Source organism: Bradyrhizobium sp. CIR48 (genome assembly GCF_014198315.1).
Classification (GTDB): domain Bacteria; phylum Pseudomonadota; class Alphaproteobacteria; order Rhizobiales; family Xanthobacteraceae; genus Bradyrhizobium.
Genome location: NZ_JACIHG010000012.1, coordinates 1 through 226041 on the forward strand (window position 1 = coordinate 1; position 226041 = coordinate 226041).

General features: G+C 63.3%; 222 protein-coding genes, 1 tRNA gene and 2 pseudogenes (1 of these 225 only partly in view). 152 read left to right on the top strand and 73 right to left on the bottom strand.

What is annotated here, in order from left to right:
* The 8 genes from GGD66_RS31465 to GGD66_RS31500 form a co-directional block, all read left to right on the top strand.
* Positions 1 to 294, top strand: a 294-nt coding sequence (locus GGD66_RS31465) for a zincin-like metallopeptidase domain-containing protein (protein ID WP_246789072.1), incomplete at its 5' end; no start/stop codon positions are given.
* 103 nt (positions 295 to 397) lie between these two features.
* Positions 398 to 2515 (top strand): ParB/RepB/Spo0J family partition protein, encoded by a 2118-nt coding sequence (locus tag GGD66_RS31470; protein WP_183260318.1) that lies wholly within the window; start codon positions 398 to 400, stop codon positions 2513 to 2515.
* Between the two features lie 183 nt (positions 2516 to 2698).
* Positions 2699 to 7006 carry a strawberry notch-like NTP hydrolase domain-containing protein gene (locus GGD66_RS31475; RefSeq protein WP_409362389.1) on the top strand — a complete coding sequence of 1436 codons (4308 nt, stop codon included), beginning with the start codon at positions 2699 to 2701 and terminating at the stop codon, positions 7004 to 7006.
* Positions 7007 to 7021: 15 nt separating this feature from the next.
* Positions 7022 to 8083: a toprim domain-containing protein gene (locus GGD66_RS31480; RefSeq protein WP_183260320.1), complete on the top strand. Its 1062-nt coding sequence runs from the start codon at positions 7022 to 7024 to the stop codon at positions 8081 to 8083.
* Positions 8084 to 8421: 338 nt separating this feature from the next.
* Positions 8422 to 9345 (top strand): DUF2493 domain-containing protein, encoded by a 924-nt coding sequence (locus tag GGD66_RS31485; protein WP_183260322.1) that lies wholly within the window; start codon positions 8422 to 8424, stop codon positions 9343 to 9345.
* 143 nt (positions 9346 to 9488) lie between these two features.
* Complete coding sequence (locus GGD66_RS31490; protein WP_183260324.1) at positions 9489 to 9938, top strand: hypothetical protein; 450 nt, start codon at positions 9489 to 9491, stop codon at positions 9936 to 9938.
* 186 nt (positions 9939 to 10124) lie between these two features.
* Complete coding sequence (locus GGD66_RS31495) at positions 10125 to 10328, top strand: hypothetical protein (RefSeq protein ID WP_183260694.1); 204 nt, start codon at positions 10125 to 10127, stop codon at positions 10326 to 10328.
* A gap of 188 nt (positions 10329 to 10516) precedes the next feature.
* The gene (locus GGD66_RS31500) at positions 10517 to 10837 is read left to right on the top strand and encodes a DUF736 domain-containing protein (RefSeq protein ID WP_018454792.1); all 321 of its coding nucleotides are present in this window, start codon (positions 10517 to 10519) and stop codon (positions 10835 to 10837) included.
* 102 nt (positions 10838 to 10939) lie between these two features.
* Here GGD66_RS31500 and GGD66_RS31505 read toward each other — a convergent pair whose 3' ends face one another.
* On the bottom strand, positions 10940 to 11188 hold the full coding sequence (locus GGD66_RS31505) for a helix-turn-helix domain-containing protein (protein ID WP_183260326.1): 249 nt from the start codon (positions 11186 to 11188) through the stop codon (positions 10940 to 10942).
* A gap of 146 nt (positions 11189 to 11334) precedes the next feature.
* On the opposite strand from GGD66_RS31505, the gene GGD66_RS31510 reads away from it, so the two are divergent.
* The 24 genes from GGD66_RS31510 (at position 11335) to GGD66_RS31625 (ending at position 31806) form a co-directional block, all read left to right on the top strand.
* Positions 11335 to 11607: a DUF2285 domain-containing protein gene (locus GGD66_RS31510; protein WP_183260329.1), complete on the top strand. Its 273-nt coding sequence runs from the start codon at positions 11335 to 11337 to the stop codon at positions 11605 to 11607.
* Positions 11608 to 11772: 165 nt separating this feature from the next.
* Positions 11773 to 11967 carry a transcriptional regulator domain-containing protein gene (locus tag GGD66_RS31515; RefSeq protein ID WP_183260331.1) on the top strand — a complete coding sequence of 65 codons (195 nt, stop codon included), beginning with the start codon at positions 11773 to 11775 and terminating at the stop codon, positions 11965 to 11967.
* 136 nt (positions 11968 to 12103) lie between these two features.
* Positions 12104 to 12544, top strand: a complete 441-nt coding sequence (locus GGD66_RS31520; protein WP_312014208.1) for a DUF2285 domain-containing protein — start codon at positions 12104 to 12106, stop codon at positions 12542 to 12544.
* A gap of 133 nt (positions 12545 to 12677) precedes the next feature.
* A complete protein-coding gene (locus tag GGD66_RS31525) occupies positions 12678 to 12959 on the top strand; it encodes an AlpA family transcriptional regulator (protein ID WP_183260333.1) in 282 nt (93 codons plus the stop codon).
* A gap of 21 nt (positions 12960 to 12980) precedes the next feature.
* Positions 12981 to 13862, top strand: coding sequence for a replication initiator protein A (locus tag GGD66_RS31530; protein WP_183260335.1), 882 nt, complete (start codon positions 12981 to 12983; stop codon positions 13860 to 13862).
* 289 nt (positions 13863 to 14151) lie between these two features.
* Positions 14152 to 14616, top strand: a complete 465-nt coding sequence (locus GGD66_RS31535; protein WP_183260337.1) for a DUF2840 domain-containing protein — start codon at positions 14152 to 14154, stop codon at positions 14614 to 14616.
* Positions 14613 to 15125 (top strand): S26 family signal peptidase, encoded by a 513-nt coding sequence (locus GGD66_RS31540; protein WP_183260339.1) that lies wholly within the window; start codon positions 14613 to 14615, stop codon positions 15123 to 15125. The genes GGD66_RS31535 and GGD66_RS31540 overlap by 4 nt, the downstream gene beginning before the upstream one ends.
* A gap of 152 nt (positions 15126 to 15277) precedes the next feature.
* Positions 15278 to 15958 carry a lytic transglycosylase domain-containing protein gene (locus GGD66_RS31545; RefSeq protein ID WP_246789073.1) on the top strand — a complete coding sequence of 227 codons (681 nt, stop codon included), beginning with the start codon at positions 15278 to 15280 and terminating at the stop codon, positions 15956 to 15958.
* The gene (locus GGD66_RS31550) at positions 15955 to 16380 is read left to right on the top strand and encodes a hypothetical protein (protein WP_183260343.1); all 426 of its coding nucleotides are present in this window, start codon (positions 15955 to 15957) and stop codon (positions 16378 to 16380) included. Before GGD66_RS31545 ends, GGD66_RS31550 begins: the two co-directional genes overlap by 4 nt.
* A complete protein-coding gene (locus tag GGD66_RS31555) occupies positions 16377 to 18140 on the top strand; it encodes a DUF3363 domain-containing protein (protein ID WP_183260345.1) in 1764 nt (587 codons plus the stop codon). The genes GGD66_RS31550 and GGD66_RS31555 overlap by 4 nt, the downstream gene beginning before the upstream one ends.
* Before the next feature lie 36 nt (positions 18141 to 18176).
* Positions 18177 to 20165, top strand: coding sequence for a conjugal transfer protein TraG (locus GGD66_RS31560; protein ID WP_183260347.1), 1989 nt, complete (start codon positions 18177 to 18179; stop codon positions 20163 to 20165).
* A gap of 6 nt (positions 20166 to 20171) precedes the next feature.
* Positions 20172 to 20597 (top strand): CopG family transcriptional regulator, encoded by a 426-nt coding sequence (locus GGD66_RS31565; protein WP_183260349.1) that lies wholly within the window; start codon positions 20172 to 20174, stop codon positions 20595 to 20597.
* Between the two features lie 130 nt (positions 20598 to 20727).
* The gene (locus GGD66_RS31570) at positions 20728 to 22056 is read left to right on the top strand and encodes a nitrate/nitrite transporter (protein WP_183260351.1); all 1329 of its coding nucleotides are present in this window, start codon (positions 20728 to 20730) and stop codon (positions 22054 to 22056) included.
* Positions 22057 to 22285: 229 nt separating this feature from the next.
* On the top strand, positions 22286 to 23200 hold the full coding sequence (gene trbB, locus GGD66_RS31575; RefSeq protein WP_183260353.1) for a P-type conjugative transfer ATPase TrbB: 915 nt from the start codon (positions 22286 to 22288) through the stop codon (positions 23198 to 23200).
* Between the two features lies 1 nt (position 23201).
* Complete coding sequence (locus GGD66_RS31580; RefSeq protein ID WP_179734534.1) at positions 23202 to 23525, top strand: TrbC/VirB2 family protein; 324 nt, start codon at positions 23202 to 23204, stop codon at positions 23523 to 23525.
* Entirely contained in the window at positions 23525 to 23788 is a 264-nt protein-coding gene (locus GGD66_RS31585; protein WP_179734533.1) for a VirB3 family type IV secretion system protein, read from the top strand. The genes GGD66_RS31580 and GGD66_RS31585 overlap by 1 nt, the downstream gene beginning before the upstream one ends.
* Before the next feature lie 9 nt (positions 23789 to 23797).
* Positions 23798 to 26239, top strand: coding sequence for a conjugal transfer protein TrbE (gene trbE / locus GGD66_RS31590; protein WP_183260355.1), 2442 nt, complete (start codon positions 23798 to 23800; stop codon positions 26237 to 26239).
* A complete protein-coding gene (gene trbJ / locus GGD66_RS31595) occupies positions 26236 to 26964 on the top strand; it encodes a P-type conjugative transfer protein TrbJ (RefSeq protein WP_183260358.1) in 729 nt (242 codons plus the stop codon). The genes trbE and trbJ overlap by 4 nt, the downstream gene beginning before the upstream one ends.
* Positions 26964 to 27332, top strand: coding sequence for a putative entry exclusion protein TrbK-alt (gene trbK-alt / locus GGD66_RS31600; RefSeq protein ID WP_183260360.1), 369 nt, complete (start codon positions 26964 to 26966; stop codon positions 27330 to 27332). The genes trbJ and trbK-alt overlap by 1 nt, the downstream gene beginning before the upstream one ends.
* Positions 27329 to 28546, top strand: coding sequence for a P-type conjugative transfer protein TrbL (trbL, locus tag GGD66_RS31605; RefSeq protein WP_183260361.1), 1218 nt, complete (start codon positions 27329 to 27331; stop codon positions 28544 to 28546). The genes trbK-alt and trbL overlap by 4 nt, the downstream gene beginning before the upstream one ends.
* A 93-nt stretch (positions 28547 to 28639) precedes the next feature.
* Positions 28640 to 29323 (top strand): conjugal transfer protein TrbF, encoded by a 684-nt coding sequence (gene trbF / locus GGD66_RS31610; protein WP_183260363.1) that lies wholly within the window; start codon positions 28640 to 28642, stop codon positions 29321 to 29323.
* A complete protein-coding gene (trbG, locus tag GGD66_RS31615) occupies positions 29320 to 30354 on the top strand; it encodes a P-type conjugative transfer protein TrbG (RefSeq protein WP_183260365.1) in 1035 nt (344 codons plus the stop codon). The genes trbF and trbG overlap by 4 nt, the downstream gene beginning before the upstream one ends.
* Positions 30351 to 31559, top strand: a complete 1209-nt coding sequence (locus GGD66_RS31620; RefSeq protein ID WP_183260368.1) for a TrbI/VirB10 family protein — start codon at positions 30351 to 30353, stop codon at positions 31557 to 31559. Before trbG ends, GGD66_RS31620 begins: the two co-directional genes overlap by 4 nt.
* Positions 31560 to 31563: 4 nt before the next feature.
* The gene (locus GGD66_RS31625) at positions 31564 to 31806 is read left to right on the top strand and encodes a DUF2274 domain-containing protein (protein ID WP_179734517.1); all 243 of its coding nucleotides are present in this window, start codon (positions 31564 to 31566) and stop codon (positions 31804 to 31806) included.
* A gap of 187 nt (positions 31807 to 31993) precedes the next feature.
* Here GGD66_RS31625 and GGD66_RS31630 read toward each other — a convergent pair whose 3' ends face one another.
* From GGD66_RS31630 to GGD66_RS31640, 3 genes are all read right to left on the bottom strand, one after another.
* Entirely contained in the window at positions 31994 to 32899 is a 906-nt protein-coding gene (locus tag GGD66_RS31630) for a TauD/TfdA family dioxygenase (RefSeq protein WP_179734515.1), read from the bottom strand.
* 53 nt (positions 32900 to 32952) lie between these two features.
* Positions 32953 to 33402, bottom strand: coding sequence for a hypothetical protein (locus GGD66_RS31635; RefSeq protein WP_183260370.1), 450 nt, complete (start codon positions 33400 to 33402; stop codon positions 32953 to 32955).
* A gap of 269 nt (positions 33403 to 33671) precedes the next feature.
* Positions 33672 to 34301, bottom strand: a complete 630-nt coding sequence (locus tag GGD66_RS31640; protein ID WP_179734511.1) for an FMN-binding negative transcriptional regulator — start codon at positions 34299 to 34301, stop codon at positions 33672 to 33674.
* A gap of 1318 nt (positions 34302 to 35619) precedes the next feature.
* Between GGD66_RS31640 and GGD66_RS31645 the strand changes: the two genes are divergently transcribed.
* The 15 genes and pseudogenes from GGD66_RS31645 to GGD66_RS31715 all read left to right on the top strand — a co-directional run bounded on the left by GGD66_RS31645 (position 35620) and on the right by GGD66_RS31715 (position 54961).
* Positions 35620 to 36822, top strand: coding sequence for a cytochrome P450 (locus GGD66_RS31645; protein ID WP_183260372.1), 1203 nt, complete (start codon positions 35620 to 35622; stop codon positions 36820 to 36822).
* A gap of 95 nt (positions 36823 to 36917) precedes the next feature.
* Entirely contained in the window at positions 36918 to 38516 is a 1599-nt protein-coding gene (locus tag GGD66_RS31650; RefSeq protein WP_179734507.1) for a cytochrome P450, read from the top strand.
* The gene (locus tag GGD66_RS31655; protein ID WP_183260374.1) at positions 38503 to 39348 is read left to right on the top strand and encodes an SDR family oxidoreductase; all 846 of its coding nucleotides are present in this window, start codon (positions 38503 to 38505) and stop codon (positions 39346 to 39348) included. Before GGD66_RS31650 ends, GGD66_RS31655 begins: the two co-directional genes overlap by 14 nt.
* A complete protein-coding gene (locus GGD66_RS31660; RefSeq protein ID WP_183260376.1) occupies positions 39348 to 40691 on the top strand; it encodes a cytochrome P450 in 1344 nt (447 codons plus the stop codon). Before GGD66_RS31655 ends, GGD66_RS31660 begins: the two co-directional genes overlap by 1 nt.
* Before the next feature lie 134 nt (positions 40692 to 40825).
* Positions 40826 to 41818, top strand: a complete 993-nt coding sequence (locus GGD66_RS31665) for a polyprenyl synthetase family protein (protein WP_183260673.1) — start codon at positions 40826 to 40828, stop codon at positions 41816 to 41818.
* Between the two features lie 232 nt (positions 41819 to 42050).
* On the top strand, positions 42051 to 43598 hold the full coding sequence (locus GGD66_RS31670; RefSeq protein ID WP_183260378.1) for a hypothetical protein: 1548 nt from the start codon (positions 42051 to 42053) through the stop codon (positions 43596 to 43598).
* The gene (locus GGD66_RS31675; RefSeq protein WP_183260380.1) at positions 43595 to 44497 is read left to right on the top strand and encodes a terpene synthase family protein; all 903 of its coding nucleotides are present in this window, start codon (positions 43595 to 43597) and stop codon (positions 44495 to 44497) included. Before GGD66_RS31670 ends, GGD66_RS31675 begins: the two co-directional genes overlap by 4 nt.
* A pseudogene (locus GGD66_RS31680) lies at positions 44484 to 44908 on the top strand (type 2 isopentenyl-diphosphate Delta-isomerase); the annotation flags it as partial. The gene GGD66_RS31675 and the pseudogene GGD66_RS31680, both read left to right, overlap by 14 nt.
* Before the next feature lie 1263 nt (positions 44909 to 46171).
* Positions 46172 to 46456 carry a hypothetical protein gene (locus GGD66_RS31685; RefSeq protein ID WP_183260382.1) on the top strand — a complete coding sequence of 95 codons (285 nt, stop codon included), beginning with the start codon at positions 46172 to 46174 and terminating at the stop codon, positions 46454 to 46456.
* 524 nt (positions 46457 to 46980) lie between these two features.
* Complete coding sequence (locus tag GGD66_RS31690) at positions 46981 to 47268, top strand: hypothetical protein (RefSeq protein ID WP_183260384.1); 288 nt, start codon at positions 46981 to 46983, stop codon at positions 47266 to 47268.
* A 1926-nt stretch (positions 47269 to 49194) separates the two neighbouring features.
* The gene (locus tag GGD66_RS31695) at positions 49195 to 49350 is read left to right on the top strand and encodes a hypothetical protein (RefSeq protein ID WP_179734490.1); all 156 of its coding nucleotides are present in this window, start codon (positions 49195 to 49197) and stop codon (positions 49348 to 49350) included.
* Positions 49351 to 51053: 1703 nt separating this feature from the next.
* The gene (locus tag GGD66_RS31700; protein ID WP_179734488.1) at positions 51054 to 51344 is read left to right on the top strand and encodes a transposase; all 291 of its coding nucleotides are present in this window, start codon (positions 51054 to 51056) and stop codon (positions 51342 to 51344) included.
* Between the two features lie 209 nt (positions 51345 to 51553).
* Positions 51554 to 51769, top strand: a complete 216-nt coding sequence (locus GGD66_RS31705) for a hypothetical protein (protein WP_183260386.1) — start codon at positions 51554 to 51556, stop codon at positions 51767 to 51769.
* 1375 nt (positions 51770 to 53144) lie between these two features.
* Entirely contained in the window at positions 53145 to 54029 is an 885-nt protein-coding gene (locus GGD66_RS31710; protein ID WP_183260388.1) for a hypothetical protein, read from the top strand.
* 230 nt (positions 54030 to 54259) lie between these two features.
* A complete protein-coding gene (locus GGD66_RS31715) occupies positions 54260 to 54961 on the top strand; it encodes a hypothetical protein (protein WP_183260390.1) in 702 nt (233 codons plus the stop codon).
* 57 nt (positions 54962 to 55018) lie between these two features.
* On the opposite strand, the gene GGD66_RS31720 is transcribed toward GGD66_RS31715, so the two are convergent.
* Positions 55019 to 55240, bottom strand: coding sequence for a hypothetical protein (locus GGD66_RS31720; protein ID WP_183260392.1), 222 nt, complete (start codon positions 55238 to 55240; stop codon positions 55019 to 55021).
* 165 nt (positions 55241 to 55405) lie between these two features.
* Positions 55406 to 55657, bottom strand: coding sequence for a DUF6894 family protein (locus tag GGD66_RS31725; protein ID WP_179739396.1), 252 nt, complete (start codon positions 55655 to 55657; stop codon positions 55406 to 55408).
* Positions 55658 to 55952: 295 nt separating this feature from the next.
* Here GGD66_RS31725 and GGD66_RS31730 point away from each other — a divergent pair, with 295 nt between their 5' ends.
* From GGD66_RS31730 to GGD66_RS31765, 9 genes are all read left to right on the top strand, one after another.
* Entirely contained in the window at positions 55953 to 56486 is a 534-nt protein-coding gene (locus tag GGD66_RS31730; RefSeq protein WP_183260394.1) for a hypothetical protein, read from the top strand.
* Positions 56483 to 56668: a hypothetical protein gene (locus tag GGD66_RS31735; RefSeq protein ID WP_179739391.1), complete on the top strand. Its 186-nt coding sequence runs from the start codon at positions 56483 to 56485 to the stop codon at positions 56666 to 56668. Before GGD66_RS31730 ends, GGD66_RS31735 begins: the two co-directional genes overlap by 4 nt.
* A 3-nt stretch (positions 56669 to 56671) precedes the next feature.
* Positions 56672 to 57226, top strand: coding sequence for a hypothetical protein (locus GGD66_RS31740; RefSeq protein ID WP_179739388.1), 555 nt, complete (start codon positions 56672 to 56674; stop codon positions 57224 to 57226).
* Entirely contained in the window at positions 57219 to 57407 is a 189-nt protein-coding gene (locus GGD66_RS31745; RefSeq protein ID WP_179739386.1) for a hypothetical protein, read from the top strand. Before GGD66_RS31740 ends, GGD66_RS31745 begins: the two co-directional genes overlap by 8 nt.
* Entirely contained in the window at positions 57400 to 57906 is a 507-nt protein-coding gene (locus GGD66_RS31750) for an HK97 family phage prohead protease (protein WP_183260396.1), read from the top strand. Before GGD66_RS31745 ends, GGD66_RS31750 begins: the two co-directional genes overlap by 8 nt.
* Positions 57903 to 58124, top strand: coding sequence for a hypothetical protein (locus tag GGD66_RS31755; protein WP_179739382.1), 222 nt, complete (start codon positions 57903 to 57905; stop codon positions 58122 to 58124). The genes GGD66_RS31750 and GGD66_RS31755 overlap by 4 nt, the downstream gene beginning before the upstream one ends.
* Positions 58125 to 58290: 166 nt before the next feature.
* Positions 58291 to 58416 (top strand): hypothetical protein, encoded by a 126-nt coding sequence (locus GGD66_RS42090; protein ID WP_283814175.1) that lies wholly within the window; start codon positions 58291 to 58293, stop codon positions 58414 to 58416.
* On the top strand, positions 58413 to 59051 hold the full coding sequence (locus GGD66_RS31760; RefSeq protein WP_183260398.1) for a hypothetical protein: 639 nt from the start codon (positions 58413 to 58415) through the stop codon (positions 59049 to 59051). Before GGD66_RS42090 ends, GGD66_RS31760 begins: the two co-directional genes overlap by 4 nt.
* 75 nt (positions 59052 to 59126) lie before the next feature.
* Entirely contained in the window at positions 59127 to 59330 is a 204-nt protein-coding gene (locus GGD66_RS31765; protein WP_179739379.1) for a cold-shock protein, read from the top strand.
* A 79-nt stretch (positions 59331 to 59409) separates the two neighbouring features.
* Here the strand turns inward: GGD66_RS31765 and GGD66_RS31770 are convergent, their stop codons facing one another.
* Complete coding sequence (locus GGD66_RS31770) at positions 59410 to 60003, bottom strand: hypothetical protein (RefSeq protein ID WP_183260400.1); 594 nt, start codon at positions 60001 to 60003, stop codon at positions 59410 to 59412.
* A gap of 136 nt (positions 60004 to 60139) precedes the next feature.
* Entirely contained in the window at positions 60140 to 60322 is a 183-nt protein-coding gene (locus GGD66_RS42270; protein WP_183706983.1) for a hypothetical protein, read from the bottom strand.
* A gap of 125 nt (positions 60323 to 60447) precedes the next feature.
* Between GGD66_RS42270 and GGD66_RS31775 the strand changes: the two genes are divergently transcribed.
* Positions 60448 to 61719 (top strand): hypothetical protein, encoded by a 1272-nt coding sequence (locus GGD66_RS31775; protein ID WP_183260402.1) that lies wholly within the window; start codon positions 60448 to 60450, stop codon positions 61717 to 61719.
* A complete protein-coding gene (locus GGD66_RS31780; protein WP_183260404.1) occupies positions 61716 to 62438 on the top strand; it encodes a hypothetical protein in 723 nt (240 codons plus the stop codon). The genes GGD66_RS31775 and GGD66_RS31780 overlap by 4 nt, the downstream gene beginning before the upstream one ends.
* Before the next feature lie 10 nt (positions 62439 to 62448).
* Here the strand turns inward: GGD66_RS31780 and GGD66_RS31785 are convergent, their stop codons facing one another.
* The 4 genes from GGD66_RS31785 to GGD66_RS31800 form a co-directional block, all read right to left on the bottom strand.
* Positions 62449 to 63015 (bottom strand): hypothetical protein, encoded by a 567-nt coding sequence (locus GGD66_RS31785; RefSeq protein WP_183260406.1) that lies wholly within the window; start codon positions 63013 to 63015, stop codon positions 62449 to 62451.
* A 1-nt stretch (position 63016) separates the two neighbouring features.
* Positions 63017 to 64825, bottom strand: a complete 1809-nt coding sequence (locus GGD66_RS31790; RefSeq protein ID WP_183260408.1) for a P-loop NTPase fold protein — start codon at positions 64823 to 64825, stop codon at positions 63017 to 63019.
* Between the two features lie 59 nt (positions 64826 to 64884).
* Positions 64885 to 65196, bottom strand: a complete 312-nt coding sequence (locus GGD66_RS31795; RefSeq protein ID WP_183260410.1) for a hypothetical protein — start codon at positions 65194 to 65196, stop codon at positions 64885 to 64887.
* A 233-nt stretch (positions 65197 to 65429) separates the two neighbouring features.
* On the bottom strand, positions 65430 to 65648 hold the full coding sequence (locus tag GGD66_RS31800; RefSeq protein WP_179739362.1) for a DUF6894 family protein: 219 nt from the start codon (positions 65646 to 65648) through the stop codon (positions 65430 to 65432).
* Between the two features lie 845 nt (positions 65649 to 66493).
* Between GGD66_RS31800 and GGD66_RS31805 the strand changes: the two genes are divergently transcribed.
* The 3 genes from GGD66_RS31805 to GGD66_RS31815 all read left to right on the top strand — a co-directional run bounded on the left by GGD66_RS31805 (position 66494) and on the right by GGD66_RS31815 (position 68058).
* Positions 66494 to 66784: a hypothetical protein gene (locus GGD66_RS31805; RefSeq protein ID WP_179739359.1), complete on the top strand. Its 291-nt coding sequence runs from the start codon at positions 66494 to 66496 to the stop codon at positions 66782 to 66784.
* Between the two features lie 110 nt (positions 66785 to 66894).
* Entirely contained in the window at positions 66895 to 67152 is a 258-nt protein-coding gene (locus GGD66_RS31810) for a hypothetical protein (RefSeq protein WP_179739357.1), read from the top strand.
* 117 nt (positions 67153 to 67269) lie between these two features.
* Positions 67270 to 68058, top strand: coding sequence for a tyrosine-type recombinase/integrase (locus GGD66_RS31815; protein ID WP_183260412.1), 789 nt, complete (start codon positions 67270 to 67272; stop codon positions 68056 to 68058).
* 658 nt (positions 68059 to 68716) lie between these two features.
* Here the strand turns inward: GGD66_RS31815 and GGD66_RS42475 are convergent.
* The 4 genes from GGD66_RS42475 to GGD66_RS31835 form a co-directional block, all read right to left on the bottom strand.
* On the bottom strand, positions 68717 to 69142 hold the full coding sequence (locus GGD66_RS42475) for a type II toxin-antitoxin system PemK/MazF family toxin (protein ID WP_183260414.1): 426 nt from the start codon (positions 69140 to 69142) through the stop codon (positions 68717 to 68719).
* Positions 69143 to 69280: 138 nt separating this feature from the next.
* The gene (locus GGD66_RS31825) at positions 69281 to 69505 is read right to left on the bottom strand and encodes a hypothetical protein (RefSeq protein WP_179739345.1); all 225 of its coding nucleotides are present in this window, start codon (positions 69503 to 69505) and stop codon (positions 69281 to 69283) included.
* 49 nt (positions 69506 to 69554) lie between these two features.
* A complete protein-coding gene (locus tag GGD66_RS31830) occupies positions 69555 to 69926 on the bottom strand; it encodes a hypothetical protein (protein ID WP_183260416.1) in 372 nt (123 codons plus the stop codon).
* Complete coding sequence (locus GGD66_RS31835; RefSeq protein WP_183260417.1) at positions 69916 to 70107, bottom strand: hypothetical protein; 192 nt, start codon at positions 70105 to 70107, stop codon at positions 69916 to 69918. The genes GGD66_RS31830 and GGD66_RS31835 overlap by 11 nt, the downstream gene beginning before the upstream one ends.
* Positions 70108 to 70555: 448 nt before the next feature.
* Between GGD66_RS31835 and GGD66_RS31840 the strand changes: the two genes are divergently transcribed.
* From GGD66_RS31840 to GGD66_RS31850, 3 genes are all read left to right on the top strand, one after another.
* Complete coding sequence (locus tag GGD66_RS31840) at positions 70556 to 71290, top strand: hypothetical protein (RefSeq protein WP_183260419.1); 735 nt, start codon at positions 70556 to 70558, stop codon at positions 71288 to 71290.
* A 92-nt stretch (positions 71291 to 71382) separates the two neighbouring features.
* Positions 71383 to 71625: a hypothetical protein gene (locus GGD66_RS31845; protein WP_179739334.1), complete on the top strand. Its 243-nt coding sequence runs from the start codon at positions 71383 to 71385 to the stop codon at positions 71623 to 71625.
* On the top strand, positions 71622 to 71885 hold the full coding sequence (locus GGD66_RS31850; RefSeq protein WP_183260421.1) for a hypothetical protein: 264 nt from the start codon (positions 71622 to 71624) through the stop codon (positions 71883 to 71885). The genes GGD66_RS31845 and GGD66_RS31850 overlap by 4 nt, the downstream gene beginning before the upstream one ends.
* Before the next feature lie 824 nt (positions 71886 to 72709).
* Here the strand turns inward: GGD66_RS31850 and GGD66_RS31855 are convergent.
* From GGD66_RS31855 to GGD66_RS31870, 4 genes are all read right to left on the bottom strand, one after another.
* Positions 72710 to 73678 (bottom strand): hypothetical protein, encoded by a 969-nt coding sequence (locus GGD66_RS31855; RefSeq protein WP_183260423.1) that lies wholly within the window; start codon positions 73676 to 73678, stop codon positions 72710 to 72712.
* Positions 73679 to 73810: 132 nt separating this feature from the next.
* Positions 73811 to 73999, bottom strand: coding sequence for a hypothetical protein (locus tag GGD66_RS31860; RefSeq protein WP_179739325.1), 189 nt, complete (start codon positions 73997 to 73999; stop codon positions 73811 to 73813).
* Between the two features lie 416 nt (positions 74000 to 74415).
* Positions 74416 to 74634: a hypothetical protein gene (locus tag GGD66_RS31865; RefSeq protein WP_183260425.1), complete on the bottom strand. Its 219-nt coding sequence runs from the start codon at positions 74632 to 74634 to the stop codon at positions 74416 to 74418.
* A gap of 11 nt (positions 74635 to 74645) precedes the next feature.
* Positions 74646 to 75263, bottom strand: coding sequence for a hypothetical protein (locus GGD66_RS31870; protein ID WP_183260427.1), 618 nt, complete (start codon positions 75261 to 75263; stop codon positions 74646 to 74648).
* A 725-nt stretch (positions 75264 to 75988) separates the two neighbouring features.
* Between GGD66_RS31870 and GGD66_RS41710 the strand changes: the two genes are divergently transcribed.
* Positions 75989 to 76798 carry an effector protein NopP gene (locus tag GGD66_RS41710; RefSeq protein ID WP_283814174.1) on the top strand — a complete coding sequence of 270 codons (810 nt, stop codon included), beginning with the start codon at positions 75989 to 75991 and terminating at the stop codon, positions 76796 to 76798.
* A gap of 507 nt (positions 76799 to 77305) precedes the next feature.
* On the opposite strand, the pseudogene GGD66_RS31880 reads toward GGD66_RS41710, so the two are convergent.
* The 4 genes and pseudogenes from GGD66_RS31880 to GGD66_RS31900 form a co-directional block, all read right to left on the bottom strand.
* Positions 77306 to 77885 (bottom strand): annotated as a pseudogene (locus GGD66_RS31880) (IS630 family transposase); the annotation flags it as partial.
* Positions 77886 to 78217: 332 nt separating this feature from the next.
* Entirely contained in the window at positions 78218 to 78796 is a 579-nt protein-coding gene (locus tag GGD66_RS42275; protein ID WP_312014209.1) for an ImmA/IrrE family metallo-endopeptidase, read from the bottom strand.
* A 96-nt stretch (positions 78797 to 78892) separates the two neighbouring features.
* Positions 78893 to 79324 (bottom strand): hypothetical protein, encoded by a 432-nt coding sequence (locus GGD66_RS31895; protein ID WP_183260432.1) that lies wholly within the window; start codon positions 79322 to 79324, stop codon positions 78893 to 78895.
* A gap of 272 nt (positions 79325 to 79596) precedes the next feature.
* Positions 79597 to 79665, bottom strand: a tRNA-Ser gene (locus tag GGD66_RS31900).
* A 950-nt stretch (positions 79666 to 80615) separates the two neighbouring features.
* On the opposite strand from GGD66_RS31900, the gene GGD66_RS31905 reads away from it, so the two are divergent.
* From GGD66_RS31905 to GGD66_RS42280, 3 genes are all read left to right on the top strand, one after another.
* Complete coding sequence (locus GGD66_RS31905; protein WP_018318410.1) at positions 80616 to 80777, top strand: DUF2934 domain-containing protein; 162 nt, start codon at positions 80616 to 80618, stop codon at positions 80775 to 80777.
* Positions 80774 to 80959 (top strand): hypothetical protein, encoded by a 186-nt coding sequence (locus tag GGD66_RS31910; protein WP_020508686.1) that lies wholly within the window; start codon positions 80774 to 80776, stop codon positions 80957 to 80959. The genes GGD66_RS31905 and GGD66_RS31910 overlap by 4 nt, the downstream gene beginning before the upstream one ends.
* Positions 80960 to 81170: 211 nt before the next feature.
* Positions 81171 to 81449 carry a DUF2934 domain-containing protein gene (locus GGD66_RS42280; protein ID WP_177236984.1) on the top strand — a complete coding sequence of 93 codons (279 nt, stop codon included), beginning with the start codon at positions 81171 to 81173 and terminating at the stop codon, positions 81447 to 81449.
* Positions 81450 to 82874: 1425 nt separating this feature from the next.
* On the opposite strand, the gene GGD66_RS31920 is transcribed toward GGD66_RS42280, so the two are convergent.
* Positions 82875 to 84662: a peptide ABC transporter substrate-binding protein gene (locus tag GGD66_RS31920; RefSeq protein ID WP_183260433.1), complete on the bottom strand. Its 1788-nt coding sequence runs from the start codon at positions 84660 to 84662 to the stop codon at positions 82875 to 82877.
* Between the two features lie 341 nt (positions 84663 to 85003).
* On the opposite strand from GGD66_RS31920, the gene GGD66_RS31925 reads away from it, so the two are divergent.
* From GGD66_RS31925 to GGD66_RS31960, 8 genes are all read left to right on the top strand, one after another.
* Complete coding sequence (locus GGD66_RS31925; RefSeq protein WP_018318413.1) at positions 85004 to 85798, top strand: MetQ/NlpA family ABC transporter substrate-binding protein; 795 nt, start codon at positions 85004 to 85006, stop codon at positions 85796 to 85798.
* A 152-nt stretch (positions 85799 to 85950) separates the two neighbouring features.
* Positions 85951 to 86985, top strand: a complete 1035-nt coding sequence (locus tag GGD66_RS31930; protein WP_092253803.1) for a putative FMN-dependent luciferase-like monooxygenase — start codon at positions 85951 to 85953, stop codon at positions 86983 to 86985.
* A 35-nt stretch (positions 86986 to 87020) separates the two neighbouring features.
* The gene (locus tag GGD66_RS31935; RefSeq protein WP_018318415.1) at positions 87021 to 87623 is read left to right on the top strand and encodes a CMD domain protein; all 603 of its coding nucleotides are present in this window, start codon (positions 87021 to 87023) and stop codon (positions 87621 to 87623) included.
* Positions 87624 to 87638: 15 nt separating this feature from the next.
* Complete coding sequence (locus GGD66_RS31940) at positions 87639 to 88217, top strand: alkylhydroperoxidase domain protein (RefSeq protein ID WP_092253801.1); 579 nt, start codon at positions 87639 to 87641, stop codon at positions 88215 to 88217.
* Between the two features lie 60 nt (positions 88218 to 88277).
* Positions 88278 to 89432: an ABC transporter substrate-binding protein gene (locus GGD66_RS31945; RefSeq protein ID WP_092254004.1), complete on the top strand. Its 1155-nt coding sequence runs from the start codon at positions 88278 to 88280 to the stop codon at positions 89430 to 89432.
* 55 nt (positions 89433 to 89487) lie between these two features.
* On the top strand, positions 89488 to 91311 hold the full coding sequence (locus GGD66_RS31950; protein ID WP_092253800.1) for an ABC transporter permease: 1824 nt from the start codon (positions 89488 to 89490) through the stop codon (positions 91309 to 91311).
* Complete coding sequence (locus GGD66_RS31955) at positions 91311 to 92159, top strand: ABC transporter ATP-binding protein (RefSeq protein ID WP_177236983.1); 849 nt, start codon at positions 91311 to 91313, stop codon at positions 92157 to 92159. The genes GGD66_RS31950 and GGD66_RS31955 overlap by 1 nt, the downstream gene beginning before the upstream one ends.
* Positions 92156 to 92896 (top strand): ABC transporter ATP-binding protein, encoded by a 741-nt coding sequence (locus tag GGD66_RS31960; RefSeq protein WP_092253797.1) that lies wholly within the window; start codon positions 92156 to 92158, stop codon positions 92894 to 92896. The genes GGD66_RS31955 and GGD66_RS31960 overlap by 4 nt, the downstream gene beginning before the upstream one ends.
* Positions 92897 to 92900: 4 nt before the next feature.
* Here the strand turns inward: GGD66_RS31960 and GGD66_RS31965 are convergent, their stop codons facing one another.
* Positions 92901 to 94415 carry an ATP-binding protein gene (locus tag GGD66_RS31965; RefSeq protein WP_092253795.1) on the bottom strand — a complete coding sequence of 505 codons (1515 nt, stop codon included), beginning with the start codon at positions 94413 to 94415 and terminating at the stop codon, positions 92901 to 92903.
* A gap of 103 nt (positions 94416 to 94518) precedes the next feature.
* On the bottom strand, positions 94519 to 95337 hold the full coding sequence (locus GGD66_RS31970) for a YkgJ family cysteine cluster protein (protein WP_183260436.1): 819 nt from the start codon (positions 95335 to 95337) through the stop codon (positions 94519 to 94521).
* Between the two features lie 258 nt (positions 95338 to 95595).
* Here GGD66_RS31970 and GGD66_RS31975 point away from each other — a divergent pair, with 258 nt between their 5' ends.
* Positions 95596 to 96180: a hypothetical protein gene (locus tag GGD66_RS31975; RefSeq protein ID WP_183260438.1), complete on the top strand. Its 585-nt coding sequence runs from the start codon at positions 95596 to 95598 to the stop codon at positions 96178 to 96180.
* 27 nt (positions 96181 to 96207) lie between these two features.
* Here GGD66_RS31975 and GGD66_RS31980 read toward each other — a convergent pair whose 3' ends face one another.
* On the bottom strand, positions 96208 to 97272 hold the full coding sequence (locus GGD66_RS31980; protein WP_018318424.1) for a ketopantoate reductase family protein: 1065 nt from the start codon (positions 97270 to 97272) through the stop codon (positions 96208 to 96210).
* Positions 97273 to 97652: 380 nt separating this feature from the next.
* Here GGD66_RS31980 and GGD66_RS31985 point away from each other — a divergent pair, with 380 nt between their 5' ends.
* Positions 97653 to 97925, top strand: a complete 273-nt coding sequence (locus GGD66_RS31985; protein ID WP_183260440.1) for a hypothetical protein — start codon at positions 97653 to 97655, stop codon at positions 97923 to 97925.
* A 220-nt stretch (positions 97926 to 98145) separates the two neighbouring features.
* Positions 98146 to 99228, top strand: coding sequence for an alpha/beta hydrolase (locus tag GGD66_RS31990; protein WP_183260441.1), 1083 nt, complete (start codon positions 98146 to 98148; stop codon positions 99226 to 99228).
* 75 nt (positions 99229 to 99303) lie between these two features.
* On the opposite strand, the gene GGD66_RS31995 is transcribed toward GGD66_RS31990, so the two are convergent.
* Entirely contained in the window at positions 99304 to 99783 is a 480-nt protein-coding gene (locus GGD66_RS31995) for a MarR family winged helix-turn-helix transcriptional regulator (RefSeq protein ID WP_018318426.1), read from the bottom strand.
* A 510-nt stretch (positions 99784 to 100293) separates the two neighbouring features.
* Between GGD66_RS31995 and GGD66_RS32000 the strand changes: the two genes are divergently transcribed.
* A complete protein-coding gene (locus GGD66_RS32000) occupies positions 100294 to 101865 on the top strand; it encodes a porin (RefSeq protein ID WP_018318427.1) in 1572 nt (523 codons plus the stop codon).
* A 593-nt stretch (positions 101866 to 102458) separates the two neighbouring features.
* Here the strand turns inward: GGD66_RS32000 and GGD66_RS32005 are convergent.
* The 4 genes from GGD66_RS32005 to GGD66_RS32020 all read right to left on the bottom strand — a co-directional run bounded on the left by GGD66_RS32005 (position 102459) and on the right by GGD66_RS32020 (position 106835).
* Positions 102459 to 103094, bottom strand: coding sequence for a MarR family winged helix-turn-helix transcriptional regulator (locus GGD66_RS32005; RefSeq protein WP_018318428.1), 636 nt, complete (start codon positions 103092 to 103094; stop codon positions 102459 to 102461).
* A gap of 855 nt (positions 103095 to 103949) precedes the next feature.
* Positions 103950 to 105275: a flagellar protein export ATPase FliI gene (fliI, locus tag GGD66_RS32010; protein ID WP_183260443.1), complete on the bottom strand. Its 1326-nt coding sequence runs from the start codon at positions 105273 to 105275 to the stop codon at positions 103950 to 103952.
* Positions 105276 to 105317: 42 nt separating this feature from the next.
* Positions 105318 to 106046: a flagellar basal-body rod protein FlgF gene (flgF, locus tag GGD66_RS32015; protein ID WP_183260445.1), complete on the bottom strand. Its 729-nt coding sequence runs from the start codon at positions 106044 to 106046 to the stop codon at positions 105318 to 105320.
* A gap of 3 nt (positions 106047 to 106049) precedes the next feature.
* Positions 106050 to 106835, bottom strand: a complete 786-nt coding sequence (locus GGD66_RS32020) for a DUF1217 domain-containing protein (RefSeq protein ID WP_092253787.1) — start codon at positions 106833 to 106835, stop codon at positions 106050 to 106052.
* A gap of 143 nt (positions 106836 to 106978) precedes the next feature.
* On the opposite strand from GGD66_RS32020, the gene motA reads away from it, so the two are divergent.
* From motA to GGD66_RS32205, 37 genes are all read left to right on the top strand, one after another.
* Positions 106979 to 107875: a flagellar motor stator protein MotA gene (motA, locus tag GGD66_RS32025; RefSeq protein ID WP_028145751.1), complete on the top strand. Its 897-nt coding sequence runs from the start codon at positions 106979 to 106981 to the stop codon at positions 107873 to 107875.
* Positions 107872 to 108813 carry a flagellar motor switch protein FliM gene (locus GGD66_RS32030; RefSeq protein ID WP_092253785.1) on the top strand — a complete coding sequence of 314 codons (942 nt, stop codon included), beginning with the start codon at positions 107872 to 107874 and terminating at the stop codon, positions 108811 to 108813. Before motA ends, GGD66_RS32030 begins: the two co-directional genes overlap by 4 nt.
* Entirely contained in the window at positions 108794 to 109108 is a 315-nt protein-coding gene (locus GGD66_RS32035) for a hypothetical protein (protein WP_092253783.1), read from the top strand. The genes GGD66_RS32030 and GGD66_RS32035 overlap by 20 nt, the downstream gene beginning before the upstream one ends.
* A gap of 76 nt (positions 109109 to 109184) precedes the next feature.
* On the top strand, positions 109185 to 109574 hold the full coding sequence (fliN, locus tag GGD66_RS32040; protein WP_092253781.1) for a flagellar motor switch protein FliN: 390 nt from the start codon (positions 109185 to 109187) through the stop codon (positions 109572 to 109574).
* Between the two features lie 2 nt (positions 109575 to 109576).
* Positions 109577 to 110617, top strand: a complete 1041-nt coding sequence (locus tag GGD66_RS32045; protein ID WP_018318436.1) for a flagellar motor switch protein FliG — start codon at positions 109577 to 109579, stop codon at positions 110615 to 110617.
* A gap of 13 nt (positions 110618 to 110630) precedes the next feature.
* Positions 110631 to 111716, top strand: coding sequence for a flagellar biosynthesis protein FlhB (gene flhB / locus GGD66_RS32050; RefSeq protein ID WP_179739269.1), 1086 nt, complete (start codon positions 110631 to 110633; stop codon positions 111714 to 111716).
* 64 nt (positions 111717 to 111780) lie between these two features.
* Positions 111781 to 112182 (top strand): flagellar basal body rod protein FlgB, encoded by a 402-nt coding sequence (gene flgB / locus GGD66_RS32055; RefSeq protein ID WP_092253777.1) that lies wholly within the window; start codon positions 111781 to 111783, stop codon positions 112180 to 112182.
* A gap of 11 nt (positions 112183 to 112193) precedes the next feature.
* Positions 112194 to 112610 (top strand): flagellar basal body rod protein FlgC, encoded by a 417-nt coding sequence (gene flgC / locus GGD66_RS32060; protein WP_028145745.1) that lies wholly within the window; start codon positions 112194 to 112196, stop codon positions 112608 to 112610.
* Between the two features lie 2 nt (positions 112611 to 112612).
* Positions 112613 to 112942, top strand: a complete 330-nt coding sequence (locus tag GGD66_RS32065; RefSeq protein WP_018318440.1) for a flagellar hook-basal body complex protein FliE — start codon at positions 112613 to 112615, stop codon at positions 112940 to 112942.
* 17 nt (positions 112943 to 112959) lie between these two features.
* Positions 112960 to 113748, top strand: coding sequence for a flagellar basal-body rod protein FlgG (flgG, locus tag GGD66_RS32070; RefSeq protein ID WP_018318441.1), 789 nt, complete (start codon positions 112960 to 112962; stop codon positions 113746 to 113748).
* Positions 113749 to 113761: 13 nt separating this feature from the next.
* Complete coding sequence (gene flgA / locus GGD66_RS32075; protein WP_092253775.1) at positions 113762 to 114238, top strand: flagellar basal body P-ring formation chaperone FlgA; 477 nt, start codon at positions 113762 to 113764, stop codon at positions 114236 to 114238.
* A complete protein-coding gene (gene flgI, locus GGD66_RS32080) occupies positions 114235 to 115365 on the top strand; it encodes a flagellar basal body P-ring protein FlgI (RefSeq protein ID WP_018318443.1) in 1131 nt (376 codons plus the stop codon). The genes flgA and flgI overlap by 4 nt, the downstream gene beginning before the upstream one ends.
* 67 nt (positions 115366 to 115432) lie before the next feature.
* Positions 115433 to 116200, top strand: coding sequence for a MotE family protein (locus tag GGD66_RS32085; protein WP_183260448.1), 768 nt, complete (start codon positions 115433 to 115435; stop codon positions 116198 to 116200).
* Positions 116201 to 116908 (top strand): flagellar basal body L-ring protein FlgH, encoded by a 708-nt coding sequence (flgH, locus tag GGD66_RS32090; RefSeq protein ID WP_092253771.1) that lies wholly within the window; start codon positions 116201 to 116203, stop codon positions 116906 to 116908.
* Between the two features lie 42 nt (positions 116909 to 116950).
* Positions 116951 to 117394 carry a flagellar basal body-associated FliL family protein gene (locus GGD66_RS32095; RefSeq protein ID WP_183260450.1) on the top strand — a complete coding sequence of 148 codons (444 nt, stop codon included), beginning with the start codon at positions 116951 to 116953 and terminating at the stop codon, positions 117392 to 117394.
* On the top strand, positions 117391 to 118131 hold the full coding sequence (gene fliP / locus GGD66_RS32100; protein ID WP_018318447.1) for a flagellar type III secretion system pore protein FliP: 741 nt from the start codon (positions 117391 to 117393) through the stop codon (positions 118129 to 118131). Before GGD66_RS32095 ends, fliP begins: the two co-directional genes overlap by 4 nt.
* A gap of 241 nt (positions 118132 to 118372) precedes the next feature.
* Positions 118373 to 119278 (top strand): flagellin, encoded by a 906-nt coding sequence (locus tag GGD66_RS32105; protein WP_028145737.1) that lies wholly within the window; start codon positions 118373 to 118375, stop codon positions 119276 to 119278.
* A gap of 263 nt (positions 119279 to 119541) precedes the next feature.
* Entirely contained in the window at positions 119542 to 120453 is a 912-nt protein-coding gene (locus GGD66_RS32110) for a flagellin (RefSeq protein WP_183260452.1), read from the top strand.
* Between the two features lie 318 nt (positions 120454 to 120771).
* Complete coding sequence (fliF, locus tag GGD66_RS32115) at positions 120772 to 122397, top strand: flagellar basal-body MS-ring/collar protein FliF (RefSeq protein ID WP_018318450.1); 1626 nt, start codon at positions 120772 to 120774, stop codon at positions 122395 to 122397.
* Positions 122394 to 123086 carry a hypothetical protein gene (locus tag GGD66_RS32120; RefSeq protein ID WP_092253766.1) on the top strand — a complete coding sequence of 231 codons (693 nt, stop codon included), beginning with the start codon at positions 122394 to 122396 and terminating at the stop codon, positions 123084 to 123086. The genes fliF and GGD66_RS32120 overlap by 4 nt, the downstream gene beginning before the upstream one ends.
* Positions 123087 to 123092: 6 nt before the next feature.
* Positions 123093 to 124406: a MotB family protein gene (locus tag GGD66_RS32125; protein ID WP_183260454.1), complete on the top strand. Its 1314-nt coding sequence runs from the start codon at positions 123093 to 123095 to the stop codon at positions 124404 to 124406.
* Positions 124403 to 125581 carry a chemotaxis protein gene (locus GGD66_RS32130; RefSeq protein WP_183260456.1) on the top strand — a complete coding sequence of 393 codons (1179 nt, stop codon included), beginning with the start codon at positions 124403 to 124405 and terminating at the stop codon, positions 125579 to 125581. The genes GGD66_RS32125 and GGD66_RS32130 overlap by 4 nt, the downstream gene beginning before the upstream one ends.
* Entirely contained in the window at positions 125578 to 126900 is a 1323-nt protein-coding gene (locus GGD66_RS32135) for a flagellar hook-length control protein FliK (RefSeq protein ID WP_183260459.1), read from the top strand. Before GGD66_RS32130 ends, GGD66_RS32135 begins: the two co-directional genes overlap by 4 nt.
* A complete protein-coding gene (locus tag GGD66_RS32140) occupies positions 126851 to 127432 on the top strand; it encodes a transglycosylase SLT domain-containing protein (RefSeq protein WP_092253760.1) in 582 nt (193 codons plus the stop codon). The genes GGD66_RS32135 and GGD66_RS32140 overlap by 50 nt, the downstream gene beginning before the upstream one ends.
* Positions 127433 to 127522: 90 nt before the next feature.
* Positions 127523 to 128755: a flagellar hook protein FlgE gene (locus tag GGD66_RS32145; protein ID WP_018318456.1), complete on the top strand. Its 1233-nt coding sequence runs from the start codon at positions 127523 to 127525 to the stop codon at positions 128753 to 128755.
* A 34-nt stretch (positions 128756 to 128789) separates the two neighbouring features.
* A complete protein-coding gene (gene flgK / locus GGD66_RS32150; protein ID WP_183260461.1) occupies positions 128790 to 130268 on the top strand; it encodes a flagellar hook-associated protein FlgK in 1479 nt (492 codons plus the stop codon).
* 3 nt (positions 130269 to 130271) lie between these two features.
* A complete protein-coding gene (locus GGD66_RS32155) occupies positions 130272 to 131318 on the top strand; it encodes a flagellar hook-associated family protein (protein ID WP_179739221.1) in 1047 nt (348 codons plus the stop codon).
* 55 nt (positions 131319 to 131373) lie between these two features.
* A complete protein-coding gene (flaF, locus tag GGD66_RS32160; protein WP_028145728.1) occupies positions 131374 to 131718 on the top strand; it encodes a flagellar biosynthesis regulator FlaF in 345 nt (114 codons plus the stop codon).
* Entirely contained in the window at positions 131718 to 132128 is a 411-nt protein-coding gene (flbT, locus tag GGD66_RS32165; RefSeq protein ID WP_183260463.1) for a flagellar biosynthesis repressor FlbT, read from the top strand. Before flaF ends, flbT begins: the two co-directional genes overlap by 1 nt.
* A 14-nt stretch (positions 132129 to 132142) precedes the next feature.
* Entirely contained in the window at positions 132143 to 132565 is a 423-nt protein-coding gene (gene flgD, locus GGD66_RS32170) for a flagellar hook assembly protein FlgD (RefSeq protein ID WP_018318461.1), read from the top strand.
* The gene (gene fliQ / locus GGD66_RS32175; RefSeq protein WP_018318462.1) at positions 132562 to 132828 is read left to right on the top strand and encodes a flagellar biosynthesis protein FliQ; all 267 of its coding nucleotides are present in this window, start codon (positions 132562 to 132564) and stop codon (positions 132826 to 132828) included. The genes flgD and fliQ overlap by 4 nt, the downstream gene beginning before the upstream one ends.
* A 77-nt stretch (positions 132829 to 132905) precedes the next feature.
* Positions 132906 to 134987 (top strand): flagellar biosynthesis protein FlhA, encoded by a 2082-nt coding sequence (gene flhA, locus GGD66_RS32180; protein WP_018318463.1) that lies wholly within the window; start codon positions 132906 to 132908, stop codon positions 134985 to 134987.
* Positions 134984 to 135736 (top strand): flagellar biosynthesis protein FliR, encoded by a 753-nt coding sequence (gene fliR / locus GGD66_RS32185; RefSeq protein WP_018318464.1) that lies wholly within the window; start codon positions 134984 to 134986, stop codon positions 135734 to 135736. Before flhA ends, fliR begins: the two co-directional genes overlap by 4 nt.
* A 7-nt stretch (positions 135737 to 135743) precedes the next feature.
* Positions 135744 to 136163, top strand: a complete 420-nt coding sequence (locus tag GGD66_RS32190) for a hypothetical protein (RefSeq protein ID WP_026202023.1) — start codon at positions 135744 to 135746, stop codon at positions 136161 to 136163.
* On the top strand, positions 136160 to 136630 hold the full coding sequence (locus GGD66_RS32195; protein ID WP_177236980.1) for a rod-binding protein: 471 nt from the start codon (positions 136160 to 136162) through the stop codon (positions 136628 to 136630). The genes GGD66_RS32190 and GGD66_RS32195 overlap by 4 nt, the downstream gene beginning before the upstream one ends.
* A 42-nt stretch (positions 136631 to 136672) precedes the next feature.
* The gene (locus tag GGD66_RS32200; RefSeq protein ID WP_183260464.1) at positions 136673 to 137185 is read left to right on the top strand and encodes a flagellar biosynthesis protein FlgN; all 513 of its coding nucleotides are present in this window, start codon (positions 136673 to 136675) and stop codon (positions 137183 to 137185) included.
* The gene (locus tag GGD66_RS32205; protein WP_018318468.1) at positions 137182 to 137640 is read left to right on the top strand and encodes a hypothetical protein; all 459 of its coding nucleotides are present in this window, start codon (positions 137182 to 137184) and stop codon (positions 137638 to 137640) included. Before GGD66_RS32200 ends, GGD66_RS32205 begins: the two co-directional genes overlap by 4 nt.
* 366 nt (positions 137641 to 138006) lie before the next feature.
* Here the strand turns inward: GGD66_RS32205 and GGD66_RS32210 are convergent, their stop codons facing one another.
* The gene (locus GGD66_RS32210) at positions 138007 to 138777 is read right to left on the bottom strand and encodes a response regulator transcription factor (RefSeq protein ID WP_183236956.1); all 771 of its coding nucleotides are present in this window, start codon (positions 138775 to 138777) and stop codon (positions 138007 to 138009) included.
* A gap of 820 nt (positions 138778 to 139597) precedes the next feature.
* Between GGD66_RS32210 and GGD66_RS32215 the strand changes: the two genes are divergently transcribed.
* Positions 139598 to 140560 (top strand): hypothetical protein, encoded by a 963-nt coding sequence (locus GGD66_RS32215; RefSeq protein WP_183260467.1) that lies wholly within the window; start codon positions 139598 to 139600, stop codon positions 140558 to 140560.
* A 14-nt stretch (positions 140561 to 140574) separates the two neighbouring features.
* On the opposite strand, the gene GGD66_RS32220 is transcribed toward GGD66_RS32215, so the two are convergent.
* On the bottom strand, positions 140575 to 141153 hold the full coding sequence (locus tag GGD66_RS32220) for a MarR family winged helix-turn-helix transcriptional regulator (RefSeq protein ID WP_018318472.1): 579 nt from the start codon (positions 141151 to 141153) through the stop codon (positions 140575 to 140577).
* A 646-nt stretch (positions 141154 to 141799) separates the two neighbouring features.
* Here GGD66_RS32220 and GGD66_RS32225 point away from each other — a divergent pair.
* A complete protein-coding gene (locus tag GGD66_RS32225; RefSeq protein ID WP_183260469.1) occupies positions 141800 to 142687 on the top strand; it encodes a dienelactone hydrolase family protein in 888 nt (295 codons plus the stop codon).
* A gap of 64 nt (positions 142688 to 142751) precedes the next feature.
* On the opposite strand, the gene GGD66_RS32230 is transcribed toward GGD66_RS32225, so the two are convergent.
* Positions 142752 to 144020, bottom strand: a complete 1269-nt coding sequence (locus GGD66_RS32230; RefSeq protein ID WP_183260471.1) for a serine hydrolase — start codon at positions 144018 to 144020, stop codon at positions 142752 to 142754.
* A gap of 120 nt (positions 144021 to 144140) precedes the next feature.
* Positions 144141 to 144989, bottom strand: a complete 849-nt coding sequence (locus tag GGD66_RS32235) for an SDR family oxidoreductase (protein ID WP_183260473.1) — start codon at positions 144987 to 144989, stop codon at positions 144141 to 144143.
* A 146-nt stretch (positions 144990 to 145135) separates the two neighbouring features.
* Between GGD66_RS32235 and GGD66_RS32240 the strand changes: the two genes are divergently transcribed.
* Positions 145136 to 145885 (top strand): HAD family hydrolase, encoded by a 750-nt coding sequence (locus GGD66_RS32240; RefSeq protein WP_183260475.1) that lies wholly within the window; start codon positions 145136 to 145138, stop codon positions 145883 to 145885.
* Between the two features lie 24 nt (positions 145886 to 145909).
* Here GGD66_RS32240 and GGD66_RS32245 read toward each other — a convergent pair whose 3' ends face one another.
* Positions 145910 to 146317, bottom strand: coding sequence for a nuclear transport factor 2 family protein (locus GGD66_RS32245; protein ID WP_183260675.1), 408 nt, complete (start codon positions 146315 to 146317; stop codon positions 145910 to 145912).
* 98 nt (positions 146318 to 146415) lie between these two features.
* A complete protein-coding gene (locus GGD66_RS32250; protein ID WP_183260477.1) occupies positions 146416 to 147900 on the bottom strand; it encodes a mannitol dehydrogenase family protein in 1485 nt (494 codons plus the stop codon).
* Between the two features lie 144 nt (positions 147901 to 148044).
* On the opposite strand from GGD66_RS32250, the gene GGD66_RS32255 reads away from it, so the two are divergent.
* From GGD66_RS32255 to uxuA, 6 genes are all read left to right on the top strand, one after another.
* Positions 148045 to 148857, top strand: a complete 813-nt coding sequence (locus tag GGD66_RS32255) for a FadR/GntR family transcriptional regulator (RefSeq protein WP_092253733.1) — start codon at positions 148045 to 148047, stop codon at positions 148855 to 148857.
* 82 nt (positions 148858 to 148939) lie between these two features.
* Positions 148940 to 149905: a sialic acid TRAP transporter substrate-binding protein SiaP gene (locus GGD66_RS32260; protein ID WP_409362392.1), complete on the top strand. Its 966-nt coding sequence runs from the start codon at positions 148940 to 148942 to the stop codon at positions 149903 to 149905.
* Between the two features lie 132 nt (positions 149906 to 150037).
* The gene (locus GGD66_RS32265; RefSeq protein ID WP_092253731.1) at positions 150038 to 150616 is read left to right on the top strand and encodes a TRAP transporter small permease; all 579 of its coding nucleotides are present in this window, start codon (positions 150038 to 150040) and stop codon (positions 150614 to 150616) included.
* Between the two features lie 4 nt (positions 150617 to 150620).
* The gene (locus tag GGD66_RS32270; protein WP_018318480.1) at positions 150621 to 152027 is read left to right on the top strand and encodes a TRAP transporter large permease; all 1407 of its coding nucleotides are present in this window, start codon (positions 150621 to 150623) and stop codon (positions 152025 to 152027) included.
* Positions 152024 to 153073, top strand: a complete 1050-nt coding sequence (locus tag GGD66_RS32275; RefSeq protein WP_183260479.1) for an L-idonate 5-dehydrogenase — start codon at positions 152024 to 152026, stop codon at positions 153071 to 153073. Before GGD66_RS32270 ends, GGD66_RS32275 begins: the two co-directional genes overlap by 4 nt.
* A 72-nt stretch (positions 153074 to 153145) precedes the next feature.
* Positions 153146 to 154336, top strand: coding sequence for a mannonate dehydratase (uxuA, locus tag GGD66_RS32280; protein WP_183260482.1), 1191 nt, complete (start codon positions 153146 to 153148; stop codon positions 154334 to 154336).
* Positions 154337 to 154369: 33 nt separating this feature from the next.
* Here uxuA and GGD66_RS32285 read toward each other — a convergent pair whose 3' ends face one another.
* Positions 154370 to 155059 (bottom strand): aspartate/glutamate racemase family protein, encoded by a 690-nt coding sequence (locus GGD66_RS32285; protein ID WP_183260484.1) that lies wholly within the window; start codon positions 155057 to 155059, stop codon positions 154370 to 154372.
* 1142 nt (positions 155060 to 156201) lie between these two features.
* Between GGD66_RS32285 and GGD66_RS32290 the strand changes: the two genes are divergently transcribed.
* The 4 genes from GGD66_RS32290 to GGD66_RS32305 are packed head-to-tail and all read left to right on the top strand — an operon-like array spanning position 156202 to position 160704.
* A complete protein-coding gene (locus GGD66_RS32290; RefSeq protein ID WP_183260486.1) occupies positions 156202 to 157863 on the top strand; it encodes a thiamine pyrophosphate-binding protein in 1662 nt (553 codons plus the stop codon).
* Positions 157864 to 157866: 3 nt separating this feature from the next.
* Entirely contained in the window at positions 157867 to 159132 is a 1266-nt protein-coding gene (locus GGD66_RS32295; protein ID WP_183260488.1) for an FAD-binding oxidoreductase, read from the top strand.
* A 9-nt stretch (positions 159133 to 159141) separates the two neighbouring features.
* Positions 159142 to 159885 carry an aspartate/glutamate racemase family protein gene (locus tag GGD66_RS32300; protein WP_183260490.1) on the top strand — a complete coding sequence of 248 codons (744 nt, stop codon included), beginning with the start codon at positions 159142 to 159144 and terminating at the stop codon, positions 159883 to 159885.
* Between the two features lie 39 nt (positions 159886 to 159924).
* Complete coding sequence (locus GGD66_RS32305; protein WP_183260492.1) at positions 159925 to 160704, top strand: SDR family NAD(P)-dependent oxidoreductase; 780 nt, start codon at positions 159925 to 159927, stop codon at positions 160702 to 160704.
* Positions 160705 to 160708: 4 nt separating this feature from the next.
* Here the strand turns inward: GGD66_RS32305 and GGD66_RS32310 are convergent, their stop codons facing one another.
* From GGD66_RS32310 to GGD66_RS32320, 3 genes are read right to left on the bottom strand one after another with little or no spacing between them, the layout of a single operon-like run.
* Positions 160709 to 161503 carry an IclR family transcriptional regulator gene (locus GGD66_RS32310; protein WP_018318488.1) on the bottom strand — a complete coding sequence of 265 codons (795 nt, stop codon included), beginning with the start codon at positions 161501 to 161503 and terminating at the stop codon, positions 160709 to 160711.
* A gap of 20 nt (positions 161504 to 161523) precedes the next feature.
* Positions 161524 to 163257, bottom strand: a complete 1734-nt coding sequence (locus GGD66_RS32315) for an FAD-dependent oxidoreductase (protein ID WP_183260494.1) — start codon at positions 163255 to 163257, stop codon at positions 161524 to 161526.
* Between the two features lie 7 nt (positions 163258 to 163264).
* Positions 163265 to 164479 carry an ABC transporter substrate-binding protein gene (locus tag GGD66_RS32320; RefSeq protein WP_183260496.1) on the bottom strand — a complete coding sequence of 405 codons (1215 nt, stop codon included), beginning with the start codon at positions 164477 to 164479 and terminating at the stop codon, positions 163265 to 163267.
* Between the two features lie 386 nt (positions 164480 to 164865).
* On the opposite strand from GGD66_RS32320, the gene GGD66_RS32325 reads away from it, so the two are divergent.
* The 3 genes from GGD66_RS32325 to GGD66_RS32335 all read left to right on the top strand — a co-directional run bounded on the left by GGD66_RS32325 (position 164866) and on the right by GGD66_RS32335 (position 167599).
* Positions 164866 to 166167 carry an MFS transporter gene (locus GGD66_RS32325; protein ID WP_092253712.1) on the top strand — a complete coding sequence of 434 codons (1302 nt, stop codon included), beginning with the start codon at positions 164866 to 164868 and terminating at the stop codon, positions 166165 to 166167.
* Between the two features lie 109 nt (positions 166168 to 166276).
* Positions 166277 to 167068, top strand: coding sequence for a fumarylacetoacetate hydrolase family protein (locus tag GGD66_RS32330; protein ID WP_092253710.1), 792 nt, complete (start codon positions 166277 to 166279; stop codon positions 167066 to 167068).
* A 147-nt stretch (positions 167069 to 167215) separates the two neighbouring features.
* Positions 167216 to 167599, top strand: a complete 384-nt coding sequence (locus tag GGD66_RS32335; protein WP_049814890.1) for a hypothetical protein — start codon at positions 167216 to 167218, stop codon at positions 167597 to 167599.
* 47 nt (positions 167600 to 167646) lie between these two features.
* On the opposite strand, the gene GGD66_RS32340 is transcribed toward GGD66_RS32335, so the two are convergent.
* Positions 167647 to 168498, bottom strand: a complete 852-nt coding sequence (locus GGD66_RS32340; protein WP_183260497.1) for a CoA ester lyase — start codon at positions 168496 to 168498, stop codon at positions 167647 to 167649.
* Complete coding sequence (locus GGD66_RS32345) at positions 168498 to 169001, bottom strand: MaoC family dehydratase (protein WP_409362390.1); 504 nt, start codon at positions 168999 to 169001, stop codon at positions 168498 to 168500. The genes GGD66_RS32340 and GGD66_RS32345 overlap by 1 nt, the downstream gene beginning before the upstream one ends.
* Positions 169002 to 169182: 181 nt before the next feature.
* Here GGD66_RS32345 and GGD66_RS32350 point away from each other — a divergent pair, with 181 nt between their 5' ends.
* Positions 169183 to 170349 (top strand): acyl-CoA dehydrogenase family protein, encoded by a 1167-nt coding sequence (locus GGD66_RS32350; RefSeq protein WP_183260500.1) that lies wholly within the window; start codon positions 169183 to 169185, stop codon positions 170347 to 170349.
* Between the two features lie 33 nt (positions 170350 to 170382).
* On the opposite strand, the gene GGD66_RS32355 is transcribed toward GGD66_RS32350, so the two are convergent.
* The 3 genes from GGD66_RS32355 to GGD66_RS32365 all read right to left on the bottom strand — a co-directional run bounded on the left by GGD66_RS32355 (position 170383) and on the right by GGD66_RS32365 (position 173436).
* Positions 170383 to 171957, bottom strand: a complete 1575-nt coding sequence (locus tag GGD66_RS32355) for an AMP-binding protein (RefSeq protein WP_183260502.1) — start codon at positions 171955 to 171957, stop codon at positions 170383 to 170385.
* A gap of 33 nt (positions 171958 to 171990) precedes the next feature.
* Positions 171991 to 172626: a uracil phosphoribosyltransferase gene (gene upp / locus GGD66_RS32360; protein WP_018318498.1), complete on the bottom strand. Its 636-nt coding sequence runs from the start codon at positions 172624 to 172626 to the stop codon at positions 171991 to 171993.
* 69 nt (positions 172627 to 172695) lie between these two features.
* Positions 172696 to 173436 carry a crotonase/enoyl-CoA hydratase family protein gene (locus GGD66_RS32365; RefSeq protein ID WP_183260504.1) on the bottom strand — a complete coding sequence of 247 codons (741 nt, stop codon included), beginning with the start codon at positions 173434 to 173436 and terminating at the stop codon, positions 172696 to 172698.
* A gap of 85 nt (positions 173437 to 173521) precedes the next feature.
* On the opposite strand from GGD66_RS32365, the gene GGD66_RS32370 reads away from it, so the two are divergent.
* Entirely contained in the window at positions 173522 to 174103 is a 582-nt protein-coding gene (locus tag GGD66_RS32370) for a TetR/AcrR family transcriptional regulator (protein WP_183260506.1), read from the top strand.
* On the opposite strand, the gene GGD66_RS42095 is transcribed toward GGD66_RS32370, so the two are convergent.
* From GGD66_RS42095 to GGD66_RS32380, 3 genes are read right to left on the bottom strand one after another with little or no spacing between them, the layout of a single operon-like run.
* Positions 174100 to 174228, bottom strand: a complete 129-nt coding sequence (locus GGD66_RS42095) for a hypothetical protein (RefSeq protein ID WP_283814502.1) — start codon at positions 174226 to 174228, stop codon at positions 174100 to 174102. The genes GGD66_RS32370 and GGD66_RS42095 overlap by 4 nt on opposite strands.
* Before the next feature lie 5 nt (positions 174229 to 174233).
* A complete protein-coding gene (locus GGD66_RS32375; RefSeq protein WP_183260507.1) occupies positions 174234 to 174425 on the bottom strand; it encodes a hypothetical protein in 192 nt (63 codons plus the stop codon).
* Between the two features lie 27 nt (positions 174426 to 174452).
* Entirely contained in the window at positions 174453 to 174920 is a 468-nt protein-coding gene (locus GGD66_RS32380) for a hypothetical protein (protein WP_183260511.1), read from the bottom strand.
* Positions 174921 to 175184: 264 nt separating this feature from the next.
* Here GGD66_RS32380 and GGD66_RS32385 point away from each other — a divergent pair, with 264 nt between their 5' ends.
* The 7 genes from GGD66_RS32385 (at position 175185) to GGD66_RS32415 (ending at position 183568) form a co-directional block, all read left to right on the top strand.
* Positions 175185 to 175406 (top strand): hypothetical protein, encoded by a 222-nt coding sequence (locus GGD66_RS32385; RefSeq protein WP_018318504.1) that lies wholly within the window; start codon positions 175185 to 175187, stop codon positions 175404 to 175406.
* 11 nt (positions 175407 to 175417) lie between these two features.
* Entirely contained in the window at positions 175418 to 175507 is a 90-nt protein-coding gene (locus tag GGD66_RS32390) for a K(+)-transporting ATPase subunit F (protein WP_049814895.1), read from the top strand.
* A 112-nt stretch (positions 175508 to 175619) separates the two neighbouring features.
* Positions 175620 to 177323: a potassium-transporting ATPase subunit KdpA gene (gene kdpA / locus GGD66_RS32395; protein WP_183260513.1), complete on the top strand. Its 1704-nt coding sequence runs from the start codon at positions 175620 to 175622 to the stop codon at positions 177321 to 177323.
* Between the two features lie 18 nt (positions 177324 to 177341).
* Complete coding sequence (gene kdpB / locus GGD66_RS32400) at positions 177342 to 179456, top strand: potassium-transporting ATPase subunit KdpB (protein WP_183260515.1); 2115 nt, start codon at positions 177342 to 177344, stop codon at positions 179454 to 179456.
* Positions 179457 to 179512: 56 nt separating this feature from the next.
* Positions 179513 to 180118, top strand: coding sequence for a K(+)-transporting ATPase subunit C (locus GGD66_RS32405; protein WP_183260517.1), 606 nt, complete (start codon positions 179513 to 179515; stop codon positions 180116 to 180118).
* Between the two features lie 40 nt (positions 180119 to 180158).
* Positions 180159 to 182882 carry a sensor histidine kinase KdpD gene (locus GGD66_RS32410; RefSeq protein ID WP_183260519.1) on the top strand — a complete coding sequence of 908 codons (2724 nt, stop codon included), beginning with the start codon at positions 180159 to 180161 and terminating at the stop codon, positions 182880 to 182882.
* Positions 182879 to 183568 carry a response regulator gene (locus tag GGD66_RS32415; RefSeq protein ID WP_183260521.1) on the top strand — a complete coding sequence of 230 codons (690 nt, stop codon included), beginning with the start codon at positions 182879 to 182881 and terminating at the stop codon, positions 183566 to 183568. Before GGD66_RS32410 ends, GGD66_RS32415 begins: the two co-directional genes overlap by 4 nt.
* Before the next feature lie 141 nt (positions 183569 to 183709).
* On the opposite strand, the gene GGD66_RS32420 is transcribed toward GGD66_RS32415, so the two are convergent.
* The gene (locus GGD66_RS32420) at positions 183710 to 184594 is read right to left on the bottom strand and encodes a Ku protein (RefSeq protein WP_018318512.1); all 885 of its coding nucleotides are present in this window, start codon (positions 184592 to 184594) and stop codon (positions 183710 to 183712) included.
* A 118-nt stretch (positions 184595 to 184712) separates the two neighbouring features.
* On the opposite strand from GGD66_RS32420, the gene ligD reads away from it, so the two are divergent.
* Positions 184713 to 187400, top strand: a complete 2688-nt coding sequence (gene ligD, locus GGD66_RS32425; RefSeq protein WP_183260523.1) for a DNA ligase D — start codon at positions 184713 to 184715, stop codon at positions 187398 to 187400.
* A 139-nt stretch (positions 187401 to 187539) separates the two neighbouring features.
* On the opposite strand, the gene GGD66_RS32430 is transcribed toward ligD, so the two are convergent.
* Positions 187540 to 187704, bottom strand: coding sequence for a DUF3309 family protein (locus GGD66_RS32430; protein WP_018318514.1), 165 nt, complete (start codon positions 187702 to 187704; stop codon positions 187540 to 187542).
* Positions 187705 to 187885: 181 nt separating this feature from the next.
* Here GGD66_RS32430 and GGD66_RS32435 point away from each other — a divergent pair, with 181 nt between their 5' ends.
* Positions 187886 to 188203 (top strand): polyhydroxyalkanoic acid system family protein, encoded by a 318-nt coding sequence (locus GGD66_RS32435; protein ID WP_183260525.1) that lies wholly within the window; start codon positions 187886 to 187888, stop codon positions 188201 to 188203.
* A 2-nt stretch (positions 188204 to 188205) separates the two neighbouring features.
* Here the strand turns inward: GGD66_RS32435 and treY are convergent, their stop codons facing one another.
* Genes treY through GGD66_RS32465 form a run of 6 tightly spaced genes read right to left on the bottom strand, consistent with a single transcriptional unit; the run spans position 188206 to position 202215 of the window.
* Positions 188206 to 190992 carry a malto-oligosyltrehalose synthase gene (treY, locus tag GGD66_RS32440; RefSeq protein WP_183260527.1) on the bottom strand — a complete coding sequence of 929 codons (2787 nt, stop codon included), beginning with the start codon at positions 190990 to 190992 and terminating at the stop codon, positions 188206 to 188208.
* Position 190993: 1 nt separating this feature from the next.
* Positions 190994 to 192745: a malto-oligosyltrehalose trehalohydrolase gene (treZ, locus tag GGD66_RS32445; protein ID WP_183260529.1), complete on the bottom strand. Its 1752-nt coding sequence runs from the start codon at positions 192743 to 192745 to the stop codon at positions 190994 to 190996.
* Positions 192742 to 194820: a glycogen debranching protein GlgX gene (glgX, locus tag GGD66_RS32450; RefSeq protein ID WP_018318518.1), complete on the bottom strand. Its 2079-nt coding sequence runs from the start codon at positions 194818 to 194820 to the stop codon at positions 192742 to 192744. Before glgX ends, treZ begins: the two co-directional genes overlap by 4 nt.
* A gap of 3 nt (positions 194821 to 194823) precedes the next feature.
* Positions 194824 to 196971: a 1,4-alpha-glucan branching protein GlgB gene (gene glgB, locus GGD66_RS32455; RefSeq protein WP_183260531.1), complete on the bottom strand. Its 2148-nt coding sequence runs from the start codon at positions 196969 to 196971 to the stop codon at positions 194824 to 194826.
* Entirely contained in the window at positions 196964 to 200257 is a 3294-nt protein-coding gene (gene treS / locus GGD66_RS32460) for a maltose alpha-D-glucosyltransferase (protein WP_183260533.1), read from the bottom strand. Before treS ends, glgB begins: the two co-directional genes overlap by 8 nt.
* An 11-nt stretch (positions 200258 to 200268) precedes the next feature.
* Positions 200269 to 202215, bottom strand: coding sequence for a maltotransferase domain-containing protein (locus tag GGD66_RS32465; protein WP_183260535.1), 1947 nt, complete (start codon positions 202213 to 202215; stop codon positions 200269 to 200271).
* A 204-nt stretch (positions 202216 to 202419) separates the two neighbouring features.
* Between GGD66_RS32465 and malQ the strand changes: the two genes are divergently transcribed.
* Entirely contained in the window at positions 202420 to 204381 is a 1962-nt protein-coding gene (malQ, locus tag GGD66_RS32470) for a 4-alpha-glucanotransferase (protein ID WP_183260537.1), read from the top strand.
* Between the two features lie 41 nt (positions 204382 to 204422).
* On the top strand, positions 204423 to 206225 hold the full coding sequence (locus tag GGD66_RS32475; RefSeq protein WP_183260677.1) for a glycoside hydrolase family 15 protein: 1803 nt from the start codon (positions 204423 to 204425) through the stop codon (positions 206223 to 206225).
* Between the two features lie 16 nt (positions 206226 to 206241).
* Here the strand turns inward: GGD66_RS32475 and GGD66_RS32480 are convergent, their stop codons facing one another.
* The 7 genes from GGD66_RS32480 to GGD66_RS32510 are packed head-to-tail and all read right to left on the bottom strand — an operon-like array spanning position 206242 to position 214459.
* Positions 206242 to 206919 (bottom strand): phytanoyl-CoA dioxygenase family protein, encoded by a 678-nt coding sequence (locus GGD66_RS32480; RefSeq protein ID WP_092253667.1) that lies wholly within the window; start codon positions 206917 to 206919, stop codon positions 206242 to 206244.
* A 27-nt stretch (positions 206920 to 206946) separates the two neighbouring features.
* A complete protein-coding gene (locus GGD66_RS32485; RefSeq protein ID WP_183260539.1) occupies positions 206947 to 207759 on the bottom strand; it encodes an HAD family hydrolase in 813 nt (270 codons plus the stop codon).
* 22 nt (positions 207760 to 207781) lie between these two features.
* Positions 207782 to 208312, bottom strand: a complete 531-nt coding sequence (locus tag GGD66_RS32490; RefSeq protein WP_183260541.1) for a gluconokinase — start codon at positions 208310 to 208312, stop codon at positions 207782 to 207784.
* Positions 208299 to 209048, bottom strand: coding sequence for a 6-phosphogluconolactonase (gene pgl / locus GGD66_RS32495; protein ID WP_183260543.1), 750 nt, complete (start codon positions 209046 to 209048; stop codon positions 208299 to 208301). Before pgl ends, GGD66_RS32490 begins: the two co-directional genes overlap by 14 nt.
* Positions 209048 to 210559, bottom strand: coding sequence for a glucose-6-phosphate dehydrogenase (zwf, locus tag GGD66_RS32500; protein ID WP_018318526.1), 1512 nt, complete (start codon positions 210557 to 210559; stop codon positions 209048 to 209050). Before zwf ends, pgl begins: the two co-directional genes overlap by 1 nt.
* Before the next feature lie 38 nt (positions 210560 to 210597).
* Positions 210598 to 211596 carry a phosphogluconate dehydrogenase (NAD(+)-dependent, decarboxylating) gene (gnd, locus tag GGD66_RS32505; RefSeq protein WP_183260544.1) on the bottom strand — a complete coding sequence of 333 codons (999 nt, stop codon included), beginning with the start codon at positions 211594 to 211596 and terminating at the stop codon, positions 210598 to 210600.
* 13 nt (positions 211597 to 211609) lie between these two features.
* Complete coding sequence (locus tag GGD66_RS32510) at positions 211610 to 214459, bottom strand: bifunctional transaldolase/phosoglucose isomerase (protein WP_183260546.1); 2850 nt, start codon at positions 214457 to 214459, stop codon at positions 211610 to 211612.
* Between the two features lie 303 nt (positions 214460 to 214762).
* Between GGD66_RS32510 and GGD66_RS32515 the strand changes: the two genes are divergently transcribed.
* The 4 genes from GGD66_RS32515 (at position 214763) to GGD66_RS32530 (ending at position 220501) form a co-directional block, all read left to right on the top strand.
* Positions 214763 to 215428 (top strand): STM3941 family protein, encoded by a 666-nt coding sequence (locus GGD66_RS32515; protein WP_183230685.1) that lies wholly within the window; start codon positions 214763 to 214765, stop codon positions 215426 to 215428.
* A gap of 297 nt (positions 215429 to 215725) precedes the next feature.
* Positions 215726 to 217669, top strand: coding sequence for a PrkA family serine protein kinase (locus GGD66_RS32520; RefSeq protein WP_092253653.1), 1944 nt, complete (start codon positions 215726 to 215728; stop codon positions 217667 to 217669).
* Positions 217670 to 217688: 19 nt separating this feature from the next.
* Positions 217689 to 218966, top strand: coding sequence for a YeaH/YhbH family protein (locus GGD66_RS32525; RefSeq protein WP_177237006.1), 1278 nt, complete (start codon positions 217689 to 217691; stop codon positions 218964 to 218966).
* Complete coding sequence (locus GGD66_RS32530; protein WP_092253648.1) at positions 218963 to 220501, top strand: SpoVR family protein; 1539 nt, start codon at positions 218963 to 218965, stop codon at positions 220499 to 220501. Before GGD66_RS32525 ends, GGD66_RS32530 begins: the two co-directional genes overlap by 4 nt.
* 207 nt (positions 220502 to 220708) lie before the next feature.
* Here GGD66_RS32530 and GGD66_RS32535 read toward each other — a convergent pair whose 3' ends face one another.
* The 6 genes from GGD66_RS32535 to GGD66_RS32560 form a co-directional block, all read right to left on the bottom strand.
* Positions 220709 to 221158 (bottom strand): DUF1801 domain-containing protein, encoded by a 450-nt coding sequence (locus GGD66_RS32535; protein ID WP_183260548.1) that lies wholly within the window; start codon positions 221156 to 221158, stop codon positions 220709 to 220711.
* A 14-nt stretch (positions 221159 to 221172) separates the two neighbouring features.
* On the bottom strand, positions 221173 to 221367 hold the full coding sequence (locus GGD66_RS32540) for a hypothetical protein (RefSeq protein ID WP_210321754.1): 195 nt from the start codon (positions 221365 to 221367) through the stop codon (positions 221173 to 221175).
* 59 nt (positions 221368 to 221426) lie between these two features.
* A complete protein-coding gene (locus GGD66_RS32545) occupies positions 221427 to 221858 on the bottom strand; it encodes an SRPBCC domain-containing protein (protein WP_018318535.1) in 432 nt (143 codons plus the stop codon).
* The gene (locus GGD66_RS32550; protein WP_018318536.1) at positions 221855 to 222178 is read right to left on the bottom strand and encodes a helix-turn-helix transcriptional regulator; all 324 of its coding nucleotides are present in this window, start codon (positions 222176 to 222178) and stop codon (positions 221855 to 221857) included. Before GGD66_RS32550 ends, GGD66_RS32545 begins: the two co-directional genes overlap by 4 nt.
* Before the next feature lie 248 nt (positions 222179 to 222426).
* The gene (locus GGD66_RS32555; protein ID WP_018318537.1) at positions 222427 to 222876 is read right to left on the bottom strand and encodes a DsrE family protein; all 450 of its coding nucleotides are present in this window, start codon (positions 222874 to 222876) and stop codon (positions 222427 to 222429) included.
* A 38-nt stretch (positions 222877 to 222914) separates the two neighbouring features.
* On the bottom strand, positions 222915 to 223535 hold the full coding sequence (locus GGD66_RS32560) for a hypothetical protein (RefSeq protein ID WP_018318538.1): 621 nt from the start codon (positions 223533 to 223535) through the stop codon (positions 222915 to 222917).
* Positions 223536 to 223836: 301 nt separating this feature from the next.
* On the opposite strand from GGD66_RS32560, the gene GGD66_RS32565 reads away from it, so the two are divergent.
* Together GGD66_RS32565 and GGD66_RS32570 are read left to right on the top strand one after the other, a co-directional pair.
* Positions 223837 to 225402, top strand: a complete 1566-nt coding sequence (locus tag GGD66_RS32565; RefSeq protein WP_183260553.1) for an SUMF1/EgtB/PvdO family nonheme iron enzyme — start codon at positions 223837 to 223839, stop codon at positions 225400 to 225402.
* Between the two features lie 17 nt (positions 225403 to 225419).
* Complete coding sequence (locus tag GGD66_RS32570) at positions 225420 to 225869, top strand: DUF4399 domain-containing protein (RefSeq protein ID WP_020508690.1); 450 nt, start codon at positions 225420 to 225422, stop codon at positions 225867 to 225869.
* On the opposite strand, the gene GGD66_RS32575 is transcribed toward GGD66_RS32570, so the two are convergent.
* Positions 225870 to 226041, bottom strand: partial view of a 2-oxoacid:ferredoxin oxidoreductase subunit beta gene (locus GGD66_RS32575; RefSeq protein ID WP_018318541.1) — the final stretch only. The gene runs 884 nt beyond the window's last position; 172 of the gene's 1056 nt are visible here — the last part of the coding sequence; its start codon lies beyond the right edge, outside the window — the gene reads right to left on this strand; its stop codon occupies positions 225870 to 225872.

Here is a 226041-nt window from a genome sequence, read left to right on the forward strand (position 1 = left end):
GGCATGATCACCACCATCCCCAACGGGGTAAGATTTCAAAAAGGGGCTGGACTGTCAGGATATGTCGCCGAGTTGAGCTCCGCGTTCAGCTGCGCATCGCTCGGGATCGTGCCGACCGTGCGCCATGCCGACTATATCGGCTCCTGGCTTGAGGTCCTGCGCGAAGACAATCGGGCCATCGTGCGGGCCGCCTCGCAGGCGAGCAAGGCCGTGGACTATTTGCTGGGCTTCGTTCCCGGGTCCGTTGAGCCCGCATCGCTGGATTCGGCTGTCGCCAATCACGAGGCGGCGTGATGCTTGGCCCCTTGGCCGCGCGAGAGTGAGAGGAGGGGAGGCTGTTCGCGACGGGTTGGAAGCCGAGAGAGAGTCTCACGGCCACCCGTCGTGGAGAGCCAAAATGACGAAAGCCATACAAAAGATCACGCTGTCGCCTTCCCGGGACATTCCCTTCAACAAGCTCGTGCTCAGCCAGTCGAACGTTCGCCGCGTCAAGGCCGGTGTCTCGATCGAGCAGCTGGCCGAGAGCATCGCGCAGCGGACGCTTCTGCAAAGCCTGAGTGTCCGGGCCGTTGTTGATGCAGATGGCAACGAGACCGGCATGTTCGAGGTGCCAGCGGGCGGCAGGCGCTATCGCGCTCTCGAGCTCCTGGTGAAACAGAAGCGCATGTCGAAGACGCAGGCGGTGCCGTGCGTCGTTCGCGAAGGGGGTATCGCCGAAGACGATTCGGTGGCGGAGAACGATGAGCGGGTCGGCCTGCATCCACTTGATCAGTTTCGGGCCTTCCAGACACTCCGCGATCTCGGCCTGAGCGAGGAAGACATCGCCGCGCGGCACTTCGTGAACCCTGCGATCGTCAAGCAGCGGCTGCGCCTGGCGTCGGTCTCGCCGAAGTTGCACGAGGTCTATGCCGAAGACGGCATGACGCTCGAGCAGCTCATGGCGTTCTCAGTCACTGCCGATCACGCCCGCCAGGAGCAAGTCTGGGAGAACGTCAGCCGTTCCGACTATGACGAGCCATACCAGATCCGCCGCACGCTTACCGAGAACACCGTGCGGGGTTCCGATCGTCGGGCCCAATTCGTAGGCCTCGATGCCTATCAGCGTGCGGGTGGCGGCGTTCTGCGGGATCTGTTCGAACACGACGACGGCGGCTGGCTTCAGGACGTTGTACTGCTCGACCGCCTCGTGACCGAAAAGCTTAAAGCCGATGCTGAGGCCATCGCGGCCGAAGGTTGGAAGTGGATCTCAGTCGCCGTAGAGTTCCCCTACGGTCACGCCCAAGGCCTACGAGAAATCGAAGGCAAGCCTGTCGATCTCTCGCCTGAGGAGCAGGCCACCATCGATGCTCTCAATGCCGAGCAAGCCAAGCTGGAAGCCGAGTACCAGGATGCGGACGAGTTGCCCGAAGAGGTTGACCAGCGTCTCGGCGAAATCGAGTCGGCAGTGGCGGCATTCGAAAACCGGCCGATGCTTTACGAACCGACGGAGATCGCCCGAGCAGGTGTCTTCATCAGCATCGATTCCGAAGGGCGCCTCGCCGTGGGCCGGGGTTACGTCCGGCCAGAGGACGAGGTGCCGGCAACCGATCCTGATGTCGCGCAGGCCGCCGACCCGTCGTCGACCCAAGGGCAGGAGCCTGGCACTTCAATCCAGCGCACCATCATCGCAGTCACAGGTGGCGCTGCTGATGCCGAAGAGGATGATGAGGACGCGGCCAGGCCTCTGCCGGATCGGCTGATTACCGAACTGACGGCACATCGTACGCTGGCATTGCGGGATGCACTGGCAGAAAATCCTGCGATAGCGTTCCAGGCAGTGCTGCATAACTTCGTGCTGACGGCCTTTTACCGGTTCGCATCATCCGCGAGCTGTCTTGAGATCGGCCTTCGCACGCCGAACTTTCCAGCTCAAGCTCCCGGGCTGAGAGAAAGCGTCTCCGCTAAGGCCGTCGAGGCGCGACATGAGGCCTGGAAGGCACGGTTGCCGAAGAGCGAGAACGATCTCTGGGATGCGCTGACGGCTCTCGATGGTGGTGCACAGGCGTCGCTGTTCGCCCACTGTGCGTCGTTTGCGGTCAACGCCGTCTATGAGCCGGCCAACCGCTACAATCAAGGCCGTGTCTCCGCTCACGGTGTCCGCACCCGTCTCGACCAGGCCGATGTGCTGGCGCGCGCGGTCGAACTCGACATGGTGCAGGCTGGCTGGCGACCGACCGTCGACAACTATCTCGGCCGGGTCACCAAGCCGCGCATTCTGGAGGCAGTGCGGGAAGCCAAGGGTGAGTCGTCGGCGCAACTGATCGACCATCTGAAGAAGGCCGACATGGCCAAGGAGGCCGAGCGTCTTCTGGATGGCTCGGGCTGGTTGCCGGAGCCGCTGCGTCTCGTCGATCCCGATGCAGTGCCAGTGGGGCAGGAGGGCGAAGCGGGCTCGCTGCCCGAATTCCTCGCCTATGAAGAGGATCAGGAGAACGGCAGCGACGACGATCCGCAACAGCTCGACGCGGCTGAGTGACGTCCATTGAGCGGGATGCCTTCGGCCGTCCCGTGGTTGTTTGGGGACCGGTGCGCAGCGCTGGTCCCCATTTTTATGCCCGAGGTCTGAGAGGGAGAGCGGGCCGGGAAGGGTTTGAGCCGTTGAGGTCAGAGGAGAGCGCCTGGCGGTTCGGCCCCTTCCTGCTCTCCTGAGACACCTGCCATGACCGAATCTCTCGCCGGCGGCGCTGCCGCCGCGCCGCTTTCGTTGCGCGCCGCTGCAACTTTCACCTCCGCCGCTGTCAGGGCCGCGCGACAGCTCCTGACCGAACTCGAACGCGGCCGGCGCATCGATGCAGCTGTTCTGCGTAGCGCCATGGAGGCTGCCTTCGGCGCCTCCGACGCGGCCGGTGCCTGGAACTGGAAGACCGCCTATGACGTCTGCGAGGTGGCGACCATTCTGTTCCTTCGCAAGTTCGGTCCGGCGATGCGGGCGAGGGCTGGCTCGACGGCCGCCATGCTGCCGATGCTGGCGAAAGTCGCGAACTGTCTGCCGACGCACACGCGGCGTTCCGAGGACGGTCAGGCGCTTCAGCAATTCTCGACGCCGATCCCGCTTGGGCTGGTTGCATGCACCGCAGCCGCTATTACATCCGCCGATCGCGTTCTGGAGCCCTCCGCGGGGACCGGTTTGCTCGCCATCTTTGCCGAGCTCGCCGGCGGCGCCTTGATGTTGAACGAGTTGGCCGAGACCCGGGCGGGGTTGCTCGACCATCTATTCGCGGGCGTTAACGTCACGCAGTTCGATGCTGCTCAGATCGATGACCACCTCGACGTGAGTGTCGCGCCGAGCGTCGTTCTGATGAACCCGCCGTTCTCCGCGGTGCCGAATGTCGATCGACGGATGGCGGATGCGGCCCTCCGCCACATCGCTTCGGCGCTCGCGCGTCTCTGCGACGGTGGACGCCTCGTCGCCATAGCTGGCGCTAACTTCGCGCCGGATAGCCCGGCATGGCGAGATGCCTTTGTGCGGCTGCAGGAACGCGGGCGCGTGGTGTTTTCCGCCGCCGTCGATGGCGCCGTTTACGCCAAGCACGGTACTCAGACGGACACAAGGCTGCTTGTGATCGACAAGCTGCCCGCTGCCGATCCGACGGCTTTTCCTGCCTCGCCAGGCATGGCGGCCGATGTCGCTACCTTGCTTGACTGGGTGGACCAGCATGTGCCTCAAAGGCTGCCCATTGCCACGCCGTCGCCGATCGCTGCTATCGGGCGGCCAGCGATGTCGCGATCGACCAGCGCCGTTGCACCGCGCTCATCGTCCTTTTCAATAAGCGCAGCGCCAGAAAGTGCCGAACTTGCATACCAGACGGTCGAATGGTCGCCGCCGGAAGGCGCCCGGCTGACCGATGCGCTTTACGAGGAATACGGACTACAGTCGATCTGCATTCCCGGATCATGCGCACATCCGACCAAGCTCGTGCAGTCTGCCGCGATGGCGTCCGTTGCGCCACCGAAGCCATCCTATCGTCCGCACCTGCCCGCCAATGTCATGGACGACGGAGTTCTGTCGGATGCTCAGCTCGAGAGCATTATCTATGCCGGCGAGGCGCATTCCGAATTCCTGGCAGGCGCTTGGACGGTCGACACGACCTTTGATGTTGTGGCCGCCGCGCGCGACGACACCGAAAATGCCGTCCGCTTTCGCCGCGGCTGGTTTTTGGGCGATGGCACCGGGGCGGGCAAGGGGCGGCAGGTCGCCGGGATTTTGCTCGACAACTGGTTCAAGGGCCGACGCCGTGCGGTCTGGATCAGCAAGTCCGACAAGCTGATCGAGGATGCGCAGCGCGATTGGTCCGCGCTCGGCATGGAGCGGCTGTTTGTTACGCCACTCTCGCGCTTCCGCCAAGGCACGCCGATCCGGCTCGCGGAAGGCGTCCTTTTTACCACCTACGCCACGCTACGGACCGACGAGCGCGGTGAGAAGCTTTCGCGTGTCAGGCAGATCGTCGAATGGTTGGGTTCGGACTTCGACGGAGTGATTGTCTTCGACGAGAGCCACGCCATGCAGAATGCGGTCGGGGGCAAGGGCGAGCGCGGTGAACAGGCTGCATCTCAGCAGGGGCGCGCCGGCCTTAGGCTCCAGCACGCCTTGCCAAATGCTCGTGTGGTCTACGTATCGGCGACGGGCGCCACCACGGTCCATAACCTCGCCTATGCCCAGCGCCTTGGCCTTTGGGGCGGCGCCGACTTCTCGTTTGCCACGCGTGCCGAGTTCGTCGAAGCCATCGAGGAGGGCGGCGTCGCGGCGATGGAGGTGCTTGCGCGGGACCTCAAGGCGCTCGGTCTCTATGCGGCTCGCTCATTGTCCTACGAGGGCGTCGCGTACGACCTCGTTGAGCACCAGCTTACGCCGGAGCAGGTTCGCATCTACGATGCCTATGCCGGTGCGTTCAGCGTCATCCATAACAATCTCGATGCGGCGATGCGGGCCGCCAACATCACCGGTGCAACTGGAACGTTGAACGGGCAGGCCAAGTCTGCGGCACGTTCCGCTTTCGAAAGCGCGAAGCAGCGCTTCTTCGGCCACCTCCTGACTTCGATGAAGACCCCGTCGCTGGTCCGATCGATCGAGCACGATCTTGAGGCTGGACACGCCGCGGTCATCCAGATCGTGTCGACGGGCGAAGCGCTAATGGAGCGCCGGCTCGCCGAGATCCCGACTGAAGAGTGGGGCGACGTCCAGGTCGACATCACGCCGCGCGAGTATGTCCTCGACTATCTCGCCCACTCCTTTCCGGTCCAGCTCTATGAGCTCTTTACCGACTCTGAAGGTAACCTCTGTTCCCGGCCTGTCTACCGCGACGGCCAGCCGGTCGAGAGTCGGGAAGCCGTCGCACGACGCGACCGCCTCATCGAGAAGCTTGCATCACTACCGCCAGTACCTGGGGCACTGGATCAAGTCATCCAGCGCTTCGGCACCGAACTGGTTGCCGAGGTGACGGGCCGCTCGCGCCGCATCGTTCGCAAGGGCGACCGGCTGGTGGTCGAAAATCGAGCCGGTTCAGCCAACCTCGCCGAGACCTCGGCTTTCATGGACGACGTCAAGCGCATCCTCGTGTTCTCCGACGCTGGGGGCACGGGGAGGAGCTACCATGCCGAACTGTCGGCCCGGAATCGCCGCTTGCGCGTCCACTACCTGCTCGAGCCCGGCTGGAAGGCCGATGCCGCGATCCAGGGCCTCGGCCGCACAAACCGGACCAATCAAGCGCAGCCACCGTTGTTTCGTCCGATTGCGACCGACGTGAAGGCCGAAAAGCGCTTTTTCAGCACCATTGCCCGCCGGCTCGATACGTTGGGAGCCATTACGCGCGGCCAACGTCAGACCGGAGGACAGGGTCTGTTCCGGCCCGAGGACAATCTCGAAAGCCAGTACGGACGTGATGCGTTGCGTCAGCTCTACACGCTGCTCGCGCGAGGCAAGGTCGACGGCTGCTCGCTCGAGAAGTTCGAGGAGGCTACCGGCCTGAAGCTGACAGATGCCAATGGGCTCAGGGATGAGCTGCCCCCGATCACGACCTTCCTCAACAGGTTGCTCGCGCTCACCATCGACCTACAGAATGTGCTGTTCACCGCCTTCGAGCAGCTCTTGACCGCGAGGATCGAAGGCGCGGTTGCATCCGGCACCTACGACGTCGGGTTGGAAACCCTCCGTGCCGAGAGCTTTGTCGTCACCGACCGGCGGACGATCTATGACCATCCGGGGACCGGCGCCGAGACCCGGCTGCTCACGGTCGCCCAGCGCCAGCGCAATCATCCGGTGAGTCTGGATGACGCTCTTGCTCGTCTTTCCGATCGTCAGGCCGTCCTGCTCGTCAATGAGCGCTCGGGACGAGCCGCCGTGCAGGTCCCGGCGGCGAGCGTCATGCTCGATGACGGTGAGATCGAGCGGCGCGTCCGTCTGATCCGGCCGATGGATCAGCACACGGTCCCCTTGAGCATGATGGCGGAGAGCCACTGGATCGAAGCGGACCGTGGGCGCTTCGCTGCGGCCTGGCTGGGCGGAGCTTGCCGAGGTGCCCGAGTTCACGGAAAGCACGATCCACGTGGTGGCGGGCTTGCTGCTCCCCATCTGGAAGCGGCTGCCGAAGGAATCGACCCGCGTCTATCGCCTTCAGACCGACGCGGGCGAACGCATCATCGGACGCAAGGTCTCTGCTGTCTGGGTCGCAAGCGTCCTTGCGGCGGACGCGCCTTCGCTGACGCCGGATGCCGCCTTTGCCGCGCTCGTGGAAGGACGGACCGTCCTCGATCTCGCAGAGGGACTTCAGCTTCGCCGCGTCCGGGTGATGGGTGCACATCGCATCGAGCTGTCGGGATTCAACGACACGATACGCGATCGCCTCCGTGTTTACGGCCTCTTTGGGGAGATCATCTCCTGGAAGCTGCGCATGTTCGTGCCCACGGACGCGAGCGGCATCGAGGTCCTGTCGAGGGTGCTCGACACCTATCCGGTCACGGGCGTCACTGAGCGGGAGGCCGCGTGATGTCTGGCGATGTCTCCGAGCTGGCACGCCGCCTCGCGCGCGAGGCCGAGGCGGTGTGCCGACACTATCTCCCCAATGGTAAGCGGGCGGGGCGGTACTGGGTGGTTGGCGACGTCCACAACACCCCGGGCCGCTCGTTATTTGTGCGGCTCCAGGAATCGTCGAAGGGCCCCGCCGGCAAATGGACCGATGCCGCGACCGGGGAGCATGGCGATCTCCTCGACATCATCCGCGAAAGCCTGGCCTTGCGAGGCTTCCGCGAGGTCGCCGGGGAGGCGAGGCGCTTTCTGAAGCTGCCTCGTCATGAGCCCCAGCCGGTCGCAAAACCCCTTCGTTCGATGGCGCCCGCTGGTTCGCAGGAAGCTGCTCGTCGGCTCTTTGCGATGTCCGGTCCGATCGAAGGGACGGTGGTGGAAACGTATTTGCAACGTCGTGGAATAAGCCAAATCCACCATGGTGGTAGCCTGCGCTTCCACCCACGTTGCTACTACCGACCGGACGAGCATTTGCCGACAGAAACCTGGCCGGCGATGATAGGCTCTGTCACGGACCTCGAGGGCCGGATCACCGGCGTGCATCGCACCTGGCTAGATCCACACGGCTTTGATCGCGTGCGGCTCGGTAAGGCCCCGATCGACACGCCACGACGGGCCATGGGCGACCTGCTTGGTAACGCCGTTCGCTTCGGCGTGGTGGATGACGTGCTCGCTGCGGGCGAGGGGATCGAGACCATGCTGTCGCTGCGTTATGTACTGCCGACCTTGCCCATGACCGCTGCTCTCTCGGCCAATCACCTCTCAGCCATGTTGCTGCCGTCTGGCCTACGCCGACTCTATGTCGCCCGTGACGCAGATGCCGCCGGAGATGCCGTACAGGCTATTCTCACCCAGCGCGCAGAAGCCACCGGCATTGAAGTGATCGCATTGTCGCCCCGGCTGGGCGACTTCAACGAAGATCTGCACATCTTCGGCCTCGAAGCCCTCCGAGCAGCGTTGCTACTGCAACTCGTACCGGAGGACGTCGTCCGTTTCCTGCATTCGTCGATGGCAACCGCGGAATAGCCCCGGCAATTCGATGGGCGTCGACAGGTCGGTCGCGGTGCGGCCACTGCCGGAAGAGGACGCGACCACGGCCTTCTAGAGGGCGATCGGACGGCAAGCGGCTCGGGCCGGCAATGGCTGCGTCCGGCTATTTTCCGCCGCGCGCCGGCGACGAGAAGACACATTAGCCATCTGGCGAGCGCGCTTTGCATCGCGAAGCAAAATAGCCGGCCTCCGCCATCCTCCGCTGCGCTTCGGCCCTCCGCTCCGCTCCGGATTCTGGCCCGTTCCGCCTGCCGTCTGAGTGATCGCCACGAAGGCCGCGATGGTCGCGGCCGATCCGGCAAAGGATCGCCTCCATGACCGATCACGATGACATCGAACCGCCGCACGCCGCATCAGCGACCGAACACGTTCTTACCGAATTGCAGCTCTTCGGTTACCGCCCCTTCGACGACCAGCCCGATCCACGGCCGCTTCCCGAGAGCAGGATCATTACCGGTGCCGTCGCTGACATCTTCGATGCCCTGGTCGCCACGTTGAGCGACACGCGGCTCGAGCCGGACCTCGACGATCTGCTCTGGTCGACTGTCAACTTGTTCCATCGTGCCGTCGACCGCATCGGTCGCCAACTCGACGACAACGAACAGGCGCAGCAGAAGAGCCAGCGCGAGCAGGATGGCTCCGAAGTTCGATCCGTCGAACTCGAACGCATCACGGCGGAAGGCATCACGCTGATTGAGCGCCGCAACTGCCTGGAGCTCTTCCGTGACCAGGCCATCGAGCGCTTCGAGACCCAGACCGGCTCATTCTGGCGTCCGCGATCGGGATCACTGGTGAATCATCGCACGCTGACGGCAGCTATGATCGACTCCCGCGACTTCATCGCGGCCAAGCGCCGCGCCGAGACCGAAATCATGCTGCCTTCAGGACCGAAGATCGCACTCACCGGTGGCCTCGACTTCAACGACCATCACCTGATCTGGGATCGCCTCGAAAAGGTTCACGCGAAACATTCCGACATGGTCCTGCTCCATGGCGGCTCGCCCAAAGGGGCCGAACTGATCGCCTCCAAATGGGCGACCACCCGTAAGGTGCCTCAGATCGCCTTCAAGCCCGACTGGACGAAACATGCCAAGGCGGCACCGTTCAAGCGCAACGATGCCATGCTCGAACTGCTGCCGATCGGCATCATGCACTTCCCGGGCACGGGCATCCAGGACAACCTCGCCGACAAGGCGAAGCGGCTCGGCATCCCCGTCTGGAGGTTCGGCGGCGCGTGAGCGCCATCTTCTCGACTCTAAGCCTGCGAGGCGTGAATTGCTCACGCCGCAACTCCGCCTCCTTTTCGGTCTCATATCCAGAGTTGCGCCGTGGTGGTGGTGGAAGGCGCGACAGGTAGATCTATGCACATGGAGCCACCGCCATGCTCGCCCTTGGGCTTGTTCTCAACACACTCGGAATTGGCTTGTTCTGCTGGGCGATTTTCGCGCTCGCAGTGTATGCCCTGCCGTTTTTCATCGCGCTGAGTATCGGAATGACGGCGTTTCAGAGCGGCGCCGGCCTCGTTGGCGCGCTGCTTATCGCAACGGCCGGCGGTGCGCTGACGCTTGTGCTCGGCCAGGTCGCCTTTGCTGTTACTCGGTCCTCGGCCTTGTGCATTGGGATCGCGGCAGTATTCGCTGTTCCGGCTGCGGTTGCCGGCTATCATGTGGTGTTCGCCGTGTCGGATATCGGGGTGCCTTCGCTGGCTTGGCGTGAGGTCTTCGCTTGGCTCGGCGCGGTTTGCATTGGCGTCACGTCATGGAGGCGCTTGGTGGTTTTGGCGAAGCCCCGCCCGTTCGAGCCGGGCGGGGTGATGGAGAACCGGTCCTAACCAATTCTTACGGCCGCATGGACCGAACGATGTGCGTTTTCCGCCTTCATCGTCGAACAGGCTCGCGCAGATCGGCGCGTTGAACGGGAGATGATTGAAGCTTGAGCGCGGGAGAGGCAGTCCTCTTCGGAGCTCGTCGACTAAGAAGCCGGCATTTCGGTTGGCCCACGCAGCCGCGACGGAGCGGTGTTACTCGATCCGTTCTTGGGAGATGATACCGCCTTTTTGCAGCGGATTTTTTCTCTTTCCGCGCTGAATCGTTCCGACCTCTTGTTCATCAAAACCGAGATAGCCACGCTTCTCCGTAAGATTGTGGTTCAGCACGCGGACGCACGAGGCCTCGTTGATGGCTTGATCTGGCCGAAGACCGGCTTCGCCTCGATCGTCTGAGCCGCAACGCCGTTGATACGACTTTCTTCCCCTGGGCTTCGCCCATTCCTCGCGAGACAAGAAAGTCGCCACAACGACGTCCTCCGCTGCGCTCCGGCCCGAGCGGGTGCGTCGCCGATCGTCCTCGGCCCTAGATCGCCATCGAGGCCGCGATGGTCGCGGGCTCGAAACACAACAGGAGAAGTGACATGGCTAACATCGGTTCTTTCAAGAAGGTCGGCAATGATTTCCAGGGCGAAATCGTCACCCTGAGCCTGCAAGCCAAGGGCGTCCGCATCGTCGCCGAGACCAACCGCTCCAACGACAACGCTCCCAGCCACCGCATCTATGTGGGTCGCGCGGAGATCGGCGCAGCCTGGTCGAAGCGTTCCGAGGAAGGCCGCGACTACCTCTCGCTCAAGCTCGACGACCCCTCGTTCAACGCGCCGATCTACGCGAACCTGTTCGATGACGAAGGCGGCGAGGGCTACACCTTGCTCTGGTCGCGGCCTCGCAAGAACGGCGAGTAGGCCCACTCCACCAAGCCCCGTCCGGTCCGCCGGGCGGGGCTTCTCATCTTCCAGGCATCAGTGAGCGCGAACCGGCCGCCGGATCGAGCGGCGCGACATCAATCACTCGGTCTGCCCCCGAGCCTTTTTCTTGGCGCTTGTGGGCGGGCGAGTGAGCAGGTCGGCGGCCTCAACGCCCAGGCTGCGCGCGAGCCGATCGACAACGTCTATACCCGCCGCATAAACGCTTCGCTCGAGTGCGCTGATATAAGTGCGGTCAATTTCAGCACGATGAGCCAATTCCTCCTGTGACAAACCACGGGCCTGCCGGAGCTTCCGCAAATTGATTGCAAGTATCTCGCGTATATCCATACGCGAGAGCGCATGTCCTTGAAGAGTATTTCACCACGGAGTATTCTCGACAAAACGCGACCCGGACGGCTCCCGCGACAATTTTGGCGCTTCTGCTCCTTCCTGCCCGCGTGTTAGAAATTGTCTAAACTAAGGCATGGAGTCTTATGAGGAAGCCGCCGCTCGACCCAGACGTCGCCGACGCTGCGCCTGCAGATCAAATTCTCACTGTCTACGATGAGCAGCATGTCGTGACCTACATGCGCCTTCTGCAGGCCGAAAGCGAAGGGGCTGACTGGATGGAAGTCGCTCGAGTGGTGCTGCATATCGATCCGGTGCAGGAGCCGGAGCGTGCGCGAAGCGCATATCAGAGTCATCTCGCGCGCGCCAAATGGGCGACTGAGCAGGGCCACCTATTACGCGGCACCGGCTCGAATTAGAAGAAACTCAGCGGCTGGCGACTTGCAGGCAGAACGATTTTCTTTTGCTAGCGGGTGGTCATTCCGGAGCACCACGTGGTGCCAAACTAGGGGCTTCCTACAACCGCTTCGTTCATACCTATTGCGCCGCAATCGTTGTTAGCTGCGTGCAATGGGGCGGAAGCAATGCCTGAATTCGACTGGCGGTCGCCGGATTCCTACAAGAGCCTACAAGACGCCGAAATCACCGACATCGCCTGGGAATGTCTTCGCCGCAACGCGGACTATCGACGTGAGTACGAGGTGATGATTGCCAACAGTCCGAACGGCGAAGTGACTGACGAATTCAGGAGGAGGTGGGGCCTCTGCTTTCGCCCATGACCCGCAGAGGTCATTCGACGAGCAGACGATCTTTTGGACGCCTGAGGTCTTAGCGTCGGTTGTTCCGGTGACGGTTGCTTCGACGGCCGATCTCGTGCCGGCGTTTAGGCCACTGCTTGACCTTAGAGCTGGCCAGGTGCGCCGCGCCGTCGACGGCTGGCATGCCGTGCTGCGCATCGGTGCGGTAGATCACCGCGTTTGGTCCAAAGAGCCGCCGGCGCTCGGCGCGCCATACGCAGCCGAACTGCCGTTCGACGGCGATATCGACGCGCGTGCGTTTGCAGCCCGCCGGCTGTGGCGCGCGATGAATGGACGCGCGCCAGGTCCTGCATTTCATCAATTATCTAAACAGCGGCGCGAACGCCTGAGCGCCGCGATCCGCGCGCTTGACGCGCATAGCGCAGGCGGCAGTTATCGCGTTATCGCCGAAGCGCTCTTCGGCAAAAAGCGAATCCCCGATCGCGCCTGGAAGACGCATGATCTGCGCAATCGAACGGTCCGGCTGGTGCAAGGCGGCCTCGCGTTGATGCGCGGTGGTTACCGCAAACTCCTGCGGCCCGGGCGCAGAGACGAGTAGCGCAGTCCCCGAGGGGTGCCGGAAATCGCCCCCTCCATATTCGGCATCCCCCTCCGAGATCTTGCTTCTCCATGATGACCGCACACACGCTGGCCTAGCCAGGCGTAGTGCGATGTCCTCCTGGAGTCCTCAAATGCCCGATCCCATGGCCGGCCTACCACCGCGATTCCTGCGTACAACAGAGGCCGCGCGCTATCTTGGCCTGTCAGGCCGCACACTCGAAAAGCATCGGACATATGGCACAGGGCCGACTTATCGGAAGATCGGTGGTCGCGTCGTCTACGCCGTCGATGACCTGAAAGCGTGGGCCGACCGGGGTGCCAAGACGTCGACCTCCGATCCCGGTAAGGGCACCGTGTTGCCGGCCAAGAAGCATCCGGCCCTGCGTCCCTATGCAGGTCAGGAACGTCGCTGATCACGCGTGAGAGCAGTGGCAATGCGACGCAAATACCATTCCGAGCGCGATCAGCTTGAGCTCTTTCGGGCGCTGCCCGGCGATCTTGCACCCCGCGATGCTCAGGACCTGATGGCTTATCCGTTCTTTTCCCTCGCAAAGACCAAGCGGATCGTGCCGATCGATTTCCGCGCGGGTGCGATCGCAATTCGTGTCGAGGCCGTGCCGGAACACGGCATGGCGACCATCTGGGATGCAGACGTTCTGATCTGGGCCGCGTCCCAGATTGTCGAAGCACGTGACGCTGGTCTCAAGACGTCGCGCCTGATGGCTGCAACGCCTTACGAGATTTTGACGTTCGTGGGTCGCGGCACCAGCGCACGTGATTATGATCGGCTGAAGGCAGGTCTCGACAGACTTCAGTCAACGACTGTGCGGACGTCGATCCGCCAGCCGGCAGAACGACGGGCTCACCGCTTCTCCTGGATCAACGAGTGGAAGGAAACAGCCGATGCAAACGGTCGGCCATTTGGGCTCGAGCTGATTCTGCCTGATTGGTTCTACGCGGGCGTCATCGATGACGCGCTCGTGCTGACGATCGACCGCGCCTATTTCGACCTCACGGGTGGGCTTGAGCGGTGGCTCTACCGCCTCGTACGCAAGCACGGTGGACGCCAGGATGGTGGCTGGAGTTTTGATCTTGTGCACCTTCATGCCAAGTCCGGCATCATCTCGCCGCTCAAGCATTTTGCTTACGACGTCCGCCAGATCGTCCAGCGCCAGACATTGCCCGGCTACCAGCTCGTGCTCACGCGTGATCCTAATGGCACCGAGCGACTGAACTTCGCTCCTGCGCCTGTTGATCCCTTAGCGGCACGCTTGCGCCGCCGCGGTCTCATTCCAAATTCGGAGGACAACCTGTGAATCAGCTCGTGCTATCGAGGACCGCAACCCTCGTGCTATCGGGGACCAGACCCTCGTGCTATCGGGGACCGGAATCGGACTTAAGAGCTTGTTTCTCCGCGCGTTCCAGCTCCTCTAACTTTACTAACCAGAAATCCTTCGGATTTCTTCTAACGGAGCAGGCCGAAAGCCGCGTCGGTGGCGCTCGGCAATGGCCGTCCGACAGGCCAGCCTGCTTTTGCAGGCCATACACACTCTCGACCGAACCCCAAGCTCACGCCTGCCAGCTCCAGCGTCACGGAGCCGCCGCATGAGCGATCTCACCGAAGTGGAAGTGTTGTGGCTCGAGAAGCGCATCGAAAACCGCGTTCGGTTCGGTCGCATTGTCAAGGAACGCAAGCTTGATCGCCATCGACGCGTCCTGTCATTTGCGCCCGGAAGCGTCTTTGCCTTCGTCCGTTGGACGTCCAACGACTTCGGCACGATCATCTCGCGGATCGATATCTTGCGCGCAGTTGCTCAGGGACAGCGCTGCTCGACCGTCCCTTATGTGACACCCGGCGGAGAGATTTTGCTGCGTCTGTCCAGCTGGCCGAAGGTCGAGCGAGTGCTGCAAATGACCGATGCCATCGAGGCGCTCGGCATCGACCCGGCTGACGTTGCTCCTGATCACTGGCATCACGTTCACAACCGCCTGTCCGTCAATGAAAGCCCGCGCCCGTATACGAAAGCGCGCCATCAGGCCTGGCTTCATCGCCAGAAGGTGATGCGATGACGGGCCGCCTCATGATGCTGGCCGTGACGATTGGGGTCGCTGCTGCGCTCATCGTGACGATCGTTCTGGAGCCGGTTCCGCTTTACATCTGGAACGCATCCGCGAGCGTGCCGATCGGTCTCTACCGCCTCGGAACGGCGGACCAATTCCAAGTCACTGAATTGGTCGCCGTGCAGCCGCCGGAGCCGCTCGCGACCTTCCTTGACCTTAACGGCTATTTGCCCATTGGCGTCCCGATGCTGAAGCGCGTGCTCGCCCTTCCGGGACAGAGTGTTTGCAGAACCGGCCTCACGATTTCGGTCGACGACGTCGCGGTGGGCGAGGCGAAGGATCAGGACAGACGTGGCCGGCCGCTGCCGAAATGGCAGGGCTGCCGCGTCGTCGGTGACGGCGAGCTATTTCTGATGAACTGGCAGTCGGATGACTCTCTTGATGGCCGGTACTTTGGATTTCTTCCGGCATCTAGCGTGATCGGCCGTGCGATGCCGGTGTGGACGTGGGAGGAGTGATCGTGCGTAATCGACGCGTTCTCCTCGCCATTCCCTCGTTCGATCGATTGCGGGATCATTCGTCCGTCTCGACCGATGTCTGCAGGGCTGGCGCGAGCCCGACCGCGTGCTTGGGCCGATTGGGCACGCGCGTTTGTGCTGTCGCGCCCCTGATGCTTCTTCTGACGGCGTTCGACAATGCTGCTTTGGCCCAGAGCGGCTCAGCCGCCCAGCCGGCGATCAGTCAGGCCGCTCAGTCATTTGCCGGCTTCATCAATGAAGCCGCACAACGCTTTGGGATTGCGCCGAACTGGATCCGATCAGTCCAAAGCATCGAGAGTGCTGGTGATGTGCACGCCAGATCGCCAAAAGGCGCAATGGGCCTGATGCAAATCATGCCGGCGACTTGGGCGGAGCTTCGCGAGCGCTACAATCTCGGGAACGACCCCTACGACCCGCACGACAACATTCTGGCCGGCACGGCGTACTTGCGCGAACTGCTCGATCGGTATGGCTCGCCTGGGGTGTTTGCCGCGTACAGCGCGGGACCATCTCGCTATGAAGAACATCTCGCAGGCGGCTCTCTGCCAGACGAGACGCGAGCATACGTCGCAAAGCTTGCAAATCTGCTTGCCATCGACCTGCCGCCGAGGTGGACGTCCAGCGGACAGTCATCAGCAGCTGCAACGCTATTCGTCCCGCGATCCGATCTCATGAAAACGGGCGATCGGTTGCTGGCGCTCATGCCGTCGAGCGGTGTCACGACCGCAATCTCGGCGGCCGATGTTTCGCCCATGGTCCCCCGGCCAATCGGCATGTTCGTCCCTCGATCGGATTCGGGAGTATCGCAATGACCAAGCGTGCGGGCTCGCAAACTTTGACGTGCTTCAACGAGCAAGTGGTACGTGCTGATGGCGTATGGGCGATGCCTTCGGCCCGCGCTCTACTCGTCGCTTCGCTCCTCACCGAGCCACCCTTCGGGTGTCTCGGCCCTTCGGGTAACGATCGCTATCGCAAGCGCTCGGAAGCAGCAGGGGCTTCGCGAGTCGGCTGCCAGGTCGCGGCGGCTCTTTCGGGATCCGGCGACTGGGAGGCCACGACAGCTGGACGGCGAGATAAAAGGGGCTCGCCGGTCGAACCGCAAGCCATTGGCATGGCTTGGGTTCTGGCGTGCCGGTCGGTCGGGGCGCGTGCCGCGCTTTACATTTTTACCAATGCAATCAAAGGCGTTTTCGGCACCGTATGTGTTTTTGATCGTTGGGGGACCCTGCCGTGAGCGTGGGCGACAGCGATCTGCGTATCCGGCCCGGGCGAATCCGCAGTACACGCGCGCCGAAGCCCAAGAGCTTCATCAACCAGGTGCTGCGGGCGGCGAAGAAGGCCGGGCACACCTCAGGGCAGGCTGCGGCTGGCAGGCGCTCTGCGGCCTATGGGCGCTCGACGTTTGGCCGCGGGCGCCTGTCCTTTAGCCGCGCCAGATTATTCAGCCCGAGGCGGCGCGTTGTGGTGAAGGCGCGCGTGGTTCGTCATAAAGGGCGAGCCTTCCGTTCAGCACCACTGACTGCCCACCTGTCATATTTGAAGCGCGACGGCGTGACCCGGAGTGGTGAGCGGGCCGAGATGTTCGATGAGGGCTGCGACCGAGCCGATAGCGCGGCTTTCGCAGAACGCTGCAAGGACGATCGGCATCATTTCCGGTTCATCGTCTCGCCCGAGGACGCCGGCGACATGACCGACCTCAAGGGCTTCACCCGCGATCTCGCCAAGCAGATGGAGACCGATCTCGGCACGCGGCTTGATTGGGTGGCTGTCGACCATTGGAATACGGACAATCCTCACGTCCATCTTCTCGTTCGGGGCGTAGACGAGGAAGGGGCGGACCTCGTGATCTCCCGCGATTACATCAGCCAGGGCCTGCGCTCACGCGCCGAGGAGTTGGTCGCCATCGAGCTCGGTCCAAAGCCCGAGCACGAGATCCGCAATTCACTGGAGAGGGAAGTTACGGCGGAACGATGGACGCGGCTCGATCGGGAGATCCGGTTGGCGGCAGATGAGACTGGCTCGATCGATCTTCGCCCCGAGAATCCTGGCAAGTCCGATCCAGAGATCCGGCGCCTGATGGTCGGTCGGCTCCAACACCTCGAGAAGATGGGCCTTGCCTCATCCGCCGCACCAGGAGAATGGATGGTAGGACTCGAGGCCGAGCGTAGCTTGCGCGACCTCGGCATGCGCGGCGACATTATCAAGACCATGCACCGCGCCTTTACCGAGCGTGGAGAAGCGCGCGGCATTGCCGACTTCGTCATCGAAGGTGGACCGCTGTCGTCCCAGATTGTTGGACGGCTGATCGACCGTGGATTGCATGACGAACTGACTGGCGAGGCCTACGCCTTGATCGACGGAACGGACGGACGCGCGCATCATGTGCGCTTCCGAGGGGTCGAGGCCTTCGAACAGGCGCCACCGGTCGGTGGCATCGTCGAAGTCCGACGCTTCGGTCAACCCGGCGATCCACGACCGACCGTGGTGCTGGCGATCCGCTCCGATCTCGACCTTGGTGGTCAGATCACGGCACGAGGGGCCACTTGGCTTGACCACAGGCTGGTCGAACGCGAATCCATGCCGCTCGCCATGGGCGGATTCGGCCGCGAGACTCGCGACGCCATGGAAGCCCGCACCGAGCATTTGATCCAGGAGGGTCTGGCGCGGCGGCAGGGCCAACGCATCATCCTACAGCGCGACCTCCTGAACACCTTGCGCCGACGGGAACTGGACGAGGTGGCCGCAAAGGTCTCGGCCGACACCGGCTTGCCTCATGTGAAGCCTGATTCCGGGGAGCATGTGGCGGGCACCTATCGCCAGCGTCTGACGCTCGCCTCGGGACGCTTCGCCATGATCGATAATGGGCTCGGCTTCCAGCTCGTGCCCTGGTCGCGCGAACTCGAAAAGAAACTCGGCCAACACGTCACCGGCGTCGTGAAGGACGGCGGCGGCATCGAATGGGGCTTTGGTCGGAAGCGCGACCTCGGCCTCTAGGTATCTCTCCAATTCAGTTGCGGAAGGACACTCGGAATGTCCGGGACCAAAATCCTCTGGGGACAGGTGATCGTTGTCGGCCTCATCGTTTTACTGGCCATCTGGGGAGCAACCGAGTGGACGGCCTGGCGGCTCGCCTATCAACCGGAGCTTGGGCGGCCCTGGTTCGAATTGTTGGGCTTCAAGATTTATTATCCACCCGTCTTCTTCTGGTGGTGGTTCGTGTATGACGCCTATGCGCCTCAGGTCTTTGTCGAGGGCGCCTTCATTGCGGCGTCGGGAACCTTTGTTTCGATCGCGGTGGCGATCGGCATGTCGGTTTGGCGGGCGCGTGAAGCCACGAACGTCGCGACCTATGGTTCGGCGCGCTGGGCCGATGCGAGGGAGGCCAGAGCAGCCGGTCTTCTCGGTCCGGATGGCGTGGTGCTGGGCAAGCTCGACGAAAACTACCTCCGCCATGATGGACCGGAGCACGTGTTGTGTTTTGCACCCACTCGCTCGGGAAAGGGCGTCGGCCTTGTCGTCCCCTCACTGCTGGCTTGGCCCGGCTCGGCCATCGTGCACGACATCAAGGGCGAGAACTGGCAACTGACCGCCGGCTTTCGTTCGCGGCATGGCCGCGTCCTGTTGTTCGACCCGACCAACCCAAAGTCCTCAGCCTACAATCCGCTGCTCGAGGTCCGGCGCGGGGATTGGGAGGTTCGCGACGTCCAGAACGTCGCCGACGTCCTGGTCGATCCCGAAGGCTCGCTGGACAAGCGGAACCATTGGGAGAAGACCAGTCATTCGCTCCTGGTCGGTGCCATCCTCCATGTACTCTATGCCGAGGCAGACAAGACTTTGGCCGGTGTGGCCGCCTTCCTGTCCGACCCGAAGCGGCCGATCGACGTAACGTTGAAGGCGATGATGACCACGCTGCATCTTGGTGAGCAGGGCGCCCATCCCGTGATCGCCTCAACCGCGCGCGAGCTCCTCAACAAGTCCGAGAACGAACGTTCCGGCGTTCTGTCCACCGCCATGTCGTTCCTTGGGCTTTACCGTGATCCCGTGGTAGCCAAGGTGACTTGCCAGTGCGACTGGCGGATCGCAGATCTGATCGCAGATAGCCGCCCAACGACGCTTTACCTCGTGGTGCCGCCTTCCGACATTTCGCGGACCAAGCCCCTGATCCGTCTGGTGCTGAATCAGATCGGCCGGCGCCTAACCGAGGACTTGCACGCTCGCGACCGCCGGCACCGAGTCCTGATGATGCTCGATGAGTTCCCGGCTCTTGGGCGGCTTGATTTCTTCGAGTCTGCACTCGCTTTCATGGCGGGGTACGGCATCAAGAGTTTCTTGATCGCGCAGTCGCTCAATCAGATCGAGAAGGCTTATGGGCCCAACAACGCCATCCTCGACAATTGCCACGTCCGCGTCAGTTTCGCGACTAACGACGAGCGGACGGCCAAACGCGTGTCCGACGCCTTGGGTACGGCGACCGAGATGCGGGCCATGAAGAACTACGCCGGTCATAGATTGAACCCGTGGCTGGGGCACCTGATGGTCTCGCGTCAGGAGACGGCAAGACCGCTTCTAACCCCGGGCGAGGTCATGCAGCTTCCGCCGATGGACGAGATCGTCATGGTGGCGGGGACGGCGCCGATCCGGGCGAAGAAGGTCCGCTACTACGAGGATCGGCGATTCACCGAGCGGGTTCTGCCGCCGCCCGATCCGGCGACGGCCCCCCGATCATTGCGAACGGACGGATGGTCAGCGCTCGGAACGCCGATGCCGACGGGAGGTCCAACTGACAAAGCCGCGGAGGCCGGGGAAGACACGGCGAACAGCGGGCTCCGTCGTGAGCCCGAACTCCCCGATCACGTCGCGATCGCCAAGGAGACAACCGAACCGACGCCGGCAGAGGAATTTGCCGCGGTTCTTGACGATGATGAGGATGCGGTCCGCCAGTCGCGACTTATGCGTCAGCAGATGCGCGGTGTCGCCCGTCAAGTCGCCCTAGACCCGAATGACGGTATGGAGCTCTGAGGCGATATGCGCGACCGGATGAACGTCTACTTCCCGCCAGAACTGCTGAAACAGATCTCGGACCTGGCCGATCGCAAGAAACTTTCCCGGTCTGCCATCGTGGAAGCGGCCGTCGCTTCGTTTCTGTCTCCGGACGGTGCGGACAGGCGGGAGGCAGCGTTTACCCGTCGCCTGGATCGGCTGTCGCGTCAGATGCAGAGGCTGGAACGAGACGTGGGTTTGACGGCCGAGACCTTGGCTTTGTTCATTCGTTTCTGGCTGACGATCACGCCGCCGCTACCCAACGATGCGCAGGCGGCCGCGCAAATAAAGGGCAGGGAACGCTTTGAAGGATTTGTCGAGGCGCTGGGACGCCGTCTGCAAAAGGGGCAAAGTTTTCTCCGCGAAATTCCGGAAGATATCCGCTATCACGAGCCGACCGACGACGCCTGAGCGTCCTGGATACGCTTTTGCGCCGTCCCTTCTTTTTCTACGCCAGTCTACGACCGCAGCAATTCAGCCGATCTGACAAAAAGCTGGACACGCTATCGGCTCGCACGAGCTGAGAGCAAAAGGGGCCAGCATGCAAATCTCAACAGCATGGCGTCGAATCGCGTTCGTTTTTCTCCCTTTTGCTGCCGGATACTATCTTTCGTATCTATTTCGAACGATCAACGCTCTGATCGCCGGTCATCTAAGTTCGGATACCGGGCTTGGGACTGCCGACCTCGGGTTGCTTACGTCGGTCTATTTTCTTGTTTTCGCGGCCGCTCAGATCCCCATCGGGGTATTGCTTGACCGCTTTGGCCCGCGGCGCGTCCAAAGTGTTCTGCTCTTGCTCGCAGCTGCGGGCGCTGGGCTGTTCGCGGTATCGACCAGCTTCCTGTCACTTTTGATCGCGCGCGCAATGATCGGGCTCGGCGTGGCCGCGGCACTGACGGCAGGACTGAAGTCCATCATCCTTTGGTTCCCCAGGGAACGAGTTACCTTGCTGAACGGCTACATGATCATGCTGGGATCGCTAGGAGCGGTGACCGCTACGACTCCCGTCGAACACCTGCTCGCTTGGATGGGCTGGCGTCCGCTCTTTGAGATCCTGGCAGCTGCTACGGGTGTGACGGCCATTCTCATCTATGTCGTCGTGCCTGAACGACCCATTGTCCCATCAACCGCGCACGCAACCCTTGGCTCCGTTTTCGGCGATCGGCGCTTCTGGCGAATCGCACCGTTGTCGGCGACTTGCATTGGATCAGCCTGGTCTCTGCAAGGTTTGTGGGCATCGCCATGGCTGACAGACGTCGAGGGGCTTGATCGCGCAGGTTTGGTCCGACAGCTTCTTACGATGTCGATCGTCTTGAGCTGCGGTGCCTGGTTCTTCGGTACGACGGTCCATTACCTCAAACGGAGGGGAATCGGGACGGAGACGATTCTAGTGATGGTATCAGTTCTGTTTGTCGCAGCTGAGTTGGCCTTGATCTTGCGAGCGCCTCTGCCGTCCATTGTGCTCTGGTCCGTTGTCGCCATTGTCGGAACGGCAACTGTGGCCAGCTTCGCGGTGATAGCGGATTACTTTCCGCCTGAGCTAGCTGGTCGCGCCAATGGCGCTCTAAACGTCCTGCACTTCGGTTGGGCATTTTTGGCTCAATTCGGGACTGGCCTGATCCTGGAGCAATGGTCTGCGAATGGTGGCCATAGGCCCCTCCAAGCCTATCAAGTCGCGTTCGGTCTCAACGTAGCACTTCAGATCGCGGCGCTGCTCTGGTTCGCGCTGCCTTGGGCCGGATACCTAGCTTCGCGGATGAGGCCGATTCCGTTCTTGGTGCCGGCTGATGTTTTCGATCTTGTCGTTTCGGTAAGCTCGTATGAGGATTCGCTCATCCTCCTTCCCGCGGATGACGATGCGGAGTGGTGAGTGGTAGCTCGCCGAGTGCAATACGGTTGAGTAGGCCTCAAACATCAGTTCTCAGTCTTTCTTTTTCTACGCTAGTCTACGATCACTGAAGCCGCTTGTTGCGCCAAGTCCATCGGTGCCTTTTCTAATCATCCCCATATGAGGACGCTCGTTGGACGTCCTCATTCGGTGGGGGCGAACGGTGGCAATCCATTCCATTCAATCGGAAGCGAGTTCGCGCGGCGCGCGAATGCTGCGCAGCGCGCTTGGCTCTGCGATTGCCGGCTACCTCGAAGACGAAGCGATCATCGAAGTGATGCTCAATCCGGATGGGCGGTTGTGGATCGATCGGTTGTCGAATGGCCTGATCGACACAGGCGAAACTCTGTCGGCGGCGGACGGCGAGCGCATTGTTCGTCTGGTAGCGCACCACGTAGGTGCGGAGGTGCATGCCGGCTCGCCGCGGGTCTCGGCCGAATTGCCCGGGACCGGCGAGCGCTTCGAAGGTCTCTTGCCTCCGGTCGTTGCGGCACCGGCCTTTGCGATCCGCAAGCCCGCTGTCGCTGTGTTCACGCTCGATGACTACGTCGGCAGGGGGATCATGACCTCGGAGCAGGCCAAGTTCCTGCAGAACGCGGTCACCGCACGGAAGAACATTCTGGTCGCCGGTGGGACATCGACCGGCAAGACAACATTGACGAATGCGCTCCTTGCCGAGGTGGCAAAGAGTTCCGATCGGGTCGTGCTGATCGAAGATACGCGTGAGCTTCAGTGCAAGGCGCCCAATCTAGTGGCTTTGCGGACCAAAGATGGTGTGGCCACGCTATCAGATCTCGTTCGCTCCTCGCTGCGACTGCGTCCTGACCGCATTCCGGTCGGCGAAGTTCGTGGTGCCGAAGCACTCGATCTGCTCAAGGCATGGGGCACAGGCCATCCCGGCGGCATCGGCACGATTCATGCGGGTAGCGCGCTCGGTGCGCTGCGGCGGCTCGAGCAACTCATCCAGGAAGCCGTCATCACGGTTCCCCGCGCCCTGATCGCCGAGACCATCGACCTCGTCGCTGTCCTCGCGGGTCGCGGCGCTGACCGTCGTCTCGCTGAGCTCGCCATCGTCACCGGGCTCGGGGCCGCCGGTGATTACAACCTTTCATCAGCAGGAGACTGACATGCGTCAGCAATTTCGCTTTCTTCGAGGTGCATCGTTGGCCGCCTTCGGCGCGGTGCTTTTGTCGTCGGCACCGGCGTGGGCGGCTGGCTCGAACATGCCGTGGGAGCAGCCACTCAATCAGATATTGCAGTCGGTTGAAGGTCCGGTCGCCAAGATCATCGCCGTCATCATCATCGTCGTGACCGGGCTCACGCTCGCGTTCGGGGACTCGTCAGGTGGTTTCCGCCGGCTGATCCAGATCGTATTCGGTCTGTCGATCGCGTTTGCTGCCTCAAGCTTCTTCCTGTCGTTCTTCTCCTTCGGCGGCGGCGTGGTGATCTGATGGATGAACCGGTCACAGGTTTCGTGGTGCCCGTTCACCGCGCGCTCACTGAGCCGATTCTGATGGGCGGCGCGCCGCGGTCGGTCGCGATCGTCAACGGCACGCTTGCGGCAGCCCTTGGGCTCGGGATGCGGCTCTGGATCGCGGGTCTCGTCCTCTGGTTCATCGGCCACATGGCCGCCGTCTGGGCCGCCAAGCGCGATCCTGCCTTCGTCGATGTGGTGCGCCGACATTTGCGCATTCCCGGTCATCTCAACCTCTGAGTTTCGGTCATGATGAACCTTGCCGAATATCGCCATTCCGACGCCCGTCTTGCCGACTTTCTGCCCTGGGCAGCCCTCGTCGACGAAGGGATTGTCCTGAACAAGGATGGCTCGTTCCAGCGGACAGCAAAGTTCCGGGGACCTGACCTCGACAGCGCGGTGCCGGCTGAACTCGTCGGCGTCGCCGGCCGTCTGAACAACGCACTTCGTCGCCTGGGATCCGGCTGGGCTGTCTTCGTTGAGGCGCAGCGTCATTCTGCGGGCGCTTACCCGCCCAACAGCTTTCCGGATGTCGCGTCTGCGCTGGTCGACGCCGAACGCCGTGCGCAATTCGAGGAGGCTGGTGCCCACTATGAGTCCAGCTATTTCCTGACCGTCCTCTACCTGCCCCCGGAAGAGGGCGCTGCCCGGGCAGAGCGGCTGCTCTATGAGGGCCGGGATCGAACCGTCGGAGCAGACGCGCGCGAGGCGCTCCGCGGGTTTGTCGATCAAACCAACCGTGTGCTGCAGCTATTTGAAGGGTTCATGCCCGAATGCGCCTGGCTCGATGATCAGGACACGCTGACCTACCTGCACTCTACGATCTCGACCAAGCGTCATCGGGTTCGCGTGCCCGAAATTCCTATGTACATCGATGCGCTGTTGGCGGACCAGCCGCTGACCGGCGGGCTTGAGCCCATGCTGGGGACAACCAACCTGCGGGTTCTGACGATTGTCGGCTTTCCGGGCGCGACGACCCCGGGAATTCTTGATGAACTGAATCGCATGCCATTCTCGTATCGCTGGTCGACCCGAGCAATCATGCTCGACAAGACCGATGCCACCAAGCTGCTGACCAAGATTCGTCGGCAGTGGTTTGCCAAGCGAAAATCCATCGGCGCCATCCTCAAAGAGGTCATGACGAACGAGGCGTCGACGCTGCTCGATACCGACGCCCATAACAAGGCGCTTGATGCCGACGCCGCGTTGCAGGAACTGGGCTCGGATCAGATCGCGCAAGCCTTTGTCACGGCGACCATCACTGTCTGGGACCGCGATCCCAACGCTGCCGATGAAAAGCTCCGCCTGGTCGAGAAGGTCATCCAGGGCCGCGATTTCACCTGCATGATCGAGACGGTGAACGCCGTCGAAGCCTGGCTCGGCAGCCTCCCGGGGCATGTCTATGCGAATGTGCGGCAGCCACCGGTATCGACCCTCAACCTCGCCCATATGATTCCGATGTCGGCCGTGTGGGCCGGCGAGGCGAGGGATCTGCACTTCAAGGGTCCGCCGCTTCTGTTCGGCAAGACCGAGGGATCAACGCCGTTCCGATTCTCGCTCCACGTCGGCGACGTCGGTCATACCCTTGTGGTGGGGCCGACAGGCGCTGGCAAGTCAGTGCTGCTCGCGCTGATGGCGCTACAGTTCAGGCGTTATCCGAACTCACAGGTCTTCGCGTTTGACTTCGGTGGTTCGATTCGAGCGGCCGCCCTCGCCATGGGCGGTGATTGGCATGATCTCGGCGGCGCATTATCCGACGCAGGTGAACAACCCGTCGCCTTGCAGCCGCTGGCCTGGATCGATGATCCCTCTGAGCGCGGATGGGCTACGGAATGGATCTGCGCAATCCTTACTCGGGAAAAGATCGAGATCACCCCGGAGGTCAAGGATCATTTGTGGTCGGCGCTGACATCTCTCGCTTCGGCGCCGAGGGAGGAGCGGACCCTGACGGGCCTGTCAGTTCTCCTGCAATCCAACTCCCTGAAGCGTGCGCTGCAACCCTATTGCCTCGGTGGCGCGTCCGGACGCCTACTTGATGCCGAACACGAGCGCCTCGGCGAGGCCTCAGTCCAGGCGTTTGAGACCGAAGGTTTGATCGGAACGAGTGCAGCGCCGGCCGTGCTCGCGTACCTCTTCCATCGTATTGGGGACCACCTCGACGGCCGGCCGACACTCCTGATTGTTGATGAAGGTTGGCTTGCCCTCGACGACGAGGATTTTGCGGGGCAACTCCGGGAATGGTTGAAGACGCTTCGGAAGAAGAACGCGTCCGTCATCTTCGCCACCCAGTCGCTCTCGGACATCGATGGATCCGCGATCGCGCCCGCGATCATCGAAAGCTGCCCAACGCGATTGTTGCTGCCGAACGAACGGGCGATCGAACCGCAGATCACTGCCATCTACCGCCGCTTCGGCCTCAATGACCGCCAGATCGAGCTTCTGAGCCGGGCCACGCCAAAGCGCGACTACTACTGCCAGTCTCGTCGCGGCAACCGGATGTTCGAACTTGGTCTTGGTGAGGTTGCGCTCGCATTCACCGCGGCCTCTTCCAAGACAGACCAGGCTGCCATCACGCAGCTCATCGCCGAACATGGACCCGACGGCTTCGTGCCTGCCTGGCTCCAGCACCGTGGCGTCGCCTGGGCGACAGATCTGATCCCGAATCTCGTCAATCTGGAGAAATCGCTATGAGACCTCTTGGCCTGTTGGCGACCACGGCCGCCTTCGCGCTGTTGCTTGGCGTTACGCTGCCCGCACGGGCGCTGATCGTCTTTGATCCCACCAACTACGTCCAGAATGTTCTGACGGCCGCGCGGGAGCTCCAGCAGATTAATAATCAGATCACCTCGTTGCAGAACGAGGCACAGATGCTGATCAATCAGGCAAGGAATCTGGCAAACCTGCCGTATTCATCGTTGCAGCAACTGCAATCTTCGATCCAGCGCACCCAGCAATTGCTGGCCCAGGCCCAGCGCATTGCATACGACGTGCAGCAGATCGATCGTGCCTTCTCGACCAGCTACGGGCCGGCGACCGGCAGCCAGTCGAACCAGTTGCTGATCTCCAACGCTCAATCGCGCTGGCAAAATACTTACTCGGCAACGCAGGACGCGCTTCGCGTCCAGGCCGGCATCGTTGGCAACCTCGACACCAATCGTATCCTGACGTCCGCACTCGTAACTTCGAGCCAGAGTGCCAGTGGCGCCTTGCAGGCTACTCAGGCCGGCAACCAGATCCTCGCGCTTCAAGCGCAACAACTTGCCGATCTCACAGCGGCCGCGGCGGCGCAGGGCAGGGCGCAGAGCCTCGAAGCGGCTCAGCGCGCCTCGGCTCAGGATCAGGGGCGAGAGCAGCTCAGGCGTTTCCTGACACCAGGACAGGGCTATCAATCCTCCAATGTGCAGATGTTCCACTGATGACCGACGTAAGAGCATTCAAGGCGCTGTCGCTGCTTACGACAATCGGCCTAGTGGCCGTCGCGGCCTGCACGATTCAGCTGCGTGGCCGAGACGAATCAGGGGCGGCGCCGAAGGCGGAGCAGAGGACCGATGCCGCCAACGCCGACCTCGTACACTGCCGGGGCGTCACTCCGGAGGAGACGGCAGGCTATCGCCACTGCCAGCAGATTTGGGCTGAAAACCGGCGTCGCTTCCTTGGCAAGAAGGACAGCGCCACAGCTTCCGGACGCGATGACGCAACCAGCTCGATACCTGTCCCAAAGGATCAAAGCCGGATTCCGCAGGGATATCCAAACCTGACGTCACCTGAGGCGAACAAGCCATGAAGGGTACGGGGATCATTGACCAGTTCCTGGAAACGTTCACGCGCTATATCGACAACGGCTTCGGGCTGCTCGGTAGCGACGTTGGGTATCTCGCAGCGACGCTTGCCGCAATCGACATCACGCTTGCTGCGTTGTTTTGGAGTTGGGGGCCGGACGAAGACATCATCGCGCGCCTCGTCAAGAAGACACTCTTCGTGGGGGTCTTCGCCTACCTCATCGGCAACTGGAATAGCCTGGCGCGCATCGTCTTCGAGAGCTTTGCCGGTCTCGGGCTGAAAGCATCGGGTGCAAGCCTGTCCGCTGCAGATTTCCTGAGACCTGGAAAGATCGCTCAAGTCGGACTCGACGCCGGCCGGCCGCTGCTCGATTCGATCTCCAACCTGATGGGCTACATCAGCTTCTTCGAAAACTTCGTGCAGATCGTCGTTCTCCTGTTCGCATGGGTCGTGGTGCTACTCGCCTTCTTCATTCTGGCGATCCAGCTCTTTGTCACCCTGATCGAGTTCAAGCTCACGACGCTGGCCGGCTTCGTGCTCATTCCCTTTGGCTTGTTTGGCAAGACCGCCTTCGCGGCGGAGCGTGTTCTGGGCAACGTCATTTCCTCGGGAATCAAGGTCCTGGTCTTGGCTGTCATTGTCGGCATCGGCTCCACCCTGTTCTCGCAGTTCACAACTGGTTTCGGCGGTGCACAGCCGACCATCGAAGACGCGATGACGCTGGTGCTCGCCGCGCTTTCCTTGCTGGGCCTCGGTATCTTCGGTCCGGGTATCGCAAACGGCCTGGTATCGGGCGGACCCCAGCTCGGCGCGGGTGCCGCGATTGGAACAGGCCTTGCTGCCGGCGGCATTGTTGCGGCAGGCGCAGGTGTCGCCGCCGGCGGCGCTGGTCTCGCTGGCGGCGCGATTGCAGGCGCCGCGCGCGGTGGCGGCGCTGTCATAAGCGGAGCATCGGTCGCCTATCGAAGCGGCGGCCTTGCTGGCGTCGCGGAGGCTGGCGCTTCGGCTGCGATGAGTCCTTTGCGTCGAGCAGCGGCTGCCTTCGGGGGTGGGAAAGCGGGCGAGCAACCCTCGGCCGAAGGGCAGCCTGATTGGGCGCGCCGCATGAAGCGTGCTCAGACCATTCGGCATAGTGCCTCGGCTGCTGGCCACGCCGTCCGCTCGGGCGATCATGGTGGCAGCGGCTCCTCCGTCGATTTGTCCGAAGGAGAGCGCTGAGACGCACCACTGCACCTCGGCCGCACAGCAGAGCCTCAAACCCTTCCATCGCACGACTTGAAACCGATCGCTCGATACCAGGGGCAACCATCGATGTTTAAACGAAATTCCGTTCATTACGGGCGCATGCCCGAACCGGTCACACCGTATCAGAAAGCAGCGCAGGTCTGGGACGAACGCATTGGATCAGCGCGCCTGCAAGCCAAGAACTGGCGCCTGATGGCGTTCGGCTCCATGATGCTTTCAGCCGGTCTCGCAGGTAGCCTTGTCTGGCAATCGAACCAAGGCTCGATCACGCCCTGGGTCGTCGAAGTCGATCATCTCGGCCAAGCTCAAAGGGTTGCGCCGGCAAACATCGATTATCAACCTACTGACGCTCAGATCGCCTACCATCTGGCGCGATTTATCGAAGATGTCAGAGGCCTGCCCGCGGACGGCATTGTTCTGCGCCAGAATTGGCTCCGGGCCTATGATTTTACGACTGATCGCGGCGCCGCTGTGCTCAACGACTACGCGCGTAACAATGACCCCTTTGCCAAGCTGGGCAAGGCGCAAATCTCCGTGGACGTATCGAGCGTCATTCGCGCGTCGCCGGAAAGCTTTCGCGTCGCGTGGACCCAGCGCGTCTACGACAACGGCTCGCTGAGTTCGACCGAGCGCTGGACTGCGATTCTCTCGATCGTGATCGAGACACCCCGCGATGCCGAACGCCTGCGCAAGAATCCACTTGGCGTCTACGTCCGCGCCATCAACTGGTCAAAGGAGTTGGGTCAGTGACCAAGACGCCGTCTGACGTTCATTCGATACGTTCCCTCTCGCAAAGCAGGCTCAATTCGCCTCGGTCCGAGTTCGTGGGCTCAAAGCGAGCGCTTCTGTCCGTGCTGTTGCTCTGTTCATCGGCGCTCGGCGGGTGCGCGACTTATATACCGCCGGAGATCAGCTATGACGCTGAGGTTCCTCCGCTGCCGGCGACGCCAGTGGCTCTCGACGACAGATCGCGACCGCTTCACGTTCCGCCTCTCTGGAAGCCGGCTCTGGGCGGCAAGTCGGGAGGGAAGGAAGACGCTGAGCCCGTGAGCCGGGTTGAGACCGCAAACAGCGCAGCCCGGGTCGAACCGCGCAAGCGGGGGTATTTCAACGCAGCGCAGATTTACGCCTACAGTCCTGGAGCACTCTATCAGGTTTACGCCGCACCGGGGCAGATCACGGATATCGCGCTCGAGGAGGGAGAGCAGTTGACGGGATCAGGGCCGATCGCGGCCGGAGATACCGTTCGCTGGGTCGTAGGCGATACTGAGAGCGGGAACGGCGATTCGCGACGCGTCCACATCCTGGTCAAGCCGACCCGCGCGTCCATCGAGACCAACCTAGTCGTCAATACCGACCGGCGCACCTACCTTATCGAACTCCGCTCCCGGGAGCGGCCATACATGCCGTCTGTTGCCTGGTACTATCCGGAAGCAGCACGCGAAGGATCCCGTTCAGTCGCTCTGAAACCCGTTCTTCCGGATCCGGCGCAGCGTATCTCCCGCTACGCCATCGAAGGGGACAGTCCTCCGTGGCGGCCGCTCGGCGCATATGACGATGGCCGTAAGGTCTATGTCGAATTCCCGCAGGGCATTGTGCAGGGCGAGATGCCTCCACTCTTTGTGATTGGCCCAGACGGCAAAACCGAACTCGTCAACTACCGCGCCTACGGCAGTGTGCTGATCGTGGATCGGCTCTTTGCAGCCGCCGAACTCCGGCTCGGCGGTGAGCACCAGCAGAAGGTCAGGATTGTCAGGACGGACGGGAGGCCGTCGTCATGAACAGCGGGAATGGAAACGATCACGAGCAATCTGTCCCGCCGGCGACACAAGAGGACAGGTCCGGGAGCTTCCGCCTGAGAGCGGAGCATCCGCGCGTGACACGATTGTCGCGGAGGGTCCTGGCCGGCGGCAGCGCGGTTGCCCTGCTTGTCATCGGCGGAGCGGTGCTATGGTCGCTACAGAACAATCGATCCCGAAACCAGGTGGCCGATGAGCTTTACAGTACCGACCATCACAATGTTGCCGACGGCATTACGACCCTGCCGAAGGATTATGCTGGCGTTCCACGCCAAACAGTTCCGCAGCTAGGTCCGCCGCTTCCCGGCGACCTCGGTCGACCGATCCTTGCCGCTCAAGGCCAGTTGCCGACGAGCGGCGCTGATCCAGACCAGCAGCGGAGGGACCAGGAGACCGAAGCAGCTCGCATCAGTCATCTGTTCGCTTCGACCAATGGACGAGAATTGCGTCCGTCCGCCGCTGCTGCTGGCAGCGAGCGCGTCGTGCCGCCGAACGCAACGAGCACCGGCGACGATGGATCTGCGCAAAACGGTCAGGACCGCAAGCTTGCCTTCGTGAACGCCTCTGTGGATCGTCGCACTGTAAGTCCTGACCGTATCACGAGGCCAGCTTCACCATATGTCGTGCAGGCTGGAACGGTCATTCCGGGAGCTCTGATCACCGGGATCCGATCAGACCTTCCAGGCCAGGTCACAGCGCAGGTAACCGACAACGTCTATGACACGCCGACCGGCCGTTTTCTGCTTGTGCCTCAGGGAGCGCGTCTAATTGGTATGTACGATAGTCAGGTCACCTTCGGCCAGTCCCGTGTCCTGCTCGTCTGGACACGGCTGATCATGCCGAATGGACGTTCAATCGTTCTGGAGCGGCAGCCTGGCGCTGACACCGCAGGATACGCCGGCCTCGAAGACCAGGTCGACAATCACTGGGGCGAGCTGTTTAAGGCTACGGCACTATCGACGTTTCTGGCGGTCGGTACCGAACTAGGGGCAGGTTCGGACACAAATAGCAACGACAGCGCGATCATCCAGGCATTGCGACACGGCGCCTCCGACTCACTAAATCAAACTGGACAGCAGGTGGTTCGACGCAGTCTCAACATCCAGCCTACTTTGACCGTACGACCGGGCTTCCCTGTTCGTGTTCTTGTCAATCGTGACCTCATACTTACGCCGTATAGAGGCTGACAACATGCCAAGACTCAAAATAGGAGAGCTTCCAGACGAAAAGCCCGTCAAAGTGAGTACGGAGTTGCCTGCGGCCGTGCATCGTGATCTCATTGCATATGCAGAAGCGCTTAAGCGTCAGGGTGGTCAAGTGGTCGATCCGACTAAACTCATCGCCCCCATGTTGGCGCGCTTTATGGCCACAGATCGAGGATTTTCTAAACTGAAACGTCAAGGCCACGTTCCTGCCGCTGAGGAAGGACAGTGACGCTCAAGGTTTTCCGAAGCGGTTGGTTGACGCTAAAATAGTTGCGTAGATCAAACCTGGGCGCTGCCGAGTTGGCGCTAAGAGCTGAGATATCGTGTCGGAAAGTGTGTTCCCGCGTCTGCCGAAACAACTCCGATTACCAGGTTTTCTCATTTTCAGACGCGAGAGCGCTGGCGTCGACGTGCAATTATTTGGTCACCTTCAGCCGCGTTACACTGCTTCGGCCACCGACGCTGACAGGCACGTCGCCCTCGATCGTAGCCCGACGTACGACGCGATGCTGGTCCCCGTAATCGTTGACTGCGTAATGCTGCGTTGCGCGGTTATCCCATATCGCAATATCGCCCTCTAACCAGTTCCAGCGCACAGTGTTTTCGGGCGCGGTGATGTGAGACTGGAGCAGATCGAACAGCTTTTGTCCGTCGTATTTGGGGATCCCAACAAAGTGCTTCACCAAGGCGCCGAGCACTAACGTCCGCTCGCCTGTTTCGGGATGGACGCGTACGACGGGATGCTCGGTCTCAAAAACCGTTCTGGTGAACACCTCGTCAAAGTGTTTCTTGTCGACCTCGCGGACACGCGCGATCCCGGCGTAATCGAAGACGTTGCTGTGAACGGCCCACAGGCCCTCGGCAAGCCTTTGTAGCGGCGGCGGCAAACCAAGATAAGCGGCAGCTGTGTTCGACCACAGGGTGTCGCCTCCGAACGTTGGCATTACAACGGCCCGCAGCACCAAAATCTTAGGATAGGCGTCGGCGAAGGTTCCATCCGCATGCCAAACGTCGGCGCGACCGCCGCCGCGCGTGGAGTCCAGTTCGAGCAGCGACGCCATCCCCTTGGTAGCACCGAGCATCGGATGTGGCACTACCTTTCCGAGACGAGCGGCAAAGCGCTCCTGCTCGGCGTCATTGAGATGTCCTTGATTGCGGAAGAAGATCACCTTGTGCTCGAGCAATAGGCTGTTGATCGCGGCGATCGTGTGATCCGGTAGTTCGCCTGATAGCTTGACATTTTTGACTTCCGCACCGATGCGCGCTGCACGTTTCACAACATCGGTGCTCGGAATGACGCCAATTAAAGCGTTTGTGCTCATCTTGCTTTTCCAAGCCCTTGCAGTTCTTCCTCGCCCATTGGAGCAGATCATCTTCAGCAAGCATCGTGCCAAGCGGAAGACAAACATGTACTCGACAATGGGCAGCGATCGAATGGTGGCATTTGGCGCGAGTACTCGAACTGAGCCAGTGGTTGGGCCGAGTGACGAAAGAACTCGATCACCGACTCACCCCTTCGAATGTCGATTAGCGATGGACAGCAGGAGCGCGCCTCGTAGGTGTCGTGAAAAATGGCGCCATCCTTGCCATGCATGAGCTCGATTTCATTTTTCGACATATCCAGGTTGCGGAAAAGAATGGAGAAAGGGAGCTCAAACTCCTCTCGAAACCTATCCATATTGATGATCGCGCGGCTGAAGCCGCTCAACATAGCTTTGACGGTTTGCAACACCGCACTGCCGTCATCGAGTATTGTGCGACAATGGCGAATCTCATGCGTGAACCTGGGGCACGTCATCGTGCGGTAATCAATTTGTTTCAGCAATGGCCATCCCAGGCGGTGCCGGGAAAGTCACAAAGCCGAATGGGCTTTCGAAAGTCTCAACGCTTACTATGTGCGTTGTTCTGGGCCTGACACGAGATTGTGCCTCTGTCAGGATACTGACAAGTGCAACCAGTGCGGCAAGCCCGACTGTTCCGTTCGTGAATTTCGCGAGGTAATTGATGGCCCGACCGCTGAAGTCTGTGAGAGCTGTAGATGTAAGATCGCCCTCCGTCGAGCGGCGCTGTTGGCGGGTCATGGACATCATCGTCTCAGTCCTGAACCAAGATAAGAGCTGCAACTTCCTGGTCCCGTGCCAGTTTGCTCGCTGCCAGTCCGGCGGCGATACCAATGCGATCAGGCGCGGGGCGGTTTTGGCTCATTTTGCGTTTGCCTTCGACCGTGGTGATCCGGATGCGCACGCCGACGATTTCACGCAACTGGGCGGCGATGAAATCCGCGGGAGCATCGCTGACGGCCCAGGGCGTCGCACGTGACGTCTCATGGATATTCGTCAGACGCGTTACAATCTCAAGCAGGCGAGTGGGATCCTCGAAGAACTCAATCGGCCCATGGGCGTGGACCGCGATGTAGTTCCATGTCGGCACCACACGTTCAGCTTGTCGCTTGCTGGGAAACCAGGATGGCGTCACGTAAGCCTCTGCGCCAGTAAAGATCGCCAGAGCTTCTCCGATCGGGGCCGTGCGCCATTGCGGATTGCCCTTCGCCAGGTGCCCGTACAGCGCACCGTGTTCGCCTTCGCGCTCATCGAGGAAGAGCGGAAGAGGCGTCGCAATTGGCCCATCTGATGTCGCTGTGACCAGGTTGGCCAATCGGGCGCAGCGGATTGTTGCTCGAATGTTCTCGATGTCGTCGTCTCGAAAGTGGAGTGGTATGTACATGGAGGCTCTCCGCTGGCGGTCGTCGAGATAAACCCAAGTCAATAGGCTAGAAAACTGCCAATCTTAGTCGTTCCCGTAGAGGTTCTCCGCTTCCTCTTTTGACGTGACGATTTCGAAGTTACCTGGGACCCGGCGATTTCACTCAGCCGCTTCAATCCGTCGAGCTGCTGTTGGGTTGGTGTTTCCGTAGCTATTCTCCTGCGGGCTGAGCTAGGCATTCATGGACCTTTAGAGATCTCACCCCGGCGGTGCCTGTATGAGGCGATCCGGCAGCTCTCCTTACGCGCACCGAGTCGCGTTTGGCGATCTAGTCGTTGATCTCGGCAATGTCGCGGCCGACCTCAAAAGCCGTCTTCATCGTTTCGATGAACGCCGCCGATGGGTACAAGTCGGAGGTGATCGTAACGAACCCATGTAAATCACCAAGATTCTCGTCTACATGGTGGTCGCCCTCGCCCGTGTGCAATCGCCGAGGAGATTGTCGACGATTTTCCATCGCTGACGCGCGATCAGGTTGAGGCCGCGGCCGAACAGGCCAAGGCGTATCCCGAGCGAGAGTGCCTGTCCCCCTGAGTCTGTATCGGGTGCTGGCGAGCTAGCGGACTTGGGTTCGATGACGAAGCCGTACGGGCGAGGTTGCGCCGCGCCGGATTCCGTGACCGCGTATTTGATCGACGAGAATGTGCTTCGCGAATTTGGCGTACGTGGCAACGTGAACGTGCGCGAGTGGCTTGCAACGCGCTCCTGGATCAAAGCGCGCTCATACTGCGCGAGCGCGCCGCACCTGGAACAGGAATTCGCCCGGGCGCGTCGTGGTGTCCAGGTTCTCGTTCAGGGAGCGGAACGCCACTCGATTGTCCGAGCGAGCTCACGATCGCGATCAGGTGCGACAGCGAGCGCCCGCGCCAAGCCGGTGCGGTCATCCTTTGCCCGAGGCGTGATCCTCGAACAGGGGAGGGGATCAATGCTGGCGGCGAGCAGCGCATCGCGCTGCAGTCGTGTTCTGACGGTCGGAGTCCGGCGACACGCGCATGTAGCCAACCAACATAGGCGGATACCCATCGAAATAGGTTTCGTATGGTAGCGCGTGGCGAGAGAGTTTTCCGCATATTTTTTGAACCACCAGGCGTTTAGCTCACGGGGGCTACTACAAGATTCGGTAGATGGCTAAAGCCGACTTGAGGCCCTAGGATTCGGCCGCCTTCCCCGCCGATCATCATCGACGAACAGAAGTGAACGCAAGCGCACGTGAAGCCGCTGCCCGCAGCGCCTCCGGGCAGCTTCCGCCCTTTCATCGCTTAGAGAGTGAAGTGCCACCGTGTCCGAACAACCCCTACCGACGCTGCCGATGTGGCGCGTCGATCACATTGAGCCCTCGCCCGAGATGTTGGCGATACGCGCCAACGGTCCGATCCACCGCGTGCGTTTCCCGTCAGGGCACGAAGGCTGGTGGGTGACTGGCTACGACGAGGCCAAGGCGGCGCTGTCCGACGCAGCGTTCCGGCCGGCGGGAATGCCGCCGACGGCGTTCACCCCGGATTCGGTAATTCTCGGTTCGCCGGGGTGGCTGGTCTCGCACGAGGGGGGCGAGCATGCCCGGTTACGCACGCTCGTGGCGCCGGCCTTCAGCAGCCGCAGGGTGAAGCTGCTGGCGCCGCATGTCGAGGCGATCGCTGCGCAGTTGTTCGACAACCTGGCGGCCCAGCGCCAGCCCGCCGACTTGCGGCGCCACCTCTCCTTTCCGCTTCCGGCCATGGTCATCAGCGCGCTGATGGGCGTGCTCTACGAGGATCACGCCTTTTTCGCCCGGCTGTCCGATGAGGTGATGACGCACCAGCATGAAAGCGGCCCGCGCAGCGCATCGCGCTTGGCCTGGGAAGAACTGCGCGCCTACATTCGCTGCAAGATGCGGGACAAGCGCCAGGATCCGGGCGACAACCTGCTGACGGATCTGCTCGCGGCGGTCGACCAGCGCGAGGCGACCGAGGAAGAAGCGATCGGCCTGGCGGCCGGCATGCTGGTGGCGGGGCACGAGAGCACCGTCGCGCAGATCGAATGCGGCCTGCTGGCCATGTTCCGCCATCCGCAACAGCGCGAACGCTTGGTCGGCGATCCGTCCCTGGTGGACAAGGCGGTGGAGGAAATCCTTCGCATGTACCCGCCGGGCGCGGGCTGGGACGGCATTATGCGCTATCCGAGGACCGACGTGACCGTAGCGGGCGTGCATATTCCCGCGGAGAGCAAGGTGCTCATCGGCCTGCCGGCAACGTCGTTCGATCCGCGCCATTTCGACGACCCGGAAATCTTCGACATCGGACGCCACGAAAAGCCGCACCTGGCGTTCTCCTACGGGCCGCACGCCTGCATCGGCGGGCCGCTGGCCAGGCTGGAACTCAAGGCGGTGTTCGGTTCGATCTTCCAGCGCTTTCCCGCGCTGCGCCTGGCCGTGGCGCCCGAAAAACTGAAGTTGCGCAAGGAGATCATCACTGGCGGGCTCGAGGAGTTCCCGGTGCTCTGGTGAGGTGCGGACGCCGCTGGGGGATCGCGATCGTCTCCGCGATTTGCCGGCGCGCCTGCCGCGCACCGGTCAGATCAGCCAGCCAACAGGTAACCAAGATGGACGTGCAAGAAACAACGGCAGCATGCCGGGACGCCTTCGCCGAACTGGCGTCGCCGGCGTGCATCCACGACCCGTATCCGTTCATGCGGTGGTTGCGCGAGCACGATCCGGTGCATCGCGCGGCGTCGGGCCTCTTTCTGTTGACCCGCCACACCGACATCTACTGGGCGCTCAAGGCCACGGGCGATGCGTTTCGGGGACCGGCGCCAGGCGAACTGGCGCGCTATTTTCCGCATGCGGCGACCAGCCTGTCGCTCGATCTGCTGGCCTCCACGCTAGCGATGAAGGACCCACCAACGCATACGCGTCTGCGTCGGCTGATCTCGCGCGATTTCACCATGCGCCAGATCGACAATCTGCGGCCGAGCATCGTGCGCATCGTCGCGGCACGCCTTGACGGCATGGCACCCGCGCTGGAGCGCGGGGAGGCCGTGGACCTGCATCGGGAATTCGCGCTGGCCTTGCCCATGCTGGTCTTCGCCGAACTGTTTGGCATGCCCCAGGACGACATGTTCGGGCTCGCCGCCGGCATCGGCGCCATTCTGGAAGGCCTGAGCCCGCACGCCAGCGATCCCGAGCTCGCCGCAGCGGACGCGGCCAGTGCCAGAGTGAAGGCCTACTTCGGCGATCTCATACTGCGCAAGCGCACCGATGCCCGCCACGACATTGTGTCAATGCTGGTCGGCGCACACGACGATGATGCCGACACGCTGTCGGACGCGGAGTTGATCAGCATGTTGTGGGGCATGCTGCTGGGCGGCTTCGCCACTACGGCTGCGACCATCGACCATGCGGTCCTGGCGATGCTTGCGTATCCCGAACAGCGGCACTGGCTGCAGGGAGACGCCATGGAGGTGAAGGCATTCGTCGAAGAAGTCCTGCGCTGCGACGCGCCCGCAATGTTCAGCTCCATTCCGCGTATCGCCCAGCGCGACATCGAATTGGGCGGCGTGGTGATCCCGAAGAACGCGGACGTGCGCGTGCTGATCGCGTCCGGCAATCGCGACCCCGACGCCTTCGCCGATCCCGACCGCTTCGATCCCGCGCGGTTCTACGGCACCAGTCCTGGCATGTCGACCGACGGGAAGATCATGCTGAGCTTCGGCCACGGCATCCACTTCTGCCTCGGTGCGCAACTGGCCCGGGTACAGTTGGCCGAGAGCTTGCCGCGGATTCAGGCGCGCTTCCCCACCCTGGTATTGGCCGAGCAGCCGACCCGGGAGCCCTCCGCGTTCCTTAGGACGTTCCGCGCGCTGCCGGTGCGGCTGCGTGCGCAGAGGGCTGAGATGTGCGTCGTGGTCGACCAGGATCTGTGCGGGACCAGCGGGCAGTGCGTGCTGACGCTACCGGGCACCTTTCGCCAGCGCAAACCGGACGGCGTGGCCGAAGTGTGCGGGGCGACAGTCCCGCAGGCGCTGCACGCCGCCGTGCGGCTCGCGGCCAGGCAGTGTCCGGTCGCCGCCATCCGGGTCATCGAAAGCGAAGCTAGCGATGACGAGCGCGCCAGCGCCGACAGTGCGCCTTCTCAGGCGGAGGCGGAGCGGCATGCCGCGAGAGACCAACGCAATCCAGGAGGACACCATGGGACGGTTTGAGGGCAAGGTGGCCGTGGTGACCGGCGCCGGGGCCGGTATCGGCAAGGCATGCGCCCTCGCCATCGCGCGCGAGGGCGGCAGAGTGGTGGTCGCCGACATCGATGGCCCGGCGGCCATGGCCTGCACCGCGCAAATCGCGGCCGAGGCGGGCCACGCGCTGACCCTGGCCATCGACATCGCCGAGGCGCAGGCGGTGGCAGCGCTGTTCGAGACGGCGGAGCGGCACTTCAGTGCGGTCGACCTGCTCGTGAACAACGCGGGCGCCATGCATCTGACTCCGCGCGACCGCGCGATCCTCGACCTGGACCTGGCGGTCTGGGATCAGACCATGGCAACCAATCTGCGCGGCACGTTGCTCTGCTGCCGGCAGGCCATCCCACGGATGATCGCCCGCGGCGGTGGCGCGATCGTCAACATGTCGTCGTGCCAGGGGCTCAGCGGTGACACCGCGCTGACGTCCTACGCCAGCTCGAAGGCGGCGATGAACATGCTATCGGCCTCGCTCGCCACCCAGTACGGTCATGCGCAGATCCGCTGCAACGCGGTTGCGCCGGGTCTCATCATGACCGAGCGTCTCCTCGCCAAGCTGGACGAGTGCATGCAACGGCATCTGCGCCGGCACCAGCTCCTGCCGCGCGTCGGCCGCCCCGAGGACGTGGCCGCGCTGGTGGCGTTCCTGCTCTCCGACGATGCAGCGTTCATCACCGGCCAGGTCGTGTGCATCGACGGCGGCATGCTGGCGCATGTGCCGACGTACGCCGACGGTGGCAACAGCCGCGCCGCGCGGCCTTCCGGCGAGACCGCCGAAGCGGCCGCGTCGGCGCGATGCTAATGGGCATGCTGCTCAACCCGCTGAACCGTCGGCATCGGCTGCGGTACGACATCCCGGTCGTGCCCGGCGCTTTCCCCTTGGTCGGGCATCTTCCCGCCGTCGTCTGCGACCTGCCGCGCCTGCTGCGGCGCGCGGAACGGACGCTGGGCAGCCAGTTCTGGCTGGACTTCGGCCCTGCCGGACACATGGTGACCAGTCTGGATCCGGATGCGTTCGCACTGCTCCGGCACAAGGACGTGTCCTCAGCGCTGATCGAAGAGATCGCGCCCGAATTGTTTGGCGGAACGTTGGTCGCCCAGGATGGCGGCGCGCACCGGCAGGCGCGCGATGCGATCCAGGCGGCGTTCCTGCCTATGGGGCTGACCCAGGCCGGCATCGGCGAGCTGTTCGCGCCCGTCATCCGGGCGCGGGTGCAGAGGTGGCGCGACCGCGGCGACATAACCATCCTGCGCGAAACCGGCGATCTGATGCTCAAGCTCATCTTCAGCCTCATGGGAATCCCCGCGCAGGACCTGCCGGAATGGCATCGCAAGTACCGGCAACTGCTGCAGTTGATCGTCGCGCCCCCGGTCGACCTGCCCGGACTGCCTTTGCGGCGCGGCCGCTCCGCCCGCGACTGGATCGATGCGCGGTTGCGCGAGTTCGTCCGCGATGCGCGTGAACATGCTGCGCGCACCGGGTTGATCAACGACATGGTGAGCGCCTTCGATTGCAGCGACGATGAGCTCGCCGATGAGGTCCTGGTCGCCAATATCCGCTTGCTGCTGCTTGGTGGCCACGACACCACCGCCTCAACGATGGCCTGGATGGTGATCGAGCTGGCGCGGCAGCCTGGGCTGTGGGACGCCCTGGTCGAGGAGGCGCAACGCGTGGGCGCGGTGCCGACCCGGCACGCGGACCTGGCGCAGTGTCCGGTCGCCGAGGCGCTGTTCCGCGAGACGCTGCGCGTGCATCCACCGACGCCGCTCCTGGTGCGTCGCGCACTTGGTGAATTGCGACTCGGCCAACGGCGCATTCCTGCGGGCACCGATCTGTGCATCCCGCTGCTTCATTTCTCCACCTCGGCGCTGCTGCACGACGCGCCTGATCAGTTTCGCCTGGCGCGGTGGTTGCAACGCACCGAGCCGATCCGGCCGGCGGACATGCTGCAGTTCGGTACCGGCCCACACGTCTGCATCGGCTACCACCTGGCATGGCTGGAACTGGTGCAGTTCTGCATCGCCTTGGCGCTGACCATGCACGAGGCCGGGGCGCGGCCGCGGTTGCTGAGCGGCGTCGAAAGAGGCCAGCGCTATTACCCGACCGCACATCCGTCCATGACTATCCGCATCGGGTTCTCCTGAGCTGGCATCGCATGCCCCTGTGACGAGGCAGCGGCGCCGGCGACGCGCGGCATTGCTGCACTCGGCCCGCGCGCACGGTGCGACGCCGACAACACCGCGGCGGCTCGCCTGTCGGGGACAAGGACATGAAGAACATGCAGACCGGTTCCACGCCACAGAACGACAGAACTGGTGATTCCGCGCTGGGCGAATTGGGCGCTCAGGCGCGCGGCGCATCCGGCGGGCTGCTGCCCGAGATCTGGATGCAGGACGGCGCAAAGCGGGTCGAACACGTGCTGGCGCGTCTTCTCCGCGCCGAACATGAGGCCGAGCTGATGGCGGCGATGCGCTACGCCACCTTGCATGGCGGGAAGCGCAACCGCGCCTTGCTCTGTCTGGCTGCCGGCGCACTGGCCGACACGCCGGCGCACATGCTTGACGACGTGGGCGCCGCCATCGAGATGATGCACGCCTGTACCCTGGTCCACGACGATCTGCCCGCGATGGACGACGACGTGCTTCGCCGCGGCCTTCCGACCGTGCACGTCAAGTTCGGCGAAGCTACTGCGATCCTGGTCGGCGATGCGCTGCAGGCGCACGCCTTCCTGACCTTGGCGAGCCTGGATGCGCCGGGCGACAACCGTATCGCGCTCGTGCGCGAACTGGCACAGGCAGTGTCAGCCGAGGGTGCCGCAGGCGGGCAGGCCATGGATCTGTCGCTGGTTGGAAAGCACGTCGAGCTGGACAAGATCGTGGAGATGCACCGGATGAAGAGCGGAGCGTTAGTGCGCGCGTCCGTTCGCATGGGCGCGCTATGCGTTATCGCGGAGGATGCCGCGCACGCTGCGCTGTACTGTGCGCTCGATCACTACAGCGCCTGTTTCGGCTTGGCGTTGCAGGTGATCGACGACATTCTCGACGTGACAGCGGATACCGCAACGCTGGGCAAGACCCCCGGCAAGGACGCGGCGGCGCAGAAGCCGACCTGCGCGTCGATCATGGGAGTGCAGGCAGCACGTCAGTTCGCGCTGGATCTGTTGCGCGATGCCGGGGAGGCCATCGCGCCGCTGGGGCCGCGTACGGAACGGTTGGCGCAACTCCTACAGCGGGCCAACGCGTATCTGTTCAGGCACGCGCCATGCGCATGAGCGCGCCGGTGTCACCCTGTGCCGCTGCGATGAGTCCGCGGCGTTTATTGCAGCGGTTGCCTGCCGCGGCGCGCTGTGCGCAAGCCTATGCGGCGGACCGGCGCCAGCATCGGGTCGCCGCGCCGAAGCACGGTGGCCGTCCGGCGCTGCCTATGCGACGGGCCTGCGGCGGCATGCGCGGCGTCTGCCCAATTTTGGTTCTCGTCGACCGTGTGCAAAAGGAACATCCCGCGTGAACGCGCTGTCCGAACAGATCCTTTCCGACTTGCGCGGCCTGCTGAGCGAAATGAGCGATGGCGGCAGCGTCGGTCCGTCTGTCTACGACACGGCGCAAGCGCTGCGCTTCCACGGCAACGTCGCCGGTCGGCAGGACGCATACGCGTGGCTCATCGCGCAGCAACAGGCCGACGGCGGATGGGGAAGCGCGGACTTCCCGCTGTTCCGCCATGCGCCCACGTGGGCTGCGTTACTGGCATTGCAGCGTGATCCTGTTCCTGGTGCTGCCGACGCGGTCCAAGCTGCAACGCGGTTCCTCCAGCGCCAACCCGATCCCTACGCGCATGCGGTGCCGGAAGACGCGCCCATCGGCGCGGAGCTGATCCTGCCACAATTTTGCGGTGAGGCCGCATCCTTGCTGGGTGGCTTAGCGCTTCCGCGCCATCCAGCGCTGTTGCCGTTGCGTCAAGCGCGCCTGGTCAAGCTAGGGGCGGTGGCGATGTTGCCGAGCGGCCATCCGTTGCTGCACTCCTGGGAAGCCTGGGGGACGTCGCCGACCACCGCATGCCCGGATGACGACGGCAGCATCGGCATCAGTCCGGCGGCCACTGCCGCCTGGCGTGCGCATGCCATGACACGGGGGCGCACGCCGCAGATATGGCGCGTCGACGCGTATCTGGAGATGGCATCACGGGCGACGCGCAGCGGCATCGAAGGTGTCGTCCCCAACGTCTGGCCGATCAATGTGTTCGAGCCATGTTGGTCGCTGTACACCCTGCATCTGGCCGGGCTGTTCGCGCATCCCGCGCTCGCCGAGGCGGTCCGCGTGATCGTCGCGCAGCTCGACGCCCGTCTGGGCGTGCGCGGCCTGGGCCCCGCCTTGCACTTCGCGGCCGATGCGGACGACACCGCCGTTGCGTTGTGCGTCCTTCACCTTGCAGGCCGCGCCCCGGCGGTCGATGCGTTGCGCAGTTTCGAAATCGGCGAGCTGTTCGTCACCTTCCCCGGCGAGCGCAATGCCTCGGTGTCGACCAACATCCATGCCCTGCATGCGTTGCGACTCTTGGGAAAGCCCGCCGCGGGCACCAGCGCGTACGTCGAGGCCAATCGCAACCCGCACGGTCTATGGGACAACGAAAAATGGCACGTTTCGTGGCTGTATCCCACCGCGCATGCGGTCGCTGCGCTGGCGCAAGGCAAGCCCCAGTGGCGCGACGAGGGTGCGCTGTCGGCGCTGCTGCAGGCGCAGCGTGACGACGGCGGCTGGGGCGCCGGTCGCGCGTCCACGTTCGAGGAAACCGCTTATGCGCTGTTCGCGTTACACGTGATGGACTGGAGCGAAGAGGCGACAGAGCGCCGGCGCATCGCGCAGGTGGTGGCGCGTGCGCTGGAGTGGATGCTCGCCCGCCATGCGGCGCATGCATTGCCGCAGACGCCGCTGTGGATCGGCAAGGAACTGTATTGCCCCACTCGGGTCGTGCGCGTGGCCGAACTCGCCGGGTTGTGGCTGGCGCATCGTTGGGGGCGGCGCGTCCTGGCCGAGGGAGCAGGAGCGGCGCCGTGATCCAGACCGAACGCGCGCTGCAGCAGGTGCTGGAGTGGGGGCGTTCCCTGACCGGGTTCGCCGACGATCATGCCGTGGAAGCGGTCAGGGGCGGCCAGTACATCCTGCAGCGCATCCACCCGAGCCTGCGCGACACCAGCGCCCGCACCGGTCGCGATCCGCAGGACGAAACGCTGATCGTGGCGTTCTATCGCGAACTGGCGCTGCTGTTCTGGCTCGACGATTGCAACGACCTTGGCCTGATCGCGCCGGAGCAGGTCGCCGCGGTGGAACAGGCGCTGGGGCAGGGCGAGCCGTGCGCGCTCCCCGGATTCGAGGGCTGCGCTGTGCTGCGCGCCTCCCTGGCCGCGCTCGCCTACGATCGTCGCGACTATGCTCAGCTTCTCGAGGATACCCGGTGCTACTGCGCGGCCCTGCGCGCCGGACACGCGCAGGCGGCAGGGGCGGAACGCTGGTCCTACACCGAGTACCTGCACAACGGCATCGATTCGATCGCCTACGCGAACGTGTTCTGTTGCCTATCGTTGCTGTGGGGGCTCGACATGGCGACCTTGCGCGCGCGTCCGGCCTTTCGCCAGGTCCTGCGGCTCATCTCCGCGATAGGGCGCCTGCAGAACGATCTGCATGGACGCGACAAGGACAGGTGGGCCGGCGAGGCCGACAACGCGGCGATCCTGCTGCTGCAGCGCTATCCAGCTATGCCTGTGGTAGAGTTCCTCAACGACGAGCTGGCCGGCTATACGCGCATGCTGCACCGGGTGATGGCGGAAGAACGCTTTCCGGCGCCGTGGGGACCGTTGATCGAGGCCATGGCGGCCATCCGCGCGCAGTACTACCAGACCTCGGCCAGCCGCTACCGCGGCGACCCTGCGGGGGGAGGCCAGCATGCGCCGGCCTGAACGCGCGGGAGGCGGCGGCGTGCGCGCTGCCGCGGTCCGATCCGACGCAACGCCGTCGCCCGATGGGATGGAGCGTGCAGGAGCGACACCGCCCTGGGCCGGCGCGAGGAGTGCTGGATCGGCGAGTGGCCCTGGCCACGGTCGCAGCCGGCTGGGAGCACTGCGCATTGCCCGGGTGGACCTGACGCAAATCGACCTGCGCGCCTCGCTGCTGGGCAAGACCATGCGCCCGCCGCTGCTGATCAGCTCCATGACCGGCGGCATGCCACGCGCTGAGGCCATCAACCGGCATCTGAGCGAGGCAGCGCAAGCCTTGGGATCGCCATGGGCGTCGGTTCGCAGCGCGTGAGCTTGCAATCCCGCAACTCCCAGGGGTTAACGCGCACGCTGCGCCGCCTGGCCCCAGACGTGCAACAGCCTTCGCAGCCGTTGGGCGAGGACTATACCCGCACGCGAGCCGCGCGCTGGGCCGCTACGATGGCATTCTGCAACGACAATCGTCGACTCGAAATAGACCGCGCGGGTATGGCTCTCGCGCGTCGTTCATCGCAGCTCGGAGTAATGCTGGCCTTGCACCTTTACTGAGCCTTGTCCAGGATGGGGTTGCCCCAGGCGCCGAGTTCATGGGTTATCGTCAGCACCGCAATGCGACCGCGACGCCGCGCTCATTCGTTGGCCCTGCGAGCGGCCATGAATACGCGCTTGTCGCGGCGATGGACGCGCCGCACGTTGCTGCTGCCCTGGGAGAGCATCACGAAGTGTTGGAAGCCAGCTTAGACCGTTTGACAGCACGCGAGATTGCCGCCGACCGCCGGGGCCTTCCGAAAGCAGGCCGAACGGGCGGTCGCCGCGCAGGATGCTGCACTGGCTACGCTATCGGCCATGGAGGAAAGGCTCGCGGCGTAGCATCACCAGGGCCCGGCCCAATTTTGGACGGTCCGGCCCAATTTTGGACGGAAATCGCCGATCAATACCCCCATAGCGCTATATTGGGGAGCGGCGAGACGTGGTGAGCGAGCGGAAAAGCAACGTTTGCACCGGACAGATCTTGATTGATGGTAGCCCGCTGCGCTGCAAGGTCCGCCACCTCACCGCGTCCTCGGCGGTCGTCCAGACTCCTAACGCGCCTTTCGTGCCCGCAGCCTTCGGCCTGCGCGTTCCAAGCGCGGACGTCGATACGATATGCACGGTAGTTTGGCGTGATGCACACCGCCTTGGTGTGACATTCTGAACTAACCGCCAACTTTCTTTCTGGACACGCGTCCCCGCGCGCCGGTGGGACCGTATTGACATGTAGGGATGTGCTTATCTCGACGTGACGTGCAAAACTTTGGCGCGCCGGCCACCCAACCGGCGTCGCCACCTCTTGAGCCGTGAAGCCGCCATCGGCTTAAATTCGCAACTTGACATTTATGGAGGATGGCCAATTGGCCACGCTAGATAGCGTGCTCGACGCATCGAGCGAACCATTGGCTTTCGCCGATCGCGCGGCTATAGCGTCGCTCGGCGGCTGCAAGAAGCCGATCTGCTACCACTCGGTGGTCCTGGCTACGCACCAGAACTTGCTCAACGCGACGCCGGCCCCCTGCTTGCCACGCTGATGTCGGCTCCGAAATTGCACGAGGCGGCGGAGCACGCACGCGCCTTTCCGCCATGACGCCAGGCGGCGCGGTCTTGTCGACCGATGCACCCGACAGCATTCCGCGCTCGGCGCTCGAATTTCTGGATTTGAAATCCGAGATCGCCGTCGGCCGGGCGCCCGAAGCCGTCGACGACATCCGCGGCCATCGTTTCGAGTTCGTGCATGGCTGGCGCGAGCTTTCAGCACATAGGCCGGAAGACAGCGTAACACGTTTCGTGTTGCCCGGCGCACTCGCGTCGCATCAACAGGCCCCGTATAGCATCGCTGGCCTCGTCAAGGGTGAGGTTTTTGCAAATCTCATGAAGGATCTATTTTAATGGCAATTTTGAAAAAGAAACCCGCCGACGCATTTGTCCTCCCGACGCTTCTGGACTCGAGCCCGGATACGCGGCGCTCTTTGCCAAACAGGCTGAACTCAGCGCCCTTCTTTCCGGCCTCCGAAAGGAAGCTGACGATCTAGACAAGAGGTTCGCCGAGCAGCCGAGTCACCGCCTCTGCTGGAGTTCCGCGTCTCCTTGGGGATCCGGAGGATGCTGCGCCCCACCTCCAAATGCGCCGGGCAGAAGTTTCGGGCGAAATCACCAACGCCGAAACGGCGCTTGTGCATCGTGTGCACATCACGCCTGAGGCAGTGGTGCTATTCCGGAGGGGGTATAGAACTGCAGCGCGGCCCGCACGACCCGTACGAACTGAGCAACCTAAAGAACGCCCTGGCTGCTGCGCTGGACCGCAGCGAGTTTGCCGCCAGTCCGCTAGATCGTCAGCCACGATTGAGGCGCGACCGTGAACCGATGGAGGTCGTGCTCGAACTGCAGGCGCAACTCCGAAAGAAGAGTCGGACATGACGACTAGCAATAACGTCGTCGACACCCGCCGGCCAGTTCTGCATGTCGTGATGCCACGCGCCGAGGTCGCGCGCGAGACGCCGCTGCCGCGCGAGACCGTGACAGCCTTCCTGCGCCGCTCTGATTGGGCTACGCGTGGCCGCAAGTATGGCTGGCAGTTCAAGGAAGGTTTGCCGACCATCCTTGAGATGAACGGCGAGGCGGTGCTGCGTCGTGATTGGCGACGTCGGGAGGCAACGGCGGTGCGAAGCAGGCTATTGGGCTGGTTGCGCTTGTCGCGGTAGCGGCGTTGCTCGTCCGTTGGGCGGTGCAATTGCGAGCGCGCTTGCCCTCCCAGCCATAGCCGGCACGGTTATCGGCGCGGGCATCGCCATTGGCGGTTCGTTCCATGTGAGTGCCGCACGGACAGTCAACTTTCAATTCAAGGAATTTGATAATGTCGGCAGCTAACCTCATCGTCGCCTCAGACGGTGCGCATCTCGTTTCAGACGCGCTAGTCTGGAATACGGCAGATCAAACGATTACCGCGATCTGCAACAGGGCGATCTTGCTCCCTCAGTTTCGGGCTGCGGCGACGGTTCGAGCGGAGGCGTTCGTCGTTTTCCAGGCGGTCGGGCTCGCTCTATCGACGATGACCGCAGGCGGGTTTGCCGAGTTTAAGCAGACGGTTGGTCCAACGCTAATGGAGCTGAACGACCGGATGGACGCAATGGGCGCGGCGAGTCCATTCGAGGTGTCGGTCGCGGGAATTTCGGAACAGCATGGCCCGTCCGGTTTTCGGATTACGTCACTGGAGGCCGGTAGCGAGCACCTGGAGCCATGGCGAGCATTTGAGTTTCCGCGCGGCTTTAGTCCGTGCCCCAGCAATACCGAGGCGGACGAGCAAAAGATACGATCGGCATTGGCCACCGCACCGGCAAAACTTGAGGGACACGCCATCACCGTGTTGGAAACTCAGCGTGATATCGCCGGGCGAGACTACGTTGCCGCAAGCGGCATCAGCACGCGGATCATTCATCGGTGGCATGAAGATGTCGTTGGGCCCGCCACCGGACGAACGCGGCTGGATTGCCCTCCAACCATCCACCGGCAAAGTCAGGTGGAAAATCGATGGCAAATGGCTCCCATAGAGCAGCAAGGAATTTACATTGACGGCACTTTCAGAGCGGTGCGCCGGCAAAGGGCTATGGCGGAACGTCGACCTCGCCACGCACGATCGGCACGGGGAGTAAGGATCTCGCCAGCCAGGCCGGTCTGGCCTATCAGATCGGCGCGCGCGTTCGGGCGACGTCGAATGGCGATACAACCAAGTGGACGGAAGGCGTTGCGACCTACTATGATGGTGCGTTTATCGCCATCAATGTCGACAAGATCAGCGGCAGTGGCACGCTGGTAGATTGGGATTTCAATGTTGCCGGTCAGTTCGGGGCCGGCGATCTGACGAGCGCGAACAACCTGTCTGAACTAACTGCAACAGCGGCGACGGCGCGCAGCAATCTCGGTATCAAACAAACCGTCCAGTTAGGCGCGTCGCAAGATTTCAATGCTGTTGTTGCTCCCGGCACTTATTATTCATCGGACTCGACCGGAACAAACCCCCCGGCCGCAAGTGACTTCTGGTATCTGACGGTAGAAGCGTTCGGAGCAAGCACATACATCAAGCATTGGCCACGCGTGTTAATCTCCCGGCGAAACATATGTGCGCGTTTGCGTCGCAGGCACATGGGGGCTCATGGCGCCGCGTTATGACCGGCGACAACAACCTATCGGAAGTAGCGAACGCAGCAACGGCGAGGGACAATCTCGGCGTGCCGCAGACCTATGGACAGTGCCGATTGACACTGTCCGGCGGAAACCTGGTGCTGGCGCCTTGGAATGGAAATCTTCTAACGATCGCGGCGCTCCGCAGATCGTTCCAGAGGCGGGCGTTTCGCTTGCGGCAACCGGCCTGATGCCGGGCACGACTTATCTCATTTGCGCTTATATGAATTCCGGCACGATGACGCTTGAAGCGTCAACGACCGCTCACGCGACATCGACGAGGGCCGGCAACAAAGGCACCGAGATCAAGAGCGGCGATGGTACGCGGTCGCTGGTCGGCATGGCGCGCGTCATCACTGGCCCAGCATTTGCGGACACAGCGGCGCAAACCGCTCGTTGCCTCGTGGTTCAACCGCGGCTGCCGGGGCGTCACGGGTGCGATAGACGGAGTGTCCACGGACACCGGAGCGGGCGCCTACACTGAGAAGACAGTCTTCAAGGCTGAGTTCGTCGCTTTGGCCGATGAGGTCATTGACGCTAAAATCACCGGGACAGTGACAAAACTCTACAAATGCGGGCGCGTGCGGTTTCGCGATCTTCTTTGACGGCGCGGTCGGAGATAACTGGGACGTCAATCCTCAAGGAGCGATGTACCGCATCCCAGCCTCTGGCCTCGCGACCCAGAAGGCGGGAACGGACGGCTACCATCATGTGTCGTTCGGCTTGCGCGCCATAGGGGGCGGCGCAGCCTCGGCCGTCTATGGGCTGAAAGTATTGGCAACGGTTGGATAGGGGCCGCGCGGGAAGACAATGCCCAACAACGACTCCAACCGGCAGATCAGCCAGCTGCCGATGCCATCCCTTGGGGCGTTACCTCCAGCCCGATCCGGTCATCGGCTCAATACCAGCGGTTAGCAACAGTGTTTTGACAAATCCATGGTTTGTTCACAAAACATATTACGTGAGATTCTGAGCAGGCCCGCAGCGTGACGGCCATCTATAGCCGCCCGTCTTGTCAGCTTTCGGAAAGGTAGTCCGCGTAAAACGCCTTTGAATTTAGTGGCGAGTGGCAGGGACAGCGCAATGCACCAGAACGGTCAGCGCCGAGTCATGTTCCCGCTAACTTCAAATGGTAGTGCGGGCGGGGCAGGGACAGCGTCTGATCCAACGCAACCGAACAGCGCCGAGTCTCGCCCGCAAGGCCTGCCACCTGAGACTGATCGCCAAGTCACCGCCTTGTTTTGGTAGTTGCTCTAGGGCATTCGTCCTGAGAATACACCCCTGTCAGCTTCTTGCCCCCGCTTGAAGCTGATAAGTTAGCGGCACGTGGCAGGGACAGCGCTTTATCGGTCCACTTCAAAGCGCCGAGTCACGTGGCCGCTAACGTTCCCAAATGCGTCCGCTACACGGTTAAATAAAGCGGGTGGCGTTGCGGGAAAATCTGTCCCCATCTCGCGCCTGAGCGCCTCGAACTCGGATAAGGTCGAGAGAGAGCAATCCGCCACCGCGTCCATTTTTGAGCCGATAACTTCAACCTGGGATCGCCAATCGGCCAGCTGTTCTTCAGTTCGCTGTGGCCCGTACGTGTCTTCCGGTGTATGGCTTGGCCCACGGGACGTAGTCCGTGAATGCTTGGATTGCCGCTACCACTTCGGTCCTAGGCACGGCGGTTACTGGTATGAAGAGCCAGCTCGAACACTCGCAGGTCGAGGGTTTTACTATGAGAGGCACGCGGGGATGCAGCAACCCACCGGTGCTGGTAGGTGCTTTCCGGTAGGTCTCACGATACTCCTTGATCGCACCCCTTGAGAATTTGAGCCTCTCGGGAGCAAAGGTGGCCAGCCTCAGTCTTCGAGGACGGGCTGGCCACCGAAGTTTGTGGTGCAAACCCATAGAGCAGTACGGGCCAACGGATGCACATATTCGAGCGGCACATCACGTCCCTGCGGTCGCAAGCGCTTGCGGTGCTTGCAGCCAATCAGGCCCGCGTGGCCGATCAGTCTCTGAGCCCATTAGACCGCGAAGCCGCCACATCTAATGCCGCCGAGGCTCAGGCAATGGTGGACATACTCGTTGCGTGAAACCCAATCTCGGGCCGAAGGAGGCCCGGAAAATCGCTGCACGCATACGCGCTCTTCTAGGGGCGCCGCGTGAGTGCAACCGGTTCGGGTGGGATGCCTGTGAGACTTTCGCTAGCGCGCCGCGCCCGCACTGCTCCCGGTGTGAGACTGGGATCATCACGCGGACGGCCGGCTATTACGCTTGGCGCGAACGCCCGGAGAGCACCCGCGCAACCTCCAATTCTGCGATGCTGGCCGAGATCCAGCAGGTCCATCGCGAGAGCGGCGAGCGCTACGGCAGTCCCCGGGTCCATGCTCTGCTGCGGACGCGGCGGCAGACCCGATCATCGACGCTATCGAGGCTCATAAAGAAAGCGAGTGCAGACTACTCGGCAGCAATTCGCGACCTGGTGACGGGGACACTCGATCCCGATCCGGAGAAGGAAGAAACGTTCGGCGATCGAGAAGCCGAAGTCAGGCACGAACTCGCCACAAGCGTGCCGACGACGTTGGCCGGGCTGCTCGCTGTCCTCACATAAGTCGAAGAGGTCTCTACCGGAAAACACTCGTAAGCGGCCGGCCGACAATGCTTTTGATTGGGACGACCTGATGAACTTGCTCGTCAGCGCCCAAGATTGCGTTCGGACGATCTCCCAACAGTCGGTTTAGCTAAAGCGCCAATCGCCCGCCGGTGAGGGGCGGCGGGAGAGCGCTCACGCGAACAAATCAAGAAGCGCCGTGAGCGTCCGTGTTGCGTCAACTAGACGGGACAGAGCGGGACAGCCTGGAATTCAAGGGTTTTCGTCAGCATCAGGCGCAACATGCATTTCAGCAGCGAGAAACCGTGATGCTGTTGAAATTGCTGGCGATCCCAGCAGGACTGATGGATTTCAATTGTCTCAAGGGCTTGATGCCAAGGTTAGGCAATTTTCCTACCGTTGTTTCGCATAGGGAAATTCATTGATTGCCTAACCACCGTGGGACGGGCAGCTCGCCCAAACACAACCGCACAACCGGATAAATCTATTTAAGATTGTGTAAGAACAAAAGAAGTCTCGGTGCAGTTTCACTGCGGGAACTGATTGTAGATGGTTTCGTTATCGCCCACCGCGGGATGATTCGATGCTCGAAATGATTTTGATAATGTCGGGGCTCGGGACGGCCTTGGTAGCCATCGTCGTCGTGGTGTTTGAGTGGCGTGCGCTGGTCGGTTTTTGGCGCGCCTCAAGGCGCAGGCACCCGTAAAGCTCTGGCGCTTCTGAAGGAAGGCCCCTAAGTCGGCGGCGCGGCCAAGGAACGACTCTCCGCCCCTTCAATTGAGATATCGGTCTGTGGCGCGATACTCTAGATCCCTCTAGCTTCGCGACATCCACCCGGGACGGTCCATCGTTCGAACGCGCGTTTGACGATGGACCGGTTCTCGGAAGCTTGCCGCAGCCTCTTCCCTAGGAACGACCGGCAAGCCTCAGGCTTGGTGCTGTGCTCCGGCTCCATGCCCCCTGCGGGTCGGGGTAAGTCCAACGGTCCCAGTCGCTGCCAAGACGGCTGGGGCCGTTTTTTTCGGGATGGATTTGTTATTTGGGACCGAAAAGGCTGAGGAGCCCGATCGCGACTGGTATCAGGGCGACGCAGGCCCACAGTGCTGGCGCGCCAGAGTTTAGGCCGGCAATGAAGATCCCGATGCCAAAGCCGACGATAAAGGCCGAGATCGCATAGGCAGCTACTGCGTCCATCGGTCGACCCACAAGCAACTGGATCGATATCTCAAGGACGCTCCGCGGCACCAAACGTTCCAGCGCGCCGTCCTTTACGTGGCCAGCGCTGGCTTCTTAACTCCTGCAGATTTCGGGGTGCCCATTTAGCAAACGGGCTGCGGAAGCCCACTAGTCATCACCTGTTCAACCGCAAACCTGGGGAGACCTTCATGGGTAATCGCGCAGCTCGTCGTGCTTGGGCATCTCGCGTTCAGTCGGATGCTCACCTGACGGATATGGACAAAACTCTCGCGATGACGATCGCAGACATGGACAGGCGCGGCTTTTCGCTATGTCGAATGGGCGACGACGTTTTCTTCCAGCCAAAACCGCAGTACGCGATTAGCCTGGCTGCGGCTTAAATCCAGAGACGTAAAATGAAAATTACGAATGTGCGGCCCGGTTGGGACGCCAAGCACGTTGCGAAAATAGATCTAGAGATTGCTCCCGGCGTCAGGGCGGTAGACGTTTTAGTCACGCGCAAGCCAGACGGCACCATGCGAGTATTCGGGCCTGGCATCCGCTTCGATATTGAGATCGCCGACGACATCGCGCGCGCCGCTGTAGCGGCTGGAGGGCGTGGCCATGGAACGCGATAAGCCGAGCGCGGCAGAAGGCGCTATCGGTCCTGTACAGCAATTCCAGCTCTTGCTGTTCGCCACGAAGGATACCGATCTCTCAGCCTGTGACCTGGCCGTCCTAGCCGAGATTACCGACAGGTATTTGAAGGACGGGCCTAAGGGTGGGACGACGCGGCCGACATCGGCTGCACACCTCGCCAAAGAAACCGGGCGTGATGATGCCAGCACCGCTCGTTCAATCGCTCATCTTGCCGAGCGCGGATACATAACCGTAGCGGAGCAGGGCGTTGGCCGGCGCGGCAACACATACCTTTTGCCGTTCAAATGGATGCGGGACACCGCGACCGCAATTTACAATTACATCAAGCCGCTCGCAGAGGCCAAAAGGCGGCGACGGCGTGCGCACCGTAGTAACCGCGCTGGCGCGGTAGCTAATTGCACCACTGTAGCTACCGCGCCCACGCGGGAGCTACGGAGCTTTGTTACCGCACCCGTGCGGTATCTAGACAGCATAGCTACCGCACCCACGCGGGACCAATCCTATGGCCTTCCTACGGAAGGGCCTATAGGTGCCGACATGTCGGCGGGCACCTATAGGGTGCCGCCGCCAGTCGTCACTAAGAAGATTGTTAGCGCGAGCGTGGAGCGCGATGGCGGTGACACATTGCTCATAGTTGAGTTCGATAAGGGCAGTACCGACGTTATAGTGCTTGAAGCGGATAGCGCCCGCGAGCAGGAGGCCGGCCAAAATCGTTATTCTCGCCTTACTTCTTCTGCAGGACTTGGCTGGCCTGAGTCTTTCGACGAGCTAGTCGGGTGCATCGTGCATACGCAGGGCGACAGATACCTCTTGCCGCACGAGCTTCACAATGACAGCGAGGCCGCGTGAGCGATCTATCGCCAAAGGGGGGGCGATTTCCTCCAGCCACGTTTCCGCAGCTAACCGCCTGATCTCGCTAGCCCTGGGGCCGATTTCCAAAGGGGGCAGGGGGGCCACCGCAATCCTTCCCACCTTCGTCCCCAACGAGCGGCCGCCTCCTCGCACGCGTTATCCCGCAGGTTTTCAAATTATTTTCCAGGCCGCGCAGACGGCCGCCCAGCACGTCAAGTCGAGGTACCATGCACGCAAACGACAATGGCCCTATCCAGGCCAGCGACTTCACCGACCTAGCAGCCCGCCGCGCCTGGCTGGCATCGGCGCCGGCCACACATGCCACACACCACGAGCAACCGCCGTGCGTGACCTGGGCCAAGCGGGAGAAGGATGAAACGACCTTCATGGGCCTCCGGCTATGGCGCACGCTCAACGAGCCACCGCGTCTGGCTGCGAACGACAATGAGCCTGATAATGAGGGTGGGGAGAGCGGCGAGCAGCCCGTGGCTCCGAATATGGACCGCGAGCTGGTCGACGTCAGCGCCAAGCAGCTGATTTGGGCAGTTAAGAACAAGCGGGCACGTTGGGTCGGCAACAAACTGGTGAAGGTCCGGAACGGGCACCAATGGACCAGCCCAGATGCCGAGTTCGGCAAGGTCCGCCAGCGGAAAAGCGACAAGGCGGATACAGAACAGTTCGACGCTGAGATGCCCGACGCGCAGGCCGAGTTGGCGCGTGCCCTGGACACCGAGAAGCTGCGCGGCACGCTGGGGCACAAGGCCACCAGGATCCTGGACATGGCGGCTAGCGACAGCACCTTGGCGGCGATCGGCGAAGATCTGGGCTATGGCGGGCAATACGCAACGAGGATCGCTGCCAAAGAGGTTCGGGCGGCGGTCGCGGTATTGAACGCGGCTATTGAGGGCAGTGCGAGGGCGGCGGCTTAGTCTTAGCCAGAAACCCGACGTTCACTTCCGCTCACTCCTCAGGGCAGTAAGCTCAGTTCAGCTTTTGGCGCAGTTTCTTAAGCGCCGTGCGTTCACTCCGTCTAGGGGGCAGCTGTCTACTCGTCCCGGGACTGAAAAGCCCCGTCGTCTGATCTCATCCTCAATTTGTTCGATGAGCTTGAGGATTTCGAGACCATCCATGTCCTCACGCGCGGCTTGCCTGAGGCGCTCCACGAGTGCCAGCTCAGTCTTCAAAAAAGGTCTGTCGCCGTTTTCCATCAACCGTCTCCATTCCTTAGGAGGCGGGAGCATTTCGGCTCTCCGCCACCAATAGAGGCCACGGACCACGCGAAGATGCCGAAAGCTAGCACTGAGCCGATGACGCTGTCTGGACCAAACTTTAGGCACCCATTGCCTGGTGAACTCGCACCCTGGTCGGCCGCCTTAGGAGAGATTGCTGCCACGGGACGGCGCGGCGACCACCTCAACGGTTGCGGATACGGTCATGACCGGCGATTCTTTTGTCCTTACGTGGACGGAAAGCTTGTCGGTCAATCCCGAAGGGCTATGGTCCCGGATTCCCTCGGCTAGGTATCTCATCGCGGCATCACGCGCAGCCGCGAGATCAGGAAGCTCCTCACCGTTGTCGTCGAGGATGGTGCCGGCGTGATCTTGATAGTCGAAATAGAAGCGCATGCAGGCCAACGCTGCCTTGGTCCCCGCGTTCCTAATGCCTAGCACCGCACCGGCTAAGCAGTTTGAGCTGATTACTCAAAGTTAGTGGGGGGCTCGGGCGCGTACGCTCGCAAGCTTCTCAAACCATTACGAGAGTATCAGCCACATTTTGTGGCCGACGTGACGTGCACCTTTCGGCGCGCTGGCCCACTACCGGCGTCGCCACCTTTTTCCGGCGTAGTGCCGTGAGCCGCCGAGCGGCTTTTTATTTCACCACCTAACTGCAAATCCTAAATCTGAAAGGATAGCGGCCACCATGGCCAGCCTGAATAACGCGCTCGATGCTATTGCGAAGCATCTTGAATTCCCGCGCCGACGAAGCGGTGGCATCTCTCGACGAATGCAGGAGGCTGGGCAGCTGGCTCTGGGCACTCCTAGCGCCCCACCTCAAGTTAGTGACGACGATGTGCTTGATCTGATCGCAGCGCTGGCCGCGGATACAACCCTTCATGAAGCAGCGGTTGCCGTGAGAAATTTCAAGCGCCTAACGCCCGGCGGCGTCAATCTCGATGGCGCACCAGATTACATTCCGGATGCTCAGATCGCTGTTGCTTTCTTGGTAGAAGATGCCAGAGCGGGCGTTGCTGAGGCACGCAAATCTCAGATTGAGATCTTCCATAATTCCTGTGCCATCGCGATTCACCATCCAAATGGCCGCATCGATCGCTTCTGCATGACCGGTCAGGACGCGAGTCATTGGTCGAAACGCGGCCACAACAAATCAACCACGCTCAACGTGGCAGCGATTGCTGACGCGCTCGACGAAATTTTTGGAAAGGCTCAAGCATGATGACCAGTAACAGCTTGAATGGAGCGTCGAGTCCTCGCCACGACAATATCATGGCAGAATTTGAAGAAGTGGAGCGGCAGATCGAGCGAGAGAAAATCCTCCGAGACCAAAAAGAGAAAATCATGAGGATCTTAGACGAGGCCCTCGAAAAGATTCTCCGTGAAGTATCCAGAAAGGCATAACTGATGGCGCCCCTTAAGAAATCTGCCGACGAATTCATCGTGCCCACGCTCGAAACTTCCAGCCAGGAGTACTCCAGCCTGGTTGCGCGTCGGCAAGAGTTGAGTGAACTGTTGTCCTCGCTGAACAGGGAAGCCGCCGATCTGGACACCAAGATCGCTGCGCAGCCACAAGCAGCGCATTCGGCCAGCGTTTCGAGATTGCTTGGCGACCCTGAAGATGCCGTTCCCAACCTTCGAAAACGACGCCGCGAGGTTTCCGGGGAGATCACCGATTGCGAAACCGCCCTGGGCGTGATTGCGAAGCGCATTGTTGCAGCCCGCGACGTCGCGAGCAAAACCGCGTGCGCCGCTGTTCGGGGTGAGTACGGTCGGCGTTTAGGTGTTCTGTGTGAAGCCGCCAAGGCGCTGGAAGCAGCGCGTGCGCAGCATGATTCTTTGCTCGACGATCTGGAGCGCGAGGATATTAATTTGGGCTATCTACGGCCGGTCCGAGCACACTTCGTCGAAAAGGTCGCCTATTTCTTGAAGGAATGCGCGGAGGCCGGTCACAATGTTTGAGAAAGCCACCTCCAAACGGACGCGGACCAGCAAGCAATCACGCCGCATCAAACTGCCAGGCAAGGCCGAGGTTTACGCCGACACCGACCCCATCGAGATTGCGCGCGAGCTGCGGGCCAAGTCAAGGCTTGGGAAGCGTGAGGCCAGACTCGTAGCCGCGGAGGCAAAGGCGCGTGGCTGATAACGTGATCACTGGGTACGCGGTGAAGTTCAATGAACAAATCGTTTACGGCAACTACTGGCGCGAGAAGATTGCCCGTGGAACGTTCACCCGAACCCTCAAAGAGCACCCCGATGTCGTGATGCTGCTCGATCATGATTCCGGGCGTGTATTGGGGAGGACGGCTGCCGGCTCGCTTTATCTGCGTCAGGACAGCGTTGGACTGTACTTTGCTTTGACGGTCGACCCTTCAACGCCAGAAGGCCAGACCGCGCTAGGGACGGTTGGTCGACAGGACGTGAAAGGCTGCTCGTTTGGTTTCGTCATCCGCGCAGAGGAATGGGAGGATGGAGATGAAAAGCTGCCGTTGCGCACGATTAAGGATGTGGATTTATTCGAGATCACGCTGACCGCGTTTCCTGCCTATCCGACCACAACGGCTGCGTTGCGTTCCAGCAATAGTGATGCAGCCCGACGCGGCATCGAAGCAGCGCAGCGCAAGCGAGGTATCCTGAAATGACAACGATCAATGGCTTGATACATAGCTGGGATCGCCACAGGCGTCGCGGCATCGTCGTATTGGACGATGACAGGACGGTGCAAGTTTATGCAAGCAACCTCGGTGCCGAGCGGCGTCACCCTGAGTGGAAAGGTCCATTTCAGTTGCACGGTGGAGATCGCGCTGAGTTCGTTGTCAATGATGATGGCGCGATTGTCGACGTGCTGCGGACTTGGTGAGACGATCTGGGGGTAGGAGGGGTGTAGCAAATCCAGCCCACCTTTGGCGGGAAATACCGGCCGCCCCCCATTTTACGCGCATCCACAATTCAAAATATGGGGTATCGGAGGTTGTGCTGCTGCCAAATGCAGCCTGGCCACAACGGCCCTCCAACGGAGACACACAATGCCGATTTTTACAGCAATCGCAGCCACGACTCTCGCGGCTGTCGGCGTCACCAGCACGTTTATCGACGAGGCCGAAATCGTGGAAATTGACGAGCGGTCGGACGACGAGGGAGAAGACGAATGACCGCGATCTCGGCCTTCAAATCTGCGGACGCAGTCCACTTTTTTAGCGATGGCGCATGGCACGATCCGGCGACCGGCAAACTTGCCGGCATCGGCACCAAGGTGTCGATCTTGCCTCAGTACAATTCTCTGTTCGCGGTCACGGGAATCTCAGTCGTGCCGACTCTGCTATCGGCGTTGTTGATTGAAACTCCGTTTGTCGACCTTCGTTCGCTCTCCGACGCAATGCCGAATCTCGCTAGGACATGCGTCGACCGAGGTAGGGCAGTAGGCCATATTCTGTCTGGCCGATGCGACGTCGTGCTTGCGGGCTGGTCGGCCGAAGCCGGCCCGTTAATCCACGTCACCGAATGTCACATCGACCACGGCCTCTTTAACGGGAGGGCGGTCAAACAGTACATCCAGCCGCGCGTGGACGGCTCAGCGGAGATGCGCTTTCCTGAGGACGGACTGCGTCTGTTGGAAGAGCAGTACGCCGCAAAGCTTAGCCGACCGGATGCAGGAACGTTCGGTAGTGTAACGGTTGGTGGCCTGGTCGGTGGCTTCGCTCAGCACACACAGGTCGAGGCTGACGGGATCCGTATCAAAGTGCTCAAGCGGTGGCCGGATGAGATCGTCGGCGGAGGCCCCGCGTGAAGGCGGGCTGGACCAGCCTTTCTTTTGTCGGAATTCGAGCACTAGCTTTGCTTTTTAGAAAATGGAGAATTCAAAGTGGCAATGGGTACAGTTAAGTGGTTCAACCCGACAAAGGGATATGGGTTCATTCAGCCGGATTCTGGCGGCAAGGACGTCTTTGTTCACATCTCGGCAGTCGAGAAGGCTGGATTTTCCTCTCTTGCCGAGGGAGCCAAGGTTAGCTTCGACGTCGTGAACAATCGCGGCAAGGACTCGGCGGAGAACCTACGGATCGGCTGAGCCGGTCGCGGCGGTGCTGACCCTCAGGGCGAAAGCTGATGAGGAGGGCGAGCATTGGCCGCCGCCCCGAGAGGCCGGACTAACGGCCTCGCTTCCCAAATGATGCAGGTGCGGCAGATGAGGGTTGCGCTGTCCCTTGCTTCTTTTGATTGGCCAGAAGCTCGGCGATCAGGTTGTCGGCATTGGAAAATGCTGGCACCAATGGATCCGGGTCGGACACCTTAGCTGATTTGCCGGGCGATCGTTGGCTTGCGAAAGCAAGAATGATAATCGCAATGGCGCCACCAAAAAGCAGTACCCAACCCCAACCCAATCCCACAGAGTTCGCCAGTACTTTAGCTATGCCGCCGAAGGGATTGCCCTTCATCGATTGATCCAGCTTTGCTCTGGCGTCGGCGAGAAGGGCAGCGATCTTAACCAGAGTTATGAGCATCCAGAACAAGGCCGCTCCAGCAACCATTCCGCTAGCTCGCCGATATCCTGTCAGGATCAACGCAACAATTCCCATCGCGCCGATCACAATGAAAATGCCGTCGCCGTTGCCACTCATGACGTAGCTGAGTGAACCGACAACGGGGAGGGTAACAATCGGACAGAATGCTCCGGCCGCCATTACGAGGGCGGCCAGAATGACCCCGGAATCCAGTGGCGTCAGTTTCTCAAAATCGATCATTGATCGGCCTCCGTGACCACTATTTTGGTCACGAAGAGCTTACCGAAGACCTTCAAATGTCGGTTGCTGAATTCCTAACAGAGCGACCACACGTTGAGTCGAAGTATTGGTGCTCGGGAGGGAAAGTGGCCAACTACTACCGCTGATGTCCGAGCCCGATTCCCAGCACGATAGCCTTCTGACGTAGCGCGCCCTCAGTCCGCTTAGTCATCTTAGCGATTTTGACGACCGGTGTCCGCGCTTTCGAGTGTGCCTTCAATTCTTTGATGTCTTCCTTGGTCCACTCACGGCGAACAGGCTTCTTCGTTTTCTTAGCCAAAACGCGCTCCTTCAATGTTGAAGGCGCCGTTTAGCACTGCGCGTGGTGCGCAACCTTGCGCGCATTTCTCCAACTTGAACGTGACAGCGGTCTATTAGCCGCGCTCCAATGTTTTTAGGATACCAATGGCAAACGATTTAATCGTCCAACCCGGCGCCAAACTCGATCAGTTTCAGAGCGATCTGAACCAAGCCGGCGATATGGCGGATGCAGCGATGGACCGCATCGAGCGTTCGTTTGCGAGTCTGAATCCGACAGCAGGCGGCTTTGCTTCGCTTGGCACTGCCGCTGCCGGCGTTACCGGCTTGGTTGGCGGGCTCCTTGCGGCGCTTACCAAGGTCAACAGCGAGCTTGCTGACCTGCAGAAGAACGCTGAATTCACCGGCCTTACTGCGGAGCGGTTCCAGCAGATCCAATTTGCTGCAGGGCAGGGCGGTGTTTCTTCGCAGGAGTCTGTTACCGATCTGCGCAAGGTCGCCTCACTGCTGGCCGACGCCAAGGAAAATGAAAACTCACTGACGAAGCTGCTTGATGCCAACAACATCAAGTACAAGGACCGCAACGGCCAGGTTATTAGCCTGAACCAGCTTCTGGTTATTGCTGGCGATCTGATCAACAAATTTGGTTCGATGCCAGAGAAGACGAAGGCGGCTCAAATGCTCGGGCTCTCCGAGAGTTGCGTTGAGGCTCTTCGAAACGGAAGCAGGTCGTTCGAGGATATCGCTCAGGGAGCCGAGGCGGCTGGCGCTGTGATCGATGGTGCCACGGTCGCGAAGGCGGCTGCATTCGACCGAGCGTGGAAACAGTCCTCTGCGCAACTAGCTGCCCAGTTCAAGTCGACTGCCGCTGATATTGGCGGGTGGTTGGATGATTTGATCGACAAAGCCAACGATCTTGTAAAGACCGCGGTCGCGTCCCAGAACGTGCAGCCAGGTAGCGGGCAGGACACGTTCAATCGATGGGCTGATGCTGCGGATATCATGCAAAAGGCCGGGCGGGGCTTGCCGCAAGATGTTGACCAGATCACTCGCGCAATTGAGCATCTGAATGCCTCAGGGAAGCCTGAAAATCTTGAAATCGTCGCCGGCCTGGAGCTGATCCGCGCCAAGGCCCAGCTCGCTCGCGACATGCTGCAGGCGGCGGCCGAGCAGCAGTCAAAGGTTGAATTCCCAGGCGGCGTGCCGCTGCCGGCATCGCGCCCATCTTCCGCTAACAACGCCGATCCGAACGCGGCGAAGCTACCTCAGCGCGGCAGTGATAGCGCAGCAAGCGCTTACGATCGGGCCACAGAATCCATCATAAAGCACACGGCTAGGGCGATTGCTGACACTGTGGCAGTCGGTAAGGGCGCAGCGGCTCAAGCCGAGTTGCGCGCTGGCCTGGAGGTTCGGCCATGAGCGCAATAAATGGTTTCGTTCGAAGCGACGCAGCATTTCTACTGACGGACGGTCTTTCTTACTTTGAGGGGGTTCCAGACGATGTGAACCTCAATAAGGCTCATCGCCTGTACCGGTTGAATGCTGTCGTGGCTGCGGCTGGTCCGGCGCAGTTCGGCGGATGGTTATGGGGCCGTCTTGCTTACAGGTCATTTGACAGTTTGATTGAAACCGCTGAAGCGCAGATCATTCATCACTTCGAGCGGTACGCGCGCGAGTACCGCGATGGAGATGCGGCATCTTGCGTGGTGCTGGCTGGCTGGCATGAAAGAGAAGGTCGGCCCGCGATCTATTCCATCGAATTGGAGACGGCCGGCACACCAAAAGCTTTGCTGGTCAGGCAGAACGCGGAGTTTGCGGAAAAGCACGTTGCGGCCAGTTTGACAGAATTACCGATCATTTCGATGCCGCCGCCATCTCGCGAGGAGTTTCAGGCGGCGGGCTATGACTTGCTCGCCGACTTGGAGAAGGTCGATCCTGAGTCTTATTTATTGCACTGCATGGAGATTCAGCGCCGCAAACGTTTCGATGGACGTCACGTTGTTGGCGGCCATGCGGTATTGACAACGATCACTGCGAGCGGCGTGGTGCAGCGCCTCGTGCACGTTTGGCCTGAAGATCAGCCCGGCAAGCGCATTGAGCCGAAGGCGATTGATTGGGCGGCGTACCGGGCGGCTTGAGTGGGGCTTCCTAGGTCTTGGCCAATGCCGCCATCATTCCCTTCGCGTCTTTGGTGGGCAGATCAGTGAAATACTGTTTTGCAACTCCCCGTATCGCCGCCAGCAGGTTGAACAGTTTTAGCGCGGCATCGGTCAGCGCGCGTAACTCGGCGGGAGCGACTTTTGCTAGGTCAAAAACATCATTGTAGGAAATTGCGCTCGTTCGATGGGCGAACGCGTTGTTACGTAAAATGGCCATTTTTCTAGCCGCAGATTTGGCGGTCATCATGAGCGCCGCGACCTCCGCTTCTTGCGAACCCTTTAGATGACCCGCCCCTGTCATATCGCGGATCAAAGCTCCAAAATTAATCGTGTCACGTCGCGCTTCGAACGCTCCTGCGATGTAGATGCAGTAGGTGAGAAGATATGCGTGCGGAGTGAACCTGAAAAATTCATTGTAGTCACGCATGGTCTCGATGATGTGCTGCCTGGTATCGTCTAGCTCGAAATAGGACCAGAGATCCAAAAACAGACGCGCTCTCACGACGTGCTGGCCGAGGCGATCCAAGCGTTGATCAATCGATAACTGCTTCTGCACGTCATTTTCCCGAAACAGCGGCGACGTCGGGAATAGCTTTCATGTAATAAGCTACACGCATCTTGATCCGCTTACCGGTGACAGGACCGCATGTTTCGCAGGCATCGAGAAGCTTTCTCTTTACAGCTTCTGCCCACGGCTTCTCAGTCGACAAATCATTATCTAACTGACTGTGGTCGTACCGAGATTTGAACATCATGAAGACAACATGCTCGTCCGCTATTGGAAGATCTAGCATCGTAAGGACGAACATGTCCGGATCTAGGGACGCAAGAAGTGGCGTGTTGTAATAGATGTTGTCGTCGCTATTGGTTATGCAAAGTCGACGATAGAACAACTGGACGTCAGTTTTCATGACCTCAAGCAGCTCAGACGCCTTATCTGGGTATGTATCGCGGAGGGCTTTCGCGCTGCTTTCTCGGAGATGTTGGAAAAGTTCTCGGTATTCCAAAGTGTCAGAACTTTGTATGCCCAACCCGCCATAGCCGTCGAAGCGGAGCGCATAGTCATCGCGCTGCGTCGCCTCGAGCTTCTTGGTCTTATATAGATCGTCGAGGTATTTCTTTCCGTCCTCGACAACTTGCCGCTTTGAAGACTTGATCACTCCGATGTCAGAAAGAAACAGCTGAAGACCGAGCACGTGAAGTATTTCGCCTTCGATTGTGAATGCCCGCTGCTCGAACTGCTCGCTCATCTTGCCCACGGCAGCCAGCACCTCGCTCTCGGTACGTTCTGTCCAATGCCAGACCGTGCGCCAGGGAGCCTCGTCGGCGACCTTTACAAAGAAGTTGCTAGCATTGAGGGAGGCCTGAATTTCGTTGGGATCGACAATGCCGCGGACCAAGCAGTTCACAAGAACCGAACTCGATAGAATTGAGTCGTCGATATCGACGTTCTGATATCGATCGGCAACTCGCCTCATGGGGGAGGGTTCTTTACCCTTTTCGACATGGGCTTGAACCATAGCTGCTAGCCCGCGCCCGTTTTCGAGATCGTCGGCATTAATCTGATTGGATTTGAATTCGAACGAAAGCACGAAGAACAGGCGCAACAGTGTCAATATAGCGTCGGAATGCCCTCGGTGCTCATCCGTCAGCGCCTTGCATACCCGCTCGAAGTCCCACATGGTTTGCTGAAGTATGCGCAGATTGTCTTTTTTCGACTGTTTATAGAGAGAGGAGATTTCCTCCGCATTCTTTTTGAAGAACCCTTGAGTGAACTTGTCATCAATCAGTGCGACGAACGCTGAGAAGGCCTCATCGAAAGATGATTGGACTTCCAGAACCTTCCCGATCAACTTCTCTTTGCGGCGCTCGTAGTCCTCGCCGGCCTTAATTTCTTTATCATTGGCAATAATTATTACTTTGGCGCCCTCGTGCTCGACGAATTGGTTGATGTAACCTAGCGCGGTGCTTTTATTCCCTTCGTATCGTTCAAGGTCGTCGAATACGTAAACATCGGCGCTGAAACCGATGACGTCGCCCACGCTGATGCTGCTGGTATCCACCTTCACGTACTTCAGACCTGCAGTAAGCAGGCTTCCAAAAAGCTTTGCCGGTTTTCCTGTGAGTAGAGGATAGGCGGCTTGAAACAGGGCGTCCCTAATTTCATCGAGCGTGGACAGACCATAAAGACTTACGTAGAGTAGTTTTTTGGGTTCGGGCCGATGGTGTTGGAGAAACCGCTTTACCTGATAAGTTTTTCCAACACCCCACGGCCCCGAGATCAAGACCGCATAGCGGGGCGAGTGCGTGAGCGAAAGATAATAGCCAAGATAGTCCAACAGGTGCTGATTTTTAGCGTCTGGCATTGTTTGATCTCTGATGATGGCAGTCCGACAAGTGCTCGATAAGTTCGGCTTGCCACGATTTATCGACTAACCCGAACATCGCCGTAGTCTTCACCGATCGGCCGTTCACCGTCAAAGTCGGAGTGAGCGAGCAGGGCGCCAATTCCAAACAACACCATGCCGCCGATCCAAACGAAGCAGGTGGCCGTAAGGTAGGCCGACGTTCCGACACCAATGTTGCCAGTAAGCCCGAACAGCGTGCCGGCGTTGAACAACAGGCCGACTACGCCCCACAGCCAAAACAGGACGGCAAGAAACCCCTTTGAGACGCCGTGGTGGCTTCTGAGCCGGAACGTGCGTTCCCAACTTTCTTTGCTTTTAAACAGTCCCATAAACTTCCCCCGGACCCAGTGCTACCATAGATCGCGGATGGCTTAGGGGGCAACTAAGCTTTTGGCTTGGCCTTCGATGGTCGGGAGGGGGTGGACGTCACCAGCGCGCGCCCCGGTGAGATGACGAGCGCCAGGCTACCCTGTCGCTTTTGACAGGTGCGGCCCATCCCGAGATGGTGCAATTGCCTAAATAGACGAGTGTTATTGCTGCGCAACGCTACAGGGGATGACCGTCATAGAATGATGTCGATCGGGATGGCACAAATGGCGGCGTCGTCATCATCGATTACAAAGATCGAGTACCCCTTGCCTATTAGTTCTGGTCGGGTCTCGCGAATCGAACGAGCGAGTTTGATGGCCTCTATTTGGGCTTCCGTTTCGCCAGGCAAATCATACGCTCCAAAGTCCGAAACGAAATGCGTATCAATGAGCTTGTAGGTAAAAAGAGGCATCGGGCTTGCCTGAGCAAATGCGAAGACAAAGCCCCTGCTGGATTAACAGCAGGGGCTCGCGGATGGATGGCGCGAGGCTCGCGTATGAGGTGTCGCCCCAAGGACCCGCATCACTGAAACAAGCAACCGGCTTCGTTGGCTCGCCGAAATATTGTGCAAGCCGCCCAAATAAAGGGCCCGGCACTCTTTTTCTCGAAGAGTCGCCGGGCGGGTCCGATCCGCCACGGTTCGGCCCTGCAAAGGGCGTGCCTTGCCCGAAACCTTTGGCACCAGCGCTCTACTGGCCTGCGAGCGGGTAGGGGCTCGGTCCTGCTCATTTCCCAATAGAATTCGCCCGCATAAACCGTGCAGCCCGAACACGCGCGCGCTCTAGCATGGCCTCTTTCGCCTTTAGCGAAGATATCTCGGACTCAAGGCGCTCCCAAATCGGCAGATAGACTTCGCCGCCTTGCGGTGCGCGGTGCATTTCATAGGCCAACCGGTCGAGGCACCATTCCAGCGTGGCGACGGTGATTGGGTCACCCTCTTTCCATGGCGGTATGCGCTTCGTGTACCGTTTGGCCATTGGGGCTTGCTGGGCCAGATCAGCCTTTCGGATTGGCGCGCAGTCCCCGGCGCATCAGCGTTCTAATGGCTTCCGGGCGGGTGGGGGCTTTGTCCTGCTCTGCAATCCAACTGTCGACGGCTGACAAGTCATCCGGCTGCAAGCGGACCTGAATCTGGGCGCCCTTGCCGGTTGGGGCGGGTCCTCGCTTTTTCCGTATTTTCACGGCTAGGCGCTTCATGGAATCTGTGGTACCACAGTTTTGGGGCCGGTCAAATGAGCCGGACGACAGGGGAAGTAAATGACTAATCCTACTGCAACTGCCACCGTGAAACTCGATCTCTCCACGCCTTTTTGCGCATACACGTACTATACGGGACTGCGGCATGCTGGCTGCGAGCCCTTTGTCAATAAGTTCGGTCTCTACCAGGGCTTGGATGGAGATCCGGTGGCTCAACTGAAGTTAGGCAAATGGGCTGCGCACCACGACCCGAAGGGTACACTGCGAATCGATTACGCGCGCATGATTTGGGCAGCGCGGGCCTCTGACGACGAAATCATCCCGCTCGGGGCCAACACCAAACTGGCCTGAGCCGCATGGTATACTGAGCGAAGGGTGGTGAATCGCCGCAACGATTCAAGCCTTGTGCGTCGGCCTCAGCCGGCGAGGTTTGCAGAGCAATCTATTCAAGGGGCACGCTCTTGCCCGCAGCTAACGACAACCTTCTGCAGCCGCGTGGCCTCCGTCGCGCGGCTGCAGCGCGCTATCTGGGCATCAGCCCGACTCACTTCGACAAACAGGTGCTGGCTGGCGCCGTACCCAAGCCGCTGGAGCTATTCGGCGTAAACATCTGGGACCGTGCGGCCCTAGACCGGCTGTTCGATGGTGCGCCTCAGCCGGTCAACGACAACGAAGACTACTGGGACAAGGCATGCGGCAGCGGAAGCCCAAGTACGTAAACGAGTACATCGATCGCCACGGCAAGCCCCGCGTATATCTGCGACGACCGGGCAGGGCGCAAATAGCTTTGCCGGCGCCTCTGCACGCCCGAATTCTGGACAGCCTACCGTGCGGCCATGAGCGCGGACGAGCCGCTGCAAGTGACGCGGCGTGTTAAGGCCGGCAGCATAGCGGCGGCCGTGAACGGCTATTACGTCTCGACTGAATTCAAGGTGCTGGCCGAAACGACAAAGGCTACCTATCGCGGAGTCTTGGACCGCTTTGTGGATAAGCACGGGGCGGGACCGATTGCTGGCCTTCAGCCAAAACACATCAATAAGCTGATTGACGAGATGGCCGATACGCCGTCCGCCGCGAGCAACTTCCGAAAGCGGCTCAAAGGTCTGCTGGACTACGCCGTATCGGCCGGCCTGCGCGCCGATAATCCCGTCGTTGTGGCTAAGAAAGTGAAGCTTAAAACAACGGGCCATCGGACCTGGACCGAGGAAGACATCACCAAGTTCCGGAAGCACCACGAGGTGGGCACGCCGCTACGGCTCGCCTTCGAGGTGCTATTGCATACTGGCCTCCGCCGTTCCGATGCCGTGCGCCTTGGCTGGCAGCACCTGACTAAGGACGGCTTTGTCATCACCACAAAGAAGAGCCAAGGGCATGTTGAGTTGTGCATTCCGGTGCACAGCGACCTTGCGCGCTATATCGCCGATTGCCCCAAGAGTGGCCCGGCCTTCATTGCAACCATGTACGGCCGCGCTCGCAGCGAGAAAGCGTTCTCTACGTGGATTAGCGAGGCGGCAAGCGACGCTGGCCTTCCCCCGAAGTCTTCGCCACACGGCGTGCGCAAGGGCGCGCCTGAGTCGCGGCAGGTCAAAGGACGATCGGTGGCAATCCACTACAAGACATCCTAGACTGCGCGGATGGCTACCAATGAGCGAATGGACATTCCGACAGACGAAGAATTCCCGTTCTGGGTGATGGAGCGGATCGACGGGCGTTTCCAACTTTCGCTAGGGCCGTTTGCGTCCCTTGAGGAGGCGGTAGCAAACGTCGAGGGCTCCCCGCCTGGCGACTACGCTATATCGGACCACGGCCGAATTGTTTGGCCACAGGCAGTAGCGCGGCCATACAGCTAAGCCCCCCGTAGCGAGTCCGTCAGTGGCCTCTCCCCTTCCACTGCTCGAAAGCAACAGCGTCGATCCGCATGAGCTTTCCACCCTCCGTCAGCGGGGAAGCGAGGGTGCAATCGAAATGCGCCTTGCCGACGGTCCTGCGGTGCTTGCAGATGAAGTCGGGAATTCGGGTCCGGACCTGTTCTCGGCTGATCGGCCGTGATGGACGATTGGGCGGCGTTCTGTTCGGGGCGCGCCGGTGGAGCAGGGCGGCAACGTGGTGCCGATCAGGGCATAGCCCCAGAAGTGCCAAGCCCCGCCTGCTTTCACAGACGGGGCTTTTAACTTCAGAGCCGCGCAGGTGAGCTTGGCATCGCTCGGTTTACGCGGCTGCCTCTCGCGAGGTCTTGAAAGCCTGATGCCCGGAAGGGCAGCGCAGGAACCCTGTATGAATTGGTCACTCTGTCGGCCAAGTCAAGTGGCCTATTCCGATAGCGTGTAGCACGCATTGGTAAACGGTTTTCAAATGAGCCTGTTCCAGTTGCGGTGTCAGGTACTTACGCTTTCCCTGTTGATCCCGCCCGGTTCGGAGGAGTTCCAGCCGTTCGAACCCTACCGTGGCAAGCATGTCCGCCTTCACCCACATTTCGGCAGAATCAAATGGCGCCGGTAGGACCGGATTGAGACTAATCTTGCAGTGGTGATCACAAACGGGAACCGGCGGAGTGGTGCTCAATGGAACGACGGTCGCCAATCCATGCCGGCGCTTCAATCGTGGCGATATAACCACTACCGGCCGCCTCTTCACCATTTCCGGTTTTCGGAATCCGGTGGTGTAGTCGCAAATCACGACCGTTCCGGGCTCGGGATGAAATTTGAGCATCGTGCAGGTTCCAACGAATCGAACGTTGCAATCTACACGGGCGAGGCGAGGGAAAGCCTGAGTTTGGGGGGCAATCCCCGGAAACTAACGAGATTGTGGATGGAGCTTGCCCGCCTGTTTGAGAGAGCCCTGTCGGCGTCAGTCCTTGATGCGGTTCTCTCGCACATCCTTTAAGATGGCCTCATAGGTAGCGATTACCTGCTTGTTGCGGTCGATTGCTTCCTGAGTGACGTCCGTCCAGGCGCCGCTGCCCTCTCGCTCACCGAGCTTCATTCTGCCCGATTGGAGCGGCTCGAGATCCTTTCTCAGCTGATCCAGCTGCTTCTCGATACCATTTGCGTATTCCCGCCAATCTACCGACATCTTCAGTTCTCCGTCACAATGAGCGTTTCGACCGACCGCAAGACACGACTCATTTCCACACTGCTTCCGTCGCGGCGCGATACCTGCTGATGAAGCTGCGAAACCATCCTCGTTGGAAGGCCTTCTGGATCTGCTCGCTTGGGTCCAACGGCATGACGATCATGCCAGAATTGGCGAGTATCTCTTTAAACTGCGCGCTGATCAGAATCGCTCCAAGGTCTGGGCCGTTCGGAGGACGTTGAATAATTACATCTCTGCAGCATCCCGCCAGCGCATGCATCGCCGCGGGTGTGATGAGGTCGCGCCACTGCTTGTCATCCTGCCGGCTGACTGCCGCATCAATGATTTCGCCAAGGCGCCTCGCACTGTTTGCGTATTGTTCTGGGGTCAACTTAGAGGGCTTCGACTGCTCAGTTTCCATTGCCAGCGGCCTTCTCCAGGTCGGAGACCACAACGTGAATTGGCAATGGGATATTGATCATGTGCTGCGAGCCCAACTGGATCATGCAGAGTCGATCGTTCAACTCGATCACACTCTTCACTGCAGTAGGGTTGATATAAACCGGCCTGCCGGTTTCGGCGCCAAATTTCGCAAAGGTCATGGATTGGCCCTCCCTGAAAGAGACAAAGATCTCGCAACCGAAGGGCGAGCACAAGGCTTAATGCGCGAGGCCAGTGCGGAACGCTGTGGCCCCGCCGCAGGGGCTATTCTAGATCGGCGGGCACGCGCGCAGAGGCGCGCGTCATGGTCTGTGCGGCGGCTCGTACCTGTATTTAAGCCTCAGTGTCCCAAGGTGAATCTGGGAAGTGTCCTAATTTTCTGAAGGAACGAATGCTGTCTTTGACACTTAAGGGGCTGATAGCCGAACGACGGTGCAGCCGTTGCTAAGGCTATGGGCCCGGCCTCCTAGGCACACCGGGCCCGCTTTCTCCAGCCGCACCGAGTCATGTCCCCGTAATTTCTCTAGGTTGCCGGCTTTTACGTGCCCCGCCTATTGCTCTCGCGCGGCGGTTGCGCTTGGATGCGCTTTTCGGGTCGGGGGATCCTCCATGCGTAATTTGGGTATTTTCGCGCTTTGCGCCGTGCTGGGCGGCTGTATGTCGACTGGCGAGACCGTTTCTTTCAGAGCGTCCAATCCGCAGCAGCAGGCGCTGATGCGAGACGGGCAACCCGCCCTCGTCTCTCGACAAAAGAGCTCGCTCGTCCTGGTGCGGCCCGCGTCTAGGCAGCTTCAGGCGAATGGTAGGCCGGTCTTCGTGGTCGGCATCAACAATCTGAGCAAGCAGCCCGTCGACTTCCGCGTTGGCCAAGTCGAGGCTGTCCAGCACGTCGCGGGATCCGACTTCGAAATGAAGGTGGTCACCTATGAAATGCTGGTTCAAGAGGAACGTAATCGGCAAATCGCCGCCGCCGTCATCACCGGGTTGGCCGCTGGCGCCAACGCTTACAGCGCCTCGCAGGCCGGGCACGGCAGCTACACCACCCCCAGCGGACGCTCCGGAACGTTCTACAGCCCCGCTGCGGCTGTAATCGCGCAGAACAATGCAGCCGTTCAAAACGAAGCGATGATCGCGGCCACTGTCGAGACCGGACAGCGGAACATGGCGGCGCTGGAGCAAGCCGTTATCAAGGATAATACCTTGATGCCAGGCGAATGGTACGGCGGACAACTCCACCTCGCGCCACCAACTGACCAAGGCGGCGGTCCTAAGACCTACATCATCGTCATCACCGTAGGCACAGAACGCCACGTCATTGACGTCGCCCAGAGCCCGGCCGCCTGAACTTCTTTGGAGGGACTTTTGGCCGAGAACTGGCTGGCAACTTGCACCAACAGATTCGAAACCTAGATTTGTAGGCTCAAGCGGAGGGACATATGACCAAGTACGACGCGCGCGCACTCGTTGAAGACGCCGTTGCAAATGCGATGAAGGGGCAAGAATCCTTCGTCCTGAATGTGCAAGAGGCCTCGAAGCAAGGGCGTGACATCAAGGACATGACGGATAATCGGAACGCACGGAGCGCGATCGCGATATACGCCGAACTGAAGGGCATTCGCGTTGCGCTCACGGAAATCGCTCAAATGATGGCTGACAGCAAAGGCAATCCGTCCTCATGACGAATGCAGAGATTGAAAATTTCTTTGCCGCCGTCGAAGCAGCTATGAACGAATTCCCGTATAGATCGATTCCGATCGATCTTGAGGGCAAAAAGCATGCAATCGTGCAAACTACGGCCTGGCATGTCCCCGCCGATATTGTTGAGGAACTCCAAAGCTCGAATGCAATGCCAAGACTTGAAACTGCGGCGGCGGGTGTCCATTGCAAGCTCCAACACAATGGCGATGGATCAGTAGATATCGTTTGGGACCCAACGTAGGGGCGGATCTCCCGCCCTTGCGCGGCTCGTTTAATCCACGATGCAGGGCCTGCTTGCCATGGCGGATCGACCCTCGGGCGGCGGCCGGTAGATGCAATTGAGCAAGGTGAAGAAGCCGAGCTATCCTCGATGGAGCGCAAACTGTAATGCCGGCTGCATGGTTCGTCTGGCTTCGCGGATTGCGCGGCCCGACCCCTGAGGTCTGGCGGCTCAACGTCGATGTCTACCGCAGTCGCTCTGAGGCCCAAGTCCTCGGCTTTCGGGAGCTCACAGAGGCCGAGGCACATGAGCCGCTTGACCGGCTGGCTAGGAAATATCCTCTCGACGGAGAGCCAGAGAATTGACCCGAAGAGCGCAATCCCAGGAGATGAACACGACGCCCTAACGATCGCCAAGGCTGTTCCTGAGCCACGTAGAGTCCGAAAGGTGGCGATCCACCGCTTTACTGCCGTACATTTTGCTTGCGCTCGCGTAACGGTTGAGGAATCAGTGTCACCAATTCGGGGGCGATCATGCGAGAGAAGAACGAAGAGATCGATCCAGAGTTTCTGGACTTAATCATTCAGTCGCTGTCGGGCCTATCGAGCGTGGCAACCATAGCATCTACCTGGTTAATGCTCCGCCAGCAGCGCGAGGGCATTCCTCCTGCCGGTGAGGCGAGGTCACCGCGCCAGGATTGGCGATGCTCGCGGCCTTGTAGGTCTCAACTAGGGTTCCACTGATATGAATATTGCCGTAGGAGTTGGTATAGGCCGAGCTTGTCAGCGCCTCCATGCGCACTGCGGCACTCGACGAGGAGACCGAAGTTACGATCTCGCCGCCAATCATCTGGATCGCGGAGCCAACGCTGTAGAGGCCGTACCCGGTCGTGCCAGCCCAATTCGTCGCGGGTCGACGATGATGATGCGATCCGTCATTACAAGAACGGCCTGAACGCCAACCACCTTCACGCCTTGGGCGACGTTGTAGGTGTAGCCGACCTTCAGGATGTTCTCACTGAAGGTGTTGTCGGGTTGGACCGTGTCCCCGTATTGCGCCGCCAGCTTGCAATTGGCAATCGCCGATAGGCTAATCCGCGGATTGAATTGAGCCGTCGCGAGGCCGTTGCTCCAGACCTTGAGGCCAGAGGTGTAGCCGGTCTGTGAGTTACAATTGAGGGTGATGTTCCCATCGATCGTGGTGCCGATGGTGTTCCTGATCTCCAACACAGCCGAAGCGGTCGTCCCGGTCTTCCCGAAAAGCCCTCCCTTGCCCGTCAAGCACAGGTGCGCCTTGTCCGCGACGAGGATCGTCGTAACGATGAACGTCCGGTTGAACTGGAAGCACCGACCGCTCGACGCAGCATAATTGATTGCTGCTTGGACGGCTGTGGTGTCGTCACTGCTGCCGCAGGTGGTCGCAAAGTCCTCGCAGGTGACCAGGCCAATATCTCGCAGCTTGGATTGGATCGTCTGCGCAGCCGGCGACGTGTTGGGTGCGGTGTACGAACCAGTCTGACATGCACCCGCCACGGTCGTCAGATTGCCATTTCCATCGAAGCTGACGCAGCCGGACGCCGTGAATGGCGATGTGCCCGTGACGAACTGCGTCGTGCTGCCTGAGCGCGTCCCCTGCGAAAGTGTGCCGGCTCCGCCGATGACCGGAAGATTGGATGTGAAGCTCGATGCGCCGGTGCCGCCCTTTGGAACTGATAATGGCGACGTGCCAGGGTTCACCTGGGCCAGCGCTGGCAGAATAGTCAGCGCAAGGAAAACGGCGATGGCCGTAGAAAGCCGGCGTGCAAGGCGCGACATGTTATGGTCGTCTCTCGTCGAGGATCGGGCTCCATCAGGGAGGCCACTGAGAGACGTTCACGCCGATGTCCAAAGGCGGGGCTTGTTGCGGAAAGCCCGATCCGAAACGCTCATGAGGCGAGCGCGGCCTATTCATTCACAAGGCAAAGATTCCGCCTGCAGCAGATTCTTGAACTTGCCCTCGTCTAGTCCGGCTAGTTTGCGCAACATCTGCGCGACAACATGCCAGCGGTCGTTCTGCGACTTCAACTCGCGCACTTTCTCGCGCGTCGATTTCAATTCGCGCTTCAGGCCAACAATGACGCTCTCACGGTCGCTCATTTTCATGCCCAGGCCCTATATCTTTCTTGCCCGAGGAAAATGCGGCCGGCACCATTGAGCGCCGGCCGCACAATCGCCACTCTCGGCTTCGCGGGACGGGAGCAGCGAACCTGATTCAGTTTCTCGACTATCGCCTCGTAGTCGGTCTTGGGTACACTCGCCGCCCACTCGGCTTCGAGGCATCGCCTCTCCTGGGCAGTTACCTGAACTGCGGCGCGGCGCTCTGCCCGCTTTCGAGCACTGCGCCGACCGTGCTTCAGCGCATTGAAGTTCTCCGGCTGACCGCCTCGCTTGCGCTTCTCTGTAAGCATTCGTTTGCTACCGGATCCCAAAACCTGCGGAAACTCGTTTGCGAGGGCACCATCGGTCCGGAAAGCGAACGGTCGGAGAGATTTGACCCACCCCCGACCCCCTCATCAGACTTGCGAAGCTCCCTCGCGCCGGCGGATACGATCGCGCTGCAGATCCGCCAGCCGACCCTTAAGGCTTGCTAGGTTGGCAAGCCTGCGCTTCTCCTTGCGTCTCTTGAAGAAGATCATCAGCGCCTGCGTTGAAGGTACCTCGGCATCCTTGAATTCAAGCCGGCGGCCATCACGCAAGCGGATGACGCAGATGCGCTGTTTGAAGTCGGGCATAACTTTCTCCTTCACCGGATTGCCTCGGGCACTTCCTTCTGATCAAGGAAGCCGCTCTTGACGGCCGCACGCAGATACAGTGCCGCTTCTGATTGCCGATCACGCGGATTGCCGAGGACAAGTAGCTGCGAGGGCGAAAGTCGGCTCCAAGCGATATCCTCAGCGTTGAACGAGTCGACCAGTTGGGAGTAATCGAGCATGGCCTCACGCAACTCGATGAGTTTGAAGCACATCTCTCGCACGCGGCGGCGGTGCTCATCCTGAGCCTGCTCACACACAACCACGGATGCCTTGATGCGCTCTTGAGCGATGCGAGTTTCGATCAAGGAAATAGCTTTATCAATAGCGCTGAGATGTTGCCGAAGCTCGTTCAGTCGTTCTCGCGAAGGAACCGGCGCTTCGCCATCGGGCGCCGGATCTCCCACTAATTCCGCTATTTTGGCGCGGTGCAGTGCCCGCGGCGCAGTCCGCATCGCCCCGACTAGGCGATGGATCTCCGCATCGGTCGCTGCACGTTGGACATGCAACTCGTCTCTGCGCGTCACCAATTTAGCGTAATGAGGCGATGCCTCCGAAAGCGACGGAACGGCAAATTCTCTCTTCGCAGATTTCAGTGCAGCAACCGCCATATTGATATTCCCTGGAATGGTCCGAAGGTGACGCTAGATGGCCGCGCCTTCCACTTAAACGTTATCGTGGGAAGATTTCTGCGCTTTCCTGCGCTTTCGTCGGAGACGCTCAGTGTTGGCTTTCAATGATCGAGCATCAACCGACGCCGTTGCGGCGACTTTCGCGATAGCGTCGTTTTCAGATTTGGCGAGACCGGCCGCGAGCAGGCTATCAACGTCCTGCAACAGCTTTCGATCGTTCTTTGGCCGCCTGCCACCTCCCTGCTGGAAAAGTGCACTGCGCGCGCGGCGCAAAGCTGCCTTGCATGCTGGGTCGGGCAAGCGCTCAGCCACCCATTGCGCAAGTAGCAGAGACGCCGCCTGCAGCGCAGATCGCCAAACTCATTCGACACCAATGGCGCAAAGGCCGGAGTGCAGTCGACGGAAGCGCCAGTAGATGCGACACAGCTCGCGAATAAAGGTTTGCTGACGCGGGCTATTCCTGATGGAGCGTCCATCGTGGGAACGGAGCTTCGCTCACGCTGATCTGAAGTTCGGCCGAGTTATGAAGACGCTCCGGAGAGCGCGGCGCCGAACTGCGCTCTCGCCGGCTCGCCCTATCGTTTCAGCGAATTTAGTATTCCGTTTATTTGTCGCCGTCAGCTTACGGACAGCCAAGCTACTTATCTGCGGAGTCAGGTCTAATGACCTGAACACAATGCAACAGCCATAGGAGTGTGGTCGTCATGGACGGTCGAATTAACAATTGGTCGGATGTTCCATCCGATGATGAGTATCATTACGCAAGCTCCTCGGAGCACAGGAATTCCGACGATTTCGCGGACGCGCTCGGTAGAATGGGATTGCAGGATTCGGGTGCCGGCTCATCCTCGCAGCCGAGTTATTACCTCACTTCAAGACCTCCCGTTATTGAGATCGACCAAGCCGAATTCCGAGAACGGGTGAGGAGCTTTCATGGTGAAGAAATCAATCATATCGCCAACAATCCGCAGGAATACTCAGAATTTGTGTCCGAAAGAGCTAGGCGCACCGCGGATGTCGCTAGCAGTTTCGGGATCCGAAGGGATTCTGATGCCGCCCGATATTACAGCTACCAACTAGGAAATAGGAGCGTCGGCCTCCAAAGAACGGAAGCCGGATTTCCTATGGCGACTGAGTTCACCAGCCAAGGGTGGCGAGAACAGTTCCCCGGACGAACTAACGTCACATCAATCGTGGATTTTCAGGTTGCTCATCCGCTCGTCGGCAACGCCGGCGATATTCTGCTCGAGCACCAACTACGGCAAGACGGCGAACGGCCGCTGGTGAACTGGCGTCCTGCTAATGACGAAGCGAGAGCCCGTGCAGAACAAATGGGCTTCGTTGATGTAGATCACAATGATATGGTACTTGATCCCACCCAGTCCAGACAGTGGAGATATAGGGATGGTGAATGGCAGCGCGCAACCAATTCTTCGGCGTATCTCTCCAAAGTCAAAATGCCGAGCGATGATGAACCTTCATCAGAGTCCGACTCGGATGGAGACTTTATGTGACGTGAGATCTCCACCAATCCGTTGAGGTGGAGCAGGAGCGCAGACCAAGCGACACCTGCGGCTTACGATCGAGCCTTGACGGAACGAAGCCGAAGCCAATTCGGCTCAATCGGTGAGGTGCACTGTACTGATCGCACCGCGGCGGTTTACGAGAGTTGGTGCCTATAGTAGCACAAAAGAAAACCCCAGGTTCCAGCCGGGGTTTTCGACTGCCGCCCGGGCGGGAGGAGCGGATTGCCTATGGCAGGCGCGAGCGTCATTGTGTCCTCGCCATCAGAATGGCTCGGGATCTTTCCGAGTTCGCTGGGTGAGGAGGGCTTCGTTGGCCGTTTTCTTCGTAGGCGGTAATCTCGAGAAGTGTCGGGCCAACTCATCGAGCAACGAGACCATCCACCCGGGCTCGCCGGCAGCGGACGCATGGCAAAGATCAAAAAAGGAGCAGATGCCAGCACACCCACCTCATTCTGCTTTAGTGTCCTGAACCAGAAATTCGCGACATTGCGATGCCTAGGCTTGAGTATTGTATCGGCAGAAGCGTTCGATGGAGGCGCGGATGTCGTCGGGGGACTTGGTCCATTTGAATGGCTTGGGATGGGCATTGTGATGACTGATGAAGTCCATAATGTCTGCGCGCAGGGCTGGACGCTGCGATAGATGCCGCGCCGGATCTTCTTATCGAGGAGCGGAAGAAGTGCTCGACCTGATTGAGCCAGGACGAACTGGTGGGCGTGAGATGGACATGCCAGCGCGGCCGTTTGGCGAGCCAGTAGCGGATCAGTGGGGCCTTGTGCGTGGCGTAGTTGTCCATGACGAGATGGACATGGAGACCGCGGGGGACGGCGGCCTCGATCTCGTCTAGAAACTTGCGGAACTCTGCGGCACGGTGACGGGAATAGCATTTGCCGATGACCTTGCCCGTCGCAATGTCGAGCGCCGCGAAGAGTGAGGTCGTGCCGTGGCGCGTGTAGTCGTGGCTGCGTCGTGCGGGCTGACCGGGACGCATGGGCAACATGGGCTGGCTGCTGTCGAGCGCCTGGATTTGGGACTTCTCGTCCACACACAGGACGATGGCATGCTGGGGCGGGGACCCGACGGGAGAAGCGTCGAGGACGAGCAATGACTATCTTGGCGTTCTCGCGCTTCGCTAACCCGTTGCGCTCTGGGACGACAATAAAGCGAGCATTCGGGAGGAATGCCGTTTGATGACGGCGGCCAATCGGGGGGTCGTACTGGATCGTTCGAACCTAACTGGTCTTGAGGGCAGCAGTCTCACTCTTTGCGAGTGAAAGAGTTCGGTTTATGCGAAGATCCGCGTATCTCTCCAAGGTTGGCGAGGATGCGTAATAATCGAAATTGCTCGATCCGCCAAAAAGTTCCGCTTAGCCCGTAACATCCAATCGGCGCATTAAATGAGTACTTTCAGTCTGACGACAGCCTGATCTGCTTGCCCACGTGTTCTCGCCAGAGGCCGAGCCGCTTGATTCTGTAGTCGACCAACTCAGACGAGGTCCCGAATATCTCAGCGATCTGCTCCGAAGAGCGCTTCTTACTGACGGCAGTAATGATGGCTTCTTTCGGTAGGAGCGTTGCCGAGGCAAGATAGTATGCGTCGTGTTCTTCTGCCTTGTCGTAGGTGCGTCCGTAAGAGTCAGCGATAGGCGCAGTGCCCAAGTCGAACGGCTTGAGGTGGTGGACACGGGCCGGCGACGGCGCTGGTCCGAGGATGAGAGGCTCAAGATCGTCTGGAGAGCTTACAGGCGCCGCGCCAAGTCGCGGCAACAGCGCGGCGGTATGGCGTTTCGCGCTCGTTGCTGCTGCGATGGCGACGGTCGTTTCGGCCTGAGCCGAAGGATGCCGCCCAGCCTGGCTTTGTACCTGCAGTGGTGGTCGCGGAATCAGGCCGACGCTTGGTCCAGTCACGCCGGCCACCAGCGGCGGGGCGATTGAGATCGAGTTTGCGGCCGGGGCTCGGATGCGGATCACGGGCACGGTCGACACGGCGACGCTGAAGGCCGCCGTGGCGGCGCTGGCAGATGGACGCCCACGGTGATCCCCATCGCGTCGAGCGTGCGGGTGGCTGTTTGCGAGGATTCGCTACGTGCCGGCCGCGCCCTTGGGCTTGCGGGTCGGCTGAGCCGTAAATGGCTTTGCGGCTGCTGCGGACTCCTGCTGCTTTTTCTGCTGGGCAATAGCGGCAAGCTCCGCCTGTTTAGCCTCAGCCTGATCCTCAGGGACGAGCAGGTAGCCCTTTTCGGCCATGCAGCCACGTTGAACCGTGTCAGCCGCGTTGGACCGTTCGATAGACGCGGCGACGCCGGCTAGACCACCGCCAGAGACTGTGACACCCGACAGATTGGCTTTGTTGCGCTCACCTATGCAGGCGGTGCCATCCAGCTCGAATTGCGTCCGAAGTGCTGGATTGTCCACTGCCTTTTGGCCATCCGCTCGAAGCCAAAGCATCTTAGGCTGAGTGGCAAACCCGCTCAGCACGGCGCACAGCGCCCCCGCAGCAGTAAAAATACGCATGAAGTAGCCCCCGGAATATATGCCGAACCCAACAGCAACCGTAGCGCGAGATCAATAGAAAGTTCGTCGTCGCGCTCGGCCAAATTGGAATCGCTGGCCATTCCGAAGAACAGACCGCGAAAGCGCGGGGTGGCGTGTTGCGTGGAGTAGTTCGAAGTGCCGTGTAACACCTTGAATTTGCCGCGACCGATTTGGAGCGCCGCGCAACACGGTTTGCGCTCGCAGAGCGAAGCCACAACGTAGCCAAGACATTGATTTGATGGATAAATTATTGGCGAATCCCGGCAGGGCTCGAACCTGCAACCCGCGGAGTAGAAATCCGCTAGTCGGCCAAGACGCCCCGTCTCCGCCAACTATCCTGTTGACCACTGAAATCCCGTAAACAATCTCCGCCAAAGGAAGGTCAAACAAGCGCAAACTCCATGATTTTGTTGGTCCTTGCGATTGCTACGTACATCCGGGACGAAGGGATCGCAGGTTCCGACCTTCATGCAAGCCGGGGGATTTCCTGTTGAACCAATCGCAATAGTCGGGTGTTGCGTGTCCGCGATTTGAACCTGCACCCGTCTAGGCAGGTTCCGACCAGGGAACCGGGCCGCCCAACCTATGATAGCGGCATCGAATTGCGCTCGCTTTCGATCTTCCGCGACAGAAGGCGCTTTCGTCCGACTGGTAGCTCGAGGTCTTTCAACATTCTCTGTATGAGCGTAAAGCTTCGCCCCAGGGCTCACGAACTGCCTATGCGTAAGATTGGATCGAATATCGTAGAGTTGGGTGGTGTGTGGAAAGGCGGTAGCCCTCTCCCGCTACCAATATCCCCGAGCTTCGCATGTCCATCCTCCAAGAGGCGTTGCACGACCTGCTGCGTGTCCTCGCCTTTGCGGCCTGGGGATGTGCGGTCGTAATCTTGGCGATGGCGATACGCCTAGCCTTCGTGAGAGCCGGAGCGTCGCCCGAGTGGCGCGGCCTGCTGACGCTCCGGCGTCCGTTGGCGAGCGAGGCTCTCGCGGGAATTCCACGCGGCCAATGGTCAGCTCATGCGCCTCATGCTCGCATTCGCCGCGGTGCTAGGCATCGGCGCCCTGCTGTTCTGGCTGGATACCCTGCTTCTTCCTGTCTCAAGTAATTGATGAGCGCGCTATCGCCCGGCGCGCGCAACTAGGAACTCCCGCGCACGATGGAAGCTTGAATCCGCGGGCCAGCCTCGCCGCCGATCGCTGGCCTGCACGGCCCGCCTCCAAGCCCCCCATACCCCCCAGGGTGGGCCGTGCTTCACCAGAGGAGACGAGAATTGTCCGATCCGACCGAGCAAGAGATCAGAGAACGCGCGCACCGCTTGTGGGAGCAGGCCGGCAAGCCCGAAGGCCGTGAAGAAGAATTTTGGAATGCGGCCGAGCAGGAGCTGCGCAACGAGGAAAAGTCGAACACGCTGCGAACGCCGGATACGCTGTGACCGACAAGACCTGCCCATTCTGCCAGGGTCTGGGATGGGTCTGCGAAAACCATCCGCTCCGGCCCTGGAGCGAGAAGCTCGGCGGCTGCCGCTGCGGTGAGGGCATGCCCTGCACCTGCAACACGACTGAGGATCCGGAAATCAGAGTGGTGATCGTCGAAGCCGACACGACGTGGCACTGAGCTGGGGCCCGCTTCGGCTCGCAGTGGTGGCGGGTAGGATGGGTAGAGCGAAGCGAAACCCATCATGCATCTCCTTGCCCAGACCCGATGGGTTGCGCTCCGCTCTCCCATCCAGCGCGCCGTTGTCGAGGGAACAGACCATCCCGAAAGGAATTCAATCTCCGAACAGCACGGGCTCTGACAACATTCCTTTCCCACGGCAGTGTCGGCGGTGGACGAGCAGAAAAAGATAGAGCACCAGATCGAACTCGCCACGCGAGCGGCCGCGCTCGTCAGGGACGAAACCACCGGCCAGCGTTTCCGAAGTTTTGCCGAAGAGCTGAAGCGAAAGCTCCGCCGCATGATGCGGCGCGGCCAGGTGCGCGCACGCGCCTACGAGCTCTGGGAGCAGGCGGGCCAGCCGAGCAATCGTGACCTGGAGTTCTGGCTCGAAGCGGAGCGGCAACTGGAGGATGAGCGCGAGGAGCGGAAGGGGGCGGGTGGTTCGTAGGCGATAGATGCTGGCCCGATCGAGGAGCGTCGCATTCGGATCTTTGCAAGGCTGTCACGCCCGGGCTCGTCCCGCCTGCGGCGCCGAAGCCCCTTCGGCGCGGCGAAGGTCCGGGCATCCACGTTCTCAGTGCTGCACGGCAACAAAGAAAAAAGCCGCCGGGCTCTTCACCCTGGCGGCCTCAAAAGTCCCTAGCTGTCGATCGCCTCCGCAGCCTCACGCGTACCGCCGTTACCTTGTTTGCGGCCATGCAGGGTGTTTGTAGGCGAGGGCGGATGATTCTGCTGTGACTTGAAGCACACAGTGGAAAAGAGGATGGGGACGGCTGGGATAATGTCGCGAGAGCGGGCAGGTAGAGAGTACTTGCGAAACCCGTCTTGCCCCTCGCATTGGATACACCCAGATGGGTTTCGCTTCGCTAGACTGCGCCGCTGTATAGAGAATGCCTTCGCGCTGATTCCACCAATTGCCGAATAATACCTGAGAAGCGGGTTCTCACTGACGGTCAGATCAATGTGCAGACGTTTCTTCGCAAACGTCTAAGTGTCTGACGAAGCCTGAGTGGAGGCAGTGCGTAGGATGGCGTCGGGCAGAACCCCGCCCCTTGTTTCGCCCTCCGTCAACCCCTCCCCGCAAAAATATTCCACTTTACCGAAATTCGGTTTCGGCGTATGTGTCGTCCATCCCGGCTCACCCAAGAGGGGCGACTATGTGTCGTCACTGTCGCGAGCCGGGCTTGCGGTGGACGCGGCAGCGTCGGCATGAGAGGTGCGGGCAGGGCGGGTAGTCCCTGTGAGTCCGTAACCGCGTGCGACGAGCGGCGCTGTTAGGTTCGTCTCGTCGGCAGGTCGACGGCAACGTGCACAACGTCGTCGAATCCTGCGGCGAACAAGCGGGCCGTGCGTACGGCAAAACCGTGTGGTCCTGGCCGTCGTTGCTACGGTCAAGCCTTTCGCGAAGATGCGCGCGAGCCCAACCGGGCAGACGGCATCGTCAATTCGCGGGGCGAGGGAGGCCAGAAGGAATGGTCGGCTCCCGGGAGATCACGGCATAAGCCGTCCGACCATCGCGCAGGGAAGGCCGAGTGATCGGCGACACCTGTATGCTGCTGTGCGGTCTCCTTTGCGCATTATTCGCGCAGCAGACCGCGGGTGCCAGCTGGCACCCGGCCTTCCCTGCGCCCTCTTGGCTTTATGAGGGTGGAGCGACGAAGCAAAGCTCGGGCGAATGAAGCCGCGAGAACGCGAAGGCGTGTCTGTGAGCCGAGCTGCGTGTCACACGCTCGATATCGTAGGGTGGGCAAAAGCGCAGCGTGCCCACGCCTTGTTGCTCACGGAGGGACATCGTGGGCACGGCGCTATGCGCCTTTGCCCACCCTACGGCACTGCATGTTGGGATGTGCATTGGACCTTCGCGCCGTGTCCCTCAAACCCGATACCACGCCGCCAGATTCCACGTGATGGTGTCCCAGCCGGAGATGTCGATCATGAGGTTGTTGGCGCCGGCGTTGACGATGGGGCGTGAGAGCAACGGCAGGAACACGTGGGCTTCGCAGAAGATCTCGTCGACCTTCATCAGCAGCGCGGCGCGCTTGACCGGGTCGAGCTCGTTCTGCGCGGCCTTGTAGGCCTTGTCGGCTTCGGGATCGGAATAGCGCGAATTGTTGCGGCCGAGCCATTTGTTGTCCTTGGTGGCGATCTCCCAGGACACGCACTGGTTCAAGAGGCGCTCCGGGTCGGGCTGCGGCTGCGTGGTGTTGTACATCTCCATGTCGGCATAGAATTTCGAGTAGGTGTCGGGATTGCCGACGTCGGAGGAGAAGAACACCGATGCGGTGACCGACTTGAGCTCGATGTCGATGCCGGCCTTCTGGCAGGCCTGCTTGATGATGGCCTGCGTCTTCTGGCGCGGCGCGTTGATCGAGGTCTGGAAGACGTATTTGAGCTTCTTGCCGTCCTTCTCGCGGATGCCGTCCGCGCCCTTCTTCCAGCCGGCCTCGTCGAGGATCTTGTTCGCCTTGTCGATGTCGAACTCGTATTTCAGCTTGGGCGACTTGAACTGCTTGGGCGCGTTGACGAAGCTCGCGGTGGCGATGCCGCCGCGGCCGTAGATGAATTTCTGGATCGAGTCGCGGTCGATCAGGAGGTTGATCGCCCGGCGCACCGCGGGATCGGACAGCGTCGGGTGCTTGGACTTGACGCTGGAGCGCTCGCCGTCGATCTCGGTCCACGGGTCCGTCGTGTTGAGAATGATGAACTCGACGTTGCCGGACGGCGTGATGTCGAGCTTGCCTTTGCCGCCCGCCTCCATGCGCTTGAGCACCTCCTCCTCCACCTGCATGTTCCAGGCAAAGTCGTACTCGCCGGTCTGCAGCACGGTGCGCGCCGCGGACACCGCATCGCCGCCACCCTTGATCTCGAGCGTGTCGAAATGCGGCTGGTTCTTGATGTGATAGTCGGGATTGCGTTCGGCGCGGATCAAATCGCCCGGCTTGAACTCGACGAATTTGTACGGGCCGGTGCCGACCGGCTTCAGATTGCCCGGCGCTTCGCGCGACTTGGCGCCGGCATAGTCGCCGAAATGATGTTTTGGCAGGATCGGGCCGACCGAACCGACGAACGGATCGGCCCAGAACGGCGTCGGCGCCTTGAAGATCACCTTGACGGTGTGGTCGTCGATCTTCTCGACCTTGATGTCCTTGTAGGATCCCGTGGTGTAGGCCGCAGTTGCGAGATCGGCGGCGTATTGCCAGGTGAAGATGACATCGTCGGCGGTGAAGGGCTGGCCGTCATGCCATTTGACGCCCTGCTTCAGCTTCCAGACCACGCTCATGCCGTCGGCCGCAAGGCTGCCGTTCTGCTTGGTCGGGACCTCGGCGGCAAGGCACGGGATGAGGTTGCCCTCCTTGTCCCAGCCGGCGAGCGGCTCGAAGAACACGCGCGAGGCCATCTGGTCCTTGGTGCCGAGCGCGAAATGCGGATTGAGCAGGGTCGGCGCCTGCCAGAACAGCAGCTTGAGCGGGCCGCCGCCGCCGGCCTTGGCCGGCTTGTACGGCAAGGTGGCATCCGCCATCGCCACGTCGTGCCAGAGCAGGATCTGGCTCGCGATCGGCGCTGCGATTCCGACCGCGGCCACCTTCTGGATGAACGAGCGTCGGGACAGCGTGCCTTGCTTCACCTCCGCGACCAGACCCCGGATTTCGTTCTCGTTCATCAGATGACCCTCCACCTCGAAGACAAATCGTCGCCGGCGGCCATCATGTTGCATCATGCACGAGGCGGCAATGCCGGCGTGACCGCCGGGCCATGCGACGAAATGACGATGGGGAGAGCCCTTGCGGGCCACGATCCGGACCGCCGCCCGGGAGCGGCGAGGGTGGTCATGGCGAAACGCCGGGGCTGCTTGCGCGCCTCACGCTTGCGCAGGCGCGTTCGTTCCCCACATCGGATCCAACGGAGAAGCGTTGTCCGCACCGGGCGGCAAATATGGTTTTCCATTTCATTGATTTCATTCGACGGAGAAGCGAATACGGTTCCAATCATTCTCGCCGTGCCATGGAGACCAAGATGTCGTTCCGCCTTCCCCTGATCCTCGCAACCGCGCTCGCCGCCTGGTCGGCAGCAGCCACCGCCGAGACCATCAAGATCGGCGTGACACCGGGCCCGCATGCGCAAATCCTCGAGGCGGTGAAGCCGATCGCCGCCAAGCAGGGCCTCGACATCCAGCTGCTCGAATTCTCCGACTATGTCGTGCCGAATGCCGCGCTCGATGCCGGCGAGATCCAGGCCAATTCGTTCCAGAACCAGCCCTATCTGGACAACCAGAAAGCCGACCGCGGCTACAAGATCGAGGCCGTGGGCCTGACCGTGAATTTCCCGATCGGCGTCTATTCGAAGAAGCACAAGGCCATCGCCGACATCCCCGAGGGCGGCAAGGTCTCCATCCCGAACGATCCGACCAATGGCGGCCGCGTGCTGCTGTTGCTGCGTGACAAGGGCCTGATCAAGCTGAAGGACGGCACCGGCTTCAAGCCGACCGTGCTCGACATCACCGAGAACCCGAAGAAGCTGAAATTCATCGAGGTCGACGCGGCGCAGGCGCCGCGCGCGCTCGATGACGTCGACGCCGCCGCGATCAACACCAATTATGCAACCCAGGCGGGCCTCGATCCGGTCAAGGATCCGATCCTGCGCGAGGACCCGAAGGGCCCCTATGTCAACCTGATCGCCGTGCGCACGGCCGACAAGGACAAGCCCTGGGTCAAGATCCTCGTCGACAGCTATCACACGCCGGAGGTCAAGGAGTTCGTCCTGACGAAGTTCAAGGGCGCGGTGCTGCCGAGCTGGTAGGCAATCTGCCCAGCCAAAGTTCAGTAAAGCCTTGCGCAGGGGCGATCCCGGCGGACCATTGTGGGTATGAGCCCTGCGCAATGCCTGCTTGTCGGAAGCCGCAGTAACCGACATCATCGGCAGCCTGGCCATCCTCGCCCGACAGGGGTCGCATGAAACGCTTTGCAAATCTGAAACGCCTGGGGTTTTTTACGCGGCTTCTGGACGAGGCCCCGCCCGCCGAGCGCTATCGCTTCGCGGCCGAGCAGATCGTGCGCGCGGAAAAGGCGGGCCTCGATTCCGCGTGGATCGCCCAGCATCACTTCCACGAGCGTGAAGGCGGCCTGCCGTCGCCCTTTACGTTTCTCGGCTACGTCGCAGCCCAGACCTCGCGCATCCGCCTCGGTACCGGCATCGTGACGCTGCCGCTGGAGAATGCGGTACGGGTGGCGGAGGACGCAGCCGTGCTCGATCTGATCTGCAACGGCCGCTTCGAGCTCGGCGTCGGCACCGGCGGCAATCCGTCGGCCTTTGCCGCCTTCGGCCTCGACAGCGCCCAGCGCAACGAGATTTTCGCGCGCAATCTGGAGGTCGTCCGCACCGCCCTGGTCGGCAAGCCGCTCGATGGCGGTGACACGATCTATCCGCAACGGCCGCAGCTGGACAAGCGGATCTGGCAGGCCACGTTCTCGGTGGCCGGTGGCGCGCGCGCCGGCAAGGCGGGCGATGGCCTGTTGCTCTCGCGCACCCAGCCGCGACCGAAGGAGGCGCCGCAGGCGACGCTCGCCGAGATCCAGAATCCGGTCATCGATGCCTATCTGGAAGCGCTGCCCAAGGGGGCAGAACCCCGCATCATGGCCTCGCGCAGCGTGTTCGTCGCTGACGATCATCGCGAGGCGTTGCGGCTTGCCGACATCGGTCTGCGCCGCGCGCTGCCGCAGTTCATGAAGGGCGGTCACGCCAAGCCGGGCGAGACGCTGGAGGAGATGATCACGGCGTTCGACACCCATGTCGGCGGCGCCGACGAGGTCATCGCCTCGCTGCGCACCGATGCCACGCTGGAGCGGGTGACGGATCTCGTGTTCCAGGTGCATTCGGTCGATGCCCCGCACCCCCATGTCCTGCGCTCGATCGATCTGGTCGCGGAGAAGGTCGCGCCCGCGCTGGGCTGGACTCGGACGGCGCCCGACGTGGCGCTGGCGGGCTGATTGGACATGAAGAGCATCGCGTTGCACGAGGCTGAATGATGAGTACGCAGGATATCATCGACACACTCGCCGGGATCGAGCCGGGCTCAGCCTTGGACGCCATTCGCGCACGGCGCCTGCAGGCGCGCGAGAACGCGCAGAAGAGCTATCTCTCGCTGTTCGAGCCGATCGACGCCGGCGATGTCTCGCTGGCCGAACGCGCGGCGGTCGCCGCCTTCGTGACCGGGCTCCATGGCGAGTCCCCCGTTGCCACCTTCTATCGCGACAAGCTTGCCGCAAACGCGAACGGTGCGCCCCTGCTGGAGGCGATCGACGCCGAGATCGCGCGGGGCAGGACCTCGGGTCCCTATGGCTCGTATCCCGCCGGCCCACTGTCGATCGAGAACACCGCCGGCCTGATCTATCGCGTCAGTGCCGCAAGCAAGCCGGCGCTTGGTGCGAAGCTCGCAGCAGCGCTCGAGCATGCACACCTCCTGGTGTTCCGGCCGCGCGATGCGGCGGCTAGCGACATGAAAGCGCTGCTTGACGCCGGCTGGTCGACCACCGGGATCGTCACCTTCTCCCAGCTCGTCGCGTTCCTGTCGTTCCAGGTGCGTGTCGTCAGCGGCTTGCGCACGCTCGCCGCCGTGAACGCATAAGAGGAGGCCGCAATCATGAGCGCCACCGTCAATCCGCCCGTCGTCTTCAGCCAGGACGAGCTCGGTTGGGTCTCCTGGATCGATCCGCTGCCCGAGGCCGAGCTGACCGAACGACACTTTAATGGCCTCGTCGATCGCTCCCGCGCCAAGTCGGAATATTTCCGTCTGCTGGTGCGCGATCCCGAAGTCCTGGAAGCCCGCACCAAGACCGACAAGGACATCTTCTACAACGTCGCCGACGGCCTGCCGCGCGCCGAGCGCGAGCTCGCGGCGGCGGCGACCTCACGCTACAACGGCTGCATCTACTGCGCCTCGGTGCATGCGCGTTTCGCCAGCACCTATTCCAAGCGCCGCGACGACGTGCAGCGCCTGCTCGACGAGGGCGTCAAGGCCGATCTCGGCGAGCGCTGGAATGCCGTGGTCAAGGCGTCGGTCGCATTGGCCGCAACCCCGATCGCGTTCGGGCCCGACAATATCGCGGAGCTGCGCCGCGCCGGTCTCGACGATGCCGAGATCGTCGACGTCATCAACGGCGCCTCGTTCTTCAACTGGGCGAACCGGCTGATGCTGTCGCTCGGCGAGCCCTCGAAGTAGGCAATCTCACCGGCACAAGAATTGCCGCTTGTTTCAACACCTAAGTGGATGGAGCCGTGCATGAGCAACATCGATCGTCGTAGCCTGGTCAAGGGCTCGCTCGCCGTCATGATGGCGGGAGCAGCGTCACGCGCCGCCTTCGCGCAATCGTCCGAACCGATCCTGCTCGGCGTCAGCGGTCCGCTGACGGGACCGAACGCGCAATATGGCACGCAGTGGAAGCAGGGCTTTGATCTCGCGCTCGACGAGATCATGGCGGCCGGCGGCATCAACGGGCGCAAGCTCGCCTACCAGTTCGAGGACAGCCAGAGCGATCCGCGCCAGTCGGTCGCGATCGCCCAGAAGTTCGTCTCCGATCCCCGCATCGTCATGGAGCTCGGCGACTTCTCCAGCCCGGCCTCGATGGCGGCCTCGCCGATCTATCAGCGCGGCGGCCTCGTGCAATTCGGCTTCACCAACTCGCACCCCGATTTCACCAAGGGCGGCGACTTCATGTGGAGCACGTCGGTCAGCCAGGCCGACGAGCAGCCGCTGCTGGCGGCCTATGCCGTGAAGCGTCTCGGTCTCAAGAAGCTCGCGGTGCTGCACCTCAACACCGATTGGGGCCGCACCAGCCGCGACTATTTCGTCAAGGCGGCGAAGGGGTACGGCGCCGAAATCGCGGTCACCGAGGGCTACATCGCGGAGGAGCGCGACTTCCGTTCCACGCTGGTGCGCGTGCGCGACGCCAGTCCGGACGGGCTGATCCTGATCTCCTATTATTCCGACGGCGCGCTGATCGCCCGGCAGGCGCGGCAGGTCGGCCTGAAACAGGTGATCTGCGCCGCGAGCTCGGTCTACTCGCCGAAATTTCTGGAGCTCGGCGGCGAGGCGGTCGAGGACGTCCATCTCGGCACGCGCTATTTCCCCGAGGATCCCAGGCCCGAGGTGAAGAAATTCATCGCCGGCTTCAAGGCGAAATACGGCGGGCAGGAGCCGGACGCCTTCAACGCTTATTCCTATGATGCGATGAACATGGCGGCCGCCGTGGTCAAGATCGGCGGCACCGACCGCCGTGCGGTCCGCGATGCCTTCGCGAAAGTGAAGGACGTCTCCAGCGTCATCTTCGGCTCGGCGACGTTCGACGTCGAGAGCCGCCGCGTCAAGGGCGCCATGAATGCCGAGCTGGTCGTGCGCAAGGGCCAGTTCGCGCTCTGGGACGGCAAGCCGACCTGATCTGTAGGCTGGAGCAACCGCTTCGGCCGACTTCATTCTACGCGGGGATCACCGTTTGTCTTCCTGGCTCGACTATACGATCAACGGGCTGATCGTCGGCAATGTCTACGCCCTCGTTGCGGTCGGGCTCGCGCTGATCTTCGGCGTCAGCCGGCTGATCAACTTCGCGCAAGGCTCGATCTATCTGGTCGGTGCCTATATCGGCTGGGTCGCGGTGGTGCAGCTGCATACGCCGCTGCCGCTCACCATCATCGTGGTCGCGGTGGCTGCCGCGCTCGTCGGATTGATCATCGAGCGGTTCGGCTTGCGTCCGCTGCAGAACTCGGTGCGCATCGCGCCGCTGCTCGCCACGATCGGCATCAGCTTCGTGCTCGATCAGCTTGTCATGCTGACCTTCTCGCCCAATCCGCGCGCGCTGCCGAGCCAGTTGCCTGATGTCCGCTTCCAGGTCGGCGGCGGCACGATCGGCCCGCTCGATCTGCTCATCGCTGGCGTCGGCCTCACCAGTGCGCTGTTGCTGTTCGTGTTCCTGCGTTACAGCAAGCTCGGATGGGCGGTGCGCGCGGCGTCGCAGGACCGCGACGCGGCGATGCAAATGGGCGTTGACGTCAACCGCGTCAATCAGGCGGTGTTCGGCATTGCCGCCGCGCTCGGCGGCGTCTCCGGCATGCTGGTCGGCATGTACTACAACCAGATCGACACCGCGATGAGCCTGCAGGCGACGCTCAAGGGCGTCGTCGCTGAAGTCGTCGGCGGCGCCGGTAATGTGCCCGGCGCGGTGATCGGCAGCCTGCTGCTTGGTCTTGTCGAGAGCTACGGCGTTGCGGTATTCGGCACCAGCTACCGCAATCTGTTCGCGTTCCTGCTGCTCGTCGTCGTGCTCGTGCTGCGGCCGAACGGCCTGTTCGCGAGCGCGCGGCAGGCCCCGCCCGAGCCGCTCACCGGCACCTTCATCGCGCCGAGCCGCCCGGTGCGCATCCCGCGCTGGGCGCTGCTGGCTGCGGCCGCGATCTTCGCGGTTCTGCCGTTTTTCCCGGTGTCGTTCTACGTGCTCCAGACCCTGATCAATGCCTGGCTGCTCGGCATGCTCGCACTCAGCCTGACACTGGTTGCGGGCACGATCGGCCAGGTCTCGCTCGGTCACGCCGCGCTGCTCGCGATCGGCGCCTACACCTCCGCGCTGCTGTCAATGACCCTCTCCGTACCGGTGGGCCTTTCGATCATCGGCGGCGGCTTGATGTGCGCCGCGCTCGGCACCGCGCTGATCTCGCCGTCGTTTCGCCTGCGCGGGCATTACGTGTCGATCGCGACACTCGCCATCGGCGAGATCGTGTCCCTGGTGATCCTGAACTGGGAAAGCGTCACACGCGGCCCGATCGGCATCTCCGGCATCCCGCCGCTGTCGCTGTTCGGCTACGATCTGATCAGCCCGACCTCGATCTACTGGTTCAGCTTCGCGGTGATGGTCGTGCTGGCGCTGCTGCAGGGGCGGCTGCTGACATCGCACCTCGGCCGCAGCTTTCGCGCCATCCGCGACGACGACATCGCCGCGCGCGCCTATGGCCTCAGCCTGAACCGCTACAAGTCGCTGGCCTTCATCTTCGGCGGGTTCGCCGCCGGCGTCAGCGGCGGCATCGCCGCGCATCTGTATTCCTACATCAACCATGAGACCTTCAACACGCAGCAATCCATCCTGGCGCTGACAGTGGTCATCCTCGGTGGCCTCGGCAATGTCGTCGGCGCGATTCTCGGATCGGTGGCGCTGGTCGGCCTGCCCGAGGTCTTTCGGATCGCGGCGGAGTATCGCATCCTGATCTACGGCATCGTGCTGTTGCTGCTGGTGCGGTTCAGGCCGCAGGGCCTGCTGGGGACGATGTGATGGCGGAGCAGCACACGACCATGCTGTCCTTGCGTGGGCTGACGCGGCGCTTCGGTGGCCTCACCGCGGTCGACGCCATCGACCTCGATCTCGCCAGGGGAGAGCTCATCAGCATCATCGGCCCGAACGGCGCCGGCAAGACGACGCTGTTCAACCTCGTGACCGGTCTTGATCGCCCCGACGCCGGCGTCGTCCATTTCGAAGGTCAGGACATCACCGGCCTGTCGCCGGAGCGGCTCGCCGCCGAAGGCATCGCGCGCACGTTCCAGCTCGGCCGCGTCTTCGGCAATCTCAGCGTGATGGACAACGTGCTGATCGGCGCCCACACGCGGCTGCGTGCGGTGAAGCCGGCGGTGCCGGTGATCGGCCCGCTGCTGGAATTGGGGTTGGCGCTGCTGCGTCCCACCAGCGTCAGGGCTGAGGAAGAGCGGCTGCGCGAGGAGGTGAAAGCCATTCTCGCCCGCTTCGGCGAACGGCTGCTGCCGCGGATCGACCAGCCGGCCTACAGTCTGTCTTACGCCAACCGCCGCCGTGTCGAGATCGCACGCGCGCTGGCGCTGAAGCCGCGCCTGTTGCTGCTCGACGAGCCCACGGCCGGCATGAACCCGACCGAGACCGCGGAGATGCAGTCGCTGGTCGCCGAGCTCAAGGCGGAGGGGCTGACCATCCTCCTGATCGAGCACAAGCTGGAGATGGTGATGCGCCTGTCCGATCGCGTCATCGTCATGGACGAGGGCAAGAAGATCGCGGAAGGGCCGGGCGAAGCGGTGCGGAGCGATCCCAAGGTGATCGAGGCCTATCTTGGCCACGGGCTATCAGGGACGTCGGAGCAGGAGAGCGCAGCATGACGACGAGCGCCCCCGAACCTCTGCTGGCATTGTCGAACGTCAATACGTTCTACGGGCAGGCCCAAGTGCATTTCGACCTGTCGATCACGGTCGCGCGCGGCCACATCGTCTGCCTGCTCGGAGGCAATGCCAGCGGCAAGTCGACGACGATGAAGATCATCCTTGGCTTGGTCAAACCGCGTTCCGGCGATGTCACGTTCGACGGCGCATCGTTGATCGGGCTGACCACGCCGCAGATCGTCCGCCGCGGCATCGCCTCGGTGCCGGAGGCGCGGCGGCTGTTCGCGGACATGAGCGTGCGCGAAAATATCCTGATGGGCGCCTTCGTGCGCAACGACCGCGAGGCGATCGCGCAGGATCTCGACAGGATGCTCACCCTATTCCCGAAGCTCGGCCAGCGGCTGTCGCAGCGCGCGGGCTCATTGTCAGGCGGCGAGCAGCAGATGGTCGCGATGGCGCGGGCGCTGATGAGCCGTCCCAGGATGATCGTGATGGATGAACCGACCATGGGTCTGTCGCCGCTCTATGTCGACCGCGTGCTGGAGCTGATCCGGACCATCAACCAGGAGGGAGTCTCTGTGTTCATGGTCGAGCAGAACGCCAGCCTCGCGCTGGAGATCGCGCATGAAGCCTATGTGCTCCAGACCGGCAAGATCGTGCTGTCAGGCCCGGCGCGGGCGCTGAAGGACGACCCTCGAATCCGCGATGCCTATCTCGGCGGCTCCGAGGCGGCGTAGCGCTTCAAGCCGAAGCCGCGCTCGCGAGCTGCTCCGCCGGCAGATCATCGCCATTGGGATCGCCCGGCGCAGTGGCCCAGGCCAGCTCGACCAGCGTCACGATCCTGCGTCCGCCGCCGTCGAGCTGGATCACGATCAGGCCCTGCTCCTCCATGTAGCCGAGCAGCCGCTGCGCGCGGCGCAGCGAATGCGAGCCATAGGCCCGCGCGATCGCGGCGTCGCCGGGACACGGCCAGCCTTCCTTCGCGGCGCGCGCGATCATCATGAACACGCCCTGCATGTCGTCGGGCAGGATCGAGGCGCGCAGCGACACGTCCTGCCAGGCGTCGTCATCAGTGAGATCGGTGCCGAGGCCGGCGCGCGCATGGGTCAGCATGCGGCGGAATTCGTTCAGGTCGGGCACGGCCGCCCCTAAGCCCTCGATGCGGCAGCGGACCACGAACTCCTGATAGAGCACGCCGATGGCGCGGAAGCCCGCGTCGGGCTCCGCCAGCACGGCGCGCAGCGTACGAGCCACGCGCTCGCGCCGCTCCGCGAGCTCCTCGGCGCTGACGGGTACCTCGACCAATTCGGGCCGGATCTCCGGCGTAGCGGCGGCCTTCGCGGCGCGGAGCTGTTCGAGCAAATCCGGTGCCGGCCTGCGCTGCGGGCGGCTGGCATCGGGCGGCGGCGCGGCCAGGATCACGGCGCGCATATCTTCAAGCGAGGATTCCGGCAGCGGCATCAGCCGCGGCGTGGAATTGCGTGGGCTCGTGTCGGTCGGGCCGATATGCAAACGCAGCGGCCGGCGCGACAGCGCAGGTCCCAGCGCCATGAACTGCCCACGCTCGAGATCGCGGAAGGATTCGGCTTGCCGCCGTTCCATGCCGAGCAGATCGGCGGCGCGCGCCATGTCGATGTCGAGGAAGGTGCGCCCCATCAGGAAATTGGAGGCTTCCGCCGCGACGTTCTTGGCTAGCTTCGCCAGCCGCTGGGTCGCGATGATGCCGGCCAGCCCGCGCTTGCGGCCGCGGCACATCAGATTGGTCATGGCGCCGAGCGAGAGTTTTCGCGCCTCGTCCGAGACTTCGCCGGCCACCGCCGGCGCGAACAGCTGCGCCTCGTCGACGACCACGAGCATCGGATACCAATGGTCGCGGTCGACGTCGAACATCCCGCCGAGAAACGCGGCGGCGCGGCGCATCTGGTTCTCGGCGTCGAGCCCTTCGAGATTGAGCACCGTGGAGACGCGGTGCAGCCGCGCGCGCTCGCCGGCGACCTGAAGGCCGCGCTCGGTGTGATCCTCGGCCTCGATCACGAGATGGCCGAAGCGTTCAGCCAGCGTGACGAAATCGCCTTCGGGGTCGATGATGGCCTGCTGCACCCACGGCGCGCTCTGTTCCAGCAGCCGCCGCAGCAGATGCGACTTGCCGGAGCCCGAATTGCCCTGCACCAGGAGACGGGTCGCCAAGAGTTCCTCGAGGTCCATGGCGGCCGCGGCGCCCGCCGTGGTCTGCCCCATCTCGATTGCAACCGTCATGCCCGACTCAAGTCCCCGTCATTCGCGGACAGGGGCTTATCAATCCCGCCGCGGCGCGTCGAGCGGCACGGCGCTGATCAGGCCGCGTTGCCCACGGCGGCGTTCAGGCGTGATTCGATAGCCGTAAAAGTGCGGGCCGATAGGGGGCTTGCGGATCGTCGTCCTCGTTCGCAGGGATGACGCAAGAGCCGAATTCCTGCCTGATCCGCTCCATCTCGGCGATGCGCTCATGCAACCGCTGCAAATGCTCCGGCGATGTCGCCCGCCAGAACCGGAACGTGTCGGCCGTCAGCGGCACGAAGGCCGTGCCGAACAGGGTCGGCTCGGAGACGACGGTGCGTCCGAGCAGCAGGAAGCGGTCGGCGCCGGAGACGATCAGGGTCGCATAGCCGCGGTTTCCGATCCGCCTGATGCCATTCAGCGACCATTCGGCGAGCTTGCTGAAATACGGCTCCTCGCGCCAGCGATCGGGGCAATGGTCGTCGACCGTGACGTTCACGGCATCCTGGCTGAAATGAACGATGATGCCCGACTTCGCCGGGAACCAGTCATCGTCGAGATGCCCCTGCAGCCAGGCGCAGACGAAGGAGCGGCACATCTGGGGACGGCGGTCGTAGATGGTGCAGCCGGTGCCCGTCTGCCAGTGCTTGCAGAGCTGGTTCACCGGCTTGTCGACGACGGCCACCTCGAGAATGTCGCAGCAGGCGTTGCACGATCCGCATTGCCGGGCGAACGGCGCCGTCTTCGGCTGGCCGGCTGCCTTGAAGCCCTGGCCGTCGCGAACGAGCAGTTTCTGCTTCTCCAGCGTGTTCAAGGCGCGCTCGACCTTGAGACGGGACAATCCGGTCGCGTCGATGACACTCTTCATGGTTGTCGCGCCGGCCTCCACCGCGCGAGCGACCTGCAACGTCGACTGATCCATCTTCGATGACTTGTTCTTTCGCCCGTCAATCCGGCTATCGCGGGCAGGCTTGGAACCTGCCCGCAGCCGGCATCTGGAGTCTCTGCCGAAGCATCTCGGCGGCCTCCGTTACGTAAGGCCAGACCTCGCACGGATGCAACGTTTTCGCAAATCGGCGACCACGGGGGTGGGCGGATTCGGGTCGATTCCGGGCTTTGACGACCGGATTCGATGATGAAGATCAAACCAGCCTGGCCAGGGGCCTGCTAGCTCAGGCGCATGAGCTTCCTGACCTTCTTCACGGCGACCTATTTCCTGCTGGCCGTGCCCGGGCCGACCAACACCTTGCTCGCGACATCGGGCGCAGGGATCGGGATCGCGCGCTCGCTTCATCTGCTTGTGGCGGAGCTCGCCGGCTATCTGCTGGCGATCGCGCTGTTGCGGCTGGCGCTCGGGCCCATCGTCATGGATATCCCGCTCGCGGCCGTCCTGCTCCGCGTCGCAGTGACCATCTACATCCTGTGCCTTGCCGCCATGCTCTGGCGGGTCAACACGCGCGAGCTGCGCGACGGTGCAGCGGTGACGTTCGGCCAGGTGCTGCTCACAACCCTGTTGAACCCGAAAGTGCTCGTCTTCGCCTTCCTGCTCCTGCCACTTGGAGCAGGGCCGCTTGAACTGTTGCCCTGGTTGGGCGCGATTGCGCTTCAGATTGTCACCGCTGGCGCCGCGTGGATCACTCTGGGCGCAACACTCGGCCGCAGCGCCCGCCGGTTCGGGCATCCCGACCGGGTCACGCGCACCGGCGCGGTCACGCTTGTCGCGGTGACCGGCCTGATCTGGCTTCAATCATTCCTGAGCGCGTGAGCGTCGACGTCGGTGGATGCGGCGCGCTTACTGCGCGCCGGATCCGCCCTGCACGATCTTCTCGTTCAGCTTCAGATCGACGGTCTCGACCGTGCGGTCGATTTCGGCGTTGGGCACGCCGAGCTGATGCGAGATCAGCTTCACCAGGAGGTCGACGCGCTCGATGAAGGGCGCGCCGCTCGCGACCGCGCGCGCCGCCGATGACGGCTTGAGCAGGCTCTCGGCGGCCTTGGCGTATTTCGCGAACGGCACCTGGTCCTGCGGATCGGCGCCGAGCTTGCGGGCGATGGCGTCGACATGGTCGTAGATCGTTTGCGAGCGACTGAGGTCGCTGTGCACGGCGTCGCGGATCGACTGCGGATCGTGCGGCGTGATGCAGCGGTAATTGCCGGTGAGCAGCATCGACCATTTCGCCAGCGGCACGAACAGGGAATCGAACACTTTCAGCTTCACCGGCACGTCGTGGCCGTCGAGCGTCACCGCGTCGATGTCGGCCTCCAGCTCGCGCAGCACCTTGTTGTGCTTCTCGTCGGCGAACACCGACGCCTTGAAGTTGGTGGGCAGGCCGACATGCAGCACGTTGGCGGCTTCTTCCGGCGGACGGAACGCCTGAGGGTCGGGCGAGCACAGCGTCACCAGCCCCGGCTCGAACCGCTCCCACACCTGGGCATTGGTGTAGGCCTCTTCCAGATCCATGTCGGCGAGCGCCGGGATCCGCTTCAGATAGGGCAGCGGCGGCATATTCATGATCGACAGGCACGGCAGCTTCGCCGCGGCGATCTTGACCATGAGAACGCGAACTGTGTGGTTGGTGTATTGCGGCTCCTGCATCGCAAGGCCGACCATGTCGTAGCGGGAGAGGTCGACATTGGCGGGGGTCACGGCGTCGAGCTTGCCGGGCAGGTTGCGCGAAAAGATCGCCCGATGCACCGCTTCGTCACGCAGCTTGATGCGCACCTCGGTACCTTCGCGGTTGATCAGCTCCGCGGTCTTGGCGCGGCAGACCAGGGTCACATTGTGCCCTGCCATCAGCAGCTTCGTGCCCAGCAGCGAGCCGTAAGAAGCCCCGAGAATCAATATGTTGCGCGCCATATTCCGTCCCTTTGACAATGTGTGTGATTCTTGAGCCCCGGCCGTCATCCGCGGGCGAGTTGCCGGCATGTAAAGCGAAGTGCGCAGGGATGGCAACTGGGATAATGCATACAAGGCGCGCCAGGATCCCGGCGGCCGGATGGAGCGAAGAGCATTGTCCGGCAATCCTTCCACCCGCCGGCAAGGACCAGGCTTATGCCGCGCTCATCCGCTACGAGCCCCAATTTTGCCCGACGGGTCCTTGCTGTCCCGCCACCTGCGGCTGTCAATCGGCTCACTCAACGCCGTACGGCTTTACCGAATCCGGTAGGCCGGAGGATGTCTCGCTCGTCCCGGCTCAGCGTGAGGTGCGGTCGTACGTCGTCACATGTCGCGTGCCGATGATCGCCACGTCGGTTGATCCCCCTGTTTTCTTCCTGTCATATTTGCCTTTCGGCATTGATGAAGCGGCAATCCGCCGCATCTCTCACCATATCGTGCTTTCACAATGCCGGCCTACGCAGGCATGTATTTTACGTCGGCGAAGTGAGTCATTTCAGTTCGCCGATCGCAACAAGAAAAGTCAGGGCCCGCATCGCAAGTCTGATCGCAAGACTGGCGGGGTGCGCGGCAAGCAACTGTGTTCAGCGATGGAGCTGGGACGTGACGATTGAGTTGGGCCGGCCTCGACCTTGGGCTCAAGCGGGCTGGTTTGGAATGGCGGCGAAAGACGTCGACGCGGCGGGCTGCCTCGCCAGACGCAAGCGCGATGGACGCGATCAGGGGCGGCGGCGATCGCATCGAGCAGGTGCGCGGGGCGCTGCGCAGAATGCAAAGCCGGCTAGTCTGGACGCAAGTCCGGGCAACCGTTGACCGCGCCGCTCGGGGGCTGACATGGAAGGTGATCATTGGCCTCACGGCTCGTGCGACGGCGCCGGGCAAAGCCTGGCGCGCTTGCGGGATCGCGCGTCCCAATTTTTCCAAAGCCTGTCCGTCGCGGAGCTTGGGCGTGAGACGCACCGGCATCTGTGGATTTCGGACTGGTTGAAGGTCGCGGACGACTACCGGACCTTGGCCGAATCCGCGCACCAAAACCGTTCCGCCTGGGTTTCGCGGGAAGCGTGGCTGTGTTCGCTAACGGCCCTCGAAGTCGTCAGACGCTTGTCTTGTCCGGAAGATGTCGAAAGTGCCGGCCTCGCAGACGAGGTCGGCATCAGCCTGCGAGGTTTCGAGGCGGAGGCCGGACTGGCGATCGAGCGGGTCAAGATTGATTGCTTCGACCAAGGGGCGCTGGCCGGCTTCTTTCTGCCGGCGCTCCGTCGTGGGACTTCCGCGCCGACGGTCATCTGCCTCAGCGACGAGGACATCACCCTGGGCTCGATGATGAGCAGGCTGTTGCCGGCCTCACTCTGCGGGACCATGTCGCTCCTGTTCGTCGATGCCGGCAATTCAACCGTGCATCGCTCCTTCAAGCCGGAGCACAGGCTTCAGTGCTGGTTGGACTATCTGGAGGCTCGCCCCGATGTCGATGCGCGGCGGATCGCAATCTATGGCGAAGGGGAGGGCGCCTCTCATGCGTCCCGCCTTGCCCTCTCGGATCGCAGGATAGCGGCCGCCGTGTGCGATGGCGGTCTTTTGACGCCGGTGATGCGTCGAGCGTCGCTTCGCTGGATGACCGGTTTCGGGCAAGCGGTCCCCGACGGGGCCGCGACGGGTTCGCTACCGCCGTCGCGTCGACTCCCGTGCCCGCTGCTCATGGTCGTCGGGAGCCGCTCCATGATATGGGAGCAGGATGCCCTCGATCTGCAAGCCGGCTATCGGCAGACCGGAGCCGATTGCTCGGTCGTGGTGCCCAACAATGTCCGGCACCCGCTCGGCGAGGTCGAGAATTTCATCGCTGTCGACGACTTCGTCTTCGAATGGCTCGGCAGCAAGCTCGGAACGGCCCGTCAGCTTGACCCCGTGACCTATCTCTAGCCCTTGGGAGAATCGCATTTGAGCGCGGTGTTTGCCGCCATGCTTCGGGCGGTCGCCTCGACGCCAAGGCGCGCGTCACGACACGTCGATAGCCAGCAATCGTGCCGCCAGCCGCGCGTTCCTGGCGATCGTTGCCAGCGCGGCATTCAGTTCAGCCAGGGTCTTCTCGTCGAGCTCGTTGAAGATGGTCGAATTCAAGGCGAGCTTTCTCTTGGATAGTTTTTCGATTTCCGTCGTGGCCTTCTCCGTCAGCGACATCAGAACGAAGCGGGCATCGTCCGGTGCCGGCCGCCGCGACAGGAAGCCGCCCTTTTCGAGGCTCTTGGTCTGGTTGGTCACGAAGGCCGGGTGGACCCGCAACTTGTTCGCGATATCGATGCCGGCGACGCCGCGCCCGTCGTCCAGTTCGGTGATCGCCATCAGGATCAGCCACTGCGGCTCGGTGATGCCCAGCAGTCCGGCCCAGCAGGTATGGATGTCCTCCAGCTGGGAGTGAATTTCGACGACGTTCCAGATGAAGTCCGTAATCGCCCTGTCGAGTTTCTTCTCGATCATGTGGCTGCCCCCCGTTTCCCTCAGTTCACTCTTTTAATGGGATATTGGGGAATCGTCTCGCATATCGCGCGTGGACAATTGTGGCGGACACCGCACGGCGGAAACGGTTCGGCGGTTTAGTACTTGCAAAAAGCAATTAATTAAATTACGTCTCCTCCCACTCAATCTTTGCTGCTCTTGACCCTGTCGATGGACAGCGATGTGAGACCTCCAAGAAAGCCCTCGGGATGCCCCCTGAGGGCTTTTTCGTTTTGTAATAAAGAGTTAGTTGCCGCGCCAATCGTCTTTGTTGCGCTTGAGCAACATCTCGGATGGAAGTTACGATTCACTAAATCAATAAATTGAGGCCGTTGTTTTTATAAACTATACGTGAGCTACGACGGAGGGGGGGCACCTCACTGTCGTTTCAGTCCGGACCTTCAGTGCGGACCTGAATTGAACGGAAATTAAGTGGGTCAAGCGGCGTCCTCCGAGGAGCCGAGCCCCCTGAACCGACCTGGAGGTTTACTAATGAAGTTGACGAAGACGCTCTTTCTCGGCTCGGCTGCCGGCCTGATGGCCGTCTCCGGGGCGTTCGCAGCCGATCTGCCCGTGAAGGCCAAGGCCGTCGAATACGTGAAGATCTGCTCGCTGTACGGCGCCGGCTTCTACTACATCCCGGGCACCGACACCTGCATCAAGCTGGGTGGTTATCTGCGCGCTGAAGTCGCGTTCAACACCAACAGCAACTACGGCATCTCGAACGGCTCCCCGGCTGGTGCGCACAACCGCCTCAGCAACTACTACCAGATGCGCGCTCGTCAGGATCTCAACATCGACACGCGCACCGCGACCGAATACGGCGTCGTCCGTACCTTCTTCGACGGCGTGTTCACCTGGACCACCGGCGGCTATCAGGGCTCCGGCTCCGCGACGGGCGGCACGGTCTATACCGGCAACCTCGGCCTCAACACCTCCGGCGCGACGCCGGCGCTCGTTGGTTCGTCGATCAACGGCACCGACGGCAACACCTCGGGCGGTTCGCTCGGCGTGTACTACGCCTTCATCCAGTTCGCCGGCTTCACCATGGGTAAGGCCGTGTCGCAGTTCGATGCGCCCTGGACCAACTATCCCGGCAACAACATCGACAGCCTCGTCGGCGGCAGCGGCACGGTCACTGGTGTCAACCAGTTCACCTACACCGCTGACTTCGGTCAGGGCGTGACGGCTTCGTTCTCGGCGGAAGACGCGACGGCCTACTACCAGGCCGGCAACGTGAACCTGACCGGCGCGACCGTCGGCAGCATGGTCGGCGGTACGTACGGCACCAACGCCATCGGCGGCTCGCGTTCGCCGAACCTCGTCGGTATGGTTCGTGTCGACCAGGCTTGGGGCATGTTCCAGGCGTCGGTCGCCGCTCACGACAACCACGTCGCCTACTACGGCGCCAACGAAGCCACCGGTCACCCCGACGACAAGTGGGGCTGGGCGGTTCAGCTCGCTCTGTCGATCAAGAACATCCCGACCGGCGCGGGTGACGTGATCAACATTTCGGGCGTCTACACCGACGGCGCGACCCGCTACAACTTCCAGAACCTGGCGGGCAGCAGCTACTCGATGTTCGGCAGCTCGGGCGTTGCCTATCAGAGCGTCGGCTTTGCCTATGCTCCGGACACCGTGTTCGTCACGGGCGGCCAGCAGGAAACCGTCAAGACCTGGGGCTTCCGCGGTGCTTACACCCACAACTGGGATCCCTACTGGAACACCGCGCTCTACGGCGCCTACGCTCAGGCGCAGTACGGCTCGGTCGCCAAGACCGCTCTCTGCGGCGCTGGCGGTGCAGGCGGCGTGTTCGGCGGTCTCGCCGGTGTCACGGGTTGTAACCCTGACTTCGCCGTCGGCCAGGTCGGTATCATCACCCGCTGGACCCCGGTCAAGAACCTGACGTTCTCGGGCGACCTGAACTGGACCCGTCTCGACCAGAAGTACTCGGGCACGGTTGGCTACGCCGGTGCCGGCACGACGGCCAAGCCGGCCGCCCTGTACGAGCTGAAGGATCAGGACAGCGTCACCCTGCTGCTCCGCGCCCAGCGCAACTGGTAAGATCTTTCGAACCACGTGATGAACACCCGGCGGGAAACCGCCGGGTGTTTTTTTGTGCGCCCATCCCGCGTGATGCCTGACGCCCCCGTTGCCCGGATCGAGCCAACGGGTCGCGTGAATGCGCTGCCCGATGGTGTAGGGACCGCTCGCCCCGCATCGCGGGCCGTCCCGGATTACGCTGGCGCTCAATCCGGGCTACGGCAACCGAGCCTGTTTCGCTGCGCTGAGAATCGCGGTGCAAATATTTCGATCTACCGAAATTCGGTTTCAGCGACAGTGGTGATTGCAGGACGCTCGATCATTGCGGGGAGCTCTTGCGACGAAGCAATCCCGAATCCTTCCGTGGAAAGAGTTTGGATTGCTTCGCTGCGCTCGCAATGACGGCGTGGAGAGAGCGGGCGTCATAACTCCGCTCGCGTGCCCCGGACGCAGCGCAGCGTCTCCCTGGCGATGCGAAGCATCTGCGCAGCAACGTTGTCAGCGTTGCGGCTTGTCCGGGGACACGAGGGAACTGCATGCGTTGTTCAGAGACCGGCGCTGCGAAGTTGTCCGCGGGCTGTGCCGCAACCACTCGCGCGGAAATTGCGTGCGTCTCAGCCCTGGCTTGCCATCCGCGCGCGGTCGAGATGCTCCTCGATCTTGGGGCGGTCGCGGGTGCGCTCGAAACTGGTGCACAGCAGTTCGGTCTCATCGAGCGAGACTGGAGCGCGATACAGCCGGCACATGAATTCGGCGCTCGCGCGTCCTTTGGAGGTAGCCGGGCCGCGTTCGGCGAGAAACATGCAGTCCCGGCAGACACTGGCATCGAGCCGCTGATGGGCCGCGTCGAGGTGATTGAGAACTTCGCGGAGCGAGTCGCGCAGCCTGACGCATTCGTCGTTTCCAAGCGAGGTGACCGCATTGACGACGTGATTGATCGGGTCGTGCTGGTTCAGGCATTTCTCGCCCTGGGCGGTGACGTGCAGGACGACAGAACGCTTGTCCTCTTGCGACGGCTTGCGCACCAGAAAGGATTTGCTCTCCAGCGTTTTCACGATCTGCGATGCAGTTGCTCTGGTGGCGCCGATGAAGCCGGCCAGCGCGGACGGCGTGCGCGAAAATCTGTTGGCGCGGCCGAGAAAGCGCAGCGCCATCCATTCGCGATCGCGCAATCCATGCTGATTGCCTTCGAAATACCAAGCCCTCGCCGCCTGAACCAGCAGCTCGACGGCTTCCCGTGCCAATGGCATGAATCTACCTCGTCCCCGGAACTTCGTCTGCGGCGCCCCGAAGCCGCTTTGCATCCTGGTCCGCGAAACCTTCGAAAGACATCGAACGGCTGCAGCTGTCCGGCGAACGCGTCGTGTCGAGCTCTCGTTCGTAGGAACGAATTATAGCGCGGCCGACCTGGACCGATGCGCGTCGCGTGCTTCGGAGTGACGAACTGCGTCGTTGGCATGCCAACAGCGTCGTCGCACGGGAGCCCGAGTTGCCGTCGCCAGCCGACGATGGATCGGAATAGTTCAACCGAAGCCCCTGAGTTCAAGTCACACGCAGACGTTTCTTATATTCCGTCGAAACGATGAATGAGCTTCTCAACAAAATCAAGTAGAGACGCTCGCGGAGCCCAGATGTCGTTGCAGGCGAATGTAACGTTCAAGACAATCTCGCTCATCGGGACACATGATAGTGAACGCAATACGCTGTCCGGCAAGCAGCATGCACTCAACTCTGCGACGCCATGATTGCACGGCGTCCTGCTGTCCGTGATCGACGCAAATTGATCGAAGCTTGTGCATGACGACGATGAGTTCGGCAGGTCATCCACAACTTGTGGGTGGAGCCGGAGAATCGTCAAGGGAATTCGGAAGAATTACACGCGCCGGTTGTTGACCGTTTGCTCGCAGAATCGCCGGTGCGGTCGCATCCGGCGCGGTCGTCCGCTGCTCTCACCCGAGTGGTGGCCGCGCTCAGGGCGGAAAACCGGCGACGGCCGTGCGGCGCATGCGCCGGCGGCGTGGCGGCATGCGCAATCTCCTGTCGAAAACAACGGGCAGGAGCAGGATAGCGGCGCATGTTGCGGGCGGTCGCGGCCCCTCGCGCTGCTATTCGCCCTTGAGCATGTCTCGCAGCTCGCGGAACGGATCGGCACTCGGCGGAGCCGAAGCGTCCTGCCGCATCGCGCCGTAGATTCTCGGAACCATGTCGACCGCCTGGTCGAGGCCCGAATCACGTCCCGATTGATAGCCGCCCATCAGGCGAAGGTCGCGCGTGTCCTCGTATTTGGCGATCAAGGCGCGCAGCTTGCTGACCAATTCGCGCTCTTCGGGATCCCAGACGTTGTGGGCGAGGCGCGAGACCGAAGCGAGCACATCGACGGCCGGATAGCGCGCCTGGTCGGCGATGTGCCTGGAGAGCACGATGTGCCCATCGAGCGTGCTGCGGATGGTATCGGCGATCGGCTCGTTGTGATCGTCGCCGTCGACCAGCACCGAGAAGATTCCGGTGATGGTGCCGGCACCTTCCTCGCCGGGCCCGGCGCGCTCCAGAAGGCGTGGCAGATCGGTGAAGACCGTCGGCGCGTAGCCGCGCGCGACCGCAGGCTCGCCGGCGGCGAGCGCGACCTCGCGGGCGGCGTGGGCGAAACGCGTGATCGAATCGACCATGAGCAGCACCGATTCGCCCCGGTCGCGGAAATATTCCGCGACCGCCATCGCCGTCTTCGGCGCCAGCCGCCGCATCATCGGGCTTTCGTCTCCGGTCGACACGATGGTGACGGCGCGCTGGCGATCATTGCCCAGCACATCCTCGATGAACTCGCGCACCTCGCGGCCGCGCTCGCCGACCAGGGCCAGTACGACGGTGTCGAAACCCTGGCTGCGGGCGAGCATCGCAAGCAGCGTCGATTTGCCGACGCCGGAGCCGGCAAAGATGCCGACGCGCTGGCCGGCGCAGATCGGTGCGAACAAATCGATGACGCGTACGCCGGTGCGCAGCGGCTTGTGCACGCGTGCGCGCTTCATGGCCGAGGGCGCCTCAGCCTCCGCCGAGACCGCCTGTGGGCCCGGCGTGAGGGGCCCCAATCCATCCAGCGGCGCGCCGAGGGCGTTGATGACGCGACCCTTCCAGCTCGGATCGGGCGCAAAGGACAAGGGCGGCATCCGGTAGGCGACCGAGCCGAGGCCGCCGGCGAACTGCCGGTCGAACGGCTTGGCGACGATGCCCTCGCTGTCGATTCGCACCACTTCGCCGATCTGCGGCTTGCCGCCCGAATTGACGCCGATGAGCTCGCCGAGCCTGACGAAGCGCGACAGGCCGGAGACACGGAAATGCGTCGGCGCGATCTCGGAGATCGCGCCGCTGACGCTTGCCAGGGGAGTGCTCTGCTGAAGCTCCAGCAGCGCCCACTCGAGTTGCCGAAGAGCGTTCAAGGAAACCGTCCAACCTCAATCTCAATGCGCGCGAGGCGCGGTCTACTTGCCGGGTTCGCCCAGCGTCCGGATTGCGTTCTGCAGCGAGCTTTCGGTGCCCTCGATCATCGAATTGGTGCCGTCGAAGGCACGCGAGGCCGCGATCAGCTTGGTCAATTCCATCATCGGATTGGCGCCGGAGCCCTCGACATAGCCTTGCTTGAAGCCGTCGCGGGAGAAATCGGCGATGGCGCTCGCAGGTCGGTCCGGCGTCACGCCGGAATTGCCGTAGCGCTCGAGATTGGCGTCAGCGGGAATGTTGAACAGGCCGATGGTGCCGATCTCGTTGTTGTCCTGGGTGATCGCGCCGCTGCGCGAGATCGAGATCGGTCCGCCGTTCGGGTCCAGCGTGATCTGCGCGCCGCCGGAATCGACGACGGGAAAGCCGCTTACGGTCTGAAGATCGCCGTTGGCGGCGATCTGGAGCCGGCCGTCGCGGGTATAGACCGTGCCGTTGGGACCTGCGAAGGCGATCCAGCCCTGGCCGACCACGGCGACGTCGAGCGGATTGCCGCTCTCGGTGATGTTGCCTTGCTCGCGCGAGATGATGTTGTCGCCGGGCGAGGAGAAGGCGACCGGGTTTGCGCCCGCCCTGGACAGCACGGTCTCGAACTTCACCACGTCGGTGCGGAATGCCGCCGTGTTGACGTTGGCGACGTTGTTGGCGATCGTCTGGAGGCGCTTTTCGAGAGCGACCTGGGCCGACAATCCCACATAGAGGGCCGATTGCATGGTCTACTTTCCGAACCGGAGGGACTGAAGTTTCGAGAGCATGTTGATATCCATGCTGGCCGAGCTGGCACCGCCGATCAGGACTAGCGCGGGATTGGTCGAATTGTCGCTCTGGGCCTGGGTCGCATCCCACATCGCCGCAAAGCGCTGCACGAATTTGGTGACCTTGGCCGGGTCCTGGAAATCGGTAAGCTTGACCCTGTTCGTGATCATCTTGGCCTGGGCGTCGATGTCGGCCGCGCTGATTGTCGAGGGCAGGCCCAGCGCGGTCTGAACCACCTGCGTCAGCGCCTTGTCCGCGAGCACCTGGTAGGCGGTCGTGATCGTGGAGGCCTTGCGGGTGAAATAGAGCGCCAACCGCAGGCCCTCGTTCTGGTCGCCGGCCTTCTGCTCCATCGTCTGCGTGACGTAATGGGTCGCCGTCCCGGTCGTCGCCTGGGTGGTCTTCGTCGCGTTGCTGCCGAGGGCGGCGAAATTGAAGGCGGTGGCGAATTCCCGGTAGCGGGTGTCGGTCAGCTTGTTGGCGAAGGTGTTCTTGTTCCCGACACCCTCGGTCAGCACCTTGCGCATGAACGCCTTGGCGTAGGTCATGTCGCTGAGGCCAAAGGCCTTCATCGCGTAGGAATAGAGGCGATAGTCCTTCAGGAAGTCGTCGATCGTCTTCACGTTGCCGATATGGCTCAGGAAATAGTCGGTCTCGCGGCTGACATCCGGCTGTGTCGCGACCTGCGTCAGCGATTTGCCCATGTCCTTGGTCAGTCTGGTGTAGTCCGCGATGGTGGATAGCATGACACGCGCCCCTCTGGCCGCTGTTGCGACGCCGCCCCAAGCTGCCGCCGATTGCTTGCGCGGGGCTGGCGAGGCGGGAAGCCAGCTTCGCGCAAGGCTCGCCGACTAGATATTCCCGGTGGGATTGGCGATGGAGCGGCGCGTTGGGCAGTTTCGTGGGGATTTTCATCACGGTAGCGGCGCTGCTCGGCGGATTTGCCGCCATGGGCGGGCATTTGGCCGTGCTCATGCAGCCGTGGGAGTTCGTGATCATCATGGGGACCGCGGTCGGCACGTTCATCGTCGCCAATCCGTGGAAGACGGTGGTGGATACCGGCGTTGCCTGCATGCAGGCCATCACCGGCGCGGTGCCCGGCCAACGCTACTACCTTGATCTGCTCGGCGCGCTCCACGCCCTGATGCGCGAGCTCAGGGGCAAGGGCCGCAACGAGGTCGAGGCTCATATCGACGATCCCGCGTCCTCCGAGATCTTCAAGGCGTTTCCGAGCGTGCTCGGAGATCCCTCGCTGCTCCAGTTCATCTGCGACTACGTCCGCCTCATCATCATGGGCAACGCGCGCACGCACGAGATCGAGGCGCTGATGGACGAGGAGATCCACACCATCGTGAAGAGCAAGCTGGCGCCCTATCATGCGCTGGTGACGGTGTCCGAGGCGCTGCCGGCGCTGGGCATCGTCGCCGCCGTGCTCGGCGTCATCAAGGCGATGGGCGCGCTCGACCAGTCCCCGAAGCTGCTGGGCGGCTTCATCGGCGCGGCCCTGGTCGGCACCTTCGCCGGCATCTTCCTGTCCTACGGCGTTCTTTCGCCGTTCGCGATCAAGATCAAGATGACGCGCGAGAAGAAGTGCCGGCCCTACATCATCGTCAAGCAGACGCTGCTGGCGTTCATGAACGGCGCCATGCCGCAGATCGCCGTCGAGCACGGCCGCAAGATGATCGCGAGCACCGAGCGGCCGTCGATCGACGTCGTCGAGAACGAGACGATCGCAGGTCCCAAGGCCGTCGTCACCGAGCCCGAACCCAAGGCTGCCCGCGCATGATGATGGAAGACGTTGAGGTCGATCAGCGCAAGCAGCTGCCGAACTATCTGCTGGACGCGGCCGGCATATCGATCGAACGCATGCCGATGCTCAATGTGATCTTCGATCGCATGGCGGCATCGTGCACCGACAGCCTGCAGCCGATGGCGGGAACGCCGTGCTATTTCTCGGTCAACGGCATCACCAACGATCCCCTTGGCGACATCATCAAGGACTACGAGGGCAACGCGGTCGCTGCGGTGCTCTATGCCGAGCAGTGGGACTCGCGCGTCATCATCATGCTGGACCGCGACTTCGTGTTTACGATGGTCGAGGCGATGTTCGGATCCGACGGCGCGGAACCGCCGCTCGATGTCGAACGCACTTTCTCGAACATCGAGATCCGCCTGGTCCAGGCGCTGTTCGAGCGGTTCGCCAAGGCGCTGCAGAGCGCCTTCGCCGGCACGTCGAACGTCACCTTCCGCGTCGAGCGGGTCGAGACGGCGATGGCCTCGCTGGCGATCGGGCGCGCCAGCAACATGTCGATCTGTGCGAACATGATGGTGCAGGCACTCTACCGCGGCGGCCAGATGTTCCTGATCATTCCGCACTCCGCGCTCAACCCGCTGCGTCAGAAGCTTGCAACGGTCACCGCCAGCGACGGTCGCGCGACCGATCCGCGCTGGCGCGAGCAGATGGAGAGCGAGGTCCACCGGACCGAGGTGACCCTGAGCGCGGTGCTCGACGAGAAGATGATTTCGCTCGAGGACGTCGTGAAGTTCAAGGTGGGGCAGGTGCTCGAGCTCGAGGCGACGCCGCGCACGCTGGCCCGTCTCGAGAGCAACAACCAGGTGTTGTTCTGGTGTCAGATCGGCCAGCTCGATGGCTATTACGCCATGCAGGTGGCCGATCCCGTCGATCAGAAACGGGAGTTCGTCGATGATATCCTATCTCGTTGATGCCGTGCTGCTGATCGCGCTCGCCTTCACCAGCATGCGGGTGACGCGGATGCACCGCGAGCTGGCGCGGCTGCGCAGCTACCAGGGCGAATTCTCCACCATCGTCCACGAGACCGCGGGCGCCTTCGACACCGTCATCACCGCGGCGCATGATTCCACCGCCAATCTCGGACGGCTCGCCAACGTGCTGACCACCAAGATCGATCAGGCCCACGAGGCGATCGCGGCGCTTGACGCCCGCAGCGGGCTCGCGCCGGCCGCGACCGCAGGCGGCGCTGAGGTGAACAAGCACTGAAGCCAGAGCCGACAGAACCAATACGAGCGGAACGCCGAGGCGTTCCGGGAGCGGAAAGACCAAGAGGCGATACCAGATGGCGCAATCCTTCGACTATGACTCTGCCACGCGAGCACCTGCCGCCGACGAGGGGCATACCGACACCTCTCCGCTGGAGCGGCTCGCGGAAATCGCCGCGCGCACGGCGGAGGAGAGCGGCAAGTTCGGCAATGTCGATGCCATCCTGCGTATTCCTGTCACCATGCAGGTGGTGCTGGGATCCGCGACCATTCCGGTGGCGAACCTGATGAAGCTCGGGCGCGGCGCGGTGGTTCCGCTCGACCATCGGGTCGGCGAGCCCGTCGACGTCGTCGTCAACGGCCGCATCGTCGCCCGCGGCGAGGTGGTCGTCGTCGAAGAGGACAATTCCCGCTTCGGCGTCTCGCTCACGGAGATCGTCGGACCGCTGGGGCAGGGTGACAGCTGACCATGGCGGCACAGGTCGGCATCGCTCCCGTCAAGCAGCGAGGCGTTGCCACGCTGGGCGGCACGGAAAAGGTCGCGGCGCTGCTGCTGGCCATGGGCCGGCAGGCGGCCGCGAGCGTGCTTGCGCAATTCGAGCCGCAGGATATTCGCATCGTTACCAAGGCCGCGGCCGAGCTGCGGCCGATCACGGCGCAAGAACTCGAATCCATCGTCGAGGAGTTCGCCCAGCAATTCTCTATGGGCGCGAACATTCTCGGCACCCTCGGTGGCCTCGAGGCCGTGCTCGGCGACGTGCTTCCGGCCGACCAGGTGTCGGCGATCATGTCGGACCTGCTCGGCAATTCGAGCCGGTCGGTGTGGGACCGTGTCTCGTCGGTGTCCGAAAACTCGCTCGCGAGCTACCTGTCCAAGGAGCATCCGCAGACCGCGGCGCTGATCCTGTCCAAGGTCAAGCCGGCCTGCGCCGCCAAGGTCATGAGCCAGCTGCCCTCGAGCCTGCGCAACGAATTGATGCGGCGCGTACTCAGCCTCAAGCCGATCGCCGACGACGCCATGAGGGTGCTCGAGAAGACGCTGCATGAGGATCTGACGCTGAACTTCGCCCGCAACCTCGGCGCCGACACCTACGCCCGCGTCGCCGACATCATCAACAAGATGGAGCGCGGACATATCGAGGACATGCTCAAGAGCCTGTCGGAGAAGCGGCCGAAGTCGGCCGAAGTGCTGAAGGAGCTGCTGTTCACTTTCGACGACGTCATCAACCTGGCGCCGAAGGCGCGCACCATGATCTTCGACCAGGTGCCGACCGATCGCATCGTCGTCGCGCTGAAGGGCACCGACAAGCATTTCCGCGAACTGATCCTGTCCGCGGTCGCCTCGCGCGTCCGCCGCGTCGTCGAGCACGAGCTCGCCATCGGCGAGCCGTCGAACCAGCGTGACGTGCTGGAGGCGCGCCGCGTCATCACCGACCTCGCGCTCGAGCTCGCAGAGAAGGGTGAAATCGAGCTCAATCCCGACCAGGAGGATGAGCTGGTCTTCCGCTGACCGCTGAACGGGCATGGCAGAATCATCCGATCAGGAGAGCAAGACAGAAGAGCCGACCGAGAAGAAAGTCCGTGATGCGCTCGAACAGGGCAAGATCCCGGTCTCTCGGGAGGCCTCCATTTTCGCCTCGATGGCCGCGCTGATGGTCATTCAGGCGTTCCTGATCGGCCAGGGCGTGCAGCAATTGACGCCGACGTTGAAGAACCTCCTGGACGATCCCGAAGGCTTCCCGCTCTCGACCGGCGCGGACGCGCAGAACCTGCTCACCGTGGTCGGCCTCCAGGCGCTGCGCTTCCTGGTGCCGCTGGTCGTCACCCTCGGCGCGTTCGGGCTCGCCGCCTCGCTGCTGCAAAACGCGCCGCGCCTGGTGCTGGAGCGCATCAAGCCCGACCTGTCGCGAATCTCTCCGATCAGCGGCTGGAGCCGTCTGTTCGGAACGCAGGGACTGGTCGAATTCGCCAAGTCGCTGTTCAAGCTAGCCGCGGTGACCTCCGTGGTCGCCTTCGTGCTGCGCGCGTCGGAGGCGAAGGCGTTCGAGGCGATGTACACCGATCCGGTTGCGCTGCCGGAGATGATTCTCAACATCGCGATGCGGATCGTCTCGGCGATCTGCATCGCGACCATCGTCCTGGTGGCGATCGATCTCGCCTGGGCACGCTTCCACTGGCGGCGCCAGTTGCGCATGACCAAGCAGGAGATCAAGGACGAGCACAAGCAGGCGGAAGGCGATCCGCTGATCAAGGCGCGCCTGCGCTCGCTGGCGCGCGACCGCTCGCGGCAGCGGATGATCGCGTCCGCATCGCGCGCGACGCTGGTAATCGCGAACCCGACGCACTTCGCGATCGCATTGCGCTACAAGCGCGAGGAAAATCCCGCGCCGCTCGTGGTGGCCAAGGGCATGGACGTGATCGCGCTGAAGATCCGCGAGGTCGCCGAGCAGAATCGGATTCCGGTGATCGAGAACAAGGCGCTGGCGCGCGCACTCTACGAGGCGGTGCAGGTCGATCAGGTGATCCCGGCGGAATTCTTCCGCCCCGTCGCCGAGATCATCTACTTCCTCCAGTCGAAGCAGGCGTCGCGCACCGAGAAGGTCCAGTAGAATTCAGAGGACGACGTCCGGCCCAACAGCTTGACGAAAGCTTAACGCCCTAGGCTTCTCCCGAATGGACCAGAACGGGGCTGTCGTGGGACCGCTTTATCTCTTCGAACTCGCATCGTCGCAGGCGCGGTACCTCGAGCTTCGCCAGTCGACCATCGCCACAAACGTCGCCAACGCCAACACGCCCGGTTTCAAGGCGCGCGACGTCGAGCCCTTCAACAAGGTGCTCGACGGCTTGCCGATGAGGCTTGCGATGACGTCGCCGTCGCACATGCAGCTGGCCGCGGCCGAGACCGACACGCGGGCGACCGCGAAGAAGGACAGCTGGGAAGTGGTTCACTCCGGCAATTCGGTCAGCCTCGAGCAGGAAATGATCAAGGGCAGCGACGTCAGTCGCGATTACTCGATGAACTCGGCAGTCGTGCGGTCGTTTCACCGCATGCTGCTGTCGAGCGCGAAGAGCTGAGGTGAATTGAGATGCTGGACTCACTGCAAGCGTCATTGACGGTCGCGAGCTCCGGGCTCGAAGCGCAGTCGACGCGTATGCGCATCGTCTCGGAGAATTTGGCGAACGCGACCTCGACGGGGCGCACCGCCGGCGCCGATCCCTATCAGCGCAAGACGATCACCTTCGATGCTGCGATGGATCGCGCCTCGGGCTCGCAGCTGGCGAAGGTCAAGGAGATCGGGGTCGACACCACGCCGTACCGCGTGGAGTACGACCCGGGACATCCCGCTGCCGACAAGGCCGGCTACGTCAAGCTTCCGAACGTCAACATGATGATCGAGATGGCCGACATGCGGGAAGTCAACCGGTCCTATGAAGCCAATCTCCAGGTCGTGAAACAGGTGAGGTCGATGCTCGGCATGACCATCGACCTCTTGAGGAGCTGACAATGCTTGAGGCAATTTCATCCACTGCGATTTCCGCTGGGCAAGCGGCGAGCCGTGCGACCGAGGCGCAGGCCATCTCGCCGGCGGCTCCGACCGCCATTCAGTCCACCGACGATGTCGGCTTCGAATCGGTGATGAAGCAGGTGACGACCGACGCGATCGGGACGCTGAAGGCAGGCGAAGCGGCGTCGATCTCGGCGATGCAAGGCAAGGAATCGACGCGCAAGGTCGTGGAGGCGCTGATGTCGGCCGAGCAGGCCTTGCAGACGGCGGTCGCGGTTCGCGACAAGGTCGTGCAGGCCTACCAGGAAGTCGTCCGGATGTCGATTTGATCTGAAGGAATGAAGCTGTGAAATCGCTCGCCATTGCGGCCACGGGCATGAACGCCCAGCAGACCAACATCGAAGTCATCGCGAACAATATCGCCAACATCAATTCGACGTCGTACAAGCGTGCGCGCGCCGAGTTTACCGATCTGTTCTACCAGATGGACCGCATGCAGGGCGTCGCGAACGTCAACGGTTCGTCGCCGATCCCGGAAGGCGCCAATCTCGGTCTCGGCGTCAAGTCGGCCGCGATCCGCAAGCTGCACATCCAGGGCGCGCTGACGCAGACCGGCAACCCCTACGATATGGCGATCAACGGCCGCGGCTGGTTCCAGGTGCTCGGTCCGAACAACGAGGTGCAATACACCCGCGCGGGCTCGTTCAACACCAATGCCAACGGCCAGCTCGTCACGATCGACGGCTATCTGCTGGATCCCGCGATCACAATACCGCAGGGCACGGTCGAGGTCACGGTCAACCAGACCGGCCAGGTCTTCGCCAAGCTGGATACCGAGGTGAACCCGCGCCAGATCGGCCAGCTCAACCTCGCCAACTTCGCCAATGAGGCGGGCCTCGAGCCGCTGGGCAGCAATCTCTACAAGGAGACCACGGCGTCGGGCACGCCCGTCGTCGGCCTGCCTGGCGATTCCGGGTACGGCAAGATCAACCAGAAATGGCTCGAAGCCTCGAACGTCGACCCGGTCAAGGAAATCACCGAGTTGATCTCGGCGCAGCGCGCCTACGAAATGAATGCCAAGGTCATCCAGGCCTCGGACGAAATGGCCCAGACAGTATCGAAGGGCATGCGCTAGTTCCGGTGTCTCGATGTTGAACAGGGTGGGCCTGATCGTGCGCGGGTTGGCCGCCGTGCTGCTGGTTCTGGCTTCAGCGCGCCTCGCCGAGGCCGAGGAGAAGCGGCTTCCGGTGCCGGCGGTTGCAATCCGCGCCGGCGAGCTGATCCGGGACGACATGATCACCGAGCGCGCCTTCGCGCCGAGCGTGCTCGGCGTTGCCATGTTCGTCGAAGGGCGCCAGGTCCTGGTCGGCCGCATGGCGCGGCGCGCGCTGCTGCCGGGCCAGCCCATCCCAACCAACTCGGTGGAAGACCCCTGGACCGTCGCCCGCGGCGCCATGGTCAAGGTCGTGGTGGAAGACAGCGGCCTGTCCATCGTCACTTACGGCTCGGCGATGCAATCGGGTGCGTCCGGCGCGCTCATCCCGGTGCGCAATACGGATACCGGGGTGATCATCAGGGGCGTGGTCCAGCCGGACGGCACCGTGAAGGTCGTGGACGGGTCATGACCAGAATCCTGCTTGCGCTCGTCCTGCTGCTTTCGGCCGCCAGCGCCCATGCCGCCGTCCGCATCAAGGACATCGCGGACATCAAGGGTCTGCGCGAAAACCAGATCGTCGGCTACGGCCTCGTCATCGGCCTGAACGGCACCGGCGACACGCTTCGCAACGCGCCGTTCACGGAGCAGTCCCTGCAATCGATGCTCGAGAACATGGGCATCAACGTCAGGAACGAGACCACGAGCACCAACAATCCCCCGCGTCCGACGACGCTGCGCACGCGCAACGTCGCGGCCGTGATGGTGACTGCGGACCTGACGCCCTCGATCGGGCCCGGCGAGCGCATGGACGTGACGGTGTCGTCGCTCGGCGATGCGACGTCGCTGCTCGGCGGTACGCTGGTCATGACCTCGCTGCGCGCGGCGGACGGCGCCGTCTATGCGGTGGCACAGGGCGCGATCACGGTCGCCGGTTACAGCGTCGGAGGCCAGGCGCAGAACGTCAGTCAGGGCACGCCGACGGCCGGGCGCATCCCGAACGGTGCGCTGGTCGAACGCGAGGTGCAAGGAAGTCTCCACGAGATGGAGTTCCTGGTGCTGCAGCTGAAGAACCCCGACTTCGTCACCGCAACACGCATCCTGGACGCCATCAACCGCTACGCCGGTGGACGCTACCGCGCGCAGATCGCCTTCGAACGCGACTACCGCACCATCGTGCTGTCGAAGCCGCGCCACATCGGCCCTGTCCGCTTCCTTGCCGAGATCGGGGAACTGACGGTCGAGCCGGATACGCCGGCCCGGGTGGTGATCAACGAGCGCACCGGCACTGTCGTGATCGGGCGCGACGTGCGGATATCGACCGTCGCCGTGACGCACGGCAATCTGACGGTTCGTGTCACGGAGATGCCCGTGGTGTCGCAGCCGGCGCCGTTCTCGCGAGGGCAGACCGTGGTGGTCCCGCAGACCGTGGTCGAGGCCAACGAGGCCGGATCTCAGGTGGCGATCCTCAGCGGGGTCGATCTCCAGCGCCTGGTGCGCGGGCTGAACCAGATCGGCCTGAAGCCGTCGGGCATCATCGCGATCCTGCAGGCGATCAAGACGGCTGGTGCGCTCCAGGCCGATGTCATCGTGCAATGATGCGCAAGCGTCGTGCAAGCTTGGTCGCTCAATGCTGGGGTCTCGACCGAGAATCGCACGCGGCCCGATGCTGAAGCTGGATCACAAAGCCAAACTCTTCCTGCTGGTTGCGGCATCCGTGCTCGCGGGCGCATCGCCCGTGCTGGCCCTGGATGAGGCCAAGCAATCGAAGCCGCTCAATCTGCTCTCCTTCGCGCGCGCCCGCGCCTCCGGCCCGCAGAAGCCGCAGCCGGTCACGGCGATGCCTGGCGACAATGCGTCGATCCGGGCGACGGCATGGGCGGCCGAAGACCAGGGACCCGCGACCACCGGCGCGGTGCCTGCTTCCCAGACGCCAGCGGCTGCACCTGCACCACCACCGGCACGTCCGGCCAAGCCCGGCAGCGTCACGGCACCGCTGAAACCTGCGCCGCCACAGGCCGCGGTATCCGCGGACAACGAAGTGGCTCTGTTCTGCAGCAACGTCGCCGATCCCGCCGTCGATGCGAGGCTGGCCTGGCAGCTCAAGGAGCTGGAAAAGGCCGAGAGCCTGCTGCGCGAGCGCATCGCCGAGGTCGAGGCCAAGCGCGTCGAATACGAGAAGTGGATGGCGTTGCGCGACGACTTCCTGAAGAAGGCTGAAGCCAGCGTCGTCGAGATCTATTCGCGCATGAAGCCCGAAGCTGCGGCGACCCAGATTGCCGGCATGGCGGACGAGACCGCCGCCGCCGTGCTCGCCAAGCTCAGCCCGAGGAATTCGAGCGCGATCTTCAACGAGATGGATACGGCACGCGCGGCGCACCTCGCCGACCTGCTCGGCGGAATGCGTCGCGTGGATGACGGAAAGACCAAATAGATGAAGAAGCCGATCCTCATCCTCTCGCTCGTGCTGGCGTCCGTGCCTTTGGCCGGATGCTTCCATGATCCGTCCGAGGTCCTGACCGGCCCGCAAATGTCGCCGGTCGGCAGCGGCCTCCGGACCCAGGCCGATCCGATTCCCGTGACGCCGCGCATGCGCACGCCCGTCAGCTATCGCTCGACCTGGGACGACGGCACCGACCTCTACCGCGATCCCCGCGCCCGGCGCACCGGCGACGTCGTGACGGTGATCATCTCGATGCAGGACAAGGCCAAGCTCGACAACAAGACCGGTCGCTCGCGCGATTCGCAGGTCAAGTTCGGGCTCGACTGGCTGATGGACGTCGCAGGGTGGAGCGACAAGGGATCGACCAACGCCAATCTCAGCACCAACACCCAGATCAAGGGCAATGGCCAGATCGATCGCACCGAGGACATCAAGCTCTCGATCGCGGCCATCGTCACCGACGTGTTGCCGAATGGCAATATGATGATCAGCGGCTCGCAGGAGTTTCGCGTCAACACGGAGATGCGCGTGCTCAACGTCGGCGGCATCGTGCGTCCGCGCGATATCTCGCGGGCCAACACGATCTCCTACGACAAGATCGCCGAGGCCCGCGTGTCCTATGGCGGTCGCGGAAATCTGTCCGACGTGCAGCAGCCTGGATGGGGACATCGGATCTATGACGCCGTGGCACCATTCTGAAGTCCGCGCCGGTCTGGCCGCGCCGCGAGGGCAGGGGACGTGATGCGCCTGATTGCGGCCATCGTGGTGCTGACCCTTGTCGCGATCGGTGCGGGCGCGCTGGCCGGGCTGCATCTGTTTGCGGCCGCCGAGCGCGTCGTCGACGCGAAGAAAACCGCCACGCCGCCGCCGCTTGCCTCGAGCTACGCCGGCAGCGCGCGGCTCAGGAAGCTGTCGCCGATCGTGACCAACCTCGCTGCGCCGGCCAACAACTGGGCCCGCATCGAGGCCTCCATGGTGACCGAGAGCATGAGCGACGAGGATGCCGGCATCCTGGCCGCCCACATCAGCGAGGACATCGTCACCTATCTGCGGTCGGCGACGGTGACGCAATTCGAGGGATCGCGCGGGCTTCAGCATCTGCGCGACGACCTGACCGAGCGCGCCAATATCCGCTCGTCGGGCAAGGTGCGCGAATTGATCATTGAGACTCTGGTGATTCAGTGAGAGTGAAAATCCTGCTGCTCGCGTTGGTCCTGGTCGTGCTGCCAGAAGTGGCGCTCGCCCAGATTCCGGACCTCAACTCGCTGCTGCCGCCCGGAAACGGCTCGACCAGCGGCCGGATCATCCAGCTGATGGCGCTGATCACGGTGCTGTCGGTGGCGCCGGGCCTGCTCATCATGGTGACGAGCTTCACGCGATTTGCGGTGGCGCTGTCGTTCCTGCGCGCCGGCCTCGGCCTGCAGACCACGCCGGCCAATCTGGTGCTGATCAGCCTCGCGCTGTTCATGACCTTCTACGTGATGGCGCCGACCTTCGATCGCGCCTGGGAGACCGGCGTGCAGCCGCTGATGAAGAACGAGATCTCGGAAGAGCAGGCCTATCTGAAGATCACCGATCCGTTCCGCGAGTTCATGCTGGCCCATGTCCGCGACAAGGATCTCCAGACCTTCGAGTCGCTCGCCGCGGAGAGCTTTCGCAAGAAGTTCGACGACAAGCGCGTCGATTTGCGCGTCATCATCCCGGCCTTCATGATCTCCGAGCTGAGGCGCTCGTTCGAGATCGGATTTCTCATCATCCTGCCGTTCCTCGTCATCGACATGATCGTGGCGACGCTGACGATGTCGATGGGCATGATGATGATGCCGCCGACGATCCTGGCGCTGCCGTTCAAGATGCTGTTCTTCGTGCTGATCGACGGCTGGAATCTGCTCGCCTCCGGACTGGTGCGGTCGTTCTCGTAACGGCGGCGAACGTCGGCCCAGCGCGTTATGGTTAGCGGAAAGTAATATTAACCATATGATATTGCTACGGAATTAAGGTCGATCTTAATTCGCCGGCAAGATTCGACGTGTTAGCAAGGCGTCACGGCGGGTTGGACCTCACCCACATCAGTCCAAAGGCATGATGCCGCCCCTCCGTACCGGTGCAAGTCCGGTATGTCCCCTGATGAAAATGTAACGCGTACATAAAGGGACATTCGCAATGTCAAGCCTGCTCACGAACTCGTCCGCCATGACCGCGCTCCAGACCCTGCGGTCTGTCAGCTCGCAACTCTCGACCACGCAGAGCCGGATCTCCACCGGCCAGCGCGTGGCTACCGCCGCCGACAACGCCGCCTACTGGTCGATCGCGACCTCGATGCGCGCCGACAACGCCGCGCTCTCCGCCGTCTCCGACTCGCTCGGTCTGTCGGCCGCGACCGTCGATACCGAGTACACCGCTCTGAACAAGGTCCTCGGCGACAGCAACTCCGGCCTGACCAAGCTGCAGTCGCTGCTGGTCGAAGCCAAGACCGCCGGTATCGATCGCAGCAAGATCCAGTCGGAAATCACCCAGATTCAGCAGGACATGAAGAACGTCGCAAGCGCGGCGACCTTCAACGGCGTCAACTGGCTGAGCACGAACGCCTCCACGCCGACGACCGTCAATCTCGTGTCGTCGTTCTCGCGTGTCGGCTCCACGCCGACCACCAGCTCGATCACGGTGACCGTCGCCAACTACTCGCTGTACACCTCGAGCACGGGCGGCATCCTCGACACGGTGAGCGGCAGCGCGTCGGTCGACAGCCTCAACATCGGTGCGCTGACCGACTCGGCTGCTGACCAGACCATTCTCGATGGTTACATCGCGAAGGTCACCGCAGCGATCGGCACGGTGTCTTCGGGCGCCGCCAACCTCGGCGCCATCAAGAACCGTATCTCGAACAACTCGGAGTTCGTGAAGTCGCTGATGGACTCGGTGGACCGCGGTATCGGCCAGCTCGTCGACGCCGACATGAACCAGGAGTCCACCCGTCTGGCGGCCCTCCAGGTCCAGCAGCAGCTCGGCGTTCAGGCGCTCTCGATCGCCAACAACAACAGCCAGAGCATCCTGTCGCTGTTCCGCTAAGCCTTCGACGATCTCGGGAGGGCCGCACTTCTTGCGAAGCGCGGCCCTTTCGTTTGCCTGACCCGCGCACCGTCATTTCGGCTGCCCTGTTGCCGCGGGGGCACAGTGCCACAAGCCCCGCACAAGCTTCGCCGGCTAGTCTGGCCGTTACGACGGATTGGGTTTACGCGCATTTCCGCAGCCCAAAGGCATGATGCCGCCCTGTCGTACCGGTGCAAGCCCGGTATGTCCCCATCCAATCTGCTTTCAAAGGGACATCAAAGATGGCTTCCAGCCTGCTTACCAACTCCGCTGCAATGACTGCGCTCCAGACCCTCCGGAATGTCAGCGCCAGCCTGCAGACCACCGAAAACCGCATCTCCACCGGCCAGCGCGTCTCGACCGCTTCGGACAACTCGGCCTATTGGTCGATCGCGACCTCGATGCGCGCCGACAACGCCGCGCTCTCCGCCGTCTCCGACTCGCTCGGTCTGTCGGCTGCGACGGTCGACACCGAATACACCGCTCTGAACAAGGTCATCGGCGACCAGAACTCCGGCCTGACCAAGCTCCAGGCGCTGCTGGTCGAAGCCAAGACCGCCGGCATCGACCGCACCAAGATCCAGGCCGAAATCACCCAGATCCAGCAGGACATGAAGAACGTGGCCAACGCGGCGACGTTCAACGGCGTCAACTGGCTGAGCACCAACGCGTCCACGCCGACCACCGTCAACCTGGTGTCGTCGTTCTCGCGCGTCGGCGGCACGCCGACGATCAACACCATCACGGTGACGGTCGCCAACTACTCGCTCTATACCGCGACCACGGGTGGTATCCTGGACACGGTGTCCGGCAGCGCGTCGGTCAATACCATCGGTATCGGTTCGCTGACCGACTCGACGGCCGACCAGACCATCCTCGACGGCTACATCGCGCAGGTCACCACCGCGATCAACACGGTCAGCCAGTCCGCCGCCAACCTCGGCGCCATCAAGAACCGCATCTCGAACAACACTGAGTTCGTGAAGTCGCTGATGGACTCGGTGGATCGCGGTATCGGCCAACTCGTCGACGCCGACATGAACGCGGAATCGACCCGGCTCCAGGCGCTGCAGACCCAGCAGCAGCTCGGCGTTCAGGCGCTCTCGATCGCCAACCAGAACAGCCAGAGCATCCTGTCGCTGTTCCGCGGCTAAGCGGCGCTCTCGAAAACGACCGTGCTCCCTTAAGGGAGCACGGTCCCCGCCGTGACCGGCGGAGGTGGCGGCACAAGACGCCCGCAATCGATCTCCCGCCGTTGAATTTCATGCGATACGCCGCAGCCGATCGTGCGGCCATGCGTCCCGGCGCACGTAGCCGCTGGCCCGATTGCCTTGTCAGGGCTTCTTGTAAAATAGGCCTTCTTGTAAAATTGCAACGCCTCGCCTGCGAACTGACACATTCGTGTCCTCGCGCAACCTTCAGACAAGGTTGGCAGCGGAGTGTCCCGTACGTTCGCATTGGTACGAGGTCATATGCTCAGTCGTGCGCAGGTACAGCAACTGCTCAACAATCTGCTGGAGCTTGGGCCGCGACGCCTGATGGCCCTGGGCCTGATCGGTTTTGCCGTTCTCGTGACCGTCGTCGGCGGCGCGTACTATCTGAGCCGGCCTGAATTCGAGACGCTCTATACCGGCCTCACCCGCGAAGACGTGACGCGCATGGGCGCCGCGCTGCGCGAGCAGAACATCACCTTCGACGTCAATACCGCCGGCGACGCGCTCTCGGTGCGCCCGAGCCAGACCATGCAGGCGCGGATGCTGCTGGCCGAGAAGGGGCTGCCGACCAGCGCCAATTCCGGCTACGAGTTGTTCGACAAGATCGGCTCGCTCGGCCTGACCTCGTTCATGCAGGAGGTCACCAAGCTCCGGGCGCTGGAAGGCGAGATCGCGCGCACGGTGCAGTTAATGAAGGGCGTCAAGGCGGCGCGGGTGCATATCGTGCTGCCGGTGCGCGGCTCGTTTCGCGCGACGCAGCAGCCGCCATCGGCATCGGTCGTGCTGCGCACCGATGGCGCGATCGAGGCCCGCACCGCGCAGTCGATCCGCCATCTCGTCGCCGCCGCCATTCCGGGCATGAACCGCGACAAGGTGACGGTGCTGGATGCCGATGGTTCGATGCTGCTCGCCGAGGAGGACGAGGCGAGCGCCGCCCCGACCAAGATGGCGAGCCTGCAGAAGACGGTCGGCGGCATGGTGCAGGAGAACATCCGCAAGGCGCTGACGCCGTATCTGGGCCTCGACAATTTCGAGGTCAGCGTCGCGCCGCAGCTTTCCACCGACAAGCGGCAGATCAACGAGACCGTCTACGATCCGGAGAGCCGGGCCGAGCGTTCGGTGCGGAACGTGCGCGAGAAGGAATCCTCGCAGAACGCCGACCGTTCGACGCCGACCACGGTGCAGCAGAACCTTCCCGATCAGCAGGTCAACGCCGGCGGCGGCAAGAACTCCAGCGAAGACAAGACCCGCCGGGAGGACGTCACCAACTTCGAGGTCTCGTCCAAGACCACGACGACGGTGAGCGACGGCTATTCGGTGAAGAAGCTCTTCATCGCCGTCCTGGTCAATCGGGCGCGGCTGGTCGCCGATCTCGGCGACAAGAGCAACCAGGCCATCGTCGACAGCAAGCTCGCCGAGATCAGCCAGCTCGCGGCGACGGCCGGCGGACTGGACAAGCAGCGCGGCGACCAGATCCAGGTGACGGCCGTCGACTTCATCGAGGGCTCGCGCGAGCTGGCGCCGGTGCCGCCGATCAGCTTCGTCGAGATGATCAACAAGCAGCTCGGCAGCGTCATCAACGCGGTGACGATCCTGGCCGTCGCGTCGATGCTGGTCTGGTTCGGCTTGCGGCCGGCGGTCAACGGCATTCTGACCCATCGCGCGGAGCAGGAGCAGGTGGAGGCCGCCGAGGCCGCTGAGATCGAGGCTGCCGCGGCCCTTGCATTGGCCGAGAGTCAGGACCCCGAGCTCAATCTCGTCGAAGATCTCGAAGGCAAGATGCAGCGAACGCCGCAGAAGCGACTGGAGCAGATCGTCCGGCTCGACCAGGCGCAGGCCGCAGCGATCCTTAAAGACTGGATGCGACGCGAGGAGGCGGCATGAACGCGGCAATCGGAAAATTCCTGACGCAGTTCGACGCGAACGGCCGGGCCAAATCACCGCCGCCTCCGCCGCCCAGGATCCAGGACGTGCTGACGAGGCCGAAGGAGGTCATGCGCGAGGCTCCGCAGCAGCCTCAGGCCCATTCGCAGCCGCTGCCGCAGTCGCCGTCTCCGGCGCCGAAGGCGGAAGCGCCGCCGGCCAATGTCCTGGACGATGCCTACCGCCGCGGCCATGCGGCCGGCGTCGCGGAAGGCGACGCCAGGCTTGCCGAGGAGCGCGTCCGCAGCGCGATCCGGCTCGGCGAGGAGCGCGCCAAATGGTCCGACCAGCAGGCGGTCGCGATCGTCAGCGGCTTCGAGACCGCTTGCCGCGAGATCGAGACCAACATTGCAAGCTCCGTGGCGCGAATATTGCTGCCGTTCCTCACCGAGGCGGTCCGCGACAAGGCGATCGGATCGCTGGTCGAGCAAATCGCGGCGCTGACCGGCAACTCGTCGGTGCCGGCGTTCAAGGTCACCGGCCCGAGCGAGCTGCTCGACCTCGTGAAGACGCAGCTCGAGGCGTCTAGGCGCACCGGCATCGAGTACGAGGCTGCCGACACCCTGGAGGTTCGCGTCGTGGCCGACCAGACCGTGATCGAGACGCAGATCACGGCCTGGAGCGAGCGCCTGAAGGAAGCACGCCGGTAACCCGCCATGGAAGAGGTCAAGCATGAACTCGTGATCGTCCGCCGGCGCAGCGCCTTCGCTGAGGAGGCGCATCACGGCGGCGTGTGGAAGATCGCCTATGCGGACTTCATGACCGCAATGATGGCGTTCTTCCTGGTCATGTGGCTGCTCAACGCGCTCAACCAGGATCAGAAGCAGGTCGTCGCGAGTTATTTCAATCCGATCCAGCTCGCGGAAAATGCCCCCGCGCCGAAGGGCCTGAAGAATCTCTCCAAGAAGGAGCCGACCTCGTTCGAAGGTCAGGACGGCAAGCGTCAGCCGGCCGGCTCGAACGAGGAACGTCGCGGCGACTCGCCGACAGCCGAGAAGCCGGCCTCCTATGAAGAGAAAGTCCTGTTCCGTGATCCCTATGCGACGCTCTCCGAGATCGCGAACAGCGCGAACCAGTCCACGGGACAGCGGCGCGCCGGCGCGCTGACGTCCGCCGAAGAGGATGGTCTCAAGGGCGGCGACGCCTACCGCGATCCCTTCGATCCCGGCTATTGGAAGCTGGCGCCGCAAGCATCCAAGGATGCCGATCGCATGATCGAGAGCGAGCCCAAGCCGAATGCCTCCGCGCGCGACGGCGCCTCAGGCACAAATCAGGGCGAGCCGCAGGCCCGTGGTGCCAAGGCGGACGATGCCGGCGGAAGCCTGGCGCCGAACGCGGATGCGTCGTCCGCAAACCTGTCGCCGCTATTGCCGCCGGGGCCTGCGCCGGCGCAAGCCCCGCGCGAGGGCAGCGCGCAAGCGAGCGTTCAAGCCAACGCCGCCGCGCAGGCGCGTCCCAACGATACGACGAAGGAGTCTGAGCCGCGCGATGCGGCGCAAACCCAGCAGCCGACCGTGAAGCAGCTTCAGGCGGCGATCGCGGACGCGCTATCTGACATCAAGGCGGGCGCCGGGCCGGCGGCCGAGGTGCGTCAGGTCGAGGAGGGCCTCCTGATCAGCCTGACCGACGATGCGAGCTTCGGCATGTTTGCAGTCGGCTCGGCCGAGCCGCGGCCCGAGCTGATCCGCGTGATCGACAAGATCGGGCCGTTGCTGACGAAACGCCAGGGCATGATCATCGTCCGCGGCCATACCGACAATCGGCCGTATCGTTCTGAGACTTACGACAATTGGCGGCTGTCGACCGCCCGCGCGCAGATGGCCTATTACATGCTGGTTCGCTCCGGTGTCGACGCGCAGCGGATCGAGCATGTCGAAGGCTATGCCGACCGCCGGCCGAAGCTTCCGAGCGATCCGGCGGCTGCTCAGAACCGCCGAATCGAGATCCTGATCCGTGAGAAGCGCCCTTGATCAGGCCGCTCCTCTGCGCCGTCCTGCTGCTCCTGCCGTTCACGGCAGCGAACGCGCTCGCACAACCCGCGCGCCAGTCGGGCGAGCCCTATGAGCTCGTCCGCGCGTTGCAAGCCGTGCAGGACGGCATCGCCAACGGTGACACCGCCGCGCATGGCAGCCACGTCGCGCTGATCCGGCAGATCGGAGAGAAGTTTCTCGCCGCCGATCCGGACGTGTGGAGCAATGCGCAGAACAGCCAGGCTGCAGTCATCTACCTGCTCAGCGGCGGCGCGCCGCAAATCGTCCGCAAGTTGCCGCGCGACAAGATGAACGTCGACGAGCGGCTGTTCAACGGCGCGCTCGCCTATGTCGAGGGCCGTCAGGAGGAAGCGCGGGAGCTGCTCAAGGACGTCAAGCCGCGGACGTTGTCCTCCGGCCTCGGCGGACAGGTCGCGCTGGTCCAGGGCGCGTTGTTCGCGCGTTCCGAGGCATCGCTGGCGATCGAGCGTCTGGACGACGCGCGCCTGCTCCTGCCCGGTACGCTGGTGGAGGAGGCGGCGTTGCGGCGCGAGATCCTGCTGGTGGGGCAGGCGGAGGATTTCGACAAGTTCGAGTTCCTGGCGCTGGCCTATATCCGCCATTACCGCAACTCGATCTATGCTGGCGATTTCTGGCAGCGCTTTTCCTCGGGCCTGACGCAATCGAGTCTGGCGCTCGACGATCGCCGCTTCGCGCGGATCGCGGCGCTGCTCGAGCAGATTGATCGCGCGAGTCGCCTCAAGCTCTATCTCGTGATCGCGCGCGCGGCGATGGTGCGCGGGCAGATGGCCGTGACGCGGCTTGCCAGCGAGCGGGCGCTGACGCTCAGCGCCGACGCCTCGGCGGATCGCGAGCGGGCGCATTTCTTCCGCGGCGCCGCGCGAGCGCTCACCGACGAATATGACGGCGGTCTTGCCGAGCTGAAGGCAGTCGACCGGTCGAAGCTGCCCGAGCGCGACGTGCCCCTTATGAATGCCACGGTGCAGCTCGCGCTCGATGTTCGCAAGCCGTTTCCGGGCGGATCCGCCGCCTCGGCCGACAAGCCTCCGGCAACGCCGGCGCGTCTCGATCTGGCGTCATCGACCGTGACGCTCGCGCGCGCGCAGAAGCAGCTCGGCGAACTCGAACTCCTTACCAGGGACCGCCGCCCATGACCAAGCTCAGTGGAACCTCCGGACAGCTCTTCTCGGGTCTCGCCGAGAGCCTCAACATCCGCGGCACGTCGCGTTCGGCAAAGAGCGCCGGGGCCAAATCGCAGGCTGGCTTGTCGTTCAACGATCTGCTCCACACCGTCTCGAACCTCGCCAAGCAGGCACTCAACGATGAGGGCAGCGATACGACGGCGAAGGCCGGAGCGCTGCGCACGCGTCTGGCCCACCCAGCGGGCAAGGACAAGTCGAAGGACGAGACGGACGAGCGCACCGAGGCGACCGACGTGCTCAAGGCCGGCGACCAGACGACCGACAAATCGTCGGAGACGCAAAGTCCGGTCGGCCATGATCCGAAGCCGGACGTTTCGAACCGCCCGAACGCTCCCGTGATCGCGGGACAGGATCTCGTTGCCGCCGCGAAGCCGCAAATGCCGTTGCCGTCGGGCGACAGGAAAGACGTGCCCGCGCGCGACGAGCGCTCATCCGGGACGAAGCGCGAAGTTGCGGCCACAGGCTTGGCGAAGGCAACGACAGCGGATTCCGCGCCGTCTTCTGCCGTTCCGACCGGCGCGCGTGCACAAGGCGATGTATCGCAAGCCGCGGCCGCACAGCCAGGCAGCGATGCTTCAGCCAAAGCCATGCCCGCGACATCAGGCTTCGAGGCGGTCACGGCCAATGTCGAACGCGCCGCCAAGGTCTCGACGCGCGATGCATTGCCCGAGACGACCAAGGTCACCGTGGTCCAGCAGGAGACCCATCTGCCCCCGGCGCAGTTCAACGCCCCGCAACAGGTCGCCAATGCGGTCGTCGCCGAGCTGAAGGACTCCGCAGCCCCGGCGGCGTCCGCAGCGCCCGATCTCGCAGCATCCCAGACCAATGCGCCGGATCAGCCGCTCAAGATCCTGACCATCAATCTCGAGCCGCCGGCGCTCGGCAACGTCACCGTGCGCCTTCGTCTCGTCGGCACCGAAGTGTCCGTCCACCTTGCGGCCGCGCGCAAGGACACGAGCCAGATGCTGGACCAGCAGCGCGACCAGATCCGCGATCTCATGCAGACGGCGGGTTATGTCGCCGACGTCGCGCCCGTGCAACACGGCTCGCTGGATGGATTCCAGAGCGGCTCCGGCCAGTCGCAGCCGCAGCTCTCGGGCCAGCAACAGCCCTCGTCGCAGTCGCAAGGTGCGTTCGGTGGCGCAGGCACGTCGTCGGGGCAATCCGATGGCGGCGCGAAACAGGCCCGCCAGGAACGCCAGCCCAGCCAGGAGACGCGTCATGACCAGGACGTGGGTCAGCCGAATCGTCGCGGCCCTGTTTATCTGTAATGCGGGCGCCGCGGACGCGGCCACCGACGTCGCGCGCCCCTGCGAACGCGAGATGGCGCGCGCGGCCCAGCAGCATGGGATTCCGCTCGGCATTCTCTACGCAGTCGGTCTCACCGAGACCGGCCGCCGCGGCGCGCTGCATCCTTATGCCCTCGGCGCCGACGGCCAGACCGTGTTCGCCAGGGACATGGATGATGCGATCGCAAATTTCCAGGCCATGCGCGGCAAGGGCATCAAGCTGATCGATCTCGGCTGCATGCAGATCAATCACTACTATCACGGCGACAAGTTCGCCTCGGTGCGCGCGATGTTCGATCCCGCGAAGAACGTCGAATATGCCGCGCGCTTCCTGAAAGAGCTGAAGCAGCGCGAGGGCAGCTGGACCATGGCGGTGGCTCGCTACAATGCCGGGCCCAACAACCAGCCGGCGCAGAAGCGCTATGTCTGTCACATCGTGGCGCACCTCGTGTCGAGCGGTTTCGGCGCCTGGACCGACAAGGCACGCTCGTTCTGTCAGCCGAAAACGACATGACGACGTGAAGTTGTGCATGGTTCCGAACCATCAGCCCCGCGCAAGCAAGATCCCCCATTGTAACTGCAACCTACCAAAGGAGCCCACTTCATGAGCCTGTATGGTGTTATGCGCACCGGCGTTTCCGGTATGAGCGCGCAGTCCAACAAGCTGTCGACGGTTTCGGACAACATCGCGAACGTCAACACCACCGGTTACAAGCGGGCTTCGACCGAATTCTCCTCGCTGATCCTGAAGAGCGGCTCCGGCAATTACGATTCCGGCGCCGTCGAGACGACCGTCCGTTACGCCATCAGCGACGCCGGACATACCCAGTTCACGACCTCGTCCACCGACCTTGCCGTGCAGGGCAACGGCTTCTTCGTGGTCTCGAACGCCACCAACACGCAGCAATATTTGACGCGCGCCGGCTCCTTCGTGCCGGACGCTCAGGGCAACCTCGTCAACGCGGCCGGCTACTACCTTCTGGGCCAGCCCGGTAAAGTGACCAATTTTTCGCAGAACAGCCTGGCTGGAATGCAGATCGTGAACATCGCCCAGGTCTCGCAGGTGCCGGTGCCGTCGACTGCGGGCACCCTGACGACCGGCAATCTCGATCCGAAGGCGGCTGTCATTGCTGGTCCGCCCGGTCCGGCGTCATATTCGTCGAAAAGCTCGATCGTCGCCTACAACAATATCGGTCAGGCCGTTACGCTCGACGTCTATATGTCCCACACCGCGACGGCGGCCGGCTCGGATACCTGGCAGGTTCAGGTCTACAATTCCGCGACGGGCACCTCGCTCGCCGCCGCCACCACTTTCACCTTCGACACCACCGCGACCGGAAAGGGCGCGCTGGCCGCGGCGAGCCCGACGGGCCTTACGTTCACGGTCCCGGGCGGCGCGGCGATGACCATGGACCTGTCGAACATGACGCAGGTTGGAGCCGACTTCAGCTTCAAGGCCACCGTCAACGGCAGCGTCCCCGCGGCGATCGACAAGGTCGATGTCGACGAGGCGGGCCACGTGACGGCGATCCTCAAGAACGGGCAGCAGTTGACGCTCTACACGATCATGCTCGCCGACGTCGCGAGCCCCGACAATCTGACGCCCGAGCCGGGTAACGTCTATTCGACCAACATGAATTCCGGCAATGCGCAGGCCGGGAATGCCGGCACCGGCGGGCTCGGCACGGTCCAGTCCGGTGCGCTGGAGGACTCTAACGTCGATCTCGCGGACGAGCTCACCGGGATGATCGAGGCGCAGCGCGGCTTCACCGCCAACTCGAAATCGTTCCAGACGGGCGCCGACCTGCTAGACGTCGTCGTCAACCTGAAGCGCTGAATTCTCCAGCGCTCACCCTCGGCAAGAGCAGATCATGTCCCTTACCGCCGCCCTCGACTCCGCTCGCGCCTCGCTCATGGCGTCGGGCATCCAGTCGTCGACGATCTCGCGCAACATCGCCGGCGCCAGCGCCACCGGCTATTCGCGCAAGATCGCCGTGCTGGACAACCTACCCGGCACCGGCGTCTATGTCGCGGCGATCCAGCGCGCGGCCAGTTCGGGCCTTTATTCGAACGTGCTGACCGCGACCTCGTCGTCGGCCAAGCAGAACGTGATCTATGACGGCCTGCAGAAGATCGCGGCCGCGACGGTGGACGATCCCGAGCTCGAGCAGTCACCGACCGCCCAGCTCAACGAGCTGAAGCAGGCGCTGCAGCAATTCGCCAACTCCACCGACAATGCGACCCTGGCGCAGGCCGCCGTGACGTCCGCCAAGGACATGGTGACCGGGCTCAACCAGGCCACAAGGACGGTGCAGTCGGTCCGCGAGGGGGCCGACGCCGACATGGCGAATTCGGTCGCCAACATCAACCAGCTGCTGTCCCAGTTCCAGACCGTCAACACCGCCATCGTGAAGGGCACGATCTCCGGCGACGACGTCACCGACTATCTCGACCAGCGCGACAGCATCGTCTCCAGGCTGTCGCAGGAGGTCGGCGTCTCGATGTCGATCCGGACCAATGGAGATGCCGCGCTCTATACCGACAGCGGCGTCGTGCTGTTCGACAAGACGGCGCGGGCCGTGAGCTTTGCGCCGACCAACGCCTATACCGCCGGCACCACGGGCAATGCCGTCTTCATCGACGGCGTTCCCGTGACCGGTGCCAATTCCGTCATGCCGCTCAAGTCCGGCAAGCTCGCCGGCCTGGCCCAGCTGCGCGACAAGGACACGGTCACGTATCAGAGCCAGCTCGACGAAATCGCGCGCGGCCTGATCGAGGCCTTCAAGGAAAGCGACCAGTCGGCTGTCCCGACGCTGGCGGACCGGCCCGGCCTGTTCACTTATCCCGGCGCGCCCGCGATGCCCGCGAGCGCCACGATCTCGGTGGGCCTCGCCGGGAGGATCTCGGTTGCCGCCTCGGTCGATCCGGCCGTGGGCGGAAACCCGAACCTGCTGCGCGACGGCGCGATCAGCGGCGTTGCCGCCTATAATTACAACACGACCGGCAATGCCGGCTTCTCTGCGCGGCTGCAGCAGCTCATCAACAAGATGGAAGCGCCGCAACCGTTCGATGCCACGGCCCAGGGCAAGCCGAGCGGCAGCGTGATCGAGTTCGCGTCGTCCTCGGCGAGCTGGATCGAAAGCCAGCGCAAGACCGCCGACGACAACGTCCAGTATCAGAATACGCTGCTCGATCGCAGCACCGCGGCGCTGTCCAACGTCAGCGGCGTCAACATGGACGACGAGATGGCGTTGATGCTCCAGGTCGAGCGCACCTATTCGGCGTCGTCGAAGATCATTTCCACCGTCGATGAGATGCTGCAGAGCCTGCTGGCTGCCGTGGGGAATTAAGTCATGATGAGCGCGAACTACATCTCGACCCTGATGCTGTCTTCATCGTTGAGGTCGTCGATCACGAACAACCAGAGCGCGCTGACCAAGGCCTCGAAGGAGGCGACCACCGGGCGTTTCGCCGATGTCGGCCTCGAGCTCGGCACGGGAACGGGCCGCGACGTGGCGCTGCGCGCCGATTTCAACTTCGCCGACCAGCTCGTCGACACCAACGAGCTGGTTTCGGGGCGCCTCGACGTGACCCAGAACCGGATCACGCAGCTCGGCAAGACCGCGTCGGAATTCCTCAAGAACCTGATCGCGGCCCGCGACGCCGACAGCGGCGCGAAGATCATCCTGCCGAGCGCGTCAGCGAACCTTCAGGACGTCATCGGCGCGCTCAACGTTTCCTACAACGGGTCGTATCTGTTCGGCGGAATCGATACGCAGACCGTGCCCATCACGAACTACACGGCCGGCTCGGCCAGCAAGAACCAGGTCGATGCGGATTTCCTGGCGACGTTCGGCTTCTCGCAGGCTGCGGCCGGTGTGAGCACCATCACGCCGGCGCAGATGCAGAATTTCCTCGACAACACCCTCGACCCCGAGTTCGCCAGCCCGGCCTGGAACGCCAATTGGTCGTCGGCCACGGACCAGACGCTGTCGAGCCGTATCTCCACGACCGAGGTCGTCGACAGCTCGGTCAGCGCCAACCAGCCCGGCTTCCGCAAGCTGGCCGAGGCCTACACCATGCTCACTGATCTCGGGAACACGAGCCTGAGCAAGGACACGTTTCAGGTCGTCGTCGACAAGGCCATCAGTCTGGTCAGCGGCGCGATCAACGATCTCGCCGTGCTCGGCGGTACCGTCGGCTCGATCCAGCAGCGGGTCACCGGCGCGACCGAGAAGCTGAAGATCCAGAAGGACATCCTCAACGACCAGATCGTCAAGCTGGAGGCGGTCGACCCGACCGAGGCCTCGGTCCGCGTCAACACCCTGCAGACCCAGATCAAGACGGCGCTCGCGCTGACCTCGCAGCTCCAGCAGATCAGCCTCATCAACTATCTCTAGAGCCGAGGCTCGCAACCTCGTCTTGTTAACCGGTCTCCTGCGCAGAGTGATGCTGATGACGTTTGAAGCCTATGAATCGGTCGTCGACGAGAGCGGCTACGAGGCGCGGGGCCGCGAGCGGCAGGCGCTCAGCCTCGGCATCGACCGGCTCGAGCGGATTCAGCGAGGCGTGTTCCGCCTCGAGGATCTGGTCGAGAGCCTGCTCTATGTGCGGCGGCTGTGGACGATCTTCATCGAGGATCTCTCGCATCCGGAGAACGGGCTCCCGGACAAGCTGCGCGCCGACATCATCTCGATCGGCCTGTGGGTCGTCAAGGAGGCCGATCGGCTTCGCGAGGAGAGGTCGAACGACGTGATGCAGCTCATCGAAATCAACCGCCTGATCCGAGACGCTCTTTGATGAAGATCTCATTGCGGGCGGGCGAACGGATCTACATCAACGGCGCGGTGCTGCGCGTGGACCGCAAGGTCTCCGTCGAGCTCGTCAACGACGTGATGTTCCTGCTCGAAGGGCAGGTCATGCAGGCGTCCGACGCCACCACGGCGCTGCGGCAGCTCTACTTCATCGTCCAGCTCATGCTGATGAACCCGACCGACATCCGCGACGCCGCGGCGCTCTACGCACAGCATCACGCGGCCCTGTGCGCCGTGTGCGAGAGCCGCGAGATGCTGGAAGGACTGGGCGCGGTCGACGAGCTGGTCGAGGCGACCCGCTACTTCGAGGCTCTGAAGCGGATCCGGGCCCTGTTCCCGGTGGAGCAGGCCATCTTGGCCGGCGCCATCACCGAGTCCCCATTCCAGGCTGCCTGACAGCGGAGAGCTACATGAACGTCAACAGCGCGACCGACAGCACGAGCAAGTCGTCCAGTTCGACCGGCTCCACCAATTCGACCTCGAGCAACAGCGTCGACTACAACACGTTTCTTCAGCTTCTCGTCGCCGAGATGAAGAACCAGGATCCGACCAATCCGATGGATACCTCGCAATATATGAGCCAGTTCGCGCAGCTCTCGACGGTCGAGCAGGCCATGCAGACCAATTCGAAGCTGGATGCGCTGCTGTCCTCGCAGTCGTTGTCGCAGGCCAACGGCCTGATCGGCAAGACCGTCAGCTTCACCGACGCCACCGGCGCCAGCTTCAGCGGCAAGGTCGTCTCGGTCTCCATCAACGCCGACGGCTCCATCGCGACCCTCGAGAACGGCACCAAGGTCGCGGTCGGGCCGGGACTCACGATCAGCCAGTCATGAACGAACGCGACGCTCTCGACATCGTCCAGGCTGCAATCTGGACCATCATCGTCGCCTCCGGGCCCGCGGTCGGCGCGGCCATGCTGGTCGGCACCATCATTGCGCTGATCCAGGCCCTGACCCAGATCCAGGAGGTGACGCTGACCTTCGTTCCGAAGATCATCGTCATTCTCCTGGTCGTTGCCGTCTCCGGCTCCTTCATCGGCGCGCATCTGTCCACCTTCACCGAGATGGTCTATTCGCGGATCGAGCGCGGCTTCTGATCCGCGCCGGCGATCTGCCACCATCCCCGCGTAAGCTTTGCCGGGCAGATTAGGGGTGGACCCTCTGCCGGTGACCCATGGCCGATACGTTAGCTGCTAGCCTGCCGACCCCACGACGATTGGGGGCCGACGCCTTTTTCGCCGGCGGTATCGTGGCCATGCTCACGATCCTGTTCCTGCCGATCCCGCCGATCCTGATCGATCTCGGCCTTGCGTTCTCGATCGCGCTGTCGGCGCTGATCCTGATGGTCGCGCTGTGGATCCAGCGACCGCTCGATTTCTCGGCCTTCCCGACCGTGCTGCTGATCGCGACCATCCTGCGGCTGGCGCTGAACGTCGCGACCACCCGCCTGATCCTGTCGCGCGGCGGGGAGGGCGAGCAGGCCGCCGGCCACGTCGTCGCAGGCTTCTCCAAGTTCGTCATGGGCGGCGACTTCGTCATCGGCCTGATCATCTTCGCCATCCTGGTCACGGTGAATTTCGTCGTGATCACCAAGGGTGCGACGCGTATCGCCGAAGTCGGCGCCCGTTTCACCCTCGACGCCATCCCCGGCAAGCAGATGGCGATCGACGCCGATCTGTCGGCGGGCCTGATCGACGACAAGGAAGCCCAGCGCCGGCGCCGCGAGCTCGAAGAAGAGAGCGCGTTCTTCGGTGCCATGGACGGTGCCTCGAAATTCGTTCGAGGCGATGCCATCGCCGGCCTGATCATCACCGCGATCAACATTTTCGGCGGCATCATCATCGGCGTCACCCATCACGGCCTGACGCTGTCGCGCGCCGCCGACGTCTACACGAAGCTCTCCGTCGGCGACGGTCTGGTGTCGCAGATGCCGGCGCTCATCGTGTCGCTGTCGGCCGGCCTCTTGGTCTCCAAGGGCGGCACGAGAGGATCGGCCGAGCAGGCCGTGCTGCGCCAGCTCGGCGGCTATCCCCGCGCGGTCTCGGCCGCCGCGCTGATGATGTTCGTGCTCGCCTTGATGCCGGGGCTGCCGTTGGCGCCCTTCGTGCTGCTCGGCGGCGTCATGGCCTTCGTCGGCTACTCGCTGCCGAAGCAGCAGGCGGCCTTGAAGCAGAAGGAGGACGCGCGCAAGGCCGACGAGCGCGCCCAGGCCGAGGCCAAGGAATCCGTCAAAGACCAGCTCAAGACCGCCGAGATCGAGCTGGCGCTCGGCGGCCATCTTTCGGTCCATCTGCTGGGCTCGCGCACCGAGCTGGCCCACCGCGTGGCCAAGATCCGCAAGAAGTTCGCCAAACAGTACGGCTTCGTCATTCCCGAGATCAAGCTCAGCGACAATCTGTCGATCGACCCCAAGGGCTACCAGATCCGGATCCACGACACCCGCGTCGCCCATGGCGAGCTCAGGCTCGGCGAGGTACTGGTGCTGGTCGACAAGGACGGCAAGCCCGACGTGCCCGGCGAAGAGGTGGTCGAACCCGCTTTCGGCATGAAGGCGCTGTGGGTGACGGAAGCCTTCACGGACGAAGTCAAGCGGCAGGGCTGCAAGCCGGTCGACAATCTGTCGGTGCTGCTCACGCATTTGAGCGAGGTGATCCGGGCGAACCTCGCCCAGCTCTTGTCCTACAAGGACATGCGCGCGCTGCTCGACCGGCTCGATCCCGAGTACAAGCGCCTCGTCGAGGATCTCTGCCCGTCGCAGATCTCCTATTCCGGCCTGCTGGCGATCCTGAAGATCCTGCTGGCCGAGCGCGTCTCCATCCGCAATCTTCACCTCATCCTCGAGGCGATCGCCGAGATCGCACCTCATGTGCGGCGCTCCGAGCAGGTCGCAGAGCACGTGCGGACCCGGCTTGCCCAGCAGATCTGCGGCGATCTCTCCGACAACGGCGTGCTCAACGTCGTCCGTCTAGGCAACCGCTGGGACCTCGCCTTTCACCAGAGCCTGAAGCGCGACGCCAAGGGCGACGTCGTCGAGTTCGACGCCGATCCGCGCCTGATCGAGCAGTTCGCGACCGAGGCCAGCGCCGCGATCCGCAAGTTCACCGAGAACGGCACCAGCGTCGTGCTGGCGGTGACGCCGGAAGCCCGGCCCTATGTCCGGATGATCCTGGAGCGGGTGTTCCCGACCTTGCCGATCCTGTCGCATGTCGAAGTCGCGCGCAGCGCCGAGATCAGGGCGCTCGGAGCCGTGTCGTGATCAGCGGCCTTGCCGACAGCGTACTGGTGACGTTCATCGTGTTCTGCCGCATCGGCGCCTGCCTGATGCTGGTGCCCGGCTTTTCCAGCGTCAACGTTCCGGCCCAGGTCCGCCTGTTCGTCGCGCTCGTCACGACCTTCGCGCTGACGCCGATCCTGATCGCGGTGCTGAAGCCGCTCACGGACAACGCCGCGCCGCTGACGCTGGCGCTCCTGATCTGCTCCGAGCTCGTGGTCGGCAGCGTCATCGGGCTCGGCGGGCGGGTGTTCTTCCTCGCGCTCCAGACCATGGCGACCGTGATGGCGAGCGCGATCGGGCTCAGCAACATCCCGGGAACGCCGGTTGCCGACAGCGATCCGGCGCCGGCGCTGGTGCCGCTGATCATGGTGTCGGTCACCACGCTGTTCTTCATGACCGACCAGCATTGGCAGGTCCTGCGCGGGCTGATGAATTCCTACGACGTCTGGCGTCCCGGCGACAGGCTCGGCGGCGGCATGGCGCTCGACCTGCTCGTCGGCCGCCTGTCGGAAGCATTCGTGCTGACGCTGCGGATCGCCAGCCCGTTCATCGTCTATTCGGTGATCGTCAACCTGGCGGTCAGCCTGATCAACAAGCTGACGCCGGCGATTCCGGTCTATTTCATCTCCGTGCCCTTCGTGCTGTTCGGCGGCTTCCTGCTGCTCTACCTCACGAGCGACGAGCTGCTGACGCAATTCATGCTCGGCCTCTCGTCCTGGCTGGCGGAGTGATGCTGTGATGACGTCGCGCGCGGACAAGCTCGGCCGGATGGTTTCGCTGGTGAAGCTCCAGCTCCGGCTGTCCGAATGGCAGCTCGCGCAGCTGCGGCAGCAGGAGAGAAGCCTGCGGGACGAGCAGGAATGGCTGGTGGGAGCCCTGAATGAAGGGAAGCCGCCGGCGGGATCGTCGAGCGATTCGATCGCGCGGCGCTTGAACAGGACGAGCGTCGGTGCGCGCGCGATCCAGACGCAGGCCGCGCAGCAGCTCGACCAGGTCCGCGCCGAGAGCCGCCGCGTGAAGCAGCTCGAGCAGGTCGCGAAGGCGGCGCTGGCCGACAAGCTCCGTGACGCCGAGAAGCGCTCGCTCGAGGAGATGACGGGAATAAGCCCAGCCGTGCGCGCGTGGACGCCACGGCCAGCCAATCGGAACAAGCCATGATCGTGACCGCGACGCCCGACCTCGTTCTCGACGTCCTCGAGGCCGCCGATCCCGTGACCCAGCGCGCGGCGACCGCGAAACTCGATGCGCTGAAGTCCTCCGATGCCGACTTCGCCGCCACGATGGACGCGGAGGCCGGCAAGGCGGCTGCCGAGCAGACCGCGACGAAGGTTTCCGAGGCGCAGTCGGATGTGGTGAACGGGGCGCCGGTGCGGATGATCAAGGCGCCGGCATCCGGCGAGGTGTACCGGAAGTTCGAAGCTTTCATCCTCCAGACCTTCGTCGAGACGATGCTGCCGAAGGAATCCGAGCAGGTCTTTGGCAAGGGCACGGCCGGCGGCGTCTGGAAGTCGATGCTGGCGGAGCAACTCGGCAGCCAGCTGGCTAAGGGCAACGGCATTGGCATCGCCAAGCAGCTGGCCGCCGCCAATCCAGCGGGGCCGAACGGTGCCGGCAAGGCCGGATGAAGATCCGCGAACGGGTGACAGAAGTTGAAGGGTGAATTTCCTATGCAGGCACAAGACAGCGCGGCGGCCATGGTGATCGAGCAGCCGGTCGTGGATACCGGGGTGATGACGACGGAAGCAGCAGAAGCCGATGCGCTGCTGCCGGTGCTGCTGCCGATCATGAGCGGCGAGGCCGGGGTCGACGGCGCGGATGCGGCGAGATCGGATGAAGTGCGCGGCCTGCTGGCAGCGATCCGCCGGCTCGAGAGCATCGTCGAGGAGGAGACGGTCGCGCTCACGACGCGTCAGAAGATCGATTTCGACGACTTCAGCGCGCGGAAGAGCCGGAGCATGCTCGAATTCGTCCGCCTGATGCGGGCGCGGATGCATCTCGGCGGCGACGTCGAGGTCACCGAGGAAATTCGGCGGCTGCGCGAGAAGCTCGAGCGGAATCGCTCGATCCTCGAAATGCACTACGACGCGGTGCGCGAGGTCGCGGGCATCATCGTCAAGGCGATCAAGGAGGCCGAGTCGGACGGCACCTATACCGGCCGCGCAGCACAGGACGGAAAATGATCAGACTGGTGCTGGCCGGGCTCTGGGTATGCATCCTCACCGCGGGCACGAGCTATGGCGTGGCCTATTGGAAGGAGAACGGCAGCCTGCTGCCGGCGAAGGACGAATATCTCGACGGCCTGCAATACCAGAAGACCCGGGCATTGAGCGTGCCCATGGTCGAGAACGGCAATGTGCAGGGCTATATCGTCGCGCGCTTCGTCTACACCGTGGAGGCGCGGACGATGCACCAGCTCAACGTTCCGCCGGAGCCGTTCGTCGTCGACGAGGCCTTTCGCAGGATCTATGCCGACGACCGTCTCGACTTCAGGAAGCTCGCCCGCTACGACCTCTCCATCCTGACGGCCGCCATCAAGCAGCGCGTCAACGAGCGGATGCAGGCTGACGTCGTCCAGGACGTCCTGGTCGAGGATTTCAATTACGTCTCCAAGGAAGAATTTCAGCAGAAGCCGTAGAACGTGATGCAGGGGCTATCGCATTTGGCGCTTTGCGCGAGCTGAGCGCGCGCCTCGTCCTTCGAGATGACCGCTTCGCGGTCTCCTCAGGATGAGGCTAAGCGGGCATCGACACTCGTCAAAACTGGCGCAACGCTCTCGGTCCTCATCCTGAGGGCCCGCCAACGGCGGGCGTCTCGAAGGATGGCCACAGGCGAAATCGCGCCCATATGCGATTGCCCTGCTCACCAGGGGTAGGGGAACGCAGCTCCATCGGGGCACTCGTAGGGCTCATCCCGTCCGTCTCCCGCCCCCGAACGTGCAACGGCCTCTGCGAAGGTGCTTCGCAGAGGCCGTTGTTGGTTTCGCCCGCAGGCTTGTGCCGTGTCAGTTGTTGACCGGATAGGCGGCCGGGACGGCATGCGCCCTGTTCAGGATGATGCCGACCTCGTCGAGCTCCTGCATCGGCACGTCGAGGGTCTCGCCGGCGGGGATGTCGAGGCGGTAGCCGACGTAACGCCGGGCCACGATCGCATCGAAGCCGAGGCGGTCGCGGAGCTTCTTGCGCAGCTTGCTGACGTGGCTCTCGATCACGCTCTCGTCGAAGGTGGACTCGAAGATGCCGTAGACCGCGTTGAAGATCTGCGTCTTGGTGATCCACTTGCCGTGATTGCTGACCATATACTCGAGAATGCGCAGTTCGCGGCGGGGCAGGGTGAGGGCGTGGCCCGCGATCTCGGGGTCACGGCCGTTGAAGAAGACCTGGATCCTGCTCTCGCAGGGCCTCGGCAGCTCGCCCACCCGGCGGCGCGCGATCGCGGCCGTTCGGGCCAGGATCTCGCGCAGGTGGATCGGCACGTGCACGACGTCGTCGACGCCCGACTCGAACAGCTCCAGCGTGTTCTTGAGCATCTTCTGGCCGCTCATGGCGATGATGGGAGCCGAGGAACGCTTGCGCATCGCCCGCGGCAGGCTTCCGCGGGCATCGCAATCCCCGAGGAGGAAGGCGTCCACCGCCGCCAGATCCGATTCACTGGCGGATTGCAGCCAGTCCCAGAATTCTCCGGAGGAGAAGCCGATCGACGATACGCCTTCGCGAACGAGCCCTCCGACATAGCTGTTCGCGACGCTCTCGCGATCATCAACGATAATATACATCAGTCTTTCGCCCCTGTTTCGCACCTGTCGCGGCCGGTTGGTTGTTGTGATGCCCGGCTCGGCAACGATGCTGTTTGACGACATTCCTTCCCGCGAACCGTTGTTATGGTTTCGATATTCGCGGGCAGCCCTACGCATTCAGTGCCTGCGTCTCGCAGGCCTGTTACTTCAACTCGATACTGAACGCTTACTGCGTGAGGCCCGGCGGGTGTCTTACGGATCACCTCGCGGGGCGGATTGAGAAACGACCTAGAACAGTTGCGCCAAGTTGCTCATCGCGTCCGAACGCCACTGAATCTGTGTCGATCTCCTCGCCAACTGGCGAGAATCACTTGAGTAGGACCGTAACAATTGCCGATTTCCGATCAAGCGTGCGTAACAAAGCGATTGCTACGTGTGCTTGATGCTGTTGGTTTGTTTCGGGTTGTTTCTTGATATATTCAAACGCATCAGTTGATTTGGAAACTAAACTAGTTCTGCATCGTGATGGGTCTAAGGTTCCGCATCCCCGTACAATCACAGCTATTTTAGGTGGTGTGGGGGATGAGGCATATCGAGGGGTTTTCAACCCGGGATTGACTCTCATGGACGTGTTTCCCCGTGCGACAATTCGACTCACGTGTGGCGGCAAGACTCCAGCTTGGCGAAATCTTGGCGAGTGTGTGTCTTTCGAGTCGCACTCTCGCCACGTGCATGACGCGATTGACTCATGTGACGTCGCATCGCGCGCGATGGAAAAGTTTTCGATGCGCACGTTTCAGGCAAGCTTCGGCAAATAACGTCACCGTTCGACAGATCGAACCGAACGGAGCATTTTCACATGTTGTCCGATGGACAAGCTCGTCCCAACGCGACCGCTGATGTTTCCGCGACGACGAAGCCGACTCCCGAAGCACGCGATACGAAGGACGATATGGCGCGAGCGCCCAGGCCCGCTGCGGGCGCAAAGCGGGCATCGGCCGCGGCAAGCGATGAAGCTCTCGCGAAGGAGGCACTCGAAGGGCTGAAACGTATTCGCGCCAAGGCGCGTCTCGACAAGATGGCGATCCCCAAGCCCGCGCCGACAGTGATCAAGCCGGCCGTGATCGTCGCCAAGCCCCCGCCGCCCCGTCCGACATGGGTTGCGCCGCTCGCAACATTGGCGGTCGCCGCCATGTTGGTGGTCTGCGCCTGCACCGGCGTGATCGCCTATCTCACCACGCAGCCCGCCCAGAACAACGTTGCAGCCAATACGGAGATCAGGAATCTGCGCGAGACCGTCGCGCATCTGCGCAAGCAGGTGTCGGGCGTGTCGGAAAATCTCGACGGCCTGCGCACCGCGGTGGATCAATCGAGCAAGGCGACCAATGACCGTTTCGGCAGGTTCGCCGAGAATTTGGACCGTATCGAGCGGGTGAGTTCGTCCTCGACGGTGAAGCTCGACAAGCTCGCTCAAGCGCAGGTTCAGACGCCGGCTCCGGCTCCGGCGCCGGCCATGGTGCAATCGCAGCCCTCGCCACAGCAAGGATCGATGCTGGCCTCGGCCGCAGCACCGGAGTTCACGGGCTCGGTGTCTCCGTCGGAGCGCGCGCCGGCGCCGCGGAAGGTGATCAAGGGCTGGTCGGTCCGCCAGGCCTATGAAGGCATTGCGATCCTGCAGGGTCCGAACGGCGTCATCGAGGCGGTGCTGGGACAGCAGGTGCCCGGCCTTGGCCGCATCGAGGAGATCAGGAGCGAGAACGGGCGCCTGGTGGTGGAGGCGAGCGGCGGTGTCATCTATTCGTCACGCAAGGCGACGCCCTGATCGAGGGCTGTCCTCTATTGGCGGTGATGCTCGAAGCTGGTGCATAGCAGATCGACCTCCGCCTCCGCGATCGGCGAGCGAAACAGGCGGCAGCTGAACTCGGCCGCTGCCTTGCTGTCGGTGGTGGTGCGCTCCTCGCGGAGGAAGATGCATCGCTTGCAGACGTCGGTGTGGTGCCGCTGCTCGGCCGCGTCCGACTGATCCAGCACGTGCCGGAACGTGTCGCGGAAACGGATCTTGACCTCGTCGTCGAGGACGGCAATCGCATCGATCAGAACGCTGACGGGGTCGCGCACCAGGAACTTCTTGCCCTGCTGCGTCACGCTCAGCATCACCGAGCGCTTGTCGGTGGCCGAGCGTTTTCGCTCGATGTAACCCAGCCGCTCGAGCTCCCCGATGATGAACGAGGCAGTGCCGCGCGTGGTGCCGACGTAACTTGCGAGCGCCGAAGGCGTCCGGGAAAAACGGTTGGCGCGGGAGAGGAAGCGCAGCGCCATCCACTCGCGGTCGCGCAGGCCGTGCTTGGTGCCTTCGAACCACAGGATTCGTGCGACTTGCTCCAACAGTTCAATCGATTCGCGAGCCAAATTCATTTCAATTCCAGATCGGATAAAGCTTTATTCAATTGAGCCTTGGGGTGCGCAATCTGTGTGGACGAGAATGAAGTCCTCGCGTGACCCTTCGTCCGTTGCCGGACGGCGGACCGCGCGTGGGGAAGAAGCTCTCTCTGCAGAGATGGAACTTCCGGCCGTGGAACTAGGGCGTCACAAAGAAAGTTCGAGTAAATCGCACGGCTCAAGTCCGCTGAAAATTTCAATCAAATGACGACGGCTCGCACGTGATTGACGGTGATGTGCCGATGCGCGAGCAACATGATGTGTCATTATTGCCGCTGCGGTGTCCATTTGTTGCGAGTGAGCGCGTCGAATGCGCGCACATGCGCATCAGCCGCAGCAATTGGCGGTGCGGGCAGCCGTGAGAGAACCGTCTTTTTCGGTTAATGGATGTTGCGATGCAGTGCAGCTAGACGGTTAAGTCCGGCGCACGAGCGATGGGAATGTCAGAGTGTCGTTTGGACTCGCCCCATTCAACGTCGTGCAGCATTGGCAGCCACGGTCGCCTGGCACGGTCTGGCCTGAAAGCGCGCGTGCTCGCAGGCTGGTGATTTGCATCTCGCCGGCAACTATTGGCGAATGCGTCGCCCCCGGGGCATCAGTACAGGCAGCAAGGGATAGACCGATGAGCTTCGAAACCACCATGACATCCGACGTCGTCGGGTTGACGAAAGCCGCCCCGGTTTCGCGCCGCGGATTCATGAGCGCCACCGCGGCCGTCGCCGCCGGCTACACGCTTGCGGCCGGGCCCGTGCGCGCCGAGGCGATCACGACCGACGCCAATGGTCTTCAGGTCGGTGACGCCAGGATCAAGGTCGGCTCCGAAGAGATGCCCGTCTATTTCGCCCGTCCTGCCGGCAATACCAAGGCGCCGGTGATCATCGTGGCGATGGAGATCTTCGGCCTGCACGAATACATCAAGGACGTGACGCGGCGCCTCGCCAAGCTTGGTGCGTTCGCAATCGCGCCTGACTATTACTTCCGCAAAGGCATCGATCTGACCAAGGTCGCCGAGGTCAAGGATCTGTTGCCGGTGGTCAATGCCAAGCCGGACGCGGAGCTCATGTCCGATCTCGACGCGACGGTGGCATGGGCAGGATCGCAGGGCGGTGACACGGTCAAGCTCGGCATCATCGGCTTCTGCCGGGGCGGTCGCACGGTCTGGGAATATGCCGCCCACAGCGGCGCGCTCAAGGCCGGCGTCGCCTTCTATGGCACCTTGGTCGACCCCGAAAATCCGCTGTTGCCGAAGAGCCCGATGCAGCTCGCCCCCGAGATGAAGGCGCCGGTGCTCGGCCTTTATGGTGGCGCCGATACCGGCATTCCCGTCGCCCAGGTCGAGCAGATGAAGGCCGCGCTCGAGCAGAGCAAAAAGACGGCCGAGTTCAAGATCTACCCCGAAGCGCCGCACGGCTTCCATGCCGACTACCGCGGCAGCTATCGCAAGGACGCCGCGGAAGATGCCTGGAAGCAGGCGCAGGCCTGGTTCAAGAAGTACGGCGTGTTGAGCTGAGCGCTGGGTCAAAACAAAAGGGCGGCCCGATCGGCCGCCCTTTTTCGTTCAGTGCGTGCCGATCTCACTTCACCATCGCACCATAGACGATGTCCTGAACCTGCTCGCGATAATACTTCCTGAGCTCGCCGGGCGCAGCCGTTCCCACCACGACGACGAGACGCTCCTTCGGGTCGCAGAAGAACTGCGTTCCGTAGGCGCCGTTCCAGGTGAACTCGCCGGGATTGCCGGGGACCGAAGACAGTCCTTCGCTGGTGCGAACCGCGACCGAAAGGCCGAAGCCGAAGCCGCCGCGATGCGGCTCGACATTGGCCACGTTGTTCTTGATCTCGGGGCCAAGATGGTTGGTCGTCATGTGATGCACGGTCTTCGGACCGAGGATCCGCTGGCCATCGAGCTCGCCGCCGTTGAGCAGCATCTGCCCGAAGCGGGCGTAGTCGCCGACCGTCGCAAACGAGCAGGCGCCGCCGCAGTCGAACTTGGTCGGGGCGTCGAGCAGCTTGATCGCCTGCGGCTTGCCCGTCAGCGGATCGTTGGCAAACGGGCGGGCGAGGCGAGGGCGCTGCGCGTCGGTCGGATGAAAGGTCGCGTCCTTCATGCCGAGCGGCTGCCAGACATTGGCGGCGAGATACTCGCCGAGCTTCTGCTCGCTCACCTTCTCGACGACGGCGCCGAGCACGTCGATCGAAAAACCGTATTCGAACTCGGTCGAGGGCTGATGCGCCAGCGGCAGCTTGGTGATGCGGTCGATGAAGGCCTGCGTGTCGCCATCGATCGCCGGCGCGATGCCGTCGGGATATTGCCGCGCCACCGGGCTCGAACTGTCGGGACGGCCGCCATACATCAATCCGGACGTATGCCGGTAGAGATCGTGGATGAAGATCGGCGAAGCCTGCGGCTCGAGCTTGAGCGAAGCGTCCGCCTGGCTCACGCCGACCTTCATGTCGGCAAAGCCGGGATAGTAATCGGACAGCTTGGCCTGGAGGGGCAGCCGACCCTGCTCCATCAGCGTCAGGCCCGCGACCGCGGCCATCGGCTTGGTCATCGAGGCCAGCGCGAAGATCGCATCGATCGGCATCGGTGTGCCCTTGTCCGGATCGAGCATGCCGTAAGCCTTGTAGTGCACGAGCTTGCCGTCGCGCGCGATGGCGACCACCGCGCCGGGGACGCGCTTGGCGGCGATCTCGCGGGCGAAGAAATTGTCGAGGCGCGCAAGGCCCTGACTGGAGAAGCCGACATCGTCGGGTTTGGCTTCGGGCAGCGGCGCGGCGATGGCCGTGCCGAATGTGATGACGGCAGCCGCCGCCGCGATCATGGCGATCGTCTTGTTCATTATGTCCTCCCGCACGAGCTCGTTGTGTGAGCGGCTCGTTGCACGCCTAGATCACGACTGCACCGGCGCGAAGTCAAGCGCGGGCAAAGCATGTCTGGGACGCGCCGGGACGCCGGAACCCTATCGTGCTTCGCCTGCGTGCCACAGCGCATCGAGGCCGTGCCGATAGGTCGGGTGGACAAGCGTGACGCCGAGCTCGCGCTTTAGTCTCGCATTGGAGACGCGGGCGCTGCTGGCATAGAAGCTGCGCGCCATCGCCGACATCTCGGCGGTGGCAAACGCCTCTTCCGGCGGCGGCGCAACGCCCATCAGTTTCGCCGCATAGGCGATCACGTTCTGCGGCGGTGCCGGCTCGTCGTCGCAGACGTTCCAGGTCCCGCCGGCCTTGTGCTGAATCGCGGCCATGATCGCGCTCGCGATGTCGTCGACGTGGATGCGGTTGAAGACCTGGCCGGGCTTGATGATGCGACGCGCCGTTCCCGCTCGCAATGTCGCCAACGCGTTGCGGCCGGGGCCGTAGATGCCCGCAAGCCGCAGGATCGCGGCATCGCCGTGCGCAATGTCCATCCAGGCCTGCTCGGCCGCTACCCGCATGCGGGCGCGGTCAAGCGTTGCCTGCGGCGGGGTACTCTCGTCGACCCAGCCGCCGCCGTGATCGCCGTAGACGCCGATGGTGGAGAGATAGACGATCTTGCGGCGGCCCGCCGCCAACACGTCGCCGAACGCCGTGATGGCGGGATCGCCGCCGCTACCGGGCGGGATCGACACCACAAGGACGTCGGCATCGCGGACCTGCTCGATCGTCTCGCGTGCGAGGGGCTCGCCGGAGAAGGCGTGGACCTCGATGTCGGCAAGGCCGTTCCGCTGCGCGGGATCGCGCACGGTGCCGGCGATATGCGAGAAGCTGCCGCCATGTTTGCGGGCGAAATGCCGGGCACTGTAGCCGAGGCCAAGGATGAAGAGCCGCATGCGTCTCCCGTGCAGGTCGAAAGTTCCCGTCCGCGCCGTCGCGCGTCGTTTGCTCATAAGAGATTTTTGGGTCCGGCAAAAGATATTGCGATTTGTCTCGCCTTCTGGCTCGGGCGATGTTCGCCTGTCACAGGGAGGCATCGATCATGCAGGCAGAGGCGCTCGCTTTCGCCCCGGCGGATGCGCTGATCCGGCGCGCGGCCGCGCTGATCTTCGACGTCGACGGCACCCTGGCCGAGACCGAGGATCTGCATCGGCAGGCCTTCAACCATGCCTTCGCGCGCCACGGTCTCGACTGGCAGTGGCACCGCGCTCTCTACAAGGACCTGCTGCGGGTGACCGGCGGCAAGGAGCGCATGCGCGCTTACCACGGAAGGCTGCGGAACGTCCCGCCGTTGTCGGACGAGGACATCGCCGCGCTTCACCACATCAAGACCGCGCATTACGCCGAGTTGGTCGAGACCGGTTGCTGTCCCTTAAGGCCGGGCGTGACGGAGCTGCTCGCTGCGGCGAAGGCGCGCGGCCAGCGGCTGGCGATTGCGACCACGACCTCGCACGGCAACATCGATGCGCTGCTGTCGCAGGCGCTGGGGGCGAACTGGGCTGCCGAGTTCGACGCCATCGTCGCCGGTGACGATGTCAGGCACAAGAAGCCGGCACCGGACGTCTATCTGGAAACGCTGGCGCGGCTGCAGCTCGGCGCGGCCGAATGCGTGGCAATAGAGGATTCCGCCAACGGGCTGATGGCGGCCTCACGCGCCGGCATTCCGGTTCTGATCACGCGGAGCATGTTCTTTGCGGATGATGATTTTTCCGCGGCGCGGGCCGTGCTGGATGACCTGTCGGAACTCGGGGCCGCCAAACCAGAAACTGAAAAACAACCCCATGCACAGTAAATCACGCCCCCGTGTTCGCCACCTTCAGTGGACCCGGTGGCTCGCTCTATCATCTTCAGCCTGCTCGACAATCTGCGCGATCGGGCTCGACTGATGGTGCACCAGGCGCCACTCGTCCCCGACGCGGCGAAAATGGTTCGCGGCGGCCAGGGCGGTGCCGTCGACGATCTCGATGCAGAGCACGCGGGCGCTGTCGCCGTCGACGATGACCTGCGGCTCGGCGCAGACGATCTGCGGCCGCTCCGGGCTTTGCAGGATGTCGCGCCAGCTTCCGATCACCGTCGCGCGCCCGATGATGGCCGGCCAACCGGGATGGATGCAGGAGATCCCGTCGTCGTCCGCCCACATCCGTTCCATGCCGTCGAAGTCGCCGCTCGAAAACGCGGCGTAAAAGGCCGCGTTGGCGGCGATGATCTTGCTGTCCTTTGCCATCGCTCTCGGGTGGGGCAAGGTCAGGCAAAAATCAAGCGCGACTTCCGTTCGACCTTGTGTCCGATTTAGACCGCAGTGCAGCATTGCCCGCTCAGTGGTCAGGCCGAGACGAGCGTCTCCACGGCCCGCCGCGCACCTTCCTTGTAAAGACGGCCGAGCGCCGTGGTCACGGCCTCGCGCAGGCGCGGATCAGTGCCCAGCGGCCCGAACACCTTCTGAACCCCGAGCAGCGCAGGTGCGAGCCGCTCGGCAACAGGCCCCGCCTCGCGCGCCAGCGCGGCGAATTCGGCGGCAAGGGGATCGCGCACGTCGATGGCGCGACCCTGCTCGTCGAGGCCGCTGACATAGCGCATCCAGCCGGCCACCGCGAGCGCATGCGTTGCGATCGGCAGGAGCCTCGCGAGGCGATCCTGCATCGCGCCGAGCAGCCGCTGCGGCAGCTTTTGCGAGCCGTCCATCGCGATCTGCCAGGTGCGGTGATGCAGCGCCGGATTGGCAAAGCGCTTCAGCAGCGAGGCGCGATAGGCGGCAAGGTCAGTGCCCGCAGGCATCGTCAGTGTCACCGCGGCCTCCTCCATCACCTGTGCGGCGAGCTGCGCAAAATGCCGATCCTGCATGGTGTCGGCGATGGTCTCATAGCCTGCGAGATAGCCGAGATAAGCCAGCGCCGAATGGCTGGCGTTGAGCAACCGCAGCTTCATCAGCTCGAACGGCTTGACGTCGGCGACGAGCTCGACGCCCGCTGCAGCAAGATCGGGCCGGCCCGCGGTGAAACGATCCTCGACCACCCATTGCGTGAACGGCTCGGTCATCACAGGCCAGGCATCGCGCATGCCGAGTGCGTTCGCGACCGCATCGCGGTCGGCATCATTCGTCTCCGGAACGATACGGTCGACCATGGTCGAGGGGAAAGCGGCATTGTCCACGATCCACTTGCCGAGTTCCCTGGAGCGGAGCGCGGCGAACTGCGTCACGATCCGCTGCACGGTGTGGCCGTTGGCGGCGAGATTGTCGCAGCACAGCACGGTGAACGGCGGGGCCCCCAGCGCGCGCCGCCGCGCCAGCGCAGCGACGATGAAGCCGGGCGCCGAGCGCGGCGCGTCGAAATTGTTGAGATCATGCATGATGTCAGGATGCCGTTCGTCGAGATCGCCGGTCTGCGGCGTGTGGCAATAGCCCTTTTCGGTGACCGTCAGCGAGACGATGCGAATGGCGGGATCGACCATCCGCTCGACCAACGCTGCCGGGCTTTCGCGTGCGACGACGCTGTCGAGTAGCGCACCGATGACGCGGTGCTCGGTGCCTTCGGCGGCGCGCACGGCAACGGTGTAGAGATGATCCTGCGGGGCGAGGGCGTCGCGCGTATCCGGGCTGCGCAGGCTGGCGCCGACGATGCCCCAGGACGCGGCTCCTGCGGCAAGACAATCGTCGATGACGACGGCCTGATGCGCGCGATGAAACGCGCCGAGGCCGAGATGCACGATGCCGGGCGTGATGCGCGACCTGTCGTAGGCCGGGCGGCGAACGCCAGCTGCCAGCCGGTCGAGATTGGCGCGGCCAAGGCGCATTGAACCTGGGCGCATGGACGTCTCCCCTTTGCTTTGCCGCTGCTTGACATGGCGCCCGTATCAGGTCAATGCTCCGGTCAATTGGTAAGACCAATTTTCCAAAATTGGCGGGCCGCGGGCATTTCGAGTGCCCCGCGCGACCCTTTCGGGAGGACCAGCGTGCCGCTGGAAGCTGTGGAGGCGAGACGGCTTTATCGCCAGGTCGCCGATCAATTGCGAAGCCTGATCGACAGCGGCGAGTACGCGGTCGGCAGCCGCTTGCCGACCGAGCGCGAGCTCGCCGAGCAGCTTAGGGTGTCCCGGCCGACCGTGCGCGAAGCCTTGATTGCGCTCGAGGTCGAGGGCCGCCTGCGCATCCGCGTCGGCTCCGGCATCTATGTGATCGAGCCCGCCGCAATCGCCGCGCCCGCGGCCGCGTCCGTCATCGAGGGGCCGTTCGAGCTGCTGCGCGCCCGCGAATTCCTCGAAAGCGCCATCGCCGAACAGGCCGCGCGCGTCGCGACCAGGGACGACATCGCCCGCATCGACGCCTCGCTCATCGCGATGGAGAACGTCGAGCATCCCGGCGAGGCCTCGATGGTGCATGACCGCGCGTTTCACGTCGCGATCGCCGGCAGCCTCGGCAATGCCGTTCTGGTGCGCGTGGTCGGCGAGCTGTTCGACCAGCGCCTCAATCCCTATTTCGCGCAGCTCGCGCATTATTTCGAAAGCCCGGGCACCTGGCGTACCGCGCTCGACGAGCATCGCGCCGTGCGCGAGGCGATCGCGGCGCATGATCCGCAAGCCGCGCGCGATGCGATGCGCGCGCATCTGGCGCGGTCGCAGGAGCGCTTCGCGCAGAATTTCGGCGCCGAGAAAGCGGCGGGATCATCTTCGGGGCGGAGCCGCACCGTCCGATCCCCGGCGAAGCCGGCGGTGCCAAAGCGACCACCGAAGAAGCGGGCCAAGAGCGGCAGCGCGCGGCAGCGATGAGATTGTACGGCCCGCATCCGTGCCGGGGCGGGCGAACAAGAAGCAGACTTGAACGATGGAGGAAAAGTCGATGTTGAAGAAAATGACGATTGCAGCAGTGATGTCCGCCGCCACGCTATTGGCTGCCACCCAGGCCAGTGTGGCGCAGACCAAGCTCAAATGGGCCCATGTCTACGAGACCTCGGAGCCGTTCCACACTGCCTCGGTCTGGGCCGCGCAGGAGATCGGCAAGCGCACCAACGGGCGCTATGCGATCGACGTCTATCCGGCCTCTCAGCTCGGCAAGGAAGCCGACATCAACCAGGGCCTCTCGCTCGGCTCGGTCGACATCATCATCTCCGGCTCGAGCTTCGCGGCCAAGAGCTTCCCGCCGATCGGCGTGACCTATTATCCCTACACCTTCCGCGACGCCGATCATCTGCTCGCCTACACCAAGAGCGACATCTTCAAGGAGCTCGCCAAGGGCTATGAGGACAAGAGCGGCCACCACATCGTCGCGGTGACCTATTACGGCGTGCGCCAGACCTCGTCGAACAAGCCGATCAAGACCTGCGCCGACATGAAGGGCCTGAAGATGCGCGTGCCGGACGTGCCGGCCTATCTCGCGATGCCGCGCGCCTGCGGCGCCAACACTGCGCCGATCGCCTTCGCCGAAGTCTACCTCGCGCTCCAGAACGGCACCGTCGAGGCGCAGGAAAACCCGCTGACCACGATCGAGGCCAAGAAGTTCTACGAGGTACAGAAGCACATCGTGCTGACCGGCCACATCGTCGATCACCTCAACACGGTGGTTGCGGGCGCGCTGTGGAAGAAGCTCTCCGACGAGGACAAGAAGATCTTCACCGACGTCGCCCAGGAAGCCGCCGCCAAGGCGACCGCGGAGATCAAGCAGAACGAGGCCAAGTTGGTCGCCTTCTTCAAGGAGAAGGGCCTGAGCGTGACCGAGGTCGACAAGAACGAGTTCCGCGACACCGTGCTGAAGAACGTCGCGTTCGAGACCTTCGGCTATCGCAAGGCCGACTGGGAAAAGATCCAGGCGGTGAAGTGACGACGTAGTCGTCATCCCGGGGCGGTCCGTAGGACCGAACTACGGTGCGCAATTGCGCACCTGAGAATCTCGAGGTTCCGGGTTCGACGCGGACGCGTCGCCCCGGAACGACGATTTGGAGAGAGGTAACCCATGTCCACCGCCGAAATACACCGGCAGATCACCGCGGACGAGATCGCCCATACCTTCGAGGAGGAGGCGACGCCGAAGGTCGACCTCGGCATCTACGCGTTCGAGGACTGGGTGGCGCTCGCGATCTTCTGGGTGATGGCGCTCGCCGTCTTCCTCCAGTTCTTCACCCGCTACGTGCTCAACGACAGCTACGCCTGGACCGAGGAGATCGCGACCTATTGCCTGATCGGCGTCGTCTTCATCGGCGCCTCGATGTGCGTGCGGCTGTCTCGGCACATCCAGGTCGATCTCGTCTACCGCTATCTGCCACATCTCGTGGCGCGCGCTCTGTCGACGTTGATCGACCTGATCCGGATCGCCTTCTTCGGCTACGCCACCAAGCTGGTCTGGACTTACATCCAGATCATCGGCGACGAGCAGATGACGACGATCAATTTTCCCAAGAACTACGTCTATTACGCCGTGCTGCTCGGCTTCGTACTGATGTTCCTGCGCTCGGTGCAGGCGGCGCTGCAACACTGGCGGCAAGGCTACTCGGTCCTCGAACGACCCGGCGCCTACGACGGATCGGAGATTTGACATCATGCTGCTGCTGCTCGGAGGCTTTCTCATCCTGATGCTGCTCGGCGTTCCCGTGGCGATCGCCATGGCCGCGTCGTCGCTGCTCTACATCCTGGTCAGCGGCGTGACGCCCGACGTCACGCTGGCTCAGCGCATGATCGCCGGCGTCGAGAGCTTTCCGCTGCTCGCGGTGCCGTTCTTCATCCTGGCCGGCAACCTCATGAACATCGCCGGCGTCACCGGCCGCATCTACAAATTCGCCGTCGCCCTGGTCGGCTGGATGCGCGGCGGCCTCGGCCACGTCAACATCATCGGCTCGGTGATCTTCTCCGGCATGTCCGGGACCGCGATCGCGGACGCCGCCGGTCTCGGCACCATCGAGATCAAGGCGATGAAGGATCACGGCTATTCCACCGAGTTCTCGGTCGGCGTCACCGCGGCCTCGGCGACGCTCGGCCCGATCATCCCGCCGTCGCTGCCCTTCGTGATCTACGGCATGATGGCCAACGTCTCGATCGGCGCGCTGTTCTTGGGCGGCGTCATCCCGGGCGTCGTGCTGACGCTGTTCATGATGGCGACGGTCACCTATTTCGCGCACAAGAACAAATGGGGCAGCGACACGCCGTTCTCCTGGCCGCAGCTCGGCTCGGCCGGCCTCGAAATCCTCATCGTGCTGTCTTTCCCGATGGCGATCTGGCTGATGGTGCTGGCCGGCCTCTCGGTCAACGTCGCCGTGGTGATCGGCCTCGGCACGTTGCTGGCAATCGACTGGTACTTCGACTTCTCGGCGGTGATGGCGCTGATGGCGCCGGTGATCCTGATCGGCGGCATGACGCTCGGCTGGTTCACGCCGACGGAGGCCGCGGTCGCGGCCGTAATCTGGTCGCTGTTCCTCGGCCTCGTCCGCTACCGCACCATGACGCTGCAGACGGTGGCGAAGGCGACGTTCGACACCATCGAGACCACGGCCTCGGTGCTGTTCATCGTCACGGCAGCCTCGATCTTCGCCTGGCTGCTGACGGTGTCGCAGGCGGCGCAGACGCTGTCGGACTGGATGCTCAGCGTCACCCACAACAAATGGGTGTTTTTGGCGCTCGCCAACGTCTTGATCCTCTTCGTCGGCTGCTTCATCGACACCACGGCGGCGATCACCATCCTGGTGCCGATCCTGCTGCCGATCGTGCTCAAGCTCGGCATCGACCCGATCCATTTCGGCCTGATCATGACGCTGAACCTGATGATCGGCCTGCTGCATCCGCCGCTCGGCATGGTGCTGTTCGTGCTCGCCCGCGTCGCCAAGCTCTCGGTCGAGCGCACCACGGTCGCGATCCTGCCCTGGCTGGTGCCGCTGATGCTCGCGCTGATCGCGATCACCTACATTCCCGAACTGACCCTCTGGCTGCCAAAATACATGGGACTCTCCAAATGACCTCCGTTGCTCTCGCCGCTACCCTGTTCGGTCCCGAAGATCTGCGCATGGTCGAGCATCCGCTCGACAAGCTCGCAGACGGCATGGTGCGCATTCGCTTCGGCGCCGGCGGCATCTGCGGTTCGGACATGCACTATTTCCGCCATGCCCGGACCGGCGATTTCGTGGTGAAGTCGCCGCTGGTGCTCGGCCACGAGATCTCGGGTGAGGTCGTGGAGATATCCGGCGCGGCTGCGAACCTGAAGGTCGGCGACCGCGTCGCCGTCAATCCCTCGCGCTGGTGCGGCCATTGCGTCGCCTGCCGCGAGGGCCGGCCGAACCTGTGTGAGAACATCTACTTCATGGGCTCGGCCTCGAAGACGCCGCACATGCAGGGCGGCTTTGCCAATTACTTCGATGCGGTTCCCGCGCAGTGCGTGAAGATTCCCGATCACGTCTCCTACCAGGCTGCGGCGCTGGCCGAGCCGCTTTCGGTCTGCCTGCACGCGGTCGCGCGTGCCGGCAATATCGAGGGCAAGCGCGGCATCATCTTTGGTGCCGGCCCGATCGGGCTTCTGACCATGCTCGCCGCCCACCGCGCCGGCATGGCCGATATCACGGTGGCCGACATCGCGCCGGCCCCGCTGGCCTTCGCGACCAAGCTCGGTGCTTCGCATGTCGAGAACGTGTCGGCCGGGGAAGAGGGCCTGAAGGCGCAGGCCGCGTCGCGTCCCTACGACGTCGCGTTCGAGGTCTCGGGAACGGCCGCGGGCCTTGCGAGCGCCATCGGCATCGTCAGGCGCGGCGGCATCGTGGTGCAGATCGGCAATCTGCCGGGCGGCCAGATTCCGACGCCGTCGAATGCGGTGATGGCGAAGGAGATCGACCTGCGCGGCTCGTTCCGCTTCGGCTTCGAATTCTCAACCGCGGTGGAACTGATCTCCAATGGCAGCGTCGACGTGCTGTCGCTGGTCACCGCCGAGCGTCCGCTGTCGACCGCGCCGGATGCGCTCAGGCTGGCGCTCGACCGCTCGCAGAGCGTCAAGGTCGTGCTGACCGCGAATTGACTCTTGTTTTGACGCGTTTTCTTCACGCGAACCGATACCCACTTCGCTCGAAAACGCTTTAGGAGATTGCGCATGATGCTCGAAGGCTGGCGCTGGTACGGGCCCGACGATCCTGTCTCGCTCGACGATGTCAGGCAGGCCGGGGCGAGCGATATCGTCTCGGCGCTGCATCAGGTGCCGATTGGCGAAGCCTGGACGCGCAAGGCGGTGGAGGAGCGCAAGAACTTCATCGAGCGCGGCCAGCCCGGCCGCTCGCAGCTGACCTGGTCGGTGGTGGAATCGATTCCGATCCCAGACGACGTCAAGCGGCTCGGCGGCAAGGCGAACAAGTCGATCGAGGCCTGGATCGCGAGCCTCGAAGCCGTCGCGGCTTCCGGCATCAAGATCATCTGCTACAATTTCATGCCGGTGGTCGATTGGTGCCGCACCGATCTGGAATGGGAGCTGCCGAACGGCGCCCGCGCCATGCGCTTCGACCAGGACCGCTTTGCCGCCTTCGAGCTGCATATCCTCAAGCGCCCTGCGGCCGTGCAGGACTATTCGCCCGAGCAGCAGGCGCGTGCGAAAGCGCTGTTCGAGCAGATGAGCCAGGCCGATATCGACTATCTCGTCATGGTGATCGCCAGCGCGCTGCCCGGCTCGACCACCGAGCCGATGACCATCCCGCAATTCCGCGATCGGCTGGAGACCTATCGCGACATCACGCCAAAGATCCTGCGGCAGCATCTCGCCGAATTCCTCGGGCGCGTGACGCCGGTGGCCGAGCAGCTCGGGGTGTCCTTGACCCTGCACCCGGACGACCCGCCGCGGCCGCTGTTCGGCCTGCCGCGTATTGCCTCGAGCGCCGACGACTACCAGGCGCTGTTCGACGCCGTGCCGTCCAGGGCCAACGGCATCTGCCTGTGCACGGGCTCGCTCGGCGTGCGCGCCGAAAACAATCTGCCTGAAATGGCCGAACGCTTCGGCCCGCGTATTGCGTTCGCCCATCTCCGCGCCACCAAGCGCGAGGCCGACGGGCTGTCGTTCTACGAGTCCGATCATCTCGACGGTGACGTCGACATGGTCGCGGTGCTCAAGGCGCTGCTCAAGGAGAACGCCAAGCGTTCGCCCGACAAGCAGATCGTGTTCCGTCCCGACCATGGTCACCGCATGCTCGACGATCTCGCGGCGACCAAGCGCACCAATCCCGGCTACACCGCGATCGGCCGCCTGCGCGGTCTCGCCGAGCTTCGCGGCGCGATTCGCGCGATCGAGCATCGGTGATAGAGGCGGGGCTCGGCGACGGCCGACATCGCATCACCCGATGGCGAAATCCGCCGCCGTCTCGGCGTGAATGGCCGTCGTGTCGAACGTCTCCACTGATGTGTCGTCAGGGCCGACCAGCATCGTGATCTCGGTGCAGCCGAGGATGATGCACTCGGCGCCGGCGGCGACCAGTGCTGCCATCACCTCCTGATAGCGGCGGCGCGAGGGATCGGCGACGATGCCGAGGCACAGCTCCTCGTAAATGATGCGGTTCACGTCGGCGCGGGCCTCAGTGGGAGGAACCAGCACGTCGAGATCATGCGCGCGCAGCCGGTCGATGTAGAAGTCCTCCTCCATCGTGAACTTGGTGCCAAGCAGCCCGACCCGCCGATATCCTTTCGCCCGGATCCGCTTGGCCGTCGCGTCGCCAAGATGGATGAACGGAACGGTCACGCTGGAGATGATGTCGGGCGCCAGCTTGTGCATCGTGTTCGTGCACAGCACGATCGCCCGCGCGCCGGCGCCCTCAAGGCGCCGCGCGACCTCCGCCAGGCTGGCCGCCGCCTCGCTCCAGCGACCCGCGTATTGCATCTGCTTGATCTCCTCGAAATCGTAGGAATACAGCAACAGCGGAGCTGAATGCAGCTTGCCGATGCGGTCGCGGACCCGCTCATTGATGAGCTTGTAGTAGAGCGCCGTGCTCTCCCAGCTCATGCCCCCGATCAGGCCGATGGTTTGCATTCCGGTGTCCTCGACGATTTGGTTTCGTCCGGATCGTAAACGAAGACGTCGAAGCGCGGTAGCCATCGCTTGATTGCGGCTTGATGCACCGTCAGGCCTAATTATTTCAGCGCTCGTAGCCCGGATGGAGCGTTAGCGTAATCCGGGGCCTTCGCCCGGCATCTCACACCGTCCCGGATTACGCTGGCGCTCCATCCGGGCTACGCCATCGTCCTGTGTCGCCCTCTGTCAATCCAGAAGTGCAAAAATATTCCACTTTACCGAAATTCGGTTTCGGCGTATGTGTCGGCCATCCTGATCCGGCGAAAGGGGCGGTCGTACGTCGTCACGAGCCGCGGATCGGGGAGCGGTGGACGCGGCAGCGTCGTGCACGAGAGGCGGGAGCAGGGCGGGAGAACCCCGTGAGGTCCCGGCGGCGTGCGGACGAACGGCGCTTGAAGCGTACGGCCAAATCGCGTGGTCCTGGCTGTCGTTGCTACAGCCAAGCCTTGCGGAGGTGCGCCGAGCCCGACCGGGCGAAGCGCGCCGCCAATCCGCGGGGTGACGGAGGCAAGCAGGAACTCGTCTCCGGGGAGAGCGCGCCATAGGCCGTCAAACATCGCGCAGGGAAGGCCGGATGATCGGCTGCCCTGTGTCTCCCTCGTGCATTGCGTGTGCAATGTCTTCGCACGGGGGTCTTGCGGGTGCCAGCCGGCACCCGGCCTTCCCTGCGCCCTTTTTCTTCGGAGAGGGCGTGAAGCGGAGCGCAAAACTCGGGCGGAAGCGCCGCGAGAAGGTGGAGGCATGTCTGCGAGTCACAACCGATATCGTAGGGTGGGCAAAGCGCAGCGTGCCCACGCTCTTGTTGCTTATGGAGGGAGATCGTGGGCACGGCGCAAGTCCGCCTTTGCCCACCCTACGGCACTGGATTGCTTCGTCGCACCAGCGCAAAATTGCTACGCAATTTTGTCGCGGGCTCCTCGCAATGACGTGCCAACCGCAATCCCTGCACCAAGCCCGACGAACAGGCGTCGTGCAAACGGCACCGACGGGCATGACGTCTGCGCAGGCTGCGAGAAGCCTTTCGATCTTGCGCGCCCTCTCGGCCTGTCCTACGCAGTCTCCGAATAATAGCGCATCGCAAGAGCCTTGAGGGAGCCGTCATGACCATCCGCAACACCCGCACCGGGGGCCAGATCCTGATCGATCAGCTCGTGGCCCAGGGCGTCGAGCGCGTCACCTGCGTGCCGGGCGAGAGCTATCTGGCCGCGCTCGATGCGCTGCATGACAGCCCGATCGACGTCATGATCTGCCGTGCCGAAGGCGGCGCGGCGATGATGGCGGAGGCCTATGGCAAGCTCACGGGCCGGCCCGGCATCTGCTTCGTCACCCGCGGCCCCGGCGCCACCAATGCCAGCCACGGCGTCCACATTGCGATGCAGGATTCGACGCCGATGATCCTGTTCGTCGGCCAGGTCGACACCGGCATGCGCGAGCGCGAGGCGTTCCAGGAGCTGGACTACAAGGCGGTGTTCGGCACCATGGCGAAGTGGGCGGTCGAGATCGATCGTCCCGATCGCATTCCGGAGCTGGTGGCGCGCGCCTTCCGCGTCGCCATGCAGGGCCGCCCCGGTCCCGTCGTGATCTCGCTACCGGAGAACATGCTGACCGAGACCGCCGCCGTTGCCGATGCCATGCGCATCGAGCCTGCCGTGAGCTGGCCCGGGCCAGCGGATATCGAGAAGCTCGGCGCGATGCTCGCGAGCGCCAAGGCGCCGCTCGTCATCCTCGGCGGCTCACGCTGGACGGATGAGGCGACCAGGAGCATCGCCCGCTTTGCCGAGCGCTTCGACCTCCCTGTCGCGACCTCGTTCCGCCGGGCCTCGCTGATCGATGCCGACCATTCGCATTATGCCGGCGATCTCGGCATCGGACCGAGTCCGGGGCTGAAGGCGCGCATCGACAACGCCGATGTCGTGCTCCTCGTCGGCGGCCGCATGTCGGAGATGCCGTCCTCGTCCTACACGCTGCTCGATATTCCGACCCCGCAGCAGAAGCTGATCCATGTGCATCCGGGCTCCGAAGAGCTCGGCCGCGTCTATCAGCCGGCGCTCGCGATCCAGGCGACGCCCGCCGCGTTCGCCGCCGCCGTCGAGACGCTGAAGCCTTCAGGCGCGGTGGCCTGGAAGGGCGAGGCCGCCAAGGCGCATGCCGATTATCTCGCCTGGACCGAGAAGGCACGCGAGCTGCCGGGCACGTTCCAGTACGGCCAGGTCATGACCTGGCTGCGCGACCGGCTGCCGAAGGACGCCATCGTCTGCAACGGTGCCGGCAATTATGCCGGCTGGATCCATCGCCATCATCGCTTCCACAGCTTTGCCGCGCAGCTGGCGCCGACCTCGGGCTCGATGGGCTACGGCGTGCCGGCCGCGGTTCTCGCCAAGCGGCAATATCCGGATCGCACCGTCGTCGCCTTTGCCGGTGACGGCTGCTTCCTGATGAACGGTCAGGAATTCGCGACCGCCGTGCAGTATGACGCGCCGCTGGTCGTGATCGTCGTCGACAATTCGCAATACGGCACGATCCGCATGCATCAGGAACGTGACTATCCCGGCCGCGTGGTCGGCACCCAGCTCAAGAATCCGGATTTCGCGATGTATGCGAAGGCGTTTGGCGGCCATGGCGAGCGCGTCGAGCGCACCGAAGAGTTCGCGCCCGCGTTCGAGCGTGCGCTGGCCTCGGGCAAGCCGTCGATCCTCCACTGCATCATCGACCCGCGCGCGATCTCGGTCGGCAAGGACTTTGCGCCCGCGGTGAAGGCGTAAGCGATGACGACCGGTCGCCACGTTGCGATCATCGGAGCCGGCGCGGTCGGTGTCATCAGCGCCATCGAGGCGCTGCGCGAGGGCCATCGCGTCACGCTGATCGATCCGGGCGAGCCAGGCGGCGAACAGGCGGCGAGCTATGGCAATGCCGGCTGGCTGTCGTCGCATTCGGTGATCCCGCCGGCGGAGCCGGGCATCTGGAAAAAGGTGCCGGGCTATCTGATGGACCCGCTCGGGCCGCTCGCGATCCGCTGGTCGTATTTGCCGAACGCGCTGCCCTGGCTGATCAAATATCTGCTCTCGGGCTGGACCGAGGCGCGGGTCGAGACAACGGCCTTTGCGCTGCGCGACCTGTTGAAGGACGCGCCCCTGCTGCACCGGAAGCTGGCGGAGGAGGCCGGCGTGCCCGAGCTGATCGAGCGCAATGGCGTGATGCATGTGTTTCCGTCGCGCGGCAATTTCGACAATGATCTCGGCTGGCGCCTGCGCAAGAAGGTCGGCGTCGAATGGATGGAGCTCAACGCCGACGAGATGCGCCAGCGCGAGCCCGATCTGCATCCGCGCTACACCTTTGGCGTGGTGGTGGAGGAGGCCGGACGCTGCCGCGATCCCGGCGCTTATGTTGCGGCGCTTGCCAACCACGCGCTGGCGAGCGGCGCCAAGCATGTGCGCGCCAAGGCGACTGGCTTGAGGCTGAACGGCGACAAGCTCGTCGCTGTCCTCACCGAGACCGGCGAGATCGCCTGCGATGCTGCCGTCGTTGCGGCCGGAGCCCGATCAAAACAGCTCACCGCATCGATCGGCGATCCCTTGCCGCTCGAGACCGAACGCGGCTACCATGTCATGATAGAGAACCCGGAGTCAGGTCCGCGCAGCTCGATGATGGCATCCGACGCCAAGATGGTGGTGAACTGGACCGACAAGGGCCTGCGCGCCGCCGGCACGGTCGAGATCGCCGGCCTTCAGGCCGCGCCGAACTGGAAGCGCGCCGAAATCCTGCTCAACCACCTTGTCAGCATGTTTCCAAAACTGCCGAAAGACATTCCGGCCTCGCGCATCAAAACTTGGTTCGGCCATCGGCCGAGCATGCCGGATGGACGTCCCTGCATCGGCTATGCGCGCGCCTCGCGTGACATCGTCTATGCCTTCGGCCACGGCCACGTCGGGCTGGTCGGCTCGGCCCGTACCGGACGGCTCGTCGCGCAGTTGCTCAGCGGCAAGCCGCCCGAGATTCCGCTGGCGCCGTTTGCGCCCGAACGTTTCCTCTGAGGTCGCAGCATGACCCATTCAGCCAATTCGTTCTCCCGCATCGCCCGTGGCGGCAAGGCCATCTATGGCGCGCCGCTCGGCATCTTGATGCTGGAAGCGCGCTTCCCCCGCATTCCCGGCGACATGGGCAACGGCACGACCTGGCCATTCCCCGTGCTCTATCGCGTGGTGAGCGGGGCTTCGCCGGAGAAGGTGGTGCTGAAGAGCGCGGCGGGCCTGCTGCCCGACTTCATCGATGCCGCCAAGGATCTGGTGCGGCTCGGCGCCGAGGCCATCACTACCAATTGCGGCTTCCTCTCGCTGTTCCAGAAGGAGATCGCGGCCGCGGTCGGCGTTCCCGTAGCGACCTCGTCGCTGATGCAGGTGCCGTGGGTGCAGGCGACCTTGCCGCCGGGCAAGCGCGTCGGCCTCGTCACGGTGTCGGGCTCGACCTTGACGCCGGCTCATCTCGAGGGCGCCGGCGTGCCGCTCGACACGCCGCTGGTCGGCACCGAGAACGGCAAGGAATTCTTCCGCGTCCTGATCAAGGCCGAGAAGGACGATATGGACATCGCGCAGGCCGAGCGTGACGTGGTCGAGGCCGGCAAGGAGCTTGTCGCCAAAAATCCCGATGTCGGCGCGATCGTGCTCGAATGCACCAACATGCCGCCTTATGCGGCAGCGTTGCAGGCCGAGGTCGGGTTGCCGGTCTACGACATCTATTCCATGATCACCTGGTTTCACGCCGGACTGCGCCCGCGCGTCTTTGCGTGAACGCGTCCGTGAGATCGTCACAAGTCCTGGAGCGAGCCCATGAAGTTATCCGGCAAGGTCGCCGCCATCACCGGCGCCGCACGCGGCATCGGCAAGGCCTGCGCGAAGAGATTTTTGGATGACGGCGTCAAGGTCGTGATCTCGGACGTCGATGCCGAGGGCCTCGCCGCGACGGCGGCCGAGCTCGGACGTCCGGAGGCCTTGCGCACAATCGTCGGCAATGTCGCCAGGCGCGCCGACGTCGACCAGCTCGTCGCCACCGCCGTGAAGGAATTCGGCCGGCTCGACATCATGGTCAACAATGCCGGCGTCGCCCGCAACCGGGACATCCTGGAGATATCCGAGGAGGAATTCGACGAGATCATCGGCATCAATTTGAAGGGCGCGTTCTTCGGCGTCCAGGCGGCGGCGAAGCAAATGATCGCGCAAGGCGGCGGCGGGGTCATCATCAACATGTCCTCGGTGAACGCGCTGCTGGCGATCCCGGCGCTGGCGACCTACGCGATGTCCAAGGGCGGCATGAAGCAGCTGACCTCGGTCGCCGCCGTCGCGCTCGCCCCGCACAACATCCGCGTCGTCGCGGTCGGACCGGGCACGATTTTGACCGACATGGTGGCGTCGTCGATCTACACCTCGGAGGACGCGCGCAAAACCGTGATGTCACGCACGCCGGCCGGCCGCGGCGGCGAGCCGAGCGAGGTGGCCTCCGTCGTCGCGTTCCTGGCGAGCGACGATGCGTCCTACATTACCGGGCAGACGATCTATCCGGACGGCGGAAGGCTGGTCCTGAACTACACGGTGCCGGTGAAGGAGAAGTAGGCCCTCACTCCGCCGCGACCGTCATCCCGTAGCCGAGCCGCTTCGAGATGCCGCCGGCACAATCCCGCAACGCATGCGCGATCGGGCTGTCCCAGCGCGCATCGAACGTGCCTTCGGGTCCCATCGCCGTGATGACCAGCGCGACATGGCCGGAATGATCGAACACGGGAGCCGAGAATGCATTGACGCCGGGTAGGGGATCGCCGAGCGCGCGGGCGAGACCGTGCTTGCGGACCTCCGTCAGCATCTCGGCGACCTTGGCGCCCTTCACGGTGCGCTTCGGATTGTAACCGACGCCATGACGATCGAGGCCGCTCTCCAGTGCGGCGTTGATGGTCTTCTCCGGCAGGAACGCCGCAAAGGCGCGGCCGGTGGCCGTCTCCAGCAGCGCCATCACCGAGCCCGCGCGCATCACGATGTGGACCGGCTGGGCCGGCTCTTCGAGCTGGACGACGGTCGGGCCGTACGTGCCCCAGACTGCGAGTGAGACCGCATGTCCGATCTGGCTCGCGAGCGCGGCGATCTTCGGCCTTGCGATGCGCACGCCGGAGAGGCGGCGCAGGCTGATCAGGCCGAGTTCCAGCGCCAGCGCGCCGATCTCGTAGCGGCCGGTGGTCTCGTCCTGCTCGATCAGCCCGATGCGGGAGAAGCTGGCGAGATAAGGGTGCGCCTTGGCCGGCGACATGCCGGCCTCGCGCGCGAGATCGCGCAGCATCATCGGCTCGCCGCACCTTGCGAGCGCGCGGAGCAATTCTCCGCCGACCTCGATGGACTGGATGCCGCGGCTTTCCCTCTTCATGCGCCTCCGATGCGCTTGGCTTACGCCGCGTCGCGCTTGGCGGCGCTGTCGGCGAGATGACGCCCGGCAATGTAGCCGAAGGTCAGCGCCGGCCCAAGCGTGATGCCGGCCCCGGGGTAATTGCCGCCCATGATGCTCGCCATGTCGTTGCCGGCGGCATAGAGCCCGGGAATGACCCGGCCCTCGGCATCGAGCGCCCGCGCGTTCGCGTCGGTGACGATGCCGGCATAGGTGCCGAGATCGCCGATCACCATCTTGATGGCGTAGAAAGGCCCGTTCTCGATCGGCGCGACGCAGGGGTTGGGGCCGTGCATCGCGTCACCCTGGTAGCGATTATAGGCCTTCGAGCCCTTGCCGAAGGCGGCGTCATGGCCTTGCGGCGCGGTGGCATTGAACTGCTTGACCGTCTCGGCGAATGCCTTGGCGTCGATGCCGGCCTTCGCCGCCAGCGCCTCCAGCGTGTCGCCGCGCATGAGATAGCCGGTATTGAGGTGATGACCCAGCGGCATCGGGAACGGCGGCACGCAGCCGAGGCCGTATTTGCGCAGCGTTGGGTGATCGCAGACCAGGAAGGCGGCGATCTCCTCGCCGGGCTTGGCGGCCTTGATCATGGCCTGGACGAAGTCGTGATAGGAATTGCCCTCATTGGCAAAGCGCTTGCCGTCGCGCATCACCGCGATCACGCCGGGCTTGGCGCGGTCGATGAAGTGCGGCATCACGCCCTTGGAACCGTCCTTGCGCGTGGTCAGCGACACCGGCACCCAGGCCGCCGCGTTCGGCAGCCGGTCCTCGATATGTCCGCCGGCGCGCTCCGCAAGACGCAGTCCATCGCCGGTATTGCCTGATGGCCCCGGCGAGAAATGCTCGTTGCCGGTCGGCGCGTGCGGAAACATCTTCTTGCGCCGCTCCACATCATGCGGGAAGCCGCCGCAGGCCAGCACGACGCCCTGGCGCGCGAGCACGCGCACCTCGCGTCCCTCGCGCGACACGATCGCGCCGGTGACCGCGCCGTTCTCGACCGTCAGCTCGCGCACGGGCGAGGACAGCCACATCGGAATGTTCAGATCCTGGGCGGATTTCGCCAGCCGCCCTGCGAGCGCATTGCCGTTGGTCAACGTCATGCCGCGGCCGTAGCGCAGGACGTCCATCAGGTGACGCGACAAGCGCTTGGCGACATAGACCGCGGAAGTCAGCGACTTGGTCACGCGCATGAAGTGGATGATCTCCTTGCCACTTCCCAGCATCATGCCGAACACGGTGAGCTCGGGGAGCGGCATGCCCAGCGACTTGATGAGGTCGCCGAGATCGCGGCCGTCGAACGGGCGCGTCACCATGGAGCGACCGCCTTGTGCGCCGCCGGGTGCTTCGGCGTGGTAGTCGGGAAACACCAGCGGCATGTCGAAGCGGAGCGCGGTCTTGGTGGTGAAGAAATCGACGGCCTCGGGACCGGCCGAGAGAAATGCATCGACGCGTGCCGCGTCGTAATTGTTGCCGGCCTCGTGCCGCAAATAGGTGCGGGCCTGCTCCGGCGTCTCGGCGATGCCGTAGGCCTTTGCCAGCGAGGTGCCGGGAATCCAGAGCCAGCCGCCGGAGCGGGCGGTGGTGCCGCCAAAGCGCGGCTCCTTCTCGACGATCAGCACGTCGAGGCCGCGATGGCGCGCGGTGATCGCGGCCGACATGCCGGAGCAGCCAGATCCGGCCACGAGCACGTCGCACTCGTAAGTCTCAATTGCGCTGTGCTCGCTGCCAGTCATCTTGGCCTCACTTCTTCAGGAGCGGACATTTGGACTCGGAGACCGGGCGGAAGGCGTCCTCGCCCTTCACGGTCTTGACGATGTCCAGATAGTCCCACGGCTCCTTCGACTGCTCGGGCGTCTTCACCTTGGCGAGATACATGTCGCGGATGACACGGCCGTCCTCGCGCAACTTGCCGCCATGGACGAATGTATCCTCGATCGGCAGCTCGCGCATCTTGGTCATCACCTTGGCGGAATCGTCGGTGCCGGCCGCCTTGATGGCCTTCAGATAGTGCAGCACCGAGCCGTAGACGCCGGTCTGGATCATGGTCGGCATCACCTTGGTGCGCTCGTAGAACTTCTTCGACCAGGCGCGCGTTGCCTCGTCCATGGCCCAGTACGAGGCCGTGGTCATGTAGGTGCCCTGCGCGGCCTTGAGGCCGATCGCGTGCACGTCGGTGTCGAACATCAGGAGGCCGACGAGCTTCTGGCCGCCCTGGACGAGGCCGAACTCGCCGGACTGCTTGATCGCGTTGTCGGTGTCCTGGCCGGCATTGGCGAAAGCGACGACGTCGGATTTCGAGCTTTGCGCCTGGAGCGCGAAGGAGGAGAAGTCCGCGGTGTTGGTCGGATGCTTGACGCCGCCCAGGACCTTTCCGCCCATCTCGTTGACGAAGCGCGTGGCGTCCTTCTCGAGCTGCTGGCCGAAGGCGTAGTCCGCGGTGATGAAGTACCAGGACTTACCACCCTCCTTGATCACGGCGGAGGCCGTCACCTTCGACAGCGCGTAGGTATCGTAGGTGAAGTGCACGGTGTTCGGGCTGCACAGCTCGTCGGTCAGCGAGCTTGCGCCGGGGCCGGAAAGCAGCGCGACCTTGCCCCGCTCGCGCACCATGTTGTGGACGGCGATCGCGATGCCGGAATTGGGGATGTCGACGACGGCGTCGACCTTGCCGTTGTCGAACCAGCCGCGCACGATCTGCACGCCGACGTCGGTCTTCATCTGGTGATCGGCGCTGATGATCTCGATCGGCTTGCCGAGCACGGTCGGCCCGAATTCCTCCACCGCCATCTTCGCGGCCTCGACCGAGCCCGGCCCTGAGTTGTCGCGGCCCCAGCTCGACAGATCCGTCAGCACGCCGATCCGCACCGCGTCGTCGGAGACTTGCGCGGTGGCGACTGTGGTCATGGCTGCCGAAGTCATGGCCGCGAGCATGGCGCAGGCCAGAAGCCCTCTCATCGTTGTTTCCTCTCTCTTATTGGCCGCATGGCGCGGCTGTTCTTGAGATAAATTAGATATATGCAAACAAGTTTGTCAATGGTGAATTCGACGTCGAGATGAGTTCCTCTCGGCGGGTGGGACGACAGGGGGCACCGCTGCTTCAGCGCCTGTGATTGCGAGCGCAGCGACTTGTCCGCCGAAGCCTTGGCGAAGGCGGAAGCAATCCAGACTCTCTCCCGGAGGCAGCCTGGATTGCTTCGTCGCAAGAGCTCCTCGCAATGACGGATGTTGCGAAAGCTGCGAACAAAATCCCGCGTTGTTATCCTGTGAGAGCCATCACCCCTGCAGGTTGCAACCCTCGGCACGATTGGCCATGATGCTCGCGGGAATCTCTGGGGCAGGGCATGACGGCAGCAACGGGAGTCTCCGCGGCGGCGGAGAAATCGACGACGGCGCATGTGGTGTGGGCGAGCGCGCTCGGCACCGCCATCGAATGGTACGACTTCCTGATCTACGGCACGGCGGCGGCGCTGGTCTTCAACAAGCTGTTCTTCCCGAGCTTCGATCCCTTCGTCGGCACGCTGGCGGCGTTCTCGACCTATGCGGTCGGTTTCGTGGCGCGGCCGATCGGCGGCGCCATCATCGGCCACTACGGCGACCGGCTCGGCCGCAAGACCATGCTGGTCGCGACCATGATCGCGATGGGGCTCGGCACCTTCCTGATCGGCTGCCTGCCGACCTACAGCCAGATCGGCGTGTGGGCGCCGATCCTGCTCATCGTGCTGCGCTTCGTCCAGGGCATCGGCCTGGGCGGCGAATGGAGCGGCGCGGTCGTCATGGTGATCGAGCATGCCGGCAATCGCCGCGGCTTCTATGGCAGCCTGGTGCAGATCGGCTTTCCCGTCGGCGTTGCCGCTTCGACCGGCATTTTCGGCCTGATGACCAAGCTGCCCGAAGCCGATTTCCTGAGCTGGGGCTGGCGCGTGCCGTTCCTGATCAGCATCCTGCTCGTCGGTGTCGGCTTCATCGTGCGGCTCAAGCTCGCGGAGACGCCGCACTTCAAGGAAGTGGTCGAGCGCAAGGAGGTGCTGGCGCAGCCGGTGCTGGAAGTGCTCCGCCGCGACTGGCGCAGCTTTCTGCTGGCGATCGGCATCACGGTGTCGGAGGTTGGGCTTGCTTATCTCCTCACCGTCTTCACCGTGGTCTATGCCACGACGAAGCTCGGGCTGCCGCGCCAGGTGATCCTGGATGCCGTGGTCTATGCCGCCCTCGTCGAGTTCGCGACGTTGCCGCTCGCCGGCTGGCTGTCCGACATCTTCGGCCGCAAGGCTCTATACCTTGCCGGCGGCGTGTTCTCGGTGGCGCTGGCGTTTCCGTTGTTCTGGTTCCTCGATACGAAGGAGCCGGCGCTGATCACGCTGGCGCTCGTCGTCACGATGACGCTGACCCATGCACTGCTATTCGGGCCGAAGGCCGCGTTCATGCCGGAGTTGTTCCGCACCCAGGTGCGCTACAGCGGAGCCTCGCTCGGGGCCAATGTCGCGGCGGCGCTGAGCGGCGGCTTCTCGCCGCTGATTGCGACTGCGCTGCTGGCGTGGGCCGGCTCGTACTGGGCCGTGTCCGTCTACATCATCGCCCTCTCCATCATCACGATCGTCGCTACGCTGATGGCGCCGGAGACGGCGCGGAGTTCGCTGAAATCCTGATGTCGATCGTCTCGCGACTCAAGATGCAGCAGCCGGGCCATTGGCCTGCGGACCGTTTGGTTCTAAGAACGCCCTCGAGGAAACTTCCCCCAAGCCAGGGAACAGAACCATGACGAAGACGTCTCGACGTGACGTGCTCACTGCCGCGGCCGCGATGACCGCGGCGGGGATAGCCGAAGCGGCGCCGGCCGCAGCGCAGGCCGGACCGAAGCCGGTCTTTCCGGTGCCGATGGTGACGATCCCGATCGTCGGCGAGAGCCAGGTGTTTCAGGTCCGCCGTATCTACTGCATCGGGCGCAACTACGCCGCGCACGCGATCGAGCGCGGCTCGGACCCCAACCGCGAGCCGCCGTTCTTCTTCCAGAAGCCGACGGACGCGATCCAGAACGTCGCGGTTGGCGAGGTCGCCGATCATCCCTATCCGTCACTGACCAAGAACTATCATCACGAGGTCGAGCTGGTCGCCGCCCTGAAATCAGGCGGCACCAATATCCCGGTCGATAAGGCGCTCGACCACGTCTATGGCTACGCGCTCGGCCTCGACATGACCCGGCGCGACCTCCAGAACGGCATGGCCGCGGAGAAGAAGCCCTGGGAGATCGGCAAGAGTTTTGACCACGCCGCGGTGATCGGCCCGATCCACCCGGCCAGCAAGACCGGCCATTTCGAGAAGGGCGCCATCTCGCTGGCGATCAACGGCACGGTGAAGCAGAACTCGGATCTCAGCAAGATGATCTGGAACGTGGCCGAGCAGATCGCAAAGCTGTCGGAAGCCTTCGAATTGAAAGCCGGCGATATCATCTATTCCGGCACGCCGGAGAATGTCGGTCCCGTCGTGAAGGGCGATGTGCTGCTGTGCAAGCTCGAGGGCCTGCCTGATATGTCGATCAAGATCGTGTAGCTCCACGCCGCCGTCGCAACCGCCGGTTGGCGGAGGCAGCCCTGCGCCAGGGGAGTTCCACCCGCCGATTGCCATTTGTTGGCCGGCAAGCGAACCTCCTGTGGCCATATTTGGGAACGAGTGATTTCCCGCGAGGGAGGCGCTCCGATGACCAAGGCTCTGATCACTGCTGTCGCAATGCTGGCCTGTGTGCCCGTGAGCGCTGTTGCGCAGGAGCGCGCCGGCGATGCAGCACTCGGTGCCGTCTCCGGCGCGGTCGTGCTGGGCCCGGTCGGGGCGGTTGCCGGAGCCTTGATCGGCTACACTGCCGGACCTTCGATCGCTCGGTCCTGGGGTATGAGAGGTTCGCACTCGGCAGGACATCGGCCGCCGCCGCGCCGCGCGGCCGCGACCAGGAGCCCGACGCGCACCCGCGAGGCGATGGCAGCCAACGGTCAGATGCGAGCTGCTGGCAATCCGGCTCCGCCGGTTCAGGCCGCTCCCGCCGCTCCGGCGCAAGCCTCGGCGCCGCCGGTTCAGGGGTTCGACTAAGGCCGCAGCTTCAAGCCGACGTCTTCGGCCGCAGCCCCCGGCCTGCCCTAGGGCTGGCCGAGGATCTTCTTGGCGGCGCGAAGATGCGGCTTGTCGATCATCTGGCCGTCGAGCCGCAGCGTGCCGGAATTGGGATTGCTGGCAAACGCCGCGATCACTTTCTCCGCCCAGGTGCGTTCGGCTTCGGTCGGCGCGAAGGCGGCGTTGACGACGTCGACATGCTTGGGATGGATCAGCGCCTTGGCGGAAAACCCGTCGCGGCGCGCCGCGCGTGTTTCGGCTTCCAGGCCCGCGAGGTTATCGATGTCGGTATAGACGGTATCGATCGGCGCGACCTCGGCCGCGGCCGCCGCCATCAGGCAGAGATCGCGCGCGAGACGATAGGGGCTGTGGAACAGGCCGCCGGACGCCTTTTCGGTGGCGCCGAGCGAAGCGGAGAGATCTTCCGCGCCCCACATCAAGCCGGCGAGGCGAGGGGAGCAGCCCTTGTAGCTGCCGAGGCCAAAGATCGAACCTGCGGTTTCAGTCGCCACGCAAACGATGCGGGTTGAGCCAACCTCCGTGCCGGCCGCGGCTTCCAAGGCTTCGAGCCAGGTTGCGACCTGCCTTACGTCATCACCGCCCTGCGATTTCGGCAGCACGATGCCGTTGGGCTTGCCCGGCATCACCGCGGCGAGATCGGCGAGCGTCATGCCGGTGTCGAGCGCGTTGACGCGGACATAGAGCTGGTGCGGGCCGGGGCGGCCCTTCAGCATCGTCAGCGTCAACCCGCGCGCCTCCGCCTTCTTCTCGGTGACGACGGAATCCTCGAGGTCGATGATCAGCGCGTCGGCCTTGCCTTCGCTCGCCTTCTCGAATTTGCGCGGGGAATCGCCCGGCACGAACAGCATCGAACGCATCAGACCGGCCTCTTGTGCATCATCGCCATGCGCCGGCATTTGCCGACGATCTCGTCGTTCTGGTTCAAGGCATGGTGCTCGAACTCGACGATGCCCGCTCTTGGACGCGATTTGGATTCCCTCAACGAAAGCACCTTCGTCGTCGCCCGCAACGTGTCGCCATGGAAGACCGGTTTTGGAAAGGTGACGTCGGTCATGCCGAGATTGGCAACGGTGGTCCCCATGGTCGTATCATAGACCGTCATGCCGATCATGATGCCGAGGGTGTAAAGGCTGTTGAAAATGCGCTGACCGAATTCGGTCTTTTCGGCGAAATGCGCGTCGATATGCAGCGGCTGCGGATTGAGCGTCAGCAAGCTGAACATGGTGTTGTCCATCTCCGTGACGGTCCGGGTCAGCGGATGCCTGAACTCCTGGCCTACGGAAAAGTCTTCGAAATAAAGTCCGGCCATCGCGGTTTCCTCCCTGCGAAATAACGGCGCGCTCATAGCTTTACGTCGCATGACCCTATGCATGGTAGACACAGTTGATAGACAAATTCACGTATCTGTACGGGGTTTTTCGAGCTAAGAACCCAGGCAAGGGCACGTCAGGGCGCGACGCAAGCGGCCACGGCCTTTGAGCGGGGAACGCGAAGAGACGGGAGATGGCGCGGTCGCGGCTCCCAAGACGGAGATCAAGATCATGGATTTCGCGCTCACCGATCAGCAGGAAGCCATTCGCGATGCCATCGCCAAGATCTGCGAAGGCTTTCCCGATGCCTATTGGCTGAAGAAGGACCACGACGGCGGCTTCCCGCACGATTTTCATAAGGCACTTGCCGACGCCGGCTGGCTCGGCATCTGCGTGCCGGAGGAATATGGCGGCTCGGGGCTCGGCATCACCGAAGCTGCGATCATGATGCGCACCATCGCCGAGTCCGGCGCCGGGATGTCTGGCGCATCCGCCGTGCACATCAACGTGTTCGGCCTCAATCCGGTGGTCGTGTTCGGCACCGAGGAGCAGCGAAGGCGCATGCTGCCGCCGATGGTGGAGGGCCGCGAGAAGGCCTGCTTTGCCGTCACCGAGCCCAACACCGGCCTCAACACCACGCAGCTGAAGACCCGTGCGGTCGCCAAGAACGACCGTTACATCGTCAACGGCCAGAAGGTGTGGATCTCGACCGCGCAGGTCGCGCACAAGATCCTGTTGCTGGCCCGCACCACGCCGCTGGAAGAGGTGCGCTCGCCGACCCACGGCCTCAGCCTGTTCTACACCGATTTCGACCGCACCAGAATCAAGGTCCACGAGATCGAGAAGATGGGCCGCAAGATCGTCGATTCCAACGAGCTGTTCTTCGAAGATTTTGAGATCCCGATGGAGGATCGCATCGGCGAAGAGGGCAAGGGTTTTCAGTACATCCTCGAAGGCATGAACCCCGAGCGCATCCTGATCGCGGCGGAGGCGATTGGCCTCGGCAAGCTGGCGCTGGCGCGCGCCACTGAATATGCCAAGACGCGCGTGGTGTTCAATCGGCCGATCGGCAAGAACCAGGGTATCCAGCATCCGCTCGCGGTGAACTGGGTCGAGCTCGAGGCGGCCTGGCTGATGGTGATGTCGGCGGCTTGGCAATATGACAAGGGCATGCCCTGTGGCGCCGCGGCCAATGCCGCAAAATACCTTGCGGGCGAAGCGGGCTTCTCGGCCTGCGAGCAGGCCGTGATGACCCACGGCGGCTTCGGCTACGCCAAGGAATTCCACGTCGAGCGCTACTTGCGCGAGGTGCTGATTCCGCGCATCGCGCCGGTCAGCCCGCAGCTCGCGCTCAGCTTCATCGCGGAGAAGGTGCTGGGGCTCGCGAAGTCGTACTGAACGAGCCTTGTGGCGCAAACCAAATGGGCTCGCCTATTCGGCGGCGATCCGCTCCATCGCCATGGCGCGAAGCCTGGCGCGCTGGATCTTCACGCCGTTGGCGCTGTCGGTGACCGGGAAGGCCTCCACCACATAGATCCGGGCCGGGACCTTGTAACCGGCGAGCCGTTCGCGCAGGCGCGCGACCAGCGTCTCCTGCATTGGCGGCTCCTTCGCCGGGATCACGAAGGCGACGCAGCGCGCCTGACCCTTGAGATCGACTGCAACCACCTGGGCGTCGGCAACGCCGTTGCATGATTTGATCTCGTCCTCGATCTCGCCGGGCGCGACGAGGAAGCCGCCGAGCCGCATGGCATCGCCCGCGCGGGTCTCGTAGACAAAGGAGCCGTCGCCGCGCAGCCGGCCGATGTCGCCGGTGCGGAAGAACCCGTCCGCGGTGAGCGCATCGCGCGTCGCATCCGGATTGTTGAAATAGCCGAGGAAACTTGACGGCGCGTTGATCTCGATCTCGCCGGAAATGCCGCTAGCCGCAAGCTCGCCGGTCTCGGTGTCGCGCACGCGCACCTTTGCGTCGGCCGACATCGGCCAGCCGCCGCCCTCGATGCGGTCGGCGAAGGCATCGATGGGGCGGGCGATCGAGAATAGGGCCTGAACCTCGCTCGACCCGTAGAGGCCGAACAGCGGCAGGCCGCGCGCCTCGGCCTCCGCGGCAAGCTCGCGCCAGCCAGGCTGGAACGCGGCGAAGCCGCAGACTTCCAGATGCGGAAGTGGCCGGGGTGCATCGGTGAGGGCGAGGATGCGCCGGAACATCTCGTCGGAGCCGAAGGCGTGCGTGATCTTGTGCTGGCCGAGGATCTTCAGCGCCGGCGCCGCCTCGAAGGCGTCGAGCACGTGGACGGTCGCACCCGCCGCGACGAAGCCGAGCAGGCTCGTCATGCCGAAGGTGCCACAGAACGGCAGCATGGCCAGCAGCGAATGACGCTGCGGATCGAGCCGAAGCGCCTTGGCCACGGAGATGGCATGGCCCGCCAGCGTCCGCTGCGAATGCGCCACGAGCTTCGGCCCCTTGGTGGTGCCTGACGTGGTGTAGAGCAGGACCGGCTGATCCACCTCGTCCTGCGCGGGTGGCGCCGGCGGATAGCGTCTGTCGAAAGCGTCGAAGCGCACGCAGGGCCAGTGCGCCGGAATCGCATTCGCACCGATCACCGCGAGCCGTTGCAGTGCCGGCACCTCGTCCTTGGCGATGTCGGCGAGGATCGCGGCAAAATCCACCGAGCGGAATGCGGCCTCGACCACCATCAGCCTGGCACCGGATAGCTTGAGCAGATGCGCGACCTCCGCGCTCCGGTAGCGTGTATTGACGGCCGCGACGATCGCGCCACATCTTGCGGCGGCGAACAGCAGCGCGACCCATTCGATCCGGTTGACCAGCCAGACTGCGACCACGTCGCCCTTGCCGATGCCTTGTGCCGCAAGCCAGGCCGCGGTCGCCTCGATCTTGGCTGCCAATTCCGCGCGCGAGACTGGCGTGCCGTCGCATACGAAGGCGGGATTGGCGGCGGCCTCGGTCCGGATCAGCGATTGCAGCGAAGACGCGTTGGCACTCATGGCAAGGGGAGTAACCCGATCGCGCCAACCTGTCTACTTGGTGCCGAACATCCGGTCGCCGGCATCGCCCAGGCCCGGCACGATGTAGCCGTGGTCGTTGAGCCGCTCGTCGATCGCGGCGGTCCAGATCGGCACGTCCGGGTGTTCGCTCTGGAACTGGGCGATGCCCTCGGGCGCGGCCAGAAGGCAGACGAAGCGGATGTCGCGGGCGCCGCGGGCCTTGAGCAGGGAGGCGCCTGCGCAGGCCGAGTTGCCGGTCGCCAGCATCGGGTCCATCAGGATCACGGCGCGGTCGGACAGGTCCTGCGGCGCCTTGAAGTAATATTCCACGGCCTGCAACGTCTCAGGGTCGCGGTAGAGCCCGATATGGGCGATGCGCGCCGAGGGCATCAGCGCCAGCATGCCGTCGAGGAAGCCGACGCCGGCGCGCAGGATCGGCGCCAGCGTGAGCTTCTTGCCGGCAATCTTGGGCGCCTGCATCGGTGCGATCGGCGTTTCAATATCGACCAGCTCCAGCGGCAAATCACGCGTCACCTCGTAGCCGAGCAGCATCCCGATCTCGTTCAGGATCTCGCGAAAGCTCTTGGTCGAGCGATCCTTCTCCCGCATCAGCGAGAGCTTGTGCTGGACCAGGGGGTGGGCGACGACGTTGACGGTGCTGGTGCTCATGAAACCGCTCTACACGTTTCCCTGGAATTGCGCCAGATCGGCCGGGTCTTTTCCGTCGGACAGGCGGTGTCAACCGGGCATCGCCACCGCGCTGCGCGCCCGGTTGCTCGCCTCATAGGCAGCCATGGTCAGTTCACGGTCGATCGCAATCCGCATCGCGTCCGTGGCCGGCTGACGCAGGCGCTGCTTCGCGGTCGCATGCGACGGCTTGTGGATCGCGCGCAACGCCGTGACGGCCTCCTCAAGGGCTTTGTCGACGGCTTCGGGCGCAACCACCCGATCGAGGAAGCCGGCGGTCAACGCCTCCTCGGGCTCGTACATCTCGCCGAGCGTGACGGTGCGGCTGAGCCAGGCCGGATGCAGGCGGCTGCGCGCGAGCTCGATGGCAAAGCTCGGCGGCGCGATGCCGATCGCGACCTCGTTCAGCCCCATGCGATGCGGTCCGCGCGCGCCCAGCCTGACGTCGCAGGCGAGCAGCAGGAACGTCCCCATCGGAAAGGCGTGACCTTCCATCACGCCGACGATCGGATGCGGAAACGACATCAGCCGCAGCGCAAGCTCGGCGCCGGCGCGGACCATCTCGAGGCTCTTGGCGGCATCGCCCGAGGCGAATACCTTGAGATCGAATCCCGCAGAGAAGATGCCGGGCCGCGCCGAGCGTAGCACCACGATCTCGGCTTCCTTTTCGGCCCGGTCGAAGGCCGCGCCGATCTCGCCCAGCATCGTGGTCGACATCACATTGACCTTGCCGTCGTCGAGCCCGATCCGCGCGACGCCGTCGCTCACCTCAAAATTCACTCCCATTGGCATTTGCCTCTCCTGTCATGAACCAGGCTTGACTGTCGGAGGCTGATGTAGACCAATCAATATAATTTCGTGCGAGGGGGAGAGCGTCATGCCGGCCGTGCCAAAACACCGCCAGCCCATCATCAATGCCGCGGTGACACTGTTCCGCCGCCAGGGCTATGCCCGGACCGGGCTGAACGACATCGTCGACGTCAGCGGTGCGCCGAAGGGCTCGCTCTACCATTACTTTCCGGATGGAAAGTCCTCGATCGCGGTGGCGGCCGTGGAGGAGGCGGGCCGCCGCGTCGCGGCGACGGTCGCCAGGCTCGCGGAAGAGTGCGGCTCGACCGCCGACCTCTTGCGAGCGCATGCAAGATTGCTGGCGGGCTGGATGCAGGGCTCCGGCTTTCGCAACGGCTGCCCGATCACGACCGTGCTGCTCGAGCTTGCGCCGCGCGAGCGCGCCTTGTCCGATGCCGGCCGCAAGGCCTATGCGGCGCGACTGTCCATCCTGCGCGACAAGCTTGTCTCCGACGGCTTCGTCAGATCTCGCGCGGAAACGCTTGCGGTGCTCTGCACGTCGGCGCTCCAGGGCGCGTTGATCCAGGCCCGGGTCGAGCGCAGCGGCCGGCCGATCGAGGTCACCGCGGCGGAATTGGCGCGGCTGATCGAGCGGGAAGCGAGGAACTAGACGCCGAGCCCGCGCGCAACAAGCGTGATCATGAGCGTCAGGATCGCGCCCCAGATCAGGCTCAGCGTCATGGTCAGGATGGTGATTGTGACCACATGCTCGAGATTTCCCTTGAGGAGCGGCATGGTGGTCAATCCCCGAGATGCCAGAAATAAATGGCGGCTCTTAGCGCGATCAGGGCGGTGAGAACGCTGCCCATCGAGAGTACGGTCAGCGCATGCAGCGCGAGGCGCTCGAGCCGGGCCCTGCGCATCTTCGAGAGCACTGACTGGCGTTGGGCCCAGTGAGGCGATTGTTCAAAGCGATGTGTCAGCATCGGCATTTTCCGGGATCCTTCTGTCAGGCGGCTTCAGCTGAAATTGTCGCAGGCGGCTGGCTCGCACAGCGGATCCAGCAGGGGGCGAACCGAGGGAACGCTCGGCCGCGATGCTTCTGCGATGAGCGATCGGACCTCGATGAAGCCCGACAGCAGAGCAAGCGCGAGATCGGAATGGCGCGCCTCGACCGCGGCATCCAGCCAGTCCGGCAGCTCTCGCTCGCGCGACAGCGCACAATGCCACTCGCCCTCGTCATAGGCGATGCGGCGGACCTGCCACATCGGCAGCTCGAGCTCGATCAGCGCCAGCGCCACATCGGCCCAGGCTTCAACGTCGATCAGGCGCATGATGCGTGCGGCGCGTTCGCCTTGGCCGAGCGAGGGGACGCGCCGGCAGGCGTGCGCAATGATGTCGAGCATCAACGGCCGGGTCATCGCCGGTGCCGCGCGAAGCTGCTGGTCGAGGGAAGGTGGGGCGAGGCGTCGGAGAGGGGCGGTCATGTCAGGCCTCCTGGAATTGGTGTCGGTCAGTCGGCCGGCATTGCCAGGATGGGCCCCAAAGGCATTTGAAAACGAGATGGGGATCGGGCGTGAGATATAGGGATTTCATAAGTGCGGGAGAGGCGGGGTGGCGCGCCATTCTCCATCATCGTCCCGGATCTGCGCTTCGCTTGTCCGGGACGACAGTGAGGTTTGCCTCGCGAGCAGCACCGCCGCTTTTATGAGATTCCTATATCTTCGCCATAGGCCTCATCTCGAAAACCTATGCCTGCGCTGGCATTTCAGCACGGTCAAAAGTCCCGGCTGTCATGCGTGGACGTGCCTTCCATGTTCTTCGCGAGCCAGCCGGGTCACCGAGAGAAGGTTGCGCCGGACTTAAGCGACGCAACGAGGAGCGATCCGATGATGGACATTCTGATGCTGGCGCTGGGCTTCGTCTTCTTCGCCCTCGCCATCGGCTACACCTACGCCTGCGAACGGCTGTGACGGAGCAAACCATGATCTTCGATTATGCGCTCGCCGGTGCCGTCTCGTTCGGTCTGCTGCTCTACCTCACTTATGCGCTGCTGCGGCCCGAGCGGTTCTGACCCGTGCTGCTGCTCGTCGAATTGCTGCTGGCGGACGCTGTGCTCGTCGCCTGCCTGCTGACGGTGCTCCTGCCCCTGTTGCGCCGGACACCAAGCCTGAAGGGTTGATTCCATGACTGTGATCGGTTGGCTCCAGATCATTCTGTTCTGCGCCATTATTGTTGCGCTGACCAAGCCGCTCGGCTGGTACATGACGCGCGTATTTAACGGCGAGCGGACGTTCCTGTCGCCGGTGCTGCGCCCGATCGAGGCCGGCGTGTACTGGATTTCCGGCGTTGACGAGAAGCGCGAGCAGCATTGGCTGACCTACACGGTCGCCATGCTGCTGTTCCATGTTGGCGGCTTCCTCGTCATCTACGGTGTGATGCGGCTCCAGGCCGTATTGCCCTTCAATCCGGCCGGGCAGGGCGCGGTCGCCGAGGATCTTTCCTTCAACACCGCGGTCTCCTTCATCACCAACACCAACTGGCAGAACTACGGCGGCGAGAGCACGCTGTCCTATCTCGTCCAGATGCTCGGCCTGACGCACCAGAACTTCCTCTCGGCCGCAACCGGCATCGTGCTGGCGATGGCCCTGATCCGCGGCTTCTCGCGCGCCTCGATGCGCACAGTCGGCAATTTCTGGGTCGACGTCACCCGCTGCACGCTCTACGTGCTGCTGCCGATCTGCGTCGTCTACACGCTGTTCCTGGTCTGGCAGGGCATCCCGCAGACGCTCGGCCCGTATATCGAGGCGACCACGCTCGAAGGCGCCAAGCAGACCATTGCGGTCGGCCCGGTCGCTTCCCAGGTGGCGATCAAGATGCTCGGCACCAATGGCGGCGGCTTCTTCAACGCCAACGCGGCGCACCCGTTCGAGAATCCGACCGCGCTGTCGAATTTCGTGCAGATGCTGTCGATCTTCGCGCTCGGCGCCGCAATGACCAACGTGTTCGGCCGTATGGTCGGCAACCAGCGCCAGGGGTGGGCGATCCTGTCCGTGATGGGCGTGCTGTTCGTCGCAGGCGTCGCCATCACCTATTGGGCGGAAGCGAACGGAACCTCGATGCTCCATGCGCTGGGCCTGACCGGCGGCAACATGGAGGGCAAGGAGGTCCGCTTCGGCATCGTCGCGTCCTCGCTGTTCGCGGTCGTCACCACCGCCGCGTCGTGCGGTGCCGTCAACGCCATGCATGACAGCTTCACCGCGCTCGGCGGCATGATCCCGCTGATCAACATCGAGCTCGGCGAGATCATCGTCGGCGGCGTCGGCGCCGGCATGTACGGCATGCTGCTGTTCGTCATCCTCGCGATCTTCGTCGCCGGACTGATGGTCGGCCGCACCCCGGAATATGTCGGCAAGAAGATCGAGGCCCGCGAGGTCAAGATGGCGATGCTGGCCATCCTGGTGCTGCCGCTGATGATCCTCGGCTGGACCGCCGTCGGCGTGGTCTATCCGGCGGCCGTCGCCTCGATGGCGAATGCCGGCCCGCATGGCTTCACCGAAGTGCTCTATGCCTTCACCTCGGCGGCCGGAAACAACGGCTCGGCTTTCGCAGGCCTCACCGGCAACACCTTCTTCTACAACCTCACGCTCGCAAGCGCGATGTTCGTCGGCCGCTTCTTCATGATCGTCCCCGCCATGGCGATCGCGGGCTCGCTCGCGGAGAAGAAGTCGATCCCGCCGTCGACGGGCACGTTCCCGACCACCGGCGGCCTGTTCGTCGGCCTCGTCGCCGGCGTCATCCTGATCATGGGCGGCCTGACCTTCTTCCCGGCGCTCGCGCTCGGCCCGATCGTCGAACATCTGGCGATGAACGCCGGCAACCTCTTCTGATTGTCTGGAGTGACCTCCATGGATACGATGAAACTGCAAAAACGTGCTGCCGTTTCGGCAATGCTCGACCCTGGGATCGTGATGCCTGCGATCCGCGCCTCCTTCACCAAGCTCAGCCCGCGGCTGATGGTGAAGAACCCCGTGATGTTCGTGGTCGAAATCGTGGCCGCGCTGACGACGGTGATCTTCCTGCGCGACGTCGTCACCGGCGGCTCAGGCCTCGGCTTCACCTTCCAGATCATCGTCTGGCTCTGGTTCACGGTGCTGTTCGCCAATTTCGCCGAAGCGGTGGCCGAAGGCCGCGGCAAGGCGCAGGCCGACTCGCTGCGCAAGACCCGCACCGAGAGCCAGGCCAAGCTCCTGACGGGTGTCGGCCGGGCCTTCGAGCTGGTACCGGGTACGAGCCTGAAGGTCGGCGACATCGTGCTGGTCGAGGCCTGCGACACCATTCCCTCCGACGGCGAGGTGATCGAGGGCGTCGCCTCCGTCAACGAGGCCGCCATCACCGGCGAGTCCGCGCCCGTCATTCGCGAATCCGGCGGCGATCGTTCCGCGGTGACCGGCGGCACGCAGGTGCTGTCCGACTGGATCCGAGTCCGCATCACGGCGGCCCAGGGCTCGACCTTCATCGACCGCATGATCAAGCTGGTCGAGGGTGCCGAGCGGCAGAAGACGCCGAACGAGATCGCGCTCAACATCCTGCTCGCCGGCCTCACCATCATCTTCGTGTTCGCCACCGTCACCATTCCGAGCTACGCGGCCTATGCCGGCGGCTCGATCTCGGTGATCGTGCTGGTCGCGCTGTTCGTGACGCTGATCCCGACCACGATCGGTGCGCTGTTGTCGGCGATCGGCATCGCCGGCATGGACCGCCTGGTGCGCTTCAACGTGCTGGCGATGTCCGGCCGCGCCGTCGAGGCTGCCGGCGACGTCGACACGCTGCTGCTCGACAAGACCGGCACCATCACGCTCGGCAACCGCCAGGCGATCGCCTTCCGCCCAGTGCGCGGCGTGACCGAGCAGGAGCTCGCCGACGCAGCCCAGCTCGCCTCGCTTGCCGACGAGACGCCGGAAGGCCGTTCCATCGTGGTGTTGGCAAAGGAGAAATACGGTATCCGCGGCCGCGACATGGCGGCGCTTGGCGCGACTTTCATCCCGTTCACGGCGCAGACCCGCATGAGCGGCGTCGATGCCGGCGGCTCGTCGGTGCGCAAGGGCGCGGTCGATGCCATGCTGAGCTATGTCGGCGGCGGCGCACCGATGGCGGTCGCCTCCGGCAACACCGCGCGGGCGATCCAGCCGGCGGCATTGTCGGACCTCGGTCGCGAGATCCAGGCCATTGCTGATGAAGTATCGAAGTCCGGCGGCACGCCGCTGGCGGTCGCGAGGGACGGCAAGTTGCTCGGCGTCATCCAGCTCAAGGACATCGTCAAGGGCGGTATCCGCGAGCGTTTTGCCGAGCTGCGCCGCATGGGCATTCGCACCATCATGATCACCGGCGACAACCCGATGACGGCGGCTGCCATCGCAGCGGAGGCAGGGGTCGACGACTTCCTGGCGCAAGCCACCCCCGAAGACAAGCTCAAGCTGATCCGCGACGAGCAGGCCAAGGGCAAGCTGGTTGCGATGTGCGGCGACGGCACCAATGACGCGCCGGCGCTTGCGCAGGCCGACGTCGGTGTCGCCATGAACACCGGCACCCAGGCCGCCCGCGAGGCCGGCAACATGGTCGATCTCGATTCCAACCCGACCAAGCTGATCGAGGTCGTCGAGATCGGCAAGCAGCTTCTGATGACGCGCGGCGCGCTGACGACGTTCTCGATCGCCAATGACGTCGCAAAGTATTTTGCGATCATTCCGGCGATGTTTTTGGCGTTTTATCCCCAGCTCAACGTACTCAACGTCATGAACCTGTCGAGCCCGCAGAGCGCCATCCTGTCGGCGATCATCTTCAACGCATTGATCATCATCGCGCTGATTCCGCTGGCGCTGAAGGGCGTTGCCTACCGCGCGGTCGGTGCCGGCGCGCTGCTCCGGCGCAACCTCCTGATCTACGGCCTCGGCGGCATCGTCATTCCCTTCATCGGTATCAAGGCAATCGACCTCGTCGTCACCGCCTTGCACCTGGCTTGACCGTCCTGGCGCGGCGCAAGGCGCCGCGCGCCATGACGAAGACTTAGGAGACCAACATGCTCAGAGAAATCCGCCCCGCCATCGTCCTCTTGCTGGTGCTCACGGCCATCACAGGCCTTGCCTATCCGCTGGCGATGACGGCCATCGCCGGCGCGCTCTTCCCCGCGCAGGCCCAAGGCAGCCTGATCGAGAAGGACGGCAAGGTGATCGGCTCCGCCCTTGTCGGGCAGGAGTTCAGGGACGACAAATACTTCCACGGCCGTCCCTCGGCGACGGTTGCGCCGGACCCCAATGATTCGACCAAGACGGTGCCCGCGCCCTACAACGCCGCCAATTCGGGCGGCGCCAATCTCGGCCCGACCAGCAAGGCGCTGGCTGACCGGCTCAGGGAAGATGTAGACAAGCTCAAGGCTGAGAATCCGAACGCTGCCGTGCCGGTCGACCTGGTGACGACGTCGGCCAGCGGCCTCGATCCTGATATCTCGCCGGAAGCGGCGCAATTCCAAGTGCCGCGCGTGGCCAAGGCGCGGAATATGCCGGAGGATCAGGTCAAGCAGATCGTGACCGCCAATACCGAAGGCCGCTTGCTCGGCCTGATTGGCGAACCCTGGGTTAACGTTCTGGCACTGAATCTCTCGCTGGATCGCGCCGCCGCCAAGTAGCGGTCTAGGCTCGCGTCACGCAGATGATTATATTGGAAAAATGGTCCGAGAGCGCCGCGATCCCGAACAACGTCCGTCGCCCGAGGCGCTGCTGGAAGCGGCGCGGCGGGAAGGGAGCGCGAGCGGCAAGCTGAAGATCTTTGTCGGCGCCGCCCCCGGCGTCGGCAAGACGTACGAGATGCTGCAAAGCGCCCACGCCAAGCGCAAGTCCGGCATCGACGTCGTGGTCGGCTTCGTCGAGACCCACGGCCGCGCTGAGACCGAGGCGCTGGTGCGCGGTCTCGAGATGGTCCCACGCAAGCGGCTGGACTATCGCGGGCAGATCGTCGAGGAGATGGATCTCGATGCGGTGATCGCGCGCCGGCCGCAGATTGCTCTGGTCGACGAGCTCGCCCACACCAACGCGGCCGGCAGCCGCCATCCCAAGCGCTATCTCGACGTCGAGGAGTTGCTGTCCCACGGCATCGACGTCTACACCGCCGTCAACATCCAGCACATCGAGAGCCTGAACGACGTCGTGGCGCAGATCACCCATGTCAGGGTGCGCGAGACCGTGCCGGACTCGGTTTTCGATCGCGCCGACGCGATCGAGCTGATCGACCTCACGCCCGACGATTTGATCCAGCGCCTGAAGGAGGGCAAGGTCTATGTGCCCAAGCAGGCCGAGCGGGCACTGGAGCACTATTTCTCGCCGGGGAACCTGACGGCATTGCGCGAGCTCGCTTTGCGACGTACGGCCGAGCGGGTCGACGAGCAGCTCCTCAATCACATGCAGGCCAACGCGATTCCCGGGCCCTGGGCCGTCGGCGAGCGCATTCTCGTCTGCGTCAGCGAGGATCCGCGCGCGGCCGGTCTCGTGCGCTACACCAAACGGCTGGCGGACCGGCTGCATGCGCCATTTACTGCGGTTTCGATCGAGACGCGGCGATCGCTGCAATTGTCCGATGAGCAGCGCGACCGGCTGGCCGATACGCTTCGGCTCGCGGAATCGCTCGGCGGCGAGGCGTTGACGATTCCGGCTGTCGGCCGCCGTATTGCCGACGACGTCGTCAATTTCGCGCAAGGCAACAATGTCACCCAGATCGTGATCGGCAAGTCGACGCGCTCGCGCTGGTTCGAGATGACGCGCGGCTCGGTGGTGCATGATCTGGTGCGCCGCGCCGGCAATATCAGCGTTCACGTCATTCCAGGTGACGAGCTGACGAGTGAGCCGGCGCCGAAGACGGCGGTGCAGACCGCGGCACGATCCGAGCCGTTCGATGCAATTCCTTATCTGAAGGCGCTCGGGATCACCGCGCTCGGCCTTGCCGCAGCGGTGGCCATCAAGCCGTATTTCGGCATCGAGAACGTTGATCTCATGTTCCTGACCGCGGTGGTTGCCGTGGCCGTCCGCTATGGGTTGTGGCCGTCGCTGCTGGCGAGCGTTGCTGCGTCACTGGCGTATAACTTCTTCTTCCTGCCGCCGGTCTACACCTTCACCATCACCGATCCGACCAACGTCGCGGCGTTCTTCTTCTTCATGCTGATCGCATTCGTGGTGTCGAATGTCGCAGCGCGCGTGCGCACCCAGGCCGATGCCGCCATCGGCCGGATCAGAATGAGCGAGCAGCTCTACGCCTTCAGCCGCAAGCTCGCCGGCACCGCGACGCTCGACGACGTGCTGTGGGCGACGGCCTACCAGATCGCATTGATGCTGAAAGTCCGGGTGGTGCTGCTGCTGCCGGACGAGGGCCTGCTCACGGTGAAATCCGGCTATCCGCCCGAGGACGAGCTCGATCAGGCCGATCTTGCCGCCGCCAACTGGGCCTGGAGCAATGACCGCCCCGCCGGCCGGGGCTCGGACACGCTGCCGGGGGCAAAACGGCTGTTCCTGCCGATGCGCACCGGGCGCGGCCCGATCGGCGTCATCGGCATCGACGACGACCGTACCGGTCCGCTGCTGACACCGGACCAGCGCCGCCTGCTCGACGCGCTGGTCGATCAGGGCGCGCTGGCGGTCGAGCGCGTGCTGCTGGTCGAGGACATGGACCGCGTCAAGCGCACCGTCGAGTCCGAGCGGCTGCGCTCGGCGCTGTTGACCTCGATCTCCCATGATCTGAAGACGCCGCTCGCCTCGGTGCTGGGGGCGGCCTCCACCATGCGCGATCTTGCCGGCGCCCTCTCCGACACCGAGAAGCGCGACCTGCTCGCGACCGTGATCGACGAATCCGAGCGGCTCAACCGCTTCATCGCCAACCTGCTCGACATGACCAAGCTCGAATCGGGCGCCATCGTGCCCAACGCGGCGCTACATGATCTCAGCGAGATCGTGGGTAGCGCGCTGCGGCGTGCAGCCAAGATTCTCACCGCGCACGAGGTCGAGCTGGTGCTGGCCGCCGACCTGCCGATGCTGCAGCTCGATGCGGTGCTGTTCGAGCAGGTGCTGTTCAACCTGCTCGACAACGCCGCGAAATATTCGCCACCCGAGACCACCATCTCGATCCGCAGCCGGCGCGACAGCGATCATGTCGTGCTCGAGATCGCGGACGAGGGGGCCGGCATCCCGCCTGACGAGCTCGATAGCGTGTTCGACAAGTTCTACCGCGTGCAGAAAGGCGATCATGTCCGTCCCGGCACGGGGCTCGGGCTCGCCATCTCGCGCGGCTTCGTCGAGGCGATGCGGGGCACGATCTCGGCCGCCAACCGCAGCGACCGCAGTGGCGCTGTCCTCACCATCCGTCTTCCCGTTCCGGCAGAGAGCCGCGCATTGGATACCGCCGCATGAGCGCTGCGCCGATCAAGGTCCTGGTCATCGACGACGAGCCGCCGATCCGCAAATTGCTGCGGATGGGGCTGACCACGCAAGGCTATGAGATCCTGGAAGCGTCGAATGGCAAGATCGCGCTGGAGAAGCTCGTTGAGGAGCCCGCGCTGATCATCCTCGATCTCGGCCTGCCCGACGTACAGGGACACGAACTGCTGCGCACCATCCGCGCCCGCAACGAAGACGTGCCGATCGTGGTGCTGTCGAGCCGCGGCGACGAAGCCGGCAAGGTGCAGGCGCTCGATCTCGGCGCCGACGATTATCTGACCAAGCCCTTCGGCATGGACGAACTCCTGGCCCGCCTGCGCGCCGCGCTGCGGCACCAACTCCAGGTCCAGGGCGAGCGCCCGGTGTTTCGCACCGGCGATCTCTCGGTCGATCTCGTCCGCCGCATCGTCAGAACCGGCGAGCGTGAGATAAAACTGTCGCCGAAGGAATACGACCTGCTGCGCGTGCTGGTGCAGCACGCCGGCAAGGTGCTCACCCACCGCTTTCTGCTGAAGGAGCTGTGGGACGAATTGACCGACGCGCAGTATTTGCGCGTCTATGTCCGCCAGCTCCGCCAGAAGATCGAAGCTGATCCCGAGCGGCCGCAATATGTGCTGACCGAGACGGGGATCGGGTACCGGTTGAAGGCGGGGGATTAGCTGTCGATCCTCATCCTGAGGAGCTGTAGGGTGGGCAAAGCGAAGCGTGCCCACGATCTGTCGCGATCATGGAAAGTTGGTGGGCACGGCACGCTTCGCTTTGCCCACCCTACGATATCGAGTGCTGGGCGAGCAGTTTCCTCAACCCGCCTTCCTGTGCCGCGCCGTGGACCGATGCGCCTTCTTCGCGGTTCGCTGCCGTCCGGTCGCGCGGCGGGCATGCGACTTCGCTGCCGTCTTCTTGCCGCCACGCCCCTTCAGGCTCTGCTTCAGCGCATCCATCAGGCTGACGACATTGCTGGGGCGTTCCTCGGGTTCCGGCAGCTCGATCTTCTTGCCGCTGGCCTTGCGTTTCACCAGCGCCTTCAGCGCGTTCTCGTACTCGTCCTTGAACTTGCCGGGGTCGAAATGGGCGGCCTTGGTCTGGAGGATGTGGCCGGCAAGCTCGACCATGTCCTTGGTGATCTTCGGGCTCTTGATGTCGTCGAAGAACTGGTCCTCGTCGCGCAGCTCGTAAGGAAAGCGCAGCGTGGTGCCGAGCAGGCCCTTGCCGAGCGGCTCGATCGCCATGATGTGTTCGCGGTTGGTGAGCACGATCTTGGCGAGCGCCACCCGCTCCTGGTCCTTCATGGCGTCGCGGATCACCGCAAAGGCATCGACCGCGGCCTTGCCGTCGGGTGCAAGATAATAGGGATGGTTGAGGTAACGCTGGTCGATCTCATCGCTCGGCACGAAGCTCTCGATGTCGATGGTATGGTTGCTCTCGATCTGGACCGCCTCGAGCTCCTCCGGCTCGATCTCGACATATTTGCCCTTGCGCAGCTCGTAGCCGCGGCCCTTCTGGTCGCTCTCGACGACATCGCCGGTCTCGGCATCGATCATCTGCTGCTTGAGCCGGTTGCCGGTCTCGCGGTTGATCAGATGAAACCGCGTCTTCTCGGCCGCCGTGGTCGCCGGATAAAGCACGACCGGACAGCTGACCAGCGAGAGCTTCAACGTTCCCTTCCAATAGGCGCGCGGGGCCATTCCATTCTCCAGCGTTTTCAAGGCGTTTTGGAACCCCAACCGTCCCGCGGGGTTTTGGTTCCGGATGGGACTTTGGCCGTGATAGGCTTGAATCCCCGAAAGAGAAGCGGGACCGGTCGTGCTGCAAAAACTCTCCACCTATCGACAGAAACGTGATTTCGAGAAGACGCCGGAGCCGTCGGGCAAAACGGCGGTGACGCCGTCGAAGCAGCGCCGCTTCGTGATCCAGAAGCATGACGCGAGCCGGCTGCATTACGATCTCAGGCTCGAATTCGACGGCGTGTTCAAGTCCTGGGCGGTGACCAAGGGTCCCTCGCTCGATCCGCACGACAAGCGGCTGGCGGTCGAGGTCGAGGACCATCCGCTCGACTATGGCGATTTCGAAGGCACGATACCGGAAGGGCAGTATGGCGGCGGCACGGTGATGCTGTGGGATCGCGGCACCTGGGAGTCGGAAGATCCCGAACGCGGCTTCAAGAAGGGCGATTTGAAGTTCACCCTGCATGGGGACAAGTTGCACGGAAGCTGGGTCCTGGTCCGGATGCGCAACGACCGTACCGGCGGCAAGCGCACCAACTGGCTGTTGATCAAGCACCGCGACGAATTTGTCCGTGAAGGGGCCAAGAACGACATTCTCGATGAGGACAAGTCCGTCGCCTCCGGCCGTGCGATGGAGCAGATCGCCGAGGGCAAGGGGCGCGCGCCAAAGCCGTTCATGCTGGCCAAGGGTGCGAAGACCAAGGCCGACGCGGTCTGGCAATCCAACCGGGCCGAGGAAGCGAAAGGGCAAACGGTCAAGCCGGCGCCACGTACGGCATTGAAGGGCGGCAAGATCGTCAAGACCAGGACGGCGAGGAAGAAAGCCACAACTGCGACCAACGGCAAGAAGATCGCCGAGATACCGGACTTCGTGCCGCCGCAGCTTTGCACGTCGGTCGAGCGTCCGCCGGCCGGCGAAGGCTGGTGCCACGAGATCAAGTTCGACGGCTACCGCGTGCAGCTCCGGGTCGAGGACGGCAAGGCGACGCTGAAGACGCGCAAGGGCCTCGACTGGACCGACAAGTTCGCCTCGATCGCGAAGGAGGCGGCTGCGCTGCCGGACGTGATGATCGACGGAGAGATCGTGGCGCTCGATCACGACGGTGCGCCGAATTTCTCCTCGCTCCAGGCCGCGCTGTCGGACGGCAAGACCGAAGAGCTGATCTTCTTTGCCTTTGACCTCCTGTTCGCGGAGGATCTCGATTTTCGGCGTCTGCCGCTCGGCGAGCGCAAGGCGCGGCTGAAGCAGCTGCTGGGAGCGCGCAAGCGGAAATCGACTCAGATCCGCTATGTCGAGCATTTCGAAAGCGGCGGCGATGCGGTGCTGCAATCGGCCTGCAAGCTTGAGCTGGAAGGCGTGGTGTCGAAGAAGCTGGACGCGCCCTATCGCTCCGGCCGCACCGAGAGCTGGACCAAGGCAAAGTGCCGCGCCGGCCACGAGGTCGTGATCGGCGGCTACAAGACCACCAACGGCAAATTCCGCTCGCTGATGGCGGGCGTGCATCGCGGCGATCATCTCGTCTTTGTCGGCATGGTCGGCACCGGCTTTGGCGCCGACAAGGTCAAGCGCATCATGCCGTCCCTGAAGGCCATGGAGGCCAAGGAGAGCCCCTTCGGTGGCAAGAACGCGCCGAAGAAGAGCCGCGAGGTGCACTGGCTGAAGCCGGAGCTCGTGGCCGAGATCGAGTTCGCCGGCTTCACCGCCGACGGCAATATCCGCCAGGCCGCGTTCAAGGGCTTGCGGCAGGACAAGCCCGCCGAGGAGGTCGAGGCGGAGACGCCTGTCGATACGGAGCTTGCCGAGCCCACGCCCCGCAAGCGCGCGGCGAAGACAGCCAAGCGATCGAAGGACACCGGCACCGCCGAGGTGATGGGCGTCGTCATCTCCAAGCCGGACAAGGAGCTGTGGCCGGACGGCGGTGACGGCGAGGGCGCGACGAAGCTCGATCTCGCGCGCTACTTCGAGGCGGTCGGCGACTGGATGATCGAACATCTGAAAGGGCGCCCGTGCTCGATCGTGCGTGCGCCCGATGGCATCGGCGGCGAGACGTTTTTCCAGCGTCACGCCATGCAGGGCACCTCGAATTTGCTCGAGCTGGCCAAGGTCTCGGGCGATCGCAAACCCTATTTGCAGATCGATCGCGTCGAAGGGCTTGCCGCCGTCGCGCAGATCGGCGGTGTCGAGCTGCATCCCTGGAATTGCGCACCTGATGCCTACGATACGCCGGGCCGGTTGGTGTTCGATCTCGATCCGGCGCCGGATGTGGAGTTCGCCGATGTCGTCGAGGCCGCCAAGGAGATGCGGCAGCGGCTGGCCGATGTCGGCATGGAGAGCTTCTGCAAGACCACGGGCGGCAAAGGCCTGCATGTGGTGGTGCCGCTGCTTCACGGCGCGCGCGACAAGGTGAGCTGGAAGGAAGCCAAGGCCTTCGCGCAAGGCGTCTGCCAGTGGATGGCCGACGACGATCCAGAGCGCTATCTGCTCAACATGTCGAAGAAGCTGCGCAAGGGGAAGATCTTCCTCGACTATCTCCGCAACGACCGGATGTCGACGGCGGTGGCCCCGCTGTCGCCGCGGGCGCGCGCCGGGGCAACGGTCTCGATGCCCGTCACCTGGGCGCAGGTGAAGAGCGATCTTGATCCGAAGCGCTATACGCTGCGGACCGTGCCGGGCCTGCTGCCGCGGTCAAAGGCGTGGGAGGACTATGACGATGCGGCCGCCTCGACCAAGGCGGCGATCAAGAAGCTTGCGGGGAAAAGGAAGTAGGTCGCGCTCCGGGCACCGCGCCCGTAGGGTGGCAAAGCGAAGAGTGCCCACGTTTTTTTCGTTGTAACGAATCTTTTTCATTACGACGAATAGGTGGGCACGGCGCAAGAGCGCCTTTGCCCACCTACGAGTTCTCGTCCTAGATCCGTCCCATCAGCAGCAGGATCAACAGGATGACGATGACCAGCCCGAGGCCGCCGCCGCCGTAATAGCCGGTGCCGTAGAACGGGCCGCCGCCGATGCCGCTGAAGCCGCCGAGCAGGGCGATGACCAGAATGATCAGAATGATCGTACCGATTGACATGCGAATCTCCTCAGCCCTTTGTTGAAAGGGTCGTTTGCACCTGTCCCCTTGTGCAAGGGCAACTTGCCGCAGGTTTTTAAGTTCCGGTTTTGAAACAGGGCCACAGGTCCAAGTTGCATGGAACCTTTGCCGGTTCGTCCGGCATGATTATGTGAGGATCGATCATCACGGGGCAGGGCCCATGTCAGCACCGCTTGTCGTTTCAATTCCGCATCGTCTCGGCCGCGAGGAGGCGGTGCGCCGGCTCAAGGCCGGGCTCGGCCGGGCGGCAGCCAGCATTCCGGTGATGCAGGTCGAGGAGGAGCGCTGGACCGGCGACAGCATGGCGTTTCGCGTTCGCGCGCTCGGGCAGATCGCGACGGGGCAGGTCGACGTCGCTGAAGATCATGTCAAGGTCCAGGTGGTGCTGCCGTGGTTGTTGCAGCGCTTTGCCGAGATGGCGCAGGCCACGATCAAGAAGCGCGGGCAGTTGCTGCTGACCAAGGACGACGGAAAGTAGCTTCAGGCGCGCACGCGCGGCCGCGCGGGCCTGATGGCGCTTGCCGTGCGGGCCTCGATGACAGCGGCGGGAAAATCACCGAAAGCCTGGGTGACCGGCAGTTCGTGGCCCTCATGGCCCGTCGCGGCATAGCCCGTGATATCGACGGTCGCGTCAAATCCCTCCAGCGCGGGCCATTCCCGACCGGCTTGGGTGAACGGCGCGAACTGACGCCCGACCACGACGATCGCCGCAGCGCGGCCATGGCGGCGGGCGAAGGCAATGACATGGTCGGCATGTGCGCCGCGCACCGCCAGCGGCTGATAGTCGCCTTGAGCGAAGACGTCGGCGAGTTCATTGCGCAGCTTGAGAAGACGCCGTGTCCAGGCCAGCTTGAGCAGGCCGTCGGGCCAGCTCTTGATCAGGCCACGCCAATCCGGATCGTGAAACGAATCCAGCGCCGCGTGCCGCGCGCCAAAGTCGACCGGGCGACGGTTGTCGGGGTCGACCAGCGACAGGTCCCAGAACTCGGTGCCCTGGTAGAAGTCGGGCACGCCGGGCAGCGTCGCCTTGAGGGTGAGCTGGCTTAGAGAGTTCAAGGCGCCGAGCAGCGCCACGCGTCGGGCCAGCGTTTGCAGCAAATCCAGGAATTCCCCTGATAGTGCAGGATCGAGGATCTTGTCGATAAAGCTCTTGATGCCGTTCTCATAGGCTTCATGCGGGTTGAGCCAGCTCGTCTCTTCCTTGCCCTCGCGCGCGGCCTTCAGCGCATAGGCTTGGATGCGCTCGACGAAGCCGGCATCGACCGGCCCGTGCAGCGGCCAGGCTCCGAGCAGGGTCTGGTAGAGCATGTATTCGAACGTCGCCGACGGCGCGCGGTAATTGCCGTGGAGCGTGAGGTGCGGCGCGTTCAGCACCTTCCAGCGCGCCACCGCGCTGGTCCATTCGCCGGGGATCTCGCTGATCGCCGCGATGCGCGCCCGGGCGTCCTCGCCGCGCTTGGTGTCGTGGGTGGCGGTCGCCGTCATTCCCAGCGGCCATTCCCTGGCACGGGCCTGCATGGTCTCGTGGAAGGCGGAAATCGTGAGCCCGGTGCTGGCGGGATCGCCGCCGACCTCGTTCAGCGCGAGCAAGCGGTGGAATTGATAGAACGCGGTGTCTTCCAGCGACTTCGCCGTCACCGGCCCGGTGAATTGCTGCACTTTCAGCGCAAAACGGCGCACGCGCGGGGCGCTGTGCGGGGGGCGGCCGGGCTTGAGCAGGTCCATGGTCAAGGCGTCGCGCAGGAAATCGAAGATGCCTTCGTCCGCGGCGAACCATTCGGCGCGGGCGCGCGCGATGGTGTCGTCGATCAGCTTGCGGTCGGGCGCGGTCGGGCCGCTGTTGGTCAGATAGGTGCGGTACACCGGGAAATGCAGCACATAGAGCTCGAGCGCCTGCCGCAGGCTGTCGGCGGAGAAATCGCGCGTCGAGTAATGCCCGTTGGCGATGCGCGCGAGCAGGCGCGTCAGCACGGTGAATTCGCTGGTGAGCAGCGTCTCCAGCACGCGCCGCTTGGCGTCCTTGACGTAAGGCGCAAGCCGCGGCGGCCGGTTGCTGACCTGCCGCCAGGTCTCGTCCAGCGCCCCCAGTCCCCCGGCCTCGACCAGCGCATGGGTGATGACGTTCATCCATTCATAGCCGGTGGTGCCCTGAACCCCGGCGAAGTGCGGCAGGCGTTCGTGCTCGCACAGGATCTTCTCGATCACCGTGTAAAACGGCTTTGTATTTCCTTGCGCGTCGCGCACCAGCCGGCGCAGCCGCTGGCAATATTGCGCGGGATCGCGCAGGCCGTCGATGTGATCGAGCCGGATGCCCTGCAGTTTGCCGCTGGCGATGAGCTGCTTCACCAGCCGGTGCGTGGCGGCGAAGGTGCTCGCGTCCTCGACGCGCAGACCCGCGAGCCCGTTGACGTCGAAGAAGCGGCGATAGTTGATATCGCTGGAGGCAAGCCGCCAGTGCCCGAGCTTGTAGTGCTGGCGCTCCAGCAGATGATGCAGCGCCAGCGTCGGTGCGGGACGATCCTTGGCGGCACGATAGGCGGCGAGGCCGCGTGCGATGACTTCGGCAGCACCAGGGATCTCCCTGAGCTCGGCCTTGAACGCGGGGGCTTCCTTGCGGTTGGGGCGGCGTAATCCGGTATAGCGCGCTGCGAGCGACAGCAGGCGCTTGCCGGCCTCCGTCTCGGCGGCATCCGCTTCCTTGACGATCATGCGCAGCATCTCGCCATAGCGCTCCGGCGCGACGGGCAGGCGATGTTCGAAATACCAGGCGGAAAAGCTTCCCTGGTCCGGATCGTAGCGCAGCTCGATGTCGCCGCGCTCGAGCGCCTCGCCGTAGGACGCCCCCAGGATCGGCAGCAGCACGCCGCCGCGGGCGCGGTAGGCGAGCTGATCCCAATCGATGTCGAAGGAGACCGCGTGGGGCGAAGCCTGGCCCCATTCCAGCACGTCGAGCCACCAGGGATTGTCGGCGAAATGCACGCCGACATGGTTGGGCACGAAGTCGATGATGAGGCCGAGGTCGTGCTTGGTCAGCGCCTCGCTCAGCCGTGCGAAGCCGGCTTCGCCGCCAAGCTCCGGATTGAACTGGCTGTGATCGACGGTGTCGTAGCCGTGGGTCGAGCCCTTGCGCGCCTTCATCACCGGCGAGGCATAGAGATGCGTGATCCCCAGCGCCTTCAGATAGGGCACCACCGCGGCGGCCTTGTCGAAATCGAAATCCGCGGTGAGCTGAAGCCGGTAGGTCGCGAGCGGAATGGCGGGAGGCATCCTAACCTCCGAGGCGCCAGACCACCGACCAGGGGGCAAGCCGGTCGCCGATCTCGCCGCCCCAGATCGGCGTACCCGCGCTGATATTGGAGATGATTTCTTGGTCCGACAGGTTGGCGGACAGGCGAAGCACGGTGCCGTCGCCCATGCGCCAATGCGCGGTGAGCAGGCCGCTGTCGGCCGCCTCGGCCTCGCCGAAGCTCGCGCCCCTCAGCCGCGGCATGATCTCCTTGCGGCGAAGCGCGAGCAGTTCCCGGACCAGCGCGAGCCGCGCGTCCTGCTGCGGCGTGCGGCCGGTCCAGTCGAGCACGGCCGATTGCAGCGTTGCCGGATCGAGCGGGTCGGGCACCTCGTCGCCGTACTTCTCGTAAGCCCAGGCATATTCCTGCCGACGCCCCTTGCGGACGGCATCGGCTAGTTCGCCGTGGAAATCGCAGAAGAAGGGGAAAGGCGCCGTGGAGCCCCATTCTTCGCCCTGAAACAGCATCGGCACCATCGGGGCGAGTAGTGTCACTGCAAGCGCCGCTTCGATCTGCTGCGATGATGCCAGGCTCTCGAGCCGGTCGCCGAGCGGACGGTTGCCGATCTGGTCGTGGTTTTGCAGGAAATTGACGAAGGTCGCCGGCGGCAGCTTGCCGCTCGGCTCGCCGCGCGGCTTCTTGCCCCAGAACTCCGAAACTTCGCCCTGGTAGACGAAGCCGGAGGCCAGCGCGCGGGCGAGATCGAGCCGCGGCGTTTGATAATCCGCGTAGTATCCGGCGAGCTCGCCGGTCAGCATCACGTGCCAGACGTGGTGATAGTCGTCGTTCCACTGTCCCCGATATTTGCCGTTCGGCGGCTCCTGCGCCGCGTCGAGCAGGCTGGCGCGATTGTCGCCGTTCTCCAGCACGAGATGGATGTGCCGCCCCGTGGCCTTGGCAAGCTCGCCGGCGGCGACGCTGAGGTCCTGCAGCATCGATTGCTCGCCGGGGATCGCCATGATGTGATTGGCGGCATCCAGCCTGAGGCCGTCGAAACGGTAGTCGCTGAGCCAGGACAGCGCATTCTCGACCGCGAATGCGCGCACCTGCGGCACGCGATAGTCGATCGCACTGCCCCAGGGCGTGTGGGCATCGGTGAAGAAGGCCGGCGCATAGCGGCCGAGATAATTCCCCTCGGGCCCGAAATGATTGTAGACGACGTCGAGGAACACCATCAGGCCGCGCAGATGCGCTTCGTCGATCAGCGTCTTCAGGTCTTCGGGCCGGCCATAGGCGCTGTCGGGCGCATACCAAAGCACGCCGTCATAGCCCCAGCCGCGGCGCCCGGCGAAATCGGCCAGCGGCATCAATTCCAGCGCGGTGATGCCGGTTGCGACGAGATGATCGAGCTTGTCGCTCATGGCGCGGTAAGTGCCTTCGGAGGTGAAGGTGCCGACATGGGCCTCGGTCAGCACCGTCTCTTCCCAGGGGCGGCCGCGCCAATCGCGCGCACGCCACGAAAAGGCGTCGTGATCGATCACCTCGCTCGGCCCGAACACATCCTCGGGCTGAAAGGCCGAGGCGGGATCGGGTACCTCGATCTCGTCATCGATCCTGAACTTGTAGGGACTGCCGGCGGTGAGGCCGGAAATCTCGGCCACGTACCAGCCATCCTGCCGGCGCTGCATCGCGTGTCTTCGGTCGAGCAGGAGGTCGACACGCCGCGCGCCAGGCGCCCACAGGCGGAACGACACGCCGTCCTTTGTCGGCCTCGCCCCGAAGGATGGCCTCATAGCGCCCCCGCGAAGGCGAGCACCGAGCGCGGCGGCGCCTTGCTGTCGCTCCCGGGCGGGAACTCGACCGTATTCAGCTTGGCATCGGTCGTGTTCAAGATCTGCTGCCAGCTCTTGTATTCGGTCATTTTGGGCAATTTGAATGCGATCTCTTCGGGGGCGGCGTTCAATACGATAAAGATCGCGGCCCCACCCGGTTCCACCGGGCCCATCACATAGGAGAGGAATCTTCCCTCCGGGAATTTCCAGTCGTTCTCCGTCATTTCGTCGCCCGCAGGTGTCAGCCACAATGCGCCGTACGACACGCCGTCTGCGGGGCGGCCGTCGAGCCAGCGATGGCTGCGAAGCTGCGAGAACCGGCGGCGGATGTCGGCGAGATGGCCAACGAAATCGACCATGTCGTCGCCCTCTTTGCCGAGATTGTCCCAGCCGACCCAGCCGATCTCGTTGTCCTGGCAATAGGCGTTGTTGTTGCCGGATTGCGAGTTGCCGACCTCGTCGCCGGCGAGGATCAGCGGAACGCCCTGCGCCAGCATCAGGCAAGCCAGCACGTTCTTGCGAAGCTGACGGCGCAGGGCGAGGATCTGAGGATCATCGGTCGGCCCCTCGACACCGCAATTGTTGCTGTGGTTGTCGTTGGAGCCGTCGCGGTTGTCCTCGCCGTTGGCCTCGTTGTGCTTCTCGTTGTAGCTGAAGAGGTCGGCGAGCGTGAAGCCGTCATGGACGGTGATGTGATTGATGCTGGCGCGCGGCCGCCGTCCGTCATGGTTGAACAGGTCGGACGATGCCGTCATCCGGCTGGAGATGTCGCCGATCAGGCTGCCTTCGCCGCTCCAGTAGCGGCGCATGGCGCTGCGATAGCGATCATTCCATTCCGACCATTGCGAGGGGAATGCGCCGACCTGATAGCCGCCGAGGCCGAGGTCCCAGGGTTCGGCGACGAGCTTGACGGTCGCAAGCACCGGATCCTGCCGGATCGCGGTCAGGAACGAGATGCCGCGATCATAACCGTTCGGCCCGCGCGCGAGCGTGGTGGCAAGGTCGAAGCGGAAGCCGTCGACGTGGCAGACCTCGACCCAGTAGCGCAAGGAGTCCATCACCATCTGCAGCACGCGCGGATGGGTGAGATTCACCGACGAGCCGCAGCCGGTGAAGTCGTCGTAATAGCGCGGGTTCTCGCGGTTGAGCCAGTAATAGGAGGCGTTGTCGATGCCGCGGTAGCACAGCGTCGGGCCGAGATGGTTGCCCTCGGCGGTGTGGTTGTAGACGACGTCGAGCATCACCTCGATGCCGGCATCGTGCAGGCGCGCCACCGTGGTGCGGAAGGAGTCGAGCGCATTGTCCTGAGCGTAGCGCAGCTCAGGCGCGAAGAAGGAGAGCGAGTTGTAGCCCCAGTAATTGGCGAGCTTCTTCTCGACCAGGATGCGGTCGTCGACGAAGCTGTGCACCGGCAGCAGCTCCACCGTGGTGACGCCGAGCTTCTTCAGGTGCTCGATCATCGCCGGCGAAGACAGCCCGCCATAGGTGCCGCGCAGATTCGGCGGCACGTCGTCGCGCTTCTGGGTCAAACCCTTGACGTGAGCCTCGTAGATGACGGTGTCTTCCCAGGGGATATTGGGACGAATCTCGCGGCGGCCCCAGTTGAAAGTCTCGTCGACCACGACGGCCTTGGGCATGCCGCGGGCATTGTCGCGCCGATCGAAGGACAGATCCTCGCGCGGGCTCCCGGTGCGGTAGGCGAAATGCGCATCGCTCCAGACCAGGCGTCCCGCGAGCCGTTTGGCATAGGGATCGAGCAGCAACTTGTTCGCGTTGAAGCGGTGGCCGTGCTCGGGCTCGTAGGGGCCGTGCACGCGATAGCCGTAGAGCTGGCCGGGCGAGACGTCGTTGAGATAGCCGTGCCAGACATCCTCGGTTCTTTCCGGCAGCTCGATGCGCTCGAGCTCGCGGCGGCCTTGCGTGTCGAACAGGCAGAGTTCCACCTTCTGTGCGTTCGCGGAGAACAGCGCGAAATTGGTGCCGCGTCCGTCCCAGCTTGCGCCGAGGCGTGCAGGCGATCCAGCAGTCAGGCGCATGTGTCAGCTTTCCGGAACGAGAAAGATCGCGGCGAGCGGCGGAATGGTGAGTCGGAGCTCGGGCGCCTTGCCTTCAACGGCATGAACCTCGCCGATGTTCCCGACATTGCTGCCGCCATAATGGGCGGAGTCCGAATTAAACACTTCCTTCCACTTGCCGGCAAAGGGCACACGAACGCGATAGTTGCGATAGACATTGGGTGAGAAGTTGATGATGACGAGACACCGCGCCTGCTCGTCAAATCCCTTGCGCAGCCAGGCGAACACGTTGCGGTTGGCGTCATCCGTGATCAGCCATTCGAAGCCGGCCTGGTCGCAGTCCATCTGGTGCAGCGCCGGCACCGCGCGATAGAGCCGGTTGAGGTCCCGGATCAGTGACTGAATGCCGGAATGATACTTGTATTCGAGCAGGTGCCAGTCGAGCGACTGGTCGTGATTCCATTCGCGGCTTTGGGCGATTTCCGCGCCCATGAACAACAGCTTCTTGCCGGGATGGCCGAACATGAAACTGTAATAGGCGCGCAAATTCGCAAAGCGCTGCCACTCGTCGCCGGGCATGCGGCCGAGGATCGAGCGCTTGCCGTGCACGACCTCGTCGTGGGACAGCGGCAGGATGAAGTTTTCCGAGAACGCGTAGTGCAGGCCGAACAGGATCTCGCCGTGATGGTGCTTGCGGTGAACAGGGTCCTTGCTGATGTAGTTCAGCGTGTCGTGCATCCAGCCCATGTTCCACTTGTAGCCGAAGCCGAGCCCGCCGAACTCGACGGGGCGCGAGACCTGCGGCCATGCGGTGGACTCCTCGGCCGCCGTGGTCGCCTGCGGGAAGCGCGCGAAGACCTCGGTGTTGAAGCGGCGCAGGAAGTTGATCGCCTCGATGTTTTCGCGGCCGCCATACTGGTTCGGGATCCAGGCGCCGGGCGGCCGGCTGTAGTCGAGATAGAGCATGGACGCGACGGCATCGACGCGTAAGCCGTCGATCGCATAGCGCTCCATCCAGAACAGTGCGTTCGACACCAGGAAGTTAGTCACTTCGGTGCGGCCGTAATTGTAGATCAAGGTGCCCCAGTCGAGGTGGCGGCCCTGGAGCGGGTTGGCGTGCTCGTAGAGCGCGGTGCCGTCGAAACTGCCGAGCCCGTGCGGATCGTCGGGGAAGTGACCGGGCACCCAATCGAGCAGCACGCCGACACCCTCGCGGTGGCAGGCATCGACGAGGGCGGCAAAATCCTCCGGCGTGCCGAAGCGGCTGGTCGGCGCATAGAGGCCGGTCGGCTGATAGCCCCAGGAGCCATCGAAGGGATGCTCGCTCACGGGCAGGAATTCGAGATGGGTGAAGCCCATGTCGCGGGCATAGGCCGGCAACTGTTCGGCCAGCTCGCGATAGGTCAGCCATTCATCGCCGTTCTTGCGACGCCACGAGCCGAGATGGACCTCATAGATCGACATCGGCGCCGACAGCGCGTTGATGCCGTCGGGCGCCGGGCGTGGCCGTGGCAAATGCGTTTCGTCGAACACGATGGAGGCCGTCTTCGGACGGACTTCGCTGGCAAAGGCCATCGGGTCTGATTTCAGCGGAAGCAGATGGCCGTGCGGCCCGATGATCTCGAACTTGTAGTGATCGCCGGCGTTGGCATGCGGAATGAACAATTCCCAATACCCGGCGCCGCGCACCCGCATCGGATGGCGCCGTCCGTCCCAGAAATTGAAATCGCCGACCACGGAAACGCGGCGTGCGTTCGGGGCCAGTACCACGAAGCCGATGCCGTCGATGCCCTCGAGCCGCATCGGATGCGCCCCGAGCTTGTCGTAGAGGCGCTGATCGGTGCCTTCGCCGAGCAAATAGAGGTCGAAATCGGTCAGGATCGGTGGAAAGCGGTAGGCGTCCTCGAACTCGACGACGTTGCCGCCGAATTTTGCGCGCAGCTGATAGTGCTTCGAGCCATTGGGCAGGGCGCCGATGAACAGGCCGGAATCATGCACGCGGTCGAGCGGAGCGACTTCGCCATGCTCGCCAACTGCCTCGACATTTGAGGCCTCGGGGAGAAAAGCGCGCACCACGCTTTTATCGCCTTCGGGGTGCAGCCCGAGATAGTGGAAGGGGTCGGAGTGGCGGCCCTCGATGATCGCATAGGCCTCGGCAGGCAGTTTAGGCATGGGCTTCGCTCCCGGCACTGGACAGAATGCGAAGCAGTCCGGTCAGCGGCGCATGGAGCCCCTCAGGCCGGTTGGACAGCTCGTACTCTACTTCATCGAAGGCTTGATCAAGCAGGAAAAACCTTAACAGGCCTTCCGCGGATTGCCGATCCTCCGGCCACAGCCGTCGATCGGTCATGGCTTCGCGATAGGCGGACAGGAAGGTTGCGGCGGCTCGCTCGCGCCATTCGTCGAGCGCGGCGGTGATCCGGCCCTGCTCGTCGGAAGCGCCCGTGAGCGCACGGCTCAGCGCCGCGTTAACCGAAAGATCGATCGAGCGGATCAGGCCGGCGACGTCGCGCGCGGCCGGCGCCTTGCGCCGCTTGTCGGCCAGCGGCAGACGCGGATCGCCGTCGAAGTCGATGATGAAGATATCGTCCTTCACGATCAGAGTTTGCCCGAGGCGGAAGTCGCCATGATGACGGATGCTCAGCCCGCCGATCCCGGAAGGCAATAGCGCATTCAGGTGGTCGGGCAGGGACGTGCGCACGGCGGCGAGCCGGTCGATCAACGGTCGGTCCGCCTCCCGCAGGCCGTCGCGGCTGTCGGCCAGCCGCTCGAAAATTCGCTCGGCCCGTGCCTTGAGGTCGGACACAAATCGTTTGGCGTGCGCAGAGCCGATCGGCTCTGGAGCAAGATCGTGCGGCTCTGCCGCCGCCAAGGCGACATGCAACTCGCCGAGCCGCCGGCCGATCTGCGCGATGAAGTGCAGATAAGGCGCTTGCTCCTGGGTCTCGCGCGGCGCTTCGCCTGCCGATAGCACGCGCTGCTCGTCGATATAGCGATCGAGATAGCCCGTGGTCACGGTCCAGCCGTCACCCTGGTTCTCGACATAAGCATGCAACACGCCGAGCGTGCTGCGCTGATCGCCTTCGACCAGCTCGACGCTGCCGAGCAGCGCCGGCGTATTGGCAAAGCGCGCGATCTCGGTGAGATAATGGCCGATCTCGATCTCGGGGTTGATGCCGCCTTCGAGCTGGCGATAGAGCTTGGCGACGTACTGGTTGTCGACCAGCGCGGTGCTGTTCGATTGCTCGATCGCGCGGATGCGTTCGGGCTCCTTGATGGTGTAATCGGCGAAGCGGCTGGTCGCCTTGAACTCCAGCCGCAGATTGTTTTCTTCCACCACCAAATTCTGCGACAGGTTGCGCAGGAACAGGCCGATGAAGATCTGATCGGTCGCCACGTCGAGCAGCGTGCCCTCGCGCGCACCCTGGCGGACGGCGGCGAGCGCCTTCGGGTTGAAGCGCTCGCGGTCGAAGCGCACCCACTCGATCTGCATCGGCAGCACGTAGCGCGACGCGGCGTCCTGGTCGGCCTTCTGGAAAAAAGCGATCCAGGGCCTGTTGTCGCCGATGTCGCAGAACGGCACCGCCGAGGTCAGCGTGGTCTTGATCTGCTTGGGATTGTGCTCGGGATACCACCGCGTTCGCGACAAGAATCCCGGTAGCACGTCGCGCTCGAACACGCCGCGCTCGCGGGCGAGCGACACCCAGTTCGAATTCACCGGCACCACCAGCGTCTCGAACTCCGGCACCGCGCGCGGCGTCACCGGCTCGGACTTGTCGCGCTCCTGGAGCTGGAACCAGTAGAAGCCGTAAGGCCCCAGCGTGATCATGTAGGGCAGTTCGCCGATCGCGGGGAAGCGGGTGCGGCCGAGCATCTCCTGCGGGATGCGGTCCTTCCAGGGCGACAGGTCGAGCTCGGTCGCTTGCGCTGCGCGCGACAAATTGGCGACGCAGAGGATCACCTCGTCGCGATATTGCCGGACATAGGCCAGCACGGCGCGGTTGGCGGGGCGGATGAAGGTCATGGTGCCGCGGCCGAAAGCGAGCGTCGACTTGCGCACGGAGATCAGCCGCTTGGTGGCGCTGAGCAGCGACGACAGGCTGCGCGACTGGGCTTCGACGTTCACGGATTCGTAGCCGTAGACAGGGTCCATGATCAGCGGCGCGTAGAGGCGGGCGGGGTCACAGCGCGAAAAACCGCCGTTGCGGTCCGGGCTCCACTGCATCGGCGTGCGGACGCCGTTGCGGTCGCCGAGATAGATGTTGTCGCCCATCCCGATCTCGTCGCCGTAATAGATGATCGGCGTGCCGGGGAAGGACAGCAGCAGGGAGTTCATCAGCTCGATCTTGCGCCGGTCGTTGTCCATCAGCGGCGCAAGGCGCCTGCGGATGCCGACATTGATGCGGGCGCGGGGATCGTTTGCGTAGGTGGTCCAGAGATAGTCGCGCTCGACGTCGGTGACCATCTCCAGCGTCAGTTCGTCATGGTTGCGCAGGAACAGCGCCCATTGGCAGCTCGCCGGAATATCAGGTGTCTGGCGCAGAATGTCGGTGATCGGAAAGCGGTCCTCCTGCGCGATCGCCATGTAGATGCGCGGCATCAGCGGGAAGTGGTAGGCCATGTGGCACTCGTCGCCACGGCCGAAATATTCCTGCACGTCCTCCGGCCATTGATTGGCCTCGGCCAGCAGCAGCTTGCCCTTTGAATAGGAATCCAGCTCGTGGCGCAGGCGCTTGATGATCGCATGCGTCTCGGGAAGGTTCTCGTTCGAGGTGCCCTCGCGCTCGCACAGATAGGGAATGGCATCGAGGCGGAAGCCGTCGACGCCGGCATCCAGCCAGCGCTTCATCACCTGGATCAGCGCGCTGACCACGCGCGGATTGTCGAAATTGAGATCCGGCTGGTGCGAGAAGAAGCGGTGCCAGTAGAACGCGCCGGCCTCGTGATCCCAGGTCCAGTTCGACTTCTCGGTGTCGGTGAAGATGATCCGCGTGCCCTGGTATTTCTGGTCGGTGTCGCTCCAGACATACCAGTTGCGGGCGCTGGAACCGGGATGGCTGCGGCGCGCGCGCTTGAACCATTTGTGCTGGTCCGAGGTGTGGTTGACGACCAGCTCGGTGATGACGCGCAGGCCACGCTTCTGCGCTTCCTGGATGAAGCGCTTGAAATCCTTCATGGTCCCGAAATCGGGATTGACCGAGCCGTAGTCGGCGATGTCGTAGCCGTCGTCGCGCCCCGGCGAGGGATAGAACGGCAAAAGCCACAGCGCGGTGACGCCGAGCTCCTGCAGATAGGGCAACTTCTCGGTCAGACCGGCGAAATCGCCGATGCCGTCATTGTTGCTGTCGGCGAAGGCCTTGACGTGGAGCTGATAGATAATGGCGTCCTTGTACCAGAGCTCATCCACGATCTCGGCAGCCTCAAGCTTCTTGGTGTCGACGGAGGACAGAACATTCATGGCGTGACCCCTTACGCCAGGCAGCGGAACAAGAGCGCCGGATCGCGGTCGGGATCGATACGCAACCTGATCCCGCCCCATTCGATGCGGGACTGTTCGCCGGTGAGAAGGTTTTCGAGTTTCGTCACATGGTGCCGCTGCCCGCCGGCGTCAACGGTGACGTCGCCGAGCGGCAGCCAGCACTCGCGCAAATGGCCCGAAAGCGCGATCACGCTGAGGACGGTATTGGCAGGCTCGGCCGCCTCCTTGACGAAGGCAATCGTCTCGCCGTCTTCAACGCCGAGAAAGCGCAAGTTCGCCGTTTGCTGGAGCGCGGCATTGTTGTTGCGGATGCGGTTGAGCGCGGCAATGTAGGACTTGATGTTGCCGGGCCGGTCCCAGTCGCGTTGCCGGATCTGGTATTTCTCGGAATCCAGATACTCCTCGCGGCCGGGCATCGCCTCGTGTTCGAGCAGCTCGAATCCGCTGTAGACGCCGTAACTGCCCGACAATGTTGCCGCCAGCGCAACGCGCGACTTGAACACCCAGGCTTCGCCGCTCTGGAGATGATAGGGCAGCAGGTCGGGCGTGTTGACGAACAGGTTCGGGCGATAGAAGTCGCGCTCGGGATAGCGCGTCAGCTCGCCGAGATATTGCTCCAGCTCCCACCTTGTCGTGCGCCAGGGGAAATAGGTGAAGGACTGCGCAAAGCCGAGCTTGGCGAGGCCCTTCATCAGCTTCGGCCGGGCAAACGTCTTGGAGAACAGGATCACCTCGGGATGCCGGCGGCGGATGTCGCGGATCAGCCAGTCCCAGAACGCAAGCGGCGCGGTGTCGTGGTTGTCGATGACGAAGATGGTGACGCCTTGATCGATCCAGAACAGCATGGCGTCGCGAAACCCATTCCACAGCCCGGTCCGGTCGACGGAATTGAAATCGGGGATCACGATGTCCGAATAGGGTCCCTCGGCCGTCCGCACCGAGCGGTCCGGCCGCCATTTGAACCATTCCGGATGCTGTGTCAGCCAGGGATGGTCGGGCGAGCATTGCACGACGAAATCGAGCGCGAGCTCGAGACCATATTCCAGGCAGGTCGCGACCAGTGCGCGGAAATCCTCGATGGTGCCGAGCTCGGGATGCAGTGCATCGTGGCCGCCCTCGGCGGCTCCGATCGCGTAGGGCGAGCCGGGCTCGCCTTCGGTTGCCACCGGCGCATTGTTGCGGCCCTTGCGGCGGCGACGGCCGATCGGGTGGATCGGCGTGAAATAGAGCACGTCAAAACCCATCGCGGCGATATCAGGCACGCGGGCGATGCAGTCTCGCAGCGTGCCGTGCTGGCCGGCGACCTGGCTCTGGCTGCGCGGCATCATCTGATACCAGGCGCCGAAGCGCGCCTTGTCGCGGTCGACGGTCAGTGGGAAGGGCTGCGAGCGGGTCAGGTCTGGCCTGGACTGGCTCTCTGCCATGGCATTGCCGAGCTCGGCGGCAAGCAGCGAGGCGACATCGCCAGTCTGAAGATAATCCTCGCACTGTTTGACGATGACGGCCGCCGCGTCCTGTCGCGCGCCATGCGCCTTGGTCAGGAGCCCGGCCCCCTCGATCGCATCGAGGCTGACATCGGCACCCATTCGCTGCTTGCGCGCGACCCCGTGCGACCACGTGGCGAACTCGTCGGTCCAGGCCTCGACGGCATAGACGTATTGCCCGGGCTCAACGGGTGTGAATCCGCCGGACCAGCGGTCATTGCCCCGATGGTCCATCGGCTCGTGCTTCCAGTCGCGGTCCTGCTCGCGGCGCCAGATCAGCGCGGCCCCGACCACGGCGTCGCCATCGCGGTAGACATCGGCCCACACCTCCATGCGCTCACCCGCGATCCGCTTCACGGCGAAGCGGCCGGCGTCGATTGCGGGATAGACGTCCTCGATCAGGAAAGCGCTGCCGGCTGCGGCACTTTCGACAGTTTGAATTGTCTTGTTCACGGTGATGCCATTGACAAGAAAGCAGGAGCCCGTTTCCCTTGTCGGGAACCTACGCTTGATACCTATATAGAAAGCCGGTTGTGTGTCATTAGTTCCCTCGGGAACGGGTAGCGCGGTCTGCGAGTTAGGGCTGACTAACGTCTTCCACCGTCTCGTTAAAATTGATGCCCCCGGCAAAAGGGTGGCCTGCAAGCTGCGTGCCGAATGGATCTTTTAGCTCAAGCCCGCATCAAGGGCGTTCAATCCGAATTCATCGACGCCCTCGGAAAGCTGCGGGTCACCGATCCCGTGGCCCTCAAATCCATCCTCGATGCCCTGCCGGAGAAGCGGGTTTACCGCTTCGTCAGCGGGCCGGTCGTGGTCCGCGCCTTAGGGCATCCGCGCACCGAATTGGCGACGATTGGCGCGCCGCCGCTGAAGTGGAAATTGACCGCAAAGGCGGAGGTGATCGCCGAGGGCAAGGCCCGCGAGCCCGTGATCGCCTGGCCTGCCGGCCTGCCGCTCGGCTATCACCGGTTGACACTGACTGATGCGGAAGGTGTGACGGAAGAGGTGCCGATGATCGTGGCGCCCGAGCGCGCCTTCGGCGGCGATTTCGACCGCGGCTGGCTGCTTGCCACGCAGCTCTACAGCGTCCGTTCGGACCGCAATTGGGGCATTGGCGATTTCACCGATCTCGCCGATCTGGTCCGGCTCGCAAAGCAGCTCGGGGCCGACGGCGTCGGGCTCAATCCGCTGCATGTCCTGTTCGACGACCACCCGGCCGATTGCAGCCCTTATTCGCCGAACAGCCGGCTGTTCCTCAATCCGCTCTATATCGACGTCGAGGCCATTCCCGAATTCTCCGCAGACCTCGTCCCCGACGCAGCCGCGACCGCGGCGCGTCTGCGCCAAGGCGACCGCGTCCCCTACACCGATATGGCGGCTTTGAAATGGCTGGGCCTGCGCGCCGCCTTTGACAGCTTCGTGACGACGGCAAGCGCGGCGCGCCGCAAGGCGTTCGACGCCTTCCGCGCCGCCCGCGCGCCCCTATTGTCCCGCTTCGCCTGCTTCGAGGTGCTGCGCCATCGTTTCACCGCGCCATGGTGGGAATGGCCGGTTGAATGGCAGCAACCGGATGAGGCAAAATGCGCCAGCTTGCGCAATGGGCCTGACAAGCGCGAGGTCGAGTTCGTCGAATTCGTGCAATGGACCGCAGATAGCCAGCTGCATGCTGCCAAGGAGCTTGCCAGCCAGCTCGGCATGCGCGTTGGGCTCTATCTCGATGTCGCCGTCGGCGTGCAGTCCAACGGCTTCGATGCCTGGAACGAGCAGATGGCGATCTCCCGTCATCTCGCCGTCGGCGCGCCGCCCGACGTGCTCAACACCATCGGCCAGGACTGGGGCCTTGCCGGCTTCAACGCCGGCGGCCTGGAAGCGCAATCCTTCGTGCCGTTCGCCGACATGCTCGCCGCTTCAATGCGCCATGCCGGCGCGATCCGGCTCGATCACGTGCTCGGGCTGAAGCGGCTTTATCTGGTGCCGCGCGGCTTCAAGCCGGACAACGGTGCCTATGTGCAGATGCCGTTCGAGGCGCTGCTTGGCGCGGTGGCGCGCGAGAGCGCGGCCCACAAATGCATCGTGATCGGCGAGGATCTCGGCACCGTGCCGGAAGGTTTTCGCGAGATGATGCAGGATTTCGGTATCTGGTCCTATCTCGTCATGATGTTCGAGCGCGACGATGCCGGCCATTTCCGCAACGTCGACCACTACCGGCCCAACGCGCTGGTCACGCTGAACACGCATGATTTGTCGACCTATGCCGGCTGGCGCTCCTTCAGCGACCTCAAGATGAAGCGCTCGCTCGGGCTCGATCCCGGCGAGAACGACCAGGCGCGCTGGGATGCGCTCGGCAGGCTCGACGAGATCCTGCGCCAGAACGGCATTCGTGCCAACGACCTCTATTCCGTGCTGGCCTTCCTGTCGCGCACGCCGTCGCGGCTGCTCGCGGTCTCAATGGAGGACCTGCTCGGCGTGATCGACCAGCCCAACATTCCCGGCACGATCGACGAACATCCGAACTGGCGTCAGCGCTTGCCGGTCGCGCTCGACAAGATCGCCGCGAAGGTCGACCTCACGGCCTTGCGAGCCGCGACGCGGGAACGTTCGCTGAATGGCGGGAGTTGACGCGCGAGGGTTACAAGGGCTCTTTCAAGGCTCGCACGACATTGTCTCAGAGGATCGAGGACTATGCGCTGATCGGTGATTGCGAGACCGCGGCGCTGGTCGGGCGCAACGGCTCGATCGACTGGCTGTGCTGGCCCGCCTTCGATTCCGATGCCTGCTTTGCCGCCATCCTCGGCACCCACAAGAATGGCCGCTGGCTGATCGCACCGGGTGAGGACGTCACGAAGATTTCGCGCCGCTATCTCGGCAACACTCTCATCCTCGAAACGCGTTTCGAGACGAAGAGCGGCACCGTCGCGCTGATCGATTTCATGCCGCCGCGCGGCAAGGCGTCCGACATCGTGCGGCTGGTCCGCGGCGTCAGCGGCGCGGTGAAGATGCGGATGGAGCTCGTCATCCGCTTCGGCTTCGGTACCGATATCCCCTGGGTGCGGCGGATCGACCATTCGCTGATGGCAATCGCCGGCCAGGACATGACGGTGCTGCGCACGCCGGTCGAGACCCGCGGCGAGGATCTGACCACGGTGTCCGATTTCGAGGTGAAGGCCGGCGAGACGGTACCCTTCGTGCTGACCTACGGCCCCTCGCATCTGGAGCCGCCCGCGCCGATCGATCCGGAGATCGCGCTTCAGGACACCGAAAAGTTTTGGCAGGATTGGTGCGGCCATTGCACCCGCGACGGAGACTATCAAGACCTCGTCATGCGCTCGCTGATCACGCTGAAGGCGCTGACCTTCGCGCCGACCGGCGGCATCGTCGCGGCACCCACCACCTCGCTGCCGGAAAAGCTCGGGGGCAGCAGGAACTGGGATTATCGTTTCTGCTGGCTGCGCGACGCCACCTTCACGCTGCTGGCGCTGATGAACTCGGGCTATACCGAGGAAGCCCTGGCCTGGGACAATTGGCTGCTGCGCGCGGCGGCCGGCTCGCCGGCGAACATGCAGATCATGTACGGCATCTGGGGCCAGCGGCGGCTCTTGGAATGGGAGGCGGGCTGGCTCGACGGCTATGAGGGCGCGAGGCCGGTGCGCGTCGGCAATGCCGCGCATGCGCAGCTCCAGCTCGACGTCTACGGCGAGCTGATCGACGCCTTCCACCAGTCGCGCATGGCCAAGCTCAAGCTCGATGATGAAACGACATGGGCGCTGGAATGTGCCGTGCTCAATCATCTGGCCGAAGTCTGGGACCGGCCCGATCACGGCATCTGGGAGCGGCGCGGCCAGCCCAGGCATTACGTCTTCTCCAAGGTGATGACCTGGGTCGCCTTCGACCGCGGCATCAAGAGCGCCGAGACCTTCGGCTTCAAGGCGCCGCTGCTGCACTGGCGTACCTTGCGCGAGGCCATTCATCGCGACGTCTGCAATCGGGGGTTCGACATGGAGGAAAATGCCTTCGTCGAATCCTACGGCTCGAAGCTGCTCGACGCCAGCGTGCTGCTCCTGCCGGCCGTGGGCTTCCTGCCGCCGTCGGACCCGCGCATCCGTGGCACCATCGCCGCGGTCGAGACATGCCTGATGCGCGACGGCTTCGTGCTGCGGCACGATCCGCGCGAGCTGCCTGCGGGGCAGCCGCCGCTCGAAGGCGCGTTTCTGGCCTGCAGCCTGTGGCTCGCCGATGCCCATGTGCTCGCCGGCGATCTCGACAAGGCGCAGATCTTGCTCGATCGCGTCGTGGGCATCGCGAACGATGTCGGCTTGCTGGCGGAGGAATACGATTCAGTCGCCCGCCGCCAGACCGGCAACTTTCCGCAGGCGCTGACGCACATCGCGCTGATCAACACCGCGCATAATCTGTCGGCGGCAAGACAGGAGAGCGAGAAGCCGGCGGTGCAGCGGTCGAAATAGTCATAGCCGCTTGCCCCTAGACCCCGAGCCACTCTAGGCCGCCCGCAAGCTCGCCTACGGCAAAGTCGACTTGCAGGACGCGGCGATGCATCGGAGTGGTCGCCGCCTCCGATGCATGGAGAATCGGCGTCGCGTAGAGCCAGATATCGCCTGCCTCGGCCACACACGCGATGGTGCCACAATGCCGGACGACGTCCTTTACGTCCTCCTCGGCAATCCGCCCAAGCTTATGCGATCCGGGCGCGATCAGAAGCGGCGCATTGCTTGCCGGGACAGGATCAATATGAACTCGCAGAGTTACCATACCCGATAGCAATGCGAAGGGCGGCTCGACGTGTTGCATGCCGCTCTTGACGCTCCATGTTTCGAAGCCGTCGACCGGTACGCGCGCTTTCACGGCGACCGTGCGATCCTGATGCCAGCCCAAAGCCCAGTTCGTCGCAGCCGTCTTGTCGAACAGGATGGCCCTGACCGGGCGGCAGGCTTCTCCAAGCGCCGACGCGGCACAGCTTCCGATATCTCCGCTCGTGGCCAGGAAGGGCGCGAGGCCGTCGACGCCTCTTAGTCTCAGGCCCGCGTGGTCAGGCGGCAGATGGGACAGGATTGCCTTGAGCTGGCTCACCGCATCTGAGGTCAGCGCCCGCCGGAATAGCTGCGCGCCATCATCCAGAAGAGTGAGATGTTCAATTCCCAAGATCGCACACCGAATTAGGCCGATCGCTCAGCCCACCCCATTCCGCTTCAAGATCATCTCCATCGCTTCGGCAAAACCATCCTGCTCGTTGCTCGCGGTGACGTGCGTCGCCTGGTCCTTGACGTTGTCGGTGGCGTTGCCCATGGCGATCGAGATGCCGCTGACGGCGAACATCGCAAGGTCGTTCTGCATGTCGCCGATGGTGGCGACGGCGCCGGTCGCAATGCCCAGGCGCCTGGCCATCGCCTCGACGAACGTGCCCTTGTTGAAGCCGGGCGGGGTGATGTCGAGATAATAGGTCTGCGAGCGCACTGCCGTTGCCTCGTTGCCTAGCGCCTCCTGCATCGCCTTCTCGCAAGCCTCGAGCCTGGCGGCGTCGGCGCTGGCGCCGACGATCTTGCAGGCGCTCGAAAGGTAAGGCGAAAAGTCCGTCACGATGGTGGGATCGGAGCGGATCGTATGCTGCTCGTGCGCGACGTATTTACCGCTGGGGTTGTCGATCAGCCACTTGTCGGTGGTGAACAGCCAGATGTCGGCGCCGAACTTGCGGAGGATCTGCAAGGACCGCTCGGCCGCGCTGGCCGGGATTAGGTGCTGCTCGACCGGCCGCATCTCCGGATCGACGATCGAGGAGCCGTTGAACGGGCCGACCGGCAGCCAGAGCGCCAGCGGCTCGATCAGGAAGCGCATGCCGATGGCGGGACGGCTGGAGGTGATGGTGAAGCCGATGCCGGCCTTGTGCAGCCGCTGCACCGCAGTCCTCGCGCGTTCCGTCAGCGTCTTGTCCTTGGTCAGCAGCGTGCCGTCGACGTCGGACACTACGAGTGAGATTTGCGTCATGACAGGACCTAACGGTTTTGCCTCAGCGTTTCGCAGTACCCAGTTTCAGCTGCCGCACCACGCCGTCCACGATCGCTTCGACGGTTTCGTCGATCGAGACGGTGATGACGTGCTCGCCCGCCTCCGGCGGCTCCAGCGTGTCGAACTGGCTCGTCAGTAGCCCAAGCGGCATGAAATGCCCCTTGCGCTGCGCCAGTCGTTCGGCGATCAGCTCCTTGGTTCCCTTCAGGAACACGAAGCGGACGTCGTCGCGTCCACGCAGCAGCACGTCACGATAGGTGTGCTTCAGCGCCGAGCAGGCGATGATGATATGCCCGCCCTTATCGCAAACCTGTGCGATTTCGTCGGCGATGGCGTTGAGCCAGGGCCAGCGGTCCTCGTCGGTGAGGGGATGGCCGGCCCGCATCTTCTCGACATTGCTGGCGGGATGAAAGCTGTCGCCGTCTTCGAAGCGCCAGCCGAGCCGCTCGCCGAGTGCTTCCGCAACCGTGCTCTTGCCCGAACCCGACACGCCCATCACGATCAATGCACAAGGTGCTTCAACGCCCGCCACGAATTCCCTCCGGAAGCGCGGCCCTGTCGACCAGCCAGACGGTCTCACCATTCGAGCGCGCGCGTACGGCCGGCAGAGTCTCGCCATTGACGAGGCGCGTCAAGATCGGCTGCTTGTCATGCCCGGCAATCTCGAACAGCATTTCGCGGCAGGAGGCCAGAGTGGGCAAAGTGAGCGAGACCCGCGGCACGAAAGGCGCGACATTGGCCTTTGGCACCCCGACGACCCAGCGTTCGGTCTCCTCGATTTCGGGGAAGCCCGGGAAGAGCGAGGCGGTGTGGCCGTCAGGGCCGGCGCCCATCAGGACCAGGTCGAACAACGGCCGCGCCGGATCGAGACTTTCAGAACGGTAGAAGGCCTGCAGCTCGCGCGCATAGGCCTCAGCGCTTCGGTCCGGATTGTCAGCCGTGGTCGGGATCGGGTGGATATGGCCGGACGGCGCATTGCTGTCGAGAAAGGCCACGCGCGCGACCGCCATGTTGTTGAGCGGATCGCTCTCAGGCACGAAACGTTCGTCCCCGATGAACCAGTGTACGCGGTCCCACGGGATCTTGCCGCGCCAGGGCTCGCTGCCGAGCAATTGATAGAGCTTTTTCGGGCTGGAGCCGCCGGTGAGGCAGATCGCGATGCGCGAGGGGTTGGCCGTGATCCGCGCCATCACCCGTTCGGCCGCGGCTTGCGCCAGCGCCCCGGCGTCGGCCGCGACGATCAGCTCTGGCAGTCCGGCCGCCGCCATCACGAAAATTTCCGCCAGCTTCGTCCGTCGCGCCGGAGCAGCTCGTCGGCGCAGGCCGGGCCGTCGCTGCCGGCTTCATAGGTCTCGATGCCGTTGGTGCCCGCGCTTTTCCAGGCGTCCAGGAACGGCTGCACTGCCTGCCATCCGGCCTCGATGCCGTCGGCGCGCTGGAACAGGATGTTGTCGCCGATCATGCAGTCGTAGATCAGCGTCTCGTAGCCGGTCGAGGGATCGGCGCGGAAATAGTCGCCGTAGCGGAATTTCATCTCGACGCCGTCGATGGTGACGCTCGGCCCCGGGATCTTGGCGTTGAACTGCAGCTCGATGGTCTCGGTCGGCGCAATGCCGATGGTGAGAAAATTCTGCGACAGGCGATCGACGGTCGTGCCTGAGAACATCGACAGCGGCGCCTGCTTGAACTTGATCGCGACTTCGGTGCGCTTGTGGCCCAGCGCCTTGCCGGTGCGCAAATAGAACGGCACGCCGGCCCAGCGCCAATTGTCGATCATCAGTTTCAGCGCAACAAAAGTCTCGGTGCTGCTGCCGGGCTTGACGTCCTGGGTCTTGTGGTAGTCCGGGATATCGTCGTCGCCGACGCGGCCCGCGAGATATTGCGCGCGGACCGAGTTTTTCAGCGCATCCTCCCGGCTCGGCTGCTGGATCGAAGTGAGCACCTCGGCCTTCTCGGAGCGCACGGAATGGGCGTCGAAGCGCGCCGGCGGCTCCATCGCCACCAGCGACATCAGCTGGAACAGATGGTTCGGCACCATGTCGCGCAGCGCGCCGGTGGCATCGTAGAAGCCGCCGCGATGGCCGACGCCGAGCTTCTCTTCCACGGTGATCTGGATGTGATCGATGTGGTTGCGATTCCAGATCGGCTCGAACATGCCGTTGGCAAAGCGCAGCACCAGGATGTTCTGCACGGTCTCCTTGCCGAGATAATGATCGATCCGGTAGATCTGGTGCTCGTCCATGATCTTCAGCAACTCGGCGTTCAGCGCCTTGGCCGAGGCGAGGTCGGTCCCGAACGGCTTTTCGATCACCAGCCGCCGCCAGGCGCCGTTCTCCTTCATCATGCCGGTGCGGCCGAGCTCGCGCGCCGTCGGTGCGAACGCAGTGGGCGGCGTTGCCAGATAGAACAGCCGGTTGCCGCCGGTGTCCTGCGCGCATTCCAGCGAATCCAGGTGCTCGCGCAGGCGATCGAACGACGGCGGGTCCTTCGGATCGGCCTCGACGAAGGTCACGCATTCCAGCAGCTTCTTTGCGATGTCGTCGTCCACGGGACGGGTCGCGAACTGGCGCAGTCCCTTCAACAGGCTGTTGCGCAGTTCGTCATCCGACTGCCCCCTGCGGGCCACGCCGACGACGCAGAACTTTTCCGGCAACAGATGCTCGGCCGCCAGATTGTAGAGCGACGGCATCACCAGCCGATGAGTGAGGTCGCCGGTCACGCCAAAGATGACGAAGGCGCAATTTTCCGGCTTGCGCTTTACTTGCGGGTCTTTTGTCACGAATTGTCGGCCTTCGCTTAGTTACGCTTACTGAGCTCTTATTTGGGCTTCGCGGCGCCCGGCTGCTTCGGCTCCTTGTGACCGCCAAAACCTGCGCGCATCGCGGAGAGAATTTTTTCGGCGAAGGTGTGTTCCTGGCGGGAACGGAAACGTGTGTAGAGCGCCGCGGTCAAAACTTCGGCCGGCACGGCCTCGTCGATCGCCGCGTTCACGGTCCAGCGTCCTTCGCCGGAATCTTCGACGAAGCCGGAATATTCCGCCAGCTGCGGGCTGTCGGCGAGCGCCGTCGAGGTGAGATCGAGCAGCCAGGACGGGATCACGCTGCCGCGCCGCCACACTTCGGCGATGTCGGCGAGATCGAAATCGTAGCGGTGATCTGCCGGGAGAGCCGCGATGTTGGCGTTCTTGAGGATGTCGAAACCTTCGGCATAGGCCTGCATCAGGCCGTATTCGATGCCGTTGTGGATCATCTTGACGAAGTGGCCGGCGCCGACCGGGCCGGCATGGATGTAACCCTGCTCGATGCGGGGATCGCGGCCCTCGCGTCCTTCCGTGCGTGGAATGTCGCCGGCGCCGGGCGCCAGCGCGGCGAAGATCGGATCGAGCCGGTCGACCACCTGCTTCTCGCCGCCGATCATCATGCAATAGCCGCGGTCGAGGCCCCAGACACCGCCCGATGTGCCGACGTCGACATAGTGGATGCCGCGTTCCTTCAGCGCCTTGCCGCGGCGGACATCGTCCTGCCAGAAGGTGTTGCCGCCATCGATGATGACGTCGCCTGCCTGCATCACGCCCGCGATGGTGTCGATCGTCGTCTCGGTGATGTGCCCCGCAGGCAGCATCACCCAGGCCGTGCGCGGCCGCTCAAGCTTCGAGATGAAGTCTTCGAGCGTCGAGGAGCCGACCGCACCGTCCGCGGCAAGGCTAGCCACGGCCTTGGCGTCCTTGTCATAGACCACGGTCGAATGTCCCTGGCGCATCAGGCGGCGAACGATGTTGCCGCCCATTCGGCCGAGGCCGATCATGCCGAGTTGCATCTGCGATATTCCCTTAGTTCAGCGCGTCGTTGAGTGCCGCATTGAGTGCCGCGAGACCCTTCTTGAGTCCGCCCTTGAGGTGCACGCGTAGCGCGCGCCGGCCGCGTTCGGTGAGCACGTCGAAATCGCCGCGTGCCTGCGCCGCCTTGATCACGCCGAAGCTGGCCTTCTGGCCCGGCACCGCCAGGTCCTTGGCATCATCGGCGGTAATCTGGAGGAACACGCCAGTGTCGGGCCCGCCCTTGTAGGCCTGCCCGGTGGAGTGCAGGAAGCGCGGTCCGAATTCGGCGCAGGTTGCGACCTGCCGCTTCTCACGGACCTCTAGCCGCATGGCCTGAAGCGCGTCGATAGTCACCTTGTCCCGCGCGATATAGCCGAGCAGGGCGACGTAATCGCCGTCGCCGGAGCGCGACAGATGCGCCTTGAGCCACGAGGTGAGGTCGCCGTTGGCGCCGGCGGCGCGCAGCGCGGTGGCGTTGGCCTCGTCGGTGTAGAGATCGGCCTCATCGGTGCTGACCACCGGCCGCTCTTCCGGCAAGGCGCCGGTCTTCTCGAACGACGCCGTGAGCTCGCGGGTCTTGATCTTGGCGGCTTCTACGTCCGGCTGGTCGAACGGGTTGATGCCGAGGATCGAGCCCGCCACGGCGGTCGCCATCTCGAAGCGGAAGAACTCCTGGCCGAGATGGTCGATCGACTTCATCACGATGCGCACGACGGGGTGGCCGGCCGCTTCGATCGCGGCAAGCTTGGAGTCATGGGCGGCATCCGCTTCGCCCTCGACGCGGATGTCGATGAAGAACCGGTCGTTGCCGTAGACGGAAGGATCGCCCAGCGGCTCGCCCTCGATCGGGATCAGGCCCTTGCCTTCCTTGCCGGTCGATTCCGCGATGAGCTGCTCGGCCCAGGCGCCGAAATCGGCGATCTTCTTCGACGACAGGATCGTCACCTTGTCGCGGCCTTCGAGGCCGGCGAGGCCGATGGCAAGGCCAAGCTGCACGCCCGGGTTTTCGCTCGGCGGCACGTCCGGTCCGCAGGAGCGCGCCATGGCCAGCGCATGCTTGACGAAGGTCTTGACGTCGATGCCGGCGGTCGCCGCCGGCACGAGGCCGAATGGCGACAGCACGGAATAGCGCCCGCCGATCGAGGGCTCGCCATAGAAGATGCGGGCGTAGTTCAGCTTCTTGGCGGCCTTCTCCAGCGATGAGCCGGGATCGGTCACCGCGATGAAGCGGAAGCCGGTCTTCGCCTTCGGGCCGAGTGCTTGCGCAACGCGCTCATGGAAATAGTCCTTCATCGCGTTCGGCTCGGTGGTGCCGCCGGACTTGCTGGAGACGATGAACACGGTGTTGGCGATGTCGATCCGGGCCTCCATCGCCCGCACCTGCGCCGGATCGGTGGAATCCAGCACATGCAGCTTCGGGAAGCCGGGCTTTTTCCCAAAAGTCTCGGCCAGCACCTCCGGCCCGAGGCTCGATCCGCCCATGCCGAGCACGACGGCGTCGGAGAACTTTTGCCCCTTCACGCGGCCGGCATAGTCCTCGTAATCGGCGACGTCGGCCTTGGCGGCGCTGTCGAGCCAGCCGAGCCATTTGTCCTCGTCCGTGCCGGTCCAGACCGACTTGTCGCGCTGCCACAGCCTGCGGATTTTTGCGGACGCCCGCCATTCCTCCGTGCTCTTGGTTACGGCCTTGTCGAGCCCGTCGCCGAGCGAGAGAGACTGGCGGTCCAGCGCGGGCCCAAGCACCGTGGCGCGCTTGTGGGCGACGGCGCCGTAGAGCTTGTCGGCGGCGTCCGCGAACAGCTTGACGCCGTCCTTGACGAGCTCCTCGGTGATGGCGTCCAGCGAGACGCCGGAGCGCTCCAGCTCTTCCAGCACGCGGTAGGCATCCTCGACGTTCTCTTCCAGGCTGTCGCGCGGCTTGCCGTGGTCGCGGAACGCATCCAGCGTTGCCGGCGGCACGGTGTTGATGGTGTCTGGACCGATCAGCTCCTCGACATAGAGGACGTCGCTGTAATCCTTGTTCTTGGTGCCGGTCGAGGCCCACAGCATCCGCTGCGGCTTGGCGCCCTTGGCGGCGAGCTTGTCCCAGCGGGGACCCGAGAACAGGCGCTTGTAGTCCTGGTAGGCGACCTTGGCGTTGGCGATCGCAACGTTGCCCTTGAGCGCGGCGAGCCGCTCCTTCTCGGACGGATCGTTGGCGCGGGCGATCTTGTCGTCGAGCTGCTTGTCGACCACGCTGTCGATACGGCTGACGAAGAAGCTGGCCACGCTCGCGACATGCGAGGGGTCGCCGCCGCCTGCGACGTATTTTTCGAGGCCGGCGATGTAGGCTTCGGCCACCTGGAGGTAGACCGCCTTGGAGAACAGCAGCGTGATGTTGATGCTGATGCCGTCTCCGATCAGCTGCTCGATCGCCGGCAGGCCTTCCGGCGTCGCCGGCACCTTCACCATCAGGTTCTTGCGACCAACATCCTTCCAGAGCCGGCGAGCCTCAGCGACCGTGCCTGATGTGTCCATGGCGAGATAGGGCGAGACCTCCAGGCTGACATAGCCGTCGCCGCCCTCGAGGCGGTCATAGACCGGGCGCAGCACGTCGGCTGCGTTCTGGATGTCCTCGATCGCGACGGCCTCGAACAGGTCGGCCACGGTCCGGTCGCCGCGCTTCAGCGCCTTGCCGATCGGGGCGTCATATTCGTCCGAGCTGCCGATCGCCTTCTCGAAGATCGAGGGGTTGGAGGTGACGCCCTTGACGCCGTCGGTCTCGATCAGCCGCTTCAGGTCGCCCTTGGCAATGAAGCCGCGGGCCAGGAAGTCCAGCCAGACGGCTTGTCCGTGCTTTTCCAGTTCTTTGACGGGATTCATGATGCTTATTTATCTCCAAGCCTGCGGGCGAGGGGTTTCCGCGCCGGTCCTGACGCGCTATCCTCTAGCTTACATGCACCCGGGAGGGAACCAATCAAGGGTACAGGCGTCATACCTCCAGTGTAACTCCGTCGCGATCATGGCGATCCGGGCGGGAGTAGCGGTTGTTGCGTAAAAAGTCGTTGGCCGAAGGTTCGGCCGGGTCTCGTTGCGTAACGCCGGCCGCTTCGTCGTCAGCCAGTGGCTGCGTGGAGTGCCATCAGCGGATTCCGGTCCGTCTGGTGCATCGTGGTTCGGCCGCGAATGGCCATGCTGGGGAAGAGCATGCACGCCCATCCTGAAGGTCTGGCGTTTGGTGTTGCCGACAGCCAGCAATCTGCCATGACCATCGACGCATCCCGCGATCTCGAAATCAGGCGATGCGCGACGCGGTTGCGGCTGCTGGTCGCGGCTGGCTTTGCGATGACCCTGCTCAGCGCCAGCCTCGCCTTCGACTTGTGGGACGGTTTGGGCGACTACGACACGACGCTCGGCTATGCCGGCGTCGCGCTGTTCGGCCTGGTGACCTGTTGGCTGATCTGGATGCTGCCCGCCGAACGGGGGGCGGTGGTGGTCGTCACCCCCTACGGCATCCGCGATCTCCGCATCGGCAATGAATTTCTGCCGTGGGATTCGATTGCAGAGATTTCGGCTGAGGAAAGCCGCGGCCACAAGATGATCGTGCTGACGCCGACGCCGGCCTTGCAGCAGCAGCTCTGCGGCATCCGCGATTTGGCCCGTTGCGTGCGAAACGATCGTATCGTCATCCTGTCGGACGGCCTGGCGACCGATTTTGATACATTGCTGCGCGCTTGCCGCGACTGTCACGCTGCCAGCACTCCGCGCGCCGCATTGCAGCAGGAAGATGAACGCGGCACCCAAGGTGGAAACCAAGGCGGCGCTCAAGGCTTCGCCGTACAAGCGTCATAAGATCGCCGCTCGCAGATCGCTATGCTGCAACGCCGGATGGACTCATCCCCGGTAACGCCCGGATGTTGCGACTGAGTGACATTTTCTGGAAATGAGCCAATATAGACAGAGATTCGCACAAAATACGGGCAGGTGCCTGTTCGTAACTCAACGAGTGCCTACGTTGTGCGTTGCGTGGTGTCGGCACCCGGGTGTCCAATGATCGTCATGTGCTCACGCTGATTCGAAACGGCCTGAGGAACGGTCCGGTAACTGCTTTCGTTTCAGCTTGTAGCGGAACTCACGCGGAGAGGGATCATGTACAACGATTCTCTATTCAACGCTTTCGCTCGGTCGTTCGAGGCGAGAAGCCAGCACGACATGTCGATGGCGGAATATCTGGAATCGTGTCGAAGCGATCCCATGAAATACGCGAACGCGGCCGAACGACTACTAGCGGCGATCGGCGAGCCCCAGACGATTGACACGGCCAAGGACCCACGCCTTGGCCGTATTTTTTTGAACCGCACGATCCGCACCTATCCGGCCTTCGCCGGCTTCTACGGCATGGAAGAAACCATCGAGCGCATCGTTGGTTTCTTCCGCCATGCGGCGCAGGGCCTGGAGGAGCGCAAGCAGATCCTCTATCTGCTCGGGCCGGTCGGCGGCGGCAAATCCTCGCTCGCCGAGCGGTTGAAGTCGCTGATGGAAGTGCATCCGATCTACGTGCTCAAGGCTGGCGACGAGCTCTCGCCGGTGTTCGAGAGCCCGCTCAGCCTGTTCGATCCCGATCATCTCGGGCCGATGCTGGAAGAGAAATACGGCATTCCGCGCCGTCGTCTCACCGGCCTGATGAGCCCGTGGTGCTACAAGCGGCTGGAAGCCTTCGGCGGCGATATCTCCCAGTTTCGTGTCGCAAAAATCCAGCCGTCGCGGCTGCGCCAGATTGCGATCTCCAAGACCGAGCCCGGTGACGAGAACAACCAGGACATCTCCTCGCTGGTCGGCAAGGTCGATATCCGCAAGCTCGAGACCTACGCACAGAACGATCCCGACGCCTACAGCTATTCCGGCGGCCTCAACCGCGCCAACCAGGGCGTGCTCGAGTTCGTCGAGATGTTCAAGGCGCCGATCAAGATGCTGCACCCGCTGCTGACCGCGACGCAGGAGGGCAACTATATCGGCACCGAGAACATCGGCGCGATCCCGTTCACCGGCGTCATCCTCGCGCATTCCAACGAGGCCGAGTGGGCGAGCTTCAAGGCCAACAAGAACAACGAAGCCTTCATCGACCGCATCTGCGTGATCAAGGTGCCTTACTGCCTGCGCGTCACCGAGGAGCAGAAGATCTACGAGAAGCTGATCCAGGGCTCCGAGCTCGCGTCGGCGCCTTGCGCGCCTTCGACGCTGGAGACGCTGGCGCGGTTCTCGGTGATGTCGCGCCTGCGCAAGCACGAGAACTCCACCCTGTTCGGCAAGATGCGGGTCTACGACGGCGAGAGCCTGAAGGAATCCGATCCGAAGGCGCGCAGCGTCCAGGAATATCGCGACGCCGCCGGCGTCGACGAGGGCATGGACGGCGTCTCCACCCGCTTCGCCTTCAAGATCCTGGCTGCGACCTTCAACCACGATCCGCAGGAGGTCGCCGCCGACGCCGTGCATCTGATGTACGCACTGGAGCAGTCGATCCGCCGGGAGCAGCTGCCGGAGGAAGTCGAGAAGCGCTATCTCGAATTCATCAAGGCGGATCTGGCGCCGCGCTACGCCGAGTTTATCGGCAACGAAATCCAGAAGGCCTATCTCGAATCCTACTCGGATTACGGCCAGAATCTGTTCGACCGCTACGTCGACTATGCCGACGCCTGGATCGAGGACCAGGACTTCAAGGATCCCGACACCGGCCAGCTGCTCGATCGCGAGCTTTTGAACCAGGAGCTGACCAAAATCGAGAAGCCGGCGGGCATCGCCAACCCCAAGGACTTCCGCAACGAGGTCGTCAAATTCTCGTTACGCTCGCGGGCCCAGCACGGTGGCAAAAATCCGACCTGGACCTCCTACGAGAAGATTCGCGACGTGATCGAAAAGAGGATATTCTCGCAAGTCGAGGACCTGCTTCCGGTCATCTCTTTCGGATCGAAGAAGGACGGCGAGACGGAGAAGAAGCACGGCGAGTTCGTCGCACGCATGGTGGAGCGTGGCTACACCGAGCGTCAGGTTCGCCGGCTCGTCGAATGGTACATGCGTGTGAAGCAGGCCGGTTGAGGCGGATGGTAAAGTGCCCATTCACATTATTGACAGGCGCCTGAATCCAGGCGGCAAGAGTCTTGAGAACCGCCAGCGGTTCTTGCGTCGGGCCAAATCCCTGGTGCAGGGCGCCGTCAAGAAGACCTCGCAGGAACGCGACATCAAGGACGTCCTGGAGGGTGGTGAGGTCACGATCCCGCTCGACGGCATGCACGAGCCGCGCTTCCGCCGCGAAGGCGGAACGCGCGACATGGTGCTGCCCGGGAACAAGAAGTTCATCGAGGGGGACTATCTGCAGCGCTCCGGCCAGGGCAGCGCCAAGAATTCCGGCCCGGGCGAAGGCGACAGCGAGGATGCCTTCCGCTTCGTGCTCTCCCGCGACGAGTTCGTCGATCTCTTCCTCGACGATCTCGAGCTGCCGGATCTGGCCAAGCGCAAGATCGCGCAGACCGAGAGCGAGGGCATTCAGCGCGCCGGCTACACCACGTCGGGCTCGCCCGCCAACATCTCGGTGAGCCGGACGGTGAAGCTGGCGCTCGCCCGCCGCATCGCGCTCAAGCGTCCCCGCAAGGAAGAGATCGAGGAACTGGAAGCCGCGATCGCCGCCTGCACCGACGAGGACGAGCTTGAGGTGCTTCTCGCCCAGCTCGAGAAGCTGAAGGCGAAGACCAAGCGGATTCCCTTCATCGATCCGCTCGACATCCGCTACCGCCGCTTCGAGACGGTGCCGAAGCCGGTGGCGCAGGCGGTGATGTTCTGCCTGATGGACGTGTCGGGCTCGATGTCCGAGCACATGAAGGATCTCGCCAAGCGCTTTTACATGCTGCTCTACGTGTTCCTGAAGCGCCGCTACAAGCATGTCGAGATCGTCTTCATCCGCCACACCGACCGCGCCGAGGAGGTCGACGAGCAGACCTTCTTCTATGGCCCGGCCTCGGGCGGCACGCTGGTCTCGAGCGCGCTGCAGGCGATGCACGAGATCGTGCGCGAGCGCTTCAATCCGTCGGACTGGAACATCTACGCCGCGCAGGCCTCCGACGGCGACAATTCCTATTCCGACGGTGAGCTCACGGGGCTGCTGCTGACCGACAAGATCCTGCCGGTCTGTCAGTTCTTTGCCTATCTCGAGGTCGGGGAATCCGGCGGCAGCGCCTTCGATCTCTCCGACTCCTCGCTCTGGACTCTCTACGACCGCCTGCGCAACAGCGGCGCACCGCTCTCGATGCGCAAGGTCAGCGAGCGCAGCGAGATCTTTCCGGTGTTCCACGATCTGTTCCAGCGCCGCGAAACTGCCCAGGAGAAAGCCGCTCCATGACGGAACGATTGTTCGAAGGCGCGGATTGGGATTTCCACACCTTGCAGCGCATCACCGATGCCTGCGAGGCGGTGGCGACGAAGGATCTCGGGCTCGACGTCTATCCGAACCAGATCGAGGTCATCACCGCCGAGCAGATGCTGGATGCCTACTCCTCCGTCGGCATGCCGCTGTTCTACAAGCACTGGTCGTTCGGCAAGCAATTCGCTTACCATGAGGCGTCCTATCGCAAGGGCCTGATGGGGCTCGCCTATGAGATCGTGATCAACTCCTCGCCCTGCATCTCCTATCTGATGGAGGAGAACACGGCGACGATGCAGACCCTGGTGATCGCGCACGCCGCTTTCGGTCACAACCACTTCTTCAAGAACAATTACCTGTTCAAGCAGTGGACTGACGCCGACGGCATCCTGGATTATCTCGACTTCGCCAAGACGTATGTCATGCAATGCGAGGAGCGCTACGGCCGCGTCGAGGTCGAGCGGACGCTCGATGCCGCGCACGCGCTGATGTCGCACGGCATCGACCGCTATCCCGGCAAGAAGAAGCTGGATCTGCGGGCCGAAGAGAAGCGGGCAGGGCGCCGTCGCCAGCACGAGGAGGAGGTCTTCAACGACCTCTGGCGCACGGTCCCCAAGGGCGCGGCCAAGAGCCGGTCCGCGCTCAGCATCGAGCGCCGCCGCAAGCTGCTCGGCCTGCCGCAGGAAAACCTGCTCTATTTCCTGGAGAAGAGTGCGCCGCGACTGGCGCCGTGGCAACGCGAGCTGCTGCGCATCGTCCGCCACATCGCGCAATATTTCTATCCGCAGAGCCAGACCAAGGTGATGAACGAGGGGACGGCGACTTACGTCCACTATCGCATCATGACCAAGCTGCACGAGCAGGGCCGCATCACCGACGGCAATTTCCTCGAATTCCTGGGATCGCACACCAATGTGGTGTTCCAGCCCGAATTCGACGACCCGCGCTTCTCCGGATTCAACCCCTATGCACTCGGCTTTGCCGTGATGCAGGACATCGAGCGCATCGTCACCAAACCGGAGGACGAGGACCGCGAATGGTTCCCCGACATCGCCGGCAAGGGCGACGTGATGGGCGTGCTGCGCGACGTCTGGGCCAACTACCGCGACGAAAGCTTCATCGCCCAGTTCCTGAGCCCGAAGCTGATGCGGCACTTCCGCATGTTCCATCTGCACGACGATCCCGAGGAGCGCGCCGGCATCCGGGTCGATGCCATCCACGACGAGCGCGGCTTCCGCCGCGTCCGCCGCGAGCTGGCACGGCAGCATGATGTCGGCTTCATCGACGCCAATATCGAGGTGGTCGACGTCGATCTCTCCGGCGACCGCCGGCTGATCCTGCACCACCACGTCATCAAGGGCTCGCAACTCAACGAGACCGATGCCAAGCGGGTGTTGCAGCACCTGGCCGATCTCTGGACCTACGACGTCGCGCTGATCGAGGTCGATGCCAACGACAAGGTCATGCGCGAATACGTCGTGAGCCCGCGTCCGATCCCGGCGGCGGTGGCGTGAGGCTGCCGTCTGCGCGGCAATAAGGCGAGATGCGCGTTGATGTGCCCTCGCCCCTTGTGGGAGAGGGCAGGGAGGACGGCAGACACAAGCTCACTTCGGTGAGGGGTATCTTTCCACACCTTCCACTGCCGATAGAGACCCCTCATCCGGCGCTTCGCGCCACCTCCTCCTACAAGGGGAGAAGGAAGGCACTGCACTACGGCTGCTCTATGCCGAGCGCTTTACCGGCTTCTTCGCCGCCTTCTTCTTCGACCCATTCAGCTCAACCGCCGCGCGGATCAGCGCCTTCAACGCCTTCTCGTTGATCTTCTCGCCTTCGCGAATGTCGATCGCGCGCCGCACGTTGCCGTCGAGGCTGGAATTGAACAGGCCGGCCGGGTCGTCCAGCGCGGCGCCCTTGGCAAAGGTCATCTTCACCACTTCCTTGTAGGTCTCGCCGGTGCAGATGATGCCGTCGTGCTCCCAGACGGGAACGCCGCGCCATTTCCATTCCTCGACGACCTCAGGATCGGCCTGCTTGATCAGGCCGCGGACCCGCGCCAGCATTTCGCCGCGCCAGTCGCCGAGCTCCTTGATCCTGCCGTCGATCAGCTTGGAGGGCGACGGCCCAGTCGCGTCTTTCGTGCTGCTCTTCTTCGCCGCTACTGCCTTCTTCATCGTCTCGCCTCGCATCACGCGTTGCCGCGGCGGCCGATATAGGGCAGCGCGAACAGATAGAGCCCGGTCGCCAGCAGCGGGATCAGCGGGACCAGCGCCAGGAAGCCGATCCAGACCGCCTGGAGCTGCATGGTCATGGCGATGATGTTGGCGATGACGGCGAGCGTGAAAGCCATCGACAGCCAGCGATGGATCTGACGAATCCACATGTCTGTGCTCACTGGGGTCTCCCTCTAGAAATGATTGGAATGGATACGGCCGGCCGGGGCTATTCCTCCCGCGCCAGCACCTCGTCCAGCTTGGCAAGGAACTGCTTCCAGCCGGCATGCGCGCCGCCGTAAGCCTGCTTTTGCGTCGGGCTGAAGCCCGCCTGCTCGACGCGTAAGTGAGTGCCCGCACCGGTCGGCGTCAGCGTGAAGGTCACGACGCTCCTGAGGTCGAACGCGGCGTCCTCATGCGAGAAATTCCAGGTGTAGGCGAGCGTCTTCTGCGGCTCGATGGTGAGCACCTCGCAGTCCAGCACGCCACCCCATTCACCGCGAAGATTGAAGCGATGACCGACTGACGGCTTGAAGTCGTTCTTCATCAGCCATTCCTCGATCAGATGCGGCTGCGTCAGCGCGCGCCAGAGCCGCTCGGCCGGGAAGGCGAATTCGCGCTCGACGACGACGGAGCGTGTTTCGCTTGAGGCTTCGGTCATTGGTCCATCCTCTTCAGGAGATCGTCGAGTGCGTCGAGCCGCCTCTGCCAGAATCCGGTCATCTGGCTGGTCCAGTCGCGCAGCGGATCGAGTGCGCCGGGCTGCGCGCTGTAGTGGGTCTGCCGCCCCTCATGGCGGTCCCGCACGAGGCCGGCCAGCTTCAACGCGCCGAGATGTTTCGAGACGGCCGGCTGGGAAACGCCGGATCTCACGGTCAGGGCCCCGACCGTCTGCTCCCCCTCGCGGCACAGCCGCTCGAAGATCGCCCGCCTTGTGGGGTCGGCGAGCGTCCGGAACAGGAGGTCGGGGGCGAGAGACATGGGAATCCATAACCAGGAAGTTATGGGTTAACTCATAGCCGCAGGGTTATGGGTGAGTCAAGCGGGATGAAGATGAGTTTGGAGGGCGCTGCGAGCTCCGCCTTACCTCCGGGCGATGCAAAGCATCGACCCGCGCGCCGGGTGAGGGCTTTTTCCTCTAGGGGATTGTCCCTCTGCGGAGCCACCCTCTCCCCAACCCTCGCAGGCGGGGGAGGGAGTGCACTTGTCGTGTGGGTAAGAAGCAGCCCCTACGGCCGCAGATAAAGATACCCCTGCGACTGCAGCTCAGCCAAACGAACCACGCCGCCCTTTTCCGCGCTGACGAAGCCCGGCAGCAGCTCGGTCAACGTCACGTTCTGCGCCTTCATCGTGTTGCCGCACGCGGCGAGCTCGACGCCGTCCTTGGAGAATTCGCCGACGCGCTTGCTGATGTCGGGGTTCGCCTGCGCCGAGTGGAATGCCTTCAGCGCCGGCCCGTGGATCACCAGCGCGATCGTGACGTGATCAGGACCGCCGACACCGTCGATGTGGTTCTGGATGTTGCCGAGCACGAAGTTGACCTTCTCGGCATCGCTGAGATGGTAGACCACTTTCAGCTTGTTGCCCGCGCCCGCTCCCGTCGCGGCTTTCGCGCCGGAGGCACCGAATGCCGCGCCGAGGGCCGAGATTGCGCTCCACAAGATGTTCCGCCGGTTCATGGCGATCTCCCTCGACTGACTTTGCCGGAGACATATCATCATTTGTGGCGGAGCGCGGCGAGTTCCTTGCGGTCGGTCACCAGCGAAGCGCACTCGCTATTGTCGGTGCGATCAAGCCGAAAGATCCTGTCGTCGGCACCGCCGACCAGCGACCGCTCGGCCTCGTCATCCGGCTTGTTGTTCTGCCAGACCCGGACCCGTTCGAGCCGCACGATCGTCGACTTGTCGTCTTTGGACAGCGCAACGCCGATGCCACCGCCTTCGCAATCGACACCGCAACCGAGGCGAACCTCGTTGCCGTCCTTGGTGAATACGGCGTGGTTGCAAGAACCGCTGGAGTCGAAATCGCCGGAGCGATGGCGGTACCTGAAGCCGAGGCGGAAGGAATTGTGCAGCTCCTTGTCTTCCTTGTCCAACTCGGCCGAGATCAGCAGCTTCATCGAAGCGACCTTCTGCTTCGGATGCCGCGCCAGGTGCTCCGCATCGTAGCGGCGGACGAAGCAGGCATAGGCCTTGTTGCCGGGCGCGCCCGCATACATGCGCGTGTTGAAGGTCTCGGCCTCGGCCTTGCTGGCTTCGCGGACGTCGTCGGCCTCTTCCGCGTGGGCCGTACTGATGAGTGCGGCAACGGCGAGGGCAGTCAGGAGAGAAAGCTTCATGATGGCCTCGAACGCAGGAGCGAGCTGTAGGCTTTAGACGCGGCCCAGGTGCGACGCGTTCAACCCGCGCAAGTCGTACATGATCATCACAGCGCGGAGCGGATGGACAGTTCCAGGCACGGCGTTAGTCACCGGGAGGGCGAGGAAGGTTCAACCGATGCGAGGCCTTCGCCTTCCGGAACTCGATCCCTGCGAGTCCTTCGACATTGCTCCATTTCATCAATGTGATAGCCTTCACAGACGATCGCCTTTAGCGGTCGTAAGCTGGGGCTGCCTTTGTAGGTTTGTGGAGTCCCCCGCAATGGGCGAAATTCGCAACTTCAGATCCGGAAATCAGGACGGGCCGCCTCCACACGGCCCCATGCCTCGTCGCCTCGCGGCGATCATTGTCGGCGACATCGCTTCCTACAGTCGCATCATGCAGGCCGACGAGGAGGGCACGCATGTCCGCGTCAAGCGGATCGAGCGGGATATCATCCAGCCCAGCATCGTCGAGCACCATGGCACGCTGGTGAAGACGACGGGCGACGGCTTCATCGCCATCTTCGACAGTCCTGTCGAGGCCGTTCGATGCAGCATCGTCATCCAGCAGAATCTCATCGGCCGCAACGCCCCGCTTCCCAAGCATTCACGGCTCGAATACCGGATCGGCGTCAATCTCGGCGACGTCATCGTGGAGCCGGACGATGTCTACGGCGACGGGGTCAACATCGCCACACGTATCGAGGGTATCGCCGAGCCCGGTCACGTCTATATCTCAGGCGCGATCTACGAGCAGATCAAGCACAAGGTGGTGTGCGGCTATGAGTCGCTCGGGGACCGCAAGGTCAAGAACATCACGGATCCGGTGCGCGTCTATCGCGTGCTGCCGGACGCAGACGCGGTCGGCAGGACGCGCGGCCGGCGCGAGAGCATGCTGCTCTTTCTTCTGATCATGGCATTGCTGGTGATTGCCGGCTACGTGCTTTGGTACGTGCTGGTGCAGCACCGCAGCCAGGTGGGGCAACAGGCTGCCGCTCCTCCGATCGCGGCGCCGTCGGCTTCGCCGATGCCGCAATCCGTTCCGTCGTTACCGAGCCCGGCGGCACCGGCGCCCCAAGCTGCACCCGCGGCTTCTCCCTTGCCCACAACGACGCCGTCGCCCGCAGCATCGCCTTCACCATCTCCGGCATCCGCTCCATCGGTGACGGCGGTTCGAGAACCCGAGATGATCCCCATTCGCGGCGGCAGCTTTGCGATGGGAAGCAATGACGATCCGACCGAACGTCCTGTCCACCAGGTCACGGTCAAACCGTTCTCGATCGGCAAATATCCGGTGACGGTGCGGGAATGGAACGAATGCGCGGCCGCAAAGGCGTGCGGCTTCACCGCCACCGGCAAAGAGGATGCGCCGATCGGCAATGTGAGCTGGACCGACGCGCAGCAATATGCCGCCTGGCTCGCGCAGGCGACGAAGAAGCCTTACCGGCTTCCGAGCGAGGCCGAATGGGAATATGCCGCGCGCGGCGGCACGCAGAGCAAATATTGGTGGGGCGACAAGCTTCAGCCAGGCATGGCCGGCTGCAAGGATTGCGGTGACCTCGCGGCCGAGCAGCCGGCGAAGGTCGGCAACTTCAAGCCGAATCCGTTCGGCCTCCACGACATGGGGGGCGGTATCGATCAGTGGGTCGAGGACTGCTGGCACAGGACCTATCAGGGCGCACCCACTGACGGCTCGGCATGGGGTGGCGGGGACTGCAGCTCGCACGTTCTGCGCTCGGGCTCGTGGAAGAACGATGCGAGATATGTGAGGCCATCCAACCGCGATGGTTACGACACCAATGTCCGTTACCCCACGCATGGATTCCGCGTCGCGCTCAGTCCGTAAGTGCTGGAGTGGATTTGATGAAGATCATTCATTGTGTCGCACTGGCGACGGCGATCGCAGTGCACCCGGGCGCAGCCTGCTCGCAGGGAAAGACCGCGCCAAAGGACGCAAAACTCTATTTCATCACGCCGCACGATGGGCAGAAGGTTCGCGGTGGATTCTGGGTCCGGTTCGGCCTGCGCAACATGGGCGTGACGCATGCCGGCGACGATTACCAGAATGCCGGTCATCATCATCTGCTGGTCGACGTCAACGATCCCATCGATCCCAAGGAGCCGATCCCGCAGGACAAGTCGCACCTGCATTTCGGCGCAGGGCAGACCGAGACTATGCTGGACCTTGCGCCGGGGACTCACACCCTGCAGCTGGTGCTCGGCGACGCCAAGCACTATCCGTTCGAACCGCCGGTCGTGTCGGAGAAGATCACGATACGCGTCAGGTCGCCGGCTTCGGCGCGGAGCAAATGATCAGCGCAGGCTGGCGTTGATCTTGTCCAGCACCGCCGAGCCCGGGCACAGGGTGTCCGCTTCCAGCGTGTTGAGCGGCGTCTCGACCGTGTTAAGATGCTCGTGCAGATCTTCCGCGTCGGGGTCGACGTAAAGGAGACCGGTGACGATCTGCCCCTTGGCGGCGTGCCGC

Excerpts from the sequence above, each read along its gene's own strand:
- GGD66_RS31470 (WP_183260318.1), top strand. The coding sequence starts at position 398 with ATGACGAAAGCCATACAAAAGATCACGCTGTCGCCTTCCCGGGACATT.
- GGD66_RS31475 (WP_409362389.1), top strand. The coding sequence starts at position 2,699 with ATGACCGAATCTCTCGCCGGCGGCGCTGCCGCCGCGCCGCTTTCGTTG.
- GGD66_RS31480 (WP_183260320.1), top strand. The coding sequence starts at position 7,022 with ATGTCTGGCGATGTCTCCGAGCTGGCACGCCGCCTCGCGCGCGAGGCC.
- GGD66_RS31485 (WP_183260322.1), top strand. The coding sequence starts at position 8,422 with ATGACCGATCACGATGACATCGAACCGCCGCACGCCGCATCAGCGACC.
- GGD66_RS31490 (WP_183260324.1), top strand. The coding sequence starts at position 9,489 with ATGCTCGCCCTTGGGCTTGTTCTCAACACACTCGGAATTGGCTTGTTC.
- GGD66_RS31500 (WP_018454792.1), top strand. The coding sequence starts at position 10,517 with ATGGCTAACATCGGTTCTTTCAAGAAGGTCGGCAATGATTTCCAGGGC.
- GGD66_RS31505 (WP_183260326.1), bottom strand. The coding sequence starts at position 11,188 with ATGGATATACGCGAGATACTTGCAATCAATTTGCGGAAGCTCCGGCAG.
- GGD66_RS31510 (WP_183260329.1), top strand. The coding sequence starts at position 11,335 with ATGAGGAAGCCGCCGCTCGACCCAGACGTCGCCGACGCTGCGCCTGCA.
- GGD66_RS31515 (WP_183260331.1), top strand. The coding sequence starts at position 11,773 with ATGCCTGAATTCGACTGGCGGTCGCCGGATTCCTACAAGAGCCTACAA.
- GGD66_RS31525 (WP_183260333.1), top strand. The coding sequence starts at position 12,678 with ATGCCCGATCCCATGGCCGGCCTACCACCGCGATTCCTGCGTACAACA.
- GGD66_RS31530 (WP_183260335.1), top strand. The coding sequence starts at position 12,981 with ATGCGACGCAAATACCATTCCGAGCGCGATCAGCTTGAGCTCTTTCGG.
- GGD66_RS31535 (WP_183260337.1), top strand. The coding sequence starts at position 14,152 with ATGAGCGATCTCACCGAAGTGGAAGTGTTGTGGCTCGAGAAGCGCATC.
- GGD66_RS31540 (WP_183260339.1), top strand. The coding sequence starts at position 14,613 with ATGACGGGCCGCCTCATGATGCTGGCCGTGACGATTGGGGTCGCTGCT.
- GGD66_RS31545 (WP_246789073.1), top strand. The coding sequence starts at position 15,278 with ATGCTTCTTCTGACGGCGTTCGACAATGCTGCTTTGGCCCAGAGCGGC.
- GGD66_RS31550 (WP_183260343.1), top strand. The coding sequence starts at position 15,955 with ATGACCAAGCGTGCGGGCTCGCAAACTTTGACGTGCTTCAACGAGCAA.
- GGD66_RS31560 (WP_183260347.1), top strand. The coding sequence starts at position 18,177 with ATGTCCGGGACCAAAATCCTCTGGGGACAGGTGATCGTTGTCGGCCTC.
- GGD66_RS31565 (WP_183260349.1), top strand. The coding sequence starts at position 20,172 with ATGCGCGACCGGATGAACGTCTACTTCCCGCCAGAACTGCTGAAACAG.
- GGD66_RS31570 (WP_183260351.1), top strand. The coding sequence starts at position 20,728 with ATGCAAATCTCAACAGCATGGCGTCGAATCGCGTTCGTTTTTCTCCCT.
- trbB (WP_183260353.1), top strand. The coding sequence starts at position 22,286 with ATGCTGCGCAGCGCGCTTGGCTCTGCGATTGCCGGCTACCTCGAAGAC.
- GGD66_RS31580 (WP_179734534.1), top strand. The coding sequence starts at position 23,202 with ATGCGTCAGCAATTTCGCTTTCTTCGAGGTGCATCGTTGGCCGCCTTC.
- GGD66_RS31585 (WP_179734533.1), top strand. The coding sequence starts at position 23,525 with ATGGATGAACCGGTCACAGGTTTCGTGGTGCCCGTTCACCGCGCGCTC.
- trbE (WP_183260355.1), top strand. The coding sequence starts at position 23,798 with ATGATGAACCTTGCCGAATATCGCCATTCCGACGCCCGTCTTGCCGAC.
- trbJ (WP_183260358.1), top strand. The coding sequence starts at position 26,236 with ATGAGACCTCTTGGCCTGTTGGCGACCACGGCCGCCTTCGCGCTGTTG.
- trbK-alt (WP_183260360.1), top strand. The coding sequence starts at position 26,964 with ATGACCGACGTAAGAGCATTCAAGGCGCTGTCGCTGCTTACGACAATC.
- trbL (WP_183260361.1), top strand. The coding sequence starts at position 27,329 with ATGAAGGGTACGGGGATCATTGACCAGTTCCTGGAAACGTTCACGCGC.
- trbF (WP_183260363.1), top strand. The coding sequence starts at position 28,640 with ATGTTTAAACGAAATTCCGTTCATTACGGGCGCATGCCCGAACCGGTC.
- GGD66_RS31620 (WP_183260368.1), top strand. The coding sequence starts at position 30,351 with ATGAACAGCGGGAATGGAAACGATCACGAGCAATCTGTCCCGCCGGCG.
- GGD66_RS31625 (WP_179734517.1), top strand. The coding sequence starts at position 31,564 with ATGCCAAGACTCAAAATAGGAGAGCTTCCAGACGAAAAGCCCGTCAAA.
- GGD66_RS31630 (WP_179734515.1), bottom strand. The coding sequence starts at position 32,899 with ATGAGCACAAACGCTTTAATTGGCGTCATTCCGAGCACCGATGTTGTG.
- GGD66_RS31640 (WP_179734511.1), bottom strand. The coding sequence starts at position 34,301 with ATGTACATACCACTCCACTTTCGAGACGACGACATCGAGAACATTCGA.
- GGD66_RS31650 (WP_179734507.1), top strand. The coding sequence starts at position 36,918 with ATGGACGTGCAAGAAACAACGGCAGCATGCCGGGACGCCTTCGCCGAA.
- GGD66_RS31655 (WP_183260374.1), top strand. The coding sequence starts at position 38,503 with ATGGGACGGTTTGAGGGCAAGGTGGCCGTGGTGACCGGCGCCGGGGCC.
- GGD66_RS31660 (WP_183260376.1), top strand. The coding sequence starts at position 39,348 with ATGGGCATGCTGCTCAACCCGCTGAACCGTCGGCATCGGCTGCGGTAC.
- GGD66_RS31665 (WP_183260673.1), top strand. The coding sequence starts at position 40,826 with ATGCAGACCGGTTCCACGCCACAGAACGACAGAACTGGTGATTCCGCG.
- GGD66_RS31690 (WP_183260384.1), top strand. The coding sequence starts at position 46,981 with ATGACGACTAGCAATAACGTCGTCGACACCCGCCGGCCAGTTCTGCAT.
- GGD66_RS31700 (WP_179734488.1), top strand. The coding sequence starts at position 51,054 with ATGCTGGCCGAGATCCAGCAGGTCCATCGCGAGAGCGGCGAGCGCTAC.
- GGD66_RS31710 (WP_183260388.1), top strand. The coding sequence starts at position 53,145 with ATGGAACGCGATAAGCCGAGCGCGGCAGAAGGCGCTATCGGTCCTGTA.
- GGD66_RS31715 (WP_183260390.1), top strand. The coding sequence starts at position 54,260 with ATGCACGCAAACGACAATGGCCCTATCCAGGCCAGCGACTTCACCGAC.
- GGD66_RS31720 (WP_183260392.1), bottom strand. The coding sequence starts at position 55,240 with ATGGAAAACGGCGACAGACCTTTTTTGAAGACTGAGCTGGCACTCGTG.
- GGD66_RS31725 (WP_179739396.1), bottom strand. The coding sequence starts at position 55,657 with ATGCGCTTCTATTTCGACTATCAAGATCACGCCGGCACCATCCTCGAC.
- GGD66_RS31730 (WP_183260394.1), top strand. The coding sequence starts at position 55,953 with ATGGCCAGCCTGAATAACGCGCTCGATGCTATTGCGAAGCATCTTGAA.
- GGD66_RS31735 (WP_179739391.1), top strand. The coding sequence starts at position 56,483 with ATGATGACCAGTAACAGCTTGAATGGAGCGTCGAGTCCTCGCCACGAC.
- GGD66_RS31740 (WP_179739388.1), top strand. The coding sequence starts at position 56,672 with ATGGCGCCCCTTAAGAAATCTGCCGACGAATTCATCGTGCCCACGCTC.
- GGD66_RS31745 (WP_179739386.1), top strand. The coding sequence starts at position 57,219 with ATGTTTGAGAAAGCCACCTCCAAACGGACGCGGACCAGCAAGCAATCA.
- GGD66_RS31755 (WP_179739382.1), top strand. The coding sequence starts at position 57,903 with ATGACAACGATCAATGGCTTGATACATAGCTGGGATCGCCACAGGCGT.
- GGD66_RS42090 (WP_283814175.1), top strand. The coding sequence starts at position 58,291 with ATGCCGATTTTTACAGCAATCGCAGCCACGACTCTCGCGGCTGTCGGC.
- GGD66_RS31760 (WP_183260398.1), top strand. The coding sequence starts at position 58,413 with ATGACCGCGATCTCGGCCTTCAAATCTGCGGACGCAGTCCACTTTTTT.
- GGD66_RS31770 (WP_183260400.1), bottom strand. The coding sequence starts at position 60,003 with ATGATCGATTTTGAGAAACTGACGCCACTGGATTCCGGGGTCATTCTG.
- GGD66_RS31775 (WP_183260402.1), top strand. The coding sequence starts at position 60,448 with ATGGCAAACGATTTAATCGTCCAACCCGGCGCCAAACTCGATCAGTTT.
- GGD66_RS31780 (WP_183260404.1), top strand. The coding sequence starts at position 61,716 with ATGAGCGCAATAAATGGTTTCGTTCGAAGCGACGCAGCATTTCTACTG.
- GGD66_RS31790 (WP_183260408.1), bottom strand. The coding sequence starts at position 64,825 with ATGCCAGACGCTAAAAATCAGCACCTGTTGGACTATCTTGGCTATTAT.
- GGD66_RS31795 (WP_183260410.1), bottom strand. The coding sequence starts at position 65,196 with ATGGGACTGTTTAAAAGCAAAGAAAGTTGGGAACGCACGTTCCGGCTC.
- GGD66_RS31800 (WP_179739362.1), bottom strand. The coding sequence starts at position 65,648 with ATGCCTCTTTTTACCTACAAGCTCATTGATACGCATTTCGTTTCGGAC.
- GGD66_RS31805 (WP_179739359.1), top strand. The coding sequence starts at position 66,494 with ATGACTAATCCTACTGCAACTGCCACCGTGAAACTCGATCTCTCCACG.
- GGD66_RS31815 (WP_183260412.1), top strand. The coding sequence starts at position 67,270 with ATGAGCGCGGACGAGCCGCTGCAAGTGACGCGGCGTGTTAAGGCCGGC.
- GGD66_RS42475 (WP_183260414.1), bottom strand. The coding sequence starts at position 69,142 with ATGCTCAAATTTCATCCCGAGCCCGGAACGGTCGTGATTTGCGACTAC.
- GGD66_RS31825 (WP_179739345.1), bottom strand. The coding sequence starts at position 69,505 with ATGTCGGTAGATTGGCGGGAATACGCAAATGGTATCGAGAAGCAGCTG.
- GGD66_RS31830 (WP_183260416.1), bottom strand. The coding sequence starts at position 69,926 with ATGGAAACTGAGCAGTCGAAGCCCTCTAAGTTGACCCCAGAACAATAC.
- GGD66_RS31835 (WP_183260417.1), bottom strand. The coding sequence starts at position 70,107 with ATGACCTTTGCGAAATTTGGCGCCGAAACCGGCAGGCCGGTTTATATC.
- GGD66_RS31840 (WP_183260419.1), top strand. The coding sequence starts at position 70,556 with ATGCGTAATTTGGGTATTTTCGCGCTTTGCGCCGTGCTGGGCGGCTGT.
- GGD66_RS31845 (WP_179739334.1), top strand. The coding sequence starts at position 71,383 with ATGACCAAGTACGACGCGCGCGCACTCGTTGAAGACGCCGTTGCAAAT.
- GGD66_RS31850 (WP_183260421.1), top strand. The coding sequence starts at position 71,622 with ATGACGAATGCAGAGATTGAAAATTTCTTTGCCGCCGTCGAAGCAGCT.
- GGD66_RS31855 (WP_183260423.1), bottom strand. The coding sequence starts at position 73,678 with ATGTCGCGCCTTGCACGCCGGCTTTCTACGGCCATCGCCGTTTTCCTT.
- GGD66_RS31860 (WP_179739325.1), bottom strand. The coding sequence starts at position 73,999 with ATGAGCGACCGTGAGAGCGTCATTGTTGGCCTGAAGCGCGAATTGAAA.
- GGD66_RS31865 (WP_183260425.1), bottom strand. The coding sequence starts at position 74,634 with ATGCCCGACTTCAAACAGCGCATCTGCGTCATCCGCTTGCGTGATGGC.
- GGD66_RS31870 (WP_183260427.1), bottom strand. The coding sequence starts at position 75,263 with ATGGCGGTTGCTGCACTGAAATCTGCGAAGAGAGAATTTGCCGTTCCG.
- GGD66_RS41710 (WP_283814174.1), top strand. The coding sequence starts at position 75,989 with ATGGACGGTCGAATTAACAATTGGTCGGATGTTCCATCCGATGATGAG.
- GGD66_RS31895 (WP_183260432.1), bottom strand. The coding sequence starts at position 79,324 with ATGCGTATTTTTACTGCTGCGGGGGCGCTGTGCGCCGTGCTGAGCGGG.
- GGD66_RS31920 (WP_183260433.1), bottom strand. The coding sequence starts at position 84,662 with ATGAACGAGAACGAAATCCGGGGTCTGGTCGCGGAGGTGAAGCAAGGC.
- GGD66_RS31925 (WP_018318413.1), top strand. The coding sequence starts at position 85,004 with ATGGAGACCAAGATGTCGTTCCGCCTTCCCCTGATCCTCGCAACCGCG.
- GGD66_RS31930 (WP_092253803.1), top strand. The coding sequence starts at position 85,951 with ATGAAACGCTTTGCAAATCTGAAACGCCTGGGGTTTTTTACGCGGCTT.
- GGD66_RS31935 (WP_018318415.1), top strand. The coding sequence starts at position 87,021 with ATGATGAGTACGCAGGATATCATCGACACACTCGCCGGGATCGAGCCG.
- GGD66_RS31940 (WP_092253801.1), top strand. The coding sequence starts at position 87,639 with ATGAGCGCCACCGTCAATCCGCCCGTCGTCTTCAGCCAGGACGAGCTC.
- GGD66_RS31945 (WP_092254004.1), top strand. The coding sequence starts at position 88,278 with ATGAGCAACATCGATCGTCGTAGCCTGGTCAAGGGCTCGCTCGCCGTC.
- GGD66_RS31955 (WP_177236983.1), top strand. The coding sequence starts at position 91,311 with ATGGCGGAGCAGCACACGACCATGCTGTCCTTGCGTGGGCTGACGCGG.
- GGD66_RS31960 (WP_092253797.1), top strand. The coding sequence starts at position 92,156 with ATGACGACGAGCGCCCCCGAACCTCTGCTGGCATTGTCGAACGTCAAT.
- GGD66_RS31965 (WP_092253795.1), bottom strand. The coding sequence starts at position 94,415 with ATGACGGTTGCAATCGAGATGGGGCAGACCACGGCGGGCGCCGCGGCC.
- GGD66_RS31970 (WP_183260436.1), bottom strand. The coding sequence starts at position 95,337 with ATGGATCAGTCGACGTTGCAGGTCGCTCGCGCGGTGGAGGCCGGCGCG.
- GGD66_RS31975 (WP_183260438.1), top strand. The coding sequence starts at position 95,596 with ATGAGCTTCCTGACCTTCTTCACGGCGACCTATTTCCTGCTGGCCGTG.
- GGD66_RS31980 (WP_018318424.1), bottom strand. The coding sequence starts at position 97,272 with ATGGCGCGCAACATATTGATTCTCGGGGCTTCTTACGGCTCGCTGCTG.
- GGD66_RS31985 (WP_183260440.1), top strand. The coding sequence starts at position 97,653 with ATGATCGCCACGTCGGTTGATCCCCCTGTTTTCTTCCTGTCATATTTG.
- GGD66_RS31990 (WP_183260441.1), top strand. The coding sequence starts at position 98,146 with ATGGAAGGTGATCATTGGCCTCACGGCTCGTGCGACGGCGCCGGGCAA.
- GGD66_RS31995 (WP_018318426.1), bottom strand. The coding sequence starts at position 99,783 with ATGATCGAGAAGAAACTCGACAGGGCGATTACGGACTTCATCTGGAAC.
- GGD66_RS32000 (WP_018318427.1), top strand. The coding sequence starts at position 100,294 with ATGAAGTTGACGAAGACGCTCTTTCTCGGCTCGGCTGCCGGCCTGATG.
- GGD66_RS32005 (WP_018318428.1), bottom strand. The coding sequence starts at position 103,094 with ATGCCATTGGCACGGGAAGCCGTCGAGCTGCTGGTTCAGGCGGCGAGG.
- flgF (WP_183260445.1), bottom strand. The coding sequence starts at position 106,046 with ATGCAATCGGCCCTCTATGTGGGATTGTCGGCCCAGGTCGCTCTCGAA.
- GGD66_RS32020 (WP_092253787.1), bottom strand. The coding sequence starts at position 106,835 with ATGCTATCCACCATCGCGGACTACACCAGACTGACCAAGGACATGGGC.
- GGD66_RS32030 (WP_092253785.1), top strand. The coding sequence starts at position 107,872 with ATGATGATGGAAGACGTTGAGGTCGATCAGCGCAAGCAGCTGCCGAAC.
- GGD66_RS32035 (WP_092253783.1), top strand. The coding sequence starts at position 108,794 with ATGATATCCTATCTCGTTGATGCCGTGCTGCTGATCGCGCTCGCCTTC.
- fliN (WP_092253781.1), top strand. The coding sequence starts at position 109,185 with ATGGCGCAATCCTTCGACTATGACTCTGCCACGCGAGCACCTGCCGCC.
- GGD66_RS32045 (WP_018318436.1), top strand. The coding sequence starts at position 109,577 with ATGGCGGCACAGGTCGGCATCGCTCCCGTCAAGCAGCGAGGCGTTGCC.
- flhB (WP_179739269.1), top strand. The coding sequence starts at position 110,631 with ATGGCAGAATCATCCGATCAGGAGAGCAAGACAGAAGAGCCGACCGAG.
- flgB (WP_092253777.1), top strand. The coding sequence starts at position 111,781 with ATGGACCAGAACGGGGCTGTCGTGGGACCGCTTTATCTCTTCGAACTC.
- flgC (WP_028145745.1), top strand. The coding sequence starts at position 112,194 with ATGCTGGACTCACTGCAAGCGTCATTGACGGTCGCGAGCTCCGGGCTC.
- GGD66_RS32065 (WP_018318440.1), top strand. The coding sequence starts at position 112,613 with ATGCTTGAGGCAATTTCATCCACTGCGATTTCCGCTGGGCAAGCGGCG.
- flgA (WP_092253775.1), top strand. The coding sequence starts at position 113,762 with ATGTTGAACAGGGTGGGCCTGATCGTGCGCGGGTTGGCCGCCGTGCTG.
- flgI (WP_018318443.1), top strand. The coding sequence starts at position 114,235 with ATGACCAGAATCCTGCTTGCGCTCGTCCTGCTGCTTTCGGCCGCCAGC.
- GGD66_RS32085 (WP_183260448.1), top strand. The coding sequence starts at position 115,433 with ATGCTGAAGCTGGATCACAAAGCCAAACTCTTCCTGCTGGTTGCGGCA.
- flgH (WP_092253771.1), top strand. The coding sequence starts at position 116,201 with ATGAAGAAGCCGATCCTCATCCTCTCGCTCGTGCTGGCGTCCGTGCCT.
- GGD66_RS32095 (WP_183260450.1), top strand. The coding sequence starts at position 116,951 with ATGCGCCTGATTGCGGCCATCGTGGTGCTGACCCTTGTCGCGATCGGT.
- GGD66_RS32105 (WP_028145737.1), top strand. The coding sequence starts at position 118,373 with ATGTCAAGCCTGCTCACGAACTCGTCCGCCATGACCGCGCTCCAGACC.
- GGD66_RS32110 (WP_183260452.1), top strand. The coding sequence starts at position 119,542 with ATGGCTTCCAGCCTGCTTACCAACTCCGCTGCAATGACTGCGCTCCAG.
- fliF (WP_018318450.1), top strand. The coding sequence starts at position 120,772 with ATGCTCAGTCGTGCGCAGGTACAGCAACTGCTCAACAATCTGCTGGAG.
- GGD66_RS32120 (WP_092253766.1), top strand. The coding sequence starts at position 122,394 with ATGAACGCGGCAATCGGAAAATTCCTGACGCAGTTCGACGCGAACGGC.
- GGD66_RS32125 (WP_183260454.1), top strand. The coding sequence starts at position 123,093 with ATGGAAGAGGTCAAGCATGAACTCGTGATCGTCCGCCGGCGCAGCGCC.
- GGD66_RS32135 (WP_183260459.1), top strand. The coding sequence starts at position 125,578 with ATGACCAAGCTCAGTGGAACCTCCGGACAGCTCTTCTCGGGTCTCGCC.
- GGD66_RS32140 (WP_092253760.1), top strand. The coding sequence starts at position 126,851 with ATGACCAGGACGTGGGTCAGCCGAATCGTCGCGGCCCTGTTTATCTGT.
- GGD66_RS32145 (WP_018318456.1), top strand. The coding sequence starts at position 127,523 with ATGAGCCTGTATGGTGTTATGCGCACCGGCGTTTCCGGTATGAGCGCG.
- flgK (WP_183260461.1), top strand. The coding sequence starts at position 128,790 with ATGTCCCTTACCGCCGCCCTCGACTCCGCTCGCGCCTCGCTCATGGCG.
- GGD66_RS32155 (WP_179739221.1), top strand. The coding sequence starts at position 130,272 with ATGATGAGCGCGAACTACATCTCGACCCTGATGCTGTCTTCATCGTTG.
- flaF (WP_028145728.1), top strand. The coding sequence starts at position 131,374 with ATGACGTTTGAAGCCTATGAATCGGTCGTCGACGAGAGCGGCTACGAG.
- flbT (WP_183260463.1), top strand. The coding sequence starts at position 131,718 with ATGAAGATCTCATTGCGGGCGGGCGAACGGATCTACATCAACGGCGCG.
- flgD (WP_018318461.1), top strand. The coding sequence starts at position 132,143 with ATGAACGTCAACAGCGCGACCGACAGCACGAGCAAGTCGTCCAGTTCG.
- fliQ (WP_018318462.1), top strand. The coding sequence starts at position 132,562 with ATGAACGAACGCGACGCTCTCGACATCGTCCAGGCTGCAATCTGGACC.
- flhA (WP_018318463.1), top strand. The coding sequence starts at position 132,906 with ATGGCCGATACGTTAGCTGCTAGCCTGCCGACCCCACGACGATTGGGG.
- GGD66_RS32190 (WP_026202023.1), top strand. The coding sequence starts at position 135,744 with ATGACGTCGCGCGCGGACAAGCTCGGCCGGATGGTTTCGCTGGTGAAG.
- GGD66_RS32195 (WP_177236980.1), top strand. The coding sequence starts at position 136,160 with ATGATCGTGACCGCGACGCCCGACCTCGTTCTCGACGTCCTCGAGGCC.
- GGD66_RS32200 (WP_183260464.1), top strand. The coding sequence starts at position 136,673 with ATGCAGGCACAAGACAGCGCGGCGGCCATGGTGATCGAGCAGCCGGTC.
- GGD66_RS32205 (WP_018318468.1), top strand. The coding sequence starts at position 137,182 with ATGATCAGACTGGTGCTGGCCGGGCTCTGGGTATGCATCCTCACCGCG.
- GGD66_RS32210 (WP_183236956.1), bottom strand. The coding sequence starts at position 138,777 with ATGTATATTATCGTTGATGATCGCGAGAGCGTCGCGAACAGCTATGTC.
- GGD66_RS32215 (WP_183260467.1), top strand. The coding sequence starts at position 139,598 with ATGTTGTCCGATGGACAAGCTCGTCCCAACGCGACCGCTGATGTTTCC.
- GGD66_RS32220 (WP_018318472.1), bottom strand. The coding sequence starts at position 141,153 with ATGAATTTGGCTCGCGAATCGATTGAACTGTTGGAGCAAGTCGCACGA.
- GGD66_RS32225 (WP_183260469.1), top strand. The coding sequence starts at position 141,800 with ATGAGCTTCGAAACCACCATGACATCCGACGTCGTCGGGTTGACGAAA.
- GGD66_RS32230 (WP_183260471.1), bottom strand. The coding sequence starts at position 144,020 with ATGAACAAGACGATCGCCATGATCGCGGCGGCGGCTGCCGTCATCACA.
- GGD66_RS32235 (WP_183260473.1), bottom strand. The coding sequence starts at position 144,989 with ATGCGGCTCTTCATCCTTGGCCTCGGCTACAGTGCCCGGCATTTCGCC.
- GGD66_RS32240 (WP_183260475.1), top strand. The coding sequence starts at position 145,136 with ATGCAGGCAGAGGCGCTCGCTTTCGCCCCGGCGGATGCGCTGATCCGG.
- GGD66_RS32245 (WP_183260675.1), bottom strand. The coding sequence starts at position 146,317 with ATGGCAAAGGACAGCAAGATCATCGCCGCCAACGCGGCCTTTTACGCC.
- GGD66_RS32250 (WP_183260477.1), bottom strand. The coding sequence starts at position 147,900 with ATGCGCCCAGGTTCAATGCGCCTTGGCCGCGCCAATCTCGACCGGCTG.
- GGD66_RS32260 (WP_409362392.1), top strand. The coding sequence starts at position 148,940 with ATGACGATTGCAGCAGTGATGTCCGCCGCCACGCTATTGGCTGCCACC.
- GGD66_RS32265 (WP_092253731.1), top strand. The coding sequence starts at position 150,038 with ATGTCCACCGCCGAAATACACCGGCAGATCACCGCGGACGAGATCGCC.
- GGD66_RS32270 (WP_018318480.1), top strand. The coding sequence starts at position 150,621 with ATGCTGCTGCTGCTCGGAGGCTTTCTCATCCTGATGCTGCTCGGCGTT.
- GGD66_RS32275 (WP_183260479.1), top strand. The coding sequence starts at position 152,024 with ATGACCTCCGTTGCTCTCGCCGCTACCCTGTTCGGTCCCGAAGATCTG.
- uxuA (WP_183260482.1), top strand. The coding sequence starts at position 153,146 with ATGATGCTCGAAGGCTGGCGCTGGTACGGGCCCGACGATCCTGTCTCG.
- GGD66_RS32285 (WP_183260484.1), bottom strand. The coding sequence starts at position 155,059 with ATGCAAACCATCGGCCTGATCGGGGGCATGAGCTGGGAGAGCACGGCG.
- GGD66_RS32290 (WP_183260486.1), top strand. The coding sequence starts at position 156,202 with ATGACCATCCGCAACACCCGCACCGGGGGCCAGATCCTGATCGATCAG.
- GGD66_RS32295 (WP_183260488.1), top strand. The coding sequence starts at position 157,867 with ATGACGACCGGTCGCCACGTTGCGATCATCGGAGCCGGCGCGGTCGGT.
- GGD66_RS32300 (WP_183260490.1), top strand. The coding sequence starts at position 159,142 with ATGACCCATTCAGCCAATTCGTTCTCCCGCATCGCCCGTGGCGGCAAG.
- GGD66_RS32305 (WP_183260492.1), top strand. The coding sequence starts at position 159,925 with ATGAAGTTATCCGGCAAGGTCGCCGCCATCACCGGCGCCGCACGCGGC.
- GGD66_RS32310 (WP_018318488.1), bottom strand. The coding sequence starts at position 161,503 with ATGAAGAGGGAAAGCCGCGGCATCCAGTCCATCGAGGTCGGCGGAGAA.
- GGD66_RS32315 (WP_183260494.1), bottom strand. The coding sequence starts at position 163,257 with ATGACTGGCAGCGAGCACAGCGCAATTGAGACTTACGAGTGCGACGTG.
- GGD66_RS32320 (WP_183260496.1), bottom strand. The coding sequence starts at position 164,479 with ATGAGAGGGCTTCTGGCCTGCGCCATGCTCGCGGCCATGACTTCGGCA.
- GGD66_RS32325 (WP_092253712.1), top strand. The coding sequence starts at position 164,866 with ATGACGGCAGCAACGGGAGTCTCCGCGGCGGCGGAGAAATCGACGACG.
- GGD66_RS32330 (WP_092253710.1), top strand. The coding sequence starts at position 166,277 with ATGACGAAGACGTCTCGACGTGACGTGCTCACTGCCGCGGCCGCGATG.
- GGD66_RS32335 (WP_049814890.1), top strand. The coding sequence starts at position 167,216 with ATGACCAAGGCTCTGATCACTGCTGTCGCAATGCTGGCCTGTGTGCCC.
- GGD66_RS32340 (WP_183260497.1), bottom strand. The coding sequence starts at position 168,498 with ATGCGTTCGATGCTGTTCGTGCCGGGCGATTCCCCGCGCAAATTCGAG.
- GGD66_RS32345 (WP_409362390.1), bottom strand. The coding sequence starts at position 169,001 with ATGCGACGTAAAGCTATGAGCGCGCCGTTATTTCGCAGGGAGGAAACC.
- GGD66_RS32350 (WP_183260500.1), top strand. The coding sequence starts at position 169,183 with ATGGATTTCGCGCTCACCGATCAGCAGGAAGCCATTCGCGATGCCATC.
- GGD66_RS32355 (WP_183260502.1), bottom strand. The coding sequence starts at position 171,957 with ATGAGTGCCAACGCGTCTTCGCTGCAATCGCTGATCCGGACCGAGGCC.
- upp (WP_018318498.1), bottom strand. The coding sequence starts at position 172,626 with ATGAGCACCAGCACCGTCAACGTCGTCGCCCACCCCCTGGTCCAGCAC.
- GGD66_RS32365 (WP_183260504.1), bottom strand. The coding sequence starts at position 173,436 with ATGCCAATGGGAGTGAATTTTGAGGTGAGCGACGGCGTCGCGCGGATC.
- GGD66_RS32370 (WP_183260506.1), top strand. The coding sequence starts at position 173,522 with ATGCCGGCCGTGCCAAAACACCGCCAGCCCATCATCAATGCCGCGGTG.
- GGD66_RS42095 (WP_283814502.1), bottom strand. The coding sequence starts at position 174,228 with ATGCCGCTCCTCAAGGGAAATCTCGAGCATGTGGTCACAATCACCATC.
- GGD66_RS32375 (WP_183260507.1), bottom strand. The coding sequence starts at position 174,425 with ATGCCGATGCTGACACATCGCTTTGAACAATCGCCTCACTGGGCCCAA.
- GGD66_RS32380 (WP_183260511.1), bottom strand. The coding sequence starts at position 174,920 with ATGACCGCCCCTCTCCGACGCCTCGCCCCACCTTCCCTCGACCAGCAG.
- GGD66_RS32385 (WP_018318504.1), top strand. The coding sequence starts at position 175,185 with ATGCCTGCGCTGGCATTTCAGCACGGTCAAAAGTCCCGGCTGTCATGC.
- GGD66_RS32390 (WP_049814895.1), top strand. The coding sequence starts at position 175,418 with ATGATCTTCGATTATGCGCTCGCCGGTGCCGTCTCGTTCGGTCTGCTG.
- kdpA (WP_183260513.1), top strand. The coding sequence starts at position 175,620 with ATGACTGTGATCGGTTGGCTCCAGATCATTCTGTTCTGCGCCATTATT.
- kdpB (WP_183260515.1), top strand. The coding sequence starts at position 177,342 with ATGGATACGATGAAACTGCAAAAACGTGCTGCCGTTTCGGCAATGCTC.
- GGD66_RS32405 (WP_183260517.1), top strand. The coding sequence starts at position 179,513 with ATGCTCAGAGAAATCCGCCCCGCCATCGTCCTCTTGCTGGTGCTCACG.
- GGD66_RS32410 (WP_183260519.1), top strand. The coding sequence starts at position 180,159 with ATGGTCCGAGAGCGCCGCGATCCCGAACAACGTCCGTCGCCCGAGGCG.
- GGD66_RS32415 (WP_183260521.1), top strand. The coding sequence starts at position 182,879 with ATGAGCGCTGCGCCGATCAAGGTCCTGGTCATCGACGACGAGCCGCCG.
- GGD66_RS32420 (WP_018318512.1), bottom strand. The coding sequence starts at position 184,594 with ATGGCCCCGCGCGCCTATTGGAAGGGAACGTTGAAGCTCTCGCTGGTC.
- GGD66_RS32430 (WP_018318514.1), bottom strand. The coding sequence starts at position 187,704 with ATGTCAATCGGTACGATCATTCTGATCATTCTGGTCATCGCCCTGCTC.
- GGD66_RS32435 (WP_183260525.1), top strand. The coding sequence starts at position 187,886 with ATGTCAGCACCGCTTGTCGTTTCAATTCCGCATCGTCTCGGCCGCGAG.
- treY (WP_183260527.1), bottom strand. The coding sequence starts at position 190,992 with ATGCCTCCCGCCATTCCGCTCGCGACCTACCGGCTTCAGCTCACCGCG.
- treZ (WP_183260529.1), bottom strand. The coding sequence starts at position 192,745 with ATGAGGCCATCCTTCGGGGCGAGGCCGACAAAGGACGGCGTGTCGTTC.
- glgX (WP_018318518.1), bottom strand. The coding sequence starts at position 194,820 with ATGCGCCTGACTGCTGGATCGCCTGCACGCCTCGGCGCAAGCTGGGAC.
- glgB (WP_183260531.1), bottom strand. The coding sequence starts at position 196,971 with ATGCCTAAACTGCCTGCCGAGGCCTATGCGATCATCGAGGGCCGCCAC.
- treS (WP_183260533.1), bottom strand. The coding sequence starts at position 200,257 with ATGAATGTTCTGTCCTCCGTCGACACCAAGAAGCTTGAGGCTGCCGAG.
- malQ (WP_183260537.1), top strand. The coding sequence starts at position 202,420 with ATGGATCTTTTAGCTCAAGCCCGCATCAAGGGCGTTCAATCCGAATTC.
- GGD66_RS32485 (WP_183260539.1), bottom strand. The coding sequence starts at position 207,759 with ATGACGCAAATCTCACTCGTAGTGTCCGACGTCGACGGCACGCTGCTG.
- pgl (WP_183260543.1), bottom strand. The coding sequence starts at position 209,048 with ATGGCGGCGGCCGGACTGCCAGAGCTGATCGTCGCGGCCGACGCCGGG.
- gnd (WP_183260544.1), bottom strand. The coding sequence starts at position 211,596 with ATGCAACTCGGCATGATCGGCCTCGGCCGAATGGGCGGCAACATCGTT.
- GGD66_RS32510 (WP_183260546.1), bottom strand. The coding sequence starts at position 214,459 with ATGAATCCCGTCAAAGAACTGGAAAAGCACGGACAAGCCGTCTGGCTG.
- GGD66_RS32515 (WP_183230685.1), top strand. The coding sequence starts at position 214,763 with ATGGCCATGCTGGGGAAGAGCATGCACGCCCATCCTGAAGGTCTGGCG.
- GGD66_RS32520 (WP_092253653.1), top strand. The coding sequence starts at position 215,726 with ATGTACAACGATTCTCTATTCAACGCTTTCGCTCGGTCGTTCGAGGCG.
- GGD66_RS32530 (WP_092253648.1), top strand. The coding sequence starts at position 218,963 with ATGACGGAACGATTGTTCGAAGGCGCGGATTGGGATTTCCACACCTTG.
- GGD66_RS32535 (WP_183260548.1), bottom strand. The coding sequence starts at position 221,158 with ATGAAGAAGGCAGTAGCGGCGAAGAAGAGCAGCACGAAAGACGCGACT.
- GGD66_RS32540 (WP_210321754.1), bottom strand. The coding sequence starts at position 221,367 with ATGTGGATTCGTCAGATCCATCGCTGGCTGTCGATGGCTTTCACGCTC.
- GGD66_RS32545 (WP_018318535.1), bottom strand. The coding sequence starts at position 221,858 with ATGACCGAAGCCTCAAGCGAAACACGCTCCGTCGTCGTCGAGCGCGAA.
- GGD66_RS32550 (WP_018318536.1), bottom strand. The coding sequence starts at position 222,178 with ATGTCTCTCGCCCCCGACCTCCTGTTCCGGACGCTCGCCGACCCCACA.
- GGD66_RS32555 (WP_018318537.1), bottom strand. The coding sequence starts at position 222,876 with ATGAACCGGCGGAACATCTTGTGGAGCGCAATCTCGGCCCTCGGCGCG.
- GGD66_RS32560 (WP_018318538.1), bottom strand. The coding sequence starts at position 223,535 with ATGAAGCTTTCTCTCCTGACTGCCCTCGCCGTTGCCGCACTCATCAGT.
- GGD66_RS32565 (WP_183260553.1), top strand. The coding sequence starts at position 223,837 with ATGGGCGAAATTCGCAACTTCAGATCCGGAAATCAGGACGGGCCGCCT.
- GGD66_RS32570 (WP_020508690.1), top strand. The coding sequence starts at position 225,420 with ATGAAGATCATTCATTGTGTCGCACTGGCGACGGCGATCGCAGTGCAC.